The organism is Dinghuibacter silviterrae, from assembly GCF_004366355.1.
In the GTDB taxonomy this organism is placed as follows: domain Bacteria; phylum Bacteroidota; class Bacteroidia; order Chitinophagales; family Chitinophagaceae; genus Dinghuibacter; species Dinghuibacter silviterrae.
Genome location: NZ_SODV01000001.1, coordinates 1,607,565 through 1,836,508, shown reverse-complemented (window position 1 = coordinate 1,836,508; position 228,944 = coordinate 1,607,565). Strand labels below are relative to the sequence as shown.

Below are 228,944 nucleotides of genomic sequence, written 5' to 3'. Positions count from 1 at the left end.
TAACGCGATTTCCCCACGATTTGCAATCAATACTTTTTTAAACATCAGCTTCAGATTAGGGTTCGACCAGGAATAGCGGTTGGTCGTATTCCACGGGAGAGGCGTCTTCGACAAGGATCTTTACGATCTTCCCGCTGACCTCGCTCTCGATCTCGTTGAACAATTTCATGGCCTCGATGATGCACACGACCTTGCCCGGGTTTACCTCGTCGCCTGCTTCCACGAAGTTCGGCTTGTCCGGAGAGGACTTACGGTAGAAGGTGCCGATCATGGGGCTTTTGATGGTGATGAGGTTGTCCGATTTCGGCGCCGGCGCCGGTGCGGGCGCGGGGCGTGCTGCCGTTTCAACCGGCGCGGGTGCCGCAGGGAGCACCTGGACGGGTGCAGGAGCTGCTACTACGGTATGAACCTGGTCTTCCTTTTGCTTGATCGTTATCTTAAAGTCCTTTTCTTCAACGCTGATCTCACCAATGTTCGATTTGTTGATGATCTTGATGAGCTCCTGAATTTGTTTGAAATCCATGGGTTTGTGTGTTTTGGGTTTTAAAGGGCCCCTGTAGGGGGCGGACCGCAGGCGATCAAAGATCGCCGAAGGTCGGGCGGCCTATTCTTTGACGCGCTCGATATATTCACCGGTCTTGGTATTGACGCGGATCAACTCCCCCTCGTCCACGAAAAGCGGTACCATCACCGTGGCCCCCGTCTCGACGGTAGCCGGTTTCAGGGTACGGGTGGCCGTATCCCCTTTCACCCCCGGTTCTGCATAGGTCACCCGGACGACGATCTTGTCGGGGAGTTCCACGCCCATGGGCTGTTCGGTTTCCCCGTTGATCAGCACGGCCACTTCCTGGCCGTCCCTTAGGAACTGGGGCGCGTCCACCAGATTTTCCCCCATGACGATCTGTTCGAAGGTCTCGTTGTCCATGAAATTGTACCCGGAATCGTCTTTATAAAGGAACTGAAAAGCCTTTTTTTCTACCCTTACCGGGAAGATCGTGTCCCCGGAGTTCCACGTGTGTTCGATGGTGCGTGCATTGTCCACGCCCTTGAGCTTTGCCCAAACCTTTGCCGCAGCACGGGCCGTTTTGTTTTGACCAAATTCGACCACGGAATACAACCCGCCGTCCAATTTTATGATCAAACCCGTCCTGATGTCCGAAGTATTTGCCATAGTTAAAGTTTACAAAAAAAGGGTATTTAGTGCGCAAATATATATAGATCACAAAATACCACCTCTTTTTTGTTAATTGCAGAATGAAGAAAAACCTATACCTGCTGGCCCTGGCTGCCAGTCTGTTGATGGCCGTTCCCGGTAAAAGCCAGCAAACATCGCCCCAGCAGCCCCAGGAGCCCCAGTTGCCCTATCAATCCGACAAAACCCTTCCATCATTCAATATCCTGGAAGTGGACAGCACCACCATTTTCAATACCAAAAAGCTGCCGTCGGGCAAACCCATCGTGCTGATGTATTTCAGCCCTGATTGTGAACACTGCCAGCACCAGACGGAGGCGATCCTGAGTAAAATGGATTCCCTCAAAGGCGTCCGGTTCGTGATGCTCACTTCGCTGCCCTTCGACAAAATGAAGAATTTCTACTTCTATTATAAACTGGCGGACTATAAGAACATCACCATGGGCCGGGACTACGAGTTTTTCTTTTCCCGTCACTATGGCTCTCAATATGTGCCCTACCTGGCCATATATGACCGCCACAAGAAACTGGTAAAGGTTTTCGACGGCGGGACCACGGTGACCAACCTGATTCAACTGGTAACCCAGGACTAGGGCAGGAACCGGGCCCTTAGGGCTGGCGTGGGGATCATGCACGCCTCCCGCTTCCCAAACCACCGGTAGCGGTTGCGCGCAATCCAGTCGTAGACCCAATCCCGGAGCCCCCTGGGCAGGACCTTCGCCACAGCGGTCCACCGCCAGCCCAGTATCCAAAGTGTTTCGAGGACCGCGTCGGAACGGCTATATAGTTTTCCTCTATCGACTAAAAATACAGACCCTCCCTGCTCGGGGAGGGTCTCTTTTATGCCCAGCTCGGTGAGTATTTTTTTGGCACTTTCCCCCTGTAACGGGGCGAACAGGAATATCTTACCCTTGTCGTGTCTGATCACGAATTGAACGGAGCGGTTGCAAAGATTGCAAACCCCGTCAAACAACAAGAGGGGTCCCTGCTCCATACGATCAACCCATGTTGTGGAAAACCTTGCTGACGTCGTCGTCCTGCTCCAGCTTATCGATCAACTTGGACACTTCCTCCGCCTGGAGGTCCGTCACCGGTACGGTCACCGACGGGATCCATTCGTTCTCCGCGCTGATGGGCGTAATCCCCTTGTCTTCCAGCGCTTTCTGCAGCTTGCCGAAGTCGGCAAAGGCGCACCGGAGGACCAGGATGGGTTCGTCGTTCTCGCCGGTGCTCTCGCCCAGCTCGTCCAGACCGAAATCGATCAACTCCAGCTCCAGGTCATCCTGGTTCAGTCCCTCGGGATGCAACCGGAAAACCCCCATTTTTTTAAACTGGAAACTCACGCTCCCGTTGGTACCCAGGGCCCCGCCACCCTTCGTAAAATGGCTGCGCAGGTTGGCGACCGTACGGGTATTGTTGTTCGTCGCGGCTTCCACGAGGATGGCCACGCCGTGGGGACCGTATCCTTCGTACAGGATTTCGTCATAGTTCTCGGAATCCTTACCCATGGCACGTTTGATGGCGGCTTCCACCCGGTCTTTGGGCATGTTGACGCTTTTGGCGTTCTGCATGCACCGCCTGAGTGCGGGGTTGGTGGCAGGATCACCGCCCCCCGCCTTTACGGCAATGGCGATGTCTTTCCCGATCCGGGTAAATTGTTTCGCCATCCTGTCCCAGCGGGCGAACATCGTGGATTTGCGGACTTCAAATATGCGACCCATAAAATCTTTCTATTCTATTCAAAAAGGAAGGCAAAGGTAATAAAATCCGGTTTGAACCGCCGCAAGCATGCCTCAAAAGCAAGGTGGTGTGTCTTTTTTCTTCTTTTCCGTAGGGTTTAGGCACGCATTGCCGGTTTAAATCCTACGGAAAAGAAGAAAAAAGACACACCACCTTGCTTTGTCAGCGGGCCGCTATGTGCGCTATGCGACGCTTTATAGGGCCGTAGAGCGTTATGCGGCTTCTTGTAGTTTCCCGTTTTGAACGCGGAGCTTGCTGTTTTTCTTGCTATAAGCGAAATAGACGACCAACCCCAGGATCATCCAGGAGAAGGCGGCTTCGAGGGTGTTGACGTCCAGGGCGATAATCATGCCGGCGCAGACCAGGATACCGAGGATAGGCACCAACGGGACCAGGGGGGTCTTGAAGGGGCGCTCTACCTCGGGGTTCGACCGGCGCATCACCCAAACCCCGGCGCTGACCAGGACGAAGGCGAAAAGGGTTCCGAAGGAGGTCAGGTCACCTGCCACGCTTTCGGGAATAAAAGCCGCGAACAGACCGGCGAAAACGAAAAGGATCAAATTCGACTTGTAGGGCGTCCGGAACTTCGGGTGCAGGTCGGAAAACACTTTGGGCAAAAGACCGTCGGTGGACATGGTGTAAAAGACCCGCGACTGCCCCAGGAGCATCACCAGGATGACGGAGGAGAAACCCATCAGGATGGCGATCGTGACCAATGTGCTCAGCCAGTGATACCCTGTCATGTAGGTGCGGATGGCGTATGCCACGGAGGCTTCCTTGCCCTGGAGCTCGAATTCCCTCCAGTTGGCGACGCCCGTCAGGACGTAGGAGAACAGAATATACAGGATGGTGCAAACGATCAGCGACCCTAAGATGCCCTTTGGCATGTCCTTTTTGGGGTTTTTGGCTTCCTGGGCGGCGGTGGATACTGCGTCGAACCCGATGAAGGCAAAGAATACGATGCTCGCCCCTCCAAGGATGCCGGGTATACCGTGTTTAAAGAACCCTTCGTGACCGGGTGTCCCTTCGGGAATCACATAGGGCGTATGGTTGGCCGGGTTGATGAAGTGCCAACCCAAGGCAATGAAAACCAATACGATAGACACTTTTATAACCACGATGATGGAGTTCACCAGCGCGGACTCGGCGGTACCTTTGATCAGCAGAAGGCTGAGGATCAAGAGGATAAATAAGGCGGGTATGTTGACCAACCCATGGTAGGTCGTGACCAGGCTATGGAGTTGCGGGGTCAGACCGGTCAGTTGCCGGTCGCTGAGCATCAGTACCCCTTCTTTAGCGGTCTTCGCAAGGTCCGCGGGGAACGAAGCGACGCTGGAGCCGACGACCGTGTTGATGTGCTCGAACGGCGAGTGACACCATTTATAGGGTATCTGGTATCCAAAATCCGCCAAGAGTTTATTGAGGTATTCGCTCCAGGAAATCGACACCGTCGTGGCGCCGAGGGCGTATTCCATGATCAGGGCCCAGCCGATGATCCAGGCGATCAGCTCGCCCAGGGTGGCGTAGGCATAAGTATAGGCGCTGCCCGCGATGGGGATCATGGCGGCAAATTCAGCATAACAAAGACCGGCAAACACGCAGCCAATGGCAGCCACCACGAAGGAAATCGTCACGGCGGGGCCGGCGGCTTCCGCAGAGGCGGCGGCGGTCCGGACGAACAGCCCGGCCCCGATAATGGCGCCAACGCCGAGGGCTACCAGGTTTCCCGGTCCCAGCGTACGTTTCAGCCCATGACTATCGGAGGCCTGGGCCAGCAGTTGTCCCAGTGGTTTCTTTACAAACAAACTCATACAAAGATGATTCTGGTTTTGATGGTGAGAAAGGGGCAAAATAAGGAAAAATGTGGTCCCGCTGCCGCCAATAGTGGAAAAACCTATATTGCGGCGTTAAACACCGCCGTCCATGGAGTTGAAGCCGACCGCGCGAAAGCCGAACCGATTGAGCCTTTTTATATTTATTGCCATGCTGCTGGGCATCGGCCTGGGGACGCTTATCCATGAAACCTCGACGGCAAAGGCGTCTGCAAAGTTTGCGGCGGACATCAAATTCCTCACGGTCATCTTCCTGAACCTGGTCAAGGTCATCATCGCGCCCCTGGTGTTTTCGACGCTGGTGGTCGGGATCTTCAAACTCGGGGATGGAAAGGCCATCGGCCGGATCGGGGGCAAAACGATCGCGTGGTTCCTGGCGGCCTCGCTGGTGTCCCTCGCCTTGGGCGCCCTCCTGGTGAATGTCTTCCAGCCGGGGACACACCTGCACCTGTCGGTCCTTCCCGACCAAAACAGCACGGTACCCCTCCCTCCCAGCGATATTTCCTTCCAGAGTTTTGTTACCCACGCCTTTCCGTCCAGCATCGTGGACGCGATGGCCACCAATATGATCCTGCAGATCGTCGTGTTTTCGATCTTTTTCGGGATGGCGGCGGCCGCCGTGGGGGAACCGGCCATGCCCATCATCCGGGGCCTGGACGCGCTGGCCCGGATCATGCTCACCATGACGGGCTATATCATGAACTTCGCTCCCCTGGCCGCTTTTGGCTCTATGGCGGCCACCCTGGCGATCCTGGGGCCGGAGGTGCTGGTCACTTTTGGCAAGTTTATCCTTGAATTCTATATCGCCCTGCTGGTGTTGTGGGCCGTCCTTTTTGCGGGGGGCGGGTTGTTCCTCCGCAAACGCATCGTCCAGCTGATCCGTTTCATCCTGGACCCCACGCTGCTGGCGCTCACCACGGCCAGTTCGGAAGCTGCTTTTCCCCAGTTGATTACACAGCTCGAAGCCTTTGGGTGTGAGGAGAAAATCGTCAGCTTCGTCCTTCCCCTGGGCTATTCCTTCAACCTGGACGGGAGCATGATCTATATGACCTTTGGCAGCCTTTTTATTGCCCAGGCGTATGGGGTCCACCTGTCCTTTGCCCAGCAGCTCACGATGCTCCTTTTCCTGATGTTGAGCAGTAAGGGGATGGCCGGTGTGCCCCGGGCGGCCCTGGTGGTCATCACAGCCATCGTCCCCGTGTTCCACATCCCGGTGGAGGGGGTGGGTCTCATCTTAGGGATCGACCAGCTCCTGGATATGGGCCGGAGCGGGACCAATGTCATTGGGAACAGCATCGCTACCGCCGTGGTCTGCAAATGGGAGAACGCCCTGGCGGCGCCGCTGGCGCAGGTACGCGCCCGGTTAAAGCCGGCAACCGCTCCCGTAATGGCAGAGGGGATAAAGTAAAATAGCTTATTTTTCGCCCTTATATGACTTATCACATAACCGATCAGCATGCATAGCTTATTGCTCAACTTCGACTGGACTCAACTCCGTAAGCCCGATTTTTATATCGACCTCGGCGGTCTTTATCTCATTCTATTTATCGTCTTTGCGGAAACGGGTCTCTTTTTCGGCTTTTTCTTACCCGGCGACTCGCTGTTGTTTGCGGCGGGTATGTACAGCAACAAACTCGCGGCACACACCTTCGATACCCACAACGAATTCCTGAACCTGATGCTGCTGTGGGTCCTGATCTCCCTCATGGGCATCCTGGGCAACCTCGTCGGGTATTGGTTCGGACGTAAAAGCGGCCCGTTCCTCTACGAGCGGAAGGACAACTGGTTCTTTAAGAAAAGACACCTCGATCAGGCTCATGAATTTTATGAGAAGCATGGGGGCGCGGCCATCGTGTACGCCCGTTTCCTGCCCATCATCCGCACCTTTGCGCCCATCGTGGCGGGCATTGTCCAGATGGACCGGAAGCAGTTTTATATCTATAACATCATCGGCTGCGCCGCCTGGGTCCTGGCCATGCTGCTCGGCGGCTTCTACCTGCAGGCCCTGGTCGAAAAGTGGTTCCATTTCGACCTCAAGGACCATATCGACGTGGTGGCCATTGTCATCATCATCATCACCACCGCGCCCGTCCTTTTTAAACTGTTTTTTAGAAAAACCAAGGCTGCCCAATGAAGAAATCTACGGCTATCCTCTTATCGCTCCCTGTGATTGTGGGGGCGTTGGGTTATTTTGTAGACGTCTATGATCTTTTGCTGTTCAGCATCATCCGTGTCCCTTCGCTGAAATCCCTCGGGCTTGGCCCGGACGACGTGGCCCGGCGGGGTCAGGATATCCTGCAATACCAGATGTATGGCCTTTTGCTCGGGGGCATCCTCTGGGGCGTACTCGGGGATAAAAAAGGGCGCCTGAAGGTTCTTTTTGCCTCGATCATTTTGTATTCCCTGGGCAGTATCGCCAACGGCTTCGTACATACCTTCGAACAATATGCATTGGCCCGGTTTGTCACCGGTCTGGGGCTGGCGGGTGAACTCGGGGCGGGGATCACCCTCGTCAGCGAGATTATGCCCAAGGAAAAAAGGGGCATCGCCACCTCACTGGTGGCCGGCATCGGGCTGAGCGGGGCGGTCTTTGCGTTTTTTATCCGTCAATGGTTCGTGGGACCCACCGGCGACGGCTGGCGGATGTGTTACTACATCGGCGGAGGCCTGGGCTTCCTGTTGTTGTTCCTGCGGGTCGGCGTATTGGAGTCCGGCCTGTTTAAAAGCATGGAGGGCACGGACGTCCGTAAAGGGAATTTCTTTATGTTGTTCACGAACGGCAGGCGCTTTAAGAAATACATCACGTCCATCCTGATCGCCTTGCCCAACTGGTACGTGATCGGTATATTGGTCACCTTCTCCGATAAATTTGCGGGCACCATGAAGGTGCGGGGCACCGTCGACCCGGGCTTCGCGGTCATGGTCGCCTACGCCGCCATCACCGTCGGGGATATCCTGATCGGTTTTATCAGCCAGTGGATGAAAAGCCGCAAGAACTCGCTTTGGTTGTTTCACATCATCACCATCCTCTCGGTGATCTGGTATTTCAACCTCCAGGGTCAACCGTCCGCCTCGGTCTACTGGGTGTGTCTTTTCCTGGGCCTGGGGACCGGTTTCTGGGCGATGTTCGTGACGATGGCCGCCGAACAGTTCGGGACCAATATCCGCGCGACGGTGGCCACGACCGTTCCCAACATGGCCAGGGGTTCGCTTTCGCTGGTGGTCCTGCCGCTGTTCACGGGGATCCAAAAAGTGCTTCCCGCGTCCAAGGCGTATTTCCAAAGCGGCTGGATCACCGGGCTGATCGTCTTCGCGATCTCCTCCATCGCGCTGGCCATGACCGAAGAAACATTTGGCAAAGACCTTGACTATATAGAGCAATGAAGATCCTCGTCATCCGTTTTTCCTCCATCGGGGACATCGTCCTGACCACACCGGTGGTCCGTTGTCTCCAACAACAGGTGGGTACGGCCCAGGTACACTACCTCACAAAGCCCGCCTACAAGGACCTGGTGGAGAGCAACCCGCATATCGACCGTTGTCACTACCTGGAGGACGACTGGGACGGGATGATCGAACGGTTGAAGCAGGAACGCTTCGACTATGTCATCGACCTTCACCACAACCTCCGCACCCTTCGGGTCAAGCGCGCCTTAAAAGTAAAGAGCTGGTCGTTCCGTAAGCTGAATATCCAAAAGTGGATCCTCACCGCGTTAAAGATCAACGTCCTCCCGAAGGTGCACATCGTCGACCGGTACATGGAAACGGTATCGGCGCTGGGCGTCAAAAACGACGGCAAGGGGCTGGATTATTTTATTCCGGTTGCGGATCGCATCACCCAGGAAGACCTCCCCATGTCTCATCGCGCGGGATATATCGGGCTGGTCATCGGGGCGGCCCTGAATACGAAAAAGCTCCCCTTGCACAAGCTCAAAGCCCTTTGCGAGCGGATCCAGCACCCCATCGTCCTGCTCGGAGGGCCGGAGGACCGCGCGGAAGGCGACCTTATTGCGGCGGTAGACCCCATCAAGGTCTACAATGCCTGCGGCAAGTTCAGCCTCCATGAATCGGCCGACCTGGTCCGGGGCGCCAAGCTGGTCATCAGCCATGATACGGGGCTCATGCACATTGCGGCGGCCTTCCGGAAGCCCATCATAAGCGTTTGGGGGAATACCGTCCCGGCCTTTGGAATGGCGCCTTATTACGGGGACCGGTCGATGGTGGCCACCAGGCCCTTCGAGGTGCCGGGACTCTGGTGCCGCCCGTGCAGCAAGATCGGGTATGACAAGTGCCCCCTCGGCCACTTCAAGTGCATGGAACGCCAGGACATCGACAAAATAGCGGAAGCCATTCATGAGCGGCCGCCGGGCACATAAAAAAACCCGGAGCGGTTGCCCCGGGTCGTTATCGTCGAGCGATCGCTTAGAGCGTCTTCAACACATCATTCATGCTCCGCACGGCGTCGGCGCTTTTGGCGAAAGCGGCCTTTTCTTCGGCGGTCAGGTCCAGGTCGAGGATCTTTTCCCAGCCATTCTTGCCGATGGTAACGGGCACCCCGAGACAGATTTCTTTTTGGCCATACTCGCCTTCCAGGAGGACGCAGCAGGTAAAGAGTTTCTTTTCGTCACGGATGATGCTTTCCACAAGCGCGGCACCGGCGGCACCGGGTGCATACCAGGCGGACGTACCGATGAGCTTCGTGAGCGTGGCGCCCCCGACCATGGTGTCGGCGACGATTTGCTTTTGTTGTTCTTCGGTGAGGTATTTGGTCACCGGAACACTGTTCCAGGTGGCCTTGCTGATCAGGGGGATCATGGTGGTGTCGCCGTGACCGCCGATGACGATCGCGTTCAGGTCGGCGGGGGAGCTGCCCAGGGCCGCACTCAGGTAGCAGCGGAAACGCGCGCTGTCCAGGGCCCCGCCCATGCCGATGATCCTGTGTTTCGGCAGACCGAGGGAAGTCAGCGCGAGATAGGTCATCGTATCCATAGGATTGCTGATGATGATCAGGATGGCGTCGGGGGAATACTTCAGGATGTTTTGTGCTACCCCTTTGACGATACCCGCGTTGGTGCCGATGAGTTCCTCGCGGGTCATACCCGGTTTGCGGGGAAGACCGGAGGTGATCACCACGACTTTGGAACCGGCCGTCTTGCTGTAGTCATTGGTGCTGCCCGTGATCTTGGTATCGAAACCTAAGAGGGCCGCCGTCTGGGTCATATCCAGGGCTTTACCTTCGGCCAGGCCTTCTTTGATGTCCAGTAATACCAGTTCTTCGCAGAGTTCTGCACGGGCGATGTTGTCGGCGACCGAGGCGCCTACCGCGCCTGCGCCTACCACCGTAACTTTAGTCGGCATAAATTTGTTTATGGATGTGAAAAATACGTATTAGCGCAGCAAAGGTAGGGCAAGATCATATTGAGATGGTCCCTTTTAGAAAAAAAGCACAGGCCCCGCTGATGGTGACGCGGTCCCCCGCCCAGGTACACCAGAGCTCCCCGCCCCTTCTGGATAACTGCTTGGCATACAAATCTTTCTTATTCAAACGGGCACCCCAGAAAGGAATCAGTTGCGTGTGCGCCGAGCCCGTTACGGGGTCTTCGTCGATCCCCAGGTGGGGGGCAAAAAACCGCGATACGAAGTCGGCGTCCGTGCCGCGCGCGGTCACGATGACGCACTGGCCCAGCTCCCGGAGCAGGCCGAAGTCGGGATGGAGGTTCCGGACGGCGGACTCGTCTTCGAGCTCCACCAGGAGGTCGCGGTACTCGTGGACGCTGACGATCTCGCGGTTGAGCGCCTGCGCCAGCGCGGGGGGATATTCCTGCACCGGCCGTGGCGGCCAGGCGGGGAAGTCGAGGGTCAGGAGCGGGGCGGCGGCTTCCGGCGGGGCGGCGGGCACCGCGCCGCGGGCGCCGGGCGGGGCCGCGGCCTCACGGCTCACTTTAAGCGGCCCGCTGGCAGAGTCAAAAAGAATTTCGTCCCGAACATATCCCAGCTCGTGGAAAAGCACAAACGCCGAGGCCAGCGTTGCGTGCCCGCACAGGTTGATCTCGCCACCGGGCGTAAACCACCGGATGTGGAAGTCGGCACCACGGGGTGTAAAGAAGGCCGTTTCCGACAGGTTGTTTTCCCGCGCGATTTCCTGCATCAGCGTGTCCGGCAGCCACTCGTCCAGGGGCACCACCGCGGCGGGGTTGCCCGAAAAGGGCCGGGACGCAAACGCGTCTACCTGGTAAAGGGGAAGGTCCAAGGTTATTCCTCCATCATACTTTTTACCGTTTCGATCACCTCATCCGCGTTGGGCTTGCTGAAGTAGTCCCCATCACTTCCATACGCGGGCCGGTGGGCCTTGGCGGTAAGGGTCCGGGGACCGGCGTCCAGCCAGCGGTAGGCGCCCTGTCCCTCGATCACCTCGGTGAACATATAGGAGGCGGCGCCCCCGGGAACGTCTTCGTCCACAAAGAGGACGCGGCTGGTTTTCTGGATCGACTTCAGGATGAGGTGGTGCCGGTCGAAGGGCAACAAGGTCTGTACGTCGATGATCTCGCAATGAATGCCCCAGTGATCGAGGGCCGTCGCGGCCTCCTGGAGGATCCTCAGCATCGAGCCGTAGGAGACGAGGGTGATGTCGCTCCCTTCCCGGATCACCTCCGGTACCCCCAGCTCCACCGTGTACTCCAGCAGGTTTGACGGGAGACGCTCCTTCAACCGGTAGCCGTTCAGGCTTTCGACCATGAGGGCAGGGTCGTTCGATTGTAATAAGGTGTTGTACATCCCCACGGCCTGGGTCATGTTTCTAGGCACACAGACATACATCCCGCGCAAGGATCCCAATACCATGCCCATGGGAGAACCGCTGTGCCATACGCCTTCCAGCCGGTGTCCCCGCGTACGGACGATCAGTGGGGCGCTTTGCTGTCCCATCGTCCGGTAGTGGGTGGTTGCCACGTCATCGCTCAAGGGCTCCAGCCCGTACAACAGGTAGTCGAGGTATTGGATTTCCGCGATGGGTCTCAACCCGCGGAGCGCCAGCCCGAGCCCCTGACCCATGATGGTCAGCTCGCGGATGCCCGTATCGAAAATGCGTTCTCGCCCATATTTATCCTGGAGGCCGGCAAAACCCTGGTTGACGTCTCCGATCTTGCCCACGTCCTCTCCAAACGCCACCACCTTGGGGTTGTGCGCAAAAAGCGCGTCGAAATAACGGTTGAGCACTTCAAAGCCATTGACCTGCGGGGCGTCCGCGTCAAATTCCGGCACCGTGCCCTTGACCAGCAGGGCGCTAGCCGGACCCTCGTTATAGAGGTAGGTATTATATATATCCTTGTTGAGGACCTTTAAGGCTTCATAAAATTCACGCAAGGGATGGTCTTCGTCGCCCAGCCATAAATTCGCCTGGCTAAGGGCATGCATGATGTCCTTGCGCAACGGCTCCCGCCGGGTGGTCAGGTCTTTGATCAGCCCCTGGATGCGTACATCCCTTTCCCCACCTTCGCCCAGGAGCCCGTTGAGCAGAAATACGGTATGCGTCAGCTGGTCTTTGATGGGCGCTATATAATTGTCCCATGCCCGTTCTTTGGCCTGGCGTACTGCTGTCTTGGCGGCTGCTTCCAGCTCTTCCAGTTCCGCTTCCGTTGTCAACGCATTCTCGAAAAGCCATTCCCGCATCTTGGGCAGGCAGTCCCATTCCCGCTCCCATTCCAGGCGTTCCTGGGATTTATAGCGTTCGTGGCTCCCGGAGGTCGAATGCCCCTGGGGTTGCGTGACTTCTTCCACATGAAAAATAACGGGTACGTGGGTTTCGCGGCACTTCCGGATCCCCTTTTCAAATACCTCGCAAAGACCCGCATAATCCCAGGCCCTGACCCTGTAGATGTCGATCCCGTTCGTCCCGTCCTTTTGTTGGAATCCTTTCAGGGCTTCGGAGATGGATCCCTTTACCGTTTGGTATTTCCGGGGAACCGATATGCCATAGCCGTCGTCCCACACAAACACTGCCAGGGGCACCTGCAATACACCGGCCGCATTCATGGTTTCCCAGAAGTGCCCCTCGCTCGTGGCGGCGTCACCGATAGTGCAAAAACACACCTCGTTCCCGTTGTGCGAGAGGTCCGTAAACGGTTTGAGCGCCGGCGACTGCCGGAACAGGTTGGACGCAAAGGCAAGCCCCAGGGCCCGGGGCATCTGCCCCGCCGTAGGCGCGATATCCGAAGTGACGTTTTTCCTTTCCGCGAGTTTTACCCAGGAGCCGTCAGAGTTGACAAACGGCGTGGCAAAGTGGGCGTTCATCTGCCGCCCTCCGCTAAAAGGTTCATGCTCCAGGTCCGGGTTGGAATACAACTGCGCAAAAAACTGTTCTATGGTGGACAACCCCGACGCAAACATCCAGGTCTGGTCCCGGTAGTACCCCGCCCGAAAATCCCCGGGGCGGAAAAACTTGGCCATCGCTACCTGGGCGAGCTCCTTGCCATCCCCGAAAATGCCGAATTTGGCTTTCCCGGTCAGCACCTCCCTCCGCCCCAGCAAACTGGCTTCCCTGCTTTCGCAGACGATCCGGTAGTCTTTGAGCACCTCTTCCCTGAAGCGATCAAAAGATAGTTTTTCCCCTGCCATCGTATCCTGGTAGATTTGGTTGTCCATGAAACAAAAGTACCTTTTTTGTATATTCGTAGTGATTAGAAATCTATTCCTTATGCAAAGACCATTCCTAGTATTGCTCCTCCTGTCGGCCGGCTTTTTTGCAAGGGCCCAGGACAGCGCTCACGAGCTCCAGCCCCGCGAGGGTACCCACGACTTCGGCGAGATCCCCCAGGGTAAACCGATCACGTATACTTTTGTTTTGTACAATCGTGGCCTCGATACCCTCCGCCTCGCCCACGTGGAAGCCTCCTGCGGCTGCACCACGCCCCACTGGAGCGGCGCCCCCGTGGCCCCCGGAGACAGCACGACCATTCCCGTCACCTATAACGCGGCCGGGGAAGGAGGCTTTACCAAATATATCAGCCTTTTCTATACCAACAACTTACACCAGCAGATCTATATTAAAGGCGAGGTATGGAAAACCCCGGATACTTCAGTACCTTTGAACGTAGGCATACAATTAGTCAAACAATAAAATCTATTCCAAATGAAGCATCTTTTTCTTGCTTGCTGTACCCTACTCGCCCTTTATAGCACTGCCCAAACCAAAAAGATCAGCGACGTAGCAAAGTTCAGCAGCACCACCGTTGACCTCGGCCGCGTAAAGGTCGGATCCCCCGTCACCGGCACCTTTACGGTCACCAATGTCGGTTCGGCGCCCTTGATTATCGAAAATGTGCAGCCCTCCTGCGGATGCACCAAGTCCGACTATACCAAGCAGCCCATCGCCCCCGGCAAGGACGGTTCCATCACCGCCACCTATAACGCCGCCGTCGTCGGCAACTTCAACAAAACCGTTTATGTAAAGTTCGCCGGCGTCAACGAACAGGTCGGTCTGAACATCATCGGTACTGTCTTTGCGGAAACGCAGCCTACGACAACGCCGGTCAAGACAGGGTCCAAATAAATATTCTTTCCATACATTGTCAAGGCCGCCTCCCCAGGCGGCTTTTTTTTTCCGCCGCCCACCCTTTGGGCGGCGTACATTCGTTCGCATATCGTTACTTTGCCGCATGCTACAGATCAGTCACCGGGGTCAGCTCATGCCCCCCTCCCCCATCCGGAAGCTGGTGCCATTCGCCGAGGCCGCCAAGAAAAAAGGCATCAAAGTATACCATCTTAATATAGGACAACCCGATATAGAAACGCCCGCGCCGGTGCTCGACGCCGTCCGGCATTTCGATTTCAAGGTGCTGGAGTACAGCCACAGCGCCGGTAATGAAAGCTACCGCCGCAAACTTGTAGAATACTACGGCAGGGTGGGTGTGGACATTCACTACAACCAGATCATCGTTACTACCGGTGGCTCCGAAGCGATCCTGTTCGCGATGATGACCTGTCTCGATCCCGGGGACGAAGTCATCATCCCCGAACCGTTTTACGCCAACTACAATGGGTTCGCCGTGGAAGCCGGTGTGCGCGTGGTCCCCATCCGGTCCGACATCCGGAGCGGCTTCGCCCTTCCCCCCATCCAGGATTTCGAAGCCGCAATCACCCCCCGGACAAAGGGCATCATGATCTGCAACCCCAACAACCCCACCGGCTACCTGTACAATGCCGTCGAGATGGAGACCTTAAAAGATATATGTCTCCGCCACGACCTCTACCTTTTCTCCGACGAAGCCTACCGCGAATTCTGCTATACAGGCACCCACACCAGCGCCCTTCACCTCAAGGGCGCCGACCAACACGTCATCCTGCTCGACACGATTTCCAAACGCTACAGCGCCTGCGGCGGCCGGATCGGCGCCCTTGTCACGCGCAATAAAACCGTGTTGGACGCCGCCATGAAATTTGCACAGGCAAGGCTCAGCCCGCCCAGTTTTGCCCAGATCGCCGGAGAGGCCGCCATCGACCTGCCCGGAAACTATTTCGACACCACCCGCGCCGAATACCAATCCCGCCGCGACCTCCTCGTCACGCGGCTCAACCAGATGAAGGGCGTCTTCTGCCCCAACCCCGGCGGCGCCTTTTACGCCATGGCCGAACTCCCCGTCGACAACACCGATAATTTTTGCCAGTGGCTCCTCGAATCTTTTTCTTTTGAAGGCCAGACCGTCATGCTCGCCCCCGCCTCCGGTTTCTACGGGACGCCCGGCCTCGGCGGGCAGGAAGTCCGCCTGGCCTATGTCCTCAATAAGACGGACCTCGCGCGGGCCATGGATTGCCTGGAAAAGGCCCTGGAGGTTTATCCCGGAAGGCTGTCCTAAGGTGCACCGCCCCCTTGTAGTCCGAGTTCGCTATTGTTGTCTATTAATATTAAAATAAAAACTATGTATTAAATTTTTGATCTACTATCCATTTTTTTGTTATTTTTGAATGGAAACAAACAAATGATTAAAAATTAAATATAAAAAACGGTCACGATTTACTATTTAGTAACACGGATCTGCAGGACGCCTTAGAAGAAGATATGATATTTGCATCGAAGTCGATTTAGGCCCCTTTTCTGCGGAGCCGCCCCCAAAAAAGAGCATTTCCTTTTCACATAGCAAGCAATCGTTTACGGTCCCCCTGTTCCCAGGGGGACCCTGTTTTTTGGGGGTGGCGGGTCGCCTCCTCCTTGGCCTCGCCTGCAGTGCAAAAACTTTTGCTTTCCCCTATGGGGCATATCGCCCCAATCCCTATCTTTGCACTCCTTTTTGGCGAGGTAGCTCAGCTGGTTAGAGCGTAGGATTCATAACCCTAAGGTCACGAGTTCAAGTCTCGTCCTCGCTACTCACTTGATATAAAAGCTTTAGGCATGTGCTTAAAGCTTTTTTTATTGTTTCTATTCTCTATTGTTGGCGTATAATTCCAAAAAAGACTTAAGGTCGGTCGCGACAACAGGCTTTCCCAAAGACGCAACCATATCCTCCGGTAGATGCGCCTCAACGTCGGGGGCGACGACAATCATTTGAAACCCGTCCGGCTCAAAAAAAACGAAATTGCCTAATAACATCACCGCATATAGACACTCCCCCAGCTTGTCACCACACGGCCGACTGATCATGAAACCACTATTGTTGGGCTCTTCCGTTTCCAGATAAATAGAACAACTGTTGCCCTCACTAAATTCCAAATCGATGAAAGTTTCTTCCTTTGCCACGATGTAATCCTTGAAAACCTCCAAAATACGTTCCGTCGGAATTCCTTGGGGGGCTCCTTTTACATGCGCCTGCAAAAAATACTCGTATGACATGATATTCTTTATTTCCCGTTGGCTCTGCCCATCCAATCACTCACTGCATACAAAGGATAAACCTTTATCTTATCATAAGCCGAAAAATTCTCCAATGAGAAGCGGATGCCATAAGGCGCCTTCTTCTCCTCAAGGAATAAATGGAGACTCTGCATCGATCCTTGTCTTCCGGATTTAATCTCAATGGGAATGATTTGCTCACCGTGCTGCACCACATAATCAACCTCGGCATTACTACTTTTGGCTTCCCGATGCCAGAAATAAAGCGGTTCTGTCCGAAAACAAGAACCAGCCTTTAGCATTTCAAGACCTGCATATTGTTCTGCTATGGCTCCTTTGTTGATCACGTCAGTTTCATTCTCAAATAAGATATCAGCTATGTTCAAGCCCAAAATACGTTGAAAGATCCCGGTGTCCAATAGATTCAACTTTCGTTTTTTGGCGTCACTTTCGGCCCCTAATGGTAAGCCATTTGCAGACGTATGGGTGACAGGAATTACCCATCCGGCCAGGATCAATAAATCCACAGCCTCCTTGATCTGTTTATGATTGGACTCACTATGGGCTTTTGCATATACAAACTTGCCACCTGCCTGCTGAACTACCGAATCAAAGATTTCTGAAATGCGTAGGAAGGGAACATTCTTTCGGTACTTGGCGAAATCAGATCTTAAAGAGGTAATCAGATCGTCCAATACCTGACCACAACGTACCAAATTACGATCTTGTACATATGCCGCAATTACTTCCGGCATGCCACCTAAAACTAAAAAACGCTTCAACAACCCGATCAATTTCTGATGAATAGGCTCCAGGAGCGGATTCCCTGGGGCAGCCTTTTTTTTTGCATCCAACAATTGATTTTCTCCATTGGCCTGAAGAAACTCATTAAAGGAAAGAGGATAAACAAAGACAGAACGGACTCTTCCTACCCCAAATGAGGGCAGGTCGGCCAATGCAAATTCCAGCAATGAGCCTGCCGCTATTACATGAAGCTCTGGGTATTTTTCATAGAAGAAGCGCAAGGCAGAAATAGCAGGTAGACAGGCTTGTATTTCATCGAAAAAAAGCAAGGTATTACCCGGTTGAATGGGCACATTATATAACAATGACAGGTTTTCACAAAGTTGACGGGGATCAAGATCACCTTCGAAAAGAACATGAACTTGTCGCTGTTCCTCAAAATTCACCTCCAGAAAGTGATTGAACTGCTCCGCTAAATGTCGAACAGCTGTTGTTTTACCTACCTGCCGGGCACCCCGGATCAAAAGAGGTTTGCCTTGTTGCTCTTGCCTCCAAACAGTAAGCTCCTGGTCGATATTTCTTGATAAATACATTTATACAAGGCGAAAAATGATCAATTTTTCCATTTTTACAAAGCGAAATTAGGTCAATTTTTCCATTTTCACAATTCTAACCCCGGGTGCAATTCTCCGGCTGCACTTTTTCTTATGCAACGGTCCTTTTCGAACCGTTGTCAGCTTAGGAAAACCAGCCAAGCTATGAGAAATAAAATAAATCTCCCCGCCATCTGCAGGATTTCAGTAATGGCAACCTTCCTGCTCAACGGATGCGTAAAAGACACCATTACCAAGACATATACCCTTTATACGCCGGTCTACAGCCTGAAATCTTCCGTCCGGGCCGCCATCAACGGAGACCCGGGCCAGTCGGTTGTCCAACCCGGCCAAATCTATACCAAGGGCTCCTTCATTTACCTGAACGACGTCGATAAGGGTATCCATATCATCGACAACAGCGATCCCGCCAACCCCGTACAAACGGCATTTCTCAATATTCCGGGGAATGAGAATATCGCCATCCGCGGCAATATCCTATATGCCGATATGTATACCGACCTCCTGGCCATCGACATCACCAACCCACACCAGGCAAAGATCACCGGCACCGCATGGGGCTTTTTCTCAAACCGCACCACCGGCACGGACACCAATTATGTGATCACCAGCTGGATAAAGAAAGATACCACCGTGGAGACCAGCGCGCCGGGAACGCCACAGTTCTATAACATTCCAGGATCAATTTACTATACAATGAGCGCCAGCGCCGTTCCCGCGGCGGCGAATGCAGTGGCCGGCGCCACCGGCACAGCAGGTTCGACCGCGGTGATGACCCTCATCGGCGATTACCTGTACGTCATTCCGGAAGAGCATTCCCTGGGTGTCGTCAACGTGTCGGATGCCACCCATCCCACGATCACCACCACCATGCAGGCCGGCTTCGACCTCGAAACGATATTCCCGCTGCAAAACAGGCTGTTGCTGGGCTCCAAGGAAGGCGTCTATGTATATTCCATCGACAATCCCGCGCAACCCGTTCAACTGAGTGAATTTACACACGGGACCGCCTGCGACCCGGTGATCGCCGACCAGAACTACGCCTATGTCACGTTGCATTCGGGTACCAGTTGCGGCGGCGCCGCCAACGAACTGGACGTACTCAATGCGCAAGACATCACCCAGGCAAGCCTTCTAAAAACCTATCCCATGACCAGCCCTTCCGGTCTGTGCAAAGACGGGTCACTGTTGTTCGTTTGCGACGGACCGGTTGTAAAGGCATTCAATGCGTCCGATCCGGCCAATCTCCAGTTGCTGACCGAATTAAACGTGACCAACGCCTACGACATGATCGCAACAAACAACATCCTGGTGGTCGCCAGCACCGGCGGGCTTTATCAATTCGACTATAGCAACCCAAGCCACATCACTCAATTAAGCTACCTCCCGGTAAAATAAGTTGCCTATGAAAAAATGCATCTTGTTGGGGGTGTGCTGTACCTTCTTGACCGTTTGCTCCGCGCAGATAAAATTCCGATCCGACAATTACCTCGGTCTTTCCTCCGGCGCATGGGGTAGCGCCGGTCTGATCCAAACCGTCAACGGTCTCTACAAAGGTCCCTGGTTTCTTGGCCTCGGGGCAGGTCTGGATTACTATCGCTTCCGAAGCGTCCCCCTGTTCCTTTCCCTGACCAGGGACCTGCCCTCTTTTAGCAAAAGAAGCGGCTTATTTGTCGCCCTGAACGCCGGCACAAATCTGCCCTGGTATACAAGAAAGCTGTCGCCCTACGATGAGTTTACTTCCAGTAAATTCTACCCCGGGTCCTGGTGGAGCGCCAGCCTCGACTACAAATGGAAACTGTCGGTTCGAACCGGCAAGGCTTTATTGCTTTCAGCCGGTTATAGTATGAAAAAGTTGAAGGAGAATCTGACAGGCCCATCTTCCTCGACGTGCATCACGCCCGGTGCCTGCGAGGTTACTCTACAGACCTATGTTTACGAATACCTGAATCGTAGCTTCTTCTTTGCAATAGGGGTTCAGTTCTGAGCCATATCTCCATACAAAAACGCCACAAATAATTGTCAGACAATTATTTGTGGCGTTTTTGTATTAACTTTTATCACTTGTTTGTACTTCTACCAACAATTTATATCTTTACCTGATTATAACCGGATTTTGAAATAAAAAGTTTCGTGGGGTATGGAATCTCAAGTATTGAAGCCGTATGACGTTCTCCGAAGCGATCTTAAATTACCAGAGGAAAGGGCTCTGGAAGTGGTGAAAATCATCTATGAAATCGCAAAAATTCAAAGTGTGGGCAAGCACACGGTTGAAATTGTTCACAAGGACATTCAACCCTTGAAGGGCTGTATTGATTGGAAGTTTCCTATCAAAGACTTCGAGGATATGCGAACCCAGCTTGCGCATACGCACTATGATCTTTTAAAATGGATGCTCATTGCCTGTATCAGCCAGATTACGATCACCGTCTGGGTTATCCTGCTTTTCCTTAAAAAATAATACGCTCAACCGAAAGCTGAAAAATCTTGCATCCTCGGTGAATATGTCTCACGAAGCATCTTATTCATTTGATCATTGCTATACTACCCGGTATACATTTACCAGTACTGGGCGTCGGAAAATTGTCAAAGTCGTAGATTTCACGTACACCGGCACCCGCCAAATTGTAACAATAGGATTTGGTGACTTACGTTCCGATGGTTCCGTCGACGATGAAGCCAATTCTAACAATGGCGACATTCGGAAAGTTCTATCCACCGTTATTCAAATCTTACTTGACTTTGCCAGCATCAACAAAGACGCAGAGATATTCTTTACAGGGAGTACTCCGGAGCGAACCCGTTTGTATATAAGAATCTTAAAATCCTATTATCCACTATTTAATAGACAATTCAATATCAACGTATTGGTGAACCGGGGATCGGATTATATCGAGCAACCTTTTCGCCCGGACGCACCCGGGCAGATCGAAGCCTTTTTTATAAAAAGAATTGTTTAGTTTTGAAATATGTCGACTACTCAAGGGAAAAATAAAACGTCTGTAAAAGGCCGCAAAAAGAATCTGCCTCCCGTGGTTGTCGTAACACGCACAACGGCAGAAGAAACACTTTTTCCTAAAAAATTGGAAAAGGCCAAAGAAATCTTGCGTAATACGAAATTTCTAGAGTAGTAGCGCCTCGCCCGCGGGCCCCTTCCCATGAGCAAAAAAACCCAAAGCCCCCCGCAGGAAGACATCCCCTACCTGCAAGACCTATTCGGCCTATACAAACACATCAAGGCAAGACCCCCGTTGCACAAGGATTTCGACATCCGTGAAATCGACCCGGAAGTATTGAAGGGGTATGATTACGTCGCCAAACCGTTCCGTCATTCTTTTTATTGCATTACGTTGTTCCTGGAGGGGGATATAACCCTCAACGCCGGGTTTTGGAAGAAACGGATCAACAAACCGGCATTATATTTTAAAACGCCTTGCCAGATCGTGTCGTGGTTGAAGCCGGAGCGTTGGTTGAAGGAGTATTTCATCGTATTTACGGAAGGCTTTTTGCTGAAAAATAAAGCGCTGGCGGACCTGGTTTTTGGGTTGCCTTTTTTCGATATGGAGAAGGCCATTCCTTTTGAAATCGATCCGGAGGAGGTAGCATTGCTGGGAGGGCTGTATAAACGGATCATGGAGGAATACCGGTCGGACCGAAAGGATAAATTCGACCTTATTTCCACGTATACGCACGCCTTGTTGTTGCATGTAAGAAGGCTGTACCACAAATATGTGGAAGAAGACCAGGCGCTGGCCACCAGCGTCCGTCAATCGGAGCATACCCTGGTGGAGAAATTCCGGGCGTTGATCCGGAAACACCTGGCCACGGGGAAAGCAGACAAAGAGGCACGAACGGTGAAGTTTTTTGCGGAACAGCTGTCGACGCATCCGAACCATTTGAACGCGGTGATCAAAAGACACACGCAGAAAACGGCCATTGCCTTTATCCACGAGCATATCCTGCACGAAGCGACGTCTTTGCTGAGCCAGACCGAGTTGACCATTAAAGAAATATCGTTCCGGCTGGGGTTCAATGAACCTTCGCATTTCAACCATTTTTTCCGGAAACTGGCGAACACGACACCGGCCCTTTACCGGAAGGAAAGACATTAAATTATTGTTAGCTCCGGGGAGGATCCCTCAAAAAAACGATCTTCCCCTTATGAAAACCCTTCTGACAAGCCTTCTCTTAGGCACCAGCTTTTTTTGCTGTGCCCAAACGCTAATCCCCGGGAAAAAAGACAACCAGATCCTGCTGCCAAACGGCTGGCGGCTGAGCCCGGCGGGCCGTTCGCTGCCGCTGGGACCGCTGAGCGACCTTCCGTTGAATATCCAGGTGAGCCGGAGCGGCCGCCTGCTGGCGGTGACCAACAACGGGCAAAGCACGCAGTCGGTGCAGTTGCTGGATCCACAAAGCGAAAAAGTTTTGGACGAGAAAGAAGTGGGGAAGTCGTGGTATGGATTGGCTTTTAGTCCGGATGAAAAGGATTTGTATGTGTCGGGAGGGTATGACAACTGGGTGCTGGATTTTGCCATCGACAACGATAAGCTGGGCAAAGCCGATACCATCCGCCTCGCGGAGCCGTGGCCCAAACGGACTACCTGCCCGACGGGAATAACCGTAGACAAAACGGGCAAAACGTTGTACGTCGTCACCAAGGGGGACAGTTGCCTGTATGTGATCGACAAGCGGAGCGTGAAGAAGCGGATTCCCCTACCCGGCTCGGCCTATGGCTGCGTGCTGTCGCCCGACAACAAGACGTTGTACATCTCGATTTGGAACGGTGCTGCCGTAGCGGTGTATGACACGAAAAAAGGCGACATCAAAAAGATCAGCACCGGCGAGCACCCCAATGAGCTTTTGCTGGACAAAAAAGGAACACGGCTGTTTGTGGCAAACGCCAACGACAACACGGTGTCGGTGATCGATACTAAAACGGGCACAGTAACGGAAACCATTGCCACTACCCTTTATCCGACCCGGCTGGCGGGATCGACGACCAACGGGCTGGCGTTGTCGACGGATGAAAAAGCACTGTACGTCGCCAACGCGGACAACAATGACCTGGCCGTTTTTGATGTGTCGGCCGTGGGGAACAGCAGAGGTCTGGGCTTTATCCCGGTGGGCTGGTATCCGACGAATGTAAAAACGGTGGGGGACAAAATCATCGTGGCCAACGGGAAGGGCCTGAGCTCCCAGGCGAACCCGCTGGGTCCGCAGCCTTTTGAAAAAGAGAACAACGTCGGTGAGCATACGGGACAGACCGGCAAAAGTACTATCCAATACATCGGCGGCCTTTTTAAAGGTGTTTTGTCGTTTATCGACCGGCCGGACAGCGGACAGCTGAAGACCTATACACAACAGGTGTATGCGAATACGCCGTTTACCGGCAAACAAACAGCCGACGGAGAGGAGGGCAACCCGATCCCACGCAAAGTGGGCGACCCCTCCCCGATCAAATATGTCTTTTACATCATCAAGGAAAACCGGACGTATGACCAGGTGTTGGGGGATATGCCGGGGGGTGATGGGGATACGTCCCTTTGCATTTTCGGGGAGCGGGTGACGCCGAACCAACACGCGCTGGCGAAAAACTTTGTCCTGTTGGACAATTTCTACGTGGACGCGGAGGTGAGCGAGGATGGGCACAATTGGAGCATGGCGGCGTATGCCACGGACGTAATCGAAAAAACGTGGCCGACCAATTATGGCCGGCGGGGACCCAGCTATGGAGACGTGGCAGCGGGCCCGAACGACGGCTGGATCTGGGACTATGCCAAACGGGCGGGGATCAGCTACCGGACGTATGGCGAATTCGGGTCGTATGGCAAGGCGAGCATCCCCTCGGTGGAAGGGCACTCGGCGCCCTATTCTCCGGGTTTCGATATGACTATCCAGGACCAGGTGCGGGCCGACGCCTGGGAAAAGGATTTTGATTCGCTCCTCGCCGCGGACGCGGTGCCCCGGCTCAACACGCTCCGGATCTCGGATGACCATACCAGCGGGCAGCAAAAGGGGCATTATTCACCGGTCGCTGCCGTGGCGGACAACGACCTGGCGGTGGGGCGGATCGTTGAACACCTTTCCCACAGCCGGATCTGGAAGGAGTCCGTCGTTTTCATCCTGGAGGACGACGCCCAGGCCGGCCCGGATCACGTGGATGCGCACCGGTCCCCCGCGTATATCGTGGGTCCCTTTGTCAAAAGAAATGCGGTGGTCCACAGCATGTACTCGACCTCGGGTATGCTCAGGACCATCGAGCTCATCCTGGGGCTTCCGCCGATGAGCCAGTACGACGCGGCGGCGCTCCCGATGTACGCCTGTTTTACGGCTCAACCCGATACCACGCCTTATGCACTGCTGCCGGCCCGGGTGGACATCAACGAACGCAATACCGCCGACAACGAAAGCGTCCGCCGTTCGGCCCGTTTTGACCTGGCCAAAGAGGACGCCGTGCCGGATAAAGACATGAACGAGGTGATCTGGAAGTCCGTCAAAGGAGAAGCCGCCGTCATGCCGGCGCCTAAGAGAAGTGCTTTCGTGCTGGTGGGTCAACAAAAAAAACATGAGGACGACTAGCCCTATACGCAGCACGCCGGCCGACGTGGACGACATCCTTCGCGTATACGACCTCGGCATCCAGTTCCAGAAAACAGTGTTTCACCGCCACTGGTTTGGATTTGACAGGGACCTACTCCTTCGCGAGATCGGGGAGGGGCGGCACTGGAAGATTCTTTGCGGTGATGCTATCGCGTGTGTTTTCTCGGTGCTTTACGACGACCCCGTGGTGTGGAACGGCGACCCCGCGCCATCGCTTTACCTCCACCGGATCGTGACAAATCCCGCGTTTAAAGGGAACGGATACGTCCGGGACATCATCCTTTGGGCGCAAGCGTATGGCCGGGATTTGGGGAAAAAGTATGTTCGCCTGGATACTTTTCCCGACAACGAAAAACTCAAAGAATATTACATCAGTTGCGGCTTCCGGTTTTGCGGGTTCCGGTACTTCGACCCGGAGGAAGTCATTCCGGAGCACTACCGGGATGGGCTGAGTCTTTTCGAGTTGGAGATTGGCTGAACCGCGCGAGGATCTTGTCCGCGGCGCGCAGCCAGGCTTCGTGGGCGCCGCTGTCACGGATTTGCTTAGCGGACTGCTCATTCATGCCACCGGGGGTGGCGGCGTGGTGAGAGAGCGCGTGGAAGTCCGGCGGGGCGGCCTGCTGGGCCGCATACGCCAGCGATTCGAAAAAGTCCACCACATAGTTCCCGGCGATCGCCGGATCCACCCCCTGGGCAGCCGTCCAGTCGCTCAATGTTTGGAGCAGGTCGTAGTAAGGACTTATTAGCCCGGTGAGCGTCGACAATGTTTGGAGCTGTCCCTCGCTCTCCACCTCATACAACTGACCGATCCGCGAAAACAATTGCCGTACGGTATCGTCCGCCTGGAAAAGGGGGATGGGACACCGGTGGTTGACAACCGTCGGCTGGGGCACCGCCCGGCACACCATCCCGGCGGGTGACACCGCAGCGCAAAGATCCGTATAGGATACAAAGGAGACCATGGATACCACGATGTGCCGGGGGGCAAACGAGAGCGACGCCAACACCTCCAACGCAACCGGCGGCCGCAAAGCCAATAAGACGATGTCGCTCCGGTCGAGCACCACCTGGTTATCCTGCAAACGGTGTACGTTGGGGAAACGGCTCGATAGGTCGCGCCCCACGGCTTCGTTCCGCGGAGAAAGATAGATCGGGACGTCCACCCCCGCGGTACACCAGGCTTCCACGACGGCGGACACGATTTTGCCCACGCCGATGCAACCGATCGCCTTACCTGGGGCCATAAAATTTATTGGGGGCCATAAAAAAGATATTCCGCGGTGTAGGGCACCCGTATCTTTTCCCCCTTATGCCGCGCATCCGCCTCTGCGGGCTCCCCACCGGTCGTCCGGAGACGTTGCACATAGGTCGTCGCGCTCAGCGCCCCGGAACCGCCGGTGCTCGCCGCTTTGAGCAACAACCAGGGAATCGATGCGGCATCGGGTACCTGCTGCACTTTTACAGCGGACACCTTGGACCCGTCGGTGCTTTCCCAGGTGGGCTGGCCGGTGGCGCCTAAGTAGTGCTTACCGATGTCGGTCTTATAATCCCTGTCGGCATACAGTGTCGCCTGGGGTTCGGTGAATGTCCATACGTAATGGGTGGTGTCCTTGGGGTCCTGTGTACAAACATAGACCTGTACCCCCTTCGCATACGCGTGAAGGATCAGCTTGTTGCCCGCGGGCACGGCCAGGGCGGACGGGATGGTTTGGGCCCGGGCGGCGCCGGCGCACAGCAAACCGAGGCATAAAATTAGACGTGTCATGCGCCGTCAATGTACGAAATCCCGTCTTAAATTGTAACAAATCACTCCCTGCCCCTACTTACCTTGCATGAGTCACTACACCATACACCTCCCCACGGGGGAGCAAGCGGATGTACGGCAGGGTTTTATCATACGGAAAACCTTACAGTTCTGGCGAAAAGCCGAACGGAAAAAGGCCTATTTCGTCCAGGTCGGGCAACAACAATACCGCCTGCTCCGGTCCATGGACGGTACCTGGCTCTCCGCCGCGGAAGGGGACTTCCAGCCGACGGACGGCCACATGAGCGATGCACTGAAAGAGGCGATCACCCGGTATGAACAACGATAAAGAAACCGCTTTCCTCCAACAGATAGAGACGCACAAGGGCATGCTCTATAAGGTCTGCCGTCTCTACCAGGACAGGGAAGAAGACCGGCAGGACCTGTTGCAGGAGATCGTGCTCCAGCTCTGGGTGTCCTACGATTCCTTCCGCGGGGATAGCAAGTTCAGCTCGTGGATGTACCGCGTGGCGCTCAACACGGCCATCGCCTACCTCCGGCGGACCAAGGGCCGCCTGGAAATCAACATCCCCTATCCGGAATTGGCGGAGGAGGTGCGGCCGGTCCGGGACCCCGAACAACAACTGGCCATCTTTCACCGCGCCGTCCAGCACCTGAATAAGGTGGAAAAGGCGGTCATCTTCCTTTATATGGAAGGCCACTCGGGTAAAGACATGGCCACGATCCTCGAACTGTCTCCCGTCAACGTCCGGGTCCGGTTGACCCGGGCCAAAGAAAAACTGCAAACGATTATTAAAACCATGGGTTATGAATTTTGACGACCTGAAAGACGCTTGGGCAAAGGAACCCGCCGAAGGAGGTTCGCCCAGCCTTCCCACCGAAAAAACCACTTCCGCCGTCTCCCGGATACGCAAAAACATGCGGAATGAATTTATAGCGACGGCGTTCGGCTTTGCCTTGACGCTGGTGATTGTCCTGATGTCCGGTTTCAACCACCTCACCTTCCTGGTGGTGTGCACGGCCTCCTTTTTGTTCGTCCAGACGGGTTATTATTTTACGCGTTTTTTCCTCTTTTACCGTCGCATGGAACGCTACGACCTAGGGCTCAAAAAGAGCATCCGCAAGATCGTCTACGAGCTTGAACTCAATATGGAGGTCTACAAAACCTATTCGTTCTGCGTCACCCCTACCGCTACCCTGTTGTGGATCGCCGTCATGGGCGCTTCGTCCTGGGGTAAGTTTATGCGGGACTTTATTTGTGAGGATACCCCCGGTTCCGCGCAAAAAATCTTCTGGATCATGGTGACCTTTCTGATCGCGCAGGCGATGGTGGCCTTTGTGCTGCACCTGCAGGTGAGGACCAAATATGGACGGCACGTAGCGGAGCTGAAACGGGTGTTGGACGACCTGGAGGATTAATTCGACCACCCGTCACAATCCCCCGGGGCCGCCGCGCCAAATCCATATATTGGCGCTATGAGAAAACTAGTCGTCACCACCATCATCACCCTGGCCACCGCCGGCGCGCAAGCGCAAAGGCCTGACCAAGGCCCCGACCGGGCGCCGAAGGACCCCGTGGTCGAAAGCATTATACAGGAGGAAAAGGACAACTCCAAGCTCCAGCTCCTGGCGCATGAATTGTTTGACAGCATCGGGCCCCGGCTGGTGGGGTCGCCGCAGATGGAAAAGGCCCGGGACTGGGCCCTGGCCAAGTATAAGGGCTGGGGGATCGATGCCCAGGAACAGGATTGGGGGGTATGGAGGGGCTGGGAAAGAGGGATTTCCCACATCGACATGGTGTCGCCACGTGTCCGGACGCTGGAAGCGACGCAGCTCGCCTGGTGTCCCGACATGGGGAATAAAACCATCACGGCGGGGCTGGTGATCCTCCCCGACCTCGCAGATTCTGCGGCGTATGCGGCCTGGATGCCTTCGGTAAAGGGGAAGTTCGTCATGGTATCGATGCTCCAGCCGACGGGTCGCCCGGATGACAACTGGGACCAGTTTGGGACGGCGGCGTCGATCCAGAAGATGAAGGACGACCGGAAAGCCATGACAGACGCCTGGGCCAGCCGGGTCAAAAAGACCGGGTATACGACCCGGACCTTGCCGGTGGCGTTGGAAAATGCAGGGGCCGCAGGCGTCGTTTCTTCCTACTGGTCCGCGGGTTTTGGCGTGGATAAAATCTTTGGCGCCTATACCAAAAAGATACCTTCCATTGACGTGATGCAGGAGGACTACGGGATGCTCTACCGCCTGGTGGAATCGGGTGCCAACCCAAAGATCGCGGTACACGTGGAGTCGAAGGAACGCGGCCCGGTGCCGACGTTTAATGTGGTGGCGGCCATCCGGGGGACGGAAAAACCGGATGAATACGTGATGCTGTCGGCCCACTTCGATTCCTGGGACGGGGGTTCGGGGGCCACGGACAATGGCACCGGCACCCTGATGATGATGGAGGCGATGCGGATCTTGCAAAAAGTATATCCTCACCCTAAAAGGACGATCCTGGTAGGCCACTGGGGAAGTGAGGAAGAAGGGCTTAACGGGTCGCGGGCGTTTGTGGAAGACCACCCGGATACGGTGAGCAAACTACAGGCCTTGTTCAACCAAGACAACGGGACGGGACGGGTCGTGAGTATGTCCGGGCAGGGTTACCTGCACGCATACGATTACCTCACCCGCTGGTTGAGCAAGGTGCCCTCGTACATCAGGGATTCGATAAAAACGACGTTCCCGGGCACACCGGGGGGCGGTGGTTCCGACTTTGCGTCGTTTGACGCGGTGGGCGCCCCCGGTTTTTCGCTGGGTGCCCTCAACTGGTCTTATTTCAATTACACCTGGCACACGAACCGGGATACGTATGACAAGCTCGTCTTTGACGACCTGTCGAATAACGTCGTCCTGGTGGCGATCCTGGCCTATATGGCGAGCGAGGACCCGCAGCGGGCCTCGGTGGAAAAGGCCGTCCTGCCGATCAATCCCCGCACCGGCGAGCAGACGAAGTGGCCGGCGCAGGTGAAGGCGATCCGCAGAGGCGGGATGGATTAGAAGCACACACCAAGCAAGACCTACTTTTTTATGCTAAAGAACATCTTCCTCACCGCCTGGCGCACCCTTCGCCGCAACCGTGTGTATACCTTCGTCAATGTACTGGGGCTTTCCTTAGGTTGCGGTGGCGCGCTTCTTATTTTTTCCGTCATCCATTACCAGCTGAACTTCGATACGTTTCACCAGGACGCGGACCGCATCTATCGCATCGTGACGACGTTTCACGAGGAAAATGTCGAACACCAGACGGGGGTCCCCCAGCCTTTTGGGAAGGCGTTTCTCAACGAATATAATTTCGCGGAGCAAACGGCCCGGGTGGACGTCAATCTGCGGGCGCTGATCAGCCTGCCGGAGGAAAAGACGGCGGCCAAATACGAGGAGGAAAATGGCGTAGCGTATGCGGACCCCGGCTTCTTTGACATTTTCCACTTCCCATTGCTCCATGGAACGCAAATGCTCGCCGAGCCAAACACCGCGCTGATCACGGCACGGGTGGCGCGTAAATATTTCGGCGTCGAAGACGCCGTGGGCAAAATGATCCGCTACGACAACCAGCGCGACTACAAAGTCACCGGTATCCTGGCGGACTTACCCGACAATACGGACCGGCACCAGGAAATTTACCTGTCGTATGCTAACCTGAAGGACAAAAGCCCTTATTTCGCCAGCGACAGCAGTTGGGGGAATACGGAAGGGAATATGCAGTTCTTTGTGCGGCTCCGGCCCGGGGTCAGCGCGGCCATGGTCGACAAAGCCCTGCCACAGTTGGTGCACAAGTACTACGATCCCGAGGACGCCAAGGTGACGGAGTTTTCGCTACAGCCGCTGCGGGACATCCATTTCAACACGACCCTGGATGGGCGCACGGACCGGAAATACCTGTGGGCGCTGGGGTGTATCGGGCTTTTCCTGATCGTGACGGCCTGTGTCAACTTTGTCAACCTGGCGACCGCGCAGGCGCTTCGCCGCGCCAGGGAGGTGGGCGTCCGCAAGGTGATGGGCTCGCTTCGCCGCCAGTTGTTCTGGCAATTTATGGCGGAAACAACGGGCATCGTGTTGGTGGCCTTTGCGCTGGCATACCTGCTGGCCTGGTGGGGGCTGCCTTTTGCCAACGACCTTTTCCGGACAAAGATGACGCTTGGCCCGGGGCTTTGGGTCTTTCTGCCCGCCCTGCTGGCCGGGGTGGTCTTTTTGTCGGGCGCCTATCCCGCACTGATCCTGTCGCGGTTCAGGCCGGTCATTGCGCTGAAAGGCAAATTATCGCAGCAGCACATCGGCGGCGTTTCCCTGAGAAGGGGGCTTGTCGTCCTGCAATTCACGATCTCACAGGTGCTCATCATTTCCATGCTGGTGGTCGCGCACCAGCTCCGCTATACCGTCACCGCTGATTTAGGTTTTAACAAGGACGCCGTTGTCCTCGTGCCCATACCCCAAGACGACGCACAAAAGATGCATACCTTCCTCAACAGCGTGACCGCGCTCAGCGGGGTACAGGCCGCCACGCTTTGTGCACAACCTCCGGCCTCCACTTCCACCCACCTGACGAACATACGCTTCGACAACCGGCCGAAGGATGAAAACTGGGAGGTCAACGTCAAGGCCGCGGACGAACGCTATGTGCCCACTTTTGGACTAAAGCTCGTCGCAGGACGGAACCTTTTTGCGTCGGACACCCTCCGGGAATTCCTGGTCAACGAGACGTTCCTTCGCAAACTGGGGTTGACAAACCCGGACGAGGCGATCGGCAAATCCATGTCCATCGGCGGACACGATGTACCCGGGCGAATCGCCGGGGTCCTCAGGGATTTTCACCACAGCTCGCTCCGGACGGGCATCGATCCCCTTTGCGTCACCACCGCGGCAAGGGACTATAAATTTTGCGCGGTCAAGGTCAATATGACCGACTGGAAAAATACCCAGGCGTCGATAGAACGGATGTGGAACCAGGCCTACCCGGCCTATGTCTACAGCGATCAGTTCCTGGATGAACGCATCGCGCGCTTTTATGCCGTGGACAATACGCTCCTGGCGCTCGTCGAGGGGTTTGCCTGTATCGCGATTGTGATCGGTTGTCTGGGTCTTTATGGTCTGGTTTCCTTTATGACGGCGCAACGGACAAAGGAGATCGGTGTCCGCAAGGTGCTGGGCGCCGGCACGGGTGACGTGCTCTGGCTTTTCGGACGCGAACTGTCGCTGCTTATCGGGCTGGCTTTCGTCATCGGCGCCCCGGTCGCCTGGTGGGCGATGATGCGCTACCTCCAGGACTATACCTACCGGATCCCGATCGGCTGGGGGACGTTCGCCCTTTCCCTTGGGGCTACGGTATTCATCGCGGCGGCCACCGTTGCCTGGAAAACCGCCAGGGCGGCGACAGCCAATCCCATCACAAGCCTGCGCTCGGAGTAACGCGGGTCCATACCTCGGTTCGCCCGAACATCGAAATCCCGATATACCCTCTTACCTTAAGGGTTTGGGGATCTTTCAGGGACATCGTACACTTGTACGTCTTCCCGGACTCCGGATCGTAAATGTTACCGTCGTCCCATTCGTCATCGGCGAAGTGGAATCCCTTCAGGAGTTGCAACCCCAACAAAGGTTGTGTTTGTTTGGAAGGATCAGGGTTATTTTTGTCGACGGCGGGTTTTCCATCCATGAGGGGGATTTGCAACCAGACGATCTTTCCGTAATACTTGTCTCCGGAGCGGAAGATGTTCACCTTTGCGGGTTTGTCGCCATGTGTCAGCCACGTGCCCGTGACGTCGTCTGCCTTTACCTGGCCGTTACTGCGCCATGCCCACAGGGACAGGATCAATAGGATGTATTTCATTTTTTTTACGCGTTGTTATGTTTTGATAGGATTTGTCATAGTCACTCCGGAGGGTCCCCATCACCCGGTCCCAGAAAAGAAAATAAAGGCCGTAATTCCCCTTGAAGTACTGGTGATGCATATTGTGGCTCACGGAGGTATTCACCCATTTGCCGAACCAGTGCCTGTGGAAACCCGCCGGGTACAGTTCAAAGCCCAGGTGTCCGTACACGTTATAGATGAGGCTGATCAGGAAAAATACAAGCAAATGCCAGCCCGTGATGGGTATGGTAAAGAGAAAGATCACAAAGATCATCGACTCCAGGACCGCCTCCAGGGGGTGAAACGCGTACGCCGCCCAGGGGGAGGGGTTCGTGGACCGGTGATGGACCAGGTGAACCAGTGTAAAAAGCCTCGGGTGGTGTATCATACGGTGCATCCAGTAAAAATAGGCGTCGTGGACGACGACCATCAGCGGGAAAGCGGCGAAAAAGTACACCCACCCGTGTTCGGAAATGTGCCGGTAAAAAGTGGAATGCGGCCGGATCGAATCGCTGTGGAGGATGATCAGGGGGGGCAGCGTAAACAGGATAATGGACAGGGTCGACCAGCCTATTTCCCGCCAGTAATCCTTACGCCTCGGGAATCTCGCTTGTATTTTTTTCCAACTGATCTTTTTACGCAGGAGTATATAAAAGATCAAAAATCCAAGTCCGCCGACGATATAGTACTTGTTGGCGACCTGGTAGAGCTCATAGATGAAATCTGACCACTTCATGTCCACAAAATTAGACGCGGTGGGCGGGGTTCGGCTTAACCCCGGTTAATTTTTCACCGTTTCACCAGTCTTTTTCTCAGGCGGCTAAGGCTGGGCGGCTCGACCCCCAGGTACCCCGCGATGATCTTGAGGGGCGCCCGCTCCAGGAGGTCGGGGCGGATCTTCTGGATATACAGATACCTTTCTTCCACGGTCTGGGTCCGTTTCTCCTGCTCATAGACGAGCATCCGTTGCAGGTCTTCCAGGATCAGGCGGTTGAACAGGGTTTCGAAGGCGGGGTGGATCGCAAAGATTTTCGAGAGGTCTTCTTTGTCCAGCATCAGGGCGTCACAGTTTTCAACGGCGATAAAGCTCCGCGTAGACGAGTGGGGATGGTTCAGGCTTTCGACATGGGTGAAAAACTGGTCTTCAAAGAAAAAGTTGCAGACCACGTCCTTCCCATTCCCCCCTACGAAAGTACTGACGATGAGTCCCGCATTCAGAAAGCCGATGAACCGGCAATATTCCCCTTCCCGCAGCACGTAGTCTCCTTTCCGGAAATGCCGGAGCGTACAATACGTGAAGGCTTCCTGCAACGCCTCCTCGGGGACGAAGATCCTTTGCCGTATATACTCTGTGACTAACGAATACATAAGGGTTACATATAACTCAACCACCACTTTTTGTGCCCGCGTTTGTAGGCGTCGTACCAGCGGCACAGCGGGTACAGGGCCAGCACGACCCCGATCCAGATGACATAGACCGTCAGGAGGTTAAAGCCGTAGCCCCGCAGGCTGGCATTGTTCGTCACCCAGCTCCGGATCATCGTCATATCCCCCCAGGGATAGCCGCAGATCATGGCGCCTATGACCGCCAGGGCGTGGACGACAAAGATATGGACCAGGTAATAGAACAAGGGCACCCGTCCGAAAACCAGGATTTTTTGTCCAAACGCCCCCACCGGCCGTTCGGATACGGCCAGGAAGATCAGCGCGGGGCCAAGGGTCAGCAGGCAATATAACAGCGAAGGCGGGTATTTGGTGACGTTGACAAACGACAAGAGCGTAAAAAGCGGCGTCTTTTGTACAGACCACCCCTGAGGATCCCCATACACGTTGGTCCAGCGAATCAGCACGAAGGCGAGGAGCGCTGCAAAGCCGGTATATAAGAGGTTCCGGCGGCGCCGGGCGGCGTCGAATGAAGGCGCATACCACGACCCGAGGGCGTACCCAAGCGCCATGATCCCGATCCAGGGTATGATGGGGTACCCCATCGCGACGTTGTCAAAAAAACGCTGGTCGTGGAGAAACGACCACAGATAGGCGCGGGCGCCATCGCCGGGTACATGAATCCCGTCCAGGGTGTTGTGCCCGGCCACCAGCACGATACCGACGGAGAGGATCGCCCAAAGCGGAAGACGGATCAGACCGGCCATGACGATCATGCTGACCCCGAAGGCCCAGATAACCTGGAGGATATAGAAGTTGAACAGGGGGTTGAAGGTCCACTCCACCGTCACGATAAAGAGTTCCAGGAAGATCAGCCAGACCCCGCGGGTCAGCAGGAAACGGGACAGTTCCGCCTTGCTCCGCTTGAGCCCATACAGGTGGGCGGACACCCCCGCCAGGAGCATAAAGATAGGCGCGCAAAAGTGGGTAATCCAACGGGTCAGAAAGATCGGCGCCGTTGTCCTCGCCAGGTCCAGGGGATTATATTGATACGCCGAAAAATGAAAATAATCACGAACGTGGTCCAGTGCCATGAGGATCATCACGATCCCTCTTAACAGGTCTATGGACTCAATGCGGGCGGGTTTAGCAGTCATAGGAGTAAAAATACCAAAAAACCGGTATTGAGAATGGACGCAGGGTTTTCCAATTTTATATCATGCGATACTCACTGCTCCTCTGCATTCTTTTATGGGGCTGTTCGAAAAACTCCCTTTCACCCGCCCGCAACATCTCCGGCCAATGGAAGGCCTCCGCCACCGTGACCGTCTACGAGATCACCAACTGTACCAACAGCGGAAGCGTGGCCACCTACACGACTTTTCCCTGCATCTTTACGTTCAACATCACCGCCATAGACGACAACGACGTCCAGGTGGACATCTATGGGAACGCTCGCAGCGGGAAAAGCGACAACTGTGGGGAATCCCCGCCCATCGAGGACGGGTATCCCGTGACCTTTACAGGCAAAATCTCTTCCTCCGCCCTGACCCTGACGGACCAGATCTACGGGATGAATACCTCGGGGGTCATCGAGTTTGCCAATTTCGACGTGGGCGACTTTACGTTTACGACCAACATCCTGAGCGGGAAGATCTACTGGCTCCAGTATTACAGTTCCAACAGCGCCATCGGCTGGGAAACCGACAAGATAACTTTAACCAGGTAATTCCTTCCATCCCTTCCTTTTTTCACCGGTCACTTTTTCCGTTGCCCGGCGCGGATTGATTGAGTAGGTTAACTACATAAAAAAATCACGCGTCATGAAACTCACTATGATCTGCGGCGTTTTGGCGCTGCTGCCCGTGTTCACTATGGCCCAATCCCTGCCCCTGACGATGAAACCCGACGGGGGGAATAAAAGGGCCTCGGTCGCCGAAACGATCGGGATCACCGACGTCTCCATCCATTATGACCGGCCGGGTGTAAAGGGCCGGGACGGGAAGATCTGGGGGCAACTGGTGCCTGTAGGATTTTACGACCAGGGGTTTGGCCCCAGCAAGGCATCACCCTGGAGGGCCGGCGCCAATGAAAATACCACCATTTCCTTTTCCACGGACGTCACCATCAACGGGCAACCCCTGCCCGCGGGGAAGTATGGCTTTTTCGTAGCCTACGGTCCGGACGAATGCACCCTTATTTTTTCCAAAAATTATACCTCCTGGGGCTCGTTTTTTTACAACGACAACGAGGACGCGCTCCGGGTCAAGGTCAAACCCGTCGCCCTGGACCACAAGGTAGAATGGCTGCGGTACGAGTTTACCGACGAAACAGACAACTCGGCCACGGTGGCGCTGGAGTGGGAAAAGCTCCTGATCCCCTTTACCGTCAGCGTCGACTACGTCCAGACACAGCTTGCCCAGATGCGTAAGGAATTACGGACCGAGCGGGGATTCACCTGGTTCGCCTGGAACCAGGCGGCCGCCTGGTGCGCCCAAAACCATACCAACCTGGAGGAAGCCAGTCTTTGGGCGGACAGCTCCGTAGGTCCCAACTTCGGCGGCAGCAGCAGTTTTACCGCCTGGAGCACCAAGGCCGACATCCTGAACCAACTGGGGAAAACCGCCGAGGCGGCGGAGGTCATGAAAAAAGCGCTTCCCTTAGGCTCCATGGCGGAACTGCACCAATACGGCCGCCAGCTGTTGACGGAAAAAAAGCCAAAAGAGGCCCTGGAAGTTTTTACGGTCAACTATAAGAAGAACCCCGGTCAGTTTACCACGCTCATGGGTATGGCCCGCGGTCTGTCCGCGAACGGCAACTACAAAGAAGCGTTAAAATACGCGACCGAGGCCCAGCCGTTGGCGCCCGATCCGGGGAATAAAGTTCACGTTCAGGATGTTATCGATAAGCTCAAAAACGGGCAGGATATCAACTAAATTATCAAGGTTCGCAGCATCCTTTTCACCGGAAGGGAAAATCTACCTACATTAGAGGCCTATGGCAATCAATCTGCAAAAAGGCCAAAAAATTGACATCGGCCTCAACAATATGAGCGTCGGTTTGGGATGGACCCCCAACGAAGGCACGGGATTTGCCTTCGACCTGGATGCATCGGCGTTTATGCTGGACCAGTCGAGGCTTATCCCCGAGGAAAAATACTTTATTTTCTACGGCAACACGGATTCCCCGGATACTGCGTTGCACCACTCGGGGGACGATCCCACCGGGGGCAACAGCGACGGCGGGGACGACGAAACAATCGTCGTGGACCTGGCAAAAGTAGACCCGAGGGTCCAGGAAATCCTGTTCGTGGTGACGATCTATGACTCGGGGCCCCGGCGCCAAAACTTCGGACAGGTCCGGGATTCCTATATCCGTATCGTGGACAACTCCACAGGGCTGGAAGTCGCCAAATACGAGCTGGGCGAAGACTTTTCGATCGAGACGGCCGTGGAATTCGGGCGGCTGTACCGCCGGGACGGGAAATGGAAGTTCGAGGCGTCGGGGATCGGGTATAAGGAAGACCTGGCTTTTTTCCTGTCGAAATATTACAAAGGACAAATCATTAAATAATTGTTATGGCCATTAACCTAGTCAAAGGACAGACCATAGACCTCCGCAAGGGAGAAAGGGGTGAAACTTATGACCTGTCGCAAGTCACCATCGGTCTCGGATGGGATGTACGCAAAAAAAACGGGATCGGGGGCGGCTTCCTGAGCAAGCTTTTAGGGGGGGAAGAAGAAGAAGAGTATGACCTGGACGCCATCGCTTTCTTACTCGACGGGAACGGCAAGGTAGCCAACCTCGGCCGCACCGCGGATATCAACGGCCGGAGCATCGGTCTGTACGAAGGGGATATCATCTATTTTAACTCGATGCGGCACCCCACCGGCCAGATATGGCTGACCGGGGACAACCGGACCGGGGCCGGCGAAGGTGACGATGAACAGATCATCGTCCGTCTCGACAGCCTGGACCAGCGTTATCAAAAAATCGTTTTCCTCGTGGCCATCTACCACGGACGGCAGCAACACCAGCACTTCGGGATGGTGGAAAATGCCTTTATCCGCGCGGTAGACCACCAAGGGCACGAGATCGCCAAGTTCAACCTGTCCGGGGACGCCACGTACAACGGGATGTGCTCCATGATCTTTGCGGAAGTATACCGGAAGGACGGGACCTGGAAATTCCGGGCCATCGGCGAACCCCACCAGACCGACAGCTTTGTGGACCTGCTCAAGGCGGGGTATACCTACTAGACCGTGGCAACCTACCGGCATTATTCCTTTGACCTGTGGATGACCTTGATCCGGTCGAATCCGCAGTACAAATATGAAAGGGCAAGGGTGATCCACGAGCGGTATAATCCGTCGGGGAAAAGCCTGGACGAGATCGAGACGGTTTTCCGCCAGGTCGACCTGCTGGCCAACACCATCAATGAACGGACGGGCGGGCAGTTGCAGGCAGAGGAACTGCACCTCTGGGTCATCGGGCAGGCGGCCTCCCCGGAGGCGCTTGCAGACGTCGACCCGGTGGCGCTGTACGAGGAAATGGAAACTGTATTTCTGACCCATCCGCCCCTGATCTATGGCCCGGAAACCCTGAGGGTGCTCCGGACATTACAGGATCAGGGCCATACCACGAGCCTCCTGAGCAATACGGCCTTTATCAAGGGACGGACGCTCAGAAAAGCATTTCCCGCGCTGGGTCTTGCCTTCGATTTCGAGCTCTTTTCGGATGAAGAAGGCGTGTCCAAGCCCAACAGCGTGTTTTTCGAGCGGATGCTGGCTCGTGTACCGGTCTCCCGCCACGACGTTCTTCATGTCGGCGACAACCCGGTGGCGGACGGCCAGGGGGCGGCAAGGGTGGGGCTCCCGCACCTATTGATCAACGTAAACCGGCAAGGCATTGAGCACCTCCTACGCCTTACATAAGATCAAAAACGAGCACCACTTCGGCTTCGACCCCGATGACTACAGCCGTTTCAAGTTCGGGGACGAGGTCGTGGCAAGGGCGTTTGGCTTTGACCTGGCGGAGGGCTTTATCCGGGCGCACGGCGCTTCGTTGAAAGGCCAGGTGGTCGTGGTCCCCAGTCCCTACTCCTTTATCCCCACGGCGACCTTTGCGATGAAGAACTACTTCGTCTTCCGGCTCAACCGCTACCTGGCAGACAGGGGCCTTCCCGTGGTCCAGGAGACAAAGGTCCATCGCACCGTCACCTATAAGGAAGACTATGGGGGACTCAGCGCGGACGAGCGCATTGCGCTTATCGGGAACGACGCCTTTCACATCGACCGGGCTTTTCTGGAAGGGAAAACCGTGCTTTTCCTGGACGACATCCGCATCACCGGAGGCCACGAGCGGATGATCCTGAAAATGGTACGCGAATATGGGCTTCAAGAGCCCCTCTTTTTGTTGTATTTCGCGGAGCTGGTCAATCCGGACATCCCGCCCACGATCGAAAACTTTCTGAACTACCACGCCATCCGGTCGATCTTCGACCTGGATGCCCTGATCCGGGGCGGGTCCTTTGTTCTTAATACCCGGGCCGCCAAGTACATCCTGCATTACGACTTCGAGGCCTTCCGTATTTTTGTCGAAGGGCAGACGGATGCCTTCCTGGAGTATCTTTACGATATGGCCATTGGGAACGGCTACCACACCATGGACGCCTACCGAAGGAACCTGGACTTTATACGCGCAAACGTTCAAAATAAGATACGCTATGGCGATTAACCTGGAAAAGGGGCAGCGGGAAACCATCACCGCCCCCAAATTCACCGTCGGTCTGGGCTGGGACACCAACAGTTCCGCCACCGGCAGCAGCTTCGACCTGGATGCCTCCATCTTTATACTGGGTCCGCAGGGTAAGCTCCTGAGCGACCAGCACTTTGTTTTTTACAACAACCTCAAGTCCCCCAACGGGGCCGTAGAACATACCGGGGATAACCGGACCGGGGAAGGCGAAGGAGACGACGAACAGATCCGGATCGACCTGAGCCGCATCGACCCCCAGGCCGCGGAACTGCGCGTGGTCGTGACCATTTTTGACGCCGAAGCCCGCCGGCAAAACTTTGGACAGGTCCGCGGTTCCTTCGTCCGTATTTTCGATACGGCCTCCGGCCAGGAACTGTTGAAATACGAACTCGAAGAAGACTTTTCCATCGAGACCGCGGTCGAGTTCGGACGCATCTACAAAAAGGACAACGCCTGGAAGTTCGAGGCGGTGGGTGTGGGGACCAAAGGTGGATTACAAGATTATCTCAACAAATACAACTAATATTATGGATACGAATATGCAAGACCCGAACGCCATGCCCGTGGTCAAGCTGGATAAGGACGGCACCGTCCACACCGAAGCCCTCACCCCCGCCGACAACCAGAAGTACGGCGAACTGGCCAAAGGTCTGAATCCTTCGGACGTCAACTCCATCCTCAACTACGGCTCGGACCTCCAGGGGTCCATGGAAAAATACAGCAACGACTTCCTGACCTCCGTGAGGACCTTTAATTCCGGGGAGACGGGCGGTCTCATCAACGACCTGCTCACGGAACTCAAGATCATCGACATCGACGAGCTGAACCAAAGCCCCGCCAAAGGCTTTTTCTCCCGCCTGCCCTTTGTGAAAAAGGTGGTGATGGACGTCCAGAAACTGTTCCAGAAGTACGACACCGTCGTTAACAACATCGACAAGATCACCAACAAGATCAAGGCCGGCCGGATCAATTCGATCAAGGACAACGCCTCGCTCCAGACGATGTTTGACAACAATGTGGCCTACGTCCACCAGATGGAGGACCTCATCATCGCGGCCCAGCTCAAGTACGAAGAGCTAAAGGCCCAGTTGGACCAGATGGAAGCAAATGCCGCGGGCTACCAGGACTACCAGATCGCCGACATGCGCGACTACGTCACCCGCCTGGACAAACGCCTGGCCGATATGAAGACCGTGCGTTTTATCATGCTGCAATCCCTTCCCCAGATCCGCCTGGTGCAGAACAACAATACCACGATCGCGGAAAAAGCCCAGTCGATCGTCTCAACGACCATCCCCGTCTGGAAAAACCAGCTGACCATCGCCGTTGCCCTGCAACGCCAGAAGGCCAACGTGGAGATGCAGCAAAAGGTCTCCGAGACGACCAACACCATCCTCCTGAAAAACGCCGAGCTGCTCAAACAAAACAGCATCGACGTGGCCAAAGAGAATGAAAAGACCGTCGTGTCACTGGAAACGCTTCAAAAGACGACGACTTCCCTGATCGAAACACTCAACGAGGTCAAGCGCATCCACGACGAAGGCGCCCAGAACCGGGTCGTCCTCAACGGGGAACTGGCACGCCTGGAAACGGAACTGAAAAAGAATGTCACGAATGTGAAGTAGATGGACGAAAACCTCAGGCATATATTGAACGACTCGGTGGGCACGATCAGCAAGCTGCAACTGCTCTCCGCGTTCTTCGAGGACGAGATGGTCTACAAGATATATGTCAAGACGCAGGTCATCCACCAATTGTTTGAAACCAACCGGGACCTGGACATTAACAAGCTGTCGCTTTTCCATGTCCAGTTTACCGATACGGTCATCACCCTGTTGCGTAAGATCAAAAAGACCAACGAACAAAACGTCAACCTGCTCTACGAAGAGATCCGGGTCAACCGCGAGATGATCGACCGGCTGGGCAGCTCGGTGTATACCGAAGCGGGCTTCAACCAGGAAAAGGCTACCCAGTCGGGCAAGGTTTCTTTATCCCTGCGCCGCCTGTATGACGTCCTGGCGGCGGACTCGTCCGATTATCCGCTCTCTAAAAATATCAATGCGTTTAGCGCACACTACGCGCAGGATTTCTACGCAGACATCTCCCCTGACCTGTTCGGGGCGCTCATACAGTACAATCCGGCCGAGGTATATATCAATGCACATGCGGTGATCCACCGTCGTCTAATGGGGCAACTGCACAAAGTAAATTTCAATTGCACGTTTCAGATGGGGCTGAAGGCGGGGAGCCAGGTGCTGGAGGTGTATAAGTTCGAGGACCCCTCGCCGGGTTCGGGCGCCGCGAAGCACTTCCTCTACCTGGCCAATGGCAACGTCTTCCTTTTCGTGGACCCTGTCAAGCTCCAGGGCCTCGACACGGACAGCGGCGCCTCCAAAAAAGTCCGCCTCACCCGGGAACTCACGGACAAGAATACCCGCCTGGAAAGCAATATCGCGGCCGCCAAAACCTTTATCCCGGTCCCGGTGAAGGACCTGCTCGCGGAATATTACCGGAAAATTTCCGATATTAACTTCCTGGAACAAAGCGATTTTGAGGTCCAGGCCAACATTTTGAAATCCATGCTGAATACCGATATTATATGACCTTTTCCGACTTACTTCAACAAATCGTTCAAAACCCTCTCCCCTCGCTCGCCATCGTGGGCAACCTGATCATCCTGGAAAGCCTGCTGTCCGTGGACAACGCGGCCGTCCTGGCCACCCTCGTCCTGGACCTCAAACCGGAGAACCGCAAAAAAGCGCTGCGCTACGGCATCCTGGGCGCCTATGTATTCCGGGGGACAGCCATGGTGTTTGCATCCTTCCTCATCCGCATCTGGTGGCTGAAACCGGTCGGCGGCGCCTATCTCTTATACCTGGTGTGGGATTGGTGGAAGGGACAACAGACCGAAGACAAGGAAGACGACTTTATAGATAAAAACAAGAACTGGCTCTACCGCGCCACCGTGGGCAGGATCGGTACTTTTTGGGCGACCGTGGCCCTGGTGGAGCTGATGGATATGGCCTTTTCCATGGACAATGTTTTTGCCGCCGTGGCCTTCTCCCCCAACATCATCCTGGTGTGCACCGGTGTCTTTATCGGCATCCTGGCGATGCGGTTTATCGCGGCCTGGTTTGTACAGCTGATGGAGCAATATACGTTCCTGGAAACGTCCGCCTTTATCGTGATCGGCATCCTTGGCGTAAAGCTGGTCTTGTCGCTGTACGAGCACTTTTTCCCCGACACCCCGCTCAGCCACTTCCTGGGCAGTCATGCGGCGGACATCACCACTTCCGCCCTGACCATCGGCATCTTCTTTATTCCGATCCTGACATCGCTTTTATTCAACATTCCGAGACGTCTTCCCAAAAAGACCGCGCCGGAGCAGGCTTAGGTGGATCGGCGGGTTCCTGTAGACGCCTTTGAGTTTCCAGTCCTTGTTATAGACCGCGACAAAAGGGAAGTTGGTAATGTTGTAGTGGTGTTGCACCACCCAGGTCAGCCCTTCCGAGCCCACGTACACCCCCGAATGTTCGAGGTGACAGATGTTCTCGAAGTCCTTGACCTCGTTCAGGGGCCGGAACGTCACCATGACGATCTGCGCGCCCTTGAATTCCCCGATATGGGCCGCCAGGTCCTGGCCGAAGTGCTGGCAGTGTTCGCAGGTCGGTGAGTAATAGACGATCATCACGGGCTTATGGGGATCCAGGTCACCCTTTGTGACGTGCCTGCCGTCCGCCAGGACGATGGTAAAATTGGGGATCATGGTCGAGTCGGCCACGGGCGCCTCGGGGGGCGGCATCTGGGCGAGGCCCTTGCCCGCCCACAGCAACAGCGCGATCAGCAATGTGTACAAACGCATCCTCAATATTAAGGGAGTTTCTCCATATTCCAGAGTTGCAACCGCTCTGCCCCCTTTCCAAAGGTGCGCACGTCGTCTCCCGTGGGGAACACCCAGGTCGTTAACACCTGGCCGTTTACAAATACTTCCAGGATGGACTTGTCCAATAAGACGGTCATTGTGAGCGTGTCGGCAATCGGTCCGATGGGCATGGACTGGATCAGTTTATCGGGGCTCAGACCGGTGGTGTCGCCGTGGCTGCGGTCGACGAAAACCGTGGCGGTTGCGCGGTCATAACCAACCCTGACGCCGCCACCGAACACCACGCCAAAACGCGCCGCATTGTTCGGACGGAAAGTGGCGGTGAGCCACCAGGCGTTGCCCTTAAAGAGGGGCTGATCGCCCCGGGGGGCTGCCGCGCGCAGGTCGCCTCGACGCGTCCCCTGGTCGACCGCAGGTGCCCCGAGCTTCGCCTGGATCAGCGCTGCAGGCGCTTGGCAAAGCAGATACACGCCCTCCTTTTCCCTCAAACTCAAATCCCTCGGAATGGACATCGCGCCCCTCCAGGGATAGGTCGGCCTTGGCTCCGGTACCAGCCAGCCGAGCAAGGTCCTCTGTCCCTCCGGCTGGCCGTTCCAGGGGATGGCTGCGTAAAACGTATTCCCCTTGTCTATAAAGTCGGACGATTGTTTCGTCGTAAAGTGTTTGCCGTCGAAATCCCCTACGAAATACTGGATGGAGGGGGCACCCGACGGACCCCAGGCGGAGACCGCCAACACCCACTTCCAAAGTCCGGGTTTATTCACCACGGGCAGGTGCACGAAAAACGGGCATTCCCAGGCCGAACCCGTGTACCCCGCGGGGCCAAAGTCGCTGAGCGCCGTCCAGTTTTTTACATCGCGGGATATATAAAACCGCACCTGGTGCAGGTCGACCAGGGAGACCACCATCAGCCAGCGGTGCAGTTTCTCGTTCCAACTGACATTGGGATCCCGGAAGTCTTTGCGGTGGAGGTCGATGACGGGGTTCCCTTTGTAATCGGTGAAGTGCATGCCCCCGTCGTTGCTATAGGCAATGTACTGGGATTCGCGTTTCAGGTTGGGCTGGTCGGCGGTGTAAATGGCAACAATACACCCCCCTTTACAAAGTCCGCTGGTATTGTGCGCGTCGTACACGGCACAGCCCGAAAAGCGTTCGGTCGTGTCCGCCCCCTCGGGAAGGGCGATGGGCAGGTGCTTCCAGTGCACGAGGTCCGTGCTCGTCGCGTGCCCCCAGCTCATGTGTCCCCAGACATTCGCGTAGGGGTTTTGCTGGTTATACAGATGGTAGACGCCGTGAAGGACCAGCAACCCGTTGGGATCGTTTGTCCAGTTGCGTTCGGGGGTAAAGTGATAGACGGGGCGCCACTGGGGCGTGGGTACCTGCGCAGACGCGCTGGTCGCTATTAGCAACGCGACGATTATTCTTACCATGTCTCTTCGATCTTCTCCAAAGGTACCCCCTTCGTTTCGAAGATGTAACGGCTCACGAACCAGATCATCCCCGCATTGAGGAGCGCATACACGAGAAAGGTGGGCCCCCCTTTCAGCGCGTCGAGCATGTAGGGAAAAGTAAGCGAAACGATGGCATTGGCCGTCCAGTTCCCTGTCACCGCCACCGACGTTGCCTTACCCCGGATGTGGTTGGGGAAGATCTCCGCCACGTATACCCAAAGCACCGCGCCCCAGGAGCAGGCAAAACCGGCGATGTACAAAAAAATGGCGCCCAGCACGAAATAGTTGTCCAGTGCGTTCGTCCAGAAAAGGGCGCCCAGGACAAGCATACACGTTGCCATGATGGCGGAGCCCACCAGGAGGAGTTTTTTACGACCGACGCGGTCGATCAGCCAGAAAGCCAGGATGGTAAAGACCAGGTTGACGATCCCCGTGAGCAGGGTCTGGAAAAGGGCGGAGCCCCCGGTATGAGATTTTTCGAAGATCAGCGGGGCATAATAAAAGATGATGTTGATGCCCGTCAGCTGCGCAACCGCCGCGAAGACCAATCCGATCACGGTTACCCGGCGGTAACGGGGGGCGAATACCTCACTCAGAGTGGCCGTATGACCTGAACCTTCTTCGATCGCCGGCGGTTCCGTACCGAGCTTGCCGAAGATCCGCCGGGCTTCGTCTCCCCGGCCCATGAGCGCCAGCCAGCGGGGGCTTTCCGGGACCAGGAGCAGGAGCAGGAAGAACACGAGGCTGGGAACCACCGCCGCCCCCAGCATATAGCGCCAGTCATCCACCGGATGGTATTTGGCGATCAGGTAGTTGGATATAAAGGAAACAAGGATACCCGTGACGATCGCGAGCTGTTGCAGCATCCCCAACCGGCCCCGCGTCCGGGCGGGTGCGATCTCTGAGATATAGATCGGGGCGACCGTCGACGCCAGGCCAATCGCAAGGCCGCCCACCAGCCGGAAGAAAACAAGCGTCCCATACTTGCCCGCCAGTCCGCTCCCCAGGGCCGCGACCACGTACAATAAGGCCGTCAGCAGCATCACTTTTTTACGGCCGTAAACGTCCGCCATTTTACCCGCGATCCACGCCCCGGGGATACACCCGATGGACGTCGCACCGACCACGATGCCCAGTTGTACTTTTGTCAGGGAAAAATAAGCGGTCAAATGGTCCAGTGTACCCGCGACCACTGCGGTGTCAAAGCCAAAAAGCAGCCCGCCAAGGGCGGCCACCGAAGCAATCAGGATCACATATCCTTTCATATATGGGCAATTGTTTTGCTAAATATACGCCTCAGCGCTATTGCTTAACGCAAGACATAGTTTAGCAGCCCTTTAGTTTTAAAAGACCACACGATATTCACGAGAAAATCCTTATCTTGACCCTGCTAAGAAAGCGGTGACTTTCCACCTTCATCGAGGCAGACATGAGAAAATTGAGTTAGCAACTTATCCTACATGACTCGGGTAAGTTGCTATTTTTTTTTATCCTAAACTAACGGTCGTTACTCTGCACCGTTCGCTTTCGAGTAGTGTAGCGGTCTCCGTTGGATGATAAACGTGAGGAGTTTAAAAAGGTCGTCCTCGCGGTTGTTAAAGCGGAATTCACACTCCTTGACGTGCAAGTAGGCCGTACTCCGGTTCAAACCCCGGAATTTGGACAGCCGGCTTTTGGTCATCGCCCAGAACAGGTCATACTCATCCTGGTCCTGCAGGGAAGACTGCAGCGACGGCGGCACCAGCTTGGTCAGCTTCCAGCCGGAAATGTCCGCGGTAGCCGTGTAGTGGTTCTGGCGGCGGTTCCCCAGGTCGTGGAGCTGGTCATCAGGAGTCCCTTCTAACTTGCGCAATTCCTCGTATTCCTGGCGGGAGAGCAGGTCACAAAACAATTTCTTGTCGTGACGGGCGATGCCATACAACCAACCCACATCCTCCTGGAGGCCTTCCTCGGCAAACGTAGGACCGGCGCCGGCGTGCACGGGCATAAAGGAAAAAGCGCCCGCCATACGGTAGCGGGGGTTGTACTCCTCACAGTACTTGGCAATGTGGGTCCGTATGAGCTTCAGGTAATTGTTGATCGTCACCCGGCTGACACCGCTGACGTCCGCGATCTGCGTGGCAGTTAGATCCTCGCAGAACAATCGGATGATCTCTTTGCACTTCCTCTCTGAGAGGTGAGCACCTTTCATCATTTTGTTTTTCATAAACAGCTTTACGCGTTTAAAAATGGCTATACTGTTACTATACTTATCTCAAAAACGACACGATCGCCGGATCCATTGGGTAAGACGATCAATGGGTTCTTGGTGTTACATCAAACGGTAAATTGGATAATATTATTTGCAGGAAAAACCCAAAAATGGACAAATGGAAAGCCGCCCGTATAAACGTGGGCCACATGATTAATATTTATCAAGTTCAGGGTTAATATCGGTAAATAACAAGAAAATGAATGGTATACGATACCCTTCGTTGTGCACTCATTAAAAAGTGTGGGCCAATTTGAGTTTAATCGGCATATTTTATAGATGATCGGCCTTATCAAGACAACTTCAACCTTCCAACAAAGTGGACAGACGGCGAACGACCTTCTCCGGCCCCGGCAACATGGCCGTTTCAAGGCCCATATTCAGCGGAACCGCCGGTAAATCCAGGGCGCCAAGGACATCCACCGGGGCGTCCAGCCAGGCAAAACAAGCCCGGGAAATCCGGGAGGCCAGGGCCTCGGCAAACGAGTTGGTCGCCTGCTCTTCCGTAAGGACCAGGCATTTGCCGTGCTTTTTAACCCTTTCCATCACCAAGGCCTCGTCCAGCGGAAAAAGGGACCTCAGGTCGACGACCTCCACCCTGCCGTCCAGCGAAGCCGCCGCCGTCTTTGCCCAGTATACGCCCATGCCGTAGGTGATGACGCAGCAACTGTCGCCTTTTGCGGTCTTTTCTTTTGCCGCTTCCAGGGCTATGGCTGCCTTTCCGAGAGGGAGGATGTAATCTTTGGCCGGTTCCACCTGCCGGGCGGCATCCGTGCCCGGCACCTTGCTCCAATACAACCCCTTATGCTCCAACACGACAACCGGGTTCGGATCCAGCCAGGCGGCCTTCATCAACCCCTTCATGTCGGCGGCATTGGACGGATAGGCCACCTTGATCCCCTTTATGGAGAGCAGCGTCGTTTCGATGCTCCCGCTATGATAAGGCCCCCCACCCCCATACGCCCCGATCGGAACCCGTATCACGGTCTGCTGGGGGAATTTCCCCCGGCTCAGGTAGCACGCTTTGGAGATTTCCGTCACCAGTTGGTTAAAACCCGGGTAGATATAGTCCGCGAACTGGACTTCCACCACCGGCTTTAACCCCAGGGCCGACATCCCCACGGTTGACCCGATGATATACGCCTCCTGGATGGCTGTATTAAAGACGCGGTGGTCCCCAAACTTTTCGGCCAGCGTCGCCGCCTCCCGGAATACCCCGCCCAGCCTCCGTCCCACATCCTGTCCGTACAACAGGGCCTCCGGGTGGTCCTCCATGATCTCCTCCAGGGCGTGGAGGGCGGCGTCCACCATCATGACGCGCTCGCCCCCTTGGGGGGTGCGGTCGCCGGTTTCTTCCGTGACGGGGGTCGGGGCGAAGACGTGGTCCGTCACTGTTTCGGGGGCTGGATCCGGGGCGGCTACTGCGTCGGCGAACATTTTTGCGACCGTTGCTTTAACTTCATCTTCGACCAGCGCTATTTCCGTCACACCCCGTTCTTGCAGCCGGGTCTTCAGTTTTGGTCTGGGATCCTGTGCCAGGTGTGCCTCCCAATCCTGCGCATCCCGGTAAAATTCCTTGCGCACCCCGCTGGTATGGTGCCCCAGCAGCGGTACCCGTGCGTGGACCAGCCAGGGCTCCCGGTACCTCCGGACGTGGTCGATCACCTCCCGGAGCAGGGTATAGCTTTCTTCAAAGTGGGTGCCGTCTACCTGGACGCGGTGCATCCCGGGAAAACCGCCTGCATACGTATACGCGTCCATGGCCCGGGCTTCCGCGGCGCTGACGCTGATCCCCCACTGATTGTCCTGGACCAGGTAAATGATGGGGAGTTTTTTGAGGACGGCGACCTGGAAGGCTTCGCTGACTTCGCCTTCGGTGACGCTGGCGTCACCCAAGGAGCAGACGACCACGGAGGGGCCGTTTCCCGCTCCGATCTTCTCCAGGTACTGGATCCCCTGGGCCACCCCCGTCGTGGGGATCACCTGCATGCCGGTGGCACTGCTTTGGTGGATGATGGTGGGTTTGTCGGGGCCCCGGTAGCTCGGGTGCGAATAATATTCCCGGCCGCCGCTAAACGGATCCTCCGCTTTTGCCAAAAGCTGGAGCATCAATTCGTAAGGCGTAAAGCCAAGGCCCAGCAGCAGGCTTTCGTCCCGGTAGTAAGGGCTTACGAAGTCCCCCGGCCGGAGGTGGAAAGCCGTGGCCAGTTGGATGGCCTCGTGTCCCCGGGAGGTGGAATGGACGTATTTGCAGATATTCCGGTTCCGTTCATAGGTATCGGCCATTTCAGCGGCCATACACATCAGGCGATAGGCCTTTTCAAGTATTTCGGTGTCGACCATGAGCAAAAACAAACATTCGTTAATGAGGACGGACAAAAAAAGGGTCGCCAACCCTCCTATTTGATCTCCACCTTTAGCAGGGAGTCGTCTTCCAGGAAGGCTTCCAGTTCGTCTCCAACCACACATTCCCCTACCCCCGGAGGTGTCCCGGTAAAAATGATGTCCCCGATATTGAGCGAGAAATATTGGGAAATATTTGCCACAATTCGGTCAAAGTTGAACAGCATATTGCCACTATTGCCCTGCTGTACCAACTCTTTATTTTTATATAAGCAAAAATTAAAATGTTTCCGGTGGGCGTCCGCGTTCAAATCCTTCCAGGTACCGATGGCCGCCGAGTTGTCCCAGGCCTTGGCCTTTTCCCAGGGCAGCCCCTTTTGTTTCAACTCCGTTTGCAGGTCCCTGGCTGTAAAATCAATGCCCACCGTGATCCCGTTGTAATACCGGGAGGCGTACCGTTCCTGTATGTATTTCCCATTCTTGGAGACCCTAAGGACGAGCTCTACTTCATAGTGCAGATCGTTGGTGAATTCCGGATAATAAAACGGCATATGCGCCTGTAGCAGCGCGCTTTTGGGCTTCATAAACAGGACGGGTTCATCCGGTATGTCGTTTCCTAATTCCTTAGCGTGTTCTGCATAGTTTCTTCCAACACAAAAGATTTTCATGTGTATTCAGTTTATTTTCAATGGTTCAGGGTCACATGAGCACGAATAAGGATATTGGAGAGAGGGCAGAAAGCGAATATAAGAAATAACAAAAATTCTTTACCTATTGAAGGTCGAATTATTTACTTTATTCATCGTTTTGTCGATACCCTCCAGCACAAAGGATTCTATGGCACCGACGGTATAATCAATCTTTTCTTGTACGAGGGGCTGTTCGTCTTCTTTCCAGCGGCCCAGGACAAAATCAATCTGGCGCCCCTTGGGATAGTCGTTCCCGATACCAAACCGGAGCCGTGGATACTGATCCGTCCCCAGGGTGGCCTCTATGTCCTTCATGCCGTTGTGCCCCGCACCGCTACCGCCCGGGCGCAACCGAAGTTTCTCCAAAGGCAGTGCCAGATCGTCAAAGACAACCAGGACGTGTGGCAAAGTGATCTTCTCGTGGTCCATCCAATACTTGATCGCTTTACCACTAAGGTTCATGTAGGTCGTGGGTTTGATACAAACCAGCGTCCTGCCCTTGATCCGGATGTCCGCCTGGACGGCGAGACGCCCCAGGGAAAAATCCCCCCCGTGTTTGCGCACCAGGGCTTCCACGACATCGAAACCGATGTTGTGCCGGGTATGTTCATACTCGGGTCCGATATTCCCCAGGCCTGCAATCAGAAACTTTTCCATCTTGTCTTATAGGAAAAAAAGCGGGCTTGCGGGCCCGCTTTTTCGAATGTTATTTAGTCCGGCACTACTTCTTCGCGGTTGCAGCTTCTTCCTGGCGCAGGGCGCGGGTCGTCACTACGGAAGCGATGGGAATGCGGGGAGAGTTCAGGATTTCCATGTTCGGGGCCTTTACGTCCTCGACACGCAGGTTGTCATTGATCTTCATGCTGGTGATGTCCACCTCGATGTTTTCGCGGAGGTCTTTCGGGAAGGCCTTCACCTTGAGGGTCTTCATCTTAGTGACCAGCTTACCGCCGTCCTTTACCCCTTCAGAGGCACCGGTAAACTTGAGGGGAACGGTGGCTACCACTTTTTTATCACCGACCAGCTCCAGGAGGTCGAAGTGGATCACTTCGTCGCTCACCTTGTCGAACTGGATGTCTTTCATGATACACTTGTAGGACTTGCCGTCCAGCTTGATTTCCACGAATTGGAAGTCCGCGGTGTATACGACAGGTTTTAATTCTGCAGCAGGAACGGTGAAGTTCACCTCCTGAGCACCCCCGTAAATTACACCGGGCACTTGCTCCTGAGAGCGGATCTGGCGGGTGGCTTTTTTGCCAAATTCGGTCCTCAGTTGTCCTTCGATTGTAATTGTCTTCATTTTTATTGTTGTTTAACTTTTTGCTCTTTTCTCTTTTAACTGCGAGTGGATAAAGAGACTGGTGATACTCTTATTCTCAAACGCATTTCTAATCGCTACCGCGAAGAGGTCGGCGACCGATATGACCTTGATCTTGTCGCTGTGCTGTTTCAGCGGGATCGTGTCGCACACCACCAATTCGCTCAGCACGCTGTTGTCGATATTGTCATACGCCTTCCCGCTCAACACAGGGTGCGTACACAACGCCCGTACGCTTCTTGCTCCCTTTTCCATGAGAAGCCCCGCGCTTTTGGCAAGGGTTCCCCCCGTGTCGCAGATATCGTCGATCAGTACGATGTCTTTGCCTTGCACATCCCCGATGACCACCATGGAAGCGATCTCGTTGGCCCTTTTCCTGTGCTTGTCGCAGATCACCATCTCGGCGTCGAAGTAACTGGCGATCTCCCGCACCCGGTTGGCAGAACCCACGTCAGGGGCCGCAAAGGTAAGGTTTTCCAGCTTCAGTTGCTCAATATAGGGGATAAATATTGCCGAACTGTCCAGGTGATCCACCGGGATGTCGAAATAGCCCTGGATCTGGGGCGCGTGCAGGTCCATTGTAATGACCCGGTCGGCCCCCGCAGCTACTAACATATTGGCTACCAGCTTAGAACCAATGGCCACCCGGGGTTTATCCTTGCGATCCTGGCGGGCATACCCATAATACGGGATCACGGCAATCACCTTATACGCGGAGGCACGCCTGGCCGCGTCGATCATCAGCAGCAGCTCCATCAGGTTGTCCGTGGGCGCGAATGTACCTTGTACCAGGAAAACATAGTCCCCCCGGATACTCTCCTGGAAAACCGGTTGAATTTCCCCATCGCTGAACTTTGAAACAATGACCCTGCCCAGATTACAGCCGTAGCTGCGGGCGATTTTCTCCGCCAGATACTGAGAGCCCGTACCCGAAAAGATTTTCGCAGAAGTAACCGACATAGTGATTTCAAGTGTGCGCCAAAGGTAAACAAAAACAGATGTATATGGGTTATTTGAGACTCAAGGACTGGCCGGAGGGAGACCGGCCCCGGGAAAAACTGGTCAGGTTCGGACCGGCTTTCCTGAGCGATACCGAATTGCTGGCCATCCTTATCCGGACCGGCTGGCAGGGGCGTTCCGCGCTCGACCTCGCCCGGGAACTGATGGAACTAAACAACCTCAGCCTCCACGAGTTGGGAAAAATGCGCCTCGACGGTTTCCGGAAAATCTTTGGAGAGCGCAAGGTCTACGGGATCGTCATCCAGGCCGCCCTGGAGCTGGGCCGCCGGCGGGAATCCGTCGGCCTCCCCTTGCGGACAAAGATCACCAGTTCCCGCTCGGTGGTCGACTACCTCCGCCCCCTGCTCAAGGACCGGTTCCAGGAAGAATTCGTGGGGATCTACCTCAACCAGGCGGGTGAAGTCATCCGTGAGGAATGGCTGAGCAAGGGCGGGATCTCCAGCACCGTCGCCGACATCCGCCTGATCATGCGGGTTGCCCTGGAGTCCGGCGCCTCCAGCTTCGTCCTCTGTCACAATCACCCCAGCGGGGCCCTACAACCCAGTCCGGCCGACCTCGATTTTACCCGTCGCATCACCAGTGCGTCCGCCCTCCTTGACCTCCGCCTGCTCGACCACGTCATCGTCAGCGAGCGGGGGGCGTATAGTTTTGCGGATCACGGGCAACTGGGCTAGTGCGCTGTTGCCTCGCTCATCGAGGACGGCAGGTCCGCGGCGGCCGTTCCCCACTTGGAACCCGGCTTATCGCCCATGACCAACTCCAGGACGCCACCCTTCATGATGTCCGCATGGGTGATATACGACTTATCGTACTTCTTCCCATTCAGAACGGCGCTTTCAATGTACTTATTGATGGGACTGTTGTTCTGCGCCACGACGGTAAACGTCTTGTTCCCCGGCAGGTTCAGGGTCACCCGGTCAAACAGCGGGCTACCCAGCACATACTGCCCGCTCGCCGGGTTGACCGGGTAAAAGCCCAGCGCGCTAAACACGTACCACGCGCTCATCTGCCCGCAATCCTCGTTCCCGCAAAGCCCGTGAGGCGTATTGTTGTACAGGCTGTCCGTGACCAGGCGGATCTTCTCCGCCGTTTTCCACGGTTCCCCCGCATAGTTATAGAGATAGGCGATGTGGTGGCTCGGTTCGTTGCCCTGCGCATACTGTCCGATCATCCCGCTGATGTCCGGGGAAGTATTGTCCCCCTTCAGCACCGAAGGCACGATAAACAGCGAATCCAGCTTCCCAATATAGGCCGCCTTGCTTCCAAACAGGTTGATCAACCCTTGCGGATCCTGCGGAACAAACCAGCTGTGCTGCCAGGCATTCCCTTCCGTGTACATCGCCTTGTCCGGGTCGTGCTCCGAGTAATACGGGTCAAAAGGCTCCACCCAAGACCCGTCTGCATTCTTCGCCCGGAAGAAACCCCGGCGTGCGTCAAACAAGGGGATATAGGAATGCGCCCGCTTCATAAACGCCGTATAGTCATCCGGGCGGTTCAGGTACTTCGCCACCTGCGCGATACACCAATCGTCATACGCATACTCCAGGGTAATCGTCACGCTGCTCCCCAACTTGTCCTGGGGAACATATCCATACTGGCGGTACAGGTTCGAGCCCCGGATGTCCTGCATGGCGCTTTTCTTCATCGCCGTATACGCCTTCTCCACGTCAAAACCCTTAAAACCCTTCAGGATCGCGTCCGAGATCACCGCCACCGAATGGTACCCCGTCATGCAGTTCGTCTCGTTGTATTCCAGGTCCCACACCGGCAGCAACCCATACTGATCGTAAAAGTCCAGGTAAGAATTGATGATGTCCGGCACCCGGTCCCCCTGCAAAAGCGTGAACAACGGGTTATTCGCCCGGAATGTATCCCAGATCGAATGGACCGTATACCGCGTACCCGTCGCCTTGACCGGTTTCCCGTCGATCCCCTTGTACCGGAGGTTCCGGTCCGTAAACGTGACCGGCGCTTCAAAAGAGTGGTATAGCGCTGTATAAAAAGTTTGCTTGAGCCGCGTATCCGCCGTCGACACCTCTACTTTACCCAGCTCATCCTGCCACGCATCCACCGCGATCTTGCGCACCGCGTCAAAGTCCCAGCCCGGAATCTCCTCCAGGCTTTTCTGCGCCCCGTCTATATCCGCAAAAGACAAACCCACCTTCATCAGGACCCTTTCCGCCGGTTTCGTATCAAACAGCAGACAAGCCTTTACATCCCTGCCCTTCGCCTCATTCCCCTTCACCCGCACGCTGTCGCTAAACAACACCATGTCCTTGACCGGCTTGGACAGTACCACCGCGAAATACACCCGCTGGTCCTTCGCCCAACCCGTCGAATACCGGTACCCCACAAACGTCGTATCGTTTATCCTCCGGAAATAACCCTCTGTGGCCTTATCCCAGTTCACCGCAAAACCCAGGTCAAACCGGATCTGCGAATTCCCCGAAGCCGGGAAAATATACCGGTGCATCCCCGCGTGCGGCGTCGCCGTCAGCTCCGTCCACAACCCAAAGTCCTTTAACAACACCGCATAATACCCCGGCTCCGCAATCTCCCGGTCATGGCTAAACGAGCTCGTGATCTTGTCGACCCCCGGGAGGATACCCACCGAAGGCATCACAGAAATATCGCAAAGATCGCCGATCCCCGTCCCGCTCAGGTGCAGGTGCGAAAACCCCGCGATCACCGAATCTCCATAGTTATACCCGCTACACCAATCCCAGCCCGACCGCCCGTTGTCCGGGCTCAGTTGCACCATCCCAAAGGGCACCGTCGCCCCCGGATACGTATGCCCATGGTCCGCCGTTCCGATAAACGGGTTCACATAGTCTACCGCCCTCCGCGGAGTCTGCGCATGCGCTTTCTCCCCGGCACCCGCCAGTACGGCGGCCGCCGCCAGCGCGATCATGTTCAAGCTCTTTATAGCCCTCATGCTCATTGTCAATTTGTACCCGCAATGTACACTTTCCCGCTAAAACGATTAAAAGGTTTTGTACGACCGGCTCGCCGGTCGCCATCGGCCCTTGCTGGCGGCATTCACTCTTGCCGGCGGTCGTCTGCGGTCCGGGCCTTGCGGCCCCCCCGAAGGGGGATTACGAAGGGGGCGAAGCCCCCTTGGTCGCAACGCATATGATTTTTTTTGGCCGATCCCTTAAGTTCTCAACAAAAGGGATCGGCCAAAAAAAAAGCGACGGCTGAGAACAACCATCGCGACAATCTAGACATGAGAAAGAAAAGAAAGTAGAATCGATTGATGTGCGCGCGGCGGCAAAAGTCGTCCGCGGCCGCTTAGAAGGGCAGGTCGTCACTCACCTCTGTGCCACTCCCCCCGCTTTGTGCCCCATAATCCTGGGTGCCCACAGCGACCTCCGTACCATTCCCTTCGTTCCGGGGACTGGGACCCAGCAACTGGAGGCTGAATACCCGCAACCGGAGCGCTACACCGGCGTTGCCGTCGCGGCCCGTATAGGCTTCCGCGGTAGGGGTTCCTTCGGCATACACCAGCGTCCCTTTTTTGAGATAGGGTGCTACCCCTGTCCTGTCCGTCCAATAGGAGCAATCCACCCAGGTGGTGCGCTCCTGCTGGTTCCCCGAGGCGTCGCGGAAACGCTCGGTATGCGCGACGCTGAAATTGATCACATTCTTACCGTTCACCTCCTTGAGCACGCCATCGCGGCCAAGGTTTCCTACAATTTGCAGCTTGATCATAACCCTTCGATTTTAGCATGAATAATCCAAACTGACCCAAAGGTACATAGCCGGCAAGGAGTTGTCAATGCCACAAAGCGGGTATTTTATGACCGGAAATCCCCCCTTTCTATGGGATGCGGGGGAAATCGTACCTTTGCGGGCAGTATGGAAACGAACGAACCGAGGCGGAAAGGCAAAGTATTGGTGGCCATGAGTGGCGGCATCGACAGCACCGTTACGGCACTGATGCTCCATGAACAGGGGTATGAGGTCGTCGGCATCACCATGAAGACCTGGGACTATGCCTCTTCAGGGTCCAGTAAAAAAGAGACCGGCTGCTGCAACCTGGATTCTTTTAACGACGCCCGTCTGGCAGCCGTGCAGCATGGATTCCCGCACTATGTGCTGGACATCCGGAGCGAATTCGGGGACGCGGTCATCGATAATTTCGTGGAGGAATATCTCGCCGGGCGCACGCCCAATCCTTGTGTCATGTGCAATACGCATATCAAGTGGAAGGCGCTGCTCAAACGGGCGGACGCACTCGGATGTGACTATATCGCCACGGGGCACTATGGCCAGATCCGCCAGGAAAACGGGCGATACGTGGTCAGCAAAGGCCTTGATCCCCTCAAGGATCAGAGCTATGTGCTTTGGGGGCTGGACCAGAACGTGTTGAGCCGGACCCTGTTACCACTGGGCACCTACCGCAAAACGGAGATCCGTCAAATGGCGGCCGATTTCGGTTACCCGGAACTGGCGAAGAAGAGCGAAAGCTATGAGATCTGTTTTGTTCCGGACAACGACTACCGGGGCTTTCTCAAGCGTAAGGTGCCGGAACTCGAAACACAGGTGGAAGGCGGGGCCTTTGTGGATACGAAGGGGAACTACTTAGGCAGCCATAAGGGCTATCCGTTTTATACGATCGGGCAGCGAAAGGGTTTGGACATCACCTTTGGCAAACCCGTTTATGTAGTAGAAATCATACCGGAAACCAATACCGTCGTTCTCGGTGACGAGGACGACCTTCTCCGCACGGAAATGGTGGTCCGGAAAATGAACTGGATCAAGTATGACCATGTCGAACCCGGTATGGAGGTCATCGCCAAGATCCGTTATAGGGACGCCGGCACCCCCGCTCATCTGTTTCCGGGGCCGGACGGCAGCATCCGGGTACACTTTTTTGCGGGCGCGAAAGGCGTGGCACCCGGTCAAAGCGCCGTCTTTTACGAAGGGGACGACGTCATCGGCGGCGGGATCATCCAGCGGCCGGAGGTGCCCACCTTTGGGGCGCCGCAGGCCAATTTCGCCACCCAAAAGGTATAAAATCCCGGAACCTTGTTGTATCTTAGGATCGAAATCCAACCGATCCATGAAGATCCATACCCAGCTTTTTATAGCAGTGGTTCTGCTCACCTCTTGTTCAAAAACGGAACATTATCCCACGGTGCCCCTGAGCACCTATTATCCGCTGGATACCGGCAAATACATTCTTTACCGCATCGATTCCCTCGTGTTTACCAACTTTGGCCAAAACTCGGAGATCCATAGTTATATCGCCAAGGATACGGTAGACGGGATCCTCCTGGACAACCTGGGGCGCACGATGTACCGGGTACACCGTTTCCTGACCGATACCCTGCTGGCGAATCCCTGGCAGGACGACATCACCTATACGGTGACGCCTACCGCCAATACCATCGAGGTGGATGAAAACAACCTGAGGTTTATCAAGCTCACCGAACCCTTTACCACCAACCTGACGTGGTATGGGGACAGCTACTTAGGGGACGATCCTTTTCAGACCTTTTATGGGAACCTCACCTCACAAAACGAACTGCAAGGATGGCAATTCAACTACGCCAACATCGGCCAACCCTACCAGATCGGCCAGATCACCGTCCCCAATTCCATCACGGTGCAGGAAGCCAACGATTCCATGAACGTTCCGCTGCCCAACGATTCCGTGTTTGCCCACAAGTCCCTGGCCTTTGAGGTGTACGGAGCGGGCATAGGCCTGGTGTACAAAACGTTTATCTTCTGGGATTTCCAACCGGTGACCCCGGACTTGCCGGGTCACTACGAGGGGTTTGGGGTGACGCAGTATATGCTGCAGCACAATTGAGCGGGCCGCATCTCAGCGGGATTGCCCGGCGGGCACCCCGACGCTTAGACCCGTGCGGGCTTGCGTAGCAATGCCCCGAACAACGTGTCTGCCCCCTGGCCATAGCCTTTGAAGACCTCTTGCTGGCAAAGCTCTAGTCCCTCCTGCAATAGGAAGGCGACATTCCCTTCATTTTCCTCCGCAAATACCGAACACGTGATCAGCAGCAGGTATCCCCCGGGCACCACAGCGGGGGCGACCCGGCGGAGAATGGCGCGCTGAAGACGGGCGAATTCGCAGATCTTTTCCGGATCGAAGAAATAAAGCTGCTCCGGCGTCCGGGACCAGGTGCCCGAACCCGTACACGGAACGTCCGCGAGAACGAGGTCGAAGACGCCGGGATCCGCACCGGGTTTACTAAGGTCGGCGACCAGGGCCTGCTCGTACCGGATACCGGCGGCGGCAAAACGCCGGTCGAGGTTGTGGAGGATCGAGGGGCGTATATCCGATACCGTTAGCCGTGCGCGGGGGTAAAGGTCCTTCACCATGATGGACTTCCCGCCACTGGCGGCGCAGCAGTCCCAGACGCGGGGAGCGCCGCCCGGCGCGGCGAGTACCGGGCTCAACAGCGTACCAACGCGTTGCGAACTCAGATCCTGTACCACGTAATCCACGTCGGGGGGAAGAAGGTCCTGAAGGGACGCGCCCGCGGGGAGGCGGAGGGCCGGCGCCCCTGCCGGCCCGTCGATTACTTCGAACGGGATCCCGTTACGCTTCAGCGCGGCCATGACATCGTCCAGGCGGCCTGGCCGGACGCGGATATAAAAATCCGGTTGTTGCAGGTGTGAAAGCGCCAGGGCAGGCGGGTCGACGCCACGGGAGAGCGCGTCTTTCCAGGGGAAAATGCCGTCCGGAAAAGCAGGCCCGGGGGCCGCCCGCGCGTCGAACACGGCCACCTTCTCCGACGGCGTCAGCCCCACCAGGGCATCCCACTCCGGGCGGAGCGCCGCTAACAACGGCGAGGACGCGGTGCGCGTCAACCAATACGCCAGGAGCAACCGCTCCTCCAGGGGAAGCTCGCGTACGGCCCAACCGAGCCGGTAAAAGCTATACACCAGGTCGGAAACGATGCGCCGGTCGGTCGATCCCATCTGGCGCTCCCCGCGAAAGTAGTCTTTCAGGACGGGTGCCAGCGGCGTGTCGCCCTGGTACGTCCCAATCACGTGGGAGGCCCTTTCCAGGTATCGTGTCCAGCGGCTCATTCGGTGATGGTAAATGAGCCCTTAAGCCGGATATCCGAAGAAGAAGCCCCGATCATCACCGTAAAGGTACCGGGTTCTACAACGTGTTGCATGGCGCGGTTCCAGAGCTTGAGGTCGTCGGGGACGAGGGTGAAGTGAACGGTCCTGGTTTCGCCGGGACGGAGGTGAACGCGCTCAAAACCCCGGAGGTTTTTCTCGTAGGTCGTCACGCTGCTGACGTCGTCGCGGGTATAGAGTTGCACGACCTCGTCGCCTTCCCGGTCACCGCTGTTGGTGACGTCCGCGCTTATGCGTAGGGAGTCGCCGGCGTGTTGGATGACAAGGTGGTTATAGGTAAACTGTGTATAGCTGAGTCCGTACCCAAAAGGGTAGAGCAGCCCCTTGATCTTGGCGTGTTCTCCGGCATCGGATTCGGCAGAAGGTTTTGAGGGGAAATTATAAGGCAACTGTCCCACGGACCTGGGCCAGGTGAGGGTGAGCTTTCCACCGGGGTTGTAGTTGCCCCAAAGGACTTCGGCGATGGCGGTGCCACCCTGGTCACCGGGGTAGCCTGCGTAGACGATGCCTTTGATGTACCGGTCGATCCAGTTGATGGTCATCGGCTGTGAGCCGATCAGGACGACGACGACGGGTTTGCCGGTGGCGGCTACGGCCTTGACGAGGTCGAGCTGGTGACCGGGCAGATCGAGGTCCGTGCGGCTTTTGCTTTCCCCTGCGGTAGGGCGGTTACCGCCGAGGACGACGATGGCGACGTCGGATGAACGGGCCACGGCAACGGCACTATCGATGGACGCCTGCTCCAAGGCGGTGAGCGGCTCTGGCAGGATTTCACTTTCGGGCCAGTGGGCGTCGACGAGGTCGCACCCTTTGGCATAATGGACGGTGAGCCCCGGCAGCGCCTCTATGCCCCGCAGCACCGAGACGCTCTTGTTACCGGTCGGTCCGTATTGGTTGTGTGCGTAGTCGTCGTCGTCCGCATTGGGCCCGATCACGGCGATCGTGTGCAGCGCCGGGGACAGCGGCAGGACGCGGTCTTCATTTTTCAACAGGACGATGCTTTCGCGGCTGGCCTGGAGGGCGGTGGCGAGGTGGGCCGGTGCGGCGACGGTGGCCCTGGCGGCGTCAAAGTCTTCCACATAAGGATGATCGAAGATCCCCACCAGGAACTTGACCCGGAGCACATCCCTGACACGGTTGTTCAGGGTGTCGATGGGCAAGGTCCCCTCGCGTACCAGCGCCCGGAGGTAGTAGACGATGCTGTCGGGCTTGTTGAAGGTGGTGCGCACGTTCATCCCGGCCATGTATGCCTGGTATACCGCGTCTTTGAGGTCTTTCGCCACGTGGTGTTTGGAAAAAAGATATTCGAGGGCGTCGCTGTCGGAAACGACATACCCTTTGAAGCCGAAGTCAACCCGGAGCCGGTCGATCAGCCAGTACCTGCTACCGGAAACGGGAACCCCGTCATAGTCGTTGTAGGAGCTCATCACCCCAAGGATGCCGGCTTCCTTGATGACTTTCCGCCAGGGATAAAGCAACACGTCTTCCACTTCCCGGGGCGCGACCTGGGGGTCTGTCCGGGCCATGCCTTCGCGGGCGCCTTTGTTGGCGCTGTACACGGCAAAGTGTTTGCAGGTGGCGGCGATCTGGTAGTGATCCTGCATGCCCGTGGCGAGGGCGACCCCCAGCCTTGCGACGAGATAGGGATCTTCGCCATAGACTTCTTCCAACCGGCCCCAGCGCTGGTCCCGGGCAACATCCAGGATCGGCGCGTACACATTGGTATATCCCAGGGCCCGGGCCTCCTGGCCTTCGATCAGGCCTTCGCGGTGTACCAGGTCTTGGTCCCAGGTCATACCCATGTTGAGTTGGGTGGGGAAACCGGTGGTCATATAAGCTTCTACGTTGCGGATCCCTTCGTTGGTAAAATCTGCGGGTATCCCCAACCGTGTGTCTTCTATAAAAAAACGCTGTACCTCGTTCATCGCCTTGTCGTGGGCGACAACGTCGGTGACCATCGGGATCTGGTATTGGGTTTTATAGGAATAAGGGAACCCGTTGAGGTGTTCGTCGATATTGGCGATGCCGTCTTTCCACAATTCGTTTTTCCAATCGGCCGTGGGCAGCGAATCCTTCAGCACCCGCTTCCATCCGTACAGCGTGACTAATTGACACGTTTTTTCTTCGAGCGTCATCTGGGCGAGCAGATCGTCGATGCGCGCATCGATGGGCTGGGTGGGATCCTCATAAATGTCTTTCTTCCCGTTCTTATTGAGGTCGATCCATCCCTTGTGGTAGATGGACGCGCGCTGTGCCGTGGTATATTGGTTGAGCAGCAGGCAGGACAAGCAAACGATCAGTATTTTTCCCATTGGTTGCGTGAAATAGTTGGGCCAAATTAAGGAACTTTGCCACATGAAACGCTCATTAGCGATCGACATGGATGAAACCATGGCCGACACCACAAAGGAGATCAACCGTTGGTACGAACGGGAGTTCGGTCAGGCATTGACGGAAGAAGAGCTGCACGCCAAGGATTTCGGGAAGGCGGTGCCACCGGAGCGCGCGGGCGTTGTAAAAAGGTTCCTGAACACCCCGGGCTTTTTCAGACACCTGGAACCTTTTCCCGATGCCATCGACGTGGTCAGGGAACTCAACAAGCGATACGAGGTGTTTATCGTATCGGCCGCCATGGAATTCCCCAATAGTCTCAAGGACAAGGTGGAATGGCTGGATGAATTTTTCCCGTTCCTGAACTGGCGGCAATATTGCCTGTGCGGGGACAAAAGCGTGGTCCAGACCGACCTGATGATCGACGACCGGTCCAGGAACTTTATCCACCTCAAAGACGCCAGGACTTATTTGTACACCGCCCACCACAATGTGCTGGAAACGGCCTACGAAAGGGTCAATAACTGGCAGGAGGTGGCCACCAGGCTGTTGTAACAGGAACTATTCGTAACTTTCGGTATGAAGACACACCAAGCCGTCCTTTTGATCGCCCTTATCCTGTTCGGTAGCTGCGTCAAGCCAAACCCCATTTGGTCGACCTATAACCCGCCGGCCACCTATGTTTTCAATAATGTCAACGACAGCGCCCAGGTGGCCGTGTTGGATACCCTGGACAATTTGAGCAACAACGTCAACGCCGCCAATACGTCCGGCAGGGTGGTGAGCGCACAGGTGTTACAAAACATCCTTAGTCACGTTTCCGCGTATACCAGTACCGCGGCCGCCGCGGACCTCCAGGCATATACCGACAGCATCGCCCTGTACAGCGCTTCCACGGCCACCGCCTCCAATGGCGTTGCCGGCCGGGCGGGCGGGTACCTCTTTTCTCCCGGTGGTGTCGTGTACGGCAGCCTGATCCAGGGCACGCTGATCAGCGGCATCCTGACGTACAGCATCGACCGTTACCTGGTGGATTCAGTCGCCAACGGCATCGACAATTCCACCGTGGTCCCGGGCTATGGCACGGCCATGGAACACCATTGGGACGAGGCCTTTGGCTTGTTTGGCGTGCCCAATGGCTTTCCCAATTATGTCCAGGGCGTGCGGTATATCGGTAATTTCTCCAACCTGATCGACAAGGGACAAGCCTTTAGTACCCCCCTCATGACGGCCTTTCTCACCGGGCGGGCGGCCATTACCCATAAAGACTATGGCACCAAGCAAACCCAGGTTTCCGCGATCCTGGCGGCCCTCGAACAACTGGAGGCTGCGGCCGCCCTGCACGAGCTTAACCAGGCCGACGCGGCGGTCGCCTCCAGCCAAATGCAGGCTGCTATGGCGGACGTATCCACAGCGCTTGGGTTTATACGCGGGCTGTCGTATGAAACCGTTGCGTCAAGGATTATTACCGACGTCCAGATCGCACAGTTGGAAACCATGGTGGGGTACAATCTGTATAACTTTGTCGGAAACACGACCCAGGAATCGCAGGTCCGGGCTTTGCTGGGTGAGGTCTACGGCTTTACCTCAACGCAGATGGCGGCGTTCTAATGCCCTATCACGAGCCGGATCGACCCCACCCAAGTGGGCTGTGTCCTGTAATGCCCATACTGCCGGTCCCATTCGCCGGAAGCCAGGTCATCCGCCAGCCGCTGCACGATAATGGGGTGCTGCTCCGCCGGTACAAATCCCCAGGCCGACTGGGCCTTGCGGACTTCTTCCTGAAGAAAGGCTTCCGGTCTGCCGTAGAAAGCCTCCTGAAAACCGTCGATACAATCGAGGGGGATCTGTATATCCCGGATTTCCACGCGACCGCCCAGGGCCGTGCGTAGAAAATCGAGCGGTGGATACCGCCGTTTTTCGGCGGCCACGACTTCGGGAAAATAACGAATGTTCCAATATTGGTCCAGGGCCTCGGGATCGGAGGTCATGATGACCACCTGGCCACGGGTAACGCGGCGGAGTTCGCGCAGACCTTTGCCCATATCCGGCCAATGGTGCACGGTATATACGGCCATGGCCGCGTCGAAAGCACCGTCATCAAAGGGAAGGGCATCGGCGGTGCCCGCAATGGCAGGCGTCTTCCGTTGCGCGCGCATGACCGCGGAGGGCTCCACGGCGATGACATAGCGATCCGCCGGTTCGTACGATCCCGACCCGGCGCCCACGTTTACCACGGTCCGGGCGTCGCCCAGGGCCGCGTGGATCTGGGCGGCGATGTGCGGGTCCGTTTGCCGGATACCGGAATAACGGTGGCCGTACCGGTCGTAGTCATAACGGGTCATAGTTCGAGCAGGGTCTTCACCGGATCCTTCCCGATCAGCAGCAGCTCGGGGTTTTCCAGGAATTCCTTGACACGCACCAGGAAGCTGACGGATTCACGGCCGTCGATGACACGGTGGTCATAGCTCAGGGCGATGTACATCATGGGACGGACGACCACCTGGCCGTTGATGGCCATGGGCCGTTCCTGGATCTTGTGCATCCCAAGGATGGCGGACTGGGGCGGGTTGATGATGGGGGTTGACATCAGCGAGCCAAAAACCCCTCCGTTGGTGATGGTAAACGTACCTCCTGTCATCTCTTCCATGCTGAGTTTGCCGTCCCTGGCCTTGGTGGCGAGTTCGACGACCTTGGCTTCGATCCCGGCCATACCGAGGCTTTCGGCGTTGCGGATGACGGGGACCACCAGCCCCTTGGGGGTGCTGACGGCTATGGAAATGTCACAGAAGTCGTGGTAGATGATGGAGTCGCCGTCGATATAGGCGTTGACGGCGGGCCATTCCTGGAGGGCAAAACAAACGGCCTTCGTGAAAAAGCTCATAAAGCCGAGGCCGACACCGTATTTTTCTTTGAACTTGTCTTTGTATTTGGCGCGGACCTCGTTGATGCGCGTCATGTCCACCTCGTTAAAGGTGGTGAGCATGGCGGTGGTATTTTTAGCTTCGACCAGGCGGCGGGAGATGGTTTTGCGCAGGTTGCTCATCTTTTCCTTCCGCTCATCGCGCGTAAAAAGAGCAGCGCCGGGCTTTTTACCGGGATGGGCGAGAGCTTCGAGCACGTCGCTCTTCAGGATGCGGCCCTGGAAACCCGTCGGCGTGACGTCCGAGGGGCTCACCTTTTTGTCAGCCATGATCGCGGCGGCCACGGGGGTGGCTTTGGCGTCTGTGCCGTTGGAGGAGGCGGTGCCAGAGGCGGCGGTTGCGCCGGCGGCAGCAGTCGTCCCGGCGGCCGTGGCACCGGGGGCGGCGGATTTGGCAGCGGTGCCGGTCGCGGCACCGGCTGCAGCGCCCGCGGCAGCCACAGGCACCGCCACATCAGTATCTATCTTGGCAACAACGTCGCCGATCTTCAGTACGTCTCCTTCTTTCGCCACGTGGCTCAGCTTCCCGCTTTCCTCAGCGTTAAGCTCGAAGGTGGCTTTTTCACTTTCCAATTCGCAGATGACCTCGTCCCTGCGCACCAGGGCGCCTTCGGCGGCGACCCAGCGGACCAGGGTGACTTCGCTGATGGATTCACCGACGGTGGGGACCTTCATGTCGAGGACGCCTTTGCCGACGGCGACGGCCGCGGGGGCCGCGACGGCCGCAGGGGCGGCGCTCGCAACAGCAGTGGCGGCGCCGGCGGCAGAACCAGCGGCGCCAGCGGCGGGCGCAGCCGCAGCAGCGGAGCCCGCCGGCTTCGCCGCCTTCTCATCAATCTGCGCCACAACCGCACCAATTTTTACCGTCTCCCCCTCTCCTACGCGCGTCTGCAAAACACCTGCCTCGACGGCGTTGAGCTCGAAGGTGGCCTTTTCGCTTTCCAGCTCGGCAATCACCTCATCCCGCTCTACATAGGCGCCTGTCTGTTTCACCCATTTCGTCAAAGTAACTTCGCTGATGGACTCCCCTACTGCAGGGACTTTAATATCGGTCATATACTACGATTGGTTCTACACTTAAATATTGAAAGCCGTGTCGATGATCTCTGCCTGTTCCTTGTTGTGCACCTTGCCGTAACCGGTAGCCGTGGATGCGCTGGCCTGGCGGCTGATGACGCCGAAGGGGATCCCCTTGAGGTTCATCTGCAGGAAGGAAGCGGCGCCCATGTTGAGCGGCTCTTCCTGTACCCAGAACCAGGTCGCTTTGGCGTACTGCTTGTACAGCGCTTCGAGCTGACGGTAGGGCAGCGGATATAGTTGTTCGAGACGGACGACAGCCACGTCCCGGCGCTTGTCCTTCTGTTGTCTTTCCAGGAGTTCGAAATAGATCTTTCCGCTGCAAAGCAGTACTTTTTTCACGTCTGCTTTTTTCACAAAGGAGTCGTCGAGCACTTCCCGGAAACCACCTTTCAGAAATTCATCCATGGTGGAATAGGAACCGGGGTGCCGGAGGTTGGCCTTGGGGGCGAAGTTCACCATGGGTTTGCGGAACGGCCAGGTGAGCTGGCGCCGGAGGGCATGGAAAAAGTTGGCGGACGTCGTGATGTTCGTGACGACCATGTTGTATTCCGCACAGCTTTGTAGAAAGCGTTCCATCCGCGCACTGGAATGGTCCGGTCCCCCGCCTTCGTACCCGTGGGGCAATAACATGACCATCCCGTTCTGGGTCGTCCACTTTTGTTCGGCGCTGGTCACGTATTGGTCGATGACGGTTTGGGCACCGTTGACAAAGTCTCCGTACTGGGCTTCCCAAAGCACCAGGGCGTTGGGGCTGCCGAGCGCGTATCCGAACTCGAAACCGAGGACGGCAAATTCGCTCAGGAGGGAATTATAAATCCGGAAAGCCCCCTGGTTGTCCTGGAGGTGCCCCAGGCGGTTGTATTCCGCATTGGTGTTTTCGTCATAGATCACCGCGTGACGGTGGGAGAAGGTGCCCCTTTTGACGTCTTCACCGCTGAGACGGACGTCTTTTTGCTCGACCAGCAGGCTGCCGTAGGCGAGGAGCTCACCCGTGGCCCAGTCGACCTTGCCTTCGGTTTCGAACAGCTTGATCTTGTCCTGGAGGAGCTTTTCGACCTTTTTCAGGGGTTTGAATTCCGCTGGCCATTGCATGATCCCTTTGAACAGGGCGCGGAACTGTTCCTCGGCGATGGCGGTGTCCGGGGATTGTTCGAAATCGGCGGGCTGGGCCTTTCTCAGGGCCTGCCATTCCAACTCGGGTTTTTGGAACGTATAGGGTTTGGGGTGCTGCTTGATCTCGTCGAGGCGTTTTTGCAGCTCGTCCCAGAATTGCTTTTCCATTTCCTTCGCCAGGTCTTTGGCGTCGGCTTCACCGTTCGCGAGGAGGTATTGCGTATACACTTCGCGGGGGTCCGGGTGTTTGTCGATCAGGGCGTAGAGCTGGGGCTGGGTGAACTTGGGCTCGTCCCCTTCGTTGTGGCCGTGGCGGCGGTAGCACACCATGTCCAGGAAAATGTCCTTGTTAAACTTTTGACGGAAAAGGGTGGCCAGCGTGGACGCCTTGACCACGGCCTCGGCGTCGTCGCCGTTGACGTGGAGGACGGGCGCCTTGACCATGGACGCGATAGAGGTACAATAATCGGCGCTGCGGGCGTCGTCAAAGTCGGTGGTAAAACCGATCTGGTTGTTGATGACGAAGTGAAGCGTGCCCCCGACATAGTAGCCCCTCAGGTTCCACATCTGGAGGAGTTCGTAGATGACCCCTTGCCCGGCCACGGCGGCGTCGCCATGGATCAGGATGGGCAGTATTTTGTCAAAGTCGCTGTCGTACAGGATGTCGGCCTTGGACCGGGAAAAACCCGCCACCACGGGGTCGACGACCTCCAGGTGGGAGGGGTTGGGGCAAAGCTGGAGGTTGACCTTTTTCTCGCCCCCGTTGGTATACTCACCCCGGAAACCCAGGTGATATTTTACGTCCCCGCTGCCCATGGTCGAGTCCGTGGGCACCTGGCCTTCGAATTCGCTAAAGATCTGCTCATAGGTTTTCCCCATGATATTGGCCAGGATGTTCAGACGGCCGCGGTGCGCCATCCCGATCACCACTTCCTGCACGTCGTTTTCCGCCGCCGTATGGATGATGGCGTCCATGGCGGGAATCGTGCTCTCGCCTCCTTCCAGGCCAAAACGCTTCTGACCGATATATTTGGTATGAAGAAACTTTTCGAAGATCACGCCTTCGTTGAGCTTTTCCATGATCCGGCGCTTCTGGTCGAGGGGCACGGGCTGCTGCAGGTCGGTTTCCACCGCCTTGGTCATCCAGTCCAGTTGTTCCTGGTCGTTGATATACGTGAACTCGATCCCGATCGAACCGGTGTAGACCTTTTTGAGGAAGGCCACAATCGATTGCAAGGTGGCTCGCCCCAGGTTGATAAACCGGCCTGCTTCAAATTCGGTAGAGAGGTCCGATTCGCTGAGCCCGAAGTACTTGAGGTCCAGGTTGGCGTGCCGGTCCTTGCGCTCGCGGATGGGGTTGGTCTTGGCGACCAGGTGGCCTTTTTTCCGGTAGGCCAGGATGAGCTGGTATACGGCAAATTCCTTGTCGAGGGCGCCGGGCGCCTTGCCATTGAGGGCGGGGGCGGCAGGAGCCCCGGTGGATACGGCAAAATCAAAACCTTCAAAAAATTTTCTGAACTCCGGATCGACACTCTGGGGATCTTTGGCGTACTGCTGATAGAGCCCTTCCACATAGGCCGGGTGCGACTGTGTAATGTACGAAAAGTCTTGCATGAGAAATTGGTATATACTGTTGTTAACCAACAGCTTAACATAAGTTAAGAGACAAACGGCTACGCGTTTGGCCTTGCAAATATCGGTCAAAATTCTGTCATAACGCCGGGGGGTGAAACCAGATTATATTATTTTTCTCCGGCCGGGGCTTGTTCTTTTACCGAAAACGCCTACCTTTGCCCTCCTAAATTTACCGGACAAAAAATAATAGTGACTCATGGCTAATCATCAGGCAACAAAAAAAGACGTACGTCAGGCCGCCAAGCGCAGGGAAAAGAATCGCTATCAGGGTAAAACCACCCGTAACGCGATCCGGGACCTGAAGGCTGTCACGGATAAAGCTGCCGCCGCGGGGAAACTGCCCGAGGTGATCGCCATGATCGACAAGATGGCGAAGAACGGCATCATCCATAAGAACAAGGCATCCAACCTGAAGAGCAAGCTCGCCATCCGCGTCAACAAGATCGCGTAAGGAGAAGCCGCTCACGTATAAGTTATTTGGAAGTCCCGAAAAATTCGGGACTTTTGATTTTTGTGTCCGCCGTAACTGACAATTTACGGCGGACACAAAAATCCGCTAACTATGGGCCTTCGGCCAGCCGGCCCGTGGCCGGCTCTAATTTTTACGTATGAGACATTTGCTTGCATTCCTGCTCCTTTGCGGCACCGCCAGCGCCCAGGTCACTTCCTTCGAACGGTCGAACGGCCTTGCCACAACGACCTATGATAGCTGTATCGCCTACTATAAGGAGCTGGCCGCCCGTTACCCTACCCGGGTGCATCTGAAGACCATGGGGCCTACCGATGCCGGCTACCCGCTCCACCTGCTGCTGTATGCAAACGATGGAAGCGCCGATCCCGCCGCCTGGCACAAGGCCGGGAAAGTGGTAATCCTGATCAATAACGGCATCCACCCCGGGGAACCTGACGGCGTGGATGCGTCGATGATGCTCCTGAGGGACATCCTCCAGGGCAAGGCCCATATCCCCGACAACGTGGGGCTCGCGATCATTCCCTTATACAATATCGGGGGAAGCCTGGACCGCGGCTCCTGGTCCAGGGTCAACCAAAACGGTCCCCTGGCTTATGGCTTCCGGGGCAACGCCCAGAACCTGGACCTCAACCGGGACTTTACCAAGTGTGACAGCCGCAACGCCGTTGGTTTTGCCCGCATCTTCCACTACGTGGATCCGCACATCCTGGTCGACAACCACGTCAGCGACGGGGCCGACTACCAGCATACCATGACCCTCTTACCCACCCAGCACGACAAGCTGGGCGGGGCGGCCGGGCGGTTCTTACACGACGTGTATCTCCCCGCCCTTTTCCGGGACATGAAGAACGAGGGTGACCAGATGACCCCCTATGTGAATTTCGAGGACGCCAACCCCGACCGGGGCTGGGATGCGTTTTATGACTCCCCGCGCTACTCGACGGGGTATGCAGCCCTTTTCCAGACCATAGGGTTCATGCCCGAAACCCACATGCTCAAACCCTTTGCAAACCGGGTCCGGTCAACCTACCGGTTGATGACGGTCATGATCCGGGAGGCAGGGCATTACGGCCGGGACATCATTGCCAGCCGGGCCGCGGACCGCAAAGCCATCGGGATGCAGGAACGTTTTGCGCTGGCCTGGCACCCCGATTCCACACGCTGGGACACCGTGGACTTCAAGGGGTATACCGCCGACCGCAAACCGAGCGACGTCAGCGGCCTGCCCCGGTTGTATTATGACCATAGCCGTCCGTATGAGCGTACGGTCGACTATTTCGATTATTTCACCGGCATCGATTCTGTCACCAAACCCCGGGCGTACGTCATCCCCCAGGGCTGGCACAGCGTGACCGACCTGCTGGCGCTCAACGGGGTTCCCCTCCGGCCGCTGACACAAGACACGACGATCACCGTCGACGCTTATCATATCGATGGCTATAAAGCGGCCCCCCGCGTGTTCGAACGCCACCACCGCAATACGGATGTGAAGGTGTCGGTGATGACCCAAACCCTGCATTTCCGTAAAGGCGATTACTGGGTTCCCATGGGTTACCCCACCGACCGTTTTGCCGTGGAAATGTTGGAGCCCACCGGGGACGATTCGTATTTCTCCTGGAACTTTTTCGACGCCATTTTGCAGGAAAAAGAGGGTTATAGCGCCTACCGTCTGGAGGACGTGGCAGGGGCCTATCTACAGGCACACCCGGACATCCGCGAGGCACTGGACAAAAAGCGCCAGGCCGACCCTGCTTTTGCCGCTAACGGGGCAGCCCAACTGGACTTTGTGTACAAACATTCCCAATGGTATGAACCGGAGCACCTGCGGTACCCGGTGTACCGGGTAAACTAGCGCTTGTTTAGCGACCCTGACCCGTACACGTGCTGGGAAATGGAAGGATCCCCCCAGTAATACACATCCCCGCTGCCCCCGATCGTTACATCCAGGGAGACGCTGGAGAAAATGTAGGCGCTCCCCGACCCCATGATGGATACTTTCCCGTTCTCGGACTTTAGGGAATCCCCGGAGAAAGTACCGCTCCCGGCAATGTCCACCTTCAGGTCGCGGGTCTGTCCGCTCAGGGCGAGTTTCCCCGACCCGGCCAGGCTGGTTTCGACTTTCGGGGCGTCGACCGCTACCTTGACGTCCCCGCTTCCATTCAGGCTGAAGGACATGGGGTTCGGGGAGGAAAGGGTATTCTGTGAAATAATATTGCCCGATCCGGACAGGACGACCTCGTCGGTTTCCGGCAAAGTGACATAGGCGTTCAGGTCGTTGTTGGTCGTCAGGTCAACCGCGTTTTCGGTGGAAATGATCAGCCGGTTGCCGTCGACCCGGGTAGTGATGTATTGAAGGAGGTTGCTTTCGCCCTCCAGCTCCACTTTGTAGTCGCTCCCCTGGGTCACATAGACGTTAAAAAAACCCCGGACGTCCACCCGCTTGAATTCCCCCACCTTGCGTTCCTCTTTCTGGACGCTCCCGTTCCCCCGGACGACGTGGTAGGGGCCGAAATGACAGGAGGCAAGGACAACAAGCGATAAGGCGGCGAGGAGGCGTTTCATTTGACGTGCATTTTGAGTTGCGGCGGCGACCTAAGCGGCCAATTTAGGCCGCCGTCGCAACACCGCTAATAATGGCCCTTCGGGCAGGGCGCCTGTGGCGCCCTTTTCGTGGACTAAGATAGAGATTCTTCATACTTTTGCACCACCATGACAGAAAAAATCCTGATACTTGACTTTGGCTCCCAATACACCCAACTCATCGCCCGGGCTGTCCGCGAATGCAACGTCTACTGCGAGATCCTGCCTTTCCACAAAGGGGTACAACCCGACCCGGCGATAAAAGGGGTGATTCTTTCGGGGAGCCCTTTTTCCGTCAATGATCCGGAAAGCCCCGACCTGGATGTAGCCAATATTGTACAACAAATACCGGTTTTGGGTGTTTGTTATGGTGCGCAACTGACCGCCAAACGCTATGGCGGCAGGGTAGCGAAGTCAGACAAAAGGGAATTTGGCAGGGCCATCCTTTCCAACACCGCGCACCCCGAAGACGCGCTCTTAAAAGAGGTATCCACGACCTCCCAGGTGTGGATGAGCCACGGAGATACGATTCTCGCGCTGCCCGACGGGTTCGAGGTCCTGGCAACCACGGAATCCATCCCGGTAGCCGCGTTCAAAGCCCTGAACACGCCCCACACCTTATATGGTCTCCAGTTCCACCCCGAAGTGTATCACTCGGTGGAGGGCAAAAAAATATTGCGGAATTTCCTGTATAACATCTGCGGCTGTCACGGTGACTGGACGCCGGCGAGTTTTGTCCACGAAACCGTGGAACATCTTCGTCAGCAGATCGGCTCCCGCAAAGTCATCATGGCGCTGAGCGGAGGCGTGGACTCTACGGTCGCGGCTACCCTGATCCACCAGGCGATCGGGGACAGGTTGTACGGTATTTTCGTCGACAACGGGGTCCTGCGCAAAAACGAATTCCAGCAGGTGCTGGACACCTACAAGCAACTCGGATTGAATGTAAAGGGAGTAGATGCGAAGAATCTTTTTTATACCCGGCTGGCGGGTAAGGTAAGTCCCGAGGAGAAGAGGAAAATAATAGGGGGCCTTTTTATCGAAGTATTCGAAGCGGAAGCAAAACATATAGATGGGATTGGTCTCCTGGGACAGGGCACCATTTACCCGGACGTGATCGAATCCGTGTCCGTACATGGCCCCTCGGTCACCATCAAGTCGCACCACAACGTAGGCGGTCTTCCCGACCGCATGCACCTGGAGCTGGTGGAACCCCTGCGCTTCCTGTTTAAGGACGAGGTCCGCAAGGTCGGTCTGGAGCTGGGTATCCCCCGTGAGCTTTTGTTCCGCCATCCTTTTCCCGGCCCCGGGCTGGCCATCCGCATTCTGGGCGAGGTCACCGAAGATAAGGTACGGTTATTGCAGGATGCTGACGCCGTCTATACCCGGTCCCTGAGGGAGAGTGGTTTGTACGACAGCGTCTGGCAGGCAGGCGCCATCCTCCTGCCGGTAAAGAGCGTCGGTGTCATGGGAGACGAACGGACCTACGAATTTACGGTCGCGCTGAGGGCAGTGACGTCTGTGGACGGGATGACGGCCGACTGGGCACACTTGCCTTATGACTTTCTGGCCAAGGTGTCCAACGAGATTATCAACGAAGTGCGGGGGATCAACCGCGTGGTATACGATATTAGCTCAAAGCCCCCCGCTACCATCGAATGGGAATAATATGAGCCGTTGGATCATCATCCTTACCCTGCTGCTGGCTGTGGTCGGCCCCAGGGCGTCTGCCCAAACCAAATCGTACGCCGTCGCCGTACTCGCCCCCTTGTACCTGGACTCCGCGTTTGACGCTTCCGGTGCGTACAAGCTGGGCAAACAATCCCCCCGCTTTGCCTTCAGCGGTCTGGAATTTGCCGAGGGTGCGCGCCTGGCCCTGGATACCCTCCAAACCGGGGGGGCACGCCTCCAATGCACCTTTTACGACATCCGTTCCGCTGCCCAGGCCATCCCCCACCTCATCGAAACCCACCAGCTGGACTCCGTACAATTGATCATCGCGAGCGTCAGCGGTGGCGACTACCAAACCCTGGCGGCGTTTGCAAGGATGCGCAGCATTCCCTTCATATCCGCCACCTGGCCCAACGAAGGGGGCGTCACCGCCAATCCTTTTGTGTGCGTCCTCAACCCGACGATCTTTACCCACTGCGAAACGATCTATCATTTTATCCGGGTCAACCACCCCACCCACCAGATCCTGTACATCCGAAAACCCGGTCCCATGGAAGATAAGCTGGAAGGGTATTTCAAACAGCTCAACGACAACCTGCTTCCCATACAGACCGTGATGACCAGCGACACCCTTAGCGCCGCCACCCTGCTGCCCTACCTGGACAGCAACCGCTACGCCGTGATCGTCTGCGGGAGTTTGGACGATGCGTTTGGGATCAGCCTGGTACGCGCCTGCACCGCCCTCTCGGACACCTACCCGATGACCCTGATCGGCATGCCCACCTGGGAAGGCAACCGCACCCTGGAGTCCCCCGAGCTGAAAAACATGCCGTATCTCTACACCTCCCCCTTCCTCAACCCGGACATCGACAGCGGCGCCAGCTTCAGCCTCACCCAGCGGTTTATCGCCCTGACCCGGACCAAACCCGGGGATATGGCTTTCCGGGGCTACGAAAGCACCTACCTGTTTGCCAACCTGCTCCTCCGCTATGGGAATACCTTGATGTCCCATGCGGGAGACGCCTGGTTCCAGACCTATACCCCCTACCTCATCAAACCCGTGTTCCTCACACCCGGATCCGCCGTTCCCGACTACTTCGAGAACAAGCACGTCTACGTCCTCCGGCGCCAGAACGGCGCTGTCGCCAGATTGCAGTAAATTCGGCTATGCCGCTTATCGAATATTCCGACCGGGGGCTTTTTTGCGCACGGGGGGATTTCTATATCGATCCCTGGAAACCCGTGCCCAGGGCCGTCATCACCCACGCCCACAGCGACCACGCCCGGCCAGGGAGCGCACACTACCTGTGTCATACCCTGTCCGAGCCCCTTTTGCGCCTCCGGCTCGGGCCTGTTTCCTGCCAGGCGGTTGCTTGGGGCTCGCCGGTGCTTATGAATGGCGTGTCCGTATCCCTCCATCCCGCAGGTCACGTCATTGGGTCCTCCCAGGTCCGCGTGGAATACAAGGGGGAGGTCTGGGTCGTTAGCGGGGACTACAAGCTCGAAAACGACGGGCTGTCCGGGGTGTTTGAGCCCATACGGTGTCATACGTTTATCACCGAGTCCACCTTTGGGTTGCCGATTTACCGGTGGCAGCCGCAATCACAGGTCTTTTCTGCCGTTGAAGACTGGATCGGCCGCAACCGCGCGGAGGGCCTGACCACCGTCCTGTATGCCTATAGCCTGGGCAAGGCCCAGCGGCTGATCCAACAGCTCTCCATGCCGCTTTTTGCGCACGGGGCCGTATACAACGTCCAGGAGGCACTCCGGGCTGCTGGTGTTGCGGTTCCTCCCGTCGAGTGGATCACCCCCGAAACTCCCAAAGAACGCTTCAAAGGCCAGGTTGTCATCGCGCCTCCTTCTTCCGACGACTCCCCCTGGCTCCGCCGGTTCATTCCTTATTCCCTCGGCATTTTCAGCGGCTGGATGCAGGTCCGGGGGAATGTCCGGCGGCGCAATGCCGACGCGGGGTTTGTGCTGAGCGATCATGCCGACTGGGACGGGTTGCTTACGGCCGTACGGGCCACCGGGGCGGAACAGGTGCTGGTGACCCACGGGTTTCAATCAGCGTTTAGCCGGTACCTCGTGGAGCGCGAAGGGCTCGTCGCGGCAGAATTGCAGACCGCCTATGGCGACGAAGAGGAGGGCACGGCCGCGAGCGGTGGGGCTGCAGCCCCAACCCCCGACGCCGGCCCCGGGACAACGCCCCCAACCCTAAATCCCTAACCCATGCGCACCTTCGCTACCCTCGTCACCGAACTCGGCTCCGCCACCAAGACCAACGACAAGCTGGACGCCCTCTCCCGGTACTTCAAAACCGCCGGGGACCGGGACAAGGTCTGGGTCATCGCCCTCTTCAGCGGCCGGAGGCCAAGGCGCGCCATATCGTCAGGACTGCTACAGGCCTGGTGTATCGAACTGCTCAACCTGCCCCCGTGGCTTTTTGAAGAATCATATTCGACCGTGGGCGACCTGGCCGAAACGCTGGCCCTGCTGGTGCCTGACACACCAGGGACGGCCGTTTTGGCCCAGCCGCTATTTTATTATATCGAACGGCTCAACGCCCTCCGGGACGCACCCGACGAAGACAAAAAGTCGTTTGTCCTCGAAGCCTGGAGAAACTTCAACCGCGAGGAACGTTTTGTCTTCAACAAACTCATCACCGGCGGTTTCCGCATCGGCGTTTCGCAGCGCACCATGGTCAACGCCTTGGCCGCCGCCCTCGACCTGGAACCCGACAAACTCCTCCACCTCATCAGCGGCAACTGGGATCCCTTTACAACCTCGTTTGACGCCCTCGTACACGAAAGCACCGCCCGCCAGGATATGTCAAAACCTTACCCGTTTTACCTCGCCTATGCGCTGGAAGACGCCCCTTCCAGCTTAGGCTCCCCCACGGACTGGCAGGCCGAATGGAAATGGGACGGCATCCGCGGACAGCTCATCCACCGGGGCGGCGAACTCTTTGTCTGGAGCCGGGGCGAAGAGCTCCTCAACGGTAAGTTCCCCGAATACGATCCGCTCCTGGGCAAGCTGCCCCCCTCCACCGTCCTCGACGGTGAGATCCTCGCCTTCGACCAGGGCCTGCCCCTCCCCTTTAGCAGCCTCCAGACGCGCATCGGGCGAAAGAACGTCACCCGCAAACAACTCCAGGAGGCCCCCGTCGTTTTTGTCGCCTACGACCTCCTCGAATACGAGGGAGAAGACTACCGGGAACGCCCCATGGAGGAACGACGTGCCCGGCTCGAATCCATCGTCGCACTCGTCAACCACCCGAGCCTGCGGTTGTCCCCAGTCATTTTTTTTAATACCTGGGAAGACCTCGCCCGTCTCCGGGAGGACTCCCGCGACCAACACGCCGAGGGCGTCATGCTCAAACGAAAGGCCTCCGTCTACCAGGCCGGCCGCAAACGCGGCGACTGGTGGAAGTGGAAGATCGATCCCCTCACCATCGACGCCGTCATGGTCTACGCCATGAAGGGGCATGGACGCAGGAGTAACCTCTACACCGACTATACTTTTGCGGTGCGGTCCGGGGATCAACTCGTGACCTTCACCAAGGCCTATTCCGGGCTTACCGACGCCGAAATCGCCGAGGTCGACGCCTGGGTGAAGCGCAACGCCCGCGAGAAATTCGGGCCCGTGCGGACGGTGCCGCCGGAGCTCGTTTTTGAGATCGGGTTCGAGGGGATTGCGGCGTCTAATCGCCATAAGTCAGGCGTTGCCCTCCGGTTTCCCCGCATGCTGCGGTGGCGGAAGGATAAGCCGGTTTCGGAGATTAATACGTTGGAGGATTTGAAGGGGATGTTGAGGATGTATGGGGCAGGGGGTAGCACCGCTTAAACCTTGTTCATAAAAAGTATTGCCAGCCATAAGTGGGGTAAAAACACAGATTTGGCTGAAGACAAAACCAACAAATTCATTATCAATCGATTAAACAGAGGCAATAATAAGAGTTTAATCCATTGGTACAAACGTTTTCCCATCCCAGCGATAAAGGCTGTCGGAAATGGGATAGGTAACACTGGTCGACATCTTTTCCACAAACTCCCGGAGTTTCTTCACGCCGTCTTTTTCACCGCTGCCCGTTATCAACAAAACGTCCCGGCTGGGAACGGCGATGACGAAGTCCCCCTTGACCGGGAGGTTCTGCTTGTTCCAAAACCACCCGAGCAGAAGGATACTGGCTTCATAGTTACCTCCAGCGGTTGGCATATACACACCCTCATTTTCATGGAGCTGAATACTATCCAGGTGGGCAGACAGGTTCCGTAACGCCAGCGCACGCAGGGAATCCCTTGGAATCCCAAGTTTCTTGAGGTCGTCGCCTGACATGTACTGGATATCGGCGTCGCCGTTGAAGGCATACAAGATGACCAGGTCCCGGTTATAGACATCGTATACCATGTCCATGGGCTTTGTGGCACCCGCCTGCGCCTCCTGGATCTTCACCTCGTCAAGGAAAACAAGGGGCTTGACGATAGGCACAATGTTTTCCTTCTTTTTGTCCCGGTCCGGATTTTGCAAACTGGCAGAGGCGGCAAGGTAGCGGTGCAGGATCTCTTTCAGTTCCCCCGGGTGCGCCTGGTATTCTTTGTAGGCATTGTCGATGCTGTATTGACTGTTCCTGCCGTTGTCCCTGGACACGATCGTCGAGTCGTCTGTCACTGTAAACGCTACGCCAGGACGTCGCGCCGACAAGGAGTCCCGGTAAATTTTGCAAAACTCCCATTGAGTCAGGCCGGTGGGAAGGTAATGGCATGCGGTCATTACGAAAAGGAAGAATAAGAGGCGACGCATAAATAAATATACCGAACTTTCTAGCAACAACTATGTCCCCCCTCACCCCCCGGTTACCGCGTTATCCTGGACTGGCTCGGCGCCTCCGGTTCATCTCCTGCCTTTTTTATGGAATTCAGCTTTTGTAAAAGCTCGTCCATTTTTTCCCGAATAGGCTGATCTAATTCATTTAATTCGGCTGCCATGTTGCGTTCGATGTCTTTAAGGCTGGGCAATTCCTGTTTTACTTCTTCCGGTAGTTTTTCGTTGAGACGATATTGGGAAATTCCAATAGCCTTCCCGGTATCTCGCAATGCATATTCCGCCACCAGGCCGTCCTTGGTCTTGCACAAAATAAGACCGATACTTTTCCCATCACGTTCATCCTTTAACTGTTCATCGGCAAGCGTCAAATAGAAACTCATCTTACCAATGTGTTCCGGCCTGAATTCCTCGTTTTTTAGCTCTATAACTATATAGCGTTTGAGCTTGGTATGGTAGAACAGGAGGTCGATAAAATACTCCTTTTCCCCCAAGGTCATCCTAAATTGCCGCCCCATAAATGCAAACGACTGACCAAGCTCTAACAGAAATTTTGTCAACTGGGAAAGTAATGCGTGTTCTACATCACGTTCCTTGGCCTCTTGTGCCAAACATATAAAATCGAATTGATATGGGTCTTTAAAAACCTGCGTAATCTGCTCGTAGTCATCTGTTGTTTGAGCAAAGTTGTGGATTATTTGCCCTTGCCTTTTATGTAACCCTCCCTCTATCTGACGGACCATCTCCTCCCGTGTCCAACCCATTTCTATCGTTTTCCGGATATAAAACACCCGAATTTCTGGCTCTTTAATCTTGTCTAACAATAAGATATGGTGGGACCAAGTCAATTTTGCAAACTCACTTTGCAAAATTGAGACGGTTGCATTTTCCTCTCCATTACTCATTTCTAATTTTGCAACACTGGTTTGCAAAATTGGAAAATGGGGGTAGGCTAAAGCAAAATCCCTCATGTACCTCAAGTTTCGGGGTCTGAGCCCCTTCATGTCCGGGAACTCTGTTAGAAGGTCTTTGGACAGCCGTTCCACGACCTTTGCACCCCACCCATCCTTTTGTTCCTGGTCCGCGATGACCAATCCAATGTCACGGTAAATGGCCAATAGTTGTCCGTTTAAAGTGTACGCAGCCGCACTCCTTGCCCTTTTGATCTTCTCTTTAAGAGCCGCCACTATGTCCCTATAATCGGAAGGCATATTCTTTTCCATGTGCGCCTCATTTGTACTAGAACTAATACAATGATCGAAATATGTTCAACCATCGAGTGCTCACAATTAATTTTTCATCATATAAATCCCTCATTATAGGGACATGCTATAATAATCGGCATCCGCTGGACAGAGGAGGTATACCCGGTTCTCTGTTATTTATCTCCAGCCATAAGTGGATTAAAGAACCTAGTTATGGCTGGCAATAGAACTTTTTATTTTCAGCCATAAGTGGGTTTAAAAGCATAGATCTGGCCGGATATAAATACATACATTTCATTATCAATAGATTATAACCCGATTTTTTGAGACCCAATCCGGCGGCAAAAACCACCGAACTTTGTGGTCTCAATTATGAACTTCCCCTCATCTCCCGGTTACCGCCTCATCCTGGACTGGCTCTCCGCCTCCGGCAGGAAGCCCTTTGCCTTCCAGGAGGAAACCTGGGCGGAGATCGACAGGGGTCATTCGGGTTTGGTGAACGCACCCACGGGGTATGGAAAAACATACTCCGTATTTCTAGGCGCGCTGATCCAGTACATCAACGAGCATCCAAAGGATTTTAAAAGCAAAGCCCCTGGGAGCCTCCGCCTGCTGTGGATCTCCCCCTTGCGGGCGCTGGCCAAGGACATTGGCCGGGCCATGGAGGAGGCGCTGGCGGAATTAAACATCCCCTGGACCGTAGGTATCCGGAACGGAGACACGGACCCGCAGGAGCGGGCGCGACAGATGAAACACCTCCCGGACATCCTGGTGACGACCCCCGAAAGCCTGCACCTGATGCTGGCGCAGAAGGGGCACCCTGCGATCTTCAAGAGCCTGCGGATCGTGGCGGTGGACGAGTGGCACGAGCTGCTGGGCAGCAAGCGGGGGGTGCAGGTGGAGCTGGGGTTGTCGCGGCTGCGGGGGCTCCGGGGGGACGTGCAAGTCTGGGGCATCAGCGCCACCATCGGCAACCTGGAAGAAGCCATGCGCGTCCTGTTACCGCATCCGGAAGAAACGGACCGGATCATCCGGGCGGACCTGGCAAAAAAGATAAAAATCCTCTCGATCCTCCCGGACGAGATCGAAAAATATCCGTGGGCGGGGCACCTGGGCATCCGGATGGCGGACAAGGTGGTGCCGATCATCGAAGAGGGGGGGACGACGCTGGTCTTTATCAATACCCGGGGCATGGCCGAGCGGTGGTATCAGGTGTTGCTGGATACGGACCCGGGGCTGGCGGGGGTGCTGGCGCTGCATCATGGGAGCATCGAAATGGAGCTGCGGAACTGGGTGGAGGAGGCGTTGCATACGGGGCGGTTGAAGGCGGTGGTGACGACGGCGAGCCTGGACCTGGGGGTGGACTTCCGGCCTGTGGATACGGTGGTACAGGTGGGGTCTCCGAAAGGGGTGGCGCGTTTTCTGCAAAGGGCGGGCCGGAGCGGGCACCAGCCGGGGGCGACGAGTGTGATCCATTTCCTGCCGACGCATTCGCTTGAGTTGGTGGAGGCGGCGGCGTTAAAGGATGCGATCGCGGAAGAGATGGTGGAGAACCGGGAGCCGCGGCTGTTGTGTTATGACGTGTTGATTCAGTATTTGTGTACGCTGGCGATTGGGGAAGGTTTCCGACCGGAGGAGGTTTGGAAGGAGGTAAGCGGAACCTATTGCTATCAGGCATTGACCATAGAGGACTTCGGGCAGCTTTTGTCGTTTATCGTCACGGGTGGTTCGGCGCTCCAGCAATACGACGAGTTTAAAAAAGTCATCGTGGACGAGGCGGGGGTGTACCGGATCACGTCGAGACGGATCGCCATGCGGCACCGGTTGCACATCGGCACGATTGTGAGCGATGCGATGTTGAAGGTGCGGTTTGTGAGCGGGGGGTATGTGGGGGTGATCGAAGAGTATTTCATATCGCGGCTGAGCCCGGGGGATACGTTTACGCTGGCGGGCAGGATCCTGGAGTTTGTCATGATCAAGGATATGGCGGTGCTGGTGCGGAAGTCCACGGCGAAAAAGGCGTTGGTACCGAGCTGGAACGGGGGGCGGATGCCGTTGTCGGCGAACCTGGGGATCATGCTGAGGCGGAAGTTTCACGAGGCGGGGAGGCGTACGCGTACGCCGGGGGTGTACCCGCCGAGCGTGGAGCTGGATGCGTTGCAATCGTTGTTTGAGCTACAGCAGACGCTCTCGCACATCCCGATGGACAACGAGTTGCTGGTCGAACAGATCGAGACCGAGGACGGGTTTCATCTTTTCGTTTTCCCGTTCGAGGGGCGGCTGGTGCACCAGGCCATGAGCGCACTGATGGCGTACCGGATCGCGCAGATCAGGCCCATTACGTTCTCCATCGCGATGAACGACTATGGCTTTGAGCTTCTGAGCGATCAGCCGATCCCGGTGGACGACAGCAATGTGTATGAGCTTTTTTCCCTGGAGAACCTTTTTATGGACATCCAGAAAAGCGTGAATTCGGTGGAGATGGCGCGGCGGAAGTTCCGGGATATTTCGGTCATCAGCGGGTTGATTTTTCAAGGGTATCCGGGAGAACACAAAAAGGCGAGACATCTGCAATCCTCGGCGGGCTTGTTGTTCAACGTGTTCGCGGAATACGACCCGGGGCACCTGTTGCTGAAACAGGCGTTCCAGGAAGTCATGGACCAGGAAATGGAGGAGGGGCGGTTGCGCGCCGCGCTCCAGCGCATTGCGGAGAGCCGGATCGTGTGTACCTTTCCGGACCGGTTGACGCCCTTCTGTTTCCCCGTGAAAGTGGACAGCATGCGGGAGGAGCTCACTTCCGAAAAACTGGAAGACCGGATCAAACGCATGCAGGTCCAGTTAGAAAGATAGGTATGAAGGGATTGACACATTATCAAATTGCCGGGCAAACACTGTGGCTGACGCCCCAACGGGCAATCTTCTGGGAATCGGAAAAGGCGATCCTGGTGTCGGACTGTCACCTGGGCAAAACGGGTCACTTTCGTAAAGAAGGCATAGCGGTCCCACAGGCAGTGTATAGGGAAGACCTGGCGAGGCTGGTCCACCTGGTGCAATTCTTCAGGGCAGAGCAGTTGATCGTCGTGGGCGACCTGTTCCACAGCAGGGATAACAAAGAGCTGGAACTTTTCCGCAAGTGGCGGGGCGACCTCAGTGCACTGGAGATCCATCTCGTGCGCGGTAACCACGATATTCTGGAGGATACGTGGTATACGGACGCGAATATTGAGGTGCACGAGGGGACTTGGGAACGCGGCGGGCTGTCGTTCAACCATCACCCCCCGGAAGAACAACCGAAGAGCGGCTACCTCTTCACCGGCCATCTGCACCCGGCGGTAACCCTGGTGGGTGCCGGGAAGCAAGCCCTTCGTTTTCCCTGCTACTACTTCGGCCGAAACTATGCGATTCTCCCTGCCTTCGGCCGCTTTACAGGCACAGCAAGGGTCGCCGCCAAAAAAGGGGACCAGCTGTTCGCCATCGTCAACCAGGACATCATCCACCTGTCATAACCCTACGTCATCGGCTACACCTTTTTATCGTCGGTATACGTGGAAGTGCGCGCCCTATTGTATCAATAGTAATCATTCCTTATTACTTTGAGGGGCATTGCAATCATTACCCCGTATCCCATGAAAATGAAAACCCCTCTGCTGCTTTTGCTGCCCGTACTCCTGGGCGCAAAGGCTACCGCCCAAACCACGAACGAATGGGTCTGGATCAATGGAGACAATACCCTCAACGTGGCCGGCGTGTACGGCACGCTAGGGGTCGCCGCCACCACAAACAAGCCGGGAGGACGTTATAACCCGTCCTCCTGGACGGACGGGAACGGCCATTTCTGGATGTTTGGCGGCTGGGGCTATGACGCCGCGGGCGCTCCCGGATTCCTCAACGACTTTTGGGAATATGACAGCGCCACCAACCGGTGGACCTGGATGGGTGGCACCAATGGAATCGGAGCGGCGGCCACTTATGGGACCAAAAATGTGGGAAGTACCGCCAATATTCCCGGCGCCCGTTACGGAGCCAATACCTGGGTGGATGCGAGCGGCAACCTGTGGCTTTTCGGAGGCGGCTATGGCACGACGGCCGGCAGCGCCGCCGTCTCGATCTGGTATAACGATCTCTGGAAATACAACCCTACGGCGGGAACGTGGACCTGGGTCAGCGGAAGCAACACGTCCAGCCAGAACGGGACGTATGGCACCAAGGGTACCGCGGCAACCACCAATGTCCCCGGCGGCCGTTTCGAGTCAACGACCTGGATAGATCTTTCCGGCAACCTCTGGCTTTTCGGGGGCGGAGGGATGCCTGCCACGGGGGCCAATGGCTATCTGAACGACCTTTGGAAATTCAACCCTACGGCGGGAACGTGGACCTGGATGAGCGGGAGTAATGCTGCGGCATCCGCGGGTGTCTATGGCACAAAGGGCACCGCTGCCGCGGCCAATACCCCCGGGGCACGATACGGGGGGTCGAGCATCGTGGACAATGGCGGCAACCTTTGGATGTTTGGCGGGGGAACAGGGACCACGGCCGCGGTCTTGAACCTCTTTTTCAACGACCTTTGGGAATTCAATATCAGCACCGGGCAATGGACCTGGGTATCCGGCGACAATACCACCAACAGCAACGGTGTTTACGGAACGGAATATGTCGCGGCAGCCGCCAATAAACCGGGCGGCCGGGTCGCCGTCGCGAACTGGAAACAAACCATCAACGGGAATATCGTCATCTTCGGTGGCGTAGGATTGGGTGCCACGGGCGGCTCCGGCTATCTGGAGGACATGTGGGCCTATGATATTACCACCGGCCTGTGGGCCTGGCAGGACGGGGCTACCTCGACCGCTGTAGACGGTGTGTATGGGACCCTGGGCGTCGGAGCCATCGCCAATAACCCCGGCGGACGATATAGCCCCGGCGCCTGGGTCGACCGTCATGGCGACCTTTGGCTGTTCGGCGGCCACGGCTATCCCGCGACCGGTACGACCAGCGGTTATCTCGATGACCTTTGGGAATTTGTGCCGATCATCATTTTGCCCGTCGACTGGCTGGGCGTTCAGGCCACCCCCGCGCCCAGCGATATACTGGTGACCTGGCAAATGGCCCTTCCGGGCGGAAACGGGTGGTTTAACGTCGAGCGCAGCACCGACGCCATCAACTGGCAAACCATCGGAACAGTGGATGGTTCAAGCGGTAACGGGAACAACTACGGGTTCACCGATAAAACACCCGTACCCGGCGTGAATTATTACCGGCTGCAGTTGTACACCACCGAAAAGACATCCAATGGATACAGCAATGTCGTCACGGCAACATTCCAGGCTACCCGGACACTGGTCAGCTATTTCCTGGGGAAGGGGTACCTGGGGATAAGACTGCAAAACGGATCGACGGAACACTACCGGTTGATCGATATGACCGGGCGGATGGCGACGCAGGGTAACCTGAAGAATGGGGCGTCCACCCTGGGACCGTTGGTCCCCGGTGTGTATGTCCTGCAGGTGGCCGGCCAGACCGGGATCATCACGCAAAAGGTGGCGGTGCCTTAGCGCAGCGTCTTCAACTGGCTTGCGTACAACGCAATGAACACGAGACTGATGATCAGCCCGATGACGAGGAAGATGCCCGTTAAAAAACCGGTACCGATAAAAGCGAGGCTGGTAACCGTCGGAAGCAGTTCTCCAACGAGATAGAAATAAAATCCCCGCTTCTTCCCGGTCCTCATAAGGGCGGCGCCTGAAGCACAAAGCCCGATACCCAGCAGCGAGAGCAGAAAGATGGGTACGCGGTTGACCCAGGTTTTCCGGGCGATCTCGACCATGCCCGGGCCCGTCAGGGTCTTGAGCACACCGGGTGCATCCTGCACCTGTTGCTGCATCCCGACGAGTTGATGATAGTTGTGCTCGGCATTGAAAAAACCGACAAATGCCTGGAAAAGGGCGTAGGCGCATCCGATAAAAGTCAGGATGGTCAGGACATTGATCGTTTCAGAGGGTTTGACCGGTTTTTCGGTTTCAGGAGTATATGACATGTTTGCAACAATGGTTTTCAACCGTTGGGCAGCTTCTTCTTAATCGCGCTGACCTGTTCCTGGAGGTTGGACACCAGGTGAGACAGGGAAGTCACGTCGTAGCGCTGCTGCGGGCTGACCTTGGTGATCACCACCTGGGCCTGCCAGAGCTCCATGATGTCCTCCAGGTTGAGCTGGTAGGGCTCGTATACCGGGTTGTCGCTGACGAGGGTCACCTTCGCCCTGGACCGGTTGTTCCTGAGGATGCGTTTGTAGACGATCCCCTCCGTTTTCGACACGACGATATATGCCTGGTTACTTTTTACGGTGTCCATGTCGTCCACCTTCTCACCCACGATCACGGAGCCGCTGGGGGTCGGCAACATGGAGTCACCCACAATCTCAAATGCCCGGAAGTTCCCCGAGGCCAGCATGGGCAGGGTAAAGGTATTTAATTCATCGACAAATTCGGGATCTCCGTACCCGTTTAAATAACCGGCCGCCGCCTTTAGGGGTACGAACGGAATGACCGCCTGTCCGGGAATGGATAATTTGAGCTGGCGGCGCTTGGACAGGTAATTGCCGTTCCCCCCGGATCCGTCGCCGATGTCGGTCCGGAGCAGGTCGTCCAGCGTGACCTTAAAAATGTCGCTGACGAGCTCCAGGACTTCGGTCCGGGGCTCGGCCCGCTCTTCTTCATAGGCGCCTAAGAGGGATCGTTTGATACCCAAACGGGTCGCAAATTCTTCCTGCGTCCAGCCGCGCAGCTTGCGCAGGTATTTGAGGTTTTTACCAGCGATGGCCATAGTAGGTACTAAGTTTAGTAGCTAAAATACTAACTTTTTTAGTTCCAAGACAAAAAATTTGGCGAAAGGGGGTAAAATGGGCATTTTTGTGAGGCGCGGGGCGCCTACCGCGCGCAAAGGAACTGCACTATGGCACAATCTAAGGAAAAACAAGCACCGCCGCAGAAAGGCGATAAACCGGTGATCCTGGTGACCAATGACGATGGCGTCACCGCACCGGGCCTCCGGAACCTCGTGGAAGCCGTCAAAGACCTGGGGCAAATCGTCGTTGTGGCCCCGGACAAACCACAATCCGGCATGGGTCACGCCATCACCATCGGCTACCCGCTCCGGATGGAGCAGGTGACCCTGATGGAAGGGGTGGAAGCCTGGCAATGCAGCGGTACCCCGGTGGACTGTGTGAAACTGGCGGTGGACAAAGTCCTGCACCGTAAACCGGATATATGCCTGTCGGGGATCAACCATGGTCCCAACCATTCCATCAACGTGATCTATTCGGGTACGATGAGCGCGGCCATCGAAGCCGCCATCGAAGGGATCCCGTCCCTGGGATTTTCCCTCCTCGACTACAGCCTGGAGGCCGATTTTACGGCAGCCCGGTACTACGCCCACCTGCTCGTGGAAAAGGTTTTGAAAGACAAGATCCACCGTCACCTGTCGCTGAACGTCAATATTCCGTCCGTTCCGATGGAGCTGTTACAGGGGGTCAAGGTCTGCCGGCAGGCGTATGCCAAATACGAGGAGGATTTTAACGAGCGGCTCGATCCCCGCGGCAAAAAATATTATTGGTTAACGGGAGAATTTGTGAATTTTGACGAAGGAACGGATACCGATGTGTGGGCCCTGCAAAATAATTACGTGAGCGTGGTACCGGTACAATTCGACCTGACCAATTATACCATTAAACAACAACTGGAAAAGGCGTGGCAACTGTAAGCATCAAAAAGGACCGGTTCAAGTTCTTCAAACAAGACCACGTAGGTCTGGGCCTGGCCATCGGCGCGCTGGCCCCTATCCTGGGTTTTGTGGTGTATTATTTTGTGAAGTACCGTCTCTTTACGTTCCGCGAATTTCTAAACCTGCTCCTGGAGCAGCACAACCTGATCACCGCCATCACCAGCATATCCCTCTTAGCCAACGCCGTTCTTTTCACCCTGTACATCAACGCGGGTAAGGACCAGACGGCCAAAGGCATTTTTGTGACGACGGTCCTCTATGGCATCGCCGCCCTGCTGGTCAAACTCATCCTGTAAATGCGTTATTACCTGATTGCCGGGGAAGCCTCCGGGGACTTACACGGCAGCAACCTGATCAAGGCCCTGAAAGCCCATGATTCCGGGGCGGAATTCCGTTGCTGGGGCGGAGACATGATGGAGGCCGCCGGGGCGGTGTTGGTCAAACACTATAAGGAACTGGCTTTTATGGGTTTCGTAGAGGTCGTCCGGAACCTGCCCACGATCTTGCGCAACCTGCGGATGTGCAAGGAAGACGTCCTGGCGTACAAACCCGATGCGCTCATCCTGGTCGACTACCCGGGCTTTAACCTCCGCATCGCCCGCTGGGCGCATACCCAGGGGATCCGTGTCATCTACTATATCTCCCCGCAGGTCTGGGCCTGGAAGGAATCAAGGGTCAAGGGGATCAAGGAAAGCGTGGACAAAATGCTGGTCATCCTTCCCTTTGAAAAGGAATTTTACCACAAGTGGGGGTACGAAGTGGAATACGTGGGGCATCCTCTCGTGGAGGTCGTGGAAGCCGCCCAACGGCAGGCGGCGGACCATGCCGGCGGGAAACCCATCGTCGCTTTATTACCGGGCAGCCGGGCCCAGGAAGTGGCTTTAAAGCTGCCCGTGATGCTGGAAGTGAGCCGTGCTTTTCCCGATCATCAGTTTGTCGTCGCCCAGGCACCCAGCCTCGACGATGCCTACTATGCGCCCTTACTACAAGATTACCCGGACGTGCAAACGGTCCGCGGCAATACCTACGGTCTCCTGGGACAGGCCCGCGCGGCCCTGGTCACGTCCGGCACCGCCACCCTGGAAACCGCGCTTTTCGGAGTCCCCGAAGTGGTTTGTTATAAGGGCAGCCAGGTCTCTTACGAAATCGCCAAGCGGCTGATCAAGGTCAAGTACATATCGCTGGTCAACCTCATCATGGACAAACCGGTCGTCAAGGAATTGATCCAGGGGGACATGAATGCCGCCAATGTCCGGACCGAACTGGAAAAGTTGCTGAAGGACGAGGCGTACCGCGCGCGGATCATGGAAGACTACGCCGCGTTGAAACGGATCCTGCAACAAGGTGGGGACGCTTCCGCGAACGCGGCAGCGAGCATTGTACGCTACCTCAGTGGAGCAGATAGCGCACCAGCCTGACCAACAGGACGATAATAACGATTAGGAAAATAAAGATCGAGATGCGGTTCATCCCGTGCATGAGCCGGAAGTTGATCCCCCGGGGCGCGTCCGGATCCTTTTTTTTCAGATACAGATATTCCGCGACTTGTCTCCAGATACCCATCCCTCAAAGGTAGGAAGAAAGGTCTAGGAATAACAAAGCGGGTCTGCAAGCGTACTGCGGATCTCGCTGCTGATACAAAGGATCAGCTTTACCCCTCCGCCTTCGTCCTGCCAGAACACTTTTTGGCGGAAGGAACACCAGCGATACCTCGGGATCATGTCCTGGGCAAGGAGCCTGAAACGAACCTCGCGAACGCCGGACCCGCTCATCTGTTGCAGTTCCCGGGCGTTGTTTTCCAGTATGGACCAGTCCTGGGGAACCACTATGGGCTCCAGCAGTTCCCGCAGCCGGATAGGGACGTCGCCGGGCGGTGGCGCACCGGCCCTGAACATCCATCCGTGTTTGCAGTTGTGGTAAACGACCAGGTCTTCGGCGGGATCATAAAGAAACATCCAGTCCGGTATCAGGTCTACGATGTGCTGCAACATGGCAGCAAAATCGGATTTAGTAAAACTGTAGGTGTTATACATCGGCATATTGCGTAGATTACGTTAGTAACGGAATATACTGAATTTATGAAACGATCCGTGGTTATAGGGGGCGTAATTGCAGGTGTTTTGTTCATTTTATCCGCACGGGAGCCCTCTCCCAAACCGGTGTATATCCCCGCCAGCCAGCAACGGTCGGGTGATCCTTCTTTAGGCTATGCCTATGTGGTAGAAGGCGACTACCTCCGCAGCGGCATCCCTTATGAATTCTTTATCAAGGCACTCGGCAAAGACAAACACCACTATATCACCCGGGACGGCCTAAACGCCAATATACCATATAATTTCACGGCCGTCAAGGCCCCCAACGGGGTGATGGTGGTCGTCCCCAACTGTCTGCAGTGTCATGCCCAGGTCTTCGGGGACAAGCTCATCATCGGTTTGGGGAATACCGACCAGGACTTTACCCACAACCTGCACGCCGAACCCCAGATCCTGCGCGGCTTTATTAAGGCCTATTATGGCAAAAATTCGGACCACTACGAAGCCGCCGCCCGGTTTATCCAGGTGACCGGCACCGTATACCCGTCCCTGGTGACCCGTGTCAGGGGCGTCAATACCGCCGACCGCCTGGCCGCCCTGCTGGCCGCCCACCGTGATCCGCGAACCCTGCACTGGAGCGATACGCCTTCTTTGTCCATCCCCGCGGAAGTCATCCCCACCGACGTGCCCGCCTGGTGGCTCCTCAAGAAAAAGCACGCGATGTTCTACAACGGCTTTGGCCGCGGGGACTTTGGCAAGTTCCTGATGGCGTCGAACCTGCTGACCGTGGAAGACACCGCGGAGGCGAACGTTGTCGACAGCCACATCCCGAACGTCCTGTCGTGGCTGCTGACGCTGGAACCACCCAAGTATCCCTACCCTGTGGATGCCGGCCTGGCTGCCCGGGGCAAGGAGATTTTTACCGCCCTCTGCGCGCATTGTCACGGGACGTATGGACCGGAGGGTGCGTACCCCAACCTCCTCATCCCTGAAGAGATCGTTCGTACGGATTCCTTTTTATACAAAAGTAATTTCCAATACCCCCAGTTTATCGACTGGTTCAATAATTCCTGGTTTTCCAGCGGTCCTTATCCCGCCCAGCTATCCCCCTTCAACGGCTATATCGCCCCACCCCTCGACGGGATCTGGGTCACCGCCCCCTACTTCCACAACGGGTCCGTCCCCACGCTGGAGGCGGTGTTGGATAGCAAAAACAGACCCACCTACTGGAGCCGCTTTCTTGGTTCGAAAACCGTGTACGACTACCAGGACATCGGGTTCAAGGTGGATACGTTCGCGGCCCCCGGGGGAAGTACCGTGTACAACACGACCTTGCCCGGTTATGGGAACTATGGACACACCTTTGGGGATAAGCTGTCGGATAAGGAGAGGAAGGAAGTACTGGAGTACCTGAAGACGTTATAAGGCCGCCATTCCGGCGGCCTTTTATTAGACCTTTGCCTGGTTCCGGAGATCATACAGGTCATCCTGCATGTTGCTGGCGTGACTTTTTACCTTGCGTCCTACGCTTTTCAAATGATCGTAGATCTCGTCGATTTTGTCGGAAATGTCTTTGCGGGTCTCGCTACCCTTTTTGGGCGCCATCAACAGGCCCAGGGCGGCACCGGCGGCGGCCGCAGCGGCCAGACCGATGAGGAAGGTGGAATTTTTTGCCATAGAAATGGTTTTACTTTTGGTTAGCGATTAGATTCAAAAAAACGAAATAACCATGCCAAAAATGGTCTTTGAAGCGTTAAAACGGAATCATCGCCGCTACGCGTTCAAGGTACAGGCGGTCGGTCAGGTCATACGTATCCAGTTCGGCGCTGTCCACGTCCAGCACCCCCCGGACCACGCCGTCCCTGATCAGCGGAACGACGATCTCCGAACGCGACAGGCTGCTGCAGGCAATGTGCCCCGGAAACGCCTCGACGTCGGGAACGATCACGGTCCTGGCTTCCGCCCAACTGGTCCCGCAAACCCCTTTACCCTTGCGGATCCGGGTACAGGCTACGGGTCCCTGGAACGGGCCCAGGACCAGCTCTTCTCCTTTGACAAGATAAAACCCCACCCAAAACCAGCCGAACTGTTCTTTCAACGCCCCTGTAATATTGGCCAGGTTGGCCACCAGGTCCGTTTCCCCTTCGAGAAGGCCCGTGATTTGTGGTAGGAGACCTTCGTATTGTTCTACCTTTGTACCAGTCGCGATGTGCAAATCTTCCGCCATACCCCAAAGATACGGGACCCTCTGTAAAACAATTATAGCGGTCCTGGTGCCTTTTTACGGCCTGGCGCAGACATTCGACTCTACCTACTACCATTCCTACCACCGGGAAATCACTGCCCGGATCTTTACGTCCAGGAAGTATACCCGCCTGTTGCTGTCCGAACCCGGGGGAACCCTCAAATACCGGCCGAATACCCCGCCGAACATCGGCATCGGCGCTACCTATAGCTTCGTGACCCTGAACCTGGCCGCCGGCCTCGGTTTTCTCGCGCCCCCGAATGAAAAAGGCAGGACCCGCTACCTCGACCTCCAAACCCACTTTTATTTCAGGCGGTTTTCCGTGGACCTTCTTGGACAGTTTTATCATGGCTATTACCTGCCCGACGCCGCCCTTCGCATGGACGCAGACTATTCCCGCCCGGACCTCCGCGTAGCCTACGGCGGCGCCGCCGGGTATTATGTATTCAACTTCCGCCGTTTCTCCTATCGCGCCGCCATGGTCTCGGACGAATGGCAGCTCCGGTCCGCCGGTTCTTTTCTGGCCGGCTGGGAGCTCTATTTCGGTTCTATCCGCGCGGACAGCGCGCTGGCGCCGTCCTTTCTGTCAAAAGACAGTTCAGGATACAAGACCAGGAGCGCCCGCTTTTTCGAAATGGGCCCCGGGGTGGGGTATGCCTATACGTTTGTCTGGCGGCGCCACTACTTTTTAACCGGCGGCGCTACCGTCGCCGGAGCTTATGGCACGACCCACGAATACGGGAACACCGCCGCTCAACACGAAGGATTTATTCCCCTCGTCACCTACCGTTTGTCCGCGGGGTACAACGGGTCCCTTTGGGGATTGCACGCGTCCTGGGTCAACGGGCAGGTGGCCCTGCCGGGGGTCTATGCCGCGGAAGCGTACCGGATAAAGACGGGGATCTATCGACTGACGGTGGTCAGGCGGTTCGTGCTGCCCGCTCGCGGAAAAAGTGTCCGGTATCGAGCACTTTTTTTTCCAACAAAATCGACAACTCGCTAATAGAGAGCGACTTACCCGTGGCACCGCCCTTGCAGCCACAACGGGCATGGATACAGCCCTCCCCGCATCGGTCACCAGAAAAAAACGACGCAACCGCCTCCTCTGGAGCATCCTCCTCCCGGTCTGCCTGGGGATCGCCTTTTGGATAACCTGGGGTTTTCTGACGCCGTCGATCAGCCGGTCGACATTGATCACCGCGGTCGCGGGTGTCGGGAATATGGAGAATACGATCAGCGCTTCGGGGGAGGTGCTCCCGGAATTCGAGGAGACGCTCACGAGCGCCATCGACTGCTCCATCCGCAAGGTCCTCAAGGACGAAGGGACAAAAGTGCACGCCGGTGAATCCATCCTCGCGCTGGACAAATCGGAGACGCAGGCGGAGTTGCAGAAACTGACCTTCCAGCTGGCCTCCAAACAGGGAGACATCGACCGCCTCCGGGTGGACCTGAACCAGAGCTATTCGGACATACAATCCAACGACGCGATCAAACAGTTGCACATCGGGAACCTGAAGGACGCGGTGGAGAACGCCAGGCGTTTGTATGACGCGGGCGGGGGAACGCGCGAGGACATCGAGCAGGCGGAACTAAACCTGAAGGTGGCGCAGGAGGAGAAGCGACAATTGGAAAGCCAGATCCGTTCGAAACAGCAAACCATGCAGCTGGACATAAAGGCGGCGGAGCTGGCGGCACAGATCCAGAAAAGCGACCTGGACGCGCTGGCACGGAAGCTAAAGCTGGCGGACGCCACCGCGACGAGGGACGGGGTCATCACCTATATCGACAAAAACATCGGGACCGCGGTCAAGACGGGGGAAACCCTAGCGCGGATTGCGGACCTGAGCAGCTTCAAGGTGTCGGGCAGCATTTCGGATACCTACCTGGACCAGCTCCGGGGAGGGATGCCGGCGATCATCCGCATCAACGACACGTTGCTCCGGGGGCATGTGGACAATGTCTACCCGTCGGTCCAGGGGGGCCTCGTCAGTTTTGACGTTCGCCTGGATCAGCCCGGTAATGCACAGCTCCGGCCCAACCTCAAGGTGGATGTTTTCCTGGTGACCGACACCCACAACGGCGTGGTTCGGGTAGCCAACGGGGCGGCATTCAAAGGGGGGAAGGTGCAGGATATTTTCGTGTTGAAAAACGGGAAGGCGTACCGGAGAACCGTGCGGATCGGCCTGACGAGCTTCGACTTTGTGGAAGTACAGGAGGGGTTGCAACCGGGGGACACGGTGATCGATTCGGATATGAGCGATTATAAAAACACAAAACAGCTCGATGTTGTTCGCTAAATTATATTGCGTAGGGCTGCTGTTATGCGTGCGGCCGGACACCGCACGGCTCACGCTGGCCGAAGTCGTGGAACTGGCCAGGCAAAATTCCATCGACGCCAAACAGGCCATTACCGTACGGAAGACCAAGTACTGGCAATACCGCACGTACCGCTCGAACTACCAGCCGCAACTGTCGATGACGGGTGTCGTCCCGGGATACAGCAAGACCTATACCCAGGTCCTCCAACCCAACGGGACCATCCTTTTCCAACCGGTGTACCAGGATAACGCCTCCCTCACCCTCAATTTCAGCCAAACCATCGCTGCCACGGGCGGGACCATCTACGGGGAGACCCAGCTCCAACAGTTCAACGATTTCAAGAACAAGGTCATCCTGTACAATGGCGTGCCGTACGCCATCGGCTACAGCCAGCCGCTTTTCCAATACAACAGCCTCCGCTGGGACAACCGGATCGAGCCGCTCAAATACCGCGAGAGCAAACAGGCGTATATCGAAGCCCAGGAAAAGATCGCCATTGCAGCGGAAGGCTATTTTTTCGACCTGCTCCTGGCGCAGGTGAACCTCCGCATGGCGGAGACCAACCGGCACAACACCGAAAAGATTCTGGGGATCGCGCGGATCAAATATGACCTGGGTAAAGTGTCGAAGAACGAGATCCTTCAGTTGCAACTGGAGCAGCTCAACACGGAAAAGGCGGAAGGCACCGCCCGCCGTGACCTGGAGATCGCCACCCTGACGCTGCGGACGTATACGGGGGAGGACTCGGCAGACAACATCGTCCTGAGCATCCCGGACATCATCAGCGACGTCACCATCTCCACGGACAAGGTACTGGACGAGGCCTACGCCAACCGTTCGGACGCCATCGCCTTTGTACGGAGGATCGCCGAAGCCCGGCGGGACGTGGCGCTGGCCAAGGGGCAGAACGGGCTAACGGCCACGCTCACGGCCAACTTAGGCTATTCCAATACGGGGCCCACGGTCCCCGACGTCTACCACGCGCCCCAGGACCAGCAGCTCCTCCAGCTCCAGTTCAACGTCCCCATCCTGGACTGGGGCCGCTCCAAGGCAAGGGCCCGGACCGCGGAGGCCAACGAGCAGTTGGTGGAATACACCGTGGAGCAGGACAAGCAAACGTTCAAACAACAAATCGTCACCCAGGTCTCGCTGTTCAACGTGATGAAAGACCAGGTGGGCCTCACCGCCCGGGCCGACAGCATCGCCGCCGCGAAATACGAGATCGCCCGGCAGCGGTACGTATTGGGCGACCTGAGCATCACCGACCTCAGCATCGCCTTCCAGGAGAACGACCAGGCCCAGCGGGACTACATCGGCGCGCTGCGGGATTTCTGGGGAGCGTATTACCAGTTGCGCTACCTTTCGTTGTATGATTTTGAAAAAAATGAAAAGATCACGTATAAATAAACACGTATGCTGCACCTTAAGAACATAGAAAAAGTCTACCGGACCGACACTGTGGAAACGCTGGCGTTGAAGAACATCAACCTCGACGTCGCCAAGGGCGAATTCCTCTCCGTCATGGGTCCTTCGGGTTGTGGGAAAAGTACATTGCTCAACATCATGGGTCTCCTCGACGGTCCCTCCAAGGGAGAGGTCCGCGTCGGCGGTCAGGCCACCGCACGGATGGGGGACAAACAACTCGCCCACTTCCGGAATAAGTCCATCGGGTTTATCTTTCAAAGCTACCACCTCATCGGTGACCTCCGGGTCCTCGACAATGCGGAATTGCCCCTGCTCTACCGCGCCATGAGCGCCCGCGAAAGAAGGGCACTGGCGGGGGAGGCACTCGGCCGGGTGGGCCTGGCCAACAGGGTCAAACATTTTCCCACCCAATTGTCGGGCGGGCAAAAACAACGCGTGGCCATCGCCCGTGCCATCGTGGGCAAACCCGACATCATCCTGGCGGACGAGCCCACGGGCAACCTGGATTCGGTGATGGGGGGTGAGATCATGGACATCCTGCTCGACCTTAACCGCACCGAGGGAACCACCATTGTCATGGTCACCCACGATGAAAGCATGGCGCGTCGCACGCACCGGCTGGTCAGATTGTTTGACGGATCACAAGTACAATAACCATGCTGCGTAATTATCTCAAAATCGCGATGGCCGTGTTGAAGCGGCGGAAGTTTTTCACTTTTATCAGCCTTTTCGGGATCAGCCTCACGCTGGCGGTCCTGATGGTGGCCACGGCTTTCGAGGACGGCGTCCTTCATCCAACCTACCCCGATGACAAGGGGGGCCGGATCCTCTATGTCAATTCTATCCACAAGTGGCACCAGACCAAAGGCTTTCTCACCAACGGGGCCGCGAGCTTCTTTTTCATCACCCATTATATGAGTACCCTCAAAACACCGGCCCTCATCGGTTTCGTGTCCAATCACACCGGTACCAATACCTATGTCAACGGCCGGAAGTTGTCCCTGCGTATCCGTTTTACGGACCAGCATTTTTGGGACATCCTGGGATATGACTTTCTGGAAGGCAAACCTTATGACAAAACCCTGATCGACAACGGGGGCAAGGTGGCCGTCATCTCCGAGGCCACCAAGGAAGCCTATTTTGGTAAAGACAAACCAAGTGTGGGTAAATATATTGAAGCGGACAATGTCCAATACCAGGTCATCGGGGTCGTACGGTCCGATCCCAATACCAATATTTTTTCCTCCGCCGACATTTACCTCCCTTACTCCCTTTCCAAGGTGAGCCTGGATTCGAAAGACCTGTTAGGGGATTACACCGGTATGATCCTGGCGCCCAGCCGGGCAGCCATTCCAAAAGTTCAGCAGGAGTTCAAAGAAATGTTTGCCCGGGTCCCCGTCGACGGCAAGGACTATGACCACCAGGCGGCTTATGCAGACCCTTTCCTGGTGACATTTACCCGGCAACTGTACGAGGGTTTTGGAGGAGAAGGTCCTTACAGGAACCCCCGCGAGGGCACGGGTCTTACCTATTTCTACCTGGGCGCCGCCCTGCTGGCTTTTCTTTTCATGTTGCTCCCCACCCTGAACCTGATCAGCATCAACACCACCCGGATCATGGAGCGTTCTTCCGAGATCGGGGTGCGTAAAGCGTTCGGCGCTTCTTCCGCGACCCTGGTCGTTCAATTCATCGTAGAGAACGTCTTCCTGACCCTGCTCGGGGGGCTGATCGGTGTCGCGCTTTCCCTCCTGGCCCTGGCCCTGATCAATCATTCCCAGGTGGTACCCGACCTCCACCTGACGCTCAACCTCACCGTATTGACCTGCGGGCTGGGGCTTTGTTTGTTTTTTGGCCTGCTCTCCGGTGTTTATCCTGCCTGGCGGATGTCCCGGCTCAACGTCGTCACCGCCTTGAAATCCTAAAAACGTCTACCATGCTCCAGCATTTATTCGCCCTCATGTGGAACAAAAAAAAGCAACACGCGCTCCTGGTGATCGAAATCTTTTTTTCCTTCATGGTCATTTTTGCGCTCGCAACCATGGGGGTTTACTTCTATAAAAACTATCGCCAGCCCCTCGGCTTAGCCGACAAAAACGTCTGGAACGTCAGCTTTACGAATGGCGGGAATGTAGCCTCGGCCGACTCCCTGGCACAGTTTTACCACAACCTGCAACTGACGGTGGCCTCTATGCCCGGCGTCGAGGACGCCTGTTACAGCAGCTTCAACATCCCCTTTATCAACGCCATGAGCAGCACCGGCATGCTCATCGGCAATACGTCCCACCAGGGGATATACTACTTTCAGGCAGACGATCATTATAACAATGTACTGGGCATGACCCTGCTCGAAGGCCGGTGGTTTGGAAAGGAGGACGACGCGGCAGCACACCCACCTGTCATCATCAACGAGGCCCTGAGAAAGACGGCATTTGGGAACGGACCCGCCCTCGGCCAGTTGACCGGGTCAGACAAAGACCAGAACCGCATGCGCGTCATCGGGGTCTTGGCCGACGCCAAATGGGCCGGGGACTATATGCCGCCTCATATATCGATGTGGACACGGATCGACACCGCGTTTTACCACGGCGTGAACATCATGCTTGTCCGGGTATCCCCCGACGCCGACGCCAACCTCGAAGCCAATTTGTACAAGACCCTGTCCAACGCGATGAAAAACGCCAACGTCAGCATTGGACACCTGGACGATACCAGAGACTCGATCGACGTCCAGTACCTGATGCCGGCGATTATTTTCATGATCATCGCCGCTTTCCTGGTCATCAATGTCGCCTTTGGCCTTTTCGGCGTGCTTTGGTACAACATCAACAAACGCAAAAGCGAGATCGGTCTCCGCAGGGCGGTGGGGGCCAGCGGCTGGTCCGTGTCCAGGCAGCTTTGGGTGGAAACCCTGATCCTGGCAACCTTTGGGGTGGTCATCGGGCTTTTCTTCGCAATTCAATTTCCCTTGTTGCATGTATTCGACATGTCGACGGGCGTATACATCGCAGCCCTTATTTTTACTATCTTGTTTATGTATGTCCTGGTTACTATTTGTTCCCTTTACCCCGGCAGACAGGCCGCGTCGATCTTTCCGGCCGAGGCCCTGCACGAAGACTAACGGCCTATGATCCTGATCATCGATGACGATATCGCTGTCCGGGCGTCGCTGGCGCTGCTGCTTAAAACACATAAGTACAGCGTGCGCGAGGCGGCCGGTCCTGCGGAGGCCCTTTTAGTGATGGACAAGACCGTCCCTGACCTGGTGTTGCTTGACCTGAATTTTTCCATGGGGACCACGGGGGAAGAGGGTTTGGAGTTGCTTGCCGTTCTTCGCGCCCGATTCCCCGACGTGCCCGTGATCCTCATCACCGGCTGGGGCAGCATCGCGCTGGCCGTGCGGGGAATGAAGCTGGGCGCCGGAGATTTTATTCATAAGCCCTGGGACAACGAACACCTCCTGGCCTCGATAAAAACCCTTTTGGACCTCCGCGGCCCACGTCCAGGCCGTCGCACCCGCCAGCAGTTGGACGCCCAGTTCCATTTCCAGCACATCATCGGCGAGGACCCGCGCATCCTCCAGATCCTCGACACCATCGGCCGGGTCGCGCCCACCGAGGCCTCCGTCCTCATCACGGGAGAAAGTGGTACGGGCAAGGAGCTCATCGCCGAAGCCATCCACCAAAACAGCCTCCGTTCTTCCAAACCCTTTGTAAAGGTCAACCTCGGCGGCATCTCCACCTCGCTTTTTGAAAGCGAGATGTTCGGCCACATCCGGGGCGCCTTTACCGACGCCCGTTTCGACCGGGCCGGCCGCTTCGAAACCGCGCACAAAGGCACCATTTTCCTCGACGAGATCGGCGACCTCGACGCCGGCAGCCAGGTAAAGCTGTTGCGCGTCCTCCAGGACCGGACCTACGAAGTACTCGGCAGCAGCCGCACCAAGACCGTGGACGTCCGGGTGGTGTGCGCCACCAACAAAGACCTCGCGGACATGGTCGCCCGCGGCGCCTTCCGGGAAGACCTGTTGTACCGCATCAACCTCATCACGCTCCACCTGCCTCCCTTACGGGAAAGGCCAAAGGATATTCCCCTCCTGGTCAATTTTTTTATCGGTAACCTCCGCGAGATTTATAACCGCCCGTCCTTATCCGTCTCTGCCGCCGCCATGCGCTGGCTGCAACACCTACCCCTCCCCGGGAACATCCGCCAGCTCAAGAACCTTGTCGAGCGGACGATCCTGGTTTCCGCTTCTGAAGAATTGCGCGTGGAGGATTTCATGGCCCAGCTCGAACGTTCCCCCACGAGCCCCGCTGGTCCCTTCCAGACCCTCGAAGCCATGGAGGTGGAAATGATCAAACGCGCCCTGGAGTTCCACAAACACAAGATCGCCCGGGCCGCCAAGGCGCTTGGCATCACCCGCAGCGCTCTCTACCGCCGCCTCGACAAATACCAAATCCCCTACGATGCGTCTGAGGACTAAGTTCATCCTGCTGGTGGTCCTCCTACATGCCACGTTGCTCGTGCTTTCTTTTATGGTATGGCGCAGCACGCCTCTCGTGTTTATTCTGTCGGAAGCCGTGCTGGTCGGGTCCCTGGCCATCTCCTGGAGTCTTTACCGCCAGCTCATCCGTCCCCTGCGCATGCTCATGGAGGGCATCGAGGCCATCCGCGACAAAGACTTCACCGTCAAATTCCGGCCCACCGGCAAATACGAGATGGACCAGCTCATCGACGTCTACAACCGGATGATCGACGAGCTCCGCGCTGAGCGGACGCGCCAGGAGGAGCAGCATTTTTTTCTGGATCGCCTGATCCAGACCTCCCCTACCGGGATCATCATTCTCGATTTTGACGGGCGTGTTCAACAGGTCAATCCCGCCGCTGCGCCTCTGTTGTCCGAAGAGCTGTTCGCCTTTTTGCGCGCCTTGCCCACCGGCGGCTCCCGGGTTGTCAAGCTCCACGGCGTCCACACCTACAAGCTGCAAAAGTCCCAATTTATGGACCGCGGCTTCCCTCGCCAGTTCGTGATGATCGAAGAACTCACCGCCGAGCTCCTCGCCGCCGAAAAAGATACCTATGGCAAGGTCATCCGCATGATGGCCCACGAGGTCAATAATACCATCGGTCCCGTCAACTCCATCATACAAACGGTTTCGGCTGGGCACCCCCTGCCACCGCCGTTACACGAAGCCCTCACCGCGGCGTTTCAACGCAACCAGCACCTCAATCACTTTGTGCGCAACTTCGCCGAGCTTGTGAAGCTGCCGCCACCTGTTCTTCAGCCGGTCGATCTTCATTTAATTGCTGTTTCCGTGGCCCAGCTCATGTCGTCTCAATTCCCGGTCACCCTCACCCTCTCCCCCGGATCTTTTATGGTGTCTGCCGACGTGTTGCAAATGGAGCAGGCCCTGGTCAATATCGTCAAAAATGCGATCGAGGCCATCGATGGTTCCGGTGCCGTCAACATCTCTTCCTCCGGCCGCTGTCTCGTCGTCACCGACAATGGCCGTGGCATTCCCGCCGATGCCCCCTTGTTCACGCCCTTTTACAGCACCAAAAAGGACGGACAGGGGATCGGGCTCACCCTCGTGCGCGAGATACTGGTGCAGCATGGGTGCGAGTTTTCGCTTTTAACGTCGGAGGGGGTGACGCGGTTTACGATACAGTTCCCAGACTAGGTTTCGTACCTTTGTTTCAAACGACACCTATGTCCACCCCCGAAAAGCCCTCTTTTGGCGCGTTGATCCAAGGTTCCAAGCCCGTCCTGGTCGATTTTTCCGCCGAATGGTGCGGCCCCTGCAATGCCATGCCCCCCATCCTCAAAGAGCTCAAAGAAAAAATGGGCGACAGCATCTCCATCCTCAAAATCGACGTCGACCGCAACCCCGCCGTTGCCGCCACCTACCAGGTGCAAAGCGTGCCCACCCTCATCGTTTTCCGCAACGGACGGGTCCTTTGGCGGCAAAGCGGGGTGATGCGCGCTGACCAACTGAAGTATGTGTTGGATGGGATATTGCAGGAGGCCTGAGCCTTTATTTCGCGGCGCCGTCCCCGGCCCGGAAATTTTTCCTTTTTCTTCGGAAATTTTTCCGTAACTTTATCACATGATCCCCGGAGAAAACAGAAAGGCAGGCCAGGTCCTGGCCAAATATCAGCGGTCGTTCGACAACGCGATCGCCCTCCAATACGACGCCAAAAAGGGCCTCAAACCCGACGCCGTCTTCGATTTTATTGCCCTTTCCCAATACTCCGCCCAGGTCGTTGAGCAACTCCTCAAAAAGACCTTCAAAACCCTGACCACCTACAAAGCCCAAAACACCCCCCTCGACTCCACCATCAGCGAAAAACTCCTCAAGCTTTTCGCCCTCTACGACAAAGGCATCACCGTCTTCGGATCCGTGGAAGCGTTCAATGAGTGGATGGCCGCCCCCGCCTTCGGACTCGGCAACCAGGTCCCCCAAACCTTTATCGACACCATCACCGGCATCGACCTCGTGGGCGAAGAGCTCTCCCGGATCGAATACGGAGACCTCGCCTAGCCTATGATTGTCTACAGGATTACCCTCGCACGCTATGCAGACACCCTTAGTGCTTCCGGGAATCCGGCCCGGTGGAATTCCAAGGATGTCAAGGTCATCTACACCGCGGCCAGTCGCGCGCTCGCCTGTCTCGAAAACGTCGTTCACCGGAGCGCCCGTGGGTTGGATGGAAGTTTCAGGACGGTGCTGATCGAGCTCCCTTCTTCTGTCGTTATAGAATCGATTGCGCTCTCCTCTTTGGCGCCCGACTGGAGGGGGTATGTGCGTATGCCTTATACACAGCGCATAGGCGATGCGTGGGTTGCCTCCGGGGCGTCGGCGGTGTTGAGGGTGCCTTCGGCGATTGTGCCGGAGGAGTATAACTTCATTTTAAATCCCACGCATCCGGATTTTGAACGGATCAAACACCTTCGGGTGGAGGCGTTTGAGTTTGATGCGCGGTTAAAAAAATAATTTTATGGCCTATATCATGGTCGACATTGAAAGCGATGGTCCAATACCCGGCGACTACTCGATGATCTCCTTCGGCGCAGTACTCGTCGACAAGACCTTGGAAAAAACATTTTACGGCCGGCTAAAGCCCATCTCCAATAAATTCATTCCTGAAGCCCTTGCCGTATCCGGTCATACCCGGGAAGAAACCCTGGCCTTTGACGATCCACAAAAAGTCATGAACGAATTTGCCACCTGGATCAACACCCAAAGCAAAGACCGGCCCATATTCATTAGTGACAACAACGGTTTCGATTGGATGTTTGTCTGCTGGTATTTCCACCATTTTACGGGGAGCAACCCGTTCGGTTTTAGCTCCCAGAACCTCGGAAGTCTTTATAAGGGGCTCGTAAGGGATACGTTTAAGTCCTTTAAGCATCTGCGCAAAACCAGGCATACCCACCATCCGGTGGATGATGCCAGGGGGAATGCGGAGGCGTTTATAAGTATTATTGGGGAGTATAAGTTGAAGGTGAAGCTTTGATGATGTAATCGAATTTTTAATCACAACACATTCAATTGCAAAGGATACAATTGTTATAAAATTTGAGGGATTTATAACTAAAATGTTATTTTTGTAGTAGCATCCAATAACACATTCGTTATTTTTACAGGCGAAACAGATCGCCGCAATATGAAGTTTTCTGAGTTGCAACGCTTGCTGGAAAGGGATGGATGGTATGTGAAAAGAGCAAGCGGTCACTTGATTTATGTGCATCCCACCAAACCAGGCATCATACCCCTTGGCAAGCACGGCACCAAAGAAGTGCCACAGGGTACCGCTAATAAGATATTGAAGCAAGCGGGGCTGAAATAGCCCCAGCATTTAAAATGAATAGTATGAAAAAGAAAAAAGTGATCCTTGTTGTCGAAGCCTCCTCTACAGGGTTTGGCATTTATGGCGATGACTTCCCGGTAACGGGTTATGGGGATACGGTAGACGCAGCAAAAAAAGATCTGGAAAATGCCATTCGGGACGTACTGGATTTTTGCAAAAAAGAAGGCAAGGAACCTGATCCTGCTCTAAATGGCGGTAATCTGGAGTTTATTTTTAAATACGATATAGCCAGCATTTTTAATCACTTCGGCATGCTTGACGCAACAGGTCTGGCAAAGAAGATCGGCATGAATCCGTCGCTTTTACGGCAATATAAGACGGGACATGCGCTGGCTTCGGATAAGCAGAAACAAAAGATTGAGCAGGGGTTGCATGAATTAGGAAGAGAATTGTTGAGCGTCAGATTATAAGCCACTGTCGACACTCCCCCCAAAAAAATCCGCACAAAGCTGCTGAAACCCATTCCACCCACAAGACCCGTCCTGCTTACTGACCTCCAGGTAAGGCGCTTCAATCTTGTATGTCCCGTATGTGGTGCAGTATCCAGGAAATTTACGGCCGAATTCGCGGCCGAATTTTTGGAATGCGTCTGTTGCGCCAAGGGGAAGCGTGGCAGTCTTTAAGGGGTGGGAAGGGCTCTTCAGCAAGTCGAAAAGACGAGCAGTGAAATTATCCCCCTGTCTTTTTATCGTCAATTTCATTTTAGCCGAACCAAAACAACCCTCCTCCGTGTAATAAATCCACACCTGCTGTCCATCCTTAAGACTCGCCATGGCTTGTGGCACATCGCGTACCCGGTGGGATACGCAGGAACAGGCGAGAAGAAGGCAGCCGAGAAATAGCAGTATTTGATGGTAGACGCGCATCGAGCCCTAAAATAAAAAATTTGTCCTATTTTCCATGTATGCACCTCATACCCCACCTGCAGAAAAAGTTCGAGCTTAACCTGAGTGGCGCACAAGTTATAGAGACACTGAAAAGATCAGTGGATAAGAACCCGATAAGAATCGACGGCAGAAGTTATCTGGACAATCCTTTCGTAGGAACCTTCGAGGCTAATTCATTTGTGCTCACCGGTAAATGGAGAACAAATTCCCGGAGACGGATGTTTATTCCCATCGCCACCGGCAAAATTGAAAGCATACCACAGGGGACAGTTCTCCATCTTACAGTGGCGCCCCCCTGGTCGGATTACATTTTCCCGCTGATTTTTTGTTCCGCCATTCTGACCTTGGGGGGTTTCCAGCTGTCTTCGCGTGATACCGGCACGTTGGTCTGGGCTGTCGGGTTTACCTGTATGATGTACGTTACGGCAGTGGTGGCGTTCAATATAAATGCGGACAAATATGTCAGATTTCTGGCCGGGATGTTACCCATCGACGCAGTTTAAATACCTACACTGCGATAGGTTTTTGCCATGGTCCCTCCCGGAAAAGTCTTCACATCCACCAACTTCAGGTAAAGCGGTGCGCTAAGACCGGTAAAGACCGGCGCCCCCGATCCTAGTGCGACCGGATGGATACCCAGGACGTATTCATCGATGAGCCCCGTTGCGATGAGGTTCCGCATAAATCCTGCGCCGCCGATGGCCACGATCGGTTTACCCGGTTCGGCCTTGAGTTGCCGGATATTTTCGGCCAGATCGCCATCGAAAACCCGCGCCTCCGCCCAGGAAAGCGCGGCGACCGACGGGTCAGGCCCCGGATCGATGCCTTTAAATCCTTTTTGGGTAAAGACGGCCTTGGGGATCTCGTTCATCGGTGTGGCAAAAGGCCCGGTCGCCGTCGGCCAGTAAGGGGCCATCCCCTCAAACGACTTCCTGCCCATGACGATCAGCCCGGCCTCCCACACTGCCCCGACACTCCAGGCCTGTGACTCCTCGTCCCCGGTCTTGAAGACCCAGGCATTGCCACCAGCCGCGTCGCTTACGAAACCGTCGAGCGACATCGACATTTTCATGATCAGCTTCCGCATACATTTATTTGTGGGTGACCAAAGTGAGTAAATATTCGTCCAGGTTGCTGAATCCTGCGGCAGTGCCTTCTTTGAAGCCCCTGGAGACCATCATTTCAAAGATGGAAAGGTCATCGAATTTCTTTTCAACATAAACCGTGGTTAGCTCCGGGCCCGGCTTAAAAGAAGTTGTCGTCATGGAGAAGTGATCATTGAGGTTATTGCCATTCTCATCGCAAAAGGAATTCCTCGATAAGAAACTGGTCTTGGGTTCGATCTTTATATACTTAGCCAAAGACCAGTGGTAGACGTTCTCCGGGGAGATCATGGCCGTTAAACAACGCCCACCTTCCCGGAAGTCCATCTCCTTTATGTGGGCCCTGAAAGGTTTGGGCGCCGTCCACTGGATCAGAATTTCCGGTTTTGTAAAGGCGTCCCAGACGAGGTCGAGGTCGGCGGCAAATTCACGGGTAATGTGAATGGTTTTCGCTTCTTTGTCCGCGGTGAAATCAAACAGCAGGTTCATTTTTGTTTATTTTTTAGCGTGAACAATACTTCATCGAGGCGTTGATATCTTTCTTCCACAATCTTCCGGAACTGGTCGAGCCAGATATCGATTTCTTTCATTTTATCGATTTTTAGTTCATAAAAGATTTCCCTGCCCTCTTGCTTTTTGGCCAGCAAGTCGCATTCGGACAGGATGCGCAAATGTTTGGATATGGACTGCCGGGTGATGTCGAAGTGCTCCGCAATGGCATTGGGGGTCATGGCGTGCACGGCGATCAGGACGAGGATCGCCCGTCGGGTGGGGTCGGCAATGGCTTGAAAAATGTCGCGTCTCATAGAATTTTAAATAAGAAACCGTTCGGTTGCGAATATACGCGCAACCGATTGGATTCGCAAATTTATTTTTAAAAAAGCAATTCTGAATTTTGGTTAAACCCCCCGCCAAAACAACTGTCCATAGGACAACAACCCAACATCTCTTTAACCTAGAAACGATCCACTATGAGAAAATCGAAGCAGCCTGACCGGCTACTTGGAGGGGTTTTTTGTGCCCTCATCGCAGCAACCTCCTGCCACAAAGGCGACAAAGCCGTAACCCCTCAAAATGTTACAACGACGACAACAACAGTCGACACACTCCCCCAAACCATCTACACCAGCATCGATTCGTCGGGGACGCCGACACCCGGGATCATCCTGGCGGCGCCGGTAACGACGTTGACCACGGCCATCACCCCGGACCCGGGCATGGTCATGATCATGAACCAGGACGGCTGGGTCCTCAAGGAGCAACAGACGACAGGACAGGCCTTTGATTTCAACCGCTGGATCATCAACGGGCAGACCTATTATACCTACATCGTCAATAACCCGAGTGCCTATCGGGCAATGGGCGTTGACCAGGATGAAGGATATGCGGTGATCGCGGACAGCAACCTCAATACGGTTCAGCAGGTCAACTTCACGCCTTTCGGCGACTACGCTTTCCAGGCCACGCAGGGCCTGGACATCCATAATTTCCTCCTGATCTCGCCAACCGACTACATCACCGAATCCTACATCATAAAACAGGTCACCAATATACCGTCCTACGTTCCGCACATAGACAGTGCGTGGGTCATAGCGCCGCTGATCGAAGAAGTCAGCAACGGCAACGTCGTGTGGAGCTGGGACGCGAGCACGGATACCGCGCTTTATGCCAACGCCGCGGTGGGCAATAACTTTTTGAATCCGGACACTGCCCAGGACTATGTGCACCTGAACTCCATCACCATCGATCCGCGCGACAACAACCTGATCCTATCCATGCGCAACCAATGCCAGGTCATGAAAATCAACCGGCAGACCGGGGCGGTGATGTGGAAGCTGGGCGGCAAGAACAGTGATTTTGCGTTGACCAGCAACGAGGTTTTCCTGTTTCAACACCACGCCACGCTGGCCGACAGCAACCAGACCCTATTGCTCTTCGACGACGGCGATCCCATCTTGCGGCCCTATTCGAGGATCGACGAATTCCAGTTGGATGAAACCAATAAGGTGGTCACCAACTTCAAGACCTTTGACATCCCGGAGGCGTTTACAGACGTGATGGGTTCCGTGCAGAAAATGGGCAACGAGTATTTTATCGGAGGCGGCTCGGCCAACTATATCCTGGAAGTCAACTATGTGACGGGGCAAAAGGTCATGGAGCTCAAAAGCTCCGTCTGGGCGACGTACAGGGCGTTTAAATATTGATGAAAAAAGCCCCGGGGGCTTGGACTTCGGGGCTTTTATCCGGCAAACAGTCTTTGTTTTTCATTCCATATTTGCCAATAAGTGTTCTGCATCTCAGGTGGCAAAAACGAAGCCTGTATCATTTGCTGAACAGCAGGGTTATGATTTTGAAATTTTCTGTAGCTATTTTCTCTTACCTTGACTGGTATACCCAAGACTGTTCCCAGCGCTTCAAAATCCCGTAGCTGAATATTTTTCTTTCTTCCATTTAGAAGAAGAGCCGTCTCTTCCTGATCTTTTGGGAAAACCAGGTTGACATTGAGCAAGTCATAGGCTGGGCTAAAATCGATGGTATCTTCCCGATGAATCAGAGAAAAGTTCTTCAGATGCATGTCGTTATTACCAGTCACATAGCCAAACAGAAGCAGTTCAAAATATTTCAGAATATCGAGACCTGTATTCGTGCAATAGGTTAAAATAATTTTGCCCGCCCGCTCGTAAGAACCTTTGTATTTATTTTCTGTAAGAAACTCCGAGAGCTGGCAGAAGTCTTCGACATGAATTTTTTTATTGTTTTCCCGGTCAAATCGTCTCGCCAGATACACCAGGGCCCCGTCGCTGGCGCGTAATAGTGTATGACTGCATACTTCTACTCCGAAAATACCGGCCAGGTGCATGGTAAGATCTTCTGTTTCCGGCATGGCAGGCAGGGAGTCGTGTTGAGGCTTAAGGATATATTCACCCCACAGGCCAACGATGGTGAGCCGTCCGGTTCCTTTGTTCTTGTCAAGCGTTACTGATAATTTGGGTTGTACACCTGTAAGGGCGATTCGCTCGTTGATGGTTTGTTCGGCAAGTTGTTTCAGAAGATTTTTATTGAGCTCCAGTGTAGGCAATTCATCTGTGCCAAAGAATTTCTTAGCGCAGCGGCCGTGGTAGTCTTCATTACCGGCATCCTGATAGCAAATAAGACAATTGGGCATAGTTATACGTTTTCTTCGACGGGAATTACGCTGACGGCGCCAATGGCGTCCCTGCAGGTCAATAGTAGCAATTCAAATCTGTCATTTGCCTTTACCTTCCAGTGATCTTTGGCAATGTCCAGCAACCAGCCTTCGGGAATTAACCCGTCAAAAAAGGCAAACAGCGTATAGCTATGATACTTGGCGGCGCGAATGGGTAATGTAAGACTTATCGGTCGTGCGCCCGGCGCTTCCAAGTATTTCTTATCATAAATGAATTCATAGCCAGCGTCTGACTCTGCGAGCCAACCTGCCAACGAATCGCGATAGTAGATTTTAGCTGTCTTGCTCATAAGACTTAGATTTAGGCGCTGGTATCAATTCCATACCGAAAAGAGACAGTAACTGGTTGACTTTATCCATCCGCATTGACGATTTACCTTGTTCGATCTCTCGGATAAGACGTAATCCCAGTCCTGACTTTTGCGACAGGTCTTGTTGGGTCATTTTATGGGCTTTGCGTTTTTCTTTAACCACTTTGGCAAGGGGAGTCATTTTATACCCTTTTAGGTATAAAATTAACACATTTTCGGAATTATACCCATTTAGGTATAGTATAAAGTTTTATTTTAAAAATATACCCATTTAGGTATAAATTCTCTCCCTTTTCCTCTCCCCTTTTTCTATGTTTACCCCATGATCGTCTCCTCCACCAAACCCCTCGCTCTTATCGGCGCCCTTTGGGACCCGGCCATAGGTGAAACTGAGAAAGTCGTCCTTATAGAGAACGGCAAAATCGCGCAGCTCCTGGAAGGAACCGCCGCCGTCCCCCCCGGTTTCACCCCTATCCGGCTCCCTCCGGGCACCGTCATGTTCCCGGGCCTGATCAACCTGCACACCCACACCACCTACAATATTCTGCCCATCTGGGACAGCGGCCAGGTGTGGAAAAACCGGTTCCAGTGGCGGAATAACCCGGCGTACAAACAGAACATCGGGGGCCTGCTGGATTATATTCAAAAGAACTGGCAGCATGACCCCGATCCTCACTTCGTAGCGGCAGTTGCCCAAAAGGCGACGAACAATACCCCCGCGGAGACGACAGCGGCGGTGGAGACAGCCGCGGCGGCGGCGCTGGCCGCCGCAGTTGCCCAGGTCAACCTTGCCTACGCGGTCATCTCCGAGATCCAGGCCGTCGCCGGTGGAACGACCCTTATCCAGGAAACCGCGAACCTGGACCAGGAACCCGCGGGAGAGCGGTCATTCATCATTCGTAATACCGGCGACCAAACCGACCTTCAGATAGCGGGGACCCAACAGGTCTTCTCGGTGGTCGATTTTTACAGACCGGACGTTCTGCCGGACGGGACGGCCGGCCAGGATACGAGCGCCTGGACACCCGTACAGCAGCAGTCCTATACCGATTTCGTCCAGTCCGTGAACAGCGGTAATGTGCCCTATTACACCACGCTGGTGCACCTGGGAGAAGGCAAGTCCGGGCTCCTCAAAAACAGCACCCCCGATCCCTACTCTCAAAAGGAGGTCACGCTGTTTTTCCAGTCCCTCGCGAGCGACATAAAAGACAACGGCAGCCTTTCCAAAGCACACCTTGCCCTCACTCACGGATGCGGCATTGACCCAGACCACCAAGCCCAGACGATGACGGCGGGAGCCATCAGCCTTATATGGTCTCCCGTATCCAACCTCCTGTTATACCTGGATACCACCGATGTCCGCAAGCTCATGGCCCATGGCATCAATATTTGCCTGGGTTCCGATTGGAGCCCGAGCGGAAGCAAGCACGTGCTGGATGAGGTGAAGTTTGCCGGGTTCGTGAGTGACCTGCTGGGGTGGGGCCTCAACAACAAAGACCTGTTCGCTATGGCAACCGTCAACGGGGCCAAAGCGCTGGGCGTTCCCGAGGCGGGCATCCTCCGGACGGGTGGTGACGCAGATCTGTTCGTATTTAAAAAGGTGAACCCTAAGGAGGAGGCCCTGGATGCCCTGCTCGCCGGTGACGACAGCGATGTGGAGTTCGTCATGGTCAATGGCCGGATCGTGTTTGGCCGAACGGCTTACTTCCAGGAGTTGGGGGTCGACTTCCAGGGATTTCCCGCTTCGGAAGGGGCTGGAGTTGCGCAAAGAGGTGTCAGTATCAATTCCAGCTTGTCCTTCGACCTGGTTCGCTCCCTGGAGATCATTGATACCCTGTTCGAGCGGTATTGCACGTCGGTCCTTCAGCAGCCCCAGATGAAGAGGACCAGGTTCCTGGCGTCGGATGATGCGGCGTATATGGGGAAAATGGAGGCGTTGAAGAAGAAGCTGCAAAGCCTGTATTTATAGGGTATGGGGCCACCTTTAACTTATCATGTCGGTAGGTATCCTATTTTTTAACTTTTAAAGTTCGGCACTTTGGATTTATCTTTATTTCCATCGCATGCCTTACCATCGACTACAAAATATCTACCTAGATATTAATAAAGATAAATCAGTCTCCCCCGCCCTTCTTACCGGAGCTGCCGGAATTCAACTATTCAATTTATTATACCTAAAAAATAAAAACGAGACGGCCGACGAAGCATGTCAAGAAAACATCCAACTGCTTGCAGAGCATTCCCTTTCTTTCACCCACCCCACGTTTTGTAGCGGCTTTGCCGGAACAAACTGGTTTTTCAAATATTTGTATGGGAAAGGCCTGTTGACTTCAGAGGATGTAAGCATGCTGTGTTACCGGGACACGGAGCTGGAGAATACAAGCATACAAATGTTAGAAACCGGCAATTACGACTTTCTTCATGGCGCAGTGGGCATTGCGTATTATTTGCTTTATCCGCCGAATACAACCTCTGAAGGATACTTCCCGGATTTTTTCAGCATTATTTCTTCCCTTATTGACAAAAACACAACCGAGGTCAATTTCGGTTTGTCGCATGGCATTCCCAGCATTCTAAAGTTTTGTGTGCAATGCTTCAAACAAGGTATTTGTATGGATGCAAGCCAAAAACTGGCAGAACAAATCATCCTTATCTTATTGGCAAACACAAATCCGGACCCCGCTATTAATTATTTCCCATACAGCATTTCCACGGCAAAAGAAACCGAGCGTCGCACCCGTTTGGCCTGGTGTTATGGGGATCTAGGCGTTGGAATTGTGCTCTATCAGGCCGGAACGGTCTTTCAAAACAAACAATTGGTCGATTTCTCCCTGGAAGTGCTACTCCATTCAACCAAAAGAAAAAATAGCAAAGAAGCAAGGGTTTCCGATGCCTGTGTGTGCCATGGCTCAGCAGGCATAGCGCATATTTACAATAGAATGTGGCATTATACAAGGAACCCCGTATTTAAAGAAGCCTGCGACTATTGGATTCAGAAAACGGTTGAATTCAGCGCCCATGAAGATGGCATAGCGGGATATAAGAAATACGACGGCTTGAACAATGTATATATAAACGAAGGTGGATTGATCGAAGGAACCGCGGGCGTTGGTTTGGCATTACTAAGCTATTTGACCGGTGACTTTAGCTGGGATTATTGCCTGATGCTCAATGATTGACACTAATACATAAATTTTAAAACCAAAAAACAAAGTCCATGAAAAAGATCCATCTAAACGCAGGAAAATTACAGTTGATGAAGGAAAAAATCATTTCATTGTCCACCGGCCAACTGAAGAATATTCAAGGGGGCAGTGCGCAAAGCGGAGATCCACATACTCCGACTTGTCATTATCCGCCAACGTACTTTTGCCAGCCTGCGCAGACCCTCTCCAATTGTCCTCCGACAGACGCTTCGGCGTGTGTGTCGTTGTGCGGGGTTTCTTGTACGGATTGTTAGGGGGAAAAAAGGCACTTATGTTTTACCATAGGTGCCTTACTTTGCACCATGACCAAAATCTACCACCTTTCCACCTGCTCCACCTGCCAAAAAATATTGGCAGAAACAGAAGCCGTAGAAAAAGGCTGCCGCTTGCAAGACATCAAAACCGAAAGGATCACCCCAGAACAGTTGGACGAGCTCAGGGGCAAGGCGGGCTCATACGAGGCCCTTTTTAGCCGCCGTGCCTTGAAGTACAAGGAATGGGGGCTGAAGGACAAGGACCTCACCGAGACGGATTACCGTGACCTGATCCTGCAGGAATATACTTTTCTAAAACGGCCGGTTGTCATAGTCGGCGATAGGGTTTTTGTGGGCAGCGACAAAAAAACGGTTGAGCTACTTAAAACGTTGATTTGAGGGCACATCCAAAGGGAGTCAAGTAAATAGACCTATTTTAGTTATGTAAAATATACATATAATCAATACCAAATAATTGATTATCATATAATTATAATTATACGTTTCGTATAACCAACTATATTCAGGCTATACATTTTGTATAATTTTTACGTATCTTTGCCTAAGCCACAACCTAATTTTCAATTAGGCTAAAATGTTAGTAAAGATTCTTAAGGTATCGACAGATGACTTGGTCGGGGCTACCATCCAAAACGGAAGACCTATACAGTTACCATCTATCCAGCAAGGTTGGCGTTTCAATTTCGACAGATTAATAAAAAGCACACCAAATGCGACAGCATTCATTCTTGTGTCTGAAGAAACACCTCAAGTCATCGAAGGATGTCTTATTTTTCAAATGAAACAGAAGCAGATACCTTATATGGCCTATGTCGAAGTCGGGCCGCACAATAGAGGAAATCAAAAAAAATATGATTATGTCGCTGGTTGCTTAATCGCATTTGCTTGTCGGCAAAGCTTCATACATGGAAAAGACCATCACCAGGGATGGTTGACATTTGATGTTATGGAGGAAGATCCCAAAGATCAATTAAAACTAATGGCTGTTTACAGCAATAAGTACGGCGCAGTAAGATTTGAAGGTGAGGAAACTACCATGTATATTATGCCAGCTAATGGTGAAAAACTAATTGAACAGTATCTTTATAGAAAATAATAAGTAATCGCTATGACCACGCAAGTAAACAAGAACGACACAGTATTTAAGGTCGAAATTGGCCTAAATGAAGGTCAACAGTGGAGCGATGAGAAATTTGCTCGCATTAAAACACGCATAAAAGAAAAAACTGCCGAGTTTTCCCCCGAGCAAAAAATAAAAATACAGCTCCTCTCTATACAGTATACCATGGAAGAATATCTAAATGAGGATTTAAGTAGTGTAAAAAAAGTTCATTCATTGGAGACATTCTTAAAGACGTATTTGAAGACCCTAAAAATGCCCTTAAAGACATTTGCCATCGCAATCGATACAACAGATGGCAACCTCAAAAAATACCTTTCAGGGGAGAGAAAATTCAATACCGATCTAGCATTAAAATTTGGCCATTTCTTTCATACTTCACCTGATCTATGGCTTAGAGTTCATCTAAAAAACGAACTCATTGAATTAAACAAAGAGAAAAAACAAATACGGCGTTATAAGAAATATGATTATCAGAAAGTCTTATCACACGCAGTATAAACAAGAAAAGGCCAGACATTAAGTTCTGGCCTTATTTATTTCTATCATTGGGGCTAAAATCAAAAAGCCGGACCAATGGTCCGGCTAAGTGGAGAATACCGGAGTCGAACCGGTGACCTCTTGCATGCCATGCAGCTTTGCAATGGACCAAAATTGCGCAAAATAGCGACTTTTATATTGATTTTCAAACTTTTAAAAATTAAATTAAATCAAACATTAAGCACTTTCGGGCATTTTTTGCTGCCTTTGGAATCAAGTAGGAGTCAAGTGGGAAACTTCTTCTGGTATACTCGGCAACAGACCGGCCATTATCCTTCCCATTTTCCCAAGTTTTCACTATGATCACCTCCTTCACCAAATCTTTCCGTTTGATCAACAATTATATGACCGCATCGGCATCCAATTTTGCTCATCAGCACTATGTTATAAAATTGCGTAGAAAGGACTCGTTAATTTAATAGAGTGCACGGTCTGCCTCCTGGTTCCTATTTATTAGACATTTCCTCGCGTACCACCTGTCTATTGGCCATAAATCTTTGAGGCATAAATATTGGGCCTCGACATGCCAGACAACAGACGTTTCATTGAAGGGAGGGGAGCCAAATTCCGTTTACACTAACCAGTTTAACTTGCTCCATTTTCATTCCCAGACGTGCCCCTCTGGTCCCGTTCCATCTTATATAACTTCAATTCGTCTCGTTCTGGATGTGTGACTATTCTCGTCTTGAATTGAGCCTCCTGCAAATTCAATACATCATTGAACAAATTAGTGACCAACCGATCAGTTGCAGTTGCATCTCCAAAACCGCGAGAAATAAAACCGAGTAGTTCAATCTTCAATTCGGAGTCCGGAAGCCGTATCGCCGAATTATGGGCATCTCTCATGTTAGTTGCAGCCCATTCAGTGCTTTGTTGAATTTTGGCAATATTTCCAGCCATGCCCTTCCACGAGGCCTTGGTAAAATGTTCTAATCTCAATCTACTCTGGTATTGAAACCAGGCTATAACCAGACCTGCGATACCCACAGCCAGGCCCAAAAAACCAACAATAGAATCCATAAATGTATATATTTAGAGTGGTTAATTTACATTGAGGCAAGTTACCATCAATATATGTAAATAACGACTTTCCCGCGTGGAACTTAGTGTGGAACTTAGTGTGTAGGTCAGCGTTATAAAAATCAAAGAATCGTATCACGAGTAAAAACGAAGAACCTAGTGTTGTCGTCTTCCCGACTACTGCTCTCTAGTATTATCGAAGGATCGACAGCCCCCGACCCTTACCTCGCTATTTAGTTACTAATTTCCAATGTCCAGACCATCAACCAATATAACTCCTGAAAAATGAAACAGAGTGATCTAACTAATCAGATTAGGAATTAGAGGACAAAACCAATAAGCTTAAAGAAAAATGTACATAACCAAAGCACTAAGTCACGTAATGAGATACACCACTCCCATGCGAGACTATTTTCGTCTCACCAATTATTACGAGAATATCCCATGAGTAATTTTTCAATTTCTTCAAAGTATTTTCCTTTCAATAAATTCAGCGCTTCGAGCTGATAGAGATATTCTTTGACAAACCAATCAAGCTGATATAAAAAATGATTTCGTATTTGGTTTGAAGTCTCAACATTTCTAAGCACCTTAATTGTTCGCTCCAAGATCAAGTCCACTACCTTTTGCACTATACCACCGTCGAGTTGATCATTAGATACCATTCTTGCAACGGAAAAATAATTATCGACATAGCGCGCGGAAATTGAATTAACTCCCGCCAAAGACCTAATCATGCGATCATATGTGTAAAGGGCCGAAAAACCCAAATCCGGATCATCCCTTAACCATCCATACATGTGCAACACTGAAATCGGCTCTATATCGTCAAAGACCTGGTGTTTAATCGCATATTCGCTGCAGCCCTCCGCACTTCGCATAATTTCCCTTATCGCTTCTCTTTTTTGAAATTTTGTGAGGTTAGAAGCCTTAAATATCCGTTCATATAAATTGTAAAAATTTGACGAAAAGTGGGAATACGAGTTTTGACGCTGAAAGAAAATCGCATTTCTAAATGTCAAAAAGATTATATCAGGCAACTCCCGGGTGAGATAAAACCAGTGATTTCTCTCTTTGGTATTTGGAATAGCCTTCCTTTCTGTAAGCGGCAAATTGTAATAAAAATCTGCAGTGAACGCCTCCTCGTCTGAAAACTTTATTGTCTCAAAATACATCTCAATAAGCTCAGTAGTGCGAACAGCAAATTTTGCCTGTAGATCAAAGAATTTATTCTGCTCCAACATCATGCGAAAATAGTCTATCAGAAATGAGTCAATTCCGTTGTCTCTAATCTCGATATTTCCACTGAGGGCCAAATGTTTATGCGCTACAAGGTTAATATCTAATAGGACCCTCCCAGTAATAGACTCATTTTGTTTAATTACTTCACTCTTCAAGTAATTGCATATAAGAGCCCAATTGTAAAGATTAATTTTTACCATCCCCAACGAAGAGGATTTTGTAATTGGAAGGATAAACCTATTATATAGTTCTATCAATACCGTCTGCGGTAAAACCCAGTCTCTATCAGCAATAGCGCTTAACAAAAATTCTCTTGCTATTATTATAGGATTACGTTCTATATTTTCCGCAAAGGAAATATGATCGCCCTCCGAAGGAGAATATAGATCCTTCATATCCTCATCGTTTATTAAACCAATGATTTTTCGTATACGTCCCATTGAGACGGAGTCGTTTAAAGAAAGTAGTGTTAGCGGGAACAACCCAATTATAAAAATGAAAGTCAAAATAAAGCTCAAATATAAAATCGTCAAATTATGGCTTGATGATCCTGATTCGACGAAAAAGAAGGCCACCGTCAAAAATATTATCATCCCAAAAAAGGAAGAGAAAGTTACCTTTAACCACCGGCTGTCAGCAATGAACTCCAGCGTATGGCGTCGGGTGACTTTGATATAAAAATTATAGACCACCAAAAGGATCGTTAAGATCAGGCCTGAAAACCCGATTACTGTAGCCAACAGCGAAAGGACAACCTTTTTTTTCTCTGTCAAGTCGTTTAAATGAAAATAATCTGGAATAAATTTTACTGGCAAGAAAATACCAACAAGCAAAGTGCCTATGATTGTACCGATTATCGACTTATTAGTGATTTTCCAAAAAAACTGAAGAAAGGTCTTTCCCATCATTTACATTTTTTTTCGCGCAATTGGCTTTTCGCCCAAAAACGAATTCAGCCAATTTAAGATACAGGCTCGCCATTTATCGCCGCTTTATCCAAATTTTCATATCCCTATTACAACAGACTGGCGCTCAAATTGTTTAAACTTTGTCCAAACCATTGACTAAAAAACGGCTTCAACATTGTCGAAACCCCTTACCGTAACTAATGAAGATTATCGGTATCGAACCAGTGACTACTGAGATGTTAAGCTAACTCAATACGACACAAATTGCAAATTTGGCACATTAACTATCGTTTTTCAAGACCTTGTTTATTCATAGTATCTTGGAATAAACAGTTTTACGCTGCTTCGGGGTAAAGCGGCTATTTTAAACTTTATAGGCAAGATATTATTGCAAGTTCAGTAACCCAGATATAGAGCAATAAAGTAGAGAAATAAAAACACTTCACCGAACCATTACTTAATCTTCTTAGATCCGGCCTCCTTGGATCTTCATTTCAGGCACATAATTTAAACTTGGATACTGGCCGTTGCCAAAATCTGGGCATATGGCATGCATTACATACCATGTTCCATCGTTGGCAGATGATTTCTCTCCTGGAGAGCTCAAGATGAATCCAAATTCATACCTACTCCCAAAATCAGTAAACCGATAAGAAGGCAATAGTCCGATAATGCAAGGTATACTCTTCAACCGAATTACTCTCATTGGTCTAACCACAATATTTTTGCCAAGCGGCATTGATGCAAGAATCATCTCACCTGCATCAGATGAAAATATCTTTGATTCTGGATTTAAATCTGAAAAGGGCAGCACCCACCCCTCAATCGTCAATGTATTTAGGCATTGTATTGCCTCTAAAGGAAGCCCATTTTTAAACATTTCTTTATCATAAAAGATGCCCTTTTCATCAATATCTTTGGCTATTTTAAATCCAATTTTCAAGCCCCAGCAACTAATGGAAAAAGTTGGACCACTCCATACAGGCCTATTAAGCGGTTTTGATTGTAGTCCTAACCCTTTAATTTCCCCGGTAATACTATCAATACCCGAAATGATGCCTTTACCCGAAAATTGAACAAAACCAGACGCATGAATACTTAACTGCGGTCTCGCTGAAGAAATTGCGGCTTTGATAAAGCTGTCACTATGTATTTCTTCCACATCTGCATATCTCACAGGAAATTTTACTATCGCACCCTTTTCATAAGGACAATAGGGCACATCAACCTTAAAACTCCCATCATTTAGAAGATGTATTGCGGACACCTTATAAGTAACGCCATCCTCCTTGGCAAAAATTCTAAAAGTTCCCTTTCCACTCATTCTGTACTTTATAAATATCAATGCTTTCGAAATCATCCATGACACAAAATATTTATCTTTTTACATCTATGGACCTGGAAATGATCACCTGCCCATCAAAATAATATAGGTTGCCTATTATAAATTTACGATTACTACAATAAGAAATTGTAAATCCAAATAGATAAAAATAATGTGGATCCGTCATCAAGCCCAAAATCTTATTTACGTCATGGCTCGTTATCTCACCTTTCTTTGCCTCAATAACTAAAAAGTGCTGCGGGTCAATACGATCATTGACCCGGGAATGGATAATAATATCGGGTCGAATTTGCAAAAGTCCGTCAACTGTTCGAACGACTTTAGGATTACCATAAAATCTATTATATTCAATATCCACGCTATACTCAGGCAATTCCGTATTTCTAATATTTTGTTCTAAGTAGTATGCAAGTCGATGATTAATTGATGTCTCATGTAATTCACGGTTCAAAATTCTAGCTCCCATCGAGATCCGCGGCGGGTCAATCAAATCAATGTCGAATATATCAACATCATTGGCAATAAGGCTTTCAATTGAGAGCCTAAGAACATTTATAACTGTTTCAATTTGCAGTTGCGAAGGTTCTGCCATGTCACTAATTTTTATCTATTACATAAATTTCCAAAAGATCAGTCTACGTTTCCAGATTTCTTTTTACAGTCTAATCAAGGAAAGGCAGCCACAATGACATTCTTGTCCTTAATTAGTTTTTGCATGCAAGCTATATCTACTGACATCAATTAAACTACCTATCCGATTTTCATACCATCTTGACAGGTCCGCCCAAGATTCCCCTTGGATCCCTTCCCTTTTTCACACAATATTCAATCGCCGCCATTTTAAATATATCTTAATCATCTTCTGACAATAGCAACAAAAGCAACCCAATGTCACAAAATATCTAAAATACTAACTTTGCCCACTAAACAGCAAACGATACATTCTCCGGCAATTTGTACTTACTTATCCAATCCCACGCATGCTTGGGCAACCAGCCTCCGTGACTATTGATATTCACCTCAAGAATCAAATGGTGCTTACCCGGCATATTTAGAGACACGAATTTGAAAATGTCGGAGGCGGCGACCTTTTTATCAACCACAATTAAATAGCAATTACCTAATGGACGCAACCAATCAATAATACCTGGGTCATTTACTATGGCTGTGTGAAATTTCTTAACGTAGTCGTTTACAAGATCGTTCAAAATTTCCAAGTCGAAAACCAATGAGTACACCGTCCTCGCTTCGTAATGTTGCCTTTGTTTTTGCCAAGTAATAAAAAGCTTGTACTTTCTGTCATATTGCACTCTTGTCCCCGGATTTCTCAAGATGGCATATGCTTCATTAATTAATTTTAATTGTTCCTCTCCATTGATATCGACTGGGCTCCGGTCGGGATGATATTTTTTCGCAAGAGTATGATACGCTCTTCTAATACCCTCTTCTGTCTCTGATGGTAACACACCAAGAATGGCATAATAATCTTTCATAAGCAATCGTTTCATAATTCGCCACAACGTTTTTGCCAATAATAAAATAAGACATATTGACAACAGAAAGCCAAATTAACAATGCCGAATTGTCCGCTTTTTTAAACTCCAAATCGCTTGTCTGGTTGCCTTTCCTGCCCATTTCTGCCCATTTGGGTAATCAAGAGACAAACTGTTCCAGCAAAAATAACCGAACATTAATAAAATCAGCGACATAACAAAATTGCCTCACAATTGCAAAAAAGGTGTTTTCCACGTTTTTTTTCCCGCAATTGGCTCTAATTTCCAATCATTTCCGCATCGAGAAGCAAGCAAAAAAACAATCAATAGAGTGAGCGTAGTAAGCCAGGTTTAGATTGACATATTTACAGCGCAACCCCAACCATAAGTTATGAATCCGTTTTTCACTCAAGCCCTTATATTAGCGTACAAAAATGCGTTCAATCGAATTCACGGCGAAGAAATATACAAATGGAAGGCAATCCAATTCTTCCAGGAAAATTGGGACATAGATGCTGATAATTTCTCTCACATGCTTGAACTATCATTATCCCAAACACAAAACCTGCTCGCATCCGCTAATTATTGGCCAAGACTAATGATCAACAAATTGGCGCAGCTCCGTCCTGAACCAGTTAGGGAACTCTTCAGGAATCTCTTTAATGAGGATGTTGACATGACTAATCGGATTAAAGAATTTCATGCTGGAATACAAGCTATAAATACCCAAACGGTAAACAGCTATCAGGACCACAGGGCAATCATGGTTTACCTTTGCCTCCGTTTTCCCGAAAGATACTTTCTTTACAAATTTGGAATGTTTAAGACGTTTGTCGAAAAATCCGGCTACGGGTATCGGCCCGTAAAAGGACGAAATGAAAACCCCGCCCACTTCCAAAGACTCTGCGAATTTGTTCGAGAGGAGGCAATCCGAGACAACGAATTAATCCAACTACACCAACATCGACTACCTAACGGTTACTATACGGATACTACACTAACAGTACTAACTCAGGATATAGTGTATGCCGCGCAGCGTTTAAATATTCAGGTTGATCCCCACGCGGGGGATCCTACGATTGAATTAATAGACCTGACGCTAAATCCCCTACCATACACACCTACTCTTATTGGTAGACACATAAATCATCTACACAATGAGTGTGAGGCAAAGCGAATAGGCGCTATCGGCGAACAAATGATAATGAAATTCGAACTTCAACGACTTCGTAGTTGGCAAATTGAAAATCTATTACCAATTCAAACATCCTTGATTGAGGGTTACGGTGCCGGATATGATATTGAATCCTACAATGAAAACCGTTCCAGGGTTTTTATTGAGGTAAAGTCCACCACCGGCCCTTTCACTACACCCTTCTTCATTACACAACCCGAATTAATAAAGAGCGAAGATCGCCCCGATGCTTATCGTCTTTATCGTCTTTTCGATATAAACGAGTCAAACCTAACTGGAAAGCTGGCTATCTACGAGGGATCATTAGCAAGGTTCTGTATAAATCCAAGGATATACACGGTTATTCTGTCATAGTGAAGTATTATCCTCTACGCTATATCTTTTTCCCCTTTCGTTTCTTTTTCTTTGAATCCGGCTCAAGGGCCCAGGTAATTGCATCGGCAACAGGCTTATCATCGAGTTCATCCAAATAAACTTCAGTTTGCTCCTCCGTTTCATGTCCAAGGGCCTCCTTAATAATGAACATATCAACAGAATTGTTCCGCAAATGAGTCGCAAAACCATGCCTCAACGAATAGCTTGTAAATTTTCGCTTCCAACCCACGGCCTGCGCCATTTCCTTCAAATCCTCATTGAAATCCTGCAATGCCGACTCAATTCGTTGGTCAATTTTTCTTGGAGTATCGTGTATCGACATTAGGAATGGAAAAATATAGCCAGCGTCGCTCTGTAGGGGATAATCTTTAAAAAAGTCTACGACCTCAAGTGCTTTGGGATGGAGTTGGTAATCATATTCCCTATGGTTCTTCGATCTAATATAGTGAATCGTCCCATTGGCGACATCAGTATCCATCAATTTACACATATCGCCAAAATTGATTCCCCTCCCATAGTATATAAACTTCAAAAGCTGCTGCGACCTAAACATTCGACTATTGGAGTCAAATTTTAGGTTCATTATCTCCATAAGAAACTCCTGGTTAATGGATCGTTTCTTTGTCCTTATCCGTTTATAGGCACGAAATTTTATAAATTTCGATGGATGATGCTCTGCCCTGGCACAGTACTTTTCCTCTATTGCCAAATTCCAAATACGGTAGTAAGTTCTCAGGTATAAGCTAATTGTTGATTCCGTAGTCCCGTCTGAGATTTGCTTTTCATATTTTTGATGATCAAGCGGTGTAAAGTTCAAAAATGACCTATCCTTTTCCCGCTCTCTTTCCTCGGCCGGTATAAATTGCCCATCATTCAGGAGTTTGCTTACAGTTGATCTTGTGGCGTCAAATATATCGGCATAACCAGGATTGCCAGCCTCTTCCAAGTCGGCAATAACCTTGTCAAAAAATTCCAGTATTTTCAGTTGATTCTGTTGTAAAGGCTGCTCTTGGTCTTGATGCAATACTTTCCGTTTGACTTCAACACAAGGAATATAGCGCCTAGCCTTTTCAGCCAATTTGATTTCGAAGCCTATATCTTCGAGATATTTATTGATTTTTTTTGAAAGCTCTTTGTAATGTGGATGCGAAGGTTTGGGCAAACCGAGTTCTTCGTCCCAGTTCTCAACACTCGAACTATATCCCAAAGGAATAAATTGCCGCTCCTTAAACTGAGACAACCGTATACGGACTTCATGCTCTCCCTCTTTGAATGTCTTCCCAGACTTCTTAATCGTCGTGTATATATAGATTATCGGTGCCACCTCCATAACCTAAACATTTAGGATATTCCACAACAAATGTTTCAGGATAAAAAGGCTATGGACAAGCCATCACTTCGACTTTCCTATTGCCTCATTTACTTCTTCAATGCTATAGTAACAGACATTCCCAATTTTTCGGAAGGGAATGACACCTTTGTTTCGCAATGTGCGCAGTGTAACCTCCGAGATACCAAGCACCTCCAGGACTTCATTCGTTCTTAGCCACTTTTTCGCCCTACTAGCCTTAATAATAGCCTCCAGGTCTTTGAGAAGTGTAACCCTGAACTCCTCCAAATCAGCCGTTGTCACCAATTCTATCTCCATACCGCCCTCCTAGTCCCAAAAAACCATTACTCAGTGAGCTATAAACCAACTTCTATATTTTCTTAACGTTTCTTCTTTTCCGCTTCTCCTCCAATTTCAGATCAAGTAAATCCGCACAATGGCAAAGGCAATGCCTCTTTATAGTATCATTGGTCAATGAGGCATAAATAGCCGGCTGAATGGCCCTTTCTTCGACCAATTTGATCACGTTTAGGATTATCTTGCGTTCGCCGTCTGTAAGCGCGGAATAATTATTGATCAACCCTTGCAGTATATTTTTCCTGGGCTGCATGGCATAAATCGTATCGGTCAAATAATGCCCGTTTTTCCCATCATCAAATAATACTGTGACTGACGGGAACTGTACATCGTATTCTATCACCCTACCGATTTGCCCACGCCGCTCAAACGGATCTGTAGTTAAATCAGGATCCACGATCACCGTTTGTCCGACCAATAAATTCTTGGGCCTTAGTTTCATAAAGTGTTCTTCTTTCCTTTTATCTTTCTTGTTGACACAGATGGTTCACACCAGGCAGGATTGATTGCTTTCATTTTCCCCTTAAAAAATTCCAGCTTTTCGTTTTCCTCAGCTATGCGATTATTATAAAATTGTCTTGCCTGTTCACTAATTTCTTGCTCCGGGCTGTTGGGGTATAATTTTCCATTAAGTCTTCTGTCAAGAATTCGGAGATGTTTCTGGCATTCTTTAATGCGGTTGGTCAGGTATTCAGGGTTGGAATATTTTTTTCCCTCGGCTGTCTCTTTTGCCGTCGCGGCCTTCTCACGGTAATGCTTTCCCTTATCCAATTCCTCAAAGGCTTTTCCGAATGTGTTATGTATCCGGTTACGATAGTTTCGATCACGTTGTTCGCTGTGATGCCCCACTAAAATTGGCTGACCAAATGGTATCACCGATGCCATCTTCTGTGCAGTGTTATATAGTTGATCGGATTTCTGCTCTGCCTTATCCGCCCGATGTTCGGCCCGTTCAGCCCGATATTCAGCCCTTTCCTGCGTACGTGCCACCTGCTCGTCGAATGTGATACGCTCTCCAACTTCTCCCTTATTTACAAATCCAAGCGCCTTAATTTGCTCCCTTAGATAATAACAGCCCTCAGCCTTGCCCTTGGAAATCCAACAACCTTGCACCCTGCTCCACAGACAGAAGCGACTGAATATCTTTTTTTGATCATCTGCCAGGCCGTCGTAAAAAGCCTTGGTAGTGTAGACGTTTAACTTGCCTGTCTCTTGGTTGTGTACATAATAGTTATCTCCTTCCATAGAACTAATTTTAAATTTCCAAAGGATAATTTGCTGTAAGCAGTTCGGTTTTACGTTTAGGGTTACCACCCTTTAGGTTTACCGTGACAAATAGTTCACGGCTAATCGATGACCATTTGAACTTTTTAATGTACCGTTCCAGTAGATTTGAAGGATATGAGGATAGCAGGAACTTGCCTTTAATGGCCGATAAAAGCCGCAGCAGGGCCTCGAAATCAGCCTCCGTGTATCCTTTATAATGCCCGCAGTCCGAGCCCACATATGGCGGATCACAATAAAAGAACGCACCTTCGTGGTCTCTGCTTCGGATGATATATAGGGCATCCGCATGTTCTATTTGTACCCGTTCTAACCTTTCGGCATAGGCCTTTATAAAGCCACTCCTTTTGCTAGCAACTTTCTTGGAAGTAGTATTGTTAGTCTTATCGAATCCGTAAGGACTGTTCAGTTTAGAGGAAAAACTCATCGCACAAATTGTCCAAACGGCCCAAGCCCGGCGAACATCATCGAATAAATCCGGATTATGGTAAACGACTTCTGCCTGCCGGAATGCATTCCGGCTATGCAGGGTTTGCTGCACGAGCTTTTGAAGGGGGCGAAATTTATCCCGGCATACTTTGTAAAAATTCATCAACTCGCCATTCACGTCGTTGAGTACTTCTGATTTTGAAGGTGGCTTGTGAAAAAAAGCGGCACCGCCTCCGGTAAATGGTTCGCCATACAATATGTGATCCGGTATCAGGGATATGATCAGCGACGCCAATGTCTGCTTACCCCCGTAAAAAGTCAAGGGCGTTTTCATCTTCTGCTCGTCCATAGTACAAATCCTTTCTTATTCTAATCTTATTCTAAATTTTACTGGTGGTGTCCATTCCCTTTCCTTGGTTGTATCTTTCTTCTATCAGGCAGGGCGTTTGCCGGTCTCGCCTTCAATTGTTCCAAACCGGGAAATGCTTCGTCCAATCTGACAAGATTTTTATCATAGATAGCAAAGGTCTGATTGCGGGGGTCGGCTTCGATATATGCAGTATCGGCTTCAATCCCAACAAGGTGTACTACCATGCGTTCCCCCCGAATCAGTCCGTGGATTACTGAGGGGCCAGTAGAGTCATTTTGTAACTCTTTAATAGGCAGCGACTTAAAATCTAAAAAGAAATCCGGGTAATTGATCAGTTTTCCATTTTCCAAGACTACCCAGTACGGGATAATGCGATTCCCGGTCAATTCAAACTTCATGACAGACCTGTTGCACATAAGGTTATAAGCATCCCTGGTGTGAATATCAGAGAAGGAATTGCTTAGGGTGAACAGTTGCCTAGCAGCATATTCATCGTAATAGTGGGGAATGGGATATCGTTGCTCGATGGGAGTGTTCAGCCAGTAACGCAACTGTAGCCGTTTGGCAATATCTTGTGCCCCCGGATCGCTGCTCGTTGTGAGCTTACGTATATCCTCCAGGATGGAAATCGTATTTTTTCCACCTGCCAGATGAGTTATCCTTTCATAATCATTCCAATTTATATCTTTCATTCGCTGCTCCAACAAGGCTGTTTCCAAACCCTCGTAGGTTCCGTGCGGCACCGGATGTGTTCTTAGAAGGATTGCGACATATTCATAAGGGCTGAAGTCGTGGGTTTTAGGGTCCTTGATTATTGTCAACCCATAAAACATTTCATCGTCCCCATAGCGCCTTCGATCATTTAGACGAATTACATAATTTCCTTCATTGATGCTCTTTTGCAGGTTGTCATACATCCCTGGCCAGATAAAGCCGACTTCCTCCAATTGTTCCACCAGGTGATCCACCTTTTCGTTCGTCATATCCCCTTAGTTTTACCCTGTGACCTTCTTTTTTTCTGTGCTGTCTTGAAGCCGATCCATTGGCCTTTCTCATTTACTCCGCGATTTGCCAGTTCCATACGTACCAGGTCCAGCACATTAAACTCCTTGGCCAGCAACTTAGCCAGTAAGTTCGTGCTGGTAGTGCTGAAGAGAAAAAGAGGGTTCTCTCCATCCGGTAAGCTGCCATCCTCGGCAGCCAGCCGGTATTTTTCTATTTTCTCTTGTGTCATACCATCGCTTTTACGGTTTCATGCCTTTGGGCCTAGCCGGCCAGTTCACTTTCCCTTGCTTCCGGTCCGGCCAGGTCTTTTTTTTTACGTCTTCTCCTTGAACTTGTTCGGTGTTCTTAGTAACGACTTGGGCGCGCTGTTGTTCTTGCAGATCGATGATCTGCATTTTACTGTCCAACAGGTTAATGCGTCCAAGTTTGGGATCAACCGAGAGAAACCCATTCACCTCCTTGCCTCCAATGAACATTGTAACGGCGGGCAGGTTGGCCTTTTTCAGTGCCTTTTCAATATCAGCCCGTTGGCCTGGTGTTTCCAGCTCTTTTACGGGCACAGGCATATTGCTCAATACATCCGCAAGGATGAAAGGATGCTTTTTATAATAGTTTTCATGGTAGCTGTTGACGGGGTAGTTGTTATATTCATCCTTGGGTCCGTTTACGTCAATGCTTAACCAGACATTGTACTTCTGGCCCTCCTTGTTGTACAGATCTTTGTTAACGGCGACCAGTTCTCCATATTTCACCATCCGGTATGCCTCCATTGCCGTGATCATCTTGTCTGCAGCGAAATTGTGTTCCCTGATGCCCCGGAGGTCGGGGCTCTTAAGGATGGCGGTATCAAATGAATTGAAATAGGTCTTGTCTCGCCCCTCATCATTCCGGAAATGCAGGCGGTAGCCCACCTCATCGCTTTTTACTTCGACAATATGTTCAAGGGTAAAATCCGGCTCCCCGGCGCTTATGTTTTCTTCAAGGGCTTGATTGAGACTTTCCCCAAACCCTTTCTTTTTGAGCGACTCTTTCAGCGCTTCTACATTCTCTACATTCATAAATCGCTATTTTATTATTATACAATAAACCAAGTCTGTTAAGTAAACCCTAGAAAGCATCATCAATCAGGCGATCCCTATAAACCCTGACCTTTCCTCCTGATTTTGGTTTTTCTCCTTAGTGAAGGCTGAAAGCGGGAAACCGGGTATTGCCGCAGGGATGTTCCCCGTTGAGATAATGTCGATTGGGTTTGCGATTGCGTCTGATCCCGCCCCTGTCCAGGGGACTGCGTCAGGGGCGTAGCGTTATGGGCGTATTGCAATAAGTTACTCCTCCGGATGGCTAGGTTTTCCCGGCGTCGAGCCAATAGGCCCTTCACTAGGGCAGTACCCCTGTGAAGCATTCTTCTCAGCAGCCCCGGGTACAGTATTTTCTCCATCTTGCGGCGTTGGAACCGCAGCATCCGCATGAGCGCCTTTTCATCGGTAGTTAGCGGCTTCCCGTTATACTTGTGATAGAGTTTGTCATAGTTTTCAAGCTTCATTCTCATGAAATCCCGGTCTTTCAGCGACTCCTCTGAAAACAGTTCCCGGAACATACTCTCCTGCCTGTTCCAGTCACCCATCTCCTTAAAAAGCGTTTTCGTTTCTTGCACGTTTTCCATTTTTTCAAATTAATTAGCTACCTAAGCAGGGCTTTTGCCTTAAGCAACTTGCCCTCATCCAGTTTACAAGCCGCATTCCGATCGCCACCCGCCTCCATCAGCTCGGTGACAAAATCCTTATTTTCGGCAATGGTGAATTTGGGAAATGCGACGACGATAATCTCCCCGTTATCATTCTCGGGACTGCCGCTGCGAAGCAGATATAGGGGCAATACTTCTCGGTCTTCCTCAGCGGTGCGTTTCATCCGCTTTTTGTCGCGGATAAAAAACCGCAGCGCCCCCTCTTCATATCCAATGGCCGTATTGTTCTTGAGCAAATACCTGAGGAAAATTACGTCGTGGCGTATGAAGATGCCATCCATCGTGAACGTAAGACCGTTTCGGTTACTGTGAACGCCTTTTAGGAAGGGCTCGCTTCCGGATACAAGGGCTGAAAAATCCGCTAGTTCCTTGCTGTTCAGGCTAACCCCATCAAACTCTACCGGGGCGAAAGGATCCTGGCGGCGCAAGTCTACGGTCTGGTAGGCCGGAGTATCCATATAATGCACGTCGAAGGTGTAAACTTTCCCGTCCCGTGTTATGACATGAAGATTGGAAGGCTGAAAGCCCTTTTCGCCGGCCTTTACCTTCAATACATTCTCAACGCCTTTGACCTTTTCGGCCAGGATGTATCGGTCGCCGCGGTCAGCGCTTTGAATAGCGCAGGGGAAGACGAGCAGGGTAGTTATATGCCAGCTGATATCCAAGCTGTACGCCGGGCTCAAGGCATCGGGGCTGAAGTTAAATACTTGCGCCTGTACCTGGCGAGTCATCAACATAGCGGTTATGGCCGCCAAAAACAGTATACGGTTCATTCTACATTAGTTTTTATGGTTATATGAATCAATTTGTTTCGCGTCTCGACTTGTCATCCACCAGTAGTACAGGGTACCCCGCTTTTACGGTCACACGCACCAACTTTACTTTTTTACTGAATAGTCCCTTTGCGGCCTCGATACCGGCACTGGCCGCCTGGGTACCCAAAGAAGGGTCCATGTTCATCAGTTGCAGGCTTTGCACCACCTGGTCGGCGCCTTCTTTTGAAGCATCACGTGTGATGGCGCCAGGTACCCGGATACCTTCAAGGGCATCAAGGTCATAAACGGATAAGGCGACCGGGAACAGGGCATCCCTGTATCTAACACCGGGGATACTGACTTTGAGCCGCTCCCCATCGACCGCACAAACGCCGGTTACAAAGGTGTTTCGGGGTACCAGCATACCACTGATATAGACATCCTGTGTGATCCTGAGCTTCAGGTTCATGCCACTGGTAACGGTCTGGGTCTCTTCCACGACGGCCGGTATTGCCAAAGGCAGTCCTGTATCGGCAACCGCCTGATCCAGGTCGTAAAACCCGTTCTCTTGGGGTCCTCGAAGTGACACTGGCCGGGAAGAACCGTTCCCTGTATCCGGCATGTCGCCCAGGAGGACAGCTTTCTCGTCCTGGGGGATAGTCCCCAAGGAATATACCCGTCCCCTATTTCTAAAAGACAGTTCCTGTATCCGCTCCTGTACACGTTCCGGATGCTCTATGTCCAGGATTTTTTCCAGCATACCGCTCAGCTGCTGCATCTGCGTATCGGGTGTGACGGCTTTATTTTCCTGTTGCATTATCTTTTCTAACGTAGCCTGGTCTGACATCGCGGGGGATACTTCCGCCTGTTGCGGAAGCGGTTGATCAAGTGACTTTTCCAGTTGTGCCAACTTTTCGCGGACTTTTTCTTCGTTCCGATCGCTGTAACTGTGTTCTCCTGTAAACGATGGTAGATTCCCGGCCCGGCTGGGAACAAAGTCACTTTTCCTCCCTACAGTATCAGTAAGGCTATCGGCCTTGGCAAAAAGTCCCCCTGTTAGCTGTTCATTCAATGCAAGGGAATCTTGGGCGGCCTTATTATACAGGCTTAGCTTGTCCATAAAGGTGTTGGGTAACTTTGCCGCTGGGACACTAGTGTTGAAACCCTGCTGGAGCGCGTTACCCGCACCAGCCTTCCCCACTCCCCCGCCAAGTGCCCAAAATACCAGGGTAGCAAAGGCAAATCCCACCAGCGGCAATAGCAGCAGGCCTTTTCTTTGCCTTTTTTCTTTCTCCGAATACGTATTCATGCTCTATCTGTTTTTTTGAACGAATAAATAATTGGTATCTCCAAACTGCAATGGAGGTTCCTGTGGCCTCGCCCGGACTATGTCCCGGAGAGGTTGCGTGACTTTCTGGGGTCGCCAGAGGGCGTCTACCAGCAAGTAGCTGCAATAACTCCCAAATACCAGGCAGAACAACAGGAGTACGAGCTTCTTTTGCACTACCGAGCACTTGCTTTCCCATTTACCAAGCCGGTTTGCGATGTATCGTTGAGCAACTACGATCCTGCCGGCAATCACACCCGCAATCGCTTCTTTAGTCGGAAATACTCCCCGCTTTGCTTGTTTTACCATAGATCAACGTTTTTCAAGATTGATGTCCCGGTTTTCGATGATATGCCACCGTTCTACAAGAAATCCATGGGGGTTGTTATCCGACCGCCCAATGATTCTAAGGTAGCCTTCCGTAACCAGGTCCCGGGTAACGGTAGCCGTTGGCCGTACCAACTTCTCCGTTCCATAGTAGCGGAAGTAATAGGGATAAGTTTGCAGGTTGAGCTCGATGCTGTCCATCGCTAGCTGCTCACTCACATTGCCAGAAATGAGTTCAGAATAATAGCCACTTTCCTTGAGATCATTATACTGCTTATCCGCCGAAGCATCGGCCAGATATAGCGCCTGTCGAATGTTGGTTTCGATAAACTTGTCGTCTGGCTCCAGGGTGAAAAAATAGAAGTGGAACATCTTTATTTGGTCACGGGCCTCAACGGGGATATTCTCTCTGCTATCGGATGAAAGCGCTGCCAGCGCCTTACCATTTGCCAACAGGTAAATGCGCTGTTCCGCTTGCTTTACCATAAGATAGCTTTGGCAGACGGTAAAACAACACGTCACCATGCAGGCGGCAATGAGCACTATCGTAAAAAGCTTTACATGGCGAAAAGCGGATTCAATATTTCTGAGTTGCTTAAACATCTTCGGGACAAGTTTTTATATCAATGCGGTTGCAGCAGTCGTTGCAGCTTGTTTGCTCATGCTGGATACTTTGTGTAAAAGGGTATCGTTACCACCTCCGGGGTGGATGATGTAACCTGCGACGCTAGGCACGGTGAAATACCCTACAATGGAGATAACCATGAAAATGATGTAAGTAACCGATGAGTAAAAATTCTGGTCCATCGTTATCATGTTTTCCAGGATTTTAGAGCAAATGGCAGCAAAAATGTTTGTGACGGGCAACCACATAAAGACATGGATATATCGGGCAAACCAGGTAGCAAGTGTTTGCTGGAAACCGTCGAATATAGACAAGCCGAACACCAGAGGACCCAGGAGCGCCAACACTATCAAATAAAACGTTCGTATAGTATTGATGCACAGGGCCGCGGCTTCATAAAGCAGCTGAATTATCAGTCGAATAAAATTTTGGAACATCGCCTTGAAATTGAAAAAGCTAAAAGCGCTTTTAAGACCATTGAAAAAGCCTTTACTATCGGATGTATTATCCGGCTGTTCATATTTATCCCAGTCCCCGCTGGCATCAGGAGCGGCAGTTGCCGGCTGCGGGGTTTGCTTGATCGCATTTTCCTGTTGCTGGATATGCCACCGGATGGCTGCCTGGCTGTCCCCGGACATCGCAGCCGTAGCTGTTACAGTAGGTTGAAGAACAGAATTCATCAAGGAAATGACAGCGGGATAGAAGCTGATAGCCATACCGATTGCGAAAGGGCGCAGCAAGGGGTAAAAATCTACTGGCTCAGCCCGGGCAATGTGTTTCCACACCCGAAGAGCAATGAACCAAAGCGCCCCAAATCCACCAATAGCCCTGCCCACGCCTATCATCCGGCTGCATAGCGGCATCATTTGATCGAACAAGTTTTGCAATACCTGGTTAAAACCGCTTATACCATCGCTGAATCCCTGTGCCCGCGACAGCCCTGGTAGAAGCAGCGCCAACATTACCAGTATGATTATCTTTCTCGCCATATACATACTTCACGTTTTTGATTTTGTTGATTCAGGGAAGTCCCTGTAGTATCTTTAAATTCTGATTGGCTTGTAAATCCATTGATCGTTGGTTATCGAGGGCTGCTGCGCGGCTATTAAAGGAGCGCAAGAAAAACAGCTTGTCTTTTGTATCGGTATCCAAGTGGTCGATGATCATTAGCCGATCGTCATCTGACATGCGCAACTTTCCGGCGGCAAGAACTGTGGCTAGTTCGTTGATATTCTCCAGGCTCTCATTTAGTAGGTTGCCATAGACTTTACCCATGTAGTCAATCTCCGATAAGCTAAACCGTCCACCGTTTTTGAACTGTTGGAAAGCTGTCTTGTATTCGGATAAAATGAGAGATTGATTTTCGATAATGTCTGCCACGCGCTGGTACTTTTGGAGTGAGGGGTTAACTGCAAGTAGCCCGTTCAGATAACCAGCATGCAGGTTGAAATTACCCTCGGACAGGCCTTTGATAGTCGAATAGCCGCCGTGGATAATGGCGTACCCTGCTTTCATATCCGACAGAATGCCTTTTAACTGCGCCAGCTTTTCAATATCGAGGGCCAACTGTTCAATCTCCGCCGCCTGGGCGGAAGCAAGTTGTAGCTGCGAGGCGCAGCAGATGATGAGTATAGCCGTAAGTATTATTTTCATCTCCCACATTTTTGTGTGCCGCCCCGCCGGTAGCGGGGCGGCACATTCACTTTCGTCTTTTGCTACACATGACAACAGCCGGAGCATTCGCCCCAGGGCTCTTCTTTGGCATCATCGAAGATGGCGTTGGCCAGGGGCCGGCAAGAACGGTGCAGGTATACCGGCTGTTGAATCCCGCGCTGGCTGTTATGGCGGATGGCCTCATCCACGCGGACAGCCGCCGCAAAATCCTCCGGCTGCTCTCGCTTGCACACCGCCCAAGCATGGTCAGATTGGTAGGGGCAAAATACGCAGGATGACTTGGGCGGTATCTCCAGTCCGTGGAGTAGGTACCAGTTGATCACGTCAGATCGATTCATGGGCTTTGCCCACGGCAGACGCTGCTGTTCCTTATAGTTCACGCAATGGCCGATGAAGGGATAAGTATTAATTTTCCAGGCTTCGCTGGGTATGGCCATGCGCTCGATCTCATCCAGGGTGATACCATGCCATACATGGGTGGCAGGCCTGCGGGCATAGCGTGGGAGCCCATAGATCACATCACGTACATACCGGTCTGTGACGGCGATCTTATATTCCCCAGTGCACTGCCTTCGCAGCATTCCCACAGATCCGTCTCCATTTTCGGTGAAGGCCGGAATGGGGGCAAACTGGCTGTTTTTTCGAGATAGAAGGTCCTCAAACAGGTTTTTTTCTTTCAGAACAATCAGTGGGATGCCATTGTTCCGTTCGCGCCACTCCTGCAAAAATGACAGGTACCGGTAGGTGCCAGAGCCTTCTTTGCCGGTATCGGCGAAGATAGCATAGTCCGCTCTCGGCAACTCTTTCAGACTTGACATCAGGTAGAGGGCGGTGCTTTGCACACCCATTCCCAGGGAAATAATCTGCAGCATAACTTGTTCCTCCTTTCCTGCTCACTACTGCGCTTACAATATATTACTATGGCGTTTCTAATAGTTGTCCTAGGTCTCCAGCATCTCGGCCTTGCAATCGACGCTCCGTCATGAGTCTCTGGACGCTATTATCCATCCGCCGCTGCGCCAGACAGCTTCTCATCACCTTATCATATAAGTGGTCAATGCCAGCAATACGTTCATTGTCATTCATCTGCATTTGACCATCTGTGACCAGTAGCCGCAATTCCTCCAGGTCAGTTGTCCCAGCAGTTGCAAACTGCACAAAGGTGTTTTTAAGGGATGCCAACTCGGGGCCTGTAAACTGCCCGCTTGCAGAAAGCTGGCTAAACAGTCCTGAACGTTCCCCGGAGAGCTCCTGTTCTGTGGCAACGATGGCATTTACCTTCGCGTAATTTCGGATGCTTGGATTAACCATTTTCAGGCTATCGTAAAAAGCGGTCTGTAGGGACAGGTCACCGTTTTTCATTTTAGATATGGTGCCTGTGCCATTTTTTACGATGTCATAGCCTTTTCTCAGATAGGTGATATAGACCTGATAGGCCAGGATTTGCTTCAGGTAGTCGGAAATCTGCGTTTCCTTCTGTGTGAAAAAACTGCCTGCCACGCTTTGCCCCTGAACCATAGCCGCCCAGCACGCCAGGAAAAGAAGGCTCAACGTTCTCCGCGTCCATTTCATCCCACTATAACCCATACACCTGTTTTAGTTGTTCCGCATCCTGAGTGCTGGTAGCCCTGGAAAGGCTCAGTCGCGCATTGTGGTCATTAAAACTTCGAAGTGTTGCCAGGTTTATCTCGATGCGGTTGGCTGCATCCATGACCAGTTCCATGCGCTTGCCGTCAGACATTTGCGTGGCGAAAGAATTAACAACCATTTTAACCTGGTCAATATTTTCCATGCTTTCGTTGAGAATCCCGTTATAGACAGTATACATGTCCCGCAGTTCGGCAGGTGTAAAATGGGTATCCTGCCTGAGTAGCCCCCAAGCATGGTCGTACTCATTTACCAACTCCATCTGTCGCTGGACGATGTCTTTGACCGCCATAAAGTCTGAGATCACCTTCTTCACCTTCCATAGCTCCTGGAAGTAATCACTGTACAACTGCTTGTACTTGTCTGTCCAGCCGGAGATACCCTTCAGATCCGCCTGTGACATGGCATTCTCTACCGTACGCTGGGCATTTTGCAACCAGATGACCTTTGTTTGGGCTTGCTGCACTTTCAAGTCTATGGCCTGTATGACCTTTTTTATAGCCCCGGTGACCAGGCTTACGATGGGGATTTGTGCCTCTACATGCGACGTAATGCTCAGCAATGAAACCAGGGCAATCGAAAATATTTTCCCTTTCATATTTTTCCGTTTTTTTCATCTTCCACCAGCGCAGCAATGCCCTTGCGCATATCGCCGTGCTTCTCGGTGGACTGCCTCACTTTTACCTTCTCGGGCTGTTCCGTGGTAAACGCATAGTATTCAAAGCGCGAAGGCTCATACCGGTATACTTTCATGTCCTGGTTGCCTAGCTCGATATAGACCTCCCGGTAATTTCTGCCGGGTTCATTGGCGCGGTTGATGGACAATACCAGGTCGCGGCCCTTTTCGGTCATGCCCATCGTGGCCTGCAAAGGCTCAAATTTGTTTTGGAACTTTTTAAGGTCAAGAAAAATTTTAACATCGGCATTGTTGATGATGGCTTCCTTGATCACCGGGCTGGAAACCAAATCGTCCACCTCCTGGGTCACCGTGATCGCTTCCCCGAAGTATTTGCGGACGGTTTTATACAGGTACTTTATAAAATCGGCCATGCCGGCTCGGGCAATCGCCTTCCAGGCCTCCTCTATCACAATTACTTTCCTTATCCCTTTGAGCTTCCTCATTTTGGAGATAAACAACTCGGCTATGATCAGCGTAACGACACTGAACAGGATCCCATGCCCTGCTATGTTGTCCAGCTCAAATACGATGAAGGGCTGCTGTAAAATATCCAGGTTTTCAGTAGCATTAAGCAGGTAGTCAAATTCTCCCTGGTGGTAAAACGGGCGGAGTACGTATAAAAAGTTTGCAATATCGAAGTCCCGGTCCTTTACCTTATCGTCCTCAAGTTCGCGGACAAAATGTTCCTGTAGGAATTCATAAAAGGTGTTAAAGCAGGGGAAGATTTCGAGGTACTTGCCGAGGAAGCTATAGTAGGATTGCAAGGCATTGGATATGGCCACGTACTCACTGCGCCGGAAACTTTCGTCACCCTGCTTCCATAAAGCCACCAGAAGGGTTTTTATGGATTCTTTTTTCTCGGTATCCAGCACGTCGCCAGGCGCAATATAAAACGGGTTGAAACGGATAGGGTTATCTTCGGTATAAGCAAAATAATAGCCACCAACAAGCTCGCACAGGCCATCATAGGAACGTCCCACGTCCACCACCACGCAGTGGGCACCCTGTTGCACATAGCTACGCAGCATGTGGCACATGAACATGCTCTTGCCTGATCCCGATCCACCCACCACGATCTTATTTCGGTTAGTCGTGATACCCCGTTTCATCGGCTCGTCAGAAATATCGACGTGGAGCGGAACGCCGGTAAGCCTATCCCCCAGTCGGATACCGAAGGGGCTGTTGGACGAGCGGTACGCCGTCTCCATGTTCAGCAAGCAGGTAGCCTGTTCGGCAAAGGTTTCGAAGCATTCGTTTTCGGGAAGGTCGCCTTCGTTGCCTGGAAGGCCGGCCCACCAAAGTTGCGGGGCGCCGCTTACCTCCAGGTGTGGAACAGCTTCCATACCGGCCAGTGCTGAGGCCGCTTGGTTGCGCAGGTCTTTTAATTCGTCTCTTTTATCGGTCCAGCACAGCAGGCTGAAGTGTGCTTTGATGGGCTGCCGCCCCTGAGAGATGGCCTCGTTCAGGAAATCGGATACCGCATCCCTGCTGATGGCGTTCTCCCGGCTGTAGGCGGACAGCGACTGCAGACGTCTGCGCCTGGCTTCCAGTCGCTTCAATGTCTTTGGCGTATCGCTTATAACCATATACTGGTTGTAGATATGGTTCACCGGCAGCAACTGCCCCGCGGGGGAGGCAAAACCGATGCTAAACTTGCTTTTGTCCGTGCTGTAGCGCTCGTAGTTGATATGCGGGCTGCAGGAGCCAGGCAGGTCCTCAGTATCGGCCAGGGTATAAAGCTGCAAAAAGTTTTCGCCTATTTTCCATTCCGGTTTGAATACAATGTCTTTGATCTTCGGTTTATCCTCAGCCCCCTGAAGAAACAGGTAGCGTTCCAACAGACCGGGCGCTTCCGGGGTGCCGGATATTTCTTCTGTGGTGAGGCGGCGCAATCCCACCAGGCCGCCGTCAGAAAGGATTCGCCGGAACTGACCCGCGCTGTCCAGCAATTGTTGGACGAGTTTGCCATTAACCGCTTCAGGCGAGACGAGGGTTTTGCGTAGCAGGTTGGAAAAAGCAGAGCTGGCAGCCTTCCTGTCCTGGGATTTCAGGGTTATCATCAGGTAACAGCTATGCTCCAAATAGGGACGTTCATTAAAAAATAATTCGCTGCTCCTCTGCATAAAATCCTGGTCTTCGGTGAATTTCGCTTTATAGGCCGCCCTGATAAAAATGTCCTGTTTGTGTAAAACGGTGTTCACGGGGAGCACCCGGATGGCTTTCAGCCAGGTCGCATGCAAAGCGTTGTACTCATTGTTGGAAAGCGTAAATATTTCGGGAAGGGTAACGTCGAAGGCGATGGTCATATCTCCGTTGCGAGACAAGATCACGTCTTGCTCCAACTTCCAGACGGGCAGCATTCTTTCTATATCACGGCTGGTCACCGGTGGCTCCTTGGCCTGCAGCACCACCGCTGCCAGCAAAATGCCCGCTATGATGAGGATTATAGTCATTTCGATGCCTTGATTTTATTATTTAGTCCGAAAAACACTCTCCTTGAGCGGCAGATAATAGCGGAGGGCACCTGCCGGAAAGCCATGGCCTTCATCAGTCCATGTTCCCCGTACCTATGGCTGAAACGGTATACCCACGTAAACAACCCCGATCCTGCCAGCATCACAACCGCCAGGCACAGGTAAACAGGCACCCCCGCTATATAACCTATGGCAAAAACAACCAACAGCCCCGCCAGTCCTGCGGCCAGGTAGCCAATGTACTGGCCCTTCAATCCACGAAATTCGATGGACCGGTTTATGCCTTTGTTGATGGTATATTTCAATACTTCCTTATTCACGTTTTCACACTTTTTGCATGAACACTATATTTCCGTCTCAAATGGTATCAGCCGGGCTGTTACCCTTTGTGGTGGATAAAAAGACTTATCGGGGCATAGCTCTTCGATAGGAATATCATATTTATCGGCCAGGCCCTGTGGATCCAATTCCATGAGCGCAGGTAGCATCGCCCAGCATACTACGGCCCCATCAAATTCTTCGTTGCGCTGCCGGGCCCGGCGTGCGCCCACATCGTATAGAAAAACATAGCCATCGCCTTCCTGTCGGAAAAAATTAAAGGAGATGGTATTCTTAGAATTATCCACCTGGCGCAATTCTTCACGCATCACATCTATATAGAAACAGATTCCCGCCACCTCCACTACCGGTAATTTCCTGCCCATGTCCGCGCATTTAAACGCCAAAGAATGCCTTTAAGACGGTTGCCACCACGACGAGAAAAATACACGCCCCAAACCAGGCGGAAGCCACCTTTGCGGTATCCGGCTCCCCCGCGCTCCATTTATTATACACTTTTATGGCGCCGATCAGCCCGACCACGGCTCCGATGGCGTACATCAGCGAGGTGCCAGTCGCAAAATATCCCTTTACAGCGCTGGTAGCCTGGGAGATACCCGCGTTGCCATCCTGACCATAGACCACTGCTGTACTCACGAAAGCGGCGGCTGTTAACACTATCTTTCTCTTGCACATAACTTACCTCCTCAAGTAGTGGAATATGTCTTGTATAAAAAGCGGGGCGGGATCATACCAAAGCCTCCAGTTCCGCGACACTGATCCCAACCCCGCAAAGTTTCTTTGCCAGTTCTATGGTCTTGTTGAATATGGCAATGCGGTATGCACGGACTTGTAACCCGTCATAACCAACCATCACCGGTTTGAGAGCATCCAGCAGCGCCGGTTTACCTGCACCCTGCCCGGCCGCCGCCAACGTTTCTTCTATTTGGTTCACAAAAGCCTCCAACGATTTGAATGGGTTGAACACCGGCTCCTCAGCGGCAGGGGGTGTTAAGCTGTTCCGGGAGTGGGGGACAAAAACGCGCTTCAGATCGTCACGAAAAAAAAGGGCGGCTACAGCAAGGTAATAGAGGGTTATAAGGACGCCCGCTCCTACTAAATACTGAACCCATGAGAAATCATGTAGCATATACTTAAGCTTTTCACCGGGGCGGTATTGCCCGCTGGTGATAGCAAAAGTGGGGCGCCGAGAAGGGCGTTTTTGTATGTTTTGTATTAATTAATAAAAATTCTTTTCCAAATCAAGAGTGAGTTTTCTCCTAAGAAACTCCATTCTGGACTTGCATCCTATATTAATAGTCTGTATTCTAACTTAAGTACCTCACAAGGTTTTCCGAAAACCTTTTTCTTTTGTATCCATTGTGGAATATGGGTGATGTGAAAACGACTTTCACCCAGGGAGAATAGTGGCATCCAAAGCTAGTCGGGGAATTACATCATGTAGGCTCGGTATTTCTTTTGTACAAAATATTGAGGGTTACTTGCAATGTAGGACCAACAACTTGTACCTTCAGGAGTCTTTGACCAATTGAATGCTTCTGAAAAGGCGGTCTTGAAATTTCCGACCATCAGCCGCTTTGCGCCTTGCTCATTCCAATAGGCAATAGCACCTTCTTTGCATTCGCCATCAAGGATTTGAAGCCATTGGCTAATGTCGTAAGATGAGTGTTTCATTGATGCAGCTCAGATTTAATAAAGTTGAAAAGGCGTTTAGTCGCCAATATAAAGAAAAATTGAGAATTTTATTATCGATAAATTATACATCATTTTCGCCATTCGGCACGGACTCATCACTTATATTGCGGATGCTCATCTTGATCATCCATGTGGCTTTCTGTAAATTTTATCAGATCCGCCAAATAAGCCATCCTCGTCTTCTTACGGATGCGGATGTTCTGTTGTATGACAGCAGTATAATTGCCCAGCGTGATGTTGAAGATGTACTCCACACCTTTGATAATATCCTTGAGATGGGCTTTCCCGTTATTGACAGCCCCTTTTGAATATAGCGCATAACACAACTCGATAAGGCCGACCTTCGGATCAGTCCAGGTAATGGGCTCGTGACTCTGGTGCAGCACCAACTTGTCACCGGTCTCCAGTTCATTCAGATACGCTAAGATCATGTTGTCGGCATGCATCCGGGCAACCAGGTAGCTGTGCGAAGTACAAAACCTGCTGTCAATGACATCCGTGTATTCCTCGATGGTGAATAGCAAATCTTCATTGCCCCGAACAAATAGTTTCTCATCCAGGAAAGTTTCCCCGCTGCGGAAATAGGTATAGAACTCCCGGTATTTCTCGAAGTGTAATTGCAGGGCCGCACGCTCCTGCTCCAGGAATAGCGCCTCCTCTTCTTTGACCACGGGCCGCCGCGTCTCAATAAAATACACGTGTCGGTAGAATATCAGATGCTTGTAGAAATGTGGAAGTTCATTCCTAAAAAATGTAACTTCATCGGATGGATCGGCAAACCCATCTCTAAGCACGTGTTCCCGGAGTCGCTCAATATGTTGCCTGATGGCAGGAATTGCAAGCTTCGACTGTTCCAGCATACTTCCGGCGGTCCGCTCCACTGATTCAAGTTGCGTATTTATGCTCTGCCGAATCTCCTCGAAAAACTCACCCATAACGCACCTTTTAAAGGTATCATGATGTGGATCGAGGGATTTTCCAGATGTATGCTTCAGAAGATAGCAATGAAGAAACACTATTCAATTGAACGGATGGAGATTTTGGTCGAATAATGAATTTAACCGCTGGCGAATAGCCATCGGCGCGATAAGAAATTGACTTCATCGAATAAGGGAGTGGAAGGCTATCTCTCAGGACGTTGCTCATGATGAAGGCGCCTATGCCTTCCAAGTTTCATCAAGAAAAGCAAAAGGTAATAGTCCCAATTAGTCAGTAACACCATGACGCCTATTTAGTAAAAAATAAAACCGAATAAGTTCGCGCAGGAATTCAAGAAACCCTTTTTGTCTAATACCACTACTTTTAGGAATTGCCGCCCGAAAGTTCCAAAGCGCCAACATAGATTCAACTGCAAGGTTGTAACCGGCAGCCTTATCTAAGGTAAGCTTGTAGGCGGTCGAGTTAACAAAATATTGATACTTCCGAATCAATATCCCATAAGCCTGAAAATCGCCATTTTTGAGCCTTCGTACCAACCTCCCATCCGTCGCATTTTGGAATATATGGCTGAATTGGAAAGGCATCCAATGTACATTTACAACTAATATAGTAATGACAATTGTTTAGACATAAAATATTATCCCAATAACGATTTTATAAGGACAAATATCATTGAATGAGCCGCAAAACGCGATTTAGTTTTGCAGTGGAAAAAAGAACGGCTTCCGCTCTTCCAATGATATAATCTTCAGGAACAAATCCCCAAGATCTAGAATCCCTTGAATTCGGCCGATTGTCACCCAGGGCAAAATAGTAGTCTTGGCGGAATGTATAGGTACACGCGATCTTGCTTGTATCTTGTAAAAGGCTGATGTGGAATCCCTCATAGACCTCCATTACCTGACGAAATTTCTGTAATGAGGTTTTATTGAGGTGTATAGTCATACCCCTATAGGGAATTTGAATAGCGGTCAAATCGCAAGTATCAGCCGCCTCCCCCAATATTGGCTTGACAAGGGTACTGTTGATATAAACCATCCCTCGGCGCATCTCTACGGTTTCCCCAGGAAGTCCAACAATCCGCTTAACCATCGACTCGTCGTTCCGTTCAGGACTTTTAAAAATCACAATATCACTTCTGCGAATTTGTGAGGTGCAAAATACACGGGAATAATTCAATTCCGGATTGCGAAAATAAATCCGTGAAGGATGGAAGATCAATTTTAGAAAGGACTGAAAGATGTCACCCCGGACAACTGTTCCGTAAGCTAATTTATTACACCAAAGATAATCTCCCTGAATTACTGTCGGGGACATTGAATCTGAGGGAATTTCATAAGCAGATCCAATAAATCCAGTGAATAGAAAAATCATTAAAATCGACAAAACATATATTGAAACCACTCGAACGGCCTTGAATTTTCCCAGTAACTGACTCAGCCAAAGATATCTCCCTCCAATCACGCAAAGTGCGATCAGTGTGAATAGACATGCAACAAACCAATATTGTAGCTGAAGGCAATACTCCCCAACGGCCAAAATCACTAATGAAATTAACCCTATTACCTCTCTTTTGCCAAACTTCACATTTGAGAATTAATTCTCCCGCAATTTTTGGGAGGGGTTTAAGGAAATCAGTTTTGACATTCTTGTATTGGCAACAACCAGGCTAACCAGCACACTAAATGCCGTGGTTAAGGAAAATACCAGAACGGGCATTTGTACACGATAAGTGAAATTATTTAGCCAAATTTTTGAAAAATACCAGGCAAGCGGCACTGCCACCAAATTCGCAACAAGCAATATGTAAATAAGCGGCATATTCAACACCCGGAAGAGGTCGTACATGGTGGCCCCCAAGACCTTTCTAATACTCAATTCCCGCCAGCGCTGGTCAAGCTCGAAACTGGCAAGCGAAAATATACCGAGCAGCGATATAAGAATAAGGCCCATTGTTGAAATGAAAAAGATTTTTTCCATGCGTTGATAAGTGATAAGATACTTTAGAAATTCGTCCTGGACCGTTTTAGGCCTAATCGGTAGAACGTTATTATAATTATTCCAAGTCTTTTCTATATAGTGAGTTGTTCCCACCAAATTGCCGGGAGACACCTTCACCAATACGGAAGTCATTGAGTTAGTGCACCCTGAGTTGATGACATACACAGTAGGACGAACGGACGCTTGAAACCCCTCCGAATTATAGTTACCGACAACACCCAAAATGGACTTCGCTCGTTGACTACTATCCTGACCACAAGGGGAAACAAGAAAGGAAGACCGAACCGGGTCAAATGCCAGTTCCCGAGCGCAGGCCTCATTAATGATCATTCCTTTGCTGGAATCAGTCGGATAGGCAGGATTGAAATCCCGACCGCTGATAAATTTGACCCCCAAAGTGGAGAAATAGTCATAGTCAACGGACACCAAGTCAAGGTTGTGGCTTTCTCCTTTATATGTAAAGGGTAGCTGGGTGAATGCCAAACCGTCACCCGGATAATTGCTACAGCGGGAAACAGACTTTACGGACGGATTATCAAGGAGATCATGTTTAAAGGCATTGTAGTGCGCGTATACACCATAGGAGGCCTGGTATTTGAATACCTGGTCCGGAACAAAACCATAATCCATATGAAGTAAGTAACGAACCTGAGTGAATATGACCAGGCTCACGCAAACGAAGAAAATGGACACCGTAAACTGTAAGGCCAGCAAAAATTTCCGGAGCCACGACCGCTCTGATTGCGGTGTGCTCCCAAATTTGGATAACCGGGCGGCAGAATATCGGGAAAACACGAATGCAGGATACCCCCCCGCTAAGCAAACAGTAATCAGGATTAAAAACGCGATTTCCCCCAAAAAGCGAATATAACTATATGACGACCAGTGGAGAAGATCCATATCAAGCAACCGACCTAAGCCTTGAGCCAAGGGCATGATCAGAAGAAACGCCAACAATACTGCGGCGACTACATGGATTAAAGACTCTGAAAGAATGCCCCAAAAGATCATCCCCGTATCTGCTCCGATGACCCGCCTTACGTATATTTCCTTGTAACGATTGATGGAGGTTGCTATGGTAAGGTTAATATAATTTACAACAGTAATAACGAGGATTAGAACGGCCAGGAGCAAGCAAATTAGAACAAGATCATAACTGCTTCGACTCCCTTCCTTTTGGGCATAATGAAGGTGAATGTCCCGAACGGGTGTATATCCTAGGGCAAGTCCTTGTCCGGTCAAGGCTGGAATACCGTCGAGCGCGGCATTGAATGCAGCCGTTTCATGGTGGTTTTTACTTGCGTAGCCTTGTTTTAGTGCAACATAAGTCCCGTACCGGGCAATATTCCAATCAAGCTGGTTTCTGGCCTTACTGCGCAGTGGTATAAGGGCGCCAAATGATAGGTGGGAGCGATAAGAATCCATGTTGATGACACCGGTAACTGTGAAGAGATCCTGTTTGTTTAATTGGATCGTCTTCCCAATGGGGTTTTTATCACCAAAAAGCGCCATCTTAAGGTCGCGGGTGATAACAATGCTGTTCGGGGCAGAAAGAACTGTCTTTGGATCACCATTTTCCACCTGATATGGAAAAACGGTCAAAAAGTTACTGTCAACCCTCAGTATATCGTTTCTGTAGATCTGTGTTTCCCCCGCGGAAAGAAGAGGGTCAAGCTCACCACGCGCCGCCAGTAGCACACGAGTTGCCGAGATTGCGTCCGGGTTGTGTTCAAGTATGAATTGAGATAGAGGTTGCTGTGTGGTTATGGAGGGCTGCCCATCTTTGGTTATTAGCGATACCCGGTAAACATCACGCAGCTTTGGTGACCACGTATCAAAAGAAAATTCATAATTGACATAAAGAAGAATGCATAGGAATATTACAAAACCACTGGTAAGGCCCAGTAGCTTCACCAAGGAAAGCCGCTTATTTAAAACGCGAACCACACTCATGTTAAAAAATTAGGATTCTGAGAAGTATCTTTCCTTAACTGACAAGAAATATTGTTTTGTTAAACCGGGGTTCCGTTTATAAGGTACGAAAAGAACCTTAGTTTTCAGCGATTGATCAGCCATAAACAAGAACGGCACATCGTATTTTTCAATGGGCAGCCCGAGGCTGGCCGTTCCAATATTAAATACATTTTGTGAAATATTATTGACTCTCATAAAGTTATACAACTCTCGCTGGTTATAATAGGAGGTGATAATGAGAATGTTTTGAGGTCCGATCTTTTTGATTAGGGCACTGAGTTCATCAAGAACCTTTTGATAACAAACGTTGCAGTTAATTTCAGAATACCGGAAAATGAGCTTGGGACCGGATTTCAGCAGGGATTTAAGCCTGACAGATTTTCCATCCAGCCCCTTAAGCTCCAAATCTCCGTCAAGTTGATAGTCATCAGATTTGTAGGTAAGACTATCGTATTTAGTCAACTCGGATACGTCAAAGAGAAGAGTGTTATTATCAGACCTATCTTCATCCAATTGACTTTTAGTCTCTATTGCCTGCTTATCGGCTTTCGCATTCTTCACAAGAAGTAGGCCATCAAAGCCAGCCAATAAGATGATCGCAGCGTATGTAAGAGCGATTTTCATATTCACAAATGATTAAATGTAAAAGCCATAATCACAGGATTGGATAATTCCGTCATGCCATTTGAAATTCCGATCATACGGCTCAAATTCAATTTTTCCGAAGAATCCAATCCAGCATTGTCAAGTGACCAATTCTTCAGCGAAGGAATAAGGGAATAAGGTTGAACAAGAGCGTAGAAAGTATCCCGCCTGGCGGCTATTGAGTATGGTGGATACTTGTCAAAGGTCAGATCATTATTAGCGCTTCTGCTATATGTTTTAAGTTTTTTGGAGGCCCTATCATAAATCGCATAGAGCGCCTTCCCTTGATATTGAAAGGAAAAGGTAACGAAGGAAGGGCTAACCAGAAAGTGATTGATCTGGCCCATGCTAGACGCCGGCGGAATTAAAACATGCAGACCAGGTGGAGCGGTTGTCTTTGGTGGAATGAATTTATGTGTGCCGAAATCCACATAAAAAGCAGGGTATACCCAGTCATCCTTTATCCGGTAAATTGTATCATTTAGATATTCTCTAAAAAACGCTGTCGTGTCATCTGATTTTACCAAAGGGTCTACCAAACGAAGACAGTTAATAGCATTCATAGGGAAATCGGAGGTCAGTTTTTTACCTGTCGTATCGGCTAAAAGGAGGTCATCCTCCTGCCGTCCACCGATAAATCCAACTCCCGTCCCGTGAAATTCAAAGTTCTCGCAATAGAAATCAAGAAGAATATCCCCATGATAATTGCCTTCGAGTGAATACCTAAGAATTTTCCTATTACCGCCGTCCAAAACCCAGAGTTCACGATTCGCCGCATCATAAGTAATATCATTGGGGAGTTTATAAGAAGTGGGGCTGCCAATTGTGCCCAAGTATTTCCCGTCAGAACTAAAAATGAAAACGCATTTGGCCGATGACTTATCCAGTATGTAAAACTTGTCATCGATAGCCAGGAGTTTGTCGACATTCCCAATATTGGCTACTTCCGACCGCTCCAGCGGTACAAAGCGTATGGGTGTTATAAGATCCGATAACCGGTCACTTGATTGCCAGGAGGTGGATGAGTCGGTCACATGAAGGATTACCATTGGGGAAGGAACATGATTTTTGTTACCCTTGCATCCAAGGAGGACAAATATTAGCATCAGCGCCAAACCCTCGATTCTTTTTATGTAAAAAAGCATAAAATTCCTACATCTTTTAACATCTGATAGGTATCAGGAAATATCCCAGCGATATTATATCGCCAGGATATTTCCTGGAAAAACTAGGTTTAAGAGCCACCGCTTGACTTGGAACAATCATTAGCGGATCCGCAAACACACTTGACAGTGGATGTACCGGTTGTGATGCAGACTGACTTGGTACCCGCTGACCCATCGGGCATGGTGCAGCCAACGACCTCTCCATAGCAGTTCATAGCTTCCGCATGAGCCTTGTTGACACTGATCTGGAGTGTAGTGTTGGTTGAGACCGTTATGTTCACAAACAGAAGTGAAGCGATAGCCAGGGTGGCCACGCCGACTTGAAAAACCTTAAGGAATCTTCTTTTCATACGTAAAGTTTATTGGTTACCTGTGTTCTTTTGACAGTCTTGCGCAGTACCGCAGACACATTTTGTTGTTGTGTTGCCGGTCGTGATGCAGACGTTTTTATTACCCGCAGACCCGTCGGGCATGGTGCAGCCCACGTTTTCCTCCAGGCAGTCACCAGCTTCGGCCAAGGCTTTATGCAGCCTTGGGCCATGGGGGCCACTTACAGAAGCAAACACATTAACAGACAGGATTGCGATCAGGCTTACCCCGCCAATAATTGCGAGGATTTTCTTCGGCGATTTTTTTTCCATATTAAGGGGATTTGGTTCCTTAGGAATTTCCTGGCTTGGTGCAGGGGGTGGTCGAACCGCAAGTACATTGAGTTGAGGTGTTCGCAGTCGTATTGCAAACTGTGTAGGTACTGCTTGTGCCGTCGGGAAGAGAGCAAGAAACCGTTTCGCTGTGGCAGGCTGGGACCTCGGCAGCTGCTTGATTGATATAAATCGACCTAAAATCAGTGCGAATGGCGAAGATATTGAAGGCCACGCATGCAACCAATACCAGACCGATTACGAGCAGATTTCTCTTTCTTGCTATCATAGATTTTTTTGTGGTTTTAGTGTTAGCAATGCTAATGTAGGGCATGCAACCTATGATGAGGTATTTATTATCCCAAATGACGTTTGATAGGGATCAAAATATTTTTGCCCTGAACCTGAATAGTTCATATATTTAAAAGACGAGGAATTATAAGTAAATATTTTAATCTTATGAGCCAGTACACTTCGGAAAAAACCTCATTGGAATTGAAAAGCAAAATAATCATCACACTTTCCAACAGGCAACGAATGAGTGGTGGAGGGGAAACACCGCAAGAAACACAAAATGAAACAAATTGCGCGTCCGTTTTGACCTGTGTAACCTGTACCTGCACTGACCCTTGTCCAACAGAAACGGCGATTTGCTAGTCTGACTTTTGAATGGGACCATTTAAGATTTGACCTATATCAAAAAACGAATAGACTCGTTGGATTGAATTGGTACCTAGCAAAATGAAATTGGTGTATTTTTTTGCATTTCCGGCGACATAATATTTAGGTTTGGTATATAAATTCTGCAAAATGATCAACGAAACCCAACCAAAGCTCAAGCTGGAGCTAAAAAGCAAGACAATTGTTACTCTATCCAACAAGCAGCTAAAGAAAGTTTGGGGCGGGGTAACACCTGAAAAGGCCACCCAGGACCCGAACGACACTGCCTGCGCCACCTATGACAGTTGCGATGCATGCATAACAACGCCAATTGAAACAGGATGCTTGACGATTAACTGTTAGACGAGTAAATAGTAAAGCACGACATGAGATCCCTTCCCTGTAAATTATTTTTACTATTGGCATTCACGGTTCATTACACTCGACCGGCCACCGCACAGAATTGCAATTGCGTGACAAACCTTTCCTTCCTGGAAAAGAGTGTAGAAGAGGACTATGCGGGCTTTAACGACAAAGTCAATTCAGCAACAATTGATAGGTACAACCGGCTAAAGGATAGTCTTCATGAGGAAGCTACTTTAGCCGGTTCATCTTCTTGTTATAAGCTGCTAAAAAGATATCTCGCCTTCTTTCGTGAGCCCCATCTGAACTTGTTCGTGAGAAACGCGAATGGTTATCTCGATAGTCTTCGTGACGTGTTCAAGGATGAGCCCCGAATACCTATCCAACTTAGCGAATTAAAGGAACGATGGGTGCAGGGAAAAGGCGATCCTTTGGAGGGAATTTGGCGGCAAGGTAGCTCCTATGAGATTGCCATGCTCAAGGATCCGGCAATACCCGGTGATTATTTGGGTATAGTGCTAAAAGCAGACAGCATTTGCTGGTTCCCCGGTCAATTAAAAATGCGGTTTTCCACTCATCCGGGAGGAAAATACACTGTAACATTTTATGGCCGCGACCATACACCCCTTACACCTACGACGATAGTGAGATCAAACAGTCTAGTTATCGATGGATATGGAACATGGTTGAAGACTTTTCCCGTTTCAAAGGAACCGGTGAATCCTGACGGATTTGGTAGCGAGGTCGTATCGTTCAAGGTCTTGTCAAAAGATGCCTGTGTATTAACTATAAAGAGTTTTGACCAGGAATACGTTAAAACCACGGACAGCATCATAAAAGCAAACCTCAGCATCATCGAGCGTACAAGAAACTTGATCATCGACCTTAGAGAGAATGGAGGTGGGGTGAGTGACTGTTTTTTTTCGCTTTTCCCGTTAATATATACCGGACCTATTCCCTACGATGAGGTATATCTACGATCTTCGCCTGGAAATATCGCAATCTATGAAAAATGGAAAAATAACCCTTTGCTTTCCAATGCGAAAAGTAAGGCTGTGCAGGAATTCATAGATAGTATGAAGGCTGAACCCGGAAAAATGGTTCGAGTAAGAAAAGGAATCACGATTACGCTTGACTCTATTTTGGAGTTCCCCAGAAAAATCGGTGTGCTCGTGGACTATGGTTGCGCGAGCGCGACCGAAGGCTTCTTGATAAATTGCCACTATAGCAAAAAGGTGACAATATTCGGTTCACACACCCATGGCGGATATGATTATTCGGAGGTAGTGGATACCAGGTCCATGCCCTGTCCCTATATGTACTACTTATGTCCCGCTGGCAAAAGGGGACTAAAAGTATATCCACCCATTGATAATATTGGGATTCAGCCGGACGTCCCCTTGGACGAGACGATACCTGATTGGGTGGCTTACGCGGTAAAATATTTGGGCCGTGAAAAGACCAACTAATCGACAGCTACGACGTGCGGGATGGCACATAATGTTCTGGGTCCTTTACACGGTCTTCAATTATGTATTGTCTCGCATACAGGCTTTATCCCGTTATTTATTTCTTTCTGAATATATCGCAAAGTACAGCCTAGCAGCGCTCGTATTTTACGCGAACATTTTTGTAATCCTGCCTCGGTTCTATTCTGTCCGGAGAATTCCAGCACTCGTATCGGCGGAAGTTTTACTTTTTGCGTTCATTGTAGCATTACATCGTTTGATTTATTGGTATATACTACCACTAAGCGGATACCCAAAGGTTACGGTTTATGATTTCTGGCATTCCTCAGCTATTATGTCATGGTGGTGGTTCCAATACACTTTGTTTGGCTTCGGATACTGGTATGCCCAGGAATCGATAGAAAAGCAAAAGTCAATCAATGAGTTGGAACGAAAACAATCTTTAGAAGCCCAAAAAAAGGCGGAATTGGAAAAGGAAAAGTTGATCGCTGAACAGGCCTATCTCAGGGCCCAGATCAATCCACATTTTCTGTATAATGTCCTGAATTTCCTTTATTATAAGGCACTAACAGTATCTGACGAGTTGTCGGAGGGGATCTTGACTTTGTCGGAAATCATGCATTACGCATTTAGGGAAGGAAATGGATCGGGCTTGATTAGCCTGGAGGGCGAAGTTGAGCACCTAAAGAACTTAATTAAAATCAATCAATTCAGGTTCGGTAGGCAACTACAAGTACGCTTCGAATGCAACGGGGACTATTACGGGGCAAAGGTGATACCCTTTATATTCGTAACGATCGTTGAGAATGCATTTAAGCATGGAGATCTGTTGAATGAGGAACATCCGGTTGTGATTTCACTGGATTATGACGATATAAATGGGCAGGTTCGGTTTTATACAAGGAATCAAAAATCCAAGACAGCAGCGGAATTTTCCTCCGGCGTCGGAATTGCTAATTTGAAAAAAAGACTGGAACAATGGTACCGAGACAGGTTTGTTCTTGAGGTATTGGAGACTGATGAGGATTATTCTACTCTTTTGGAAATAAGACTGTGACTATGATACGTTGTCTTTTGGTGGACGATGAGCAAGCAGCGATCGAAATCTTGAAAATATACCTGGAAAAGACCCCTTTTTTATCCTTGGCAGGGTCAACGACAAGTCCTATTGAAGCACTGCATATCCTTACGTCCCAGAACATCGATTTGGTCTTCCTGGATATTCATATGCCCGACATAACGGGACTAGAGCTAATCAAGGCAATGCCGCTGAACACACTGGTGATATTAACCACGGCATACCCCGACTATGCACTGGATGGCTACGATCTCAACATTGTAGATTACCTGCTCAAGCCCATTTCCTTGCAGCGTTTCATGAAGGCGGCGACAAAGGCGCTAAAGATGCATACTGCCGAGAATCATCCCAAGGGAGAGTCCTTATTTGTGGAAGAGGATCATGTTTTTGTGAAAACGGAACAGAAAGGGAGGTTGATAAAAATATACTTTAAAGATATAAAATATGTAGAGGGCATGAAAAATTATATTGCCTTCCATTGGAGTGGCGGGAAAACATTGACACTACATAGTCTATCGGAATTGGAAAAGATATTGCCTTCGGCAAAGTTTATGCGGATTCACAAATCTTATATCGTTGCCTTGGACGAAATTGACCTGGTTGATGCGGGCGAAGTCGTATTAAGGGGATCAGGCACAAGGATACCCTTCGGAGTAACCTACAAGGAGGCCTTTCTGAACAGAATCAAGAGTAAATTGTTATAAATCACAATGACGCTATCTCCGAAGTTTCCCGTAACCGCTGACGACTTCGATTTGATTCAAAACATCATTGACGATTCGCCGGCAAAGGACGATGGTTTGCTGAGCGGGCGGCTTGGCTTAGCGTTTTACTATTATAATGCCTTTAAGATAACAAGGGCGGAGAATTGGTGGCGGGCGACTGTAGCCTGCCTTAGAGAAATTCTTGATCGTCTGGAGGAAGGAAACTCCACGCTTACAAATCCATCATTTTCTTCTGGGCTGGCTGGGTTGGGGTATGTTTTTGAATACATCAAAAGAGAGGGCCTTCCTGCTGAAATTGAGTTGGCAGACTTGCCGCCGACGTTCGACGATTTCTTGGTGGAAGGGGCTTTGGAAATGATGAAATCGAATAATGTCGATTTCTTACATGGGGCGGTTGGAATTCTTCATTACTACGCAAGTCTTCCCGCTTCAGACTTAACGGAACGCATTTTGGAATATTTGATACAACAATTGATAAAGGATGGGGTGGAAAGTTGGAAAGGGACGTGGTGGAGGAATAGTGTGCTAAAGGAGGGGCTGAATTGCATGAATATGAGCCTAGCTCATGGTCAATGCGGGATATTACTGGTGCTGTTGAATGTCCTGGAAAAGCATGGGGACAAATGGAATGTGAGCGATACGATACGGAAGGGAATATCCTTTCTCCTATCTAGTGCGGGGCACGTACAAGCTGAAAAAGCATCCATATTCCCATTTTTCACTATGGAAAACTCTGGCGAGACTTTCGTCGGCAATCGTCTGGCTTGGTGTTACGGCGATATGAATGTAGCCTGGCTTTTATATCGGGCAGGAACCCGCTTTGGCGTCCGGGAATGGATTGAAGTCGCCGAACACGTAGGTCTTGCTACTATAACGCGAAGAACCCATGAAGAGACATTAATAGCAGATGCACACTATTGCCATGGTGCGGCGGGGGTTACGCATATGTATCGGGCATTGCATCGGATTACTGGCAAAGAAGACTACAAAGAGGCATTTGACTTTTGGGCGATTCGTACCTTGACCATGGCCAGGGAAGACGCCAAGGCGAGCCGGTATGCTGGCCATGAGGGCAGCCTGCTAACAGGCTGGCCTGGGATCGGATTGATATTGATGTCTGTCAACCTGGGGGTTTGGACGCCATGGGGAGAAGCTTTCTTACTATGTTAGCGGATTATAAATTTACGAGTGGCCTGGTTGTGCGAGCACCCAGGATACCAGGCTGGCAACGACTGGACGAGGCTACCATAAGGGCCTTGGCTACCAAGGCCTGGTTCAAGGAGGCTGTATATGCAGCTTCGCCCGCTCTTTACCGGGAGATGCTGAAATGGTTGGATGGCGGGCGAAACGATAAAATGCTGACTACTCTCTGCAAATACGTTTCAAGGATGAATCACCGATGCACTCCCTTTGGGCTTTTTTCTGGTTGTGCCTATATTGGATGGGGACAAGGTGAGACGTCCATCACATTAAATGGAACAACGCGAAAAACGCGCCCCGACATGTCCTTTTTGTACAAATTTGGCCGAACGGCCGCAGCGGAATTGCGCGATCATCTTCGGTTCCATGTAAACAGCAGCGCCTATGTGTTGGGGGAAGAGATTCGCCTAATGAAGCATGTATATGATCGGAATGGGGACCGAACATACCAACTGCATGCAGTGGAACGGACTGAATACCTCGATTCATTGATGGTCCAAGCCAAAGGCGACGTTGGGTTTCGAGATCTCGTATCCACCCTGGTGTCGTTCGGGGCAGAAGAAGAGGACGCAGTATCGTATGTGGAAAGGTTGTTGGAAGAGAGAGTGTTTGTGGATGAGTTGGAGCCAACCGTAACCGGAGAAGGCTACTTTGAACACCTGATAACATCGATAGAAAAGGCTGGCTGCGGCACTTCTGCCATTGGACGCCGGCTCAAGGAGCTTAAGCCAGGATTGGCAGCCATTGACACACCGGACATAGCAGACAATGACCGCTCCTTGGAACTGAGTGGCCTTTTCGAGGGCTTCGGCTTGGCACATGATGAAGGTCGACTCTTTCAAGTGGATTTATTCTTTGAGGGTGATAATTGTCTGGATAGTCGTTTGAAAGCCCAACTCGTTGATGTATTGAAAGTTCTGAACAAGTTGAGTTTGCCATCGGTAGGGGGAGGCCTGTTGGAGTTCGCCCGTAGGTACAGGACGCGATATGAAGACAGGGAGATGCCTCTTTCAGCAGTTCTAGACCCAGACGCGGGGATCGGTTACCCCGGGATCGAAAGCAAAGGTGCTTGGCCGGAATTACATTTAGAGGCCCCTGAAAAAAGGAGGCCAGATCTTGGTTGGGGTCAAGTGGAGGAGTTCCTATTTTCAACCTTACTAGAGGCACAACAACACCACGCATATAGTGTGATCTTAGATGAAACAACAGTGGAAAGGTTGCCAGATGTGGGAGCTGCACTGCCATTATCACTTTCTGTGACATTTCAGGTGTTAGACGGAATTGACGGACTGTTGTGGGTGGAGGGAGCCGGCGGATCCAGCGCCGCGAACCTACTGGCGAGATTTTGCCAAGGTGATGACTCCATTAATCAACTGTCTGAAGAAATTACGAGCGCTGAAGTCGCGGCAATTGGGTCAACATCGGTGTTGGCAGAGATCGTGCATCTACCTGAAGACCGTACTGGGAATATTCAGCAGCATCCTACTCTTAGGGATTATGAGATTCCATACTTGGGGCAACCAGTCGTTCAAGAGGAGGGAATTCTTCCCCTGGATGATCTATATATATCAGTTAGCGGGGAGGAGGTAGTATTGCGATCCCGTAAATTGGGGAAACGGGTATTGCCAAGGCTCACAAATGCATACAACTACGCCAAAACCGCCCTCCCGGTTTTCCGATTCCTTTGTGACCTTCAGGGACAAGGAACACAACGATCCCTTGGTTTTTCCTGGGGAGCACTGGCATCACGGTTCGTTTTCTTACCCAGGGTGACCTGGAAAGGACATGTTTTGTCTCGGGCGACCTGGCAGTTTAAAGCGAAAGATTACCGGACATTACTTGAAGGAGAGGACGACACAATGGAGAGAATGACTCGATGGCGCGAAGAGTGGAAGATCCCGCTCTCATTTCTATGGCTGGACGGGGATAACGAATTACTGATTGAGGCGGAGAATCCACTTTTAGTTGGCATTTTCTTGAAGATGGTACGAAAACACCCTTCGTTTAAAATAGCGGAATACCTGCGAACAGGCGAAGGAGTGGTTCGAGCGGTTGATGGAACCTCGTACAATGGGCAGTTCGTCGCGTCCTTGGTGAGACATAGGGGGACGGACGCAGCGCCGGGTAAGAAAATTTTCATCGAGGGAGTTCAACGAAGCTTTTCCGTGGGATCCGAATGGATGTATTATAAGTTGTATTGTGGCGAAAGGAGCGCAGACATGTTGCTCGATAAAGTGGTGGGGCCAGTTTGGGAAGAACTTCGAGCTAAAGGTCTGGTGCAAAGATGGTTTTTTATTAGATATGCGGACCCCGAGTTTCATTTGCGAGTGAGGTTTTTGTTGTCCAGACCAGAAAGCTGGGGTGAAGCGGTTCAAGTGGTATCTTCCCATTTTAGACCATTTGAAAAAGAAGGGTTTATATGGAAGACGCAGATGGATACTTATAACCGGGAGCTGGAGCGATATGGGGCTGGAACTATCCAGGAGGCGGAGGAAATATTTCAGATTAGTAGTGACTCAATGCTTAACTTTTTAAGAAGGCAAACCGACGTGGTTCCTCGATGGATGTGGGGCGTTCAAGTACTAGATGCAATGCTTGGTTCATTTGGGTGGGAGCTGGTGGAGAAACAAGGATTCGCGCTTGATAAATACAATCTTATGGCAAAAGAGCTGGATCCCCAAAAGGCGGTCCGGAGGGAGACAGATAAAAATTACCGTGTGTATGCGAAAGAGATCTCTGAGATGCTGAGCCTGAATGATTATATCACGGAAGAGTTTTCGGTGAAATTCGGCAATGTAACAGATCGTTTGGTAGCGGCTAAAAGGGATGGGCGTCTGGAAGTGCCGTTACAGAATTTGCTCGGGAGCTTTATTCATATGCATATGAACCGTCTTTTCGTGTCCGAGAACCGTGTTCAGGAGATGGTGGTGTATGATCTGGCGCACCGATATTATACCTCAAAATTGGCTAGATTGAAAGATTAGGAAGCAGGCCCCTATGTCGGAACGTTGTGAGACAGGAAGGCCTTTACCCAGATTTCTTTGAGCTTGATGGCATTAATTGAACTCCGATTTGCCATGGAAAACGCAATAGATTACCGGATGTACTGGCTAAAGGTCCGGAGACACTGATGCGAATATTCGAATTCAGCACCAGGCCCGCATTAAGCTGAAGAAGACCAAATATCTTATGAGGAACATTCAGGTTATTATAAAAGTCGCTGCTGCCAAAAGTATAACTACCCCTTAAAAATCCATAGACGCCTAGTGTATTATCAAAGGATGTAAAATCAACATAAATATCCGAAGCAAGAAGTTGACCGTTGCCAGTGACATTGTTATTATAGGTGCCCATCCCTGGTATCTGTCCGCCTATCTTTGGTGAATATTCCCAAAGAAAGGTGAAAAAGTTTTTCCGAACATAGGCTATTGGGTAATATACGTTTAATACCGCATTTCCACCTCCAGCAAGGAACGATTGCAGAGTCTGCTGTTGTAAACTGGAATCATTATTGGCGGAGATCAGCGATCCGAAACTTATCCGCAGATGACCAATATTGGTGGCTAATAATTCGGCATATAAGCTTGCTATTCCTGACTGCGCCTGAAATTGCACAAGATTAATTACATTGAAATCGCCTTGCGCCGAAGCGTAATTAGTAAAGGTAGCAGGTCGCAAGGCCCGTACCGCAGTAGGGAACCAGAAACGAAAGTTCCCGCGCTCGTAAACGATTGAATCATATGCATACTTGTACCAGTTGACAGAATCTTGAAACGTCTTTTCAGTCTTTGTAAAATTATCAAGCAGCGTACTTAGACTGGCCGGGATATTCTCCGGGTGTCTAAGAAAAACACGTTCCGAATCCCTGCGTTGATCCCGAGCGCTATCCAGCAGAATTTGATAGTGTCTAAAAAGACCCAGGTATACACGGGTTGGTGTATCTTGTTTCGGTGGCGCAACTAGCCTTGTGTTGACTAGGTTATTTACCGATGGGGCCTGAGAAAAGGAATACAAGGCGGAGAAAAGTACTAGGAAGATAAGCAGAATTTTTTTCATTTTGGTATCCTATTCACTCAATAATACAAATGAATAGCCATTTGTTTTCCCGTGAAAACACCTATTTTGAACTATCCAAACAAAAAGGTATTTTCACGGTTGACTTTTCACGGAGAATATCGTTTTTTACCAGACGTAATCACCGGAAAGAATGGATATCAATATACCCCTCCTCATAAAATACGTAGCCAAAAACGGTTATCAAATCACTGTTAGTGTGCCCATCGGTCAGGACGCTCCCTACCTGGTCCTCATCTTAGGCGACAATCACGAAGGAAGCCGCAGAGAAATACTCCAATTCGACGACCTATACCAAATTCTCAAACTGAATAACATCATCGGAGACGACCCTGCTAGCCATGACTTGGTCCGGCAACTACTTGATCTGCCTGGGGATCACAAAGATTCGCTCCACAGGTCGGAAAAAATAGAGCACATGATCTATGACACCATAGCCAAGTATGTTCTCCAACTGTTAATCACGTCCCGTGGCGAGTTGCTTTATCCTTATATTAAACCGCTTCAAAAGCATGAGGCACGATTCAATCATAACTAAACTAATAAAACAACCCGCATGGAATGGAAGCTTTTCCCAAAAGAGAAACCCGCAGAAACAGAAACCTATCTGATATCCATCATGAAGGATACGGGGCACGGCATGTACGGTTTTAGATACCTAGCCCTCTATAATGCAGATAATGGCACCTGGCATAAATATGATGCGTTCAACGGGGTTGTGGGTGAAGTAATTACAGACCACATAACAGGCTGGCTTCCACTCCCCGGAGTTCTTATTTCATAGCTTCTTGCGCCATGAGAACAAGTTTCATAGCCATTGCGCCGTTGATGCTGCGCTTTACCTCATTCCGCGCGAAGAACTGCCACTTACCTAAACTCCTTGGTTTTCAAGATTTTAATCCTCGCCAAATGGATTATCATAATCCACATCCTTCAGCACGTCAAAATAGGCATGGAGGACCTTGGCAATATAAATCCAAAACGGCGGGGCCACACAACTCATAAATTCATCTGGTATCATGTGCCTTGACCTCCAAATGTGTCGAAAAGCCAGCGTGGAAAGTGTCAAAGCACGTCCTCGATCCTTTGTCAATGTAAAGGCATGGTTATTGGAAAAATCCTGGTGTTTAATGACTAAGGCATTGTACGCATCTTCGTCGTCGCCCTTTAGTTCTGCAACAAGAATAAAGTCGGGAAGCCCTCCTTTGATATGACTTGGTGTTAACATAGCCAGTTCTTGAGTTATATTTACAATGGGCCAGTGCCAAAAAAGAGGCGCAGGCCCTCCTTACCGTCATAGAGGCCGTCGAAAGCCCGGAAACGAATAAGAGAGAGGCCCACGCCAAAACGTGAGCCCTTCACTTTACCTCTCGTTTCCTTTGAAATTTCGACGTTTCTATGACGAGAATAAAAGCGAAAGCACTAATTCAGTTATGCAATTCGCAAAGATATATTTCTCCCCAAATATAGAACTCTTTTTGAAATTTGTCACTTTGCGACGTTATTAATGTCAATTTTTGACATCATATATGCTAATATATGACGCGTCGCATGTACGTTAAAGACTTTGCCCCTTTCTTTGTAAAATGCCCAAGGATAAGCGATATGTTACCGTAAAAAATCTAATCTCGGGGGGGTATATTAAAACCTTCAGGGAAATAACGGAAACATTGCCTAAAAGTACACTGGCAAAAGACCTTGGTATGCACCACCAGACTTTTTCCAGGCTACTAGCACATCCAGAAGAATTCACCTATAAAGATACCTTTAGGATTGCCGCGCTCATAGAAACAGATGATCTAACGATAATAAGGCTCGTATATGAACAATATGAGGCTGATAAAAAAAATAAGAAGAAAAAGTAGCGATTCGAATGCTCCATTTTGGAGTCATCTGATATGAGAAAGTTCTGATTTAAGGGCTAAACGCCAAAGCAAATAAACGATCCCCCTCATCCCGCTTTCGCCTTTCCCTGGTGATGATCCCCCTTTGCCAACAGTAGCGCAGCTTGATCAATTTGGCCAAAATAATCGCCCCATTGATTTTGTCTTCCAATGCCTGACCGGTTATCGATCCCATTTTCCCAAAATAGTTCCGGCAAAATTTCCGACCACTTTCAAAAAGACAATCTTCGATCTCGTCCAGATTTTCAAATTCCGCCGCCTTTTTAAATAGTTCAATATATATTTTCCAGACCTCCTCTTTTATGACATCGTCTTCGTCGATTAACAGGCTCAAAAAAAAGCAAAGCATCGCATAAAAGCGCTCAAAAATTCGCTGCCTTGCTTCCATATTTCCCTCTTTGAATCGCTCGATCAGGCCTGTTTCGTCTTCAACAGCGCCCCAAATAACTCTCAAGGTCTTTAATTTCCTTTCGTTACTCATTCTCATGATAGCAGTTATTATGTATCCTCGTAGTAAGTGATTTGTATCCCGGGCGGCAAGCGGCACAAACAATCTTACCCTGGGAGCAGCAGCTCCCAAAGAATTCTTTTCGGGTCTTATTTATTTCCAAATAGGTTTTACCGCATAGCAAACGTATTCTGGTAATAGTCATCATAGTGCTAGAACAAACGACCAGTTGATTCTTCAGCTGGTAACCCAGCAACAGTTAAATTGTTTGGTAAACAAACAATCAATTTGGGAATGCCAGGCGGGACCGGAAGCCGATAATCCGGCTCCATTGGTTTTCCCCCTCCTTTCACGACTTCGCAAAATCAGTCTTCACCCGCGAGCCTTAGTCAAACATCACTGTACTTGCTATCCAGAAAAATTGTTATTCCCGCAAGCCGCTGATTTTCCAGCCTTTCCACTTAAAACGTAACAATCCCGCATAAGCTGCGCACTGTGGCCAAAGAATATCCACAACTTAAGCCGGCCTATTACTACAGATTGAATTACAATACCTTGCATTTTCACCATCCATTAACGGGTAACCTCACCTCTACGTACAAATACCTAAGTTATTTTACTTATTATTGTATTATAAAGGCCGCTGTCGACCACCGCACGATTGCCGGATCGCGACAGTGGCCAATGGCAAGGGTGAGAAAAAGAGGTAATTTAGGGCTGACTTGATCCATTAAGCGATACGATAATAGACAAGGAGGAAATTGTAAGAACAGCCAACGGGTTTACCGGGAAACAATATGAAAGAGGCAGACCGCCATATTGAGCAGGGACTTGTCATCCGGATCGATCGAACCACGATTGACTGGATATTTAAGAAGTACGATCCCCAGATGGTCGTATTTGCCCACAGTTTACTTGGCGGTCGAAATGATACCTGGAATATTGCCCAGGACCTGGTCAGCCAATTTTGGGAGAACTTATGGCCTGTAAAGGAAAAATATCAATTCAACAATGATTCTGCATTGGCAGGGTTTCTCCGGCGCTCCGTAAATAATCTTGTGATCGACTACACCCGGGGCCTGGGGACAAAAAGAAGGTTCGAAGCAGAATACCGATCAGTTATCGAAACCGAAGAAGAACCCTTTGATGCGCGAAAGAAATGGCTGGAAGTGGAGGTTGTCGCTTTATTAGATGCTGCTATCGAAAAGCTCCCCAAGGCGCAGAAAAAAGCGGTGCTGTACAAATTAGAAGGAAAGGAAACCCGGGAGATCGCTAATCTAACGGGTAAATCCGAGGCCACCATCCGAAAAGACCTTACCCGCGCCAGGGCATTCCTGGCCGGCCGACTGGAAGAGAATATTGGCGTCGCTATGGTAGCGACGATCCTTGGAATACTTCACACTGACCTGTTGCAACACCCCACAGCTGCTATGTCTAGTCTGGTCTCCTGATCAGACGTAATTTTTGGGCTCATCGGAGCCTATAGTCGTTTAAAATATTTTATTTAGGATTCCTAATTTTAATTTAAAAAAATAATGGAAAAATAATGCCGCGTTTTGTACCATCATCCGTTTTACTTGAAAGGCGAGCACGCCCGCAAAAAAAACGCCACCCATGGACGAGACATCGAAGAATAGAGACAATAATGAATCAGAAGCCGCAGCGCTGATCACCGAGATTCTTCTTCATGAGAAGCTCACCGGTCAATGGGATGAAGAAAAGATCGCGCAATTGGAAACCCACCTGGACGATGTCCTCTTCACCCGTGACGACTTTCAGCAACTCAGAGATGCCGCCTATCTTCAGCGGCTCCTGGAATACTATCGGACAGCACAGGATTTGGCTCCCGCCCGCCTTCAACGTTTCCGGAACCAAATAGGTATCCGTCAACGGCCGGCTCGGCTCCGCATTCTCCGTTATGCGGCTTCCGTCGCCGCCGCAGTGCTCTTGGCCGTGCTCTCTTATTGGATCATTGCCCGGATAAATCGTCCTCACCCCGTTATCCAACAACCTATCGCCCTCGTCCACGACGTCCCTCCCGGTGGCTATCACGCCGTGCTGACGCTTTCTACCGGAGCGCAGATTATTATCGACAGCACGCACCGCGGCAAGGTCATCGCCACCCAAGGAAATGCTTTAGTCAGCAACAGTTCCACCGGCGCATTGATCTATCAATCCGCTAGCGACCACCGTCCGCACCAAACCCTCTATAATACATTATCCACCCGCCGCGGCGATACCTACCGCCTCATTCTCCCCGATGGAACCGCCGTTTGGTTGAACTCCGCCAGCAGCATCCAATACCCGGTTCAATTTACCGGCGCCAGCCGCGAAATATCCCTTCGGGGCGAAGCCTACTTCGAGATCAGCAAGGACAGCCGCCATCCTTTTATCGTCCATACCACTGGTCAGGCCATCCAGGTGCTCGGCACCCGGTTCAATGTAGAGACCTACGATGACGAACTCACCGAGGCGACGACGCTTATCGACGGTTCGGTCAGAGTCCTCACCCCCACCGGCGACCAACGACTCCTCACACCCGGGGAGCAGGCCCGAACCGGAGGCTCTGCACCGCTCACCGTCAGCGAAAAGGTCGACCTCGAAGCCGTGACCGCATGGACTAAGGGTGGCTTTGATTTTAATAATGTGGAGCTGCATACCATCATGCGTACCTTAAGCCGGTGGTACGACATTGTCCCGAATTTTTCACTGGACGCACCCGCGACAAAATTTTCCGTCAATATCTCGCGCAACACACCCATCAGCCAGGTGCTGGCTATGATGCAAGAGACAAACGAAGTACATTTTCAGATCGAAGGCCGTACCGTCACTATAAAAAGATAACCCGCAGCTATCAGGATATCAGGAAATATCGCGAATAAAACCAGTCAGTCATGAGGATATTCTTGCTCAACGCCCTTGCCCTGCTTGCCTTTCATACAGGCGACACTCCGCAGCCGGTCCACTGGACCTATCAGGTCGATAAAGTCGGAAACGACGTCTTTCGCCTCATCATTCATGCCGCCCTCGATGAAGGTTGGCATATTTACGCGCAGCGGCAACCCAAAAAAACGACGGTCAAACCCACGGCTACGTCCTTCCATTTTCTAAATAGCCCTTTGCTGACCTATGAAGGACCGGTAAAAGAAGAGGGGAAGTTGTTTCACTATCGGGACGAGGAAACTGGTATTGCCCAGGATCAGTACAGCGGCAACGTCGTCTTTACGCAAGTCGTTCGGCTCCGCGGTCATGCGACGGTGCAGCTCACCGGCACTGTTGACTATCAGGTTTGTACCGAAAAAGAGTGTCTTCCTCCAACCACCAGTTCTTTCTCCGTTTCGTTGTCCGAAACTGGTCACGACGAGCGGGCAAGCCCGGATTTAAAACCCAAGTCTTAGCTCTCAACTAGCATCACTAACCGAAGAACTCTCATTCTCATGTCTGATCTGTACCTATAAAAAGGGTGTGTTTCTACTCACCCTCAATTAAATTACCCTTTATCCCTCGCGCATTGTTCCCTTCATAACCTATAAGCCCGCCTATCAGATTAGTTAGCATTGTTCAACCCAAAATAAAAACAGGAAGCGCTTGCAACACTTCCTGCGAACATTCGGGCTTAGAATTAAGACGTTTTCTACGCATCCTTATTAATTAACCCAAATTGACAACAAGGTATGAAAATCTTTGCTTATGAGAAAGTCCATCCAGCATGGATGAGACTACTGCTTGAAACTCTACTTATTATGAAGATTTCGATGTTGCTGATCTTGTTCTCTACCCTTCAGGTTACCGCTGGAACCGCTAGTGGACAAACCATCACGCTGCATGTCCGAAACGCGCCTTTGAATGACGTTTTTCAATCCATCACCAAACAAACCGGGTACCATTTTATCTACGCGAGCGATCAGTTGCAGAATGCCCGGCCTGTTACACTGGATGTGAAAGAGAAAAGCCTGGACGAGACCCTGCGTCTCTGTTTGGCGCATCAATCACTCGCCTGCAGCATCCATCCTGATCAGAAACAGGTCGTTCTTGTTACCATTGCCCCTGCGTCGGATAAGGCTAACGTTATTCCACCTCCTCCACATGCTCCAATAGATACCATCCACATCATCAACGGCTTTATCGTCAATGAAGATGGCCAGCCTCTTGAAGGCGCCTCCATACAGCTAAAGGGTACCGGCCGGGTAACGGCTGCCGATGCCAGAGGTAAATTCTCCCTTTCCGGCAAAGAGCCAACATGGCTCATCGTTTCGTGCATCGGCTATGAAACAAAAGAATTTCCGACCTCCGCCAATGCACCAATGTTCCTCCAACTAAAAAAGAAGATTGGGCAGCTGGATGAAACCGTAATAAAGGGCTACTACTCAACTACCAACCGCCTCAACACCGGCAACGTTTCCGTCGTAAAATCTGAAGATATCCAAAATCAGCATCTCTCCGACCCCATCATGGCACTCGAAGGCCAGGTCCCCGGCCTCTTTGTCGCCCAAACCTCCGGCGTTCCGGGAAGCTCAATGACCATCCAGTTAAGGGGACTCAACAGCATCGCTAGCGGCACTGAACCGTTTTACATCGTCGACGGCGTGCCCTTCATCTCTATTACGATGACCAACAACAACATCGGCGCTGGCCCGGTCACTGGATTAAGCCCTTTCAACCTGCTCAACCCAAATGACATCGAAAGCATCGAAGTGCTGAAGGACGCCGACGCCACTGCCATCTACGGATCGAGGGGAGCGAACGGGGTCATCCTCATCACCACCAAAAAGGGAAAAGAAGGCAAAACCGGTCTAAATATAAACATCAGTCATGGCATTAGTACTATTGACCACAGCACCCCGCTGCTCAATACCCAACAGTATCTCCAGATGAGGCATGAAGCCTTCAACAACGATGGCCAGACACCGCAAGTTTCCGACTACGACATCAACGGCACCTGGGATACAACCCGCTACACCAACTGGCAAAAAGTACTCATCGGTAATACTGCGACCAACACCACCGTCAATGCCTCTCTCTCTGGCGGAAATTCGGGAACGCAATTCTCTATCAACGGAACATACGCCAATCAATCCACGGTTTATCCGGGTAGTTTCTCAGACCAAAAGGTATCCGCCAACCTTAGTATCACCCACCGCTCCACCGACAATAAGCTCAATGCCGCTGTTACCGCCTTCTATTTGAAAGATAACGACAAGCTGCCTGCATCGGACCTGGCATCACAAATCCTTCTTGCTCCCGATGCCCCGACACTCTACAATAAAGACGGCAGTCTCAACTGGGAAAATGGAACATGGAACAATCCTTATGCTGTTCTCAATGAACAAGCCACCTCAACCACCTCCAACCTCCTGGCCAATCTCAACCTCAGCTATGAAATCATCCCCGGCCTACGCATAAAGGGAAATTTAGGTTTCAAGTCCATCGAGCTCAACCAAACCACGATCTATCCATTGAGCGCATACCCACCGGCCTATTCGACATTCAATAATATGCGAAATAACCTCTTTGCGACCGATAAGATCAATTCGTGGATTGCGGAACCACAACTCACCTACAGCCGTCCAATCGGTAAGGGACAGCTCGATTACCTCCTGGGATCTACCTTTCATCAAGACAATTCTTCCGCAATATCCCAAATTGCCGCCGGATATACCAGTGACGCGCAAATTCCCAACATCGCCGAGGCCACCTACGTCTTTGTGATCGGCAACCAAGTTACTCAATACAATTATGCTGCCCTGTTTACCCGTCTTAGCTACACATATCAAGATAAATACTTGCTGAATGCCACCGCCAGACGCGACGGCAGCAGCCGATTCGGCCCTGACAAACAATTCGGCAATTTTGGTGCCCTCGGCGTCGGCTGGCTGTTCTTTAAGGAAAAGTTCATTGCCACTTCGCTGCCATTCCTAAGTTTTGGAAAGATCCGCGGAAGCTACGGTATCACTGGCAACGATCAGATCGGCGACTACAAATACCTCAGCACCTATTCTGCATTTACTTATCCTTATCAGGGACAAGCCACAATTATTCCAACCTCCATAGCAAATCCTTCTTTTAGCTGGGAGCTTGTCCGAAAGCTCGAATTCGGCCTCGAATTAGGTTTCATCCACGACAGGATCCTCCTGACTTCCAGCTATTACCACAACCGAACGGGTAACCAGCTCGTAGGATACTCTCTCCCTTCGACCACAGGTTTCACGTCCGTAGAGGCCAATTTACCAGCGGTTGTTCAAAATACCGGCGTTGAATTCCAGTTGAATACGATCAATATCCGAACCCATGAAATCACATGGACTACTAGTGTCAATCTCTCCATTCCCCGCAACAAGCTGGTTTCTTATCCCAACCTCGCCGGATCAAGTTACGCCTACCGATACCAAGTCGGTAAATCCCTTTTTGTGCAGCCCCTGTTTCATTATCTCGACGTCAACTCCTCAACCGGCGCCTACGAATTTTCCAGCAGCAATGGCCCAACCAGCACGCCATCCAGCCCCCAGGACTACCAGTTCCTTGCGGAAAAAACACAACGTTGGTATGGCGGCATGAAGAACAGCGTTCGATACCATGGCCTCCAGCTCGACGTCTATCTTCAGTTTGTGAAACAATCTGGAGACTATTTCCCTTTTGTATCAGGTATTGAACCCGGAATCCTTGGATACGGCGGCATATCCAATCAGTCTACCGCTGTATTGAACCGTTGGCAAAACAGCAAGCAAACTGCCGCTTTCCAGATGTTTTCCCAGAACTACGGATCTACAGCAACAACCGCTTATTTCAATGCTACACAAAGCGACCGGACTATCAGCAATGCATCCTTTGTTCGGCTAAGGAATGTCTCTCTTTCCTACACTTTTCCCACAACCATAGATCGAAGGATCCATTTCCAGGTCCTACGCATCTTTTTATCCGGCCAGAATCTGTTGACCATTACCAAATATATCGGATTGGACCCTGAGACGCAAGGCCTGACCCTTCCGCCACTTCGTACCGTCACCTTCGGCCTCCAGTTCACACTTTAAGTAACTCTATAAACATTCATACTATGCAACTTGCTCCTTTCACATATAAAAAACGTTCCTGGTGTCTTATTCTACTATTTTTTGTATCCGACACTGGTTGTAAAAAATTTGTCACCATCAACCCGCCTACAACACAGACAACCACGGCTACTGTTTTTTCAAACAGTAGCACCGCCACCACAGCGATGACCAGCATTTACTCGCAAATGGTCAACCAACAATACACCTATTATTATGCCTACTACCTGGGACTAGCTGCCGACGAGCTAACCAACTACTCCACCAATTTCAGTGCCACCCAGTTTTATGCGAACGCTCTAAACTCTACCACTTCGTTTTCCGGAAACCTTTGGTCGGCTGCCTACAATTTAATTTATCAGGCTAACGCCGTCATTTCCGGATTAAACGCTTCTACTTCCATATACCCAAGTATAAAAAATCAACTCACCGGTGAAGCGCTTTTTACTCGGGCTTATTGGAATTTCTACCTGGTCAATTTGTTTGGCGAAGTTCCTATTGTCACCACTACTGATTACGCCACCGTCTCCCTCCTTAAACGATCCCCTGAAGCGCAGGTTTATCAGCAGATTGTAGCCGACCTCATCTCGGCGCAGTCGCTGCTCAATGAAAATTATGTAGATGCGACAGATACCGCCGTCACTTCTCTCCGTATCAGGCCCAATAAATACGCCGCGACGGCCTTGCTCGCCCGCGTATACCTCTATACCGGGGATTTCTCCGATGCAGTTACCCAGGCAACCGCCATATTGAACCAGACCACCCTCTACAGCCTTGACAGCCTTAATGGCGTTTTTTTGATCCAAAGCCCCGAAGCCATCTGGCAATTGCAGCCCGCTAATCCCGGCCTCAATACCCCCGAAGGCGCCAATTTCATTCTAACTACCAATCCGCAAAATGGTACCCAAAACGCCAGCACCATTAGCCCCCAGCTTCTCGGTGCCTTCGAACCCGGCGACAACCGGCGGGCGAATTGGATCGACAGTATTATTTCAGGCGGAACAACCTATTATTTTCCATTTAAATACAAAGTGCAGTCAGCTTCCTCCTTTACCGAATACTCCGTTGTACTTCGTTTGGCCGAGCAATACCTGATCCGTGCCGAAGCCAATGCCCAACTTAATAACCTTACGGCCGCTCAGACCGACCTAAATGCGATTCGGTCCAGGGCCATACTCCCTCCGACTACCGCCACCACCCAGGCTGACCTTCTTACTGCTATCCAACATGAACGGCAAATAGAGTATTTCACTGAATGGGGACACCGCTGGCTGGATATGAAGCGATCCCAAACGATCAATTCGATTATGGGCGGACCCACCGGTGTATGCGCCGCAAAGAACGGTATATGGGCCGCCACCGACAGTCTTTTCCCTATTCCTCAAAGCGACCGGCTGAACGACCCCAATTTGACACAAAACCAGGGCTACTAAACGAAAGGAGAAAATAAAGCAACTATCAGTTTATGCCAATCTACCGGACATCTCGAATATCAATATTCTCTTTATTCTTATTGTTTTTCGCTCATTCAATAACCCATGCCCAGACTGAACCATCTGGCGAAATTGATCCTATTCCTGGCCAACTCTGCCCGGATTGGACCATAAGTCATATTAAGTACTTTAAGACAACCGATATTCACATCAGCCAGCTCAAAGGGCGATGGACGGTCCTTGACTTTTGGAGCAAGAGTTGCTCAGGGTGTATTGAAAGTTTTCCCAAATACAACCGATGGCGGGACAAATACAGGGACAGCGTCGATTTTATGTTAATTGGTTATCAGGACCAGAATAATGAAATTCAGCCCTTCTACGACGCCCTTCGGAAAAGAATGAAGCTCAGCTTTCCTGTAGCCTTTGATTCCGTCATATTTCACCAGCTCGGAATAGTCTCCGTCCCTTATGTTGTAATCATCGACCCGTCCGGGATCGTTCGCGGAATAACCACATATCTATCGCAGCCACAATTTGATAGCATCCTAAAGGGGAAGAATGTCGAACTTTATAAAGTCTACACCACCCATCAGCCTAAGCCTTCCTATAATATGGAAGGTTTATTCCTGATCTCTGGCAATGGTGGAAAGGATACGGCCTTTGCCTATCGTTCTGTTTTGGCACGTTGGAGCCCGGATATGCCGTACTTCAATCCCGGATCCATCTTCCCGAATTCATCAAAATTTGAGGCACTGGGCCTCCGACTTCGAATGCTTTACAAATACGCCTATTTCGGGGAATATACTATTCCCTTTGGAGATCCCTTATATGGTCGGGTTTGGCCCGATCCGGTCGCAGAAACAAAAGACTCCGCACTTTTCTCAGATTCTGCTACAGCTCTTCCTACCAGCACAAATGCCTGGTGTTATAGTTTAAAAATCCCACAGTCACGATCATCCAAATATACTTTGATGAGTGATATGCAAAGGGATTTGGTGACTTACTTTGGCTATGATGTCGAAATCCAAACCCGTCAAATGCCCGTCAGGAGATTGGAGGCGACGCCGGAAGCTAAAGAACGTTTGGCCACCAAAGGCGGGAAGCCTTCCTGGAATGTATCGAATCACCTTTACAAGGGATTGACATTGATAAACTCTCCAGTTTCAACCATTCTAGACTTGTTACATGAAGAATTCCCGGACAATATTCCCCTGGTTGACAGTACCAATATCAAAGGTAACATCGACATTGTAATCGACACTCCGATCCTCACTGAAAGCGATATTGATCAGGCTCTACAGCGAAATGGGCTGAGATTGGTCAAATCCGAGCAACTCATGAAAGTCATGGTCATACGGGACACGAAACCGGACCAACAAGCCATTTTAAATGACTAAATGTACATGCTTAAAAGTGGCAACTCCTTTAGGAATTGCCACCCATTTTCAGATGATCTATTCTTTTGACAGGGGCGTCAGACAAAAATTATTCAGCGGCTCTTTCGTTACATATAATTGCCTTACGCCGACATCGGTAACGGTAACATCGCAGTCAATGATTCCTCCTGTGTCGCAACTAGGATCTGTATTCAGTACAACCGTCTCGCATGTTGAAGGATCCCCAAGGATCTCCTCATAATAATACATATAGGTAATATTACTTGTCATCTTTGTGGCCGCCGCACCACCCCCTGCAACCAGAAGACAAATCACTCCGACCAAAATGCTTTTCTTTCTCATACCGATTGAGTTTGATTTGTTAAATGCCTCACTCTCGCAACGCTATGATTCTGGGACAAGATCTACTCCTTCGTCAATGGTGTCCTGCAGGTATCCGTGTTTGAATCCTTTCTTAGAAACAACGGCCGAGAACCAATCGTTGTATTGATGATCACGTTGCAATGGGTCCCAGCAATTGTGTCACATACCGGGTCCGTAGATAACAATACCGCCTGGCAAGTAAATGGCAACCCTGGCGTTGCCTGATAATAATAGAAGAATAAGCTCTCGGTGTTAGCCTTAACCGCTAATATGCCGATCCCTGCAATCAGCAGACAAAAACCGATAAGAAAGATATTGTTCATTTTCATAACTGCAAAAATTAACAGCCTACTGGTGCCCAGTATTTAATGGGGTGGCAGTTCCGCTCGCTTTGTGCCACTATACTTAAAGTGGCGATCAGTCTAGTGACAGCGGTACTTTACAATTTCCATCCGCGTCCCTGACCAGAAATAGTTCACGGATTCCGAAGGGAAGAATGGTTATATCGCAAGGCGTGCTGTAAAATATACTGCAGTGCGGATCATTGTCCAAGACTATTGATATACAACTAGTTGGGTCCCCCATGGCAACCTCAATATAATACGTGAATGAAGTCTTGGTATTTGCTCTGGTGGCTGCTACGCAGATAATTGCAGCCAACAGACATATGCCGGCAATAAAAATATTTGTCTTTTTCATAGTGACTAGGTGGTTTTTTCGGATGATTCCTAATATTTGTATATGGCATCACTATTTTCCGATGCAACGGAAACACTAACTGATCTATGGTCTAAACAACGGTGTTGTGCAATTGCCTGTAATGGGATTTTCTCTAAGAAATAATTGCCGTGTACCTATCTCATTATCGATAGTTACGTTGCAAGCAAATAAGGAAGTGGTGTCGCAGCCTGGGTCCATTGATCCTACCACTGTTTGGCAAGTTGCTGGATTCCCCACTGTCAACTCAAAGTAATAAGTGAAAGATGTTTTCAGTTCCGCCTTAGTTGCTGCGATCCCGGTCCCTGCCACTAGTAAGCAAAGACCAGCAAGAAATGCTTTTGTCTTTTTCATAAATAATCTTTTTTCTTGAAATGCAATATGCCTTTTTGAAAGGTACCAACTCCACAGGTATACTGGCCCACTACCTTAAAATTTAAGCCTAACGTAAATAAAGTGGTGTAATACAATTTCCCTTTCCATCCTCGCTCAAGAACAGTTGTCGTGTTCCGACACCTACAACTGTCATATTGCAAGCAACTGTAGTCGTTGTGCTACATACCGGATCTTGTGCAAAAATTACGGTTGCACAAGTAGAAGGGCTTCCCACCGTCATTTCAAAGTAATACGTAAATGAAGTCTTTGCTTTCGACTTGGTGGCTGCGATACCGATCCCAGAGGCCAGCAGACATAGACTCACGAGAAGGATTTTTGTCTTTTTCATGCTGATTTGGTGATTTTTTTTATAGTTACAAAAACGTTATTAGACTCCATTTCTTTCAGGCGTTGCCACCTATACCAAAAATGATCTACTCCTTGAACATTGGGGCCTTGCAATTGCCAGCATTTGGATCTTCTCTTAAAAAAATAATTGCCGCGTACCAAACACTGGATTGATGATAATGTTGCAAGGAATCACAGAGGTTGTGTCGCATCCCGGGTTTGCAGTCAACACCACCTTCGCGCAAGTAGACGGAAATCCTATCATCGCCTCATAATAATAAGTAAACCTGCTCTTTGTGTTCGAATTGGCAGCTGCTACACCGATTCCAGCAGACATCAGACATAAACCGGCAAGAATGTATTTTTTCCTTTTCATAACGATGAAAGTTGATTTCTTAAACGTTGACCTTCTCGGAAATTGCACTCCCATTTCCTCATTTGTCTACTTCCTTAAAAGCCGGGCTACCCCATTCGGTTATGTTGACGGTTTTCAAGCCTGTCTATTTATTCCCAGGTCAGCGGAGTCACACAGAGGCCTTGAGCATCCTCGCTCAGGAACAGCTGACGTGTGCCGATGCCGCTGATGCTTTCGGTGCAGGGGATATTTCCTGTAAGGAGGCAAAACGAAGGTTCGGATTGGAGGATGATAGCGCAAGTAGAAGGGCTTCCCACTATTGACTCGTAGTAGTACGTATAAACCAATTTCGCATTTGCCTTAGTTGCTGCTACCGCGATTCCGACAGCCAAAATACAGGCACCAGGAACAATGATTCTAAGTCTTCTCATAATTATTAACGTTAGATTGGTTATATATCGCCTACAATTTTAAAAGGTGGCAACTCCTTTCGGACGTTGCCACCAAAAAGCCAGCCTATTGCTTCGTCAGCGGAGTGATGCAGTCACCCAAAATGTTTTCGCTCAGAAACAATTGGCGGGTACCAATTGTCGAATTGATCGTAACATCACAGGCATTCTGTGCGGTGGTAACGCAAACCGGATCCGTAGACAACACTACGGTTGCGCAGGTCGAGGGGCTGCCCACCGTTGTCTCATAATAATAAGTGAAAGAGGTCTTGGTGTGCGCCTTAGTAGCTGCGACACCGATACCGGCAGCCAAAAGGCAAACACCGGCGATGAAAAGTTTTGTCATTTTCATAACGATTTAGGTTTAATTTTGTTTGATAATGCCTACTTTGTTTCAGGTTTTCGGCTTCATTCCCGGAGCCGGTTTTTAATTTGCGGAGCCTGCCCCCTCCGCACCCTGTCCTGCCTAGCTATAGCAAGGACCGAGAGTTGTTGCAACAATATGTTCAGCGGAATCTATATCATTATTTTTTTTGTTATCAATTTCAGCAAGCAAATGGAAGACCTCAAAATATTTTAGTCCTTCTCAACCTAGGTTTAATTTTCGGCGAAGAATTATTTGCATTTGAGATTTAATAATCATCATAAAGAAGCGGATCTTCACAGTCTCTAGTTAATAAGCTATTTATTAGAAAAACTTGGCTCATCCCAATCAGTGGAATTTCAATATTGCATGAATTTGCGCCGACTGTACCGCAAAGTGGATCGTTGTCTAAAAAAATCGACTGACAAGTCGACGGATTACCCGCCGTAATCTCATAGTAGTAAGTAAATGAGGTTCTTGTATTGGCTCACATTGCTGACACTCCAATTGCTGCGATTAGCAAACAGATAACGCCAATGAATATTTTTGTATTTCGCATAATAGTTAATTTTTAAATCATAATATCATCGCGATTAAGACCTATTATTCCATCCAGGTAACGGATTGATGCAGTTGAAGCTGCTCATGCCGTGTCATATTTCTTCTCACGTGAAAATCGGCCTGCATTCCAAGAATATTTGGATTTCGATGAGACCAACCAAACACCAACCGCAGCCAGAATGGCAAATCCCATATTGAACCAAAAATGCTGTCTCCACGTCATGGCACGAATCACACCGCCGCAAGTACAGTGCCTTGTCGGATCGTTAATCATCCAACGAACATAAATGGTGAACACGGTCATAAGCAGCAGCGAGAACCATAGCCCCCACTTCCTTGTTCGGTCGACCAGGACCATGGTACCAACGACAATCTCAATTACAGGAAGCGCTACACCGACCACGTTGGCTATACCCGTTCCTATATATGGGTCCCGACCCAGGTCCCAGACAAAAGATTTATAAGTCAACAGCTTGATCCCGCCGGTATATAGAAATAACAGACCGAATAGAAAAGTGATGATTGTTAAGATGGTTTCGCGCTTCATATTAAATAGACTTAATAGTATTGATCAGATTGTGGACATTTGTGATGCTCGGATAGATTGCTTTAAGATCTTTGTGAGAGTTATAGATGAAAACCCATGGTGTTCCCGTTGGCTTCAATTCGTTCACGAAGGAGTATTCATAGTCTCTTCCAAGGACAATATTTGGATATTTGAAAATGTGGTAGTGCGAATTGAATACTCTAAGTCTGTCGAAGGGGTCGATCGTGATAAAATATATTCTCGTCGTAGCAAACGACCGGACATTAGCCAACAGGCTATCGGTTAATTGCTGGCAATGATCACAATCCGGGCTAAAATATATGATCATGACTGGCTCACCGTTCGGAATGTTTCGGGAACTCATTATCGTCGTGCTGTCAATAAGTAATAAAGAAAAGTCAGTCATAGGAACAGACCGCGTTCGCTGACAGGATAATGCGCCCAATGCGATGGCTACAGTCAGAGCCATCCTAATTCTCTGTTGAAAAAGGTTTAATAACATAGCAGTAATTGTCAGTGTACATTCTTTACCCCTGCTGCAAGATGATGCCACCTTTCCCAGTTTCTAGCCTCGCTACTTTTTTGTCTTCCAATCGAAAGATATATTCCAGGAACATAGTTCCGAAAATGACCTCGACAGATAGTTGAAACAATTGATATCTCAGTACGACCGGTGATGCCAGTAGACTAAAACCAAGGTCAAGCGTCCAGAATAACCCGACGATCATTAACAATAGCCTATAAGTCGCCGGGCTTTGCTTTATGCCGCCAAAGAACAAAAAGCCGATCGCCCCTACAATAAAGGCCATTTTAATAATTGCCGAAAGTGCAGGATAGATGTCGTCTATATACAATATCCGGTTGGACGAAGATTGTATCTGTTTTGATTCATACCCGAACCAGCGTTGCTCTAATTCGCTCACCGAATCAGTACCGTGATCATAAACCCCCAAGAACTCTGTAGCTGGCTCGGCATACCATATTAAATTTTGGCCGACAAAATATTGCAGGTACGCCGCAGGATGCTTTTTGATCAGGTATAGCCCGTATTCCTGGTACAACGGAGCAATGGCAGCCCAGGATGTGAAAAAGGAGTTGGGATTCTGATTCAGTCTAAATCCCGCCCGAAAATATTTGATCAGAGGGCTGCCTTTATCCCATAGGTAGAAGATCTGCGCGGCGGAATCCGGCCTGTAGATCGTCCTGTTGAATGAATCCAGTGTGCTAACAACCAACCGATGCAAAGGCTTAAACTTTCCGGGCATTTCGTCGTCTGGCTCACCCGGCAGATGCCGGTACATTAGCATGGCATTGCTGGCCAGTTGCCAGCCGCTAAAGGCTGAGAATTGTGCCTTACCTGAAATGGCCTTGTATGCCCTCATCTGACTGTTTATAAATAGACCAAGTAATAAAACGGTGAAGAATATTCCTGCCAGCCGAACCCGGATAGGCATCCGGCAAATCCACATCACCACTATTGTTATCAGTGGATAATATAACGCCTGGTAACGGATTGTGAACAGTAGAAGTAAGATGACGGCGTTGAATATGATTGTCGCCCACTTTGGTCGATAGATCAGCCAGATCAACTGCGCGAACCAGACCAGGCTTAGCGACAGAAATAGCGCGTCACTTAACACATAATTGCTAATACTCAGAAATGCCGGGTTACATAGAATAAAGAAAAGGATAATTGATTTACTCCACCTTCCTGGCTGTAGGAAGTATAAGATCGTAAAATAAAGATAAAGGGCTGTAGCTTCCAATAGGAGATATTGAACGAAGACCAGGACCATGTCTGAATGACTAAAGAAATGTATCAGTGAAAGAAACTTGGAATAGCCCGTCGGCCAAACGTTAATTGCAAGCCCTCTTTCGGCGCTGTCAATATAGATATGCGAGTCAAATATAAAATTTGCAAAAGGGTAGAGGGTCTTGAAGAATATGAACTCTAATAATAATATAATGGCACTCCACCAAACCACCTTTCGGTTCTGCCGAAATACAAACGCCCCAAATCCACCACTGTCTTCTACGACAGCCCCTGTGACAGCCTCCGGTGCCGTCGCTCCTTTTTCCTTTTCCTTTACTTCTTCATGGTATTCTTGCTCCGTATTCACCGCCCAAATATTTGTCTTATCTGTCACTCCAGCTACGATATTGTCCACCGAGACCATCGCGGTCAACATGGAATGATCGGAATTGTTATATTTATGCATTCCGTTACGTCCAATCGGGAACAGGTTCTCCCATCCATCCAGGAAGGATCGCAATACTGGAAATTGATCGTATGTGCCAAAATACGCAGGGTAGGTTTTCTCCATTCTCAATACACAGCCGTCCAATACGTCTTCACTATTTGCCAAACCCATCTGTCCCAGCTCCCGCATCGCCAGCTCCAATAGCTCCTCATCCTTGAGGGACCACAAGTCATTGCCCGTAGTACAGAAATACTCCATCCCTAGCCATATTGTCCCTGGGTCTTTTACCATGAAGGGGCTCCAGTTATGAAATAGCTGGATTCTCCCTACCCGCATCCCTGGTTCTTGAATATATATCCAAGTGTCTTTCAACGGATTTTGGACAGCCATCTTTTGCAATAACACCCCCACCGTAATAAAATCCCGATATTTCAACCCCTGAGCCACCTCTCTCACTTCCGCGGGTGCCAGCCCATCCATTCCCGCCACAAGGTTCTTGATAGGCATCGTCGAGAAGAAATAGTCTCCTTCAAAAAACTCCCGTTTACCGTCCCGTGGGTCAATCGTCTCCACCGCCTGCACCAGGCCATCCGCCCCGAAGATCCGGTCTACTTGCTTATAGGTGTGAATCACGCCGCCTTTTTCGACTATTAGCCTTGCCACCTCCTCCCACAGCTGCCCCGGACCCCACTTCGGATATAAAAATCGCTCAATCAAGCTTGTCTCGGTTCCCTTTTGCGCGATCCCTTTGCCGTTCTTCCCAGTGATCGAGCGAAGCGCATGGGCTACCGCCTTACTCACCGAAACCCCTTTGATCCGTTGAGCCCCCCATTCCGGGGGGATCTTTCGACAGGATACGCCCCAAACCTTTTCCGTGTAATCACGGAAGAAAAGCTGATATAGTGTCTTGCCAAATCGATTGATAAAAAAATCCTCCAGATTTCTTTCCGGCCGCCGGGGGAACAGCCAGGCTTTTAGGTAGGACAGTAGGATCATCACTGTCCGCCACATGCCCAGCTTTCGCAGGGTATCTAGGCTAAGCTGCATCGGATAACGAAAGAACCGCCTCAGAAAATAGATCCTTGAGATCCGACGCCTTAATAACATAACTTTATTGGGGTCTGCGTCCGAGGTAATTTCTTTTTGTTGGTTTACCGGCCGCTTTTGACCATGATAAGAAATTTCCGTATTACCATCATCTTCCATGGGCATGATATTCAGCCACCACTCCATCACCCGGTCTGATTTCGAAAAGAACCGGTGACCGCCGAAATCGATCCGGTTTCCTTTATAATTTACCGTCTTTGAAATGCCTCCCATATCCCCGGACATCTCCAGGATTACCGGAAGAATGCCCGAACGGGTCAATAATTCATAGGCTGCTGTCAGGCCGGCAGGTCCGGCGCCGATTATGATTGCTATCTTCCGCATATAGAACGGTTTGAGTCGGCCGTCTTTTTAATGGCAAATCCCGGATATATCAATAATTATAGCTCAATAACTGGGCAATAGTTCACCTGTGGCACCCCGTGGCAGCCTTCTTGCCTCCACGGCGATGCATAAATTTCCCTTTAGTCGATTGGATCGACACTACGTCCCTACCTGTTCATGTAATAACTCAAGAGGATACTCCTCGTAGCTGACGCTACTTCAATCGCTTTCCAGACTATAATTTTCGCGAGGGTTCACCGTGGCGAATGGATCAGTATGATCCTGTGGTGAACGCTGTTTCCCTTTTCCACGTCAAATATATATCCAGCTCACCAGCCCGTGTTACCTATTCGGGAATTTCAATTGAGGTGAAGCATCAACGATCATCTTCACGGCTTGAATTACCAGCCCCATTGTCACCGATTCGAGATATATGTCTTCTATATCAGGCAACCGCGCTTTCTTTTTCCGCCTGTCCTTACCGATCAACTCACCCACCTCCTTTATCATCACCGCGGAAAGTACCGGGTTATTCTTGAACGTAAAAAGTACTGGTTTGCCAGCTGACGCGTATTCAGCGAATTGCTCCAACACCTCTATCCCAAACGCCAATGTGTTTAGTAAGTCTATGGACAAGGGAATCCGAAAAATACCGCACATCGGCCGCCGGGGAAATTTCCCCTTCCACTCCAGTACTGGCAAATGCCAAAGTCCGAATTCATTTAGCTTTAGACGAAACCGACCCAGCCCATTCAAATCAAAGGTATTTCCTGCCCAAACCGAAATATATAATTCGGGGCAATCCATTTTATCCCTTAGGGACAGCTCCACCGCCTTCGTGATATTAAACGCGTGATATTTCAATAGAAAGGCTCCCACCTGCCACTCATAATACATGATATCTCCGAATTCTTCCGTCAGTCCGTATTCCGAACTAATCGCAGGTAATTTGTATGCTTTCCAATCGGATACCTGAATCTCATGACTGGCCCTAAATTCAAGTAAATCGCCATTCCATGTTACGATAAGCATTCTAAAAATTTGCCGCAAAAATAGCCGGAGTTTTATTCTTCGTGCTCTCGTTTTGGTAGTATTTCTTTTGCAATCCGGAATATTATTTCAAATAAAATTGCCTACCGATAGGTTATTCCCACCTTGTTGATTGTCCAGGTACAACTTTAGCAAAGACCTTAAACACCTAGATTTCGCATACCTATCGCAGATGATTTGCAGAATTTGCAACGGCAGGCAACCATTATCCGGCGCCTTCAGCATTTCCACCCCGAAAGGATTTCTGACGTGTCAACCCCCAACCAGCATATGCTGAATCGTCTGCTCGCGTCTCTTCCCACTCCGAACCAGCTCAATAAATTCGAGCTGTTTCAGATCGTAAAGTTGATGAACAATCTTCTGCAGCTAGATACCGTTCCGGAGGTCACGGTTACGGCCGACGCTCCGCAATCCCTAGCTGGCAGCCTTGCCTTTTAGTATTTCCTGCGGGTTCACGGCAAGCCTTAGCCGCTTTTTCCGTCAGCCTAGGCCCGGAGATTAATTTTTTCAATTGGGTGGAGGACAAACTACTTACTGTACCTCGTTTGAGTGACACCTTCCAACTGGTAATCTCTATGTTGAAATAAGATCGAATGACATGGTTGACAACGTTTTACCGATAAACAAACGCTTTTCTACCCACGAATCCCCCACGTTGATGCGGATCAGGTCTGCTCAGATTAGCCCCATTATTTGACAAAATTTTGACAAATATTTTGCCGCGCGGTGGGTTTTTGCACAGTTCCCAAGTGTTATAGTAAATGGTTAACGCTTTGACCGCGCGGCGCCCGGACTATTTTTCGCCCGATCTACACGTGCGGGATAACGGTAACCATCAGTGTTTCATTTTGGATGGCAAACTTGATCAATCAATGGGAAGCGGTATTCCGAGCTGATTCCCTTGGCTGTGCTGTATTACGAAAGCCAGTAAACACCTTAAACTGTAATCTATGCATTATGGAAGAACCTATCATTGAAATTTATGGCAATCTAAACATCATTGACGAAAGCCCGGGCAACGAGAGGTTGGCCTGTTTCGGCGAACCCCACCAAGATGGCTTTTATTTTCTTTCAAACCAACGGATTGACAAAGACAACAGCGGCCGAGCTTCCGACGTCAGAGCTATGACTATCTGACGCCAACTATTTACTTCCACCACGCAACGGTTTGGAAGGTCTTTCGTTCTATCCATTATGAGCGATAACCCCACACCAAAAAAGCCCAGGCATTATATCCGTTTTTTGCAACGTATTTTCGAAATGCTCATAAATTATGGCTGGATTAGGACCATAACTCTACGCGAACATACACCTGAAATCACCGTTCTGGAAGATGACTTGCGAAAAGGTCCTATTCCGGTACGATTCAGCTTTGCTATTTTCCCTCATTTAACAAAGGATGTTGAAATGGCCGAAGCGGTTTGCATAAAATCTAAGGGAAAATATGTGTCCCAATGGCCATACGGGAAAACGTTTGAAGTGAGAATCGACTTTGACGACTTTTTGGTCTCTTGCGTTGAAGATTGAGATGTGCTAGTATAAATTGGGTGTATGAGGTTTTTGTATTTATACTTTGTCATTTTCAGTATTTCGACCCTTCAGAAGGAGGTGGATAAGCGAACATTCAGCTTTTCATTTTTTAATGCGCCACTTAAACAGGTCATTGGGGCCGTTGAAAAAAAAACTGGGTATCATTTTAACTATGTTTCCAAATATATAGAAGATGGCCATCCTGTATCATTCAAGGTGAGTAGTGCAAGTCTGGTGCAGGTACTTGACCTTTGTTTTAAAGGGCAGCGTTTGACATACAGAGTAGTTCCGGCAGAAAAGGCGATCGAGGTGATTCCCGCCGCCGCATTACTTAAAAGGAAGTAAAGGATTCAGGCAGTCCCGTGTAGGAAGCAAGAATTCAAAAGTGGTTCAAATCCGTAATTTTTTCAAATGAAATATATGAAAAAAAGGGAAACTGAGTTCTTCACCTTAATACCCAAGGATGGGTATGTTTTTGCGGAGTGGAATAAAGGACATCGATTTGTGGATTTAGAGGATGTTGAGAGGGAAGTGGACGGACGGGTTGAATGGCAAGGTGAAGAGTCGCTTGACTACGTTATTCGTTTTCCAAACCCATTTAAATTTTCTAGTAAGGCATCACACTATCTTAAGAGTGCCGAGGGGAGAAGAGGAATTAAACGATGTGCGATTCTTGCTGATAACCTCTTTTGGTTCGCAGCTCTAAAATTCGCTTTCTGGGTTTCGCAAGATGATTTTCCTATCACTGTTGTCCGGAGTGAAGAGGAGGCGGTCGAATGGTTTAAACTTAACCCAGTCGCCCTATCTTTCAATTAGGACAGGCACAATAGCAAATAGAACTATTTAAGCAATGGAGACCCCGTCAATTGGCTTATAGGCTAACACAATCCTATGAATAATTTATACGGTATTTAACTTAAGCAGGGCACCCATGTGCCTTCATAGGTAAGCAAAGCCCCTCATGTCTATGAGGTGGCTTTCCTTTCTTCGTTCAAATGGGGCCTTAATATTCAATATGATTGGGCTTAATCTATCATATTTCCTTAATGGAATACTATTCCTTGACACTTATGTAGGCTAAGTTGGATATTACAGAATAATCCACCTCAATTATTTTAGCAAGAGTCATTAGCTCCCCCACGGTAAATCGCTCAGGAAATTCAATTTTATTACTAAGCGTCTGAAAACCAATGCGTAGCTCTTTTCGGGTCTCCGTTTTGTTGAGAAACACGAATAATTCTGATATGTTCTTGATCTTATTCTGCTCCAGGAGGGCACGTGCTGCAGCTAAATGGGTTTCGGTTGCCATTTTGTGAATTTGTCCTACCGCAAGGTAAAAGTCATGGCAATTTGAGGTTAATATGTTACGAATTCAGTATCTTAGGGTATTATATCGAAACTCTAAAATACTATAATAGCAACAAAACGGCGCTATTATGCAAAAACGATGCTTTGATGAGGTACTGCTGGAAGCACTGAGATCGGATAAAACCAGTGTGACAGCCTTTAAAGTCATTTTTCACATCCACCATAGCCAGGTGGTTGCAAACGCAAAGTTTCGCTGTTATGATAACGAAATGGCATTACAAATTGCGCAGGATGTATTTGTAGAACTCTGGCATGATCGAAAGAAAAATTTTGCGCCCGAATTGTTGCCTCTTGCGCCTGATGTCTTTAAAGAATTGTGGACGGAAAAGAGAAAAGAGGATCCCCCAATTTTGATATTATATTTTATTAGGGGAATTGACATTGCCTTCAGGCGTAGGCTCGCGGCATAGATCAATACAGGTCAACCTTTATACAGCTATGACGTTCAAATGGTCTATAAAAGGCGTATCGAGAGTATTGCCGTCTGAACGATTTAGTGTTCTTGATAAGGGCGGACTGCTTGTCTAGGCAGACCAAGGATTGCTGTACGCGATGGGTTTCCCCATCGTTAATTTAGGGTTATGATTATACTCATAGTCACTTGACTATGTTATAACGGCCAGCTTTTTCAGGTTGGCTTCTTCTTTTTTGAACCCTTCAGAAATAGGTTTCAAATGTGTACTGAAATTTTTATTTATTTCAATTCGGCTGATAGCATTCCCGTTAATACTGCGATAGAAACATCTGGCTGTGATAGCATAGAAAATCGAAAACAGAAAAAAAGAGGGGAGCTATTTTTAAAAAAATACGACTCAATGATAGACTTCAAAGTATCGTCAATAATTGAAGTTTGCCAACTTCTGGTATACATTAAATTGGCCAAGGTTAAATGCACGGTTCATATGAAAGCAGAGTACGGTGACAATGTATTATAAAATATCGTCAATTGATACAACAGAGGTTATTGCCCGGGGGGAAGGCGTATTTCATAGGGGTAAAAGGTGTCGTGTCACCTAATTTAACGCTTAACCTATCAGCTCCAAAACTTCCATACCCAATAATCGCGAAAGGTAAATCACCAGGCATAACGGCAATGATTCGTTCTGTACAAGCCTACCAATAAATCCCCTTTCATAACCCATCATTTTGTCCATGTCATAGAAGGTTATGCATTGACCTTTTATTGCCTGGAAAACCCGCGGGCCAATTGGTTTTTCTCCCGTACCGACAAGGTCATGATAAAACCCTGTCTCAATCATGTCCATTTGGTAGCGCGTCCATTTTAGCCCAGCTAAAATTCGATCTAATTCCCGAGGCGGAATCTTATTACTGCGGCAATACTTCATAACTAACCCTTCTGACATCATAATTTTGTCTCCAAGTTTGGGCATAGGAATGCCCGTCTCCGAAATAGCGCAGAGTAGCTTGTGCCCCTGATGATAGCGATAATATGATGAGTTGAATACGTCCTTGCCTCGTCTTCCAAGCATCGACTCACTCAACGCTGGGCCCAAAAACAAGTCCGATGTACATTTCAAGGATTTCGATATGCGGCTCTCTGTTTCAGAAGGCAACAAAAATTTGGATTCAATTTCCCGCAAATGGGCAGGTGTATAATTTAATTGGGCGGCCAAGTCACTTTGGGAATAACGCATTAAAAGACGTGCCCGGGTAACCAACCGGCCCTCATGTCCCATATTTCTACGCATGGGTAATTTTTTAAATAGATTTTAGTTTGTGCTTTGCATAGGGTCTATATTGAAACACCTAAAGACACAAGGTTAACTATCCCGTTTTCTCTTTATTCCTCTTTGCTAACCAGTAGGTGTGCCAGTTCCGGGGTATCATAAATACGCTCCATTTCCGAATCTACCAGGCCAATGATCTCCTCTTTTATCCGCAGGTAGTTATCATCAATCTCCACCTTCGCTACATCCCCGACTTTCGGAACAAGTTTATAATTATCCTGCTCCGCTTTCAGGGCGGCATGATCGTTGATAATTTCATTGTGAAATACCTTCTGGTCAATCTTTTGCTGAGGGTCGTCGGCCACTGCGCCCACAAACTCGCCAGAGCTAAGGTTGCTTATTCGTGAGGCGGGTATAGCCGCCTCTAACTGCTTTGATTTACTGATAGAGGTATCCGAGGCGTTTATCGAAAGACTTTCTCTGTCCTGCATGATGCGCCCGAACCGTTCCGATAATGTTTTAGCCGTGTCCCCGACTACCTGTCCGCTAAGGATATTACCTACAATATTAGCAATAACCTCGGCCTGCTCCCTTCCATAGTCCTTGCGCAGCTGCGAGAAATCCTGCACTCCCAGGCAAGTAGATACGCGGTTGCTTCGGGCTGTGGCTATCAGGCCATCTATTGAATTGAAATAGATCGTCGGAAACTCATCGAAGACAAGACTGGACTTCTGCTGCCCCTTTCTGTTGACCAATTTTATCATCCGGGATATATATAGCGACAATACAGCGCCATAGACCTGCACCTTTTGAGGGTTGTTGCCCATGCATACTATTTTAGGCTCTTGCGGATTATTTATATCCAGGGTGAAATCATTGCCGCTCAAAACCCAATACAATTGTGGAGACGCCAGACGAGCCATTGTTATCTTGGCTGATGCGATCTGCCCCTCTAATTGCTCCATAGCCCCATTGACATAGGCCGTCAGGAAGGGGTTTACTAGCACATCGATAGCAGGGTCAAGGCTGGCTCGAAGCACAGGAAAAAGCTGATCGTAATTTATCTGCATTAGCTCAATGACATGTGGCAGGGTACAATATTTCCCATCTTTATATTTTCTGAGAAACCATATAATGGATGTCACGAAATTTATAGGGCTCTCTACGAAAAAATCTCCAGTTTTACGGATCCATTCCCGGTTGAGGCCAAGCATGATTGTGCGGCTGGACTCGGTGGCATCCGTGATATCGGTCATGCTATCCGGGTATAGGGGATTGCAACGATGACTGAGCGACAAATCGTCGAAGTTGATGATATAAAACTTTGGTTCAACAGGATAGAGATGCTTGTACTTCAGAAAGGTATTGTAGGCGATGATAGATAGATCGTCGAATTTGAAGTCGTAGATAAACATGCTAAAACCCTTCTGAATATGCTGCGTAATAATATGCCGTATAACGAAGTAACTTTTTCCGGACCCAGGGGTGCCGGCAACCAATATTCCCCGGAAGGGGTTAATGATATTTATCCAGGACCTGCGAATTTTCCCCTTTAAGTTGTAACGAGCTGGCAGGTTGATACTAAACTCGTTCTCCAACAACCTTTCCTCTTGCGGAAAAGTCTCCTGCAGCCTGTTAAAGATGTCCCCAGCTAGGCGCTGCCGCAGCAAACGGGAAAGAAGTGCACCGCCGTTGAGCACTAGCAGATAGCCAAGAATGGTAACCGCCATATATAAGCCTGCCAATACGGTTACGGGGGACGGAAGCAACAGTAACCAGGCGCTGCACCCGTACATTACTAATCCCACCGATAGTAGGCATAGAGCCCGGAACAGCTTCAGATTTTCGTCTTTCCTGCCCCGATAACCGATCAGAGATACCAAAAGCAGCCCCAGTGCTGACAGTTTGGAGGTATAAAAGTGTGTGAAAAGCCCCGTCCTTATCAGTGTTATCAGCACTTTTTCTACAATCGGGTAAGTCAAACGCCAAGCGATGAATGCACCATAGCAGTACACATAAAAATGTAGGAAAAGCAGTACCATACTGCACCTCCTTGTCAGGTCCGTAATCTTCCGTAAAGCCTCGGCATTCTCTCCTGTATTCATTCCAACATGGCCTTCCGCCCCTCCATTTTTTCTATTCTACCTGCAAACGCCTCTTCTTCTTTTGCGCCGTTTCCCCAGCGTTTTCCTCTTTCACCCGGTGGTTTGGAGTATCTGTTACTATCATGATAACTGGCTTTTTTGGCCCCGGATAGGCCGTTTCCTGCCCATTTTCCATCGGATCCATCTTATCATCCGTAAATAGGGTTCCCGGCCCGGCTTTCGCCGACACTTCGCCTGTGCCAATACCAGGCCATCCATCAGGCAGGCGCTCCATAAACGCCTTGGCACTATAATTCTTTCCCAGATCGCTTCCGTTAAATATTACACGAGTACCGTTATCAATAAAGGTCACGCCATACACCTGGCCCTGTTCGTTGCTGCGCAGCAACACCTGAATACCTTGATTCTGGAGAAGGGATTCCATAGCCTCCCTACCTCCAGATGACAGGGCTTTATCCAATTGGTGTTTCAAGCGCTGGCTGTAGGGCTTTCGGGCCGCTTCATTGACCTCGTATTTTTTCTGCAGGTTTTTCAGGGTGGGGCTACTGTAAATAGAACTCGCCTTTATGGGTAGACCCACCCGTTCACCATCTAAACCCAATTTCAGATACACCAGCCCCCCTTTTTCGTACATTTTCGAGCCTTCTTCGCCCCGATAGGCAGCAATGTCAAATTGCCGCAATACGGCATTCAATTCCGGAAGAGACGTGAATTTATATGTACCGACAACCTCTCGGACAATGTTTTGTAACCGCCCCGATTGAAGCAAGTAGGCGGTATCTCTCTGTTGGTCTTGAGCACGTACAAGGTCATAAAGGCGCTCTATTTCCTTGCGGGCCTGCTCCGACTGTACCCTGCCGATGTTGTGGGTTTCGATACGCTGTCCACCGTCTTCTATATTGACAGAGGCAATGTGAATGTGGGGATTAGCAGTATCCACATGCTGGTAGACAATGAACGGCTGATTCCCGAAACCTATCCGTTCCATATATTCCAGGGCAATAAGTTTCAGGCGATCCTCATCCAACTTATCATAAACAGAAAAGCTCAAAAAAATGTGCATCGCGTTGGTCCGCGTTCGTTCATTTTGCCTTGTTAATAGTTCAAAGCGCTCCAGCTTATTTCTGAAAGAAAGGGTAGCGGCGTCCCGGGGGAAGCCGCATGCCATCAACAGCTTAGCCTCGGCTGCTTTCACTTTGTTTTCATTGTATACAAGCACCCCCCTAATGCTCTTTCCAGTCTCTATACGGGCAACCATTTCTCAGATAATTTGGCGATTATTACAAACAATTCGGAAATTTTCAGGTCAGTTTGCTGATACAGACGCGCTACTTCCAATGCCTGGTATAGTTTCCCTTCGGGGGATTTTTCTTTATTGAAACACCGGGTTACCTGGTTGATATTAATACCTATGGCATGCAGCTCTTTGCGAATCGCGGAAAGCCGTTCCATGATTTTATCCAGGCTGTTATCATAGGTAATAATGGTTAGAGGCTGGTTATTAAGAATATGTCGGAGCATTTCGCTCATTGTGCGGCAGCGAGAATTTCTTAGAATTTGCTGTAGCTCCTCGTACTTTTCCCGACTTACCCGAGCGAAAACCCGGTGTTCCATATTCTTGACTTCCTTTCGGCTCTTTACACTCATCAGGGCAAATATTTTTGGCAAATTAACCAGCAACCAGTGATACAAACATGCAAAAACCGCGACTCCGGAGCGGTTTTCCACCCCCGGCGTAGCCGGGGGCAAGATGGGGTTTGTCAACAAACCTACATCTTGCTAACGCGACCAAAACAAGCGTTCCCGCACTTGGCCCGGAGGTTTAATGATCACATTATCATCGCATTCCAGGGCCACGATTCTTTTTATTTGGCTTTGGCGCGGGAAGTGCTTTTCGGTTTATTTCCAAAACCTGCCTGGGCCCTTGTAAGGCACTTGATTTAAAGTCCGGGTCAAAATGAAGGTTTATCGGGATCTGTTTTCCTTCCTGGGTGAATACGTCGATAGTATGTTTTTCAGGATTGGCTTGCAACACCAATACCCTACCATCTCGGAGCATGACAGGCCGCCTGTCCCCACGAGCCAGATCTCCTGTAACTTTATACAGATAGTCATTCACAAATGGAATTTGTCTAAGGAGACCCTCTAACTCATCTTTGTGAAAACATTCAAACCGCTTCCATCCGTAACCGTCGTTTTCCTTCACTGAAAAGTCAAACTTCATCCATTCCAACTCGTCCAGCTTCCCTTTTTCCAGCAATGGGGTCTGCGCTGCCCTTCCACAAAGAAGATTAGCAGCCGTCTTGCCATCTACTTCCGGGGGAAAAGAATGTGAACGCGACGGCAACATGACAAAATAGTCCCAAGCACTTGCCCCTATAAAGTCTTCAAAAAAAGCAGCGCCCGACCAGAATTTTAGCTGTAACTGGTCGGCAATATGGCTTCCTGTGGGATCTTCTTTCAGTACGGCATTTTGTTGCCATATTATTGCCACCCTGGGAGTAAATTCCGGGGGATTCTCGTCATCGGTAAAAACGAAAAGTTCATAGTCATTACGCCAGTTGACTGTGTTCATGAGCGCTTCCAGTTCCTTTGTATCTATCCCATTGTATATACCGTGCTCGATGGGTTGATATGGCGTAATGGATGCAGTATATTTGTCAAACGAATAGTTATCATCTGTCCTTTCAACATGTATAGAAAACTCTGCATACCCCTCGTTTAAATTTGCTCGGAAGTTCAAGTAAAAATTATCCGGATCCCGGGATAAAATCGTCTGAAGTTTCGGCGGATAACCAATTCCCTCAAACTGATCCAGCCGTAGGGCCCCCAGTTTAGTTTCAAGGTCATCAAGCGTTCCTCCCAGCAGATGATAGACGTAATTTGTATGAGGCAACCCTTCTGGCCGGCTGTCGAATGAAAGTGTTTGTTCGTAAGTGCCAGGCACGTTATGTATTGATTTATCCCAGACCCGCTCCGGCCAGTATCGGAACTGCATTTGCTGAAAAAACAACTGTCCTTCTGTGGACACTTCCCGTGCATTCCACAGTGACCGGATCAACTCGCCTGCCAACGCAATCTCCCCCAGGGGGCGTAGGGCCCGTTCCGATTCATTAAAATAAAGGTCCCAGTTGACCTGGCGCATCTTCTTTTCGAGGTCAACCGCATCGATCCCTTCCACCAAATTTTCGTTGGCTAACAGCTTTCTAAGCGTTGCGGTATAACCCTCCAGAATATAACCTTGTTCTTCCTTTACCGGGGAAAAGTTGAGCTTATACTGTACTTTGCCTGGCCCAAATTCAATGTCCTGACTGATAGAAAAAGTTGACGTATTTAATCCGGCCTTACTATTCAACTGCCGGGCCAGCGATTCACCACTAAACCCAAGTTCTGCTAGATGTTCCAACAGTTTTTTTTCATTTTCCTGATTCATGGCCTTTCAATTGGTTCATTAAAGTTTTTTTCCATGACCTTTTTTAGGGGTTATTTCCCTACTCTCTTCCCCGGGCCGGACGTAATCGTGCTCGCCTAGACCCACATCCTTTAAAATTTTTTCAGGAATATTCGTGTTAAGGATTTTTTCACCCTCTTTCATTTGTGGGACAACACGTTTGACAATTGTATTTCTTAAAACCTCGTAGCCGTTAGGGGCCTCCAGAATACCTTTAATCGGCATTTTGAAATGAAGTATCTGGTATTCCTGGTCGGGAATACCAAACGCGATACCTTTTTGGGTATCCTTGCCCAACTTTCTTTTGAACTTCTCCAGATTCTTTCGCTGCAGGTGTACGGCCAGGAGATTGTCAATAAAGTTTTCCAGCGTTACTGGGTTAGAATATTCTTTGCCTTTGTAGGTGAATTTTTCCTGGGGCTGCGCACTACACCATGCCTCGGCTTGTTGAATCAACTGCCGCCCTTTCTCATTAAATGAAATATACATAGTCGCCCCGCCCTGCCCACGATTGGACGCAATGCCGGCTTTTATGTCGTTGATATAAAGGTTAGCGGAGAAGGCACTTGTCTCTTCACTCAGCTTTTCGCTACGGTGTATATTCTTGAGCTCGATTTTCATAGGCTATATTTTGCTAACAAATACTTCTTTATACCTCCGTATATCCGAATCACTCCACTTATAAGTTTGACATCAAAGTCACAAATGACGCCAAAAAAGTTTTTGTGCCGTAAGACATGTTTGTGCCACATTGCTTCTCATTTTCGTGAAATTCTTGGGCGCGGAGTATTCCTAAAGGCAAAAGTCCTCCCACCGGAAAGTCGTCTTTGCATGTTTTGTATTAATTAATAGATTTATTGTGGCCTTCCAAGCAAATTGCTTTGTTAACCGTTATATCAAACCGGAATAATAGTTTTCTAGCAAGGCAGACAAACAAGCTCTATCTTGGCTCTAAAACGATGGACGATATCACAAAAATTCTGGGTGTAGGCAACCAAATAGAAATAACTGTTTCCCGCGATATTAAAGAGAGACTAGCAGCTCTAACTATAGAATACGCTGCAAGTTTTGAAGACCATAAATTATATGAGCCTTTCTTATATCCTGCAATACGGCTCATGAGCCGGTACCCTCAATTTTCATTCAGTCTTGGATTTTCACTGGTACCGATTGTCAGGGAATATGAAGCACGGATTGGCAAGGAGATTTGCAAGGAAGCGCTGTATGCAGCTATGTCCGTGTGTGCTGTGGAGAAGAACGACGTGTTGCAGTATAGGGTATATCTCGACAAGATGTTGCAACAGCGGGAGCTATATGACAAAAGCATGCCTGAACTTATCGACCTTATCACCAGTGGAGGCGTCTTCGGGCCACTGGAGAAAGGAGTCAATAGCGTTTTCGATGAGAACATGGTCATCGTCCGTTTGAAAAACTTTTTTGGGACTTTGACGTTCACCGATACATGCAGAGGTTTGCATTCCCTGCAGCGTCACTTTATCAATCAAATTGTCGAGTATCGCCTGCTGCATGCCTCTTTGAAATACGAAGATTGCGTGGACGTTATTTTTGAAAAGTGCTACACATTGATTCAAACGCTCTGTACTCTCGTCGAGACAGCTTTACGAGAGAAACTGAAAAGCACTTCTCAGTTGGGTGGCTTGATTAACCGGCTGCCCGAACCCTATACAAGCTCAATAACCAGGCTTGATTTGTCTAAAAGATTCCGACTCGGGATATTCCTCAATTCAATGAGAATATTGTCCCTGTGCTGCAGGAAATGGACCTGTGTTACAACCAATACGACATTGTAGCTTACGCCTTGTATATCGCCTATATGTGCAGAAACCAGGTGCTTCATTCGGTAGCTGAAAATATTTTGTTTTACAGAGACGGGGAAATGACCGAAAAGATAATTGGCGTGCTAATTGGTGCCATATATTTTACTACGCTCCTTCCTTAGACACCCCGTAATCGCAGGATTGGGAATGCCCGCTAACGCTGAGTGCGCCTTTCGGCAATTAAATCAAGGGTTGTCTTAAATTTCCAGACATCGTCTTCGTAGATTTTCTTCCTATCCCTGGGGTTATCCGCTATATCCGATGTCGTATGTCCTGTTGATATTTCCTCCATGTCGGCAAGCAAGGTATCTTTGCTGGAACGCTCAATGAACTCTATCGCGTCTGCAATGGTCCGGTACAACTGGAGCGGGCCAACCACATTCAGGCTATGGAAAAGAGAAAAAGTATAGGAACGTTCTTTGGTATAGGTGATAGCAAAAATAACAGTCTCCTCCTCATACCCCTCTTCTGAGTCATCAATCACAGCCGTATAAAACTCAATGAGCACATTCAGAGAAAGTAGTTTCTCAGTATAGACCATATGCACGTCCAGCCCATCTTGGTCAACTAAAGGTTGGAGGCCAATATTTTTAACTTTAAATAAATTTTCCATGTAACCTGAAATATAGAACAAGTCACTGAAATGAAAAAATATTGAGAACATAATTCAGGCTCCAGCCTGGCATCTGTTATTGCATGCTTGTAACACGTCCGGCACCTAAATACCGGTGGGTACCTCTGCAGGCTTACTGAATTGATTGAGCCAGTTCCAGGTGTCCTTGGGCAACCAGCCGCTATGGTTGTTGACATTTACTTCAATGATCAGGTGTTGCTTGCCAGGCATAACATTTTTAATGAACTCGTAAATATGAGAAGCTGAATATTGTTTGCCGACTACGATCAGGTAGGTGTGACCCAGCAAACGCTGCCAGGCAAGGACTGCGGGATCCTTGACCATTGCATTGTAAAATATATTAAGAAAGTCTGAGCCAAAAGTTATCTGGTAGACCTTCCTGGACTCGTAATCCTTTTTCTGCTTTTCCCAGGCGAGGTATTGCTTATACTTTTGGGCGTACATCTTTCTTGCGTCCTCGTCGATCAGGACAGTGTATGCTTCGTTGAGATCCCTCATCAATTCATCCCCTTCAGGGTTTCTGTCCGGATGATACTGCATCGAGCGCTTGCGATAGGCGCTTTTGATTTCCTCAGGGGTAGCTGTTGGCAAAACACCAAGAATAATGTAGTAATTTTTCATGAGCAACCGTTTGGTTATCTACCACAATGTTTTTGCCAAAGGCACTTAAAGACATATTGACAAACAGACCTTTGCATATAAATGCCAAGTTGTCTGCATTTTCAAAAAATGTGGCTTTTTACTATTTTTAAATTACTGGCTTGTTATAATTCCAAGTGGATAAGAGATTCATATTAACGGGAGAGCCCTAACTAATTAAACTCTCAACTATCCGTCTTCTTTTTTGGCTTTTGCAAGTTCGGCCATGCGAGATCCCTTTTGGTATAGTAGTCATTGATATCTTCGTCATACCCCACCATTGTGATTTTTTGATCGGGGTTTACCGGTCCAAGGGGAAATCCACCATCGAAATAGAAACCCAATACTGCAATCTCATCCATGAAACTAAGATCCGTTCTATCATAAAGGCCAAGTCGATAATCAAGATATTCCTTAAAGTCCTTTTCATTTTCAATAAGATCTCGAAAAGTCATCAAATCGTATAACGATACGATCCACGCGCCCCTATAGTTCTTGTCAATAACGCCCGACGCTATTAAGTTTTGTAATTCCAATCCAACGACGGACAGTTGTTCATAGGTTACTGTAATTCTGTAGATATTCTTTTCGACACTTTTGTCTATTTTAAGGGTATGGCTGGCACCACCTTTTGCATAGGTAAATATAGGAGACAACTCATCCTTTATAAATTGCAATGCACGATGGCATTGCTGCGAACCTTTGCCTACCGTTTCCTCAAGTTTATCCTTTAATCCCTTCATCGCACCCCGGCGAATTTTAGTATTGTATTCACCAGCTTTTACTTCGATAATATATAAGGCCTCATCAGAAACGCCTAAAATATCGAGCTCATTCTTCTTTTCAATCCCATTTTCTACTGTATCATATTTAAGGGAATGATAAAATCGAGCATCAGGCAATAGTTGTTCAAAAACCGACTTCGTTTTCAATTCAACTTGCCGATCTTTTGTTGTAGACTGAGCGTTGTTCCGGTAATAGGTATCGTAGTAGACACTATCCGCCTCCCGTATCAAATCCTCGGCGATTATAAAAATGTTCCTGAATGCAAAATTTAATGAAAAGTGATAAAATTTGCCATCTTCCTTTATAATAGGACGCCTTCTAAGCTCAGTATCACCCTGGGGGAATCCTTTAAACTTGGGCACTGATAAAAAAATCCCATTGCCTCCGAACGAAATACTAAGCTGATCGAATATTTTTTTCTCTTTCTCGTCCTCGGGGATTACCCAAAACAGGCGAGAGAATGAAGGGATCGAGTCCAGTGAGCAAAGGCTCATCGACTGTGGTGATCCCGGATCTTGTAAGTCTGGGTTTTCCTTTAAAAATTCTCGGTGGTGATATGGTACCGGAAAAAAGTTGCCTGGGCGGTCGTATCCCTTAGCCTTGCCCCATCGCTCAAACCTCTTTGTCCAAACAAACATCCCTTCGGGGTTTCCAATTTTGGAAAATACCAGTGCGTCAAGTTTAAGGACTGTGTCTAGGAGGTCCATAGCATCGAACCCATAATACTGTTTCAAAAAACCATTATGTGGTGTAAACACCTCATGATAAAGCTCCTTTACGTGTGAATAATATCCTTGTCCTCTTACATTGAGTGTATCCGCAACAACCATATTTTTTATCCATTGGTCCTCTTCCATCGTCCCAGGAGGCGGATCGGAGGCCATTTCGCCAAAGTTTATATTGAACTTTATTTTCAACAATTGCTGATAGATGGATTCAATATCCACCGCGCTAGGCAGAACTCCCTTCTTGTCATTGGCCGTCGCAGTTGCCAGGTTCATAACATATTCAAGAAGCACTTCTATATTATCATCCTCTTGAAGCTGGTCTTTTTCAGCTTCATTTTTGTCGTCGCCGTCATATCCTTTAAGGAAAGTATTATAAAGTGTTGGTGTTGCGCGGATCAATTTTGCGGCTAGTCCGCCAATAACAGCGACCTTATCAAAGCTGTTAATCATTGTAATAGCAGCCTCGATTTCATTCTTAATCCATTCTTGGTAAAAAGGCATATTTTGCCTCGCCTGTTCAAAAGCATATTTGTAGCGCTCCCTCCATTCATCGGGAATGAAAAACGGTTCAGCCATATCCGCAGTTATTCTGGTCAAATGAACAGCACCGCTACAAATTTATACTCTAATTTGTTGGATACTGCTCTTGGAATGAAGTTAGAAAGAAATTCGACTACTGTAAAGTAGATATAGGTTTCACCCAGCGCATGTGTTGCTTTATGCCGGTTTACTTTGCTTCTGGAGTCAATTAGGAGTCAAGTGAAAAAAAAAGCACCTATGCCAAAAACATAAGTGCTTGATTATCTACGTGGAGAATACCGGAGTCGAACCGGTGACCTCTTGCATGCCATGCAAGCGCTCTAGCCAGCTGAGCTAATTCCCCAAGAGCGGCTGCAAAAGTAAGGGTATTCGCCAAACCCGCAAAAAATTAATCCGCGGGGGGTGAGCTATCCGGTTTCTTCGGGCAGAAAAAACCCAAAATCCGCCCCCGACCCATAACTGCTCTTCACCCAGATCTGCCCGCCCTGGGCCTCAATGAATTCCTTGGAGATGGCAAGCCCGAGACCGGACCCGGATTTTTCGGTGCTGCCGGGGACGCGGTAGTAACGGTCGAAGATGCGGGGAAGGTGTTTCTCCTCGATGCCGCGGCCGTGGTCGCGGACGGTGAAAAAAACACGGTGGTCTTCACCGTAGGTTTTTACCTCGATGGTGGTGTCGTCGGGGGAATATTTAATGGCGTTTGTCAACAAATTGATAAGCACCCAGGAGACCTTTTCACCGTCGGCGTGGACGGGGCGAAGCCCGGGGGCGCCTTCGTAGCGGACGCGGATGTTTTTTTGCTGGGCCTGTACCTGGACGGCGCTCATGGCGTAGTGGACGACTTCGTCGGCGGGGGTGCTTTGGAGCTTGAGCTGGAGGTTGCCCGTTTCGACCTGGGTCATGTTGAGGAGCTCGCTGGTGATCTTGAGGAGACGCTCGGCGTCATCGGTGACGCTTTGGAGGAGTTCGAGCTGTTCCTTGCTGAGGGTCCCGACCCGGCTGTCGCGGAGGAGACGGGTGCTCATCTTGATGGAGGAGATGGGGGTTTTGAGCTCGTGGGAGACGGTGGCGATAAAGTTGGTTTTGGCCTCGTCGAGTTCGTGGAAGGGGGTGATGTTGCGCAGGACGATGACTTCCCCGATGAGTTGGTCGTCTTTACGGACGGTGATGGGTTCTTTGGCAAAATAACTTTCTTTCCCGCCGCAATAGATCTTCAATTCTTTTTTGCCGCCCTCGCGCAGAAGGGTGCGCATGAGGTCGTTGTGGAGGGCGATGTCGGGGGCATAGCGACCCAGAAGGTCGGGCTCCTTGAGACCCAGCAGGTCTTCGGCAACGACATTGGCAAAGAGGACCTTCCGGTGTTCGTCAAGACCGAGGATGGCGTCTTGCATCTGGTTGATGATGGTCTCGATGCGGGTCTTTTCGAACATGATCTTGGCGAGGCTGCTGTGATCGTATTCGTCGAGCTTTTCGGCCATGGTATTAAAGGCCTGGGCGAGCTCGCCGAATTCGTCGTCTTGCTGGAGGTGGATGCGTTTGGAGTAGTTTTTGCCCGCGATCTCCCGGATGCCTTCGGTGAGGGCCTTGATGGGTTCGGAGATGATCCCGGGAAAGTTGACGATAAAGGTAAAGGCGAAGACGGTGAGGATGGTGACGATGATGGTGAGCCAGAGGTTGGCGTCGGAAGCGGTCTCCGCGGCTTTCTTATCCTTTCGGAAAAGGGCTTGCTGGTTGAGGTCCTGGATGACGAAGATGGCCCGGCGGATGTCTTTGTAGTTGGACGTATCGGCGGGGTCTGCCACCATTTCGACAAAATTACGGCGGACCGCCCGGGTCGCCTCCTGCTCGCCGGGTTCGGTGATGTTGGCTTCCTGGAGGATGAGGTTCCGCTCAAAAACAGGCAACGCGGCCGTGTCCCCCGGCAATTCTTCGAGCGCCCGGAGCATGTTGTTGCAGTATTCCAGGGTGATGTAGTTATCCTTTAGGATGTTGCGCTCGTCTCCGCGGAGCCGGTTGATGTAAAAAAGTCCCAGGATCCCGAAAGCCAGGATGACCACGAAGAGAAAGACGAGGCCCAGGGTCAATTTGGTTTTTAAGCGGAGTCCCATCAGCTGAGGATTACGAGGTCTATGTCGATAGCGCCCAGCTTTTTGAGAAGGTGGTTGAAAACGGCTGTGCGCAGGATGATGTTGCGTAGGTTCAGGTGGGGTTTGCCCAGGCAGACGGTGGTGATTTTCCGTTCCTCGGCGACCTCCAGGATGCCCGTGCCGACGTTTTTGTTCCGGGCACGGATGACTTCCGCGCCCATTTCGGTGGCGAGCTTGAAATTGTTGATGAGGTGGCGTTGGGCGGCGAGACCGATCTTGTCGGCGTCTTCCTTGGGCGTTTGCACGTACAGGACGTACCATTTGGCGTTGTAATACGTGGCCAGGCGGGCGGTTTTCCGGATGACGGTTTTGGCGATCTCGTGGTTGGTGCTGATGCAGCACATCAGGCGTTCCGCGCGGGACTGGATGTTCCGGGGGAGCTCGATTTCGATCTTGCGTTCGACCTGGGAGGCGACTTCCTTGAGGGCCAGTTCACGCAACTGGAGGATACGGTCGGGTTGGAAAAAATTACCCAAGGCAGTTTTTACTTTTTCCGCGGCGTAAATCTTCCCCTCCTTCAACCGGGTGATGAGCTCTTCGGCCGTGAGGTCGAGGTTGACCACCTCGTCGGCCTGCCGGAGCACGCTGTCCGGGACGCGCTCGGATATGTCCACGCCGGTGATGGCCTTCACTTCCCCGTGGAGGCTTTCGATGTGTTGGATGTTGACGGCACTGATCACGTTGATCCCCGCGTCGAGGATGTCCATGATGTCCTGCCACCGTTTTTCGTTGTGGCTGCCCTCGATGTTGGAGTGCGCCAGCTCGTCGACGACGACGACTTCGGGCCGGAGGTTGAGGATGGCCTGTACGTCCATTTCCTCCAGCTCCTTGCCTTTATAAAACAGCTTGCGGCGGGGAATAATGGGAAGACCTTCTACCAAGGCTTCGGTCTCCAGGCGTCCGTGGGTCTCGACATAGCCGATCTTGACGTCTACGCCGTTCTTGAGGAGCGTCCTGGCTTCCTGTAGCATCCGGAAGGTTTTCCCCACTCCGGCGCTCATGCCGATATAGATCTTCAGCTTGCCCCGCCGGGAGCGGCGGATCAATTCCAGGAAGTGTTGTGCGCTGGGATCGTTCGGCATTGTGTTGCGTCGGCGGTCTATGTGAACAATTTAGCCCGCCGCCGCAACACCGCTAATTACGGCCCTTCGGGCTGGGCGCCTCCGGCGCCCAAAAAAGTTTGAAAATGACCGCCGCTCAAGTCCTTACGGGGACCGGCGGCGGTTGTTTGCTCTCTATTAAAACCTCACCAATAGGGCCAGGACAATCCTGTTTTCATGATTCGTGAGGTCCGGCATCCATCCTCCCAGGCTGTTCAGCGGCGGGGCGATCGATGCTCCACTGGATGTATACGTATAATTTCCGGTGTTGGTGTACCCCGTGGGGCCGGTAACGCCTCCATGGCCGGCAAAATACCCGGTCATGGGCGTCGTACCGGGGGCCGCGCCGATATTAACCAGTTTCCGGTGTACATATTCGAGCTTAAACGTCAGGTTCTGGTTGGGCATAAAGTCAATGGACGTAGACGCATCCCAGGCGTTAAAGGTAGAGCCGATGCCGGTCTGGGCCTGGTAAACGGTGTCTGCATATCCCGTGGGAGCGAGCACCAGGTACTGGCCGGGGTTGTGCATATAGCCCCCGCCGATCGTCCAGGCAAACTTCTGTTGTTCGCCAAACCAAAGACGGTTGTAGACCATCCCGCTGATAAAGTTCTGGGCAGGAAGCACATTCCCTTTTGAATCGTGCTTGCCGAAAGGCGTTACGCCGTCTCCGTCCTCGAAACCGAAGTCACCCGTAAGGGAGAAAGCGGCCTTGGTGATAAAGCCCTTTTTGCGGTTGACATACCGAAGTTCATAGCTGTCGTCGGAGTGGAAGCGGTAGCGCCCGGGGGCACCCTCGTCGTCCTTGCCGTAGTATTCGTTAAACACATAGTCCACGGTTTCCTTCGGACGGTAATAGATAGACACACCCATACCCGGAGAGCGGTTGAACATGCCATAGCTTTGCCAGCCGTTGATGAGCCAGAACTCCAGCTTCAGCTTGTCGGTGGGGAAGGTTTGCAACCGGAGCCCGTTGAAGAACCAGGGCGTGTTGTCCGAGGTATAGGACGGCTGGTACCCCCAGTTTTCAAAGTTGTTGTACGAGAACAACCCGATGTACGACATGAAGATACCGGCGTCCAGGTTGATCCCGTGCCAGGTGTCCCAGTGGTAACCGGCGTAGGCTTCGCTGATGTAGCGGTAGATCGTCTGCAGGTCGTACTGCCCCTTGTAGGAGCTCCCGTCGTTACGGGGCACCACGGTGGAGCGGGTACCGAACTGCATCATCACCCGGCCGCGGACGTGTTCATAATGGATGTCCCCGCCGACGCCCATAAAGGAGAGCTGGAGCTCGTTGTCCCGGGCCAGGGCGGTGGAACCCACCACGGTGTTGTCGATGGGGGCGTTGTACGAGTGCGTGTAGTTCAGGTCGAACGTCACGTCCCCGGTAAAATACTTCGAGTCGAACGCCGGCGGCGTCGTCTTCCGGCTTGCCCCGTTGAGCCAGGAGAAGTCACCGAAGGCAAACGGATCGCTGGCTTTTTGCTCGACCTGGATGCCGTTCGTGTCTTTGATCGCGCGTCCGTGGAGCCAGCTCAAAAGACCTCCCCCCGGAGTCTGTTTGGCCGGCGCGGCGGGAGCCGCGATGTCATTCGCCGCGGTCGCATTGACCGGGGCGGCCTGTACAGGGGCGGCTGCGGCCGCGAGCCCTGTTTGTCCATACGCAGTGCTTGCATACAGCCCTCCGCACAGGGCTGCCGTCAGAACGAAAATGCTTGTAGTTTTCCTCATAAGCGATTATGGTTTAAGTGTGTCAAGTGCAAGATTTAATGAGAGCACGTTTACGGTAGAAGGCCCGAACAAACCCAGAAAGGGGCCTTTGACATGGCTTTCGACCAGAGCGTGAACGGCGGCCTCGGGGAGGTGACGCACGGACGCGACGCGCTTCACCTGGATGAGCGCTGCCGCGGGCGAGAGGTCGGGATCAAGCCCGCTACCGGAATAGGTCACCAGTTCGGCCGGGATCTGCGCTTTGTCGACACCGGGGTTGTGTACCAGGAAAGTGTCGATATGCGCCTGTACGTCTTTTATATAGTCGGGGTTGGATGGGCCCTTGTTGCTCCCGCCGCTGCCCGCGGCGTTATAAGCGACGGCCGACGGACGGCTCCAGAAATATTTGTCGTCGGTGAATTTCTGCCCGAGGAGGGCATAGCCCACGACCTTTCCGTTGGCGGTGACGGTCTTTCCGCGTCCGTGACCCGGGGTCAGCCGGCCGATGGCCGCGATGAACAGCGGGTAGATCACCGCGCAGAGGATGATCAGCGAAAGGGTCAATTTAAGGGCGGGCAAAATATACTTTTTCATTTCAATTGCTTTATTACATGAACAGCGCAAGGATCAAATCGATCAGCTTTATTCCGATAAACGGCGCGACAATCCCGCCGATCCCATAGATCAGGATATTCCGCCTCAGGAGCGCGCTGGCGCCGATGGGTTTGTAGGCCACCCCCCTGAGGGCGAGCGGGATCAGGATCGGGATGATGAGGGCGTTGAAGATCACGGCGCTCAGGATCGCGCTCTCGGGGCTTTTGAGGCCCATGATGTTCAACGCGGCCAGGGCCGGGATGGACGTGATAAACAGGGCCGGTACGATCGCGAAATACTTTGCGACGTCGTTGGCGATCGAAAAGGTCGTCAGCGTGCCCCGGGTCATGAGGAGCTGTTTGCCGATCTCCACGATCTCGATGAGCTTGGTGGGGTCGTTGTCGAGGTCCACCATGTTGCCGGCTTCTTTCGCGGCCTGGGTACCGCTGTTCATCGCCACGCCTACGTCCGCCTGGGCCAGGGCGGGTGCGTCGTTGGTCCCGTCCCCCATCATGGCCACCAGCTTGCCGCCTTGCTGTTCTTTTTTGATATAGTCCATCTTGTCCTGGGGCTTGGCTTCGGCGATAAAGTCGTCGACACCGGCCTTCTCGGCGATGTATTTCGCGGTGAGCGGGTTGTCCCCGGTCACCATGACGGTCTTGACACCCATTTTCCGCAACCGCTGGAAGCGTTCCTGGATGCCCGGTTTGATGATGTCCTGGAGCTCGATGACGCCCTGGGTGGCGCCGTCCTTGCTCACGACCAGGGGCGTGCCCCCGTTGGAGGCAATCTCCTTGACTTTGAGCTGGGTCTCGTCGGGGAAGGCATTCCCTTTCTTTTCCACGATATACTTGATCGCGTCGTAAGCTCCTTTGCGGATGCGTGTGCCGCCGTTCAGGTCCACACCGCTGCAACGGGTTTCGGCGGTGAAGGGGATAAAGCGGGTTTCCCCGTTTTCGGAGGGCAGCCGCATCCCACCGTTTGTCGCCAGCTCCAGGATGGACTTTCCTTCGGGGGTTTCATCCGCCATAGACGCCAGGACGCAGGATTCGATAAACGCTTCCTTGCGGATACCGGGCGCGGGCCAGAAGTGGGTGGCCTTCCGGTTCCCGATGGTGATCGTACCCGTTTTGTCGAGCAAAAGGGTATCCAGGTCCCCCGCCGTTTCCACGGCCTTACCGCTTTTGGTGATGACGTTTGCACGCAGGGCCCTGTCCATCCCGGCGATGCCGATGGCGCTGAGCAACCCGCCGATGGTGGTGGGAATCAGACAGACATACAGGGATACGAAAGCGGCGATCGTGATAGGGGCACCGGCGTAGTCCCCAAAGGGTTTCAGGGTGACGACCACGATCAGAAAGATGAGCGTGAAACACGCCAGCAGGATCGTGAGCGCGATCTCGTTGGGGGTCTTTTGCCGGCTGGCGCCTTCGACGAGGGCGATCATCTGGTCCAGGAAGCTTTCCCCGGGGTTGGTGGTGACGCGCACCTTGACCTTGTCGCTAAGGACCTTGGTCCCGCCGGTGACGGAGGACTTGTCTCCGCCCGCTTCCCGGATCACGGGGGCGGATTCACCGGTGATGGCGCTTTCGTCGATCGTGGCGAGGCCCTCGATGATCTCTCCGTCCATGGGGATGGTGTCACCGGCTTCGGCGATAAAGACATCGCCTTTGCGCAACTGGCTGGACGGAACGACCTTGACCTCGTTCAGGAAGATCTCGCCCACGGCCAGTACCTTTTTGGCCGGTGTGTCTTCCCGTGTCTTGCGCAAGGAGTCGGCCTGGGCGGCGCCCCTGGCCTCGGCGATCGCTTCGGCGAAGTTGGCGAATAAAAGGGTGATAAAAAGGATAACAAAAATAGCGATGTTGTACGCCAGGCTCCCTTGCGTTTGCTCGCCCATGCCGATCCACACACACACGGCCAGCATGATCATGGTGCCTATGTATACCGTGAACATCACCGGGTTCTTCGCCATGGCACGTGGGTTGAGCTTGACAAAGGACTGCTTCAGGGCGCTGATCACCAGTTCACGGGGGAATAATGCAGAAGATTTTTTCATCTGGTCGATTATTTAATGCTCAGGTATTCCGCGATCGGGCCGAGGGCCAGGGGCGGGAAGTACGAAAGCGCAGTAATGATTATGATCACGGCAAACGTGGTGGCGCCGAAGGTGTAAGAGTCGACGCGAAGCGTGCCTGCGGATTCGGGTACGTATTTTTTCCTTGCCAATATCCCCGCGATGGCCACCGGTCCGATGATCGGCAGGAACCGGCCGAGGATCATGGCGATCCCCGTCCCGATGTTCCAGAAAGGGTTGTTGGCCGTCAGCCCCGCCAGCCCGCTGCCGTTGTTGGCGTTGCTGGACGTGTACTGGTAGAGCATTTCGGTGAACCCGTGGTAGCCCGGGTTGCCCAGCCAGGCCGAGGGCTTTGTGGCCCAGTTGACGTTGGGATGGTGGACGTTGTAGTACGCCGCCAGCGCCGTCCCCACCTTGATGATAAAGGCGCTGAGCAGCGTGACAAGGGCGGCGATTTTGACCTCGCGGGCTTCGACCTTGTGGCCCAGGAACTCCGGCGTACGGCCGACCATCAGCCCCGCAATAAATACGGTGATGATGATGTAGATGTAATAGTTAAGGAGCCCGACCCCGCAACCGCCGTAGAAGGCGTTGACGAGCATTGCCAGGATCTGCATCAGGCCGGACAGCGCCATGGAGCTGTCGTGCATGGAGTTGACCGAACCGGTCGAGATGATCGTCGTGATGATGCTCCAGAAACCCGAGGCGGCCGCGCCGAAGCGGACCTCCTTACCCTCCGTGGCCCCGCCCGGCTGGGCGATCCCCAGGTGGGCGATGAGCGGGTTGCCGTGGATTTCGGTGATCACGGTGGGTATGAGTAAACAAAGGGTTCCCACGGTCATCACCCCGAAAATGACATAGGCGAATTTCTTCCGGCGGATATAGAAGCCGAGGGCAAACACCATGGCCAGCGGAATGATCAACTGGGCGACCATTTCCAGCATATTGGTGAAATAGTTGGGGTTTTCGAGGGGGTGTGCGGAGTTGGCCCCGTACCAGCCCCCGCCGTTGGTGCCGATGTGTTTGATGGCGATCATCCCGGCCGCCGGGCCGCGGGAGACCTGGACGGTATCCCCCTGGACGGTCGTGATCGTATCCTTCCCGTCAAAACTGGTGGGCGTCCCGTTAAAGGCCAGGAGCACGGCAACGACGACACACAGGGGAATCAGGATGCGCGTGGTGGTCTTGACCAGGAGGACCCAGAAGTTCCCGAGGTTGTTCGTGGTCTTTTCCCGGAGGGCGTTAAACACACCCACCAGGCAGGCGATCCCGACGGCCGCGCTGACAAACTGGAGGAAGGTGATGACAAAAAGCTGGGTGAGGTAGGTGACCCCGGTTTCCCCCGAATAGTCCTGGAGGTTACAGTTCACCACGAAGCTGATTGCCGTATTAAAACTGAGGTCCGGCGTCATGTCCGGGTTCCCGTCCGGGTTGAAGGGAAGGTGGGACTGGAAAAGGAACATAAAAAAGGCATATACGAACCAAACGAGGTTGATGGTGAGCATGGCCTTTAGGAATTCCTTCCAGTCCATCTTTTTATGTGGGTCGATCCCGCAGACCTTGTAGATGAAGCGTTCCACGGGGCTAAAAAAGTCAAGAAGGGTCCTTTCGCCCGCAAAAACCTTGGCGATGTACCGTCCCAGGGGATACGCCAGGAGGACGGCGGCGAGGAAAGTGGCGATGATACCTGCAATTTCTGTGTTCATTTTTTAGAATTTTTCCGGTTTTACCAGTACGTACAACAGGTATAAAAACACCGCAATGGAGAGGATAAAAAGGGTGAGGATCATGAGTCTAGATTTTTTCGAAGTAATCAATCGATACGAAGAAGAGGTAGAAACAAATCAACCCCAGGAGGAGTAAGAGGACAGCCATCATAACATTAACGTGATTTAATGACACGGTATCCTTGATTGCCAAAACGGGTGCCGGGGTGGCCCCCTCCGGCCGACAGCAGCCAAAAGCCCCGGCGGGCGTGGGTCCGCCCCTGGCGTCCGGGCCCGTCAAACGGCCGTTAGCGCCTTGCCGGGCCTTCCAATTCGGTATGGTTTTTCAAAATGGAAAAAAATGCCCATTTTTAGCGCCTATGATCACCTTTAAGGCCGTCATCGAGCAGTTTCAGGACATGGGGGAGAAAACGGGTTGGCGCTATATCCGGGTTCCGGCCGCCGCCAGCGCCAAACTGCAACCCGGCCGAAAAACCAGTTTCCGGGTAAAAGGCTTCCTGGACGAGCATCCGATCGAAGGGGTCGCCCTCATTCCCATGGGAGAGGGGGAATTTATCATCGCCATCAACGCCCAGATGCGCAAGGCGGTGCGCAAACAAAAGGGAGCTACCCTCAGCGTCCGGCTCGAATTGGATGAAAAACCTTTTGTGATTTGCGCGGATTTAATGGAATCTTTGCAGGACGAACCAAAGGCCCTCGCCTTTTTCAAAACGCTTCCCCCCGGCCACCAGCGCTATTTTAGCAAATGGATCGACAGCGCCAAAACGGAACCTACGCGAGTCAAGCGGATTGCGCAGGCCGTCAACGCTTTATCACGATCCCTGGGTTATTCGGGCATGTTGCGCGCGCTAAAGGCGGAGCAGGGCTAACGCACGACTTATGAAAAAAATACTTATTAAGGCGCTGAAAATAACGGGCATCTCCATTGGCAGCCTGCTCGTTCTGATGTTCTTTTTACCGGTCCTTTTCCCCGGTTTTGTGTCGACAAAAATAAAAGCCTGGGCCTCCCATGCCATCGTCGGCGAGCTGAATTTCTCCAAGGCGAGGTTGTCGTTTTTCAATCATTTTCCCTCCCTTACCCTGACGCTGTATGACTTTTCCCTGAAAGGGTCGGCCCCTTTTCAAAACGATACCCTGGTGGCCGCCGACCAGGTGGCGCTCGGGGTCAACCTTGCTTCTGTTTTCTCCAAAAGCATAGACATCAACGAGATTTACCTGACGAAAGGGAATATCCACGTCCTTATTAATGAAAAGGGCGAGGCCAACTATAACGTCTATAAATCCGATACGACCACGAAGGCCGCTTCCAGCAGCGATACCAGCGGCGCCTCGCTCAAGATCCAGCGGATACAACTCGACGGCACCGACCTCGTCTATGACGACCGGTCCATCCCTTTGCTCATCACCTGCGACAACCTCAACTACCTGGGCAAGGGCAACCTGGCCCAGGACATTTTCGACCTGGAGTCCAACATCCAGGTAGATACCTTCGACCTCGACTATAACAAACAGCACTATATCGGTTCCAAGCGGCTGGGCGCCGACCTGGTGACCCGGATCAACACCAAGTCACTGTCGTTCATCTTCGAGAAAAACGACCTGCGCATTAACAGCCTCCCGGTCCAGCTCAAGGGGCGCTTTGACTTTCTCCAGGAAGGCTACAGCATGGACTTCCAGCTCAATTCAAACGCGACCAACCTCCACGACATCTTTACCGCGCTGCCCCCCGAATACGCAGGCTGGCTGGACAGTACCGACCTCCGGGGCGACGCCACCATGGGCGCCTCCCTCACGGGCAAGTACAATTCCAAGACGGGCGCGATGCCCGACCTCGATTTCCACATGACCGTCCGGAACGGTTATGTCAACAACAACAAGGCGCCCAAACCCATCGAACACGTTTTTCTCAACCTGGACTCGAAGATCCCCGGGCTCAACCCCGACAGTTTCTTTGTCCATATCGACTCGTTGTATTTCACGCTGGGCCAGGGGTATTTTTCGTCCGTGCTTCGACTAAAGGGCCTCAACGCCCCCAGCCTCTTTGCGCATGTCCGCACGTCCATGGACCTGGGGGACTGGGACCGGGCCTTTGGTCTCGCGCCCTATGACCTCAAAGGGCGGCTGACCCTGGCCCTCGATGCAGACGGGCAGTACGCCACGAAGGTTGTCCGTAAAGGGCTGCGGGAGCTCGACACCGTGGTGACGAGCATTCCGTCGTTCCGCTTGAACGCCGCCCTGGACGACGGATCTTTCAAATACGCTCGTTTACCAAAGGCCGTCGAGGGGATCGCCCTCCGGCTGTCTGCCGATTGCCCGACGCATAACTACCGCGACATGCACCTGGGTTTGGACAGCCTGCGCGCCCGGGTGCTAAGTGATGTGTTGGACGGCCGGTTGAAGGCGAACTACGCATCGGGGGCACTTGCGCTCGATGGGGGGCTTCATAGCGTCCTTCACTTGTCGGACATTCCGCAGTTCTATCCCCTGGACAGCCTCGAACTGGCGGGCAACCTTTCTACCGACGTAACGGTCCACGGGACCTATGACCCCGGGCACCACCTTTTCCCGGTGACCACCGCCCACCTGGACCTTGCGGACGGCCGCGTGCAAACAAAGTATTATCCCCACCCCATCGACAACATCCAGGTCAGCGCCGTGGTGATCAACACCACCGGTACGATGCACTCCCTCCAGGTCCGGCTCACACCGGTGTCGTTCCGGTTCGAGGACCAGCCCTTTACGCTAAAGGCTAACCTCTCCGATTTCGACAACCTGCGCTATTCGGTACAGTCCAACGGCGTCATCGACCTGGGCAAACTATACCAGGTCTTTGCCCGGCCCGGCATGGACGTCAAGGGGCTTATCCGCACCAACCTTTCGCTCAAAGGCCTTCAAAGCGACGCCAGCGCAGGACACTACGACCGTTTGAACAATTCCGGCACCATGGAGCTGGAGCAGATCTCGTTCACCTCCGACATGTTCCCTAAACCGCTTAATATCCAAACCGGGCTTTTCCGGTTTGACCAGGAGAAGATGTGGTTTGACCGGTTTAAGGCTTCCTACGGCAGCAGCAAGTTCTCTCTGGATGGGTATCTGTCCAATCTCGTGGCGTATGCGACGCAGCCTAACGCGCCGCTGAGCGGGCAGTTTACGCTGAAGAGTCCGTTGGTGGTGGTCGATGAGCTGATGGCCTACAAAGGGGCGACGCCGACGCCCGTTCCGGCATCTTCGGCGGGCAGCGCCACCGGCGCTTCGGACGCGAAGTCGGGCGCGGCCCCTTCGGGCTCCACCGGCGTCGTCCTCGTCCCCGGCAACCTCTCCCTCGCCCTCGACGCCCACATCGGCCAGGTCCGCTACAACGGCCTCACCCTCGACAGTTGTAAGGGCGCCGTCCGCATCGACAGTGGCAAGGTCAACCTGCAACAACTGGCCTTTACCCTGATCGGCGCGCCCGTCACCATGGACGCTACCTATGGTAGCAAAAATCCACAGCGGGCGTTTTTTACTTACCACATCAACGCCCAGAACTTTAACATCCGCCGGGCTTACAACGAAGTCAAGCTGTTCCATGACCTGGCCACTTCCGCGTCCAAAGCGGACGGGATCGTATCTCTCGACTACCAGATCGGGGGCGACCTTGACGCCAATATGCATCCCATCCTGCCCTCCCTCACGGGCGGCGGCACCTTGTCGATCGCCGACGTCAAAGTACATGGACTAAAGATTTTCGGCGCGGTGAGTAAGGCCACGGGCAAGGACAGCGTCAACAACCCCCACCTGAGCAAGGTGGCGATCAAGTCCACCATAGCCCGCAACATCATCACCATCGAACGCACCCGCATGCGCGTGCTGGGCTTCCGTCCCCGTTTTGAAGGACAGGTCGGTCTGGACGGGAAGCTCAACCTCCAGTTCCGGTTGGGACTGCCACCCTTAGGAATCATCGGCATCCCGATGACCATCACCGGCACCGAAGACAATCCGCAGGTACACCTCCGGCGGGAAAAGAAGGAGGACGAACTACAAGGAGAGGACGCCGACCAAAAGTAACAGAATTAACAAAACTATACGTGCCCGGGTATGGACAATGCCTGGGGATCGCTGTATTTTGACTCACCTCAAAGTATAGCCATGAAACCATTTCTACTCTTCGTGACAATGTTATTGTCGTCGGGAGCATCTGCACAAAAATGGAGTGTTGCCCTTTCGGCAGGCCCCGCTTTTCCCACCGGCAATTTTTCAAAGGCCGACCCGGACATCGTCAGCGGGAACGCCAGCACGGGTCTGGACATCCAGGCCCAAACCACGTACCGGGTGTACCGTCGCTGGGGGATGAGCGTCCTTGCCGGTTACCAACACAATGGCGACGGGTGGGTGCCCTCTTCTTCCAGGGGTGAGTACTACCAGTTTTGGAAGCTGCTGGCGGGACCGGTATACCAGCTTCCGCTCACCAGCGACTGGGCCCTCACGGCCCGGGCCCTGGCCGGGGTAGAACGTCTGACACCCCTGGAAGGACCGCGACCCACCCCTTTTACCTGGGGGGGCGGTCTGGGCGCGCGGTATGCCTTGCATAAACGCTGGTTTATCCAGGCGACCGCGGACTACCTGGAAGCAGATTACCGTCACCAGGAAACCATCTATGCCAACAACGCCCTGTTTTTTAGCAGCCGGGTGCATTACGCGTATAACTCTGTCAGTACAGCCGTGGGGCTGGGGTATTCACTGTAAAAAAAGAGCCATGAAACTATTTTTACTCTGTGTGACAACATTATTGTCGTTGGGGGCCTCTGCACAAAAATGGAGCCTCGCCCTTTCCTCCGGCGGTGCATTTCCTATGGGTACATTTGCACACCTGATGCCTGCTTCCAGCTCCGCAAACGCAAAAACCGGTTGGAACTACCAGGGGGAGGCCAGCTTTGGGGCGTTCCATGGATTTGGGTTGGATATGCTCGGCGGGTACCAACGCAATGAGGACGCTTGGATGCCCGGCACCCATTATGACACCTGGAGGTTCCTGGCCGGCCCTTCCTACGGGGTTCACCTGGGCGGGCGGTGGGCGCTAAAAACAAGGGCCCTGGCCGGGCTGGTGCATTTTAAAGAACCGGAGGGCTATTCGGTGCGAAGTTCTTTCGCCTGGGGTGGCGGCCTGGAGCTACGGTATAAGCTCGTCAAACATTGGTTTCTCCTTGGGTCGGCGGACTTTGTCCAGTCGCGATTTCGAGTGCCGGTCATTTCTAACGAGGTGCCACCTGTCGTCTCCGACAGGCCGTTTACTTTCAGCAGTCTGAACACCGCCGTGGGGCTGGGTTACACATTATAAACGTTGCTATGAAACTATTTTTATTCCCCCTCTTCCTTCTTTGCGGCCTCGTATCCTTCTCCTTCCTACGAATCCTGGCGTTTCCTGGTGGGACCTTCCTTGCATTGGCCCCTGGGGGGAAATCCCGGAAGGGTCAACCATTCGTCCGCGGAATTCGATCAATATCGACCTTGGTCTCGGGGTATACCTTTGAGTTTCACCGGTTACCAGCGCCCGTTCACCGACCTTAACAAATTTGTACAAAGGGCGAGTGGACAATGCTAGTATTTTGGCCGCTGCAAACCAAAATACGTTTTCATGAGGCACTTTCTTTTTGTACCCATTCTTCTTTTCTCTTTAGGCGCCGCCGCACAAACGCAAACCGGGCGCTGGGACGTATCCGTATCCGCGGGACCGGCAATCCCCTTTGGGAGTTTTGCCAAAACGAGTACGACGAACGCCAACAGCCAATACGCGCTGACAGGCTGGGATGCACAAGTCCAGGTCAACTACAAGATCATTACGGGCATCAACCTGTCCTTCCTGGTGGGGCACCAGGACAACGGGTTTGACAACGGCCAGCTCTATCCGCCCACCAATTACTCGTCCTATTCCTCGTGGCGGGTGATGGTGGGACCCTCTTTCCGCTGGTTCCCTGGCGACCAGCAGAAATGGGCCTTTACGGCCCGTATCCTGGGCGGAGCCCAGTGGTCCGGATCGAACGAATACCAGGGGTTCGGCGATGCGCCGTTTACGTTTCAGACGGGCGTGGGTGTACAATATAACCTTACCAAGAGGTGGTACCTGACGGCAACGGGCGATATTGTAACGGCGAAGTATAAAAGAACCGTCAATGAGTCGACCCTGACGGGGCCGAGGAGTTCCATCAATACGGGCATAGGTATAGGCGTTTCCCTATGAGTTGCGGCGGCGCCCTTATAATATCAACACAAACGTCCCCCCAATAATAAGGCCGGCGCCGATCGCCGTTTTCCAGGTCAGGACATCTTTCAGGAAGATGACCGACAGGAGGATGGCGATCGCCACGCTGAGCTTGTCGACGGGCGCCACCTGGGAAACCCTCCCCAGTTGAAGAGCGCGGAAATAAAAGATCCAGGAGAGACCGGTGGCGCAGCCCGACAGGACGAGAAAGATCCAGTTCTCCCGGGTCAGGGACGCGGCTTCGCGGCCCACACCTTTGTAGACAACGATGCCCCAGGCGATAAAGAGGATGACCAGCGTTCGTATGGCGGTGGCCAGGTCCGAGTCGATGCCTTTGACACCCATCTTGGCGAAGAGGGCGGTGAGCGCGGCGAAGAAAGCGGAGAGTAACGCAAAAAGCCACCACATAAGACGAGCGGTTTATTCGCCCCAGATCTCCCCCTCGCCCTTCAGCCACTTGTGGACGGAGTCCGTGGTGACCGACTTGGGACGTTCGAGCGGGAAATTCAGCGCGCGGTCCCAGCAAAGGCTGGCGAGCACGCCCAGGGCCCGGCTGACCCCGAAAAGGACGGTGTAAAATTCGTATTCCACCAGGCCGTAGTGGACCAGCAGGGCGCCGCTGTGGGCGTCGACGTTGGGCCAGGGATTTTTGACCTTCCCCAATTCCTTGAGGATACCCGGCACCGTGTCGTAGATGTTCCAAACGGTGTTGACCAGGGGATCGTCCGGCATGTGTTTTTTGGCAAACTCCATCTGGGCCGTAAAACGGGGGTCCGTCTTGCGCAGGACGGCGTGTCCGTAACCGGGAACAACCTTCCCCTCGGTGAGGGTTTTGCGGACGTAGGCGTCGATCTGTTGTTTGGTGGGCAGCTCGACACCCAGCTCCTCGCGCAGCTCCATGATCCACTTGATCACTTCCTGGTTGGCGAGCCCGTGCAGGGGTCCGGCCAGGCCGTTCATACCGGCGGCAAAGCTGAGGTAGGGGTCGCTGAGGGCGGAACCCACCAGGTGCACCGTATGAGCGGAGACGTTTCCGCCTTCGTGGTCGGCGTGGATGGTCATGTACAAACGCATCAGCTCCTTGAAACCTTCGTCTTCGTATCCCAGCATGTGGGCCAGGTTCCCCGCCCAGTCGAGGAGACCGTTGGGTTGGATGTGGTCCCCGTTCTTGTACTTGCGGCGGTAGATATAAGCGGCGATACGCGGCAGGCGGGCGATGAGGTCCATGGCGTCGTCCAATACGTATTCCCAGTAGTCTTTTTTATTGAGCCCTTTGGCGTAGGCCTTGGCAAAGTTGCTTTCCGTCTGGAGGGCCATGATCCCGCAGACAAACTGTGTCATCGGGTGGGCGGTGACGGGGAGGGCGTCGATGGCCGCAAATACATGGGTCGGTACGTGGCTGCGCCGGGCCCAGGCGTTGCTTACGGTGGTCACGTCGTCTTCCGTGGGCAGCTCACCGATCAGCATCAGGTGAAACAGGCCTTCGGGCAAAGGTTCTTTGCCCCCGGGGGCATGGGGCAGTCGTTGTTGCAGCTCGGGAATGGAATAGCCACGGAAACGGATGCCTTCGTTGGCGTCGAGCAGGGAGGTCTCGCTCACTAGCCCGGTCATCCCACGCATCCCCTGGTAGATCTGCGAAAGGGTCACTTCCCCGATCTTTTTACCGCCGTGCTCTTTTAGCAATTCCTTGGTGTCCGCATTCGCCTTGTCCGCTACTTCCTTGAACCTTTCTTTGACTGTGGCCATGATAAATTGATTTTTGGATGGCTAAAGTTACGCCGATCGGGTCGGCGGCCAAAACTATTTCGGCGCCTTGCGGTACAAACCCCAGGCGACAAACAAAAAGATAATATTGGGTATCCAGGCCGCCCAGAAGGGGGGCAGGTGTCCTTTGGTGGAAAAAACGGTGGAGAACTGGTTGGCGATGATGTAGACCGCGCTGATAAAAATGCCCAGCGCCAGGTGGACCCCGCTTCCTCCCCGGATCTTCCGGCTGGCGATACAGGCCCCGATCATGGTCAGCAGGAAAACGGCCACCGGGGTGGCGTCCCGCCGGTAGCGCTCTACCTCCAGGGTATTCACCCCTTCCGCGCCCCGGAGCTTTTCGCGTTTGATATACACGTCCAGTTGGGGAGTTGTGAGTTTGTCCTGTATGTAAAAGTCGTTGTTGAGCTCGGAGGGGGCCAGGTGCAGGTCGACCTTTCTTTGGATGTCCATGCTCACGGTCTCGTGTAGCCCGTTGATCTTTCGTTCGATGAGGTTGTCCAGCCGCCACTTTTTGGTGGCCGTATCCCAGGAGATCCCCTCCGCGCGGAGGTTGTAGACCAGTTTGTCGGAATCGTTCAGCCGGTACATATAGAACTGGGACCCGGTTTTACGCAGGGTGTCGTAAAACGCCATCCCGGCATACGTCACGGGATCGATCCGGAAATGGATCCGGTTGAGCTGGGCCTGGGAAGGGTTATAGGGATCGGTGTCCACGTATTTGGCCTGGAAGTCCGTCCGGATCTGGTTGGCCTTGGGGACGATAAAGCGGTCCGCCCACCAAAGGATCGATCCTAAGAAAACCCCGCCCACGACAAAGGCCCGCAGGTAGCGCCGGAAGCTCACCCCGCTGCTCAGGATGGCAATCACTTCGGTCCGGGCCGCCATCTTCGAGGCAAAAAAGATCACCGCCAGGAAAACAAACAGCGGGAAAAGAAAGGCGATGATATAAGGAATGAAGCCGATGTAGTACTGCATGACGATCTGACGAAAGCTCAGGTTCGACCGCACGAAGTCATCCGTCTTCTCGCTGATGTCCACCACCACGGAGATAACGGTGAACATCAGGATCGCAAAGAAAAAAGTACTCAGGAACTTTTTCAGGATGTACCAATCGATCTTTTTCATGCCGCCCCAAATGTAGTCGAAAATTACAACCGCTGCTTGATCCGTGGCAGAATGGCTGCCTTCCAGGCCGCAAAGTCCCCCGCCAGGATGTGTACCCGCGCCTCGCGGACGAGGTGCAAATAAAACGTTAAGTTTTGCAGGCTGGCCAGGGTCAGCCCGAGGATCTCGCCTGCCACGAACAGGTGCCGCAGGTAGGCCTTGCTGTAGGCGCTGGCCGGGGAGTCCGTCAGACCGGGATCGACGGGGGAGAAGTCGTCCGCCCATTTTTTGTTCCGGATATTGATCACGCCTTCGGTCGTAAACAGCATCCCGTTGCGGCCGTTGCGGGTGGGCATCACACAGTCGAACATATCCACCCCCAGGGCAATGGACTCCAGGATGTTCCAGGGGGTGCCCACGCCCATAAGGTAGCGCGGTTTGTCCGCCGGAAGGAAGGAGCAACAAAGACCGCACATCTCGTACATCTGCTCCTCCGGCTCTCCCACACTCAGTCCCCCGATGGCGTTGCCTGCGGCGCCGCGGGAAGCAATGTATTCGCTGGAGGCTTTTCTAAGGTCCGCAAAGGTTCCTCCCTGGACGATGGGAAACAGGTTTTGCGTATACCCATAGGCGTCCGGGGTGTCGGCCAGGCGGGCGATACAACGGTCCAGCCAGCGGTGGGTCAGGTCCATGGACTGGCGCACGTACCGGTATTCCGCGGGATAGGGTGGGCACTCGTCAAACGCCATGATGATGTCCGCGCCGATGGCGCGCTGGATGTCCATGACGCCCTCGGGGCTGAACAGGTGGCGGCTCCCGTCGATATGACTTTGAAAGACCACACCTTCTTCAGTGATCTTCCGGTTTTCCGCCAGGGAAAAAACCTGGTAGCCGCCGCTGTCGGTGAGGATGGGCCGGGGCCAGCCGTTAAAACGGTGAAGCCCGCCCGCTTTGGAAAGAACACCGGTCCCCGGGCGGAGGTAGAGGTGGTACGTATTGCCGAGGATGATTTGGGCGTTTACGTCCGATTGAAGCTGTTGCTGGGTGACGGCCTTTACGCTGCCCACCGTGCCTACCGGCATAAATATAGGCGTCTCGATCTCCCCATGGTCCGTCCGGATGCGCCCCGCACGGGCGGCCGTGCCCGGGTCGGTGCCTTCGATAGCGAATGTCAATTCCATTGGGCGAAATTCGTATTTTTGTTCCGTATGAAACCGTAAGGTTGCATCCGTCCTTTTAAAATCATTATGCCCGGATGAATCCGATTATCCCCCTCTGTGCTTTCTACCTCTTTTGCGCGATCATTGCGATACAGGTCTTTTACTATTTGTTTTTCTTTTCCAGGGTTGCATTTCACAAAGAACCTTCCGAAGGAGCCGGCGAAACCCTACCCGTCTCCGTGATCATCTGCGCGAGGGACGAGTCGCGCAACCTTTCGGAACGCCTCCCCTCCGTCCTGGAGCAGGATTATCCCTTGGAGCACGAGGTCCTGGTGATCAACGACAATTCCTTTGACGATACCAAGTTCGTGCTGGAACGGTTTACCTCCGACTATCCCCGGCTCAAACCCGTAGAGCTCCACCAGGAGGCCCAGCTCATCATCGGCAAGAAATTCCCCCTGTCCGTGGGGATCAAAACCGCCAGGTACGATACCCTCGTCCTGACGGACGCCGACTGTACCCCGGCCTCCAGGGAATGGGTCCGCAGTTTTCAAAATGCCTATCATCCCGGCACTGAAGTCGTGCTGGGGTATGGCCCTTATGAAAAGAAGCCCGGCCTCCTCAACCGGATCATCCGGTTCGAGACCTTTCATACGGCTTTACAATATTTTTCCTATGCCCAGGCGGGCTTACCCTATATGGGGGTCGGCCGGAATCTGTCTTACAAAAAGGATCTTTTTTTCCGGAACAAAGGTTTTGCAGGCCATAATCAAATCCCCAGCGGGGACGACGACCTTTTTATAAACGCCGTCGCCAACGCCCGGAACACCCGTATTGTCCTGGACGCGTCCAGCTTCGTTTATTCCCCCCCGAAAGCCACCTGGGCCGAATGGCTGCGTCAGAAGCAACGGCACTTTACCACCAGCCGGTATTATAAACCCGTCCACAAATTCCTGCTGGGGCTGTACAGCGGCACCCATTTCCTGGTGTATCCGCTGCTGTTGCTCAGCCTGCTGGTCACGCCCGCGCCCTGGTCCTGGTATATATGGCCCGTCTTCGGTCTGCGCTTCCTCCTCCAGGCCGTGATCTTTTATCAAGCCATGCGTACACTCCGGGAAAAGGATCTTTTTTGGTGGTTTCCCCTGCTGGATCTTTGGCAATTCATATATTATGTGATCTTTGCCCCGGCAGTATGGAAACGCCCCTCCAACAAGTGGAAATAATTCAGCGCTATTTTGGCGAGTTCACGCCCCAGCAGCTCCGGCAGTGGACACAGCTCGATGCGGTCTACCGGGAGTGGAACGAGCGCATCAACGTCATTTCCCGCAGGGATATCGACAGCCTGTACGAACGCCACGTCCTCCACTCCCTGGCGATCGCCACCGGGTTTGTCTTTCCCGCCGGCGCTCAAATCGTCGACATCGGAACGGGCGGCGGTTTCCCCGGTATACCCCTGGCCATATTTTTTCCCGAAGCGACCTTTCACCTCGTGGACAGCATCGGTAAGAAAATAAAGGTGGTGGAAGAAGCGGTCAAGGCCCTCGGCCTCACCAACGTTCGCACCTATCATGCCCGGGCCGAATCGCTCCCCAAGGGCGCCTTTGACTTTGCCGTCAGCCGGGCGGTGGCGCCCCTCCTGGATCTTTGGACCTGGGGACGGCCGTTGCTTCGGAATCAACACCTTCCCGGCAGCCCGCACAAAAATGGTCTTGTATGCCTCAAGGGAGGAGACCTGACCGATGAGATCGCGCGCAGCGGGCTCCGGCCGCACGTCTGGGAGTTGTCCACGCTCTTTACCGAACCCTGGTTCGCAGAGAAGTACATGGTGTACGTGCCCCGGTGATCGTACCCGGTTTGCGGTATTGCAGTTCCGCGCAAAATTCCCCACCTTCGCCTCATGATGCCCATCCGTGTTTGTATTGTCGAAGACAACAGGGACATACGCCAGGCGCTTGAACAGATCCTGCAACTGTCGGGTGGATTTGAATGGGCCGCTTCGTATAGCTCCGGTGAAGACGCCCTGGTGGGCATTCCCATAACCGTTCCGCAAGTTGTCCTGATGGACATTCACCTGGGCGGTGTGGACGGGATCGAATGTGTCCGCATCCTCAAACGCCGGTACCCGGAAATGCTCTTTATGATGTGTACCGTGTATGAAGACGACGCCAAGATCTTCGAAGCCCTCCGTGCGGGGGCGAGCGGGTATGTCTTAAAAAAGACCACCCCCGACAAGCTCCTGGAAGCGATCCGGGAACTGAACGAGGGAGGTTCCCCCATGAGCAGCCAGATCGCCCGGAAGGTAGTGGCTGCCTTCCAGGGCCAGGGCAAAGCCGCCCTCCCGGGCGGCGCCTACGAAGAAAGCGACCGGCTCGACTCTTTGTCCCGACGGGAAATGGAAATCCTCGAAATGCTTGCCAAGGGAATGATATATAAGGAAATATCGCTGTCTCTCTTCATTAGCCCCGAAACGGTCCGCAAGCACGTCTACCATATTTACGAAAAGCTCCACGTCAACAACCGCGTAGAAGCGATCAATAAGTTCTTCGGGCGATAATCTAATTTTTGCACATTTTAGTGGCGTTCGACCTTGAAAAGGGATCTTTCTTAGATAAAATCTAATGGAGGGTCCCATTTTTATTTTATCATCAAACGAATAAATATTAATTATATACATTACACATGTAACATAAATCGGCAATTCTTTGTAAAATTGTACTGCGATAATATATTTTATTTAATACTAACTTGTTCGATTACGGCTATGGAAATGTCCCTTTTCAAACGAATTGCTCCTTTTGCTGTGTTGGTCGTCGTATGTCTCGCCAGCCTCTTCACCCCCACCCTCGCCAACTTCAAAGGCGGGTCCGTTTATAATGGAGCGGACATCACATGGGTGCTCGTGGCCACTGCCCTGGTTTTCCTGATGACCCCGGGTCTCGCCTTCTTTTACGGAGGGATGGTCAACCGGCGCAACGTCCTGTCCACGATGATCAAAAGCTTTATCGCCACCGGTGTCGTCACCGTCATCTGGGTCGTGATCGGCTTTAGCCTGGCGTTTGGCAAAAGCATGGGCGGTTTTATCGGCAGCCCGTTGACCTACCCGTTTTTCTCCGGTGTGAACAGTAGCGCGCCCTGGACGGGTGGTGCGACCATTCCTTTGCTTTTGTTTGCCCTTTTTCAGTTGAAGTTCGCCGTCATTACCCCGGCCCTGGTGGTCGGTGCGGTGGCCGAGCGGATCCGGTTTAACGCCTATATATTATTCATCGCCTTGTTTAGCCTGTTGGTGTACGCCCCGATCGCCCACTGGACCTGGCATCCGGACGGCTTCCTGTATAAGCTGGGTGTGCTGGACTTTGCCGGTGGTACGGTCGTCCACATTTCCGCCGGTTGTGCGGCCCTGGCGGGTGCCCTCGCCTTGAAACGGCGCAATTCCGAGGTCACGCACCCCGCCAACATTCCTTATGTCGTCCTGGGGACAGGCCTCCTGTGGTTCGGCTGGTTTGGTTTTAACGCCGGTTCCGCCCTCGCGGCGAATGACCTGGCCGTAGGCGCCTTTGCCGCCACCAATACCGCGGCTGCCTCTGCCGGTGTGGCCTGGATGCTGTTCGACGTCGTTCGCGGTAAAAAACCGTCCGCCCTCGGCTTTTGTATCGGCGCCGTCGTCGGCCTCGTAGCCATCACCCCCGCCGCCGGTTATGTAGGCGTTCCCCAAAGCCTGGTCATCGGTCTTACCGCCGCGCTGATTTCTAACCTCGCCGCTCATGCGAAGTCAAAGACGGGCGTAGACGACACCCTCGACGTATTCCCCTGTCATGGTCTGGGGGGTATCGTAGGGATGATCCTTACGGGTGTTTTTGCCAGCAAGGTGCTCAATCCCTCCGGCGCCAACGGACTTTGGTACGGAGACACCGCCCTTTTCCTCACCCAGCTCAAAGGACTGGGTATCGTCGTCGGCTACAGCTTTACGGTATCCTACCTCATCTTCAAACTCATCAACGTGCTGTCGCCCCTGCGTGTCACCCGCCAGGAAGAGCTCGTGGGTCTGGACGAATCCCAGCACGGCGAAAAATATGTTCAAGGCACCTTGCTCGTGGATTCCAACGGGACCTTCGAACAAAAGAGCGCAAACGAACCGTTCTCCGTGTCCAACCGATAGTCGTTCAATCGTTCTGTAATAAGTTTTGTGTAGTAATTACCGGGGTCCAGGCCCCGGTAATTGTTTTTTATAAGGACGATGCAGGCGGGTGGATGCCCTTGCATTTCGGTGTCGAGGGTGTTCCGGTACTCTTTTGAATATCCCGCATTCTCCTGCAGCGGCACGAGGAACCGGGTAGAGCACAGCCGGTCGGACAGGATGTAGAGGTATTGATTGCCGAAGCCGGCCAGGACGATGGGGGTCGTGTCGCTTGTCGTGGATTTTATCCTTTCGGCGATGCCGTTCATGTCTTTGCTTACGGCCCTGTTTTGCGGGATCGCACCGATGTTGGCGTTGACCGCCCAGGCCAGTGCGGCGAGCATCGCCATCCGCGCGAGGCGGTATTTTATCACCAGGTCGCCGAGGATCAAGGTCGTTGGCAGGAGGAGGAAAAGGAAGTAATGGGCATAGGTCTTTCCAGAAAGGTAGACCAGCGGATAGGCGGCGAGGTAAATTGCCGCGCAGGCGGTTTGCATGCGGTCGGGCCATTGGCGGGCGCCGCTTTCGTCCGGGCCGCCTTGCGCGCGGCCCCGGCCGGCGACCCAGCGCGCGAGCGCCCGCAGCGCGATCCACGCCATCCACGCGTTAAGCACGAGCAGCAGCGAAACGCCATGATACGCAAGAAAGCTGTTCTGCATAAGCTGGACGCGCAACCAGCGCCCCGGCCCTGGCCTCGCGGCGCTTTCCGAATTGTAGATGAACACCTGGTCCAGGAACTCCCGCCCGATCCCCAGCGACCACAACAAGAGCGCCGTCAGTGCCATCCCCGCGAGAAAGATACCAACGTATCCCAGCGCCTTGCGGTCGGGGGCATCGGCGGTGATTATATCCAGAAATGCGATCCCCGCAATAATAACCGCGCCGTTTTGCTTGAGCAGACAGGCGAGCACGAGGGCGGCGCCGCCGATCCAAACCGTACGCGCGCTTTTGCGCGCAAAGGCGCGCGCATACCAGAGCGTCAACGGAAGCACAAAGGTCTCGGTCAGAAAGCCCTGGTCCCAGCTCAGCAGGTACAACACCAAAAACACCGAGATGTACCATGCGGGCCGTGGACGGCCAAAAGCACGGACGATGCCCGCCAGGAGCCAGCAGTCCAGCCCCAGCACGGCGAGCTCCAGGAAACGAGCGCCCAGAAAGGGATTCCCCCGGACGATAAAGCCCGCCAGGCCGATCACGTAGATCAGAAAGGGTTTATTGTTCCAAAGATGCGTGTAGGGCAGCAACCCTTTTGTCAGCAAAAAAGACCCGTACAGGTGCAGACCGGCGTCTACACCAGGCGCGAGCAAAGCCAGGTGGATGAATACCAGGAATCCCAGGATCGCGGCTACCAGCCAGGTCGTCCAGGGAATCCGGCGGCTCATCGGATCATTGCCATTTTAGTTCCAGGACATTGTTGCGCCGGTCGACATCCGCCATCCGCTGGGTGGGATCGATTTCGGCCCGGACGATATCCCTGAGGTGGTGGTTGCTTTGGACGATATACGTGGGATTGGTCCAGGGCCAGGGATCGAAAACGGTCCGGGGACCTTCGCCGGCTTCCGCGGGCTTGCTTCCAAACATCAGGTCGACCGGCACATACAGCAATTCGGTCGAGCCGTCCTGGAAGGTCAGCTGGAGGTCTATGGGCATCGGCATCTGCCCCACCCGTTTGAGGCGGATACTGGTCTTCCCGTTTTCCTCCCAAAGACTGTCGATCCCGTAATCGATCGTCTTGGTCGTGGAGATCCAGTACTCTTTATACCAGTCCAGCTTTACATGGCTTACGTTTTCCGCTACCCGTATAAAATCGCTGGCATTCGGGTGTTTGAAACGCCAGAGGCGGTAGTATTCATGCAAGGTCCTGTCCCGGAGCGAGTCGCTGATGATGTACCCGAGCTGGCAAAGGAACATGGCGCCCTTCGAATAGGAAGAAATGCTGTAGCCGTAGTTGGTATTGAAGTGGTCGGCGTGGGTGGTCAAAGGTTCGGCCATACCCGACTTGGTCAATTGGAAATAAGAACGGTACGAAGCCGACTGGTTGACCGGCAGGTTCATGTTTTCTTCCTGCCCTTTCCCTTTCCGGTACCAGGCGGTCACTTCGCCTTCTGCGTATGTCGTAAAACCCTCGTCCATCCATGGATACATACTTTCGTTGGTGCCCAGCATGCCCTGGTACCAACTGTGCATCCATTCGTGGAAGGCGCCCCCCAGGGACGGGCCGACGAGCAGGGTGCTCATGGGATACTCCATCCCCCCGTCACCCCCCTGGATAAAGGAGTACTGTTTCCAGGGATACGGACCAAAGCGTTTTTCGATATAAGGCAATACATCCACCGCTGCGTCGGCCACCAGGGTCCAGCGCCGGTCGTTCTCGTCTATATACTTCTGGGAGTCCATCTGGTAGTACTTGGCCTTCGTGGAATCCGGGAGGTTGTCAAATGCTTTTTTGAGGAGGTCGATATTCTTTTTGTACAGGACGTGTATCGTACGCCCGCCGGATACGTGACGGACCAGGTGGACATAGTCCGGGTCGGCCGCCCACATAAAGTCGTGCACGTTCGGGGCCGTAAACTTCCAGGTCAGGTTGGGGCCGTCGGGACGAACGACCTTTATTCCCGGGGTCTCATATCCATAGCCGATCTGGGCGGCATTCACCAGGTAGCCGGTCCCCCCGAGGATGTAGTGCCGGTCGATGGTGATGTCCACGTCATAGTCGCCCCAAACGCCATAGAATTCACGGGCGATATACGGCGTGGGGTGCCATCCCTCGTAATCATACTCGCACATCTTCGGATACCACTGGCTCATGCTGTAGCGTACTCCGTCGACGTTGTCCCTGCCGCTGCGCCGGATCTGGAGGGGCACCTGCGCTTCGAAGGACATGGTGAAGATCGCTTTCGCATGGGGAAGGATGGGTTTGTCCAGCGTCACCACCAGGATCGTCCCCTGGACCTTGAAGGACTGGGGCCGTTCGTTCATCGAAAGGCTGAGGACCTTCTGATACCCGATCTCATCGTCGCTCAAGTGTTCGATCCGGTCCCTGACGCGGCTGTCCCAATCGCGGATGGGGTTCCCCTTGCGGTCTTCCCCCAACACGGTCTTGCCCAGCTCACGGCTGCGCACATCCATTTCGCTCCCCGGCTGAAAAGCGTTCCAGTAAAGGTGATAAAAGACCTGCGTCAGGGTGTCCGGGGAGTTGTTCGTGTATTCCAGGATCTGTCTGCCCGTAAAACGGTTGGTGGTCACATCCATGTTGATGTGCATGGTATACTTTACGTGCTGTTGCCAACGGTCGGGTTGGGCGTGTACCAAAGAGAAAGAGCCCACGAGGAGGAGCAAGCTTAAAAGACCCTGTTTGATCATGAACGCAGGTTTAAGGGATAATGCGGCCCAATATAAAGAAAAATAGGGCCTCGTGGGCCCTATTTTCCGTAAGCGGCGCCCCCTACAGGGTCGACGTCCCCTCCAGCATCTTCCCGCTGGCGTTGAAATAAAGGTATTTTTTCTGGATCCCGCTTTTGCGGACCAGGAGCCGGTATTCCATCACATTCCCGGGTTTGTACAGCACGGTGTATTCCTTTACCTGCCACGTGTCGGTATAAATGCTTTTGTCATAACCGTCCTTGACGGCCGGCGGGAGCTGGTCGGCCGTAATGGTCCGCTCGGACCCTTTCCACTGGCCTGTTTTGTCGTAACGCGCCAGGTACGCGCCGCTGTCGAGTTTGAACTCCGCCTGGAAGTAGGAAATCTTGTCGCTCCAGGTCGCCCCGGTCGCATTGGGGTATTGTTTGCGGAAGGCGTCGGTCACTTCACCGGGGATCTTCCTGAACTGGGCCTGGGCGCTTCCCAGAAAGAAGGCCGGGCAGATGAGCAGTAAGGCTATGAGTTTATACATGGTCATTGATTGATAGATGGGAGCTCGCAATTGTTGCGCCAACCCGATATGAACGAACGCGAATTAACATTATTGTATCTCCTGCCGGAGGCGCCTTATGGCTTGGGGCCCACGACGACGACGATCTCGCCCTTCACCCCTTTTTCGGCGAAGTACGCCGCCACCTCCGCCAGGGTCCCGCGTTTGTTCTCCTCGAACATTTTGGTCAGCTCCCGGCTCACCGAGCAGGGGCGATCGGGTCCGAAGTACGTGGCAAGCTCTTCGAGGGTCTTGACAAGACGCATGGGGGATTCGTAAAAAACGATCGTCCGTTCTTCTTCCGCCAGCTTTGTCAGCAGCGTATGCCGCCCCTTTTTGGGGGGAAGAAACCCCTCGAACGCAAACCGGTGCATCGGCAGACCGCTGTTGACCAGCGCCGGAACGAAGGCGGTGGCGCCCGGAAGACACTCCACGCGAATGTCCGCCCGTATGCATTCCCGCACCAGCAGGAAGGCAGGATCGGAAACCCCGGGCGTGCCCGCGTCGGTGAGGAGCGCCATGGTCTTCCCCGCTTTGAGCTGGTCCACCAGGTGATGGACGACCTTGTGCTCGTTGTGTTGGTGATAGGGGGTCACCGGTTTGGTGATCTGGTAGTGCTGCAACAACCGGGCGGACGTCCGCGTGTCTTCCGCCAGCAGCAGGTCCGCCTGCCGGAGCACCTCCACTGCCCGAAAGGTCATGTCCTGGAGGTTGCCGATGGGAGTTGGGACGAGATACAGCACTTGTCGTTAGTTGACCAGCTCGATCTCGTAGAACTCCATAACTGGATTTGCCAGGAGTTTTTTACAGGCTTGTTCCGCGAGGTCGCGGGCGTCCTTCTCCGACGCGGCTTCGAGCTGCAAGGTGATGTGTTTGCCGATGCGCACGTCCTGGATGGCCGTCACGCCCAGGTTCTGCAACCCGCCCAGCACCGCCTTGCCCTGGGGGTCCAGAAGCTCTTTCAGCGGCATTACCTTGATTTGTATGTTGTAGATCATTGCCAATTTTTAAGGGCACAAAGCTACGGGTTTTCCGCGGTTTGGCGGCGGCCGATGACGAGCGAGAGGACGACGTACACCGCAAACACGAAAGGCACCGCCACCCAATGCAGCACGACCGCGCTGACCACCGACAGGACGGCCAGCAGCCATTTGGGCCAGTTGTCTTTAAACGAATAGGTTTTGAACTTGATGCTGAGCACCGGGATGTTCGATATCATCAGGAGGCTGAGGACAATGATCAATGCATACAGGACCCAATGGTTCACCACCCAGCCGGCCAGACCGAACTGGTCATAAAAAAGAACCAGCGGCAGGGACGCCACGAGCAACGCGGACGGGGGCGTGGGCACCCCGATAAAACCATAGACCTGGCGGGTGTCGATGTTGAACTTGGCCAGGCGGTAGGCCGCGCAGCAGGGGAACAACAGCGCGGGCAAAAATGCCCAGGTGGAGGTGTCGAAAGCGGAAGGCTCCCGAAGGTAGCTCATCCGCAGGAGCTGGTACAGGATCATCCCCGGCGCCACGCCAAAGCTGACCACGTCGGCTAAAGAATCCAGTTGTTTGCCCATGGGTGAATCTACCTTTAGCAAACGCGCCACAAAACCGTCCAGGAAGTCCACGAGGGCCGCACAGCCTATAAACACGGAACCCCAGACGATCCGCTCGGGCATGTTGATGTGCAGGATGTTGCCGTCGTCCAGGTAGCCAATGTTTTCACCGGGTTGCAGGATACACACGATGGCCAGGCAGCCAAAGGCGAGGTTGAATAAGGTTACGATATTGGGAATTTGCTTCATAAACGTTGTTTCATCAGCGCCTCGATCTCATCCACGGTGATGGGAATGTTCTTCATCAGGTCCACATTCCCCTTCTTCGTCAGCCAGACATTGTTTTCAATCCTCACCCCCATCTGCTCTTCTTCTATATATATCCCCGGCTCCACGGTCAGCAGCATGCCTTCCTCCAGGGGCTCGGTCTTTGTGCCTAGGTCATGAACGTCCACACCCAGGTGATGAGATATGCCGTGATATAGGTATTTTCTGTAGGCCCGGTTCTCCTTGTCTTCATTCTTGACGTCGGCCTTTGTCAGGAGACCCAGTTTTACAAAGACTTTTGTGGCCTCTTCCCCAACCTGGTCCGTATATTCCGCGAGGCTGATGCCCGGTTTCAGGATGGATTTGCAAAACTGGTGGAGGTGCAGACAGCCGTTGTACACCTCTTTTTGACGGGGCGTAAACCTGCCGTTGACCGGGACGGTCCGGGTGAGGTCGGCGTTATACCCGCCGTACTCCGCTCCGAAATCCATCAGGACCAGTTCCCCGTCCTTGCACTCCTGGTCGTTGAACACATAGTGGAGAGTCCTGGCCCTGTCGCCGGAAGCAATGATACTACTATATGCCGGACCGGAAGCGCGGGAACGCAAAAATTCGTGCAGGACCTCCGCTTCGATTTCAAATTCCATGACGCCGGGGCGTATAAAACCTAAAAGACGGCGGAAGGCCTGTTCGGTGATGTCGATTGCTTTCTGGATGACCTCCACTTCCCGGGCGGTTTTGACCGCCCTGAGGTCCCGGATGATTTTGGCGGACCGTTGGTAATGATGAAGGGGGTAGCGCTGCTTCATGGTCTCGATGAAGCGGTAGGCCCGGGTGACCACGGGGCTCGACTTGCGGTCGTTCTCGTTGGTGTCCAGGTAAATATGGTCAGCGATATGGATCCACTGCTGCAACAACGCGTCGATCGCATCCAACCAGACGATGGTCGTCACGCCGGAAATCGCCGTGGCTTCTTCTTTGCGAAGGCGTTTGCCGTCCCACTTTTCCTTCAGTTCATTGGGGCGGACCAGGACGAGCACCTCCCGGTATTTCGGGTCTGGGTTGTCCGGAAAAAGCACCAGCATGGTGTCCTCCTGGACAATCCCGGTCAGCCAATAAAGGTCGCTGTTTTGTTTAAAGGGCAGGAGCGCGTCCCCGTTGGACGGCCATTCGTCATTGCTGACAAAAATAGCAATCGACCCCGGCTTCAGGGCTTTGACGAAGCGTTTCCGGTTGTCGCGGAAAAGTTGGGCATCCAAGGGTAAGTACTTCATAGCGTTGCCAAAAGTAAAGATTTCGCATTCGTTCAACAAAGCCGAAAGAATGCTAACGACTGTTCACATTCTTCAGGTTTTTTTAAAAATCGTAAAAAAACAATCGTTTGCTTTCGAAATATCCTAAATCAGGGCCAAAATAGGGCATTCTTTTAGAGAATTTTAAATCCCTAGTTTTGTCGTTCACCCCAAAATGTGTGTCCGTTTATGTCATTTTCCATGCTGACAGTCGATCCTGCCAAGATTCGCCAAATGGGTTTTCACCACCCTGAACGTGTACATTACCAACTGCCGCCCGATGAACTTGTGGAAGAGACCCTGAGGAGGGGGGAGGGCCGGCTTAGCCAAAACGGTGCACTCCTGATCAATACGGGTACCTTTACCGGCCGGTCTCCTAAAGATAAATTCATCGTCCGGGACGCCCTCACGGCCGACACGGTCCACTGGAACGACTTCAACCAGCCGATTCCGGAAGCCTCCTTTGACCAGCTCTATCGCAAGATGATGACCTACCTGGATGAAAGGGAGGTATGGGTACGCGACGGCTACGTATGTGCAGACCCCCGCTACCGCCTGAACATCCGCGCGGTGAACGAACAACCCGCCGCCAACCTCTTTTGCTACAATATGTTCGGCCGGCCTGACGAGGAAACCCTGGATACCTTCAAACCGGACTGGACGATCCTGCAGGCCCCGGGCTTTACCGCCGACCCCGCCACCGATGGAACGCGGCAGGGGAACTTCGCCCTTATCAGCTTCACCCGGCGCACCATCCTGATCGGGGGGACCGCTTATACCGGGGAGATCAAAAAAGGCGTGTTTTCCATCCTGAACTACCTCATGCCGGGTGGACAGGGCGTCCTCTCCATGCACTGTAGCGCCAATGTCGGTGAAGACGGGGATACGGCCATTTTCTTCGGCCTGAGCGGAACCGGAAAGACCACCCTCAGTACCGACCCCGCGCGACGGTTGATCGGAGACGACGAACACGGTTGGACCGATACCGGTGTCTTTAATTTCGAGGGCGGTTGCTATGCGAAGTGCATCGACCTAAGCGAAAAAAAGGAACCGGAAATCTTCCACGCCATCAGGGACGGTGCTTTGGTGGAGAACACGGTGTGCTTTCCCGGCACGGACGAGATCAATTTTGCCGACCGGTCCATCACCGAGAATACACGGGTCTCCTATCCCCTACACTATATCGAACACCTGCAGGAAAAAGGCATGGCCGGTTCGCCGCGCCACATATTTTTCCTTACCTGCGACGCCTTTGGGGTCATCCCCCCGGTGTCCCGGCTTTCTCCCGCGCAGGCGATGTACCAGTTCATCAGCGGATATACCGCCAAGGTCGCGGGAACGGAAACCGGCGTCACCGAGCCGAAAACCACGTTTAGCGCCTGTTTCGGCGCGCCCTTCCTCCCGCTTCACCCGGCCCGCTACGCGTCGATGCTGGGCGAACGGATCCGCACCAGCGGGGCCAAGGTCTGGTTGATCAACACGGGCTGGACCGGCGGACCCTACGGGGTCGGCGAGCGGATGCCGCTCCACTTTACGCGGGCGATGGTGAAGGCCGCGCTCGGTGGGGCGCTTGATGGCGTTCCTTACCGGACGCACCCGCTTTTTGGAATGGACGTGCCGCAAAAATGTCCGGGGGTGCCGAATGCATTGCTGAATCCGCGGGATACGTGGATGAACAGGTCGGCCTACGACGAGCAGGCTGTGAAGCTGGCGGCGTTGTTCGTGGCGAACTTTGCCAAGTATGCGGACGGCGTGAGCGCGGAGATCAAGGCGGCGGGGCCGCAGTTGTAGGGGCGCGAGGCGCGCCGATAAATGCGGCGGGCCGCGGCTTTAGAACAGCCCGAACAGCATCCCGTCAATCTTATTGATAATATCCCCGAGGTGCTCCTCATTCTCGGGGAACTTATTCTCATCGATGTTGACGACGAGCAGGGGTCCTTCCTTATAGGAATCGATCCACTTGTTGTAGTATTCGTTGAGGCGTTTGAGGTAGTCGAGCCGGATGTTCTCCTCGTATTCGCGGCCGCGTTTCTGGATCTGGGCGACCAGCGTCGGAACGGAGCCCTTGAGGTAGATCAGGAGGTCCGGGGGGTTGACCATGCTTTTGAGGGTCTCGAAAAAGGTACAATAGTTCTGGAAGTCGCGCTGATCCATGAGCCCCATCTCGTGGAGGTTGGGGGCAAAGATGTAGGCGTCTTCGTAGATGGTCCGGTCCTGGATCACGGTCTCGGACCCGCGCTGGATGTCGAGGAGCTGGTTGAGCCGCCCGTTCAGGAAGTAGATCTGGAGGTTAAAGCTCCAGCGGGGCATGTCTTCGTAGAAGTCGTATAGATAGGGATTATGGTCTACGTCTTCGAACTGTGGAATCCACCGGTAGTGCTTGCTCAGCATTTCGGTGAGGGTCGTCTTTCCGGCGCCGATATTTCCGGCGACCGCGATGTGTTTGGGCTTCTTGGGCTTCGCCATACAGGTGAACAATGACTAGGTAAGTTAAGATAAAAAGCGGTAATCCATCCCCATGGCATGGCGGACCAGTTGAAGGGTCGCCGCGGCACTGATCCTGGCCTTTTCAGCGCCTTCGCGCATGACCTTGTGGAGATAGCCCTTGTCCTTTTCCAATTCCCGTGCCGATTCGCGGATAGGGGCGATAAACCGGATCATGTCTTCGGCCAGGGCCTTTTTCATATCCCCGTACCGGATGGCCGCGTCGTTATAAGCAGCCGTATAGTGCAGAATGGTGCTGTCATCTGATACAAGACGCATCAGCAAAAACAGGTTTTCGATATAGTCGGGCATGGGGGTATTCGGTGCCGTGGGTCCCGCGTCCGTTTTGGCCTTCATCACTTTCTTACGGATCAGGTCGTCGTCGTCGTTGAGGTAAAGGGTGGCCATCTGGTTTTCGCTTTTGCTCATCTTTCCGGCGCCGTCAAGGCTGGGGACTTTGAGCAGCTCGTGGCCGAAATTAAAGGCGTAAGGCTCGGGAAAAACCTCCTGGCCGTAGCGGTGGTTAAAGCGCTGGCCGAAGTTCCGGGCCATTTCCAGGTGTTGTTCCTGGTCCTTGCCCACCGGGACCTTTACCGCGCGGTGGACCAGGATGTCCGACGTCATCAGGACCGGGTAGGTCAGCAGCCCCGCGTTGACGTTCTCCGGCTGCTGGCGCACCTTGTCCTTGAACGAGGCCGTTTTCTCCAGCTCTCCTTTGTAGGCCAGCATATTCAGCAGGAGGTACAACTCGGCGATTTCCGGGATGTCGCTTTGTACATACAACGTCACCTTGGCCGGGTCGAGGCCGCAGGCGATGTATTCCGCCAGTACCCGGTGTACGCTCCCCGACAATCCTTTGGTATCCGGGTGGGTGGTCAGGGAGTGCCAGTCTGCGATAAAAAAGTAACAGTCATAGTCTTCCTGCATGCGGACGTAGTTGCGCATCGCGCCGAAATAGTTCCCCAAGTGCAAGACGCCCGTGCTGCGGATTCCGCTGACGACGATCTCCCGTTTGGAGGATGTTGCCCCGTTTGACATAGGCGGCGAAGATACTGTAGAAAAGCCTATTTTTACTTTATGGACGTAACGGACGCATTGGTAGATAAGATCGCCCACCTGGCACGGTTGGATTTCCCGGAAACGGAAAAAACTTCCATGAAAAAGGACCTGGAACGGATGATCCGCTTTGTGGAAAAACTACAGGAGCTGGATACCACCGGGGTTCCCCCTCTGCTGCACATGAGTGACGTGATCAACAACCTGCGGGAGGACGAGGTCAAAGGGTCCGTTCCCAGGGAGGAGGCGCTGAAAAACGCCGCCCGCCACAGCGACCGGTTTTTCCTGGTCCCGAAAGTCATTAAAAAATAGCCATGCCCCCCATCATCCACCTGCAATCCTTGAGCAAAAGCTATTACCTCGGTAAGCAAGAGCTGCCCGTTTTGAAGGGGATCGACCTGGACATCCAAAAAAATGAATACGTGGCCCTCATGGGGCCCTCGGGCTCGGGCAAAAGTACGCTCATGAACATCCTGGGCTGCCTGGATAGCCCGACGTCCGGCAAATACGTGCTCAACGGGCACGACGTGAGCCAGATGCCCGACGACGACCTGGCGAACGTCCGCAACCGTGAGATCGGCTTTGTCTTCCAGCAGTTCAACCTCATGGCCGGGCGTACGGCCGCGGAAAACGTGGCCCTTCCCCTGGTGTACGCGGGGGTCTCCCGGAAAGAACGGAACGAAAGGGCCATGACCATGCTGGAGCGCGTCGGTCTGGCCGACCGCAGCCATCATAAACCCAATGAATTGTCCGGGGGGCAGTGCCAGCGCGTGGCCATCGCCCGGGCCCTTATCAACGACCCGGCCATGATCCTTGCCGACGAACCCACCGGCAACCTGGATACCAAGACCTCCGTGGAAATCATGGAGATCTTTACGCGCATCCATTCCCAGGGCAATACAGTCGTGCTGGTGACCCACGAAGAGGACATCGCGGGTTTTGCGCACCGGATCGTGCGGCTCCGGGACGGGGTTATCGAGAATGACCGCGTGACGCGGGTGGAAAAGGTGCTGGGCTGAGCCCCTGCGCCTCCCCCGAAATTTGCAACGCTTATGGCGACCAAAATCTACACGAAAACCGGCGACAAAGGCAAGACCAGCCTGATCGGGGGGACAAAGGTCCCCAAGAGCCACGACCGTATCGAGGCCTACGGGACTGTCGACGAGTTGAATTCCCATATCGGGCTCGTGGGCGACCTTCTGGCCGCGGCGCCCGAAGCCGATAGCGCCTCCGCCCTACTGCGCGAGATCCAGGACCGCCTCTTCACGATCGGCTCCTCCCTGGCCTGCGACCCCGAAAAAGAACCCAAGCTAAAAATCCCCGATTTAAAGGAAGCCGACGTGCAATTGCTGGAGCAGGCCATGGACGACATGAACGACCAAATCCCGCCGATGAAGGCATTTATTCTCCCTGGTGGTCATCCGGCAATTTCCTCCCTGCATATTGCGCGCTGTGTCTGCAGACGCGCAGAAAGGCGCGTAGTAGCCCTGGAGGAGGTCGATCCCCTGGTCCTGCAATACCTGAACCGTCTGAGCGATTATCTTTTCGTATTGGCCCGTTTTACGGCCGAAAAATGGGGCATCCCCGAGGTGCCGTGGAAACCCAGGGTTTAGCTAAGCACCACCCCATCCTTCATGTGCACAATGCGGTCGCTCATCTGGGCGAGCTCCTCGTTATGGGTCACGATAACGAACGTTTGCCTGAACTGGTCGCGGAGTTGCAAAAACAGCGCGTGTAGCTCACGGGCATGGACGGAATCCAGGTTCCCCGTCGGTTCATCCGCGAAAACAACGGCGGGTTGGTTGATGAGGGCACGGGCCACGGCGACGCGTTGTTGTTCGCCCCCGGACAGGGTATGTGGCTTGCTGTCGGTGCGGTCCGAGAGACCCAGGGTGCCGAGGAGCTCCAGCGCCCGGCCTTCGACCTCTTTTTTACGCTTACCGGCCAGCCAGCCGGGGATGCACACGTTTTCCAAAGCGGAAAATTCGGGTAACAGGTGGTGGAACTGGAAAACAAAGCCGATGTGCCGGTTCCGGAAATGGGCCAGCGCTTTTGTCCGCAGCCGGTCCACCCGGGTCGTTCCAAAAAAGATTTCCCCTCCGTCGGGGCGGTCGAGGGTGCCGAGGATATGGAGCAAAGTACTTTTTCCTGC

Annotated in this window: 230 protein-coding genes and 2 tRNA genes (2 of these 232 cut by a window edge); 105 read left to right on the top strand and 127 right to left on the bottom strand. The window is 52.1% G+C overall.

Features of this window, described 5'->3' with window-relative positions:
* The 3 genes from accC to efp form a co-directional block, all read right to left on the bottom strand.
* Positions 1-114, bottom strand: partial view of an acetyl-CoA carboxylase biotin carboxylase subunit gene (gene accC / locus EDB95_RS08255; protein ID WP_246073563.1) — the start only. It extends 1,293 nt beyond the left edge of the window; the window shows 114 of its 1,407 coding nt (coding positions 1-114); it begins with the start codon at positions 112-114; its stop codon lies beyond the left edge, outside the window.
* Positions 56-523: an acetyl-CoA carboxylase biotin carboxyl carrier protein gene (gene accB, locus EDB95_RS08250; protein ID WP_133992503.1), complete on the bottom strand. Its 468-nt coding sequence runs from the start codon at positions 521-523 to the stop codon at positions 56-58. Before accB ends, accC begins: the two co-directional genes overlap by 59 nt.
* An 81-nt stretch (positions 524-604) precedes the next feature.
* Positions 605-1,171 (bottom strand): elongation factor P, encoded by a 567-nt coding sequence (gene efp, locus EDB95_RS08245; protein ID WP_133992501.1) that lies wholly within the window; start codon positions 1,169-1,171, stop codon positions 605-607.
* 83 nt (positions 1,172-1,254) lie between these two features.
* On the opposite strand from efp, the gene EDB95_RS08240 reads away from it, so the two are divergent.
* A complete protein-coding gene (locus EDB95_RS08240; RefSeq protein WP_133992499.1) occupies positions 1,255-1,785 on the top strand; it encodes a TlpA family protein disulfide reductase in 531 nt (176 codons plus the stop codon).
* On the opposite strand, the gene EDB95_RS08235 is transcribed toward EDB95_RS08240, so the two are convergent.
* The 3 genes from EDB95_RS08235 to EDB95_RS08225 form a co-directional block, all read right to left on the bottom strand.
* Complete coding sequence (locus tag EDB95_RS08235) at positions 1,782-2,186, bottom strand: thiol-disulfide oxidoreductase DCC family protein (RefSeq protein WP_133992497.1); 405 nt, start codon at positions 2,184-2,186, stop codon at positions 1,782-1,784. The two genes, EDB95_RS08240 and EDB95_RS08235, sit on opposite strands and share 4 nt — an antisense overlap.
* A 4-nt stretch (positions 2,187-2,190) precedes the next feature.
* Positions 2,191-2,913, bottom strand: a complete 723-nt coding sequence (locus EDB95_RS08230; RefSeq protein ID WP_133992495.1) for a YebC/PmpR family DNA-binding transcriptional regulator — start codon at positions 2,911-2,913, stop codon at positions 2,191-2,193.
* Between the two features lie 231 nt (positions 2,914-3,144).
* Positions 3,145-4,743, bottom strand: a complete 1,599-nt coding sequence (locus EDB95_RS08225) for an amino acid permease (RefSeq protein ID WP_133992493.1) — start codon at positions 4,741-4,743, stop codon at positions 3,145-3,147.
* A gap of 6 nt (positions 4,744-4,749) precedes the next feature.
* Between EDB95_RS08225 and EDB95_RS27255 the strand changes: the two genes are divergently transcribed.
* The 5 genes from EDB95_RS27255 to EDB95_RS08205 are packed head-to-tail and all read left to right on the top strand — an operon-like array spanning position 4,750 to position 9,140.
* Positions 4,750-4,953, top strand: coding sequence for a hypothetical protein (locus EDB95_RS27255; RefSeq protein WP_162852429.1), 204 nt, complete (start codon positions 4,750-4,752; stop codon positions 4,951-4,953).
* Entirely contained in the window at positions 4,916-6,172 is a 1,257-nt protein-coding gene (locus tag EDB95_RS08220; protein ID WP_246073561.1) for a dicarboxylate/amino acid:cation symporter, read from the top strand. Before EDB95_RS27255 ends, EDB95_RS08220 begins: the two co-directional genes overlap by 38 nt.
* Positions 6,173-6,220: 48 nt before the next feature.
* Entirely contained in the window at positions 6,221-6,898 is a 678-nt protein-coding gene (locus EDB95_RS08215) for a DedA family protein (protein WP_211352061.1), read from the top strand.
* Positions 6,895-8,148: an MFS transporter gene (locus tag EDB95_RS08210; RefSeq protein ID WP_133992489.1), complete on the top strand. Its 1,254-nt coding sequence runs from the start codon at positions 6,895-6,897 to the stop codon at positions 8,146-8,148. The genes EDB95_RS08215 and EDB95_RS08210 overlap by 4 nt, the downstream gene beginning before the upstream one ends.
* The gene (locus EDB95_RS08205) at positions 8,145-9,140 is read left to right on the top strand and encodes a glycosyltransferase family 9 protein (protein ID WP_133992487.1); all 996 of its coding nucleotides are present in this window, start codon (positions 8,145-8,147) and stop codon (positions 9,138-9,140) included. The genes EDB95_RS08210 and EDB95_RS08205 overlap by 4 nt, the downstream gene beginning before the upstream one ends.
* A gap of 46 nt (positions 9,141-9,186) precedes the next feature.
* Here the strand turns inward: EDB95_RS08205 and EDB95_RS08200 are convergent, their stop codons facing one another.
* Genes EDB95_RS08200 through EDB95_RS08190 form a run of 3 tightly spaced genes read right to left on the bottom strand, consistent with a single transcriptional unit; the run spans position 9,187 to position 13,404 of the window.
* Positions 9,187-10,122 carry a malate dehydrogenase gene (locus EDB95_RS08200; protein ID WP_133992485.1) on the bottom strand — a complete coding sequence of 312 codons (936 nt, stop codon included), beginning with the start codon at positions 10,120-10,122 and terminating at the stop codon, positions 9,187-9,189.
* Between the two features lie 55 nt (positions 10,123-10,177).
* Positions 10,178-11,014: a PhzF family phenazine biosynthesis protein gene (locus EDB95_RS08195; protein WP_133992483.1), complete on the bottom strand. Its 837-nt coding sequence runs from the start codon at positions 11,012-11,014 to the stop codon at positions 10,178-10,180.
* 2 nt (positions 11,015-11,016) lie between these two features.
* Positions 11,017-13,404, bottom strand: coding sequence for an alpha-ketoacid dehydrogenase subunit alpha/beta (locus EDB95_RS08190; protein WP_133992481.1), 2,388 nt, complete (start codon positions 13,402-13,404; stop codon positions 11,017-11,019).
* Positions 13,405-13,456: 52 nt separating this feature from the next.
* On the opposite strand from EDB95_RS08190, the gene EDB95_RS08185 reads away from it, so the two are divergent.
* The 4 genes from EDB95_RS08185 (at position 13,457) to EDB95_RS08170 (ending at position 16,122) form a co-directional block, all read left to right on the top strand.
* Positions 13,457-13,879 (top strand): DUF1573 domain-containing protein, encoded by a 423-nt coding sequence (locus EDB95_RS08185; RefSeq protein WP_162852519.1) that lies wholly within the window; start codon positions 13,457-13,459, stop codon positions 13,877-13,879.
* Between the two features lie 12 nt (positions 13,880-13,891).
* Positions 13,892-14,311: a DUF1573 domain-containing protein gene (locus tag EDB95_RS08180; RefSeq protein WP_133992477.1), complete on the top strand. Its 420-nt coding sequence runs from the start codon at positions 13,892-13,894 to the stop codon at positions 14,309-14,311.
* A 106-nt stretch (positions 14,312-14,417) separates the two neighbouring features.
* A complete protein-coding gene (locus tag EDB95_RS08175) occupies positions 14,418-15,614 on the top strand; it encodes a pyridoxal phosphate-dependent aminotransferase (protein ID WP_133992475.1) in 1,197 nt (398 codons plus the stop codon).
* A gap of 434 nt (positions 15,615-16,048) precedes the next feature.
* Positions 16,049-16,122 (top strand) — tRNA-Met (locus tag EDB95_RS08170).
* Between the two features lie 52 nt (positions 16,123-16,174).
* On the opposite strand, the gene EDB95_RS08165 is transcribed toward EDB95_RS08170, so the two are convergent.
* The gene (locus EDB95_RS08165; protein WP_133992473.1) at positions 16,175-16,585 is read right to left on the bottom strand and encodes a hypothetical protein; all 411 of its coding nucleotides are present in this window, start codon (positions 16,583-16,585) and stop codon (positions 16,175-16,177) included.
* An 8-nt stretch (positions 16,586-16,593) separates the two neighbouring features.
* Positions 16,594-17,922 (bottom strand): ATP-binding protein, encoded by a 1,329-nt coding sequence (locus EDB95_RS08160; RefSeq protein WP_133992471.1) that lies wholly within the window; start codon positions 17,920-17,922, stop codon positions 16,594-16,596.
* 165 nt (positions 17,923-18,087) lie between these two features.
* On the opposite strand from EDB95_RS08160, the gene EDB95_RS08155 reads away from it, so the two are divergent.
* The 7 genes from EDB95_RS08155 (at position 18,088) to EDB95_RS08125 (ending at position 25,021) form a co-directional block, all read left to right on the top strand.
* The gene (locus EDB95_RS08155; protein ID WP_162852518.1) at positions 18,088-19,341 is read left to right on the top strand and encodes an LVIVD repeat-containing protein; all 1,254 of its coding nucleotides are present in this window, start codon (positions 18,088-18,090) and stop codon (positions 19,339-19,341) included.
* A gap of 7 nt (positions 19,342-19,348) precedes the next feature.
* Positions 19,349-19,930, top strand: coding sequence for a hypothetical protein (locus EDB95_RS08150; RefSeq protein ID WP_133992467.1), 582 nt, complete (start codon positions 19,349-19,351; stop codon positions 19,928-19,930).
* A gap of 153 nt (positions 19,931-20,083) precedes the next feature.
* Positions 20,084-20,404: a hypothetical protein gene (locus tag EDB95_RS08145; RefSeq protein WP_133992465.1), complete on the top strand. Its 321-nt coding sequence runs from the start codon at positions 20,084-20,086 to the stop codon at positions 20,402-20,404.
* A gap of 43 nt (positions 20,405-20,447) precedes the next feature.
* A complete protein-coding gene (locus EDB95_RS08140) occupies positions 20,448-20,903 on the top strand; it encodes a DUF6934 family protein (protein ID WP_133992463.1) in 456 nt (151 codons plus the stop codon).
* Between the two features lie 198 nt (positions 20,904-21,101).
* A complete protein-coding gene (locus EDB95_RS08135) occupies positions 21,102-22,055 on the top strand; it encodes a helix-turn-helix domain-containing protein (RefSeq protein WP_133992461.1) in 954 nt (317 codons plus the stop codon).
* Positions 22,056-22,104: 49 nt separating this feature from the next.
* Positions 22,105-24,522 (top strand): bifunctional YncE family protein/alkaline phosphatase family protein, encoded by a 2,418-nt coding sequence (locus EDB95_RS08130; RefSeq protein WP_133992459.1) that lies wholly within the window; start codon positions 22,105-22,107, stop codon positions 24,520-24,522.
* The gene (locus EDB95_RS08125; RefSeq protein WP_133992457.1) at positions 24,509-25,021 is read left to right on the top strand and encodes a GNAT family N-acetyltransferase; all 513 of its coding nucleotides are present in this window, start codon (positions 24,509-24,511) and stop codon (positions 25,019-25,021) included. Before EDB95_RS08130 ends, EDB95_RS08125 begins: the two co-directional genes overlap by 14 nt.
* Here EDB95_RS08125 and EDB95_RS08120 read toward each other — a convergent pair.
* Positions 24,966-25,787: an NAD(P)-binding domain-containing protein gene (locus tag EDB95_RS08120; protein ID WP_133992455.1), complete on the bottom strand. Its 822-nt coding sequence runs from the start codon at positions 25,785-25,787 to the stop codon at positions 24,966-24,968. The two genes, EDB95_RS08125 and EDB95_RS08120, sit on opposite strands and share 56 nt — an antisense overlap.
* A 5-nt stretch (positions 25,788-25,792) precedes the next feature.
* Entirely contained in the window at positions 25,793-26,308 is a 516-nt protein-coding gene (locus EDB95_RS08115; RefSeq protein WP_133992453.1) for a DUF3455 domain-containing protein, read from the bottom strand.
* A gap of 67 nt (positions 26,309-26,375) precedes the next feature.
* On the opposite strand from EDB95_RS08115, the gene EDB95_RS08110 reads away from it, so the two are divergent.
* The 5 genes from EDB95_RS08110 to EDB95_RS08090 are packed head-to-tail and all read left to right on the top strand — an operon-like array spanning position 26,376 to position 31,765.
* Positions 26,376-26,636, top strand: a complete 261-nt coding sequence (locus EDB95_RS08110) for a hypothetical protein (protein ID WP_133992451.1) — start codon at positions 26,376-26,378, stop codon at positions 26,634-26,636.
* Positions 26,623-27,126, top strand: coding sequence for an RNA polymerase sigma factor (locus EDB95_RS08105; protein WP_133992448.1), 504 nt, complete (start codon positions 26,623-26,625; stop codon positions 27,124-27,126). Before EDB95_RS08110 ends, EDB95_RS08105 begins: the two co-directional genes overlap by 14 nt.
* A complete protein-coding gene (locus EDB95_RS08100; RefSeq protein ID WP_133992446.1) occupies positions 27,116-27,727 on the top strand; it encodes a hypothetical protein in 612 nt (203 codons plus the stop codon). Before EDB95_RS08105 ends, EDB95_RS08100 begins: the two co-directional genes overlap by 11 nt.
* A gap of 57 nt (positions 27,728-27,784) precedes the next feature.
* Positions 27,785-29,359: a M20/M25/M40 family metallo-hydrolase gene (locus tag EDB95_RS08095; protein WP_133992444.1), complete on the top strand. Its 1,575-nt coding sequence runs from the start codon at positions 27,785-27,787 to the stop codon at positions 29,357-29,359.
* Between the two features lie 30 nt (positions 29,360-29,389).
* Positions 29,390-31,765, top strand: a complete 2,376-nt coding sequence (locus EDB95_RS08090) for an ABC transporter permease (RefSeq protein ID WP_133992442.1) — start codon at positions 29,390-29,392, stop codon at positions 31,763-31,765.
* Here EDB95_RS08090 and EDB95_RS08085 read toward each other — a convergent pair.
* Genes EDB95_RS08085 through EDB95_RS08070 form a run of 4 tightly spaced genes read right to left on the bottom strand, consistent with a single transcriptional unit; the run spans position 31,743 to position 34,747 of the window.
* Complete coding sequence (locus EDB95_RS08085) at positions 31,743-32,186, bottom strand: DUF2147 domain-containing protein (RefSeq protein WP_133992440.1); 444 nt, start codon at positions 32,184-32,186, stop codon at positions 31,743-31,745. The genes EDB95_RS08090 and EDB95_RS08085 overlap by 23 nt on opposite strands.
* Entirely contained in the window at positions 32,140-32,943 is an 804-nt protein-coding gene (locus tag EDB95_RS08080; RefSeq protein WP_133992438.1) for a sterol desaturase family protein, read from the bottom strand. Before EDB95_RS08080 ends, EDB95_RS08085 begins: the two co-directional genes overlap by 47 nt.
* A gap of 53 nt (positions 32,944-32,996) precedes the next feature.
* Positions 32,997-33,575, bottom strand: a complete 579-nt coding sequence (locus EDB95_RS08075) for a Crp/Fnr family transcriptional regulator (RefSeq protein WP_133992436.1) — start codon at positions 33,573-33,575, stop codon at positions 32,997-32,999.
* A 5-nt stretch (positions 33,576-33,580) separates the two neighbouring features.
* A complete protein-coding gene (locus EDB95_RS08070) occupies positions 33,581-34,747 on the bottom strand; it encodes a DUF1624 domain-containing protein (protein WP_133992434.1) in 1,167 nt (388 codons plus the stop codon).
* Between the two features lie 62 nt (positions 34,748-34,809).
* On the opposite strand from EDB95_RS08070, the gene EDB95_RS08065 reads away from it, so the two are divergent.
* From EDB95_RS08065 to EDB95_RS08020, 10 genes are all read left to right on the top strand, one after another.
* Positions 34,810-35,319: a hypothetical protein gene (locus EDB95_RS08065; protein ID WP_133992432.1), complete on the top strand. Its 510-nt coding sequence runs from the start codon at positions 34,810-34,812 to the stop codon at positions 35,317-35,319.
* 94 nt (positions 35,320-35,413) lie between these two features.
* Positions 35,414-36,526 carry a DUF2911 domain-containing protein gene (locus tag EDB95_RS08060; RefSeq protein WP_246073559.1) on the top strand — a complete coding sequence of 371 codons (1,113 nt, stop codon included), beginning with the start codon at positions 35,414-35,416 and terminating at the stop codon, positions 36,524-36,526.
* A 61-nt stretch (positions 36,527-36,587) separates the two neighbouring features.
* Entirely contained in the window at positions 36,588-37,163 is a 576-nt protein-coding gene (locus EDB95_RS08055) for a TerD family protein (protein ID WP_133992430.1), read from the top strand.
* 5 nt (positions 37,164-37,168) lie between these two features.
* Positions 37,169-37,849 carry a TerD family protein gene (locus EDB95_RS08050; RefSeq protein WP_133992428.1) on the top strand — a complete coding sequence of 227 codons (681 nt, stop codon included), beginning with the start codon at positions 37,169-37,171 and terminating at the stop codon, positions 37,847-37,849.
* Between the two features lie 3 nt (positions 37,850-37,852).
* Positions 37,853-38,524 (top strand): HAD family hydrolase, encoded by a 672-nt coding sequence (locus EDB95_RS08045; RefSeq protein WP_133992426.1) that lies wholly within the window; start codon positions 37,853-37,855, stop codon positions 38,522-38,524.
* Positions 38,499-39,326, top strand: a complete 828-nt coding sequence (locus EDB95_RS08040; protein ID WP_133992424.1) for a phosphoribosyltransferase family protein — start codon at positions 38,499-38,501, stop codon at positions 39,324-39,326. The genes EDB95_RS08045 and EDB95_RS08040 overlap by 26 nt, the downstream gene beginning before the upstream one ends.
* A complete protein-coding gene (locus EDB95_RS08035; RefSeq protein WP_133992422.1) occupies positions 39,316-39,870 on the top strand; it encodes a TerD family protein in 555 nt (184 codons plus the stop codon). The genes EDB95_RS08040 and EDB95_RS08035 overlap by 11 nt, the downstream gene beginning before the upstream one ends.
* Before the next feature lie 4 nt (positions 39,871-39,874).
* Complete coding sequence (locus EDB95_RS08030; RefSeq protein WP_133992420.1) at positions 39,875-40,972, top strand: toxic anion resistance protein; 1,098 nt, start codon at positions 39,875-39,877, stop codon at positions 40,970-40,972.
* Entirely contained in the window at positions 40,973-41,950 is a 978-nt protein-coding gene (locus EDB95_RS08025) for a hypothetical protein (protein WP_133992418.1), read from the top strand. It abuts the gene before it with no gap.
* The gene (locus EDB95_RS08020) at positions 41,947-42,741 is read left to right on the top strand and encodes a DUF475 domain-containing protein (protein WP_133992416.1); all 795 of its coding nucleotides are present in this window, start codon (positions 41,947-41,949) and stop codon (positions 42,739-42,741) included. Before EDB95_RS08025 ends, EDB95_RS08020 begins: the two co-directional genes overlap by 4 nt.
* On the opposite strand, the gene EDB95_RS08015 is transcribed toward EDB95_RS08020, so the two are convergent.
* The 9 genes from EDB95_RS08015 to EDB95_RS07975 all read right to left on the bottom strand — a co-directional run bounded on the left by EDB95_RS08015 (position 42,688) and on the right by EDB95_RS07975 (position 52,242).
* Positions 42,688-43,209, bottom strand: coding sequence for a TlpA family protein disulfide reductase (locus EDB95_RS08015; protein ID WP_133992414.1), 522 nt, complete (start codon positions 43,207-43,209; stop codon positions 42,688-42,690). The two genes, EDB95_RS08020 and EDB95_RS08015, sit on opposite strands and share 54 nt — an antisense overlap.
* Before the next feature lie 8 nt (positions 43,210-43,217).
* On the bottom strand, positions 43,218-44,660 hold the full coding sequence (locus EDB95_RS08010; RefSeq protein ID WP_133992412.1) for a glycoside hydrolase family 32 protein: 1,443 nt from the start codon (positions 44,658-44,660) through the stop codon (positions 43,218-43,220).
* Positions 44,654-45,946 carry a sugar porter family MFS transporter gene (locus tag EDB95_RS08005; RefSeq protein WP_133992411.1) on the bottom strand — a complete coding sequence of 431 codons (1,293 nt, stop codon included), beginning with the start codon at positions 45,944-45,946 and terminating at the stop codon, positions 44,654-44,656. Before EDB95_RS08005 ends, EDB95_RS08010 begins: the two co-directional genes overlap by 7 nt.
* Positions 45,947-46,188: 242 nt before the next feature.
* Entirely contained in the window at positions 46,189-46,887 is a 699-nt protein-coding gene (locus EDB95_RS08000; protein ID WP_133992409.1) for a hypothetical protein, read from the bottom strand.
* A 348-nt stretch (positions 46,888-47,235) separates the two neighbouring features.
* Positions 47,236-49,326, bottom strand: a complete 2,091-nt coding sequence (locus EDB95_RS07995; protein WP_246073558.1) for an alpha-ketoacid dehydrogenase subunit alpha/beta — start codon at positions 49,324-49,326, stop codon at positions 47,236-47,238.
* Positions 49,327-49,331: 5 nt separating this feature from the next.
* Entirely contained in the window at positions 49,332-49,943 is a 612-nt protein-coding gene (locus EDB95_RS07990) for a fumarylacetoacetate hydrolase family protein (protein ID WP_133992405.1), read from the bottom strand.
* 99 nt (positions 49,944-50,042) lie between these two features.
* Positions 50,043-50,621 (bottom strand): aminoacyl-tRNA hydrolase, encoded by a 579-nt coding sequence (gene pth / locus EDB95_RS07985; protein ID WP_133992403.1) that lies wholly within the window; start codon positions 50,619-50,621, stop codon positions 50,043-50,045.
* A gap of 64 nt (positions 50,622-50,685) precedes the next feature.
* Positions 50,686-51,264 carry a 50S ribosomal protein L25 gene (locus EDB95_RS07980; RefSeq protein WP_133992401.1) on the bottom strand — a complete coding sequence of 193 codons (579 nt, stop codon included), beginning with the start codon at positions 51,262-51,264 and terminating at the stop codon, positions 50,686-50,688.
* Positions 51,265-51,276: 12 nt separating this feature from the next.
* Entirely contained in the window at positions 51,277-52,242 is a 966-nt protein-coding gene (locus EDB95_RS07975; protein WP_133992399.1) for a ribose-phosphate pyrophosphokinase, read from the bottom strand.
* A 44-nt stretch (positions 52,243-52,286) separates the two neighbouring features.
* On the opposite strand from EDB95_RS07975, the gene radC reads away from it, so the two are divergent.
* Positions 52,287-52,976: a RadC family protein gene (gene radC / locus EDB95_RS07970; RefSeq protein ID WP_211352060.1), complete on the top strand. Its 690-nt coding sequence runs from the start codon at positions 52,287-52,289 to the stop codon at positions 52,974-52,976.
* Here radC and EDB95_RS07965 read toward each other — a convergent pair.
* Together EDB95_RS07965 and EDB95_RS07960 are read right to left on the bottom strand one after the other, a co-directional pair.
* Positions 52,973-55,237, bottom strand: a complete 2,265-nt coding sequence (locus EDB95_RS07965; RefSeq protein WP_133992395.1) for a GH92 family glycosyl hydrolase — start codon at positions 55,235-55,237, stop codon at positions 52,973-52,975. The genes radC and EDB95_RS07965 overlap by 4 nt on opposite strands.
* A 356-nt stretch (positions 55,238-55,593) precedes the next feature.
* The gene (locus tag EDB95_RS07960; RefSeq protein WP_133992393.1) at positions 55,594-56,013 is read right to left on the bottom strand and encodes a single-stranded DNA-binding protein; all 420 of its coding nucleotides are present in this window, start codon (positions 56,011-56,013) and stop codon (positions 55,594-55,596) included.
* 147 nt (positions 56,014-56,160) lie between these two features.
* Here EDB95_RS07960 and mnmA point away from each other — a divergent pair, with 147 nt between their 5' ends.
* Entirely contained in the window at positions 56,161-57,321 is a 1,161-nt protein-coding gene (mnmA, locus tag EDB95_RS07955; protein WP_133992391.1) for a tRNA 2-thiouridine(34) synthase MnmA, read from the top strand.
* Positions 57,322-57,367: 46 nt separating this feature from the next.
* Complete coding sequence (locus tag EDB95_RS07950; RefSeq protein ID WP_133992389.1) at positions 57,368-58,120, top strand: hypothetical protein; 753 nt, start codon at positions 57,368-57,370, stop codon at positions 58,118-58,120.
* 44 nt (positions 58,121-58,164) lie between these two features.
* Here EDB95_RS07950 and EDB95_RS07945 read toward each other — a convergent pair whose 3' ends face one another.
* Entirely contained in the window at positions 58,165-59,361 is a 1,197-nt protein-coding gene (locus EDB95_RS07945) for an RsmB/NOP family class I SAM-dependent RNA methyltransferase (protein WP_133992387.1), read from the bottom strand.
* Complete coding sequence (locus tag EDB95_RS07940) at positions 59,358-61,730, bottom strand: glycoside hydrolase family 3 C-terminal domain-containing protein (RefSeq protein WP_133992385.1); 2,373 nt, start codon at positions 61,728-61,730, stop codon at positions 59,358-59,360. The genes EDB95_RS07945 and EDB95_RS07940 overlap by 4 nt, the downstream gene beginning before the upstream one ends.
* Before the next feature lie 43 nt (positions 61,731-61,773).
* Between EDB95_RS07940 and EDB95_RS07935 the strand changes: the two genes are divergently transcribed.
* On the top strand, positions 61,774-62,304 hold the full coding sequence (locus EDB95_RS07935; RefSeq protein WP_133992383.1) for a 5' nucleotidase, NT5C type: 531 nt from the start codon (positions 61,774-61,776) through the stop codon (positions 62,302-62,304).
* Positions 62,305-62,328: 24 nt separating this feature from the next.
* The gene (locus EDB95_RS07930) at positions 62,329-63,360 is read left to right on the top strand and encodes a DUF4856 domain-containing protein (RefSeq protein ID WP_133992381.1); all 1,032 of its coding nucleotides are present in this window, start codon (positions 62,329-62,331) and stop codon (positions 63,358-63,360) included.
* Here the strand turns inward: EDB95_RS07930 and EDB95_RS07925 are convergent.
* From EDB95_RS07925 to EDB95_RS07915, 3 genes are read right to left on the bottom strand one after another with little or no spacing between them, the layout of a single operon-like run.
* Positions 63,357-64,094 carry a class I SAM-dependent methyltransferase gene (locus EDB95_RS07925; RefSeq protein ID WP_133992379.1) on the bottom strand — a complete coding sequence of 246 codons (738 nt, stop codon included), beginning with the start codon at positions 64,092-64,094 and terminating at the stop codon, positions 63,357-63,359. The two genes, EDB95_RS07930 and EDB95_RS07925, sit on opposite strands and share 4 nt — an antisense overlap.
* Complete coding sequence (gene odhB / locus EDB95_RS07920) at positions 64,091-65,728, bottom strand: 2-oxoglutarate dehydrogenase complex dihydrolipoyllysine-residue succinyltransferase (RefSeq protein WP_133992377.1); 1,638 nt, start codon at positions 65,726-65,728, stop codon at positions 64,091-64,093. The genes EDB95_RS07925 and odhB overlap by 4 nt, the downstream gene beginning before the upstream one ends.
* Before the next feature lie 21 nt (positions 65,729-65,749).
* Positions 65,750-68,479 (bottom strand): 2-oxoglutarate dehydrogenase E1 component, encoded by a 2,730-nt coding sequence (locus EDB95_RS07915; RefSeq protein WP_133992375.1) that lies wholly within the window; start codon positions 68,477-68,479, stop codon positions 65,750-65,752.
* Between the two features lie 217 nt (positions 68,480-68,696).
* Here EDB95_RS07915 and rpsT point away from each other — a divergent pair, with 217 nt between their 5' ends.
* Together rpsT and EDB95_RS07905 are read left to right on the top strand one after the other, a co-directional pair.
* Positions 68,697-68,951 (top strand): 30S ribosomal protein S20, encoded by a 255-nt coding sequence (gene rpsT / locus EDB95_RS07910; RefSeq protein WP_133992373.1) that lies wholly within the window; start codon positions 68,697-68,699, stop codon positions 68,949-68,951.
* A 157-nt stretch (positions 68,952-69,108) separates the two neighbouring features.
* Positions 69,109-70,824 carry a M14 family metallopeptidase gene (locus EDB95_RS07905; RefSeq protein ID WP_133992371.1) on the top strand — a complete coding sequence of 572 codons (1,716 nt, stop codon included), beginning with the start codon at positions 69,109-69,111 and terminating at the stop codon, positions 70,822-70,824.
* On the opposite strand, the gene EDB95_RS07900 is transcribed toward EDB95_RS07905, so the two are convergent.
* Positions 70,821-71,534 carry a head GIN domain-containing protein gene (locus EDB95_RS07900; RefSeq protein WP_133992369.1) on the bottom strand — a complete coding sequence of 238 codons (714 nt, stop codon included), beginning with the start codon at positions 71,532-71,534 and terminating at the stop codon, positions 70,821-70,823. The two genes, EDB95_RS07905 and EDB95_RS07900, sit on opposite strands and share 4 nt — an antisense overlap.
* Before the next feature lie 147 nt (positions 71,535-71,681).
* Between EDB95_RS07900 and guaA the strand changes: the two genes are divergently transcribed.
* From guaA to EDB95_RS07880, 4 genes are read left to right on the top strand one after another with little or no spacing between them, the layout of a single operon-like run.
* A complete protein-coding gene (guaA, locus tag EDB95_RS07895) occupies positions 71,682-73,220 on the top strand; it encodes a glutamine-hydrolyzing GMP synthase (RefSeq protein ID WP_133992367.1) in 1,539 nt (512 codons plus the stop codon).
* 1 nt (position 73,221) lies between these two features.
* Positions 73,222-74,382, top strand: coding sequence for an ABC transporter substrate-binding protein (locus EDB95_RS07890; RefSeq protein ID WP_162852517.1), 1,161 nt, complete (start codon positions 73,222-73,224; stop codon positions 74,380-74,382).
* Between the two features lie 8 nt (positions 74,383-74,390).
* Entirely contained in the window at positions 74,391-75,449 is a 1,059-nt protein-coding gene (locus EDB95_RS07885) for a ligase-associated DNA damage response exonuclease (protein WP_133992363.1), read from the top strand.
* Between the two features lie 3 nt (positions 75,450-75,452).
* A complete protein-coding gene (locus EDB95_RS07880) occupies positions 75,453-77,066 on the top strand; it encodes an ATP-dependent DNA ligase (protein ID WP_133992361.1) in 1,614 nt (537 codons plus the stop codon).
* Positions 77,067-77,180: 114 nt separating this feature from the next.
* Here the strand turns inward: EDB95_RS07880 and EDB95_RS07875 are convergent, their stop codons facing one another.
* Both EDB95_RS07875 and EDB95_RS07870 read right to left on the bottom strand, forming a co-directional pair.
* The gene (locus EDB95_RS07875) at positions 77,181-78,023 is read right to left on the bottom strand and encodes a DUF1444 family protein (protein WP_133992359.1); all 843 of its coding nucleotides are present in this window, start codon (positions 78,021-78,023) and stop codon (positions 77,181-77,183) included.
* Between the two features lie 53 nt (positions 78,024-78,076).
* Positions 78,077-79,267, bottom strand: a complete 1,191-nt coding sequence (locus EDB95_RS07870; protein WP_133992357.1) for a PDDEXK nuclease domain-containing protein — start codon at positions 79,265-79,267, stop codon at positions 78,077-78,079.
* Between the two features lie 354 nt (positions 79,268-79,621).
* On the opposite strand from EDB95_RS07870, the gene EDB95_RS07865 reads away from it, so the two are divergent.
* From EDB95_RS07865 to EDB95_RS07855, 3 genes are all read left to right on the top strand, one after another.
* On the top strand, positions 79,622-82,099 hold the full coding sequence (locus tag EDB95_RS07865) for a ligase-associated DNA damage response DEXH box helicase (protein WP_133992355.1): 2,478 nt from the start codon (positions 79,622-79,624) through the stop codon (positions 82,097-82,099).
* A 2-nt stretch (positions 82,100-82,101) separates the two neighbouring features.
* Positions 82,102-82,755, top strand: coding sequence for a ligase-associated DNA damage response endonuclease PdeM (gene pdeM / locus EDB95_RS07860; RefSeq protein WP_133992353.1), 654 nt, complete (start codon positions 82,102-82,104; stop codon positions 82,753-82,755).
* 126 nt (positions 82,756-82,881) lie between these two features.
* Positions 82,882-84,798 (top strand): kelch repeat-containing protein, encoded by a 1,917-nt coding sequence (locus EDB95_RS07855; protein ID WP_162852516.1) that lies wholly within the window; start codon positions 82,882-82,884, stop codon positions 84,796-84,798.
* Here the strand turns inward: EDB95_RS07855 and EDB95_RS07850 are convergent.
* Positions 84,795-85,280: a hypothetical protein gene (locus EDB95_RS07850; protein ID WP_133992349.1), complete on the bottom strand. Its 486-nt coding sequence runs from the start codon at positions 85,278-85,280 to the stop codon at positions 84,795-84,797. The genes EDB95_RS07855 and EDB95_RS07850 overlap by 4 nt on opposite strands.
* Before the next feature lie 17 nt (positions 85,281-85,297).
* Complete coding sequence (locus EDB95_RS07845; protein ID WP_133992347.1) at positions 85,298-86,065, bottom strand: XRE family transcriptional regulator; 768 nt, start codon at positions 86,063-86,065, stop codon at positions 85,298-85,300.
* A gap of 129 nt (positions 86,066-86,194) precedes the next feature.
* Here EDB95_RS07845 and surE point away from each other — a divergent pair, with 129 nt between their 5' ends.
* From surE to lpxB, 3 genes are read left to right on the top strand one after another with little or no spacing between them, the layout of a single operon-like run.
* The gene (surE, locus tag EDB95_RS07840; protein WP_133992345.1) at positions 86,195-87,001 is read left to right on the top strand and encodes a 5'/3'-nucleotidase SurE; all 807 of its coding nucleotides are present in this window, start codon (positions 86,195-86,197) and stop codon (positions 86,999-87,001) included.
* Positions 86,989-87,318, top strand: a complete 330-nt coding sequence (locus EDB95_RS27250) for a hypothetical protein (RefSeq protein ID WP_162852515.1) — start codon at positions 86,989-86,991, stop codon at positions 87,316-87,318. The genes surE and EDB95_RS27250 overlap by 13 nt, the downstream gene beginning before the upstream one ends.
* Positions 87,319-88,440 (top strand): lipid-A-disaccharide synthase, encoded by a 1,122-nt coding sequence (gene lpxB / locus EDB95_RS07830; RefSeq protein WP_133992341.1) that lies wholly within the window; start codon positions 87,319-87,321, stop codon positions 88,438-88,440.
* Here lpxB and EDB95_RS27245 read toward each other — a convergent pair.
* Both EDB95_RS27245 and EDB95_RS07825 read right to left on the bottom strand, forming a co-directional pair.
* The gene (locus tag EDB95_RS27245; RefSeq protein ID WP_162852514.1) at positions 88,412-88,585 is read right to left on the bottom strand and encodes a DUF6728 family protein; all 174 of its coding nucleotides are present in this window, start codon (positions 88,583-88,585) and stop codon (positions 88,412-88,414) included. The two genes, lpxB and EDB95_RS27245, sit on opposite strands and share 29 nt — an antisense overlap.
* A gap of 23 nt (positions 88,586-88,608) precedes the next feature.
* On the bottom strand, positions 88,609-89,061 hold the full coding sequence (locus tag EDB95_RS07825) for a hypothetical protein (RefSeq protein ID WP_133992339.1): 453 nt from the start codon (positions 89,059-89,061) through the stop codon (positions 88,609-88,611).
* A 39-nt stretch (positions 89,062-89,100) separates the two neighbouring features.
* On the opposite strand from EDB95_RS07825, the gene EDB95_RS07820 reads away from it, so the two are divergent.
* Entirely contained in the window at positions 89,101-90,480 is a 1,380-nt protein-coding gene (locus tag EDB95_RS07820; protein WP_133992337.1) for a c-type cytochrome, read from the top strand.
* 24 nt (positions 90,481-90,504) lie between these two features.
* Here the strand turns inward: EDB95_RS07820 and EDB95_RS07815 are convergent, their stop codons facing one another.
* Positions 90,505-90,732 carry a YtxH domain-containing protein gene (locus EDB95_RS07815; protein ID WP_133992335.1) on the bottom strand — a complete coding sequence of 76 codons (228 nt, stop codon included), beginning with the start codon at positions 90,730-90,732 and terminating at the stop codon, positions 90,505-90,507.
* A gap of 76 nt (positions 90,733-90,808) precedes the next feature.
* Entirely contained in the window at positions 90,809-91,282 is a 474-nt protein-coding gene (locus EDB95_RS07810; RefSeq protein WP_133992333.1) for a GAF domain-containing protein, read from the bottom strand.
* 46 nt (positions 91,283-91,328) lie between these two features.
* On the opposite strand from EDB95_RS07810, the gene EDB95_RS07805 reads away from it, so the two are divergent.
* The 15 genes from EDB95_RS07805 to EDB95_RS07735 all read left to right on the top strand — a co-directional run bounded on the left by EDB95_RS07805 (position 91,329) and on the right by EDB95_RS07735 (position 104,303).
* Complete coding sequence (locus EDB95_RS07805) at positions 91,329-92,303, top strand: DUF4421 domain-containing protein (RefSeq protein WP_162852513.1); 975 nt, start codon at positions 91,329-91,331, stop codon at positions 92,301-92,303.
* A 46-nt stretch (positions 92,304-92,349) separates the two neighbouring features.
* Positions 92,350-93,597, top strand: a complete 1,248-nt coding sequence (locus tag EDB95_RS07800) for an efflux RND transporter periplasmic adaptor subunit (protein WP_133992329.1) — start codon at positions 92,350-92,352, stop codon at positions 93,595-93,597.
* A complete protein-coding gene (locus EDB95_RS07795) occupies positions 93,584-95,026 on the top strand; it encodes a TolC family protein (RefSeq protein WP_133992327.1) in 1,443 nt (480 codons plus the stop codon). Before EDB95_RS07800 ends, EDB95_RS07795 begins: the two co-directional genes overlap by 14 nt.
* A 6-nt stretch (positions 95,027-95,032) precedes the next feature.
* On the top strand, positions 95,033-95,698 hold the full coding sequence (locus EDB95_RS07790; RefSeq protein ID WP_133992325.1) for an ABC transporter ATP-binding protein: 666 nt from the start codon (positions 95,033-95,035) through the stop codon (positions 95,696-95,698).
* Positions 95,699-95,700: 2 nt separating this feature from the next.
* On the top strand, positions 95,701-96,966 hold the full coding sequence (locus EDB95_RS07785) for an ABC transporter permease (RefSeq protein WP_133992323.1): 1,266 nt from the start codon (positions 95,701-95,703) through the stop codon (positions 96,964-96,966).
* A gap of 11 nt (positions 96,967-96,977) precedes the next feature.
* On the top strand, positions 96,978-98,162 hold the full coding sequence (locus EDB95_RS07780) for an ABC transporter permease (RefSeq protein ID WP_133992321.1): 1,185 nt from the start codon (positions 96,978-96,980) through the stop codon (positions 98,160-98,162).
* A 6-nt stretch (positions 98,163-98,168) separates the two neighbouring features.
* Complete coding sequence (locus tag EDB95_RS07775) at positions 98,169-99,524, top strand: sigma-54-dependent transcriptional regulator (protein WP_133992319.1); 1,356 nt, start codon at positions 98,169-98,171, stop codon at positions 99,522-99,524.
* Positions 99,508-100,722 (top strand): sensor histidine kinase, encoded by a 1,215-nt coding sequence (locus EDB95_RS07770; RefSeq protein ID WP_133992317.1) that lies wholly within the window; start codon positions 99,508-99,510, stop codon positions 100,720-100,722. The genes EDB95_RS07775 and EDB95_RS07770 overlap by 17 nt, the downstream gene beginning before the upstream one ends.
* Before the next feature lie 29 nt (positions 100,723-100,751).
* Positions 100,752-101,072, top strand: a complete 321-nt coding sequence (gene trxA / locus EDB95_RS07765; RefSeq protein ID WP_133992315.1) for a thioredoxin — start codon at positions 100,752-100,754, stop codon at positions 101,070-101,072.
* Positions 101,073-101,148: 76 nt separating this feature from the next.
* Positions 101,149-101,583, top strand: coding sequence for a type II RES/Xre toxin-antitoxin system antitoxin (parS, locus tag EDB95_RS07760; protein ID WP_133992313.1), 435 nt, complete (start codon positions 101,149-101,151; stop codon positions 101,581-101,583).
* Between the two features lie 3 nt (positions 101,584-101,586).
* On the top strand, positions 101,587-102,036 hold the full coding sequence (locus EDB95_RS07755) for an RES family NAD+ phosphorylase (protein WP_133992311.1): 450 nt from the start codon (positions 101,587-101,589) through the stop codon (positions 102,034-102,036).
* Positions 102,037-102,040: 4 nt separating this feature from the next.
* Positions 102,041-102,559, top strand: a complete 519-nt coding sequence (locus EDB95_RS07750; protein WP_133992309.1) for a 3'-5' exoribonuclease domain-containing protein — start codon at positions 102,041-102,043, stop codon at positions 102,557-102,559.
* 150 nt (positions 102,560-102,709) lie between these two features.
* Entirely contained in the window at positions 102,710-102,892 is a 183-nt protein-coding gene (locus EDB95_RS07745; RefSeq protein ID WP_133992307.1) for a type II toxin-antitoxin system HicA family toxin, read from the top strand.
* 23 nt (positions 102,893-102,915) lie between these two features.
* Positions 102,916-103,323, top strand: coding sequence for a hypothetical protein (locus EDB95_RS07740; RefSeq protein ID WP_133992305.1), 408 nt, complete (start codon positions 102,916-102,918; stop codon positions 103,321-103,323).
* 494 nt (positions 103,324-103,817) lie between these two features.
* Complete coding sequence (locus EDB95_RS07735; RefSeq protein ID WP_133992303.1) at positions 103,818-104,303, top strand: hypothetical protein; 486 nt, start codon at positions 103,818-103,820, stop codon at positions 104,301-104,303.
* On the opposite strand, the gene EDB95_RS07730 is transcribed toward EDB95_RS07735, so the two are convergent.
* The 3 genes from EDB95_RS07730 to EDB95_RS07720 are packed head-to-tail and all read right to left on the bottom strand — an operon-like array spanning position 104,300 to position 105,709.
* Positions 104,300-104,887 (bottom strand): dihydrofolate reductase family protein, encoded by a 588-nt coding sequence (locus EDB95_RS07730; RefSeq protein WP_133992301.1) that lies wholly within the window; start codon positions 104,885-104,887, stop codon positions 104,300-104,302. The two genes, EDB95_RS07735 and EDB95_RS07730, sit on opposite strands and share 4 nt — an antisense overlap.
* 4 nt (positions 104,888-104,891) lie before the next feature.
* Positions 104,892-105,392: an SRPBCC family protein gene (locus tag EDB95_RS07725; protein WP_133992299.1), complete on the bottom strand. Its 501-nt coding sequence runs from the start codon at positions 105,390-105,392 to the stop codon at positions 104,892-104,894.
* On the bottom strand, positions 105,389-105,709 hold the full coding sequence (locus EDB95_RS07720; protein ID WP_133992297.1) for an ArsR/SmtB family transcription factor: 321 nt from the start codon (positions 105,707-105,709) through the stop codon (positions 105,389-105,391). Before EDB95_RS07720 ends, EDB95_RS07725 begins: the two co-directional genes overlap by 4 nt.
* Before the next feature lie 165 nt (positions 105,710-105,874).
* Between EDB95_RS07720 and EDB95_RS07715 the strand changes: the two genes are divergently transcribed.
* Positions 105,875-107,107 carry an aryl-sulfate sulfotransferase gene (locus tag EDB95_RS07715; RefSeq protein ID WP_133992295.1) on the top strand — a complete coding sequence of 411 codons (1,233 nt, stop codon included), beginning with the start codon at positions 105,875-105,877 and terminating at the stop codon, positions 107,105-107,107.
* 35 nt (positions 107,108-107,142) lie between these two features.
* On the opposite strand, the gene EDB95_RS07710 is transcribed toward EDB95_RS07715, so the two are convergent.
* From EDB95_RS07710 to EDB95_RS07700, 3 genes are read right to left on the bottom strand one after another with little or no spacing between them, the layout of a single operon-like run.
* Positions 107,143-108,069 (bottom strand): HipA domain-containing protein, encoded by a 927-nt coding sequence (locus tag EDB95_RS07710; protein WP_133992293.1) that lies wholly within the window; start codon positions 108,067-108,069, stop codon positions 107,143-107,145.
* A gap of 2 nt (positions 108,070-108,071) precedes the next feature.
* On the bottom strand, positions 108,072-108,401 hold the full coding sequence (locus EDB95_RS07705; protein WP_133992291.1) for a HipA N-terminal domain-containing protein: 330 nt from the start codon (positions 108,399-108,401) through the stop codon (positions 108,072-108,074).
* Positions 108,385-108,603, bottom strand: a complete 219-nt coding sequence (locus tag EDB95_RS07700) for a type II toxin-antitoxin system Y4mF family antitoxin (protein ID WP_133992289.1) — start codon at positions 108,601-108,603, stop codon at positions 108,385-108,387. The genes EDB95_RS07705 and EDB95_RS07700 overlap by 17 nt, the downstream gene beginning before the upstream one ends.
* A gap of 141 nt (positions 108,604-108,744) precedes the next feature.
* Between EDB95_RS07700 and EDB95_RS07695 the strand changes: the two genes are divergently transcribed.
* The 5 genes from EDB95_RS07695 to EDB95_RS07675 all read left to right on the top strand — a co-directional run bounded on the left by EDB95_RS07695 (position 108,745) and on the right by EDB95_RS07675 (position 113,524).
* The gene (locus EDB95_RS07695; protein ID WP_133992287.1) at positions 108,745-110,391 is read left to right on the top strand and encodes an amidohydrolase family protein; all 1,647 of its coding nucleotides are present in this window, start codon (positions 108,745-108,747) and stop codon (positions 110,389-110,391) included.
* A gap of 94 nt (positions 110,392-110,485) precedes the next feature.
* Positions 110,486-111,601, top strand: a complete 1,116-nt coding sequence (locus EDB95_RS07690; RefSeq protein ID WP_133992286.1) for a lanthionine synthetase C family protein — start codon at positions 110,486-110,488, stop codon at positions 111,599-111,601.
* Between the two features lie 329 nt (positions 111,602-111,930).
* A complete protein-coding gene (locus EDB95_RS07685; RefSeq protein ID WP_133992284.1) occupies positions 111,931-112,281 on the top strand; it encodes an arsenate reductase family protein in 351 nt (116 codons plus the stop codon).
* Positions 112,282-112,477: 196 nt separating this feature from the next.
* Positions 112,478-112,999, top strand: coding sequence for a hypothetical protein (locus tag EDB95_RS07680; protein ID WP_133992282.1), 522 nt, complete (start codon positions 112,478-112,480; stop codon positions 112,997-112,999).
* Between the two features lie 12 nt (positions 113,000-113,011).
* Positions 113,012-113,524 carry a helix-turn-helix transcriptional regulator gene (locus EDB95_RS07675; protein ID WP_133992280.1) on the top strand — a complete coding sequence of 171 codons (513 nt, stop codon included), beginning with the start codon at positions 113,012-113,014 and terminating at the stop codon, positions 113,522-113,524.
* 624 nt (positions 113,525-114,148) lie between these two features.
* Here EDB95_RS07675 and EDB95_RS07670 read toward each other — a convergent pair.
* The 5 genes from EDB95_RS07670 to EDB95_RS27860 form a co-directional block, all read right to left on the bottom strand.
* The gene (locus EDB95_RS07670; RefSeq protein ID WP_133992279.1) at positions 114,149-114,583 is read right to left on the bottom strand and encodes a hypothetical protein; all 435 of its coding nucleotides are present in this window, start codon (positions 114,581-114,583) and stop codon (positions 114,149-114,151) included.
* Between the two features lie 419 nt (positions 114,584-115,002).
* A complete protein-coding gene (locus EDB95_RS07665; protein ID WP_133992277.1) occupies positions 115,003-116,733 on the bottom strand; it encodes a hypothetical protein in 1,731 nt (576 codons plus the stop codon).
* Between the two features lie 466 nt (positions 116,734-117,199).
* Complete coding sequence (locus EDB95_RS07660) at positions 117,200-118,093, bottom strand: hypothetical protein (protein ID WP_133992275.1); 894 nt, start codon at positions 118,091-118,093, stop codon at positions 117,200-117,202.
* Positions 118,094-118,109: 16 nt separating this feature from the next.
* Positions 118,110-118,670: a hypothetical protein gene (locus EDB95_RS07655; protein WP_133992273.1), complete on the bottom strand. Its 561-nt coding sequence runs from the start codon at positions 118,668-118,670 to the stop codon at positions 118,110-118,112.
* 331 nt (positions 118,671-119,001) lie between these two features.
* Positions 119,002-119,586, bottom strand: coding sequence for a J domain-containing protein (locus EDB95_RS27860; RefSeq protein ID WP_317128973.1), 585 nt, complete (start codon positions 119,584-119,586; stop codon positions 119,002-119,004).
* A 376-nt stretch (positions 119,587-119,962) separates the two neighbouring features.
* Here EDB95_RS27860 and EDB95_RS07645 point away from each other — a divergent pair, with 376 nt between their 5' ends.
* Complete coding sequence (locus tag EDB95_RS07645; RefSeq protein WP_133992271.1) at positions 119,963-121,120, top strand: DUF3883 domain-containing protein; 1,158 nt, start codon at positions 119,963-119,965, stop codon at positions 121,118-121,120.
* A 19-nt stretch (positions 121,121-121,139) separates the two neighbouring features.
* Here the strand turns inward: EDB95_RS07645 and EDB95_RS07640 are convergent, their stop codons facing one another.
* The 30 genes from EDB95_RS07640 to EDB95_RS07495 all read right to left on the bottom strand — a co-directional run bounded on the left by EDB95_RS07640 (position 121,140) and on the right by EDB95_RS07495 (position 146,568).
* Positions 121,140-122,471, bottom strand: a complete 1,332-nt coding sequence (locus tag EDB95_RS07640; protein WP_133992269.1) for a tyrosine-type recombinase/integrase — start codon at positions 122,469-122,471, stop codon at positions 121,140-121,142.
* Positions 122,472-122,534: 63 nt separating this feature from the next.
* Positions 122,535-122,789 carry a helix-turn-helix domain-containing protein gene (locus tag EDB95_RS27995; RefSeq protein ID WP_133992267.1) on the bottom strand — a complete coding sequence of 85 codons (255 nt, stop codon included), beginning with the start codon at positions 122,787-122,789 and terminating at the stop codon, positions 122,535-122,537.
* A 52-nt stretch (positions 122,790-122,841) separates the two neighbouring features.
* Positions 122,842-123,270 (bottom strand): hypothetical protein, encoded by a 429-nt coding sequence (locus tag EDB95_RS07630; protein ID WP_133992265.1) that lies wholly within the window; start codon positions 123,268-123,270, stop codon positions 122,842-122,844.
* On the bottom strand, positions 123,267-124,073 hold the full coding sequence (locus tag EDB95_RS07625; RefSeq protein ID WP_133992263.1) for a DUF3560 domain-containing protein: 807 nt from the start codon (positions 124,071-124,073) through the stop codon (positions 123,267-123,269). The genes EDB95_RS07630 and EDB95_RS07625 overlap by 4 nt, the downstream gene beginning before the upstream one ends.
* 10 nt (positions 124,074-124,083) lie before the next feature.
* Positions 124,084-124,890, bottom strand: coding sequence for a DNA adenine methylase (locus EDB95_RS07620; RefSeq protein WP_133992261.1), 807 nt, complete (start codon positions 124,888-124,890; stop codon positions 124,084-124,086).
* Positions 124,891-124,928: 38 nt separating this feature from the next.
* Entirely contained in the window at positions 124,929-125,894 is a 966-nt protein-coding gene (locus EDB95_RS07615; RefSeq protein ID WP_133992259.1) for a hypothetical protein, read from the bottom strand.
* Entirely contained in the window at positions 125,891-126,145 is a 255-nt protein-coding gene (locus tag EDB95_RS07610; protein WP_133992257.1) for a hypothetical protein, read from the bottom strand. The genes EDB95_RS07615 and EDB95_RS07610 overlap by 4 nt, the downstream gene beginning before the upstream one ends.
* 10 nt (positions 126,146-126,155) lie before the next feature.
* A complete protein-coding gene (locus tag EDB95_RS07605; RefSeq protein WP_133992255.1) occupies positions 126,156-126,974 on the bottom strand; it encodes a hypothetical protein in 819 nt (272 codons plus the stop codon).
* Positions 126,975-127,051: 77 nt separating this feature from the next.
* Positions 127,052-127,579: a hypothetical protein gene (locus EDB95_RS07600; RefSeq protein WP_133992253.1), complete on the bottom strand. Its 528-nt coding sequence runs from the start codon at positions 127,577-127,579 to the stop codon at positions 127,052-127,054.
* A gap of 17 nt (positions 127,580-127,596) precedes the next feature.
* Positions 127,597-128,433, bottom strand: coding sequence for a conjugative transposon protein TraN (traN, locus tag EDB95_RS07595; protein WP_133992251.1), 837 nt, complete (start codon positions 128,431-128,433; stop codon positions 127,597-127,599).
* A gap of 28 nt (positions 128,434-128,461) precedes the next feature.
* Positions 128,462-129,724, bottom strand: a complete 1,263-nt coding sequence (traM, locus tag EDB95_RS07590) for a conjugative transposon protein TraM (RefSeq protein ID WP_133992249.1) — start codon at positions 129,722-129,724, stop codon at positions 128,462-128,464.
* A 330-nt stretch (positions 129,725-130,054) separates the two neighbouring features.
* Complete coding sequence (gene traK, locus EDB95_RS07585; RefSeq protein ID WP_133992247.1) at positions 130,055-130,672, bottom strand: conjugative transposon protein TraK; 618 nt, start codon at positions 130,670-130,672, stop codon at positions 130,055-130,057.
* A 15-nt stretch (positions 130,673-130,687) separates the two neighbouring features.
* The gene (gene traJ / locus EDB95_RS07580; protein WP_211352059.1) at positions 130,688-131,656 is read right to left on the bottom strand and encodes a conjugative transposon protein TraJ; all 969 of its coding nucleotides are present in this window, start codon (positions 131,654-131,656) and stop codon (positions 130,688-130,690) included.
* A 58-nt stretch (positions 131,657-131,714) separates the two neighbouring features.
* Positions 131,715-132,347 carry a TerB family tellurite resistance protein gene (locus EDB95_RS07575; RefSeq protein ID WP_133992243.1) on the bottom strand — a complete coding sequence of 211 codons (633 nt, stop codon included), beginning with the start codon at positions 132,345-132,347 and terminating at the stop codon, positions 131,715-131,717.
* Positions 132,348-132,409: 62 nt separating this feature from the next.
* The gene (locus EDB95_RS07570) at positions 132,410-133,240 is read right to left on the bottom strand and encodes a hypothetical protein (RefSeq protein ID WP_133992241.1); all 831 of its coding nucleotides are present in this window, start codon (positions 133,238-133,240) and stop codon (positions 132,410-132,412) included.
* A 46-nt stretch (positions 133,241-133,286) separates the two neighbouring features.
* Positions 133,287-133,955 (bottom strand): hypothetical protein, encoded by a 669-nt coding sequence (locus EDB95_RS07565; RefSeq protein ID WP_133992239.1) that lies wholly within the window; start codon positions 133,953-133,955, stop codon positions 133,287-133,289.
* Positions 133,945-134,613 carry a conjugal transfer protein TraI gene (locus EDB95_RS07560; protein ID WP_133992237.1) on the bottom strand — a complete coding sequence of 223 codons (669 nt, stop codon included), beginning with the start codon at positions 134,611-134,613 and terminating at the stop codon, positions 133,945-133,947. Before EDB95_RS07560 ends, EDB95_RS07565 begins: the two co-directional genes overlap by 11 nt.
* Positions 134,610-137,147: a TraG family conjugative transposon ATPase gene (locus EDB95_RS07555; protein WP_133992235.1), complete on the bottom strand. Its 2,538-nt coding sequence runs from the start codon at positions 137,145-137,147 to the stop codon at positions 134,610-134,612. The genes EDB95_RS07560 and EDB95_RS07555 overlap by 4 nt, the downstream gene beginning before the upstream one ends.
* Complete coding sequence (locus tag EDB95_RS07550) at positions 137,144-137,488, bottom strand: DUF4133 domain-containing protein (protein ID WP_133992233.1); 345 nt, start codon at positions 137,486-137,488, stop codon at positions 137,144-137,146. Before EDB95_RS07550 ends, EDB95_RS07555 begins: the two co-directional genes overlap by 4 nt.
* Before the next feature lie 24 nt (positions 137,489-137,512).
* On the bottom strand, positions 137,513-137,872 hold the full coding sequence (locus EDB95_RS07545; protein WP_133992231.1) for a hypothetical protein: 360 nt from the start codon (positions 137,870-137,872) through the stop codon (positions 137,513-137,515).
* 10 nt (positions 137,873-137,882) lie between these two features.
* Positions 137,883-138,182, bottom strand: coding sequence for a DUF4134 domain-containing protein (locus EDB95_RS07540; protein ID WP_133992229.1), 300 nt, complete (start codon positions 138,180-138,182; stop codon positions 137,883-137,885).
* Between the two features lie 52 nt (positions 138,183-138,234).
* Complete coding sequence (locus EDB95_RS07535; protein ID WP_133992227.1) at positions 138,235-138,636, bottom strand: hypothetical protein; 402 nt, start codon at positions 138,634-138,636, stop codon at positions 138,235-138,237.
* Positions 138,637-138,938: 302 nt separating this feature from the next.
* Positions 138,939-139,181 carry a hypothetical protein gene (locus EDB95_RS07530; protein WP_133992225.1) on the bottom strand — a complete coding sequence of 81 codons (243 nt, stop codon included), beginning with the start codon at positions 139,179-139,181 and terminating at the stop codon, positions 138,939-138,941.
* A 116-nt stretch (positions 139,182-139,297) separates the two neighbouring features.
* Positions 139,298-140,137, bottom strand: coding sequence for an RteC domain-containing protein (locus tag EDB95_RS07525; RefSeq protein WP_133992223.1), 840 nt, complete (start codon positions 140,135-140,137; stop codon positions 139,298-139,300).
* A gap of 270 nt (positions 140,138-140,407) precedes the next feature.
* A complete protein-coding gene (locus tag EDB95_RS07520) occupies positions 140,408-140,725 on the bottom strand; it encodes an RNA polymerase sigma factor (RefSeq protein ID WP_133992221.1) in 318 nt (105 codons plus the stop codon).
* Between the two features lie 85 nt (positions 140,726-140,810).
* On the bottom strand, positions 140,811-141,728 hold the full coding sequence (gene lepB / locus EDB95_RS07515; RefSeq protein WP_133992219.1) for a signal peptidase I: 918 nt from the start codon (positions 141,726-141,728) through the stop codon (positions 140,811-140,813).
* A 9-nt stretch (positions 141,729-141,737) separates the two neighbouring features.
* Positions 141,738-144,095 carry an ABC transporter permease gene (locus tag EDB95_RS07510; RefSeq protein WP_133992217.1) on the bottom strand — a complete coding sequence of 786 codons (2,358 nt, stop codon included), beginning with the start codon at positions 144,093-144,095 and terminating at the stop codon, positions 141,738-141,740.
* A 9-nt stretch (positions 144,096-144,104) separates the two neighbouring features.
* On the bottom strand, positions 144,105-144,740 hold the full coding sequence (locus EDB95_RS07505; RefSeq protein WP_133992215.1) for a hypothetical protein: 636 nt from the start codon (positions 144,738-144,740) through the stop codon (positions 144,105-144,107).
* A gap of 2 nt (positions 144,741-144,742) precedes the next feature.
* Positions 144,743-145,906: a 6-bladed beta-propeller gene (locus tag EDB95_RS07500; RefSeq protein ID WP_133992213.1), complete on the bottom strand. Its 1,164-nt coding sequence runs from the start codon at positions 145,904-145,906 to the stop codon at positions 144,743-144,745.
* Positions 145,907-146,286: 380 nt separating this feature from the next.
* Positions 146,287-146,568, bottom strand: coding sequence for a hypothetical protein (locus EDB95_RS07495; protein ID WP_133992211.1), 282 nt, complete (start codon positions 146,566-146,568; stop codon positions 146,287-146,289).
* An 810-nt stretch (positions 146,569-147,378) separates the two neighbouring features.
* Between EDB95_RS07495 and EDB95_RS07490 the strand changes: the two genes are divergently transcribed.
* The 6 genes from EDB95_RS07490 (at position 147,379) to EDB95_RS07465 (ending at position 155,047) form a co-directional block, all read left to right on the top strand.
* Positions 147,379-147,591 carry a hypothetical protein gene (locus EDB95_RS07490; protein WP_133992209.1) on the top strand — a complete coding sequence of 71 codons (213 nt, stop codon included), beginning with the start codon at positions 147,379-147,381 and terminating at the stop codon, positions 147,589-147,591.
* Positions 147,592-147,701: 110 nt separating this feature from the next.
* On the top strand, positions 147,702-149,060 hold the full coding sequence (locus EDB95_RS07485) for a S41 family peptidase (RefSeq protein WP_162852512.1): 1,359 nt from the start codon (positions 147,702-147,704) through the stop codon (positions 149,058-149,060).
* A gap of 334 nt (positions 149,061-149,394) precedes the next feature.
* The gene (locus EDB95_RS07480; protein WP_162852511.1) at positions 149,395-150,117 is read left to right on the top strand and encodes a sensor histidine kinase; all 723 of its coding nucleotides are present in this window, start codon (positions 149,395-149,397) and stop codon (positions 150,115-150,117) included.
* 2 nt (positions 150,118-150,119) lie between these two features.
* A complete protein-coding gene (locus EDB95_RS07475) occupies positions 150,120-150,842 on the top strand; it encodes a LytR/AlgR family response regulator transcription factor (RefSeq protein WP_133992203.1) in 723 nt (240 codons plus the stop codon).
* A 6-nt stretch (positions 150,843-150,848) separates the two neighbouring features.
* Positions 150,849-152,033: a lanthionine synthetase C family protein gene (locus EDB95_RS07470; protein ID WP_133992201.1), complete on the top strand. Its 1,185-nt coding sequence runs from the start codon at positions 150,849-150,851 to the stop codon at positions 152,031-152,033.
* Positions 152,006-155,047 carry a lantibiotic dehydratase gene (locus tag EDB95_RS07465; RefSeq protein WP_317129034.1) on the top strand — a complete coding sequence of 1,014 codons (3,042 nt, stop codon included), beginning with the start codon at positions 152,006-152,008 and terminating at the stop codon, positions 155,045-155,047. The genes EDB95_RS07470 and EDB95_RS07465 overlap by 28 nt, the downstream gene beginning before the upstream one ends.
* 43 nt (positions 155,048-155,090) lie before the next feature.
* Here EDB95_RS07465 and EDB95_RS07460 read toward each other — a convergent pair whose 3' ends face one another.
* Positions 155,091-156,119 carry a hypothetical protein gene (locus EDB95_RS07460; RefSeq protein ID WP_133992197.1) on the bottom strand — a complete coding sequence of 343 codons (1,029 nt, stop codon included), beginning with the start codon at positions 156,117-156,119 and terminating at the stop codon, positions 155,091-155,093.
* Positions 156,120-156,693: 574 nt separating this feature from the next.
* Here EDB95_RS07460 and EDB95_RS07455 point away from each other — a divergent pair.
* Entirely contained in the window at positions 156,694-156,921 is a 228-nt protein-coding gene (locus EDB95_RS07455; protein WP_133992195.1) for a hypothetical protein, read from the top strand.
* Positions 156,922-157,032: 111 nt separating this feature from the next.
* Here EDB95_RS07455 and EDB95_RS07450 read toward each other — a convergent pair whose 3' ends face one another.
* The gene (locus EDB95_RS07450) at positions 157,033-157,365 is read right to left on the bottom strand and encodes a hypothetical protein (protein ID WP_133992193.1); all 333 of its coding nucleotides are present in this window, start codon (positions 157,363-157,365) and stop codon (positions 157,033-157,035) included.
* A 358-nt stretch (positions 157,366-157,723) separates the two neighbouring features.
* Between EDB95_RS07450 and EDB95_RS07445 the strand changes: the two genes are divergently transcribed.
* Positions 157,724-158,002: a hypothetical protein gene (locus tag EDB95_RS07445; protein WP_133992191.1), complete on the top strand. Its 279-nt coding sequence runs from the start codon at positions 157,724-157,726 to the stop codon at positions 158,000-158,002.
* A gap of 49 nt (positions 158,003-158,051) precedes the next feature.
* On the opposite strand, the gene EDB95_RS07440 is transcribed toward EDB95_RS07445, so the two are convergent.
* Positions 158,052-158,528 (bottom strand): hypothetical protein, encoded by a 477-nt coding sequence (locus EDB95_RS07440; RefSeq protein WP_133992189.1) that lies wholly within the window; start codon positions 158,526-158,528, stop codon positions 158,052-158,054.
* Positions 158,529-159,286: 758 nt separating this feature from the next.
* On the opposite strand from EDB95_RS07440, the gene EDB95_RS07435 reads away from it, so the two are divergent.
* The 6 genes from EDB95_RS07435 (at position 159,287) to EDB95_RS07410 (ending at position 168,365) form a co-directional block, all read left to right on the top strand.
* Entirely contained in the window at positions 159,287-159,940 is a 654-nt protein-coding gene (locus tag EDB95_RS07435; RefSeq protein WP_133992187.1) for an RNA polymerase sigma factor, read from the top strand.
* Between the two features lie 163 nt (positions 159,941-160,103).
* A complete protein-coding gene (locus EDB95_RS07430) occupies positions 160,104-161,333 on the top strand; it encodes a FecR family protein (protein ID WP_133992185.1) in 1,230 nt (409 codons plus the stop codon).
* Positions 161,334-161,383: 50 nt separating this feature from the next.
* On the top strand, positions 161,384-161,887 hold the full coding sequence (locus EDB95_RS07425; protein ID WP_133992183.1) for a protein-disulfide reductase DsbD domain-containing protein: 504 nt from the start codon (positions 161,384-161,386) through the stop codon (positions 161,885-161,887).
* A 276-nt stretch (positions 161,888-162,163) separates the two neighbouring features.
* The gene (locus EDB95_RS07420) at positions 162,164-165,517 is read left to right on the top strand and encodes a SusC/RagA family TonB-linked outer membrane protein (RefSeq protein ID WP_133992181.1); all 3,354 of its coding nucleotides are present in this window, start codon (positions 162,164-162,166) and stop codon (positions 165,515-165,517) included.
* A 23-nt stretch (positions 165,518-165,540) separates the two neighbouring features.
* Complete coding sequence (locus tag EDB95_RS07415) at positions 165,541-166,968, top strand: RagB/SusD family nutrient uptake outer membrane protein (protein WP_133992179.1); 1,428 nt, start codon at positions 165,541-165,543, stop codon at positions 166,966-166,968.
* 32 nt (positions 166,969-167,000) lie between these two features.
* Positions 167,001-168,365, top strand: coding sequence for a TlpA family protein disulfide reductase (locus EDB95_RS07410; RefSeq protein WP_133992177.1), 1,365 nt, complete (start codon positions 167,001-167,003; stop codon positions 168,363-168,365).
* A gap of 57 nt (positions 168,366-168,422) precedes the next feature.
* On the opposite strand, the gene EDB95_RS07405 is transcribed toward EDB95_RS07410, so the two are convergent.
* From EDB95_RS07405 to EDB95_RS07380, 9 genes are all read right to left on the bottom strand, one after another.
* Positions 168,423-168,707 (bottom strand): hypothetical protein, encoded by a 285-nt coding sequence (locus tag EDB95_RS07405; RefSeq protein ID WP_133992175.1) that lies wholly within the window; start codon positions 168,705-168,707, stop codon positions 168,423-168,425.
* Between the two features lie 804 nt (positions 168,708-169,511).
* Positions 169,512-169,799, bottom strand: coding sequence for a hypothetical protein (locus EDB95_RS27240; RefSeq protein ID WP_162852509.1), 288 nt, complete (start codon positions 169,797-169,799; stop codon positions 169,512-169,514).
* 88 nt (positions 169,800-169,887) lie between these two features.
* Positions 169,888-170,169: a hypothetical protein gene (locus EDB95_RS07400; protein ID WP_133992173.1), complete on the bottom strand. Its 282-nt coding sequence runs from the start codon at positions 170,167-170,169 to the stop codon at positions 169,888-169,890.
* A 503-nt stretch (positions 170,170-170,672) separates the two neighbouring features.
* A complete protein-coding gene (locus tag EDB95_RS27235) occupies positions 170,673-170,954 on the bottom strand; it encodes a hypothetical protein (protein WP_162852508.1) in 282 nt (93 codons plus the stop codon).
* An 85-nt stretch (positions 170,955-171,039) separates the two neighbouring features.
* Complete coding sequence (locus tag EDB95_RS07395) at positions 171,040-171,324, bottom strand: hypothetical protein (protein ID WP_133992171.1); 285 nt, start codon at positions 171,322-171,324, stop codon at positions 171,040-171,042.
* Positions 171,325-171,979: 655 nt separating this feature from the next.
* Positions 171,980-172,444: a MauE/DoxX family redox-associated membrane protein gene (locus EDB95_RS07390; protein WP_133992169.1), complete on the bottom strand. Its 465-nt coding sequence runs from the start codon at positions 172,442-172,444 to the stop codon at positions 171,980-171,982.
* Between the two features lies 1 nt (position 172,445).
* Positions 172,446-172,808: a thioredoxin fold domain-containing protein gene (locus EDB95_RS27990; RefSeq protein ID WP_394346385.1), complete on the bottom strand. Its 363-nt coding sequence runs from the start codon at positions 172,806-172,808 to the stop codon at positions 172,446-172,448.
* A gap of 163 nt (positions 172,809-172,971) precedes the next feature.
* Entirely contained in the window at positions 172,972-176,076 is a 3,105-nt protein-coding gene (locus EDB95_RS07385) for an NAD(P)/FAD-dependent oxidoreductase (RefSeq protein ID WP_133992167.1), read from the bottom strand.
* A 342-nt stretch (positions 176,077-176,418) separates the two neighbouring features.
* The gene (locus EDB95_RS07380; protein WP_133992165.1) at positions 176,419-177,108 is read right to left on the bottom strand and encodes a hypothetical protein; all 690 of its coding nucleotides are present in this window, start codon (positions 177,106-177,108) and stop codon (positions 176,419-176,421) included.
* A 975-nt stretch (positions 177,109-178,083) separates the two neighbouring features.
* On the opposite strand from EDB95_RS07380, the gene EDB95_RS07375 reads away from it, so the two are divergent.
* The 4 genes from EDB95_RS07375 to EDB95_RS07360 all read left to right on the top strand — a co-directional run bounded on the left by EDB95_RS07375 (position 178,084) and on the right by EDB95_RS07360 (position 179,472).
* Positions 178,084-178,263, top strand: a complete 180-nt coding sequence (locus EDB95_RS07375; RefSeq protein ID WP_133992163.1) for a hypothetical protein — start codon at positions 178,084-178,086, stop codon at positions 178,261-178,263.
* A gap of 105 nt (positions 178,264-178,368) precedes the next feature.
* On the top strand, positions 178,369-178,653 hold the full coding sequence (locus EDB95_RS07370) for a hypothetical protein (RefSeq protein ID WP_133992161.1): 285 nt from the start codon (positions 178,369-178,371) through the stop codon (positions 178,651-178,653).
* A 24-nt stretch (positions 178,654-178,677) separates the two neighbouring features.
* A complete protein-coding gene (locus EDB95_RS07365) occupies positions 178,678-179,001 on the top strand; it encodes a hypothetical protein (RefSeq protein WP_133992159.1) in 324 nt (107 codons plus the stop codon).
* A gap of 66 nt (positions 179,002-179,067) precedes the next feature.
* Complete coding sequence (locus EDB95_RS07360) at positions 179,068-179,472, top strand: DUF7793 family protein (protein ID WP_133992157.1); 405 nt, start codon at positions 179,068-179,070, stop codon at positions 179,470-179,472.
* A 238-nt stretch (positions 179,473-179,710) separates the two neighbouring features.
* On the opposite strand, the gene EDB95_RS07355 is transcribed toward EDB95_RS07360, so the two are convergent.
* Entirely contained in the window at positions 179,711-179,965 is a 255-nt protein-coding gene (locus EDB95_RS07355) for a hypothetical protein (RefSeq protein WP_133992155.1), read from the bottom strand.
* Between the two features lie 127 nt (positions 179,966-180,092).
* On the opposite strand from EDB95_RS07355, the gene EDB95_RS07350 reads away from it, so the two are divergent.
* Positions 180,093-180,434: a sigma-70 family RNA polymerase sigma factor gene (locus EDB95_RS07350; protein WP_133992153.1), complete on the top strand. Its 342-nt coding sequence runs from the start codon at positions 180,093-180,095 to the stop codon at positions 180,432-180,434.
* Positions 180,435-181,049: 615 nt separating this feature from the next.
* On the opposite strand, the gene EDB95_RS07345 is transcribed toward EDB95_RS07350, so the two are convergent.
* The 6 genes from EDB95_RS07345 to EDB95_RS07320 all read right to left on the bottom strand — a co-directional run bounded on the left by EDB95_RS07345 (position 181,050) and on the right by EDB95_RS07320 (position 187,889).
* Positions 181,050-181,733: a helix-turn-helix domain-containing protein gene (locus EDB95_RS07345; RefSeq protein ID WP_133992151.1), complete on the bottom strand. Its 684-nt coding sequence runs from the start codon at positions 181,731-181,733 to the stop codon at positions 181,050-181,052.
* Positions 181,734-181,825: 92 nt separating this feature from the next.
* Complete coding sequence (gene mobC / locus EDB95_RS07340) at positions 181,826-183,817, bottom strand: conjugal transfer protein MobC (RefSeq protein ID WP_133992149.1); 1,992 nt, start codon at positions 183,815-183,817, stop codon at positions 181,826-181,828.
* A 31-nt stretch (positions 183,818-183,848) separates the two neighbouring features.
* Positions 183,849-185,075, bottom strand: a complete 1,227-nt coding sequence (locus tag EDB95_RS07335; RefSeq protein ID WP_133992147.1) for a relaxase/mobilization nuclease domain-containing protein — start codon at positions 185,073-185,075, stop codon at positions 183,849-183,851.
* Positions 185,060-185,581 carry a plasmid mobilization protein gene (locus EDB95_RS07330; RefSeq protein ID WP_133992145.1) on the bottom strand — a complete coding sequence of 174 codons (522 nt, stop codon included), beginning with the start codon at positions 185,579-185,581 and terminating at the stop codon, positions 185,060-185,062. The genes EDB95_RS07335 and EDB95_RS07330 overlap by 16 nt, the downstream gene beginning before the upstream one ends.
* Before the next feature lie 73 nt (positions 185,582-185,654).
* Positions 185,655-187,250, bottom strand: coding sequence for a hypothetical protein (locus EDB95_RS07325; RefSeq protein WP_133992143.1), 1,596 nt, complete (start codon positions 187,248-187,250; stop codon positions 185,655-185,657).
* 18 nt (positions 187,251-187,268) lie between these two features.
* A complete protein-coding gene (locus EDB95_RS07320) occupies positions 187,269-187,889 on the bottom strand; it encodes a hypothetical protein (RefSeq protein ID WP_133992141.1) in 621 nt (206 codons plus the stop codon).
* Positions 187,890-188,227: 338 nt separating this feature from the next.
* Between EDB95_RS07320 and EDB95_RS07315 the strand changes: the two genes are divergently transcribed.
* Positions 188,228-189,079, top strand: coding sequence for a hypothetical protein (locus tag EDB95_RS07315; RefSeq protein ID WP_133992139.1), 852 nt, complete (start codon positions 188,228-188,230; stop codon positions 189,077-189,079).
* Positions 189,080-189,260: 181 nt separating this feature from the next.
* Here EDB95_RS07315 and EDB95_RS07310 read toward each other — a convergent pair whose 3' ends face one another.
* From EDB95_RS07310 to EDB95_RS07260, 11 genes are all read right to left on the bottom strand, one after another.
* On the bottom strand, positions 189,261-189,719 hold the full coding sequence (locus EDB95_RS07310) for a hypothetical protein (protein WP_133992137.1): 459 nt from the start codon (positions 189,717-189,719) through the stop codon (positions 189,261-189,263).
* Positions 189,720-189,824: 105 nt separating this feature from the next.
* A complete protein-coding gene (locus EDB95_RS07305) occupies positions 189,825-190,361 on the bottom strand; it encodes a J domain-containing protein (protein ID WP_133992135.1) in 537 nt (178 codons plus the stop codon).
* A 203-nt stretch (positions 190,362-190,564) separates the two neighbouring features.
* Positions 190,565-192,469: a hypothetical protein gene (locus tag EDB95_RS07300; protein ID WP_133992133.1), complete on the bottom strand. Its 1,905-nt coding sequence runs from the start codon at positions 192,467-192,469 to the stop codon at positions 190,565-190,567.
* A gap of 233 nt (positions 192,470-192,702) precedes the next feature.
* Positions 192,703-192,776: transfer RNA gene (locus EDB95_RS07295), tRNA-Ala, on the bottom strand.
* Positions 192,777-192,840: 64 nt separating this feature from the next.
* Complete coding sequence (locus EDB95_RS07290) at positions 192,841-194,541, bottom strand: sensor histidine kinase (protein ID WP_133992131.1); 1,701 nt, start codon at positions 194,539-194,541, stop codon at positions 192,841-192,843.
* A complete protein-coding gene (locus tag EDB95_RS07285) occupies positions 194,541-195,662 on the bottom strand; it encodes a universal stress protein (protein ID WP_133992129.1) in 1,122 nt (373 codons plus the stop codon). Before EDB95_RS07285 ends, EDB95_RS07290 begins: the two co-directional genes overlap by 1 nt.
* A gap of 156 nt (positions 195,663-195,818) precedes the next feature.
* Complete coding sequence (locus tag EDB95_RS07280; RefSeq protein ID WP_133992127.1) at positions 195,819-197,411, bottom strand: outer membrane beta-barrel protein; 1,593 nt, start codon at positions 197,409-197,411, stop codon at positions 195,819-195,821.
* A gap of 6 nt (positions 197,412-197,417) precedes the next feature.
* Positions 197,418-197,984, bottom strand: a complete 567-nt coding sequence (locus EDB95_RS07275; protein WP_133992125.1) for a K(+)-transporting ATPase subunit C — start codon at positions 197,982-197,984, stop codon at positions 197,418-197,420.
* Positions 197,985-197,997: 13 nt separating this feature from the next.
* Positions 197,998-200,043 carry a potassium-transporting ATPase subunit KdpB gene (kdpB, locus tag EDB95_RS07270; RefSeq protein WP_133992123.1) on the bottom strand — a complete coding sequence of 682 codons (2,046 nt, stop codon included), beginning with the start codon at positions 200,041-200,043 and terminating at the stop codon, positions 197,998-198,000.
* Between the two features lie 8 nt (positions 200,044-200,051).
* A complete protein-coding gene (gene kdpA, locus EDB95_RS07265) occupies positions 200,052-201,767 on the bottom strand; it encodes a potassium-transporting ATPase subunit KdpA (RefSeq protein ID WP_133992122.1) in 1,716 nt (571 codons plus the stop codon).
* A 3-nt stretch (positions 201,768-201,770) separates the two neighbouring features.
* Positions 201,771-201,851 carry a potassium-transporting ATPase subunit F gene (locus EDB95_RS07260; protein WP_133995095.1) on the bottom strand — a complete coding sequence of 27 codons (81 nt, stop codon included), beginning with the start codon at positions 201,849-201,851 and terminating at the stop codon, positions 201,771-201,773.
* Positions 201,852-202,147: 296 nt separating this feature from the next.
* On the opposite strand from EDB95_RS07260, the gene EDB95_RS07255 reads away from it, so the two are divergent.
* The 5 genes from EDB95_RS07255 (at position 202,148) to EDB95_RS07235 (ending at position 208,005) form a co-directional block, all read left to right on the top strand.
* Positions 202,148-202,657 carry a YdeI/OmpD-associated family protein gene (locus EDB95_RS07255; protein WP_133992120.1) on the top strand — a complete coding sequence of 170 codons (510 nt, stop codon included), beginning with the start codon at positions 202,148-202,150 and terminating at the stop codon, positions 202,655-202,657.
* A gap of 10 nt (positions 202,658-202,667) precedes the next feature.
* Positions 202,668-205,835: an AsmA family protein gene (locus tag EDB95_RS07250; protein ID WP_133992118.1), complete on the top strand. Its 3,168-nt coding sequence runs from the start codon at positions 202,668-202,670 to the stop codon at positions 205,833-205,835.
* 81 nt (positions 205,836-205,916) lie between these two features.
* Positions 205,917-206,513 (top strand): outer membrane beta-barrel protein, encoded by a 597-nt coding sequence (locus tag EDB95_RS07245; RefSeq protein WP_162852506.1) that lies wholly within the window; start codon positions 205,917-205,919, stop codon positions 206,511-206,513.
* A 10-nt stretch (positions 206,514-206,523) separates the two neighbouring features.
* Positions 206,524-207,105 (top strand): hypothetical protein, encoded by a 582-nt coding sequence (locus tag EDB95_RS07240; protein WP_133992114.1) that lies wholly within the window; start codon positions 206,524-206,526, stop codon positions 207,103-207,105.
* 297 nt (positions 207,106-207,402) lie between these two features.
* A complete protein-coding gene (locus EDB95_RS07235) occupies positions 207,403-208,005 on the top strand; it encodes an outer membrane beta-barrel protein (protein WP_133992112.1) in 603 nt (200 codons plus the stop codon).
* Positions 208,006-208,020: 15 nt separating this feature from the next.
* On the opposite strand, the gene EDB95_RS07230 is transcribed toward EDB95_RS07235, so the two are convergent.
* The 4 genes from EDB95_RS07230 to tgt are packed head-to-tail and all read right to left on the bottom strand — an operon-like array spanning position 208,021 to position 212,078.
* Positions 208,021-208,434 carry an EamA family transporter gene (locus EDB95_RS07230; protein WP_133992110.1) on the bottom strand — a complete coding sequence of 138 codons (414 nt, stop codon included), beginning with the start codon at positions 208,432-208,434 and terminating at the stop codon, positions 208,021-208,023.
* 12 nt (positions 208,435-208,446) lie between these two features.
* Complete coding sequence (locus EDB95_RS07225; protein ID WP_133992108.1) at positions 208,447-209,772, bottom strand: citrate (Si)-synthase, eukaryotic; 1,326 nt, start codon at positions 209,770-209,772, stop codon at positions 208,447-208,449.
* A 54-nt stretch (positions 209,773-209,826) separates the two neighbouring features.
* Positions 209,827-210,918: an LptF/LptG family permease gene (locus EDB95_RS07220; protein WP_133992106.1), complete on the bottom strand. Its 1,092-nt coding sequence runs from the start codon at positions 210,916-210,918 to the stop codon at positions 209,827-209,829.
* Between the two features lie 23 nt (positions 210,919-210,941).
* Complete coding sequence (gene tgt, locus EDB95_RS07215; RefSeq protein ID WP_211352058.1) at positions 210,942-212,078, bottom strand: tRNA guanosine(34) transglycosylase Tgt; 1,137 nt, start codon at positions 212,076-212,078, stop codon at positions 210,942-210,944.
* 74 nt (positions 212,079-212,152) lie between these two features.
* Here tgt and EDB95_RS07210 point away from each other — a divergent pair, with 74 nt between their 5' ends.
* The 4 genes from EDB95_RS07210 (at position 212,153) to EDB95_RS07195 (ending at position 216,213) form a co-directional block, all read left to right on the top strand.
* Positions 212,153-213,280: a glycosyltransferase gene (locus tag EDB95_RS07210; RefSeq protein WP_133992103.1), complete on the top strand. Its 1,128-nt coding sequence runs from the start codon at positions 212,153-212,155 to the stop codon at positions 213,278-213,280.
* Entirely contained in the window at positions 213,250-213,900 is a 651-nt protein-coding gene (gene rsmG / locus EDB95_RS07205; RefSeq protein WP_133992100.1) for a 16S rRNA (guanine(527)-N(7))-methyltransferase RsmG, read from the top strand. Before EDB95_RS07210 ends, rsmG begins: the two co-directional genes overlap by 31 nt.
* 54 nt (positions 213,901-213,954) lie before the next feature.
* Positions 213,955-214,611, top strand: a complete 657-nt coding sequence (locus tag EDB95_RS07200) for a response regulator transcription factor (protein ID WP_133992098.1) — start codon at positions 213,955-213,957, stop codon at positions 214,609-214,611.
* Between the two features lie 207 nt (positions 214,612-214,818).
* Positions 214,819-216,213, top strand: a complete 1,395-nt coding sequence (locus tag EDB95_RS07195) for an ammonium transporter (protein ID WP_133992095.1) — start codon at positions 214,819-214,821, stop codon at positions 216,211-216,213.
* Here EDB95_RS07195 and EDB95_RS07190 read toward each other — a convergent pair.
* The 7 genes from EDB95_RS07190 to EDB95_RS07160 form a co-directional block, all read right to left on the bottom strand.
* A complete protein-coding gene (locus EDB95_RS07190) occupies positions 216,132-217,613 on the bottom strand; it encodes an ArnT family glycosyltransferase (RefSeq protein WP_133992092.1) in 1,482 nt (493 codons plus the stop codon). The two genes, EDB95_RS07195 and EDB95_RS07190, sit on opposite strands and share 82 nt — an antisense overlap.
* Positions 217,614-217,617: 4 nt before the next feature.
* Complete coding sequence (locus EDB95_RS07185) at positions 217,618-219,594, bottom strand: M1 family metallopeptidase (protein WP_133992089.1); 1,977 nt, start codon at positions 219,592-219,594, stop codon at positions 217,618-217,620.
* Positions 219,595-219,676: 82 nt separating this feature from the next.
* A complete protein-coding gene (locus EDB95_RS07180) occupies positions 219,677-220,126 on the bottom strand; it encodes a PepSY-like domain-containing protein (RefSeq protein WP_162852505.1) in 450 nt (149 codons plus the stop codon).
* A 95-nt stretch (positions 220,127-220,221) separates the two neighbouring features.
* The gene (rsmI, locus tag EDB95_RS07175; protein WP_133992084.1) at positions 220,222-220,887 is read right to left on the bottom strand and encodes a 16S rRNA (cytidine(1402)-2'-O)-methyltransferase; all 666 of its coding nucleotides are present in this window, start codon (positions 220,885-220,887) and stop codon (positions 220,222-220,224) included.
* A 6-nt stretch (positions 220,888-220,893) separates the two neighbouring features.
* Positions 220,894-221,142, bottom strand: a complete 249-nt coding sequence (gene purS / locus EDB95_RS07170) for a phosphoribosylformylglycinamidine synthase subunit PurS (RefSeq protein WP_133992081.1) — start codon at positions 221,140-221,142, stop codon at positions 220,894-220,896.
* Between the two features lie 23 nt (positions 221,143-221,165).
* On the bottom strand, positions 221,166-221,942 hold the full coding sequence (gene pssA, locus EDB95_RS07165; RefSeq protein WP_133992079.1) for a CDP-diacylglycerol--serine O-phosphatidyltransferase: 777 nt from the start codon (positions 221,940-221,942) through the stop codon (positions 221,166-221,168).
* On the bottom strand, positions 221,939-223,234 hold the full coding sequence (locus tag EDB95_RS07160) for an aminopeptidase P family protein (protein WP_133992076.1): 1,296 nt from the start codon (positions 223,232-223,234) through the stop codon (positions 221,939-221,941). The genes pssA and EDB95_RS07160 overlap by 4 nt, the downstream gene beginning before the upstream one ends.
* A 207-nt stretch (positions 223,235-223,441) precedes the next feature.
* Here EDB95_RS07160 and pckA point away from each other — a divergent pair, with 207 nt between their 5' ends.
* On the top strand, positions 223,442-225,043 hold the full coding sequence (pckA, locus tag EDB95_RS07155) for a phosphoenolpyruvate carboxykinase (ATP) (protein WP_211352057.1): 1,602 nt from the start codon (positions 223,442-223,444) through the stop codon (positions 225,041-225,043).
* A gap of 39 nt (positions 225,044-225,082) precedes the next feature.
* Here pckA and EDB95_RS07150 read toward each other — a convergent pair whose 3' ends face one another.
* Together EDB95_RS07150 and trpS are read right to left on the bottom strand one after the other, a co-directional pair.
* Complete coding sequence (locus tag EDB95_RS07150) at positions 225,083-225,718, bottom strand: deoxynucleoside kinase (protein WP_133992073.1); 636 nt, start codon at positions 225,716-225,718, stop codon at positions 225,083-225,085.
* Positions 225,719-225,742: 24 nt separating this feature from the next.
* Positions 225,743-226,774: a tryptophan--tRNA ligase gene (gene trpS / locus EDB95_RS07145; RefSeq protein ID WP_133992070.1), complete on the bottom strand. Its 1,032-nt coding sequence runs from the start codon at positions 226,772-226,774 to the stop codon at positions 225,743-225,745.
* Positions 226,775-226,813: 39 nt separating this feature from the next.
* Here trpS and gatC point away from each other — a divergent pair, with 39 nt between their 5' ends.
* Genes gatC through EDB95_RS07130 form a run of 3 tightly spaced genes read left to right on the top strand, consistent with a single transcriptional unit; the run spans position 226,814 to position 228,405 of the window.
* Positions 226,814-227,104 carry an Asp-tRNA(Asn)/Glu-tRNA(Gln) amidotransferase subunit GatC gene (gatC, locus tag EDB95_RS07140; RefSeq protein ID WP_133992067.1) on the top strand — a complete coding sequence of 97 codons (291 nt, stop codon included), beginning with the start codon at positions 226,814-226,816 and terminating at the stop codon, positions 227,102-227,104.
* Positions 227,105-227,106: 2 nt separating this feature from the next.
* Positions 227,107-227,811 carry an ABC transporter ATP-binding protein gene (locus EDB95_RS07135; protein WP_133992064.1) on the top strand — a complete coding sequence of 235 codons (705 nt, stop codon included), beginning with the start codon at positions 227,107-227,109 and terminating at the stop codon, positions 227,809-227,811.
* Positions 227,812-227,844: 33 nt separating this feature from the next.
* Positions 227,845-228,405, top strand: coding sequence for a cob(I)yrinic acid a,c-diamide adenosyltransferase (locus EDB95_RS07130; RefSeq protein WP_133992061.1), 561 nt, complete (start codon positions 227,845-227,847; stop codon positions 228,403-228,405).
* On the opposite strand, the gene EDB95_RS07125 is transcribed toward EDB95_RS07130, so the two are convergent.
* Positions 228,402-228,944, bottom strand: the 3' portion of a protein-coding gene (locus tag EDB95_RS07125) for an ABC transporter ATP-binding protein (RefSeq protein ID WP_246073554.1). Its footprint extends 63 nt past the window's final position; only the last 543 of its 606 coding nucleotides appear in the window; the start codon falls outside the window, past its right edge; its stop codon occupies positions 228,402-228,404. The genes EDB95_RS07130 and EDB95_RS07125 overlap by 4 nt on opposite strands.

Coding starts and splice junctions, on each gene's coding strand:
- accB (WP_133992503.1), bottom strand. CDS start 523: ATGGATTTCAAACAAATTCAGGAGCTCATCAAGATCATCAACAAATCG.
- efp (WP_133992501.1), bottom strand. CDS start 1,171: ATGGCAAATACTTCGGACATCAGGACGGGTTTGATCATAAAATTGGAC.
- EDB95_RS08240 (WP_133992499.1), top strand. CDS start 1,255: ATGAAGAAAAACCTATACCTGCTGGCCCTGGCTGCCAGTCTGTTGATG.
- EDB95_RS08235 (WP_133992497.1), bottom strand. CDS start 2,186: ATGGAGCAGGGACCCCTCTTGTTGTTTGACGGGGTTTGCAATCTTTGC.
- EDB95_RS08230 (WP_133992495.1), bottom strand. CDS start 2,913: ATGGGTCGCATATTTGAAGTCCGCAAATCCACGATGTTCGCCCGCTGG.
- EDB95_RS08225 (WP_133992493.1), bottom strand. CDS start 4,743: ATGAGTTTGTTTGTAAAGAAACCACTGGGACAACTGCTGGCCCAGGCC.
- EDB95_RS27255 (WP_162852429.1), top strand. CDS start 4,750: ATGATTCTGGTTTTGATGGTGAGAAAGGGGCAAAATAAGGAAAAATGT.
- EDB95_RS08220 (WP_246073561.1), top strand. CDS start 4,916: ATGCTGCTGGGCATCGGCCTGGGGACGCTTATCCATGAAACCTCGACG.
- EDB95_RS08215 (WP_211352061.1), top strand. CDS start 6,221: ATGCATAGCTTATTGCTCAACTTCGACTGGACTCAACTCCGTAAGCCC.
- EDB95_RS08210 (WP_133992489.1), top strand. CDS start 6,895: ATGAAGAAATCTACGGCTATCCTCTTATCGCTCCCTGTGATTGTGGGG.
- EDB95_RS08205 (WP_133992487.1), top strand. CDS start 8,145: ATGAAGATCCTCGTCATCCGTTTTTCCTCCATCGGGGACATCGTCCTG.
- EDB95_RS08200 (WP_133992485.1), bottom strand. CDS start 10,122: ATGCCGACTAAAGTTACGGTGGTAGGCGCAGGCGCGGTAGGCGCCTCG.
- EDB95_RS08190 (WP_133992481.1), bottom strand. CDS start 13,404: ATGGACAACCAAATCTACCAGGATACGATGGCAGGGGAAAAACTATCT.
- EDB95_RS08185 (WP_162852519.1), top strand. CDS start 13,457: ATGCAAAGACCATTCCTAGTATTGCTCCTCCTGTCGGCCGGCTTTTTT.
- EDB95_RS08180 (WP_133992477.1), top strand. CDS start 13,892: ATGAAGCATCTTTTTCTTGCTTGCTGTACCCTACTCGCCCTTTATAGC.
- EDB95_RS08175 (WP_133992475.1), top strand. CDS start 14,418: ATGCTACAGATCAGTCACCGGGGTCAGCTCATGCCCCCCTCCCCCATC.
- EDB95_RS08165 (WP_133992473.1), bottom strand. CDS start 16,585: ATGTCATACGAGTATTTTTTGCAGGCGCATGTAAAAGGAGCCCCCCAA.
- EDB95_RS08160 (WP_133992471.1), bottom strand. CDS start 17,922: ATGTATTTATCAAGAAATATCGACCAGGAGCTTACTGTTTGGAGGCAA.
- EDB95_RS08155 (WP_162852518.1), top strand. CDS start 18,088: ATGAGAAATAAAATAAATCTCCCCGCCATCTGCAGGATTTCAGTAATG.
- EDB95_RS08150 (WP_133992467.1), top strand. CDS start 19,349: ATGAAAAAATGCATCTTGTTGGGGGTGTGCTGTACCTTCTTGACCGTT.
- EDB95_RS08145 (WP_133992465.1), top strand. CDS start 20,084: ATGGAATCTCAAGTATTGAAGCCGTATGACGTTCTCCGAAGCGATCTT.
- EDB95_RS08140 (WP_133992463.1), top strand. CDS start 20,448: ATGTCTCACGAAGCATCTTATTCATTTGATCATTGCTATACTACCCGG.
- EDB95_RS08135 (WP_133992461.1), top strand. CDS start 21,102: ATGAGCAAAAAAACCCAAAGCCCCCCGCAGGAAGACATCCCCTACCTG.
- EDB95_RS08130 (WP_133992459.1), top strand. CDS start 22,105: ATGAAAACCCTTCTGACAAGCCTTCTCTTAGGCACCAGCTTTTTTTGC.
- EDB95_RS08125 (WP_133992457.1), top strand. CDS start 24,509: ATGAGGACGACTAGCCCTATACGCAGCACGCCGGCCGACGTGGACGAC.
- EDB95_RS08120 (WP_133992455.1), bottom strand. CDS start 25,787: ATGGCCCCAGGTAAGGCGATCGGTTGCATCGGCGTGGGCAAAATCGTG.
- EDB95_RS08115 (WP_133992453.1), bottom strand. CDS start 26,308: ATGACACGTCTAATTTTATGCCTCGGTTTGCTGTGCGCCGGCGCCGCC.
- EDB95_RS08110 (WP_133992451.1), top strand. CDS start 26,376: ATGAGTCACTACACCATACACCTCCCCACGGGGGAGCAAGCGGATGTA.
- EDB95_RS08105 (WP_133992448.1), top strand. CDS start 26,623: ATGAACAACGATAAAGAAACCGCTTTCCTCCAACAGATAGAGACGCAC.
- EDB95_RS08100 (WP_133992446.1), top strand. CDS start 27,116: ATGAATTTTGACGACCTGAAAGACGCTTGGGCAAAGGAACCCGCCGAA.
- EDB95_RS08095 (WP_133992444.1), top strand. CDS start 27,785: ATGAGAAAACTAGTCGTCACCACCATCATCACCCTGGCCACCGCCGGC.
- EDB95_RS08090 (WP_133992442.1), top strand. CDS start 29,390: ATGCTAAAGAACATCTTCCTCACCGCCTGGCGCACCCTTCGCCGCAAC.
- EDB95_RS08085 (WP_133992440.1), bottom strand. CDS start 32,186: ATGAAATACATCCTATTGATCCTGTCCCTGTGGGCATGGCGCAGTAAC.
- EDB95_RS08080 (WP_133992438.1), bottom strand. CDS start 32,943: ATGAAGTGGTCAGATTTCATCTATGAGCTCTACCAGGTCGCCAACAAG.
- EDB95_RS08075 (WP_133992436.1), bottom strand. CDS start 33,575: ATGTATTCGTTAGTCACAGAGTATATACGGCAAAGGATCTTCGTCCCC.
- EDB95_RS08070 (WP_133992434.1), bottom strand. CDS start 34,747: ATGACTGCTAAACCCGCCCGCATTGAGTCCATAGACCTGTTAAGAGGG.
- EDB95_RS08065 (WP_133992432.1), top strand. CDS start 34,810: ATGCGATACTCACTGCTCCTCTGCATTCTTTTATGGGGCTGTTCGAAA.
- EDB95_RS08060 (WP_246073559.1), top strand. CDS start 35,414: ATGAAACTCACTATGATCTGCGGCGTTTTGGCGCTGCTGCCCGTGTTC.
- EDB95_RS08055 (WP_133992430.1), top strand. CDS start 36,588: ATGGCAATCAATCTGCAAAAAGGCCAAAAAATTGACATCGGCCTCAAC.
- EDB95_RS08050 (WP_133992428.1), top strand. CDS start 37,169: ATGGCCATTAACCTAGTCAAAGGACAGACCATAGACCTCCGCAAGGGA.
- EDB95_RS08035 (WP_133992422.1), top strand. CDS start 39,316: ATGGCGATTAACCTGGAAAAGGGGCAGCGGGAAACCATCACCGCCCCC.
- EDB95_RS08030 (WP_133992420.1), top strand. CDS start 39,875: ATGGATACGAATATGCAAGACCCGAACGCCATGCCCGTGGTCAAGCTG.
- EDB95_RS08025 (WP_133992418.1), top strand. CDS start 40,973: ATGGACGAAAACCTCAGGCATATATTGAACGACTCGGTGGGCACGATC.
- EDB95_RS08020 (WP_133992416.1), top strand. CDS start 41,947: ATGACCTTTTCCGACTTACTTCAACAAATCGTTCAAAACCCTCTCCCC.
- EDB95_RS08015 (WP_133992414.1), bottom strand. CDS start 43,209: ATGCGTTTGTACACATTGCTGATCGCGCTGTTGCTGTGGGCGGGCAAG.
- EDB95_RS08010 (WP_133992412.1), bottom strand. CDS start 44,660: ATGGTAAGAATAATCGTCGCGTTGCTAATAGCGACCAGCGCGTCTGCG.
- EDB95_RS08005 (WP_133992411.1), bottom strand. CDS start 45,946: ATGAAAGGATATGTGATCCTGATTGCTTCGGTGGCCGCCCTTGGCGGG.
- EDB95_RS08000 (WP_133992409.1), bottom strand. CDS start 46,887: ATGAAAAACAAAATGATGAAAGGTGCTCACCTCTCAGAGAGGAAGTGC.
- EDB95_RS07990 (WP_133992405.1), bottom strand. CDS start 49,943: ATGAAAATCTTTTGTGTTGGAAGAAACTATGCAGAACACGCTAAGGAA.
- pth (WP_133992403.1), bottom strand. CDS start 50,621: ATGGAAAAGTTTCTGATTGCAGGCCTGGGGAATATCGGACCCGAGTAT.
- EDB95_RS07980 (WP_133992401.1), bottom strand. CDS start 51,264: ATGAAGACAATTACAATCGAAGGACAACTGAGGACCGAATTTGGCAAA.
- EDB95_RS07975 (WP_133992399.1), bottom strand. CDS start 52,242: ATGTCGGTTACTTCTGCGAAAATCTTTTCGGGTACGGGCTCTCAGTAT.
- radC (WP_211352060.1), top strand. CDS start 52,287: ATGGGTTATTTGAGACTCAAGGACTGGCCGGAGGGAGACCGGCCCCGG.
- EDB95_RS07965 (WP_133992395.1), bottom strand. CDS start 55,237: ATGAGGGCTATAAAGAGCTTGAACATGATCGCGCTGGCGGCGGCCGCC.
- EDB95_RS07960 (WP_133992393.1), bottom strand. CDS start 56,013: ATGATCAAGCTGCAAATTGTAGGAAACCTTGGCCGCGATGGCGTGCTC.
- mnmA (WP_133992391.1), top strand. CDS start 56,161: ATGGAAACGAACGAACCGAGGCGGAAAGGCAAAGTATTGGTGGCCATG.
- EDB95_RS07950 (WP_133992389.1), top strand. CDS start 57,368: ATGAAGATCCATACCCAGCTTTTTATAGCAGTGGTTCTGCTCACCTCT.
- EDB95_RS07945 (WP_133992387.1), bottom strand. CDS start 59,361: ATGAGCCGCTGGACACGATACCTGGAAAGGGCCTCCCACGTGATTGGG.
- EDB95_RS07940 (WP_133992385.1), bottom strand. CDS start 61,730: ATGGGAAAAATACTGATCGTTTGCTTGTCCTGCCTGCTGCTCAACCAA.
- EDB95_RS07935 (WP_133992383.1), top strand. CDS start 61,774: ATGAAACGCTCATTAGCGATCGACATGGATGAAACCATGGCCGACACC.
- EDB95_RS07930 (WP_133992381.1), top strand. CDS start 62,329: ATGAAGACACACCAAGCCGTCCTTTTGATCGCCCTTATCCTGTTCGGT.
- EDB95_RS07925 (WP_133992379.1), bottom strand. CDS start 64,094: ATGACCCGTTATGACTACGACCGGTACGGCCACCGTTATTCCGGTATC.
- odhB (WP_133992377.1), bottom strand. CDS start 65,728: ATGACCGATATTAAAGTCCCTGCAGTAGGGGAGTCCATCAGCGAAGTT.
- EDB95_RS07915 (WP_133992375.1), bottom strand. CDS start 68,479: ATGCAAGACTTTTCGTACATTACACAGTCGCACCCGGCCTATGTGGAA.
- rpsT (WP_133992373.1), top strand. CDS start 68,697: ATGGCTAATCATCAGGCAACAAAAAAAGACGTACGTCAGGCCGCCAAG.
- EDB95_RS07905 (WP_133992371.1), top strand. CDS start 69,109: ATGAGACATTTGCTTGCATTCCTGCTCCTTTGCGGCACCGCCAGCGCC.
- EDB95_RS07900 (WP_133992369.1), bottom strand. CDS start 71,534: ATGAAACGCCTCCTCGCCGCCTTATCGCTTGTTGTCCTTGCCTCCTGT.
- guaA (WP_133992367.1), top strand. CDS start 71,682: ATGACAGAAAAAATCCTGATACTTGACTTTGGCTCCCAATACACCCAA.
- EDB95_RS07890 (WP_162852517.1), top strand. CDS start 73,222: ATGAGCCGTTGGATCATCATCCTTACCCTGCTGCTGGCTGTGGTCGGC.
- EDB95_RS07885 (WP_133992363.1), top strand. CDS start 74,391: ATGCCGCTTATCGAATATTCCGACCGGGGGCTTTTTTGCGCACGGGGG.
- EDB95_RS07880 (WP_133992361.1), top strand. CDS start 75,453: ATGCGCACCTTCGCTACCCTCGTCACCGAACTCGGCTCCGCCACCAAG.
- EDB95_RS07875 (WP_133992359.1), bottom strand. CDS start 78,023: ATGCGTCGCCTCTTATTCTTCCTTTTCGTAATGACCGCATGCCATTAC.
- EDB95_RS07870 (WP_133992357.1), bottom strand. CDS start 79,267: ATGGAAAAGAATATGCCTTCCGATTATAGGGACATAGTGGCGGCTCTT.
- EDB95_RS07865 (WP_133992355.1), top strand. CDS start 79,622: ATGAACTTCCCCTCATCTCCCGGTTACCGCCTCATCCTGGACTGGCTC.
- pdeM (WP_133992353.1), top strand. CDS start 82,102: ATGAAGGGATTGACACATTATCAAATTGCCGGGCAAACACTGTGGCTG.
- EDB95_RS07855 (WP_162852516.1), top strand. CDS start 82,882: ATGAAAACCCCTCTGCTGCTTTTGCTGCCCGTACTCCTGGGCGCAAAG.
- EDB95_RS07850 (WP_133992349.1), bottom strand. CDS start 85,280: ATGTCATATACTCCTGAAACCGAAAAACCGGTCAAACCCTCTGAAACG.
- EDB95_RS07845 (WP_133992347.1), bottom strand. CDS start 86,065: ATGGCCATCGCTGGTAAAAACCTCAAATACCTGCGCAAGCTGCGCGGC.
- surE (WP_133992345.1), top strand. CDS start 86,195: ATGGCACAATCTAAGGAAAAACAAGCACCGCCGCAGAAAGGCGATAAA.
- lpxB (WP_133992341.1), top strand. CDS start 87,319: ATGCGTTATTACCTGATTGCCGGGGAAGCCTCCGGGGACTTACACGGC.
- EDB95_RS27245 (WP_162852514.1), bottom strand. CDS start 88,585: ATGGGTATCTGGAGACAAGTCGCGGAATATCTGTATCTGAAAAAAAAG.
- EDB95_RS07825 (WP_133992339.1), bottom strand. CDS start 89,061: ATGCCGATGTATAACACCTACAGTTTTACTAAATCCGATTTTGCTGCC.
- EDB95_RS07820 (WP_133992337.1), top strand. CDS start 89,101: ATGAAACGATCCGTGGTTATAGGGGGCGTAATTGCAGGTGTTTTGTTC.
- EDB95_RS07815 (WP_133992335.1), bottom strand. CDS start 90,732: ATGGCAAAAAATTCCACCTTCCTCATCGGTCTGGCCGCTGCGGCCGCC.
- EDB95_RS07810 (WP_133992333.1), bottom strand. CDS start 91,282: ATGGCGGAAGATTTGCACATCGCGACTGGTACAAAGGTAGAACAATAC.
- EDB95_RS07800 (WP_133992329.1), top strand. CDS start 92,350: ATGGATACAGCCCTCCCCGCATCGGTCACCAGAAAAAAACGACGCAAC.
- EDB95_RS07795 (WP_133992327.1), top strand. CDS start 93,584: ATGTTGTTCGCTAAATTATATTGCGTAGGGCTGCTGTTATGCGTGCGG.
- EDB95_RS07790 (WP_133992325.1), top strand. CDS start 95,033: ATGCTGCACCTTAAGAACATAGAAAAAGTCTACCGGACCGACACTGTG.
- EDB95_RS07785 (WP_133992323.1), top strand. CDS start 95,701: ATGCTGCGTAATTATCTCAAAATCGCGATGGCCGTGTTGAAGCGGCGG.
- EDB95_RS07780 (WP_133992321.1), top strand. CDS start 96,978: ATGCTCCAGCATTTATTCGCCCTCATGTGGAACAAAAAAAAGCAACAC.
- EDB95_RS07775 (WP_133992319.1), top strand. CDS start 98,169: ATGATCCTGATCATCGATGACGATATCGCTGTCCGGGCGTCGCTGGCG.
- EDB95_RS07770 (WP_133992317.1), top strand. CDS start 99,508: ATGCGTCTGAGGACTAAGTTCATCCTGCTGGTGGTCCTCCTACATGCC.
- trxA (WP_133992315.1), top strand. CDS start 100,752: ATGTCCACCCCCGAAAAGCCCTCTTTTGGCGCGTTGATCCAAGGTTCC.
- parS (WP_133992313.1), top strand. CDS start 101,149: ATGATCCCCGGAGAAAACAGAAAGGCAGGCCAGGTCCTGGCCAAATAT.
- EDB95_RS07755 (WP_133992311.1), top strand. CDS start 101,587: ATGATTGTCTACAGGATTACCCTCGCACGCTATGCAGACACCCTTAGT.
- EDB95_RS07750 (WP_133992309.1), top strand. CDS start 102,041: ATGGCCTATATCATGGTCGACATTGAAAGCGATGGTCCAATACCCGGC.
- EDB95_RS07745 (WP_133992307.1), top strand. CDS start 102,710: ATGAAGTTTTCTGAGTTGCAACGCTTGCTGGAAAGGGATGGATGGTAT.
- EDB95_RS07740 (WP_133992305.1), top strand. CDS start 102,916: ATGAAAAAGAAAAAAGTGATCCTTGTTGTCGAAGCCTCCTCTACAGGG.
- EDB95_RS07735 (WP_133992303.1), top strand. CDS start 103,818: ATGCACCTCATACCCCACCTGCAGAAAAAGTTCGAGCTTAACCTGAGT.
- EDB95_RS07730 (WP_133992301.1), bottom strand. CDS start 104,887: ATGCGGAAGCTGATCATGAAAATGTCGATGTCGCTCGACGGTTTCGTA.
- EDB95_RS07725 (WP_133992299.1), bottom strand. CDS start 105,392: ATGAACCTGCTGTTTGATTTCACCGCGGACAAAGAAGCGAAAACCATT.
- EDB95_RS07720 (WP_133992297.1), bottom strand. CDS start 105,709: ATGAGACGCGACATTTTTCAAGCCATTGCCGACCCCACCCGACGGGCG.
- EDB95_RS07715 (WP_133992295.1), top strand. CDS start 105,875: ATGAGAAAATCGAAGCAGCCTGACCGGCTACTTGGAGGGGTTTTTTGT.
- EDB95_RS07710 (WP_133992293.1), bottom strand. CDS start 108,069: ATGCCCAATTGTCTTATTTGCTATCAGGATGCCGGTAATGAAGACTAC.
- EDB95_RS07705 (WP_133992291.1), bottom strand. CDS start 108,401: ATGAGCAAGACAGCTAAAATCTACTATCGCGATTCGTTGGCAGGTTGG.
- EDB95_RS07700 (WP_133992289.1), bottom strand. CDS start 108,603: ATGACTCCCCTTGCCAAAGTGGTTAAAGAAAAACGCAAAGCCCATAAA.
- EDB95_RS07695 (WP_133992287.1), top strand. CDS start 108,745: ATGATCGTCTCCTCCACCAAACCCCTCGCTCTTATCGGCGCCCTTTGG.
- EDB95_RS07690 (WP_133992286.1), top strand. CDS start 110,486: ATGCCTTACCATCGACTACAAAATATCTACCTAGATATTAATAAAGAT.
- EDB95_RS07685 (WP_133992284.1), top strand. CDS start 111,931: ATGACCAAAATCTACCACCTTTCCACCTGCTCCACCTGCCAAAAAATA.
- EDB95_RS07680 (WP_133992282.1), top strand. CDS start 112,478: ATGTTAGTAAAGATTCTTAAGGTATCGACAGATGACTTGGTCGGGGCT.
- EDB95_RS07675 (WP_133992280.1), top strand. CDS start 113,012: ATGACCACGCAAGTAAACAAGAACGACACAGTATTTAAGGTCGAAATT.
- EDB95_RS07670 (WP_133992279.1), bottom strand. CDS start 114,583: ATGGATTCTATTGTTGGTTTTTTGGGCCTGGCTGTGGGTATCGCAGGT.
- EDB95_RS07665 (WP_133992277.1), bottom strand. CDS start 116,733: ATGATGGGAAAGACCTTTCTTCAGTTTTTTTGGAAAATCACTAATAAG.
- EDB95_RS07660 (WP_133992275.1), bottom strand. CDS start 118,093: ATGATTTCGAAAGCATTGATATTTATAAAGTACAGAATGAGTGGAAAG.
- EDB95_RS07655 (WP_133992273.1), bottom strand. CDS start 118,670: ATGGCAGAACCTTCGCAACTGCAAATTGAAACAGTTATAAATGTTCTT.
- EDB95_RS27860 (WP_317128973.1), bottom strand. CDS start 119,586: ATGAAACGATTGCTTATGAAAGATTATTATGCCATTCTTGGTGTGTTA.
- EDB95_RS07645 (WP_133992271.1), top strand. CDS start 119,963: ATGAATCCGTTTTTCACTCAAGCCCTTATATTAGCGTACAAAAATGCG.
- EDB95_RS07640 (WP_133992269.1), bottom strand. CDS start 122,471: ATGGAGGTGGCACCGATAATCTATATATACACGACGATTAAGAAGTCT.
- EDB95_RS27995 (WP_133992267.1), bottom strand. CDS start 122,789: ATGGAGATAGAATTGGTGACAACGGCTGATTTGGAGGAGTTCAGGGTT.
- EDB95_RS07630 (WP_133992265.1), bottom strand. CDS start 123,270: ATGAAACTAAGGCCCAAGAATTTATTGGTCGGACAAACGGTGATCGTG.
- EDB95_RS07625 (WP_133992263.1), bottom strand. CDS start 124,073: ATGGAAGGAGATAACTATTATGTACACAACCAAGAGACAGGCAAGTTA.
- EDB95_RS07620 (WP_133992261.1), bottom strand. CDS start 124,890: ATGGACGAGCAGAAGATGAAAACGCCCTTGACTTTTTACGGGGGTAAG.
- EDB95_RS07615 (WP_133992259.1), bottom strand. CDS start 125,894: ATGACGAACGAAAAGGTGGATCACCTGGTGGAACAATTGGAGGAAGTC.
- EDB95_RS07610 (WP_133992257.1), bottom strand. CDS start 126,145: ATGACACAAGAGAAAATAGAAAAATACCGGCTGGCTGCCGAGGATGGC.
- EDB95_RS07605 (WP_133992255.1), bottom strand. CDS start 126,974: ATGAATGTAGAGAATGTAGAAGCGCTGAAAGAGTCGCTCAAAAAGAAA.
- EDB95_RS07600 (WP_133992253.1), bottom strand. CDS start 127,579: ATGGAAAACGTGCAAGAAACGAAAACGCTTTTTAAGGAGATGGGTGAC.
- traN (WP_133992251.1), bottom strand. CDS start 128,433: ATGAACCGTATACTGTTTTTGGCGGCCATAACCGCTATGTTGATGACT.
- traM (WP_133992249.1), bottom strand. CDS start 129,724: ATGAATACGTATTCGGAGAAAGAAAAAAGGCAAAGAAAAGGCCTGCTG.
- traK (WP_133992247.1), bottom strand. CDS start 130,672: ATGTTTAAGCAACTCAGAAATATTGAATCCGCTTTTCGCCATGTAAAG.
- traJ (WP_211352059.1), bottom strand. CDS start 131,656: ATGTTGGCGCTGCTTCTACCAGGGCTGTCGCGGGCACAGGGATTCAGC.
- EDB95_RS07575 (WP_133992243.1), bottom strand. CDS start 132,347: ATGAAAATAATACTTACGGCTATACTCATCATCTGCTGCGCCTCGCAG.
- EDB95_RS07570 (WP_133992241.1), bottom strand. CDS start 133,240: ATGCTGCAGATTATTTCCCTGGGAATGGGTGTGCAAAGCACCGCCCTC.
- EDB95_RS07565 (WP_133992239.1), bottom strand. CDS start 133,955: ATGGGTTATAGTGGGATGAAATGGACGCGGAGAACGTTGAGCCTTCTT.
- EDB95_RS07560 (WP_133992237.1), bottom strand. CDS start 134,613: ATGAAAGGGAAAATATTTTCGATTGCCCTGGTTTCATTGCTGAGCATT.
- EDB95_RS07555 (WP_133992235.1), bottom strand. CDS start 137,147: ATGACTATAATCCTCATCATAGCGGGCATTTTGCTGGCAGCGGTGGTG.
- EDB95_RS07545 (WP_133992231.1), bottom strand. CDS start 137,872: ATGGGCAGGAAATTACCGGTAGTGGAGGTGGCGGGAATCTGTTTCTAT.
- EDB95_RS07540 (WP_133992229.1), bottom strand. CDS start 138,182: ATGTGCAAGAGAAAGATAGTGTTAACAGCCGCCGCTTTCGTGAGTACA.
- EDB95_RS07535 (WP_133992227.1), bottom strand. CDS start 138,636: ATGCTACATGATTTCTCATGGGTTCAGTATTTAGTAGGAGCGGGCGTC.
- EDB95_RS07530 (WP_133992225.1), bottom strand. CDS start 139,181: ATGAAACACTCATCTTACGACATTAGCCAATGGCTTCAAATCCTTGAT.
- EDB95_RS07525 (WP_133992223.1), bottom strand. CDS start 140,137: ATGGGTGAGTTTTTCGAGGAGATTCGGCAGAGCATAAATACGCAACTT.
- EDB95_RS07520 (WP_133992221.1), bottom strand. CDS start 140,725: ATGCCTTTCCAATTCAGCCATATATTCCAAAATGCGACGGATGGGAGG.
- EDB95_RS07510 (WP_133992217.1), bottom strand. CDS start 144,095: ATGAGTGTGGTTCGCGTTTTAAATAAGCGGCTTTCCTTGGTGAAGCTA.
- EDB95_RS07505 (WP_133992215.1), bottom strand. CDS start 144,740: ATGAAAATCGCTCTTACATACGCTGCGATCATCTTATTGGCTGGCTTT.
- EDB95_RS07500 (WP_133992213.1), bottom strand. CDS start 145,906: ATGCTTTTTTACATAAAAAGAATCGAGGGTTTGGCGCTGATGCTAATA.
- EDB95_RS07495 (WP_133992211.1), bottom strand. CDS start 146,568: ATGGAAAAAAAATCGCCGAAGAAAATCCTCGCAATTATTGGCGGGGTA.
- EDB95_RS07490 (WP_133992209.1), top strand. CDS start 147,379: ATGATCAACGAAACCCAACCAAAGCTCAAGCTGGAGCTAAAAAGCAAG.
- EDB95_RS07480 (WP_162852511.1), top strand. CDS start 149,395: ATGTCATGGTGGTGGTTCCAATACACTTTGTTTGGCTTCGGATACTGG.
- EDB95_RS07475 (WP_133992203.1), top strand. CDS start 150,120: ATGATACGTTGTCTTTTGGTGGACGATGAGCAAGCAGCGATCGAAATC.
- EDB95_RS07470 (WP_133992201.1), top strand. CDS start 150,849: ATGACGCTATCTCCGAAGTTTCCCGTAACCGCTGACGACTTCGATTTG.
- EDB95_RS07465 (WP_317129034.1), top strand. CDS start 152,006: ATGGGGAGAAGCTTTCTTACTATGTTAGCGGATTATAAATTTACGAGT.
- EDB95_RS07460 (WP_133992197.1), bottom strand. CDS start 156,119: ATGAAAAAAATTCTGCTTATCTTCCTAGTACTTTTCTCCGCCTTGTAT.
- EDB95_RS07455 (WP_133992195.1), top strand. CDS start 156,694: ATGGAATGGAAGCTTTTCCCAAAAGAGAAACCCGCAGAAACAGAAACC.
- EDB95_RS07450 (WP_133992193.1), bottom strand. CDS start 157,365: ATGTTAACACCAAGTCATATCAAAGGAGGGCTTCCCGACTTTATTCTT.
- EDB95_RS07445 (WP_133992191.1), top strand. CDS start 157,724: ATGCCCAAGGATAAGCGATATGTTACCGTAAAAAATCTAATCTCGGGG.
- EDB95_RS07440 (WP_133992189.1), bottom strand. CDS start 158,528: ATGAGAATGAGTAACGAAAGGAAATTAAAGACCTTGAGAGTTATTTGG.
- EDB95_RS07435 (WP_133992187.1), top strand. CDS start 159,287: ATGAAAGAGGCAGACCGCCATATTGAGCAGGGACTTGTCATCCGGATC.
- EDB95_RS07430 (WP_133992185.1), top strand. CDS start 160,104: ATGGACGAGACATCGAAGAATAGAGACAATAATGAATCAGAAGCCGCA.
- EDB95_RS07425 (WP_133992183.1), top strand. CDS start 161,384: ATGAGGATATTCTTGCTCAACGCCCTTGCCCTGCTTGCCTTTCATACA.
- EDB95_RS07420 (WP_133992181.1), top strand. CDS start 162,164: ATGAAAATCTTTGCTTATGAGAAAGTCCATCCAGCATGGATGAGACTA.
- EDB95_RS07415 (WP_133992179.1), top strand. CDS start 165,541: ATGCAACTTGCTCCTTTCACATATAAAAAACGTTCCTGGTGTCTTATT.
- EDB95_RS07410 (WP_133992177.1), top strand. CDS start 167,001: ATGCCAATCTACCGGACATCTCGAATATCAATATTCTCTTTATTCTTA.
- EDB95_RS07405 (WP_133992175.1), bottom strand. CDS start 168,707: ATGAGAAAGAAAAGCATTTTGGTCGGAGTGATTTGTCTTCTGGTTGCA.
- EDB95_RS27240 (WP_162852509.1), bottom strand. CDS start 169,799: ATGAAAAAGACAAAAGCATTTCTTGCTGGTCTTTGCTTACTAGTGGCA.
- EDB95_RS07400 (WP_133992173.1), bottom strand. CDS start 170,169: ATGAAAAAGACAAAAATCCTTCTCGTGAGTCTATGTCTGCTGGCCTCT.
- EDB95_RS27235 (WP_162852508.1), bottom strand. CDS start 170,954: ATGAGAAGACTTAGAATCATTGTTCCTGGTGCCTGTATTTTGGCTGTC.
- EDB95_RS07395 (WP_133992171.1), bottom strand. CDS start 171,324: ATGAAAATGACAAAACTTTTCATCGCCGGTGTTTGCCTTTTGGCTGCC.
- EDB95_RS07390 (WP_133992169.1), bottom strand. CDS start 172,444: ATGAAGCGCGAAACCATCTTAACAATCATCACTTTTCTATTCGGTCTG.
- EDB95_RS27990 (WP_394346385.1), bottom strand. CDS start 172,808: ATGAGTTCCCGAAACATTCCGAACGGTGAGCCAGTCATGATCATATAT.
- EDB95_RS07385 (WP_133992167.1), bottom strand. CDS start 176,076: ATGCGGAAGATAGCAATCATAATCGGCGCCGGACCTGCCGGCCTGACA.
- EDB95_RS07380 (WP_133992165.1), bottom strand. CDS start 177,108: ATGCTTATCGTAACATGGAATGGCGATTTACTTGAATTTAGGGCCAGT.
- EDB95_RS07375 (WP_133992163.1), top strand. CDS start 178,084: ATGGAAGAACCTATCATTGAAATTTATGGCAATCTAAACATCATTGAC.
- EDB95_RS07365 (WP_133992159.1), top strand. CDS start 178,678: ATGAGGTTTTTGTATTTATACTTTGTCATTTTCAGTATTTCGACCCTT.
- EDB95_RS07360 (WP_133992157.1), top strand. CDS start 179,068: ATGAAATATATGAAAAAAAGGGAAACTGAGTTCTTCACCTTAATACCC.
- EDB95_RS07355 (WP_133992155.1), bottom strand. CDS start 179,965: ATGGCAACCGAAACCCATTTAGCTGCAGCACGTGCCCTCCTGGAGCAG.
- EDB95_RS07350 (WP_133992153.1), top strand. CDS start 180,093: ATGCAAAAACGATGCTTTGATGAGGTACTGCTGGAAGCACTGAGATCG.
- EDB95_RS07345 (WP_133992151.1), bottom strand. CDS start 181,733: ATGCGTAGAAATATGGGACATGAGGGCCGGTTGGTTACCCGGGCACGT.
- mobC (WP_133992149.1), bottom strand. CDS start 183,817: ATGAATACAGGAGAGAATGCCGAGGCTTTACGGAAGATTACGGACCTG.
- EDB95_RS07335 (WP_133992147.1), bottom strand. CDS start 185,075: ATGGTTGCCCGTATAGAGACTGGAAAGAGCATTAGGGGGGTGCTTGTA.
- EDB95_RS07325 (WP_133992143.1), bottom strand. CDS start 187,250: ATGAATCAGGAAAATGAAAAAAAACTGTTGGAACATCTAGCAGAACTT.
- EDB95_RS07320 (WP_133992141.1), bottom strand. CDS start 187,889: ATGAAAATCGAGCTCAAGAATATACACCGTAGCGAAAAGCTGAGTGAA.
- EDB95_RS07315 (WP_133992139.1), top strand. CDS start 188,228: ATGGACGATATCACAAAAATTCTGGGTGTAGGCAACCAAATAGAAATA.
- EDB95_RS07310 (WP_133992137.1), bottom strand. CDS start 189,719: ATGGAAAATTTATTTAAAGTTAAAAATATTGGCCTCCAACCTTTAGTT.
- EDB95_RS07305 (WP_133992135.1), bottom strand. CDS start 190,361: ATGAAAAATTACTACATTATTCTTGGTGTTTTGCCAACAGCTACCCCT.
- EDB95_RS07300 (WP_133992133.1), bottom strand. CDS start 192,469: ATGGCTGAACCGTTTTTCATTCCCGATGAATGGAGGGAGCGCTACAAA.
- EDB95_RS07290 (WP_133992131.1), bottom strand. CDS start 194,541: ATGGGACTCCGCTTAAAAACCAAATTGACCCTGGGCCTCGTCTTTCTC.
- EDB95_RS07285 (WP_133992129.1), bottom strand. CDS start 195,662: ATGCCGAACGATCCCAGCGCACAACACTTCCTGGAATTGATCCGCCGC.
- EDB95_RS07280 (WP_133992127.1), bottom strand. CDS start 197,411: ATGAGGAAAACTACAAGCATTTTCGTTCTGACGGCAGCCCTGTGCGGA.
- EDB95_RS07275 (WP_133992125.1), bottom strand. CDS start 197,984: ATGAAAAAGTATATTTTGCCCGCCCTTAAATTGACCCTTTCGCTGATC.
- kdpB (WP_133992123.1), bottom strand. CDS start 200,043: ATGAAAAAATCTTCTGCATTATTCCCCCGTGAACTGGTGATCAGCGCC.
- kdpA (WP_133992122.1), bottom strand. CDS start 201,767: ATGAACACAGAAATTGCAGGTATCATCGCCACTTTCCTCGCCGCCGTC.
- EDB95_RS07260 (WP_133995095.1), bottom strand. CDS start 201,851: ATGATCCTCACCCTTTTTATCCTCTCCATTGCGGTGTTTTTATACCTG.
- EDB95_RS07255 (WP_133992120.1), top strand. CDS start 202,148: ATGATCACCTTTAAGGCCGTCATCGAGCAGTTTCAGGACATGGGGGAG.
- EDB95_RS07250 (WP_133992118.1), top strand. CDS start 202,668: ATGAAAAAAATACTTATTAAGGCGCTGAAAATAACGGGCATCTCCATT.
- EDB95_RS07245 (WP_162852506.1), top strand. CDS start 205,917: ATGAAACCATTTCTACTCTTCGTGACAATGTTATTGTCGTCGGGAGCA.
- EDB95_RS07240 (WP_133992114.1), top strand. CDS start 206,524: ATGAAACTATTTTTACTCTGTGTGACAACATTATTGTCGTTGGGGGCC.
- EDB95_RS07235 (WP_133992112.1), top strand. CDS start 207,403: ATGAGGCACTTTCTTTTTGTACCCATTCTTCTTTTCTCTTTAGGCGCC.
- EDB95_RS07230 (WP_133992110.1), bottom strand. CDS start 208,434: ATGTGGTGGCTTTTTGCGTTACTCTCCGCTTTCTTCGCCGCGCTCACC.
- EDB95_RS07225 (WP_133992108.1), bottom strand. CDS start 209,772: ATGGCCACAGTCAAAGAAAGGTTCAAGGAAGTAGCGGACAAGGCGAAT.
- EDB95_RS07220 (WP_133992106.1), bottom strand. CDS start 210,918: ATGAAAAAGATCGATTGGTACATCCTGAAAAAGTTCCTGAGTACTTTT.
- tgt (WP_211352058.1), bottom strand. CDS start 212,078: ATGGAATTGACATTCGCTATCGAAGGCACCGACCCGGGCACGGCCGCC.
- EDB95_RS07210 (WP_133992103.1), top strand. CDS start 212,153: ATGAATCCGATTATCCCCCTCTGTGCTTTCTACCTCTTTTGCGCGATC.
- rsmG (WP_133992100.1), top strand. CDS start 213,250: ATGGAAACGCCCCTCCAACAAGTGGAAATAATTCAGCGCTATTTTGGC.
- EDB95_RS07200 (WP_133992098.1), top strand. CDS start 213,955: ATGATGCCCATCCGTGTTTGTATTGTCGAAGACAACAGGGACATACGC.
- EDB95_RS07195 (WP_133992095.1), top strand. CDS start 214,819: ATGGAAATGTCCCTTTTCAAACGAATTGCTCCTTTTGCTGTGTTGGTC.
- EDB95_RS07190 (WP_133992092.1), bottom strand. CDS start 217,613: ATGAGCCGCCGGATTCCCTGGACGACCTGGCTGGTAGCCGCGATCCTG.
- EDB95_RS07185 (WP_133992089.1), bottom strand. CDS start 219,594: ATGATCAAACAGGGTCTTTTAAGCTTGCTCCTCCTCGTGGGCTCTTTC.
- EDB95_RS07180 (WP_162852505.1), bottom strand. CDS start 220,126: ATGTATAAACTCATAGCCTTACTGCTCATCTGCCCGGCCTTCTTTCTG.
- purS (WP_133992081.1), bottom strand. CDS start 221,142: ATGATCTACAACATACAAATCAAGGTAATGCCGCTGAAAGAGCTTCTG.
- pssA (WP_133992079.1), bottom strand. CDS start 221,942: ATGAAGCAAATTCCCAATATCGTAACCTTATTCAACCTCGCCTTTGGC.
- EDB95_RS07160 (WP_133992076.1), bottom strand. CDS start 223,234: ATGAAGTACTTACCCTTGGATGCCCAACTTTTCCGCGACAACCGGAAA.
- pckA (WP_211352057.1), top strand. CDS start 223,442: ATGTCATTTTCCATGCTGACAGTCGATCCTGCCAAGATTCGCCAAATG.
- EDB95_RS07150 (WP_133992073.1), bottom strand. CDS start 225,718: ATGGCGAAGCCCAAGAAGCCCAAACACATCGCGGTCGCCGGAAATATC.
- trpS (WP_133992070.1), bottom strand. CDS start 226,774: ATGTCAAACGGGGCAACATCCTCCAAACGGGAGATCGTCGTCAGCGGA.
- gatC (WP_133992067.1), top strand. CDS start 226,814: ATGGACGTAACGGACGCATTGGTAGATAAGATCGCCCACCTGGCACGG.
- EDB95_RS07135 (WP_133992064.1), top strand. CDS start 227,107: ATGCCCCCCATCATCCACCTGCAATCCTTGAGCAAAAGCTATTACCTC.
- EDB95_RS07130 (WP_133992061.1), top strand. CDS start 227,845: ATGGCGACCAAAATCTACACGAAAACCGGCGACAAAGGCAAGACCAGC.